At 65.6% G+C, this 230,686-nt stretch carries 222 protein-coding genes, 1 tRNA gene and 5 pseudogenes (2 of these 228 cut by a window edge); 74 read left to right on the top strand and 154 right to left on the bottom strand.

The genetic code is table 11. The features are described 5' to 3' along the window. The 7 genes from G6N42_RS07375 to G6N42_RS31045 all read right to left on the bottom strand — a co-directional run. A protein-coding gene (locus tag G6N42_RS07375; protein ID WP_232076098.1) for an LLM class flavin-dependent oxidoreductase crosses the window boundary here: on the bottom strand, positions 1-659 show its 5' portion. The gene continues 559 nt to the left of window position 1, outside the view; 659 of the gene's 1,218 nt are visible here — the first part of the coding sequence; its start codon is at positions 657-659; its stop codon lies off the left edge, out of view. A 7-nt stretch (positions 660-666) separates the two neighbouring features. Then, complete coding sequence (locus tag G6N42_RS07370; protein WP_163727956.1) at positions 667-1,680, bottom strand: ABC transporter substrate-binding protein; 1,014 nt, start codon at positions 1,678-1,680, stop codon at positions 667-669. 17 nt (positions 1,681-1,697) lie between these two features. Further along, the gene (locus G6N42_RS07365; RefSeq protein ID WP_163727953.1) at positions 1,698-2,420 is read right to left on the bottom strand and encodes an ABC transporter ATP-binding protein; all 723 of its coding nucleotides are present in this window, start codon (positions 2,418-2,420) and stop codon (positions 1,698-1,700) included. Further along, positions 2,417-3,163, bottom strand: coding sequence for an ABC transporter permease (locus G6N42_RS07360; RefSeq protein ID WP_434059610.1), 747 nt, complete (start codon positions 3,161-3,163; stop codon positions 2,417-2,419). The genes G6N42_RS07365 and G6N42_RS07360 overlap by 4 nt, the downstream gene beginning before the upstream one ends. Positions 3,164-3,358: 195 nt before the next feature. Beyond that, on the bottom strand, positions 3,359-4,078 hold the full coding sequence (locus tag G6N42_RS07355) for a hypothetical protein (protein WP_163727950.1): 720 nt from the start codon (positions 4,076-4,078) through the stop codon (positions 3,359-3,361). A gap of 78 nt (positions 4,079-4,156) precedes the next feature. Continuing rightward, on the bottom strand, positions 4,157-5,419 hold the full coding sequence (locus G6N42_RS07350; RefSeq protein ID WP_163727947.1) for an alpha/beta hydrolase: 1,263 nt from the start codon (positions 5,417-5,419) through the stop codon (positions 4,157-4,159). A 54-nt stretch (positions 5,420-5,473) separates the two neighbouring features. Beyond that, positions 5,474-5,803 (bottom strand): hypothetical protein, encoded by a 330-nt coding sequence (locus G6N42_RS31045; protein ID WP_163737106.1) that lies wholly within the window; start codon positions 5,801-5,803, stop codon positions 5,474-5,476. Between the two features lie 137 nt (positions 5,804-5,940). Here G6N42_RS31045 and G6N42_RS07340 point away from each other — a divergent pair, with 137 nt between their 5' ends. Next, on the top strand, positions 5,941-6,276 hold the full coding sequence (locus G6N42_RS07340) for an RNA polymerase-binding protein RbpA (RefSeq protein WP_006245254.1): 336 nt from the start codon (positions 5,941-5,943) through the stop codon (positions 6,274-6,276). A gap of 35 nt (positions 6,277-6,311) precedes the next feature. Here G6N42_RS07340 and G6N42_RS07335 read toward each other — a convergent pair. From G6N42_RS07335 to cobN, 7 genes and pseudogenes are all read right to left on the bottom strand, one after another. Continuing rightward, a pseudogene (locus G6N42_RS07335) lies at positions 6,312-7,064 on the bottom strand (polyprenol monophosphomannose synthase); the annotation flags it as partial. Beyond that, entirely contained in the window at positions 7,061-8,761 is a 1,701-nt protein-coding gene (gene lnt, locus G6N42_RS07330) for an apolipoprotein N-acyltransferase (RefSeq protein WP_163727942.1), read from the bottom strand. The pseudogene G6N42_RS07335 and the gene lnt, both read right to left, overlap by 4 nt. Further along, positions 8,754-10,352 (bottom strand): amidohydrolase, encoded by a 1,599-nt coding sequence (locus G6N42_RS07325; protein WP_163727940.1) that lies wholly within the window; start codon positions 10,350-10,352, stop codon positions 8,754-8,756. The genes lnt and G6N42_RS07325 overlap by 8 nt, the downstream gene beginning before the upstream one ends. After that, a complete protein-coding gene (locus G6N42_RS07320; protein WP_163727936.1) occupies positions 10,353-10,820 on the bottom strand; it encodes an FxsA family protein in 468 nt (155 codons plus the stop codon). Between the two features lie 40 nt (positions 10,821-10,860). Further along, the gene (locus G6N42_RS07315; RefSeq protein ID WP_163727934.1) at positions 10,861-11,247 is read right to left on the bottom strand and encodes a PPOX class F420-dependent oxidoreductase; all 387 of its coding nucleotides are present in this window, start codon (positions 11,245-11,247) and stop codon (positions 10,861-10,863) included. Between the two features lie 73 nt (positions 11,248-11,320). Further along, a complete protein-coding gene (locus G6N42_RS07310) occupies positions 11,321-11,701 on the bottom strand; it encodes a PPOX class F420-dependent oxidoreductase (protein WP_163727931.1) in 381 nt (126 codons plus the stop codon). Between the two features lie 16 nt (positions 11,702-11,717). Further along, positions 11,718-15,302: a cobaltochelatase subunit CobN gene (cobN, locus tag G6N42_RS07305; protein ID WP_163727927.1), complete on the bottom strand. Its 3,585-nt coding sequence runs from the start codon at positions 15,300-15,302 to the stop codon at positions 11,718-11,720. 59 nt (positions 15,303-15,361) lie between these two features. Here cobN and G6N42_RS07300 point away from each other — a divergent pair, with 59 nt between their 5' ends. Together G6N42_RS07300 and G6N42_RS07295 are read left to right on the top strand one after the other, a co-directional pair. Further along, the gene (locus G6N42_RS07300; protein WP_232076499.1) at positions 15,362-16,180 is read left to right on the top strand and encodes an AraC family transcriptional regulator; all 819 of its coding nucleotides are present in this window, start codon (positions 15,362-15,364) and stop codon (positions 16,178-16,180) included. 10 nt (positions 16,181-16,190) lie between these two features. Next, positions 16,191-16,592, top strand: coding sequence for a VOC family protein (locus G6N42_RS07295; RefSeq protein WP_163727921.1), 402 nt, complete (start codon positions 16,191-16,193; stop codon positions 16,590-16,592). A gap of 230 nt (positions 16,593-16,822) precedes the next feature. Here G6N42_RS07295 and G6N42_RS07290 read toward each other — a convergent pair whose 3' ends face one another. Beyond that, positions 16,823-18,280, bottom strand: coding sequence for a flavin-containing monooxygenase (locus tag G6N42_RS07290; RefSeq protein WP_163727918.1), 1,458 nt, complete (start codon positions 18,278-18,280; stop codon positions 16,823-16,825). Positions 18,281-18,405: 125 nt separating this feature from the next. Continuing rightward, complete coding sequence (locus G6N42_RS07285) at positions 18,406-18,714, bottom strand: hypothetical protein (protein WP_163727916.1); 309 nt, start codon at positions 18,712-18,714, stop codon at positions 18,406-18,408. A 139-nt stretch (positions 18,715-18,853) separates the two neighbouring features. Between G6N42_RS07285 and cobG the strand changes: the two genes are divergently transcribed. Genes cobG through G6N42_RS07265 form a run of 4 tightly spaced genes read left to right on the top strand, consistent with a single transcriptional unit; the run spans position 18,854 to position 23,165 of the window. Further along, complete coding sequence (gene cobG / locus G6N42_RS07280; protein WP_163727913.1) at positions 18,854-19,978, top strand: precorrin-3B synthase; 1,125 nt, start codon at positions 18,854-18,856, stop codon at positions 19,976-19,978. A gap of 9 nt (positions 19,979-19,987) precedes the next feature. Then, positions 19,988-20,614 carry a precorrin-8X methylmutase gene (locus tag G6N42_RS07275; RefSeq protein WP_163727910.1) on the top strand — a complete coding sequence of 209 codons (627 nt, stop codon included), beginning with the start codon at positions 19,988-19,990 and terminating at the stop codon, positions 20,612-20,614. Then, positions 20,611-22,092 carry a precorrin-2 C(20)-methyltransferase gene (locus tag G6N42_RS07270; RefSeq protein WP_163727907.1) on the top strand — a complete coding sequence of 494 codons (1,482 nt, stop codon included), beginning with the start codon at positions 20,611-20,613 and terminating at the stop codon, positions 22,090-22,092. The genes G6N42_RS07275 and G6N42_RS07270 overlap by 4 nt, the downstream gene beginning before the upstream one ends. A 5-nt stretch (positions 22,093-22,097) precedes the next feature. Then, positions 22,098-23,165: a phosphotransferase family protein gene (locus G6N42_RS07265; RefSeq protein WP_163727904.1), complete on the top strand. Its 1,068-nt coding sequence runs from the start codon at positions 22,098-22,100 to the stop codon at positions 23,163-23,165. On the opposite strand, the gene G6N42_RS07260 is transcribed toward G6N42_RS07265, so the two are convergent. Genes G6N42_RS07260 through dprE2 form a run of 4 tightly spaced genes read right to left on the bottom strand, consistent with a single transcriptional unit; the run spans position 23,143 to position 26,553 of the window. After that, positions 23,143-23,874: a cobalt-precorrin-6A reductase gene (locus G6N42_RS07260; RefSeq protein WP_163727901.1), complete on the bottom strand. Its 732-nt coding sequence runs from the start codon at positions 23,872-23,874 to the stop codon at positions 23,143-23,145. The two genes, G6N42_RS07265 and G6N42_RS07260, sit on opposite strands and share 23 nt — an antisense overlap. Further along, positions 23,874-24,629 carry a precorrin-4 C(11)-methyltransferase gene (gene cobM, locus G6N42_RS07255; protein WP_163727898.1) on the bottom strand — a complete coding sequence of 252 codons (756 nt, stop codon included), beginning with the start codon at positions 24,627-24,629 and terminating at the stop codon, positions 23,874-23,876. Before cobM ends, G6N42_RS07260 begins: the two co-directional genes overlap by 1 nt. Beyond that, positions 24,626-25,804, bottom strand: a complete 1,179-nt coding sequence (cbiE, locus tag G6N42_RS07250) for a precorrin-6y C5,15-methyltransferase (decarboxylating) subunit CbiE (protein WP_163727895.1) — start codon at positions 25,802-25,804, stop codon at positions 24,626-24,628. The genes cobM and cbiE overlap by 4 nt, the downstream gene beginning before the upstream one ends. Beyond that, positions 25,801-26,553: a decaprenylphospho-beta-D-erythro-pentofuranosid-2-ulose 2-reductase gene (gene dprE2, locus G6N42_RS07245; RefSeq protein ID WP_163727893.1), complete on the bottom strand. Its 753-nt coding sequence runs from the start codon at positions 26,551-26,553 to the stop codon at positions 25,801-25,803. Before dprE2 ends, cbiE begins: the two co-directional genes overlap by 4 nt. Before the next feature lie 35 nt (positions 26,554-26,588). Between dprE2 and G6N42_RS07240 the strand changes: the two genes are divergently transcribed. Continuing rightward, entirely contained in the window at positions 26,589-27,014 is a 426-nt protein-coding gene (locus G6N42_RS07240; RefSeq protein WP_163727890.1) for a F420-dependent biliverdin reductase, read from the top strand. On the opposite strand, the gene G6N42_RS07235 is transcribed toward G6N42_RS07240, so the two are convergent. Continuing rightward, a complete protein-coding gene (locus tag G6N42_RS07235) occupies positions 27,011-28,147 on the bottom strand; it encodes a M24 family metallopeptidase (RefSeq protein ID WP_163727888.1) in 1,137 nt (378 codons plus the stop codon). The two genes, G6N42_RS07240 and G6N42_RS07235, sit on opposite strands and share 4 nt — an antisense overlap. Before the next feature lie 5 nt (positions 28,148-28,152). Next, on the bottom strand, positions 28,153-28,326 hold the full coding sequence (locus G6N42_RS07230; RefSeq protein WP_232076097.1) for a VOC family protein: 174 nt from the start codon (positions 28,324-28,326) through the stop codon (positions 28,153-28,155). A 23-nt stretch (positions 28,327-28,349) separates the two neighbouring features. Here G6N42_RS07230 and G6N42_RS07225 point away from each other — a divergent pair, with 23 nt between their 5' ends. Beyond that, positions 28,350-29,321: a 5'-3' exonuclease gene (locus tag G6N42_RS07225; protein ID WP_163727884.1), complete on the top strand. Its 972-nt coding sequence runs from the start codon at positions 28,350-28,352 to the stop codon at positions 29,319-29,321. Here the strand turns inward: G6N42_RS07225 and G6N42_RS07220 are convergent, their stop codons facing one another. The 6 genes from G6N42_RS07220 to G6N42_RS07195 are packed head-to-tail and all read right to left on the bottom strand — an operon-like array spanning position 29,322 to position 36,271. Beyond that, the gene (locus tag G6N42_RS07220) at positions 29,322-30,179 is read right to left on the bottom strand and encodes a DUF4333 domain-containing protein (RefSeq protein ID WP_163727881.1); all 858 of its coding nucleotides are present in this window, start codon (positions 30,177-30,179) and stop codon (positions 29,322-29,324) included. Between the two features lie 37 nt (positions 30,180-30,216). Next, positions 30,217-33,006, bottom strand: coding sequence for a DEAD/DEAH box helicase (locus tag G6N42_RS07215; RefSeq protein WP_163727878.1), 2,790 nt, complete (start codon positions 33,004-33,006; stop codon positions 30,217-30,219). Continuing rightward, the gene (gene tatC / locus G6N42_RS07210) at positions 32,990-33,940 is read right to left on the bottom strand and encodes a twin-arginine translocase subunit TatC (protein WP_163727875.1); all 951 of its coding nucleotides are present in this window, start codon (positions 33,938-33,940) and stop codon (positions 32,990-32,992) included. The genes G6N42_RS07215 and tatC overlap by 17 nt, the downstream gene beginning before the upstream one ends. A 50-nt stretch (positions 33,941-33,990) precedes the next feature. Further along, complete coding sequence (tatA, locus tag G6N42_RS07205) at positions 33,991-34,272, bottom strand: Sec-independent protein translocase subunit TatA (protein WP_163727873.1); 282 nt, start codon at positions 34,270-34,272, stop codon at positions 33,991-33,993. Between the two features lie 29 nt (positions 34,273-34,301). Beyond that, positions 34,302-35,270 carry a helix-turn-helix transcriptional regulator gene (locus G6N42_RS07200; RefSeq protein WP_163727870.1) on the bottom strand — a complete coding sequence of 323 codons (969 nt, stop codon included), beginning with the start codon at positions 35,268-35,270 and terminating at the stop codon, positions 34,302-34,304. Beyond that, positions 35,267-36,271 (bottom strand): helix-turn-helix transcriptional regulator, encoded by a 1,005-nt coding sequence (locus G6N42_RS07195; RefSeq protein ID WP_163727868.1) that lies wholly within the window; start codon positions 36,269-36,271, stop codon positions 35,267-35,269. Before G6N42_RS07195 ends, G6N42_RS07200 begins: the two co-directional genes overlap by 4 nt. A gap of 22 nt (positions 36,272-36,293) precedes the next feature. Between G6N42_RS07195 and G6N42_RS07190 the strand changes: the two genes are divergently transcribed. Then, on the top strand, positions 36,294-36,884 hold the full coding sequence (locus G6N42_RS07190; RefSeq protein ID WP_163727865.1) for a class I SAM-dependent methyltransferase: 591 nt from the start codon (positions 36,294-36,296) through the stop codon (positions 36,882-36,884). Here the strand turns inward: G6N42_RS07190 and pafA are convergent. Then, positions 36,877-38,235, bottom strand: a complete 1,359-nt coding sequence (gene pafA / locus G6N42_RS07185) for a Pup--protein ligase (protein WP_174262030.1) — start codon at positions 38,233-38,235, stop codon at positions 36,877-36,879. The two genes, G6N42_RS07190 and pafA, sit on opposite strands and share 8 nt — an antisense overlap. A gap of 152 nt (positions 38,236-38,387) precedes the next feature. On the opposite strand from pafA, the gene G6N42_RS07180 reads away from it, so the two are divergent. Both G6N42_RS07180 and G6N42_RS07175 read left to right on the top strand, forming a co-directional pair. Beyond that, the gene (locus G6N42_RS07180; RefSeq protein ID WP_163727863.1) at positions 38,388-39,989 is read left to right on the top strand and encodes an alpha/beta hydrolase; all 1,602 of its coding nucleotides are present in this window, start codon (positions 38,388-38,390) and stop codon (positions 39,987-39,989) included. A 48-nt stretch (positions 39,990-40,037) separates the two neighbouring features. Next, entirely contained in the window at positions 40,038-40,922 is an 885-nt protein-coding gene (locus tag G6N42_RS07175) for an alpha/beta fold hydrolase (RefSeq protein ID WP_163727861.1), read from the top strand. 3 nt (positions 40,923-40,925) lie between these two features. On the opposite strand, the gene prcA is transcribed toward G6N42_RS07175, so the two are convergent. From prcA to dop, 4 genes are all read right to left on the bottom strand, one after another. Beyond that, positions 40,926-41,657: a proteasome subunit alpha gene (prcA, locus tag G6N42_RS07170; protein WP_163727858.1), complete on the bottom strand. Its 732-nt coding sequence runs from the start codon at positions 41,655-41,657 to the stop codon at positions 40,926-40,928. Next, positions 41,654-42,550 carry a proteasome subunit beta gene (gene prcB, locus G6N42_RS07165; RefSeq protein WP_163727855.1) on the bottom strand — a complete coding sequence of 299 codons (897 nt, stop codon included), beginning with the start codon at positions 42,548-42,550 and terminating at the stop codon, positions 41,654-41,656. Before prcB ends, prcA begins: the two co-directional genes overlap by 4 nt. After that, positions 42,547-42,741, bottom strand: coding sequence for a ubiquitin-like protein Pup (locus G6N42_RS07160; protein ID WP_014213325.1), 195 nt, complete (start codon positions 42,739-42,741; stop codon positions 42,547-42,549). The genes prcB and G6N42_RS07160 overlap by 4 nt, the downstream gene beginning before the upstream one ends. A 104-nt stretch (positions 42,742-42,845) precedes the next feature. Further along, positions 42,846-44,342 (bottom strand): pup deamidase/depupylase, encoded by a 1,497-nt coding sequence (dop, locus tag G6N42_RS07155; protein ID WP_163727853.1) that lies wholly within the window; start codon positions 44,340-44,342, stop codon positions 42,846-42,848. Between the two features lie 39 nt (positions 44,343-44,381). On the opposite strand from dop, the gene G6N42_RS07150 reads away from it, so the two are divergent. Genes G6N42_RS07150 through G6N42_RS07140 form a run of 3 tightly spaced genes read left to right on the top strand, consistent with a single transcriptional unit; the run spans position 44,382 to position 46,878 of the window. Beyond that, a complete protein-coding gene (locus tag G6N42_RS07150; RefSeq protein WP_163724386.1) occupies positions 44,382-44,555 on the top strand; it encodes a hypothetical protein in 174 nt (57 codons plus the stop codon). Next, positions 44,548-45,693: a hypothetical protein gene (locus G6N42_RS07145; RefSeq protein WP_163727850.1), complete on the top strand. Its 1,146-nt coding sequence runs from the start codon at positions 44,548-44,550 to the stop codon at positions 45,691-45,693. Before G6N42_RS07150 ends, G6N42_RS07145 begins: the two co-directional genes overlap by 8 nt. Before the next feature lie 30 nt (positions 45,694-45,723). Further along, positions 45,724-46,878, top strand: a complete 1,155-nt coding sequence (locus G6N42_RS07140) for a hypothetical protein (protein WP_163727849.1) — start codon at positions 45,724-45,726, stop codon at positions 46,876-46,878. Here the strand turns inward: G6N42_RS07140 and G6N42_RS07135 are convergent. After that, entirely contained in the window at positions 46,875-47,507 is a 633-nt protein-coding gene (locus G6N42_RS07135) for a hypothetical protein (RefSeq protein ID WP_174262029.1), read from the bottom strand. The two genes, G6N42_RS07140 and G6N42_RS07135, sit on opposite strands and share 4 nt — an antisense overlap. Before the next feature lie 199 nt (positions 47,508-47,706). Between G6N42_RS07135 and G6N42_RS07130 the strand changes: the two genes are divergently transcribed. After that, positions 47,707-47,991 (top strand): DUF732 domain-containing protein, encoded by a 285-nt coding sequence (locus G6N42_RS07130; protein WP_163727847.1) that lies wholly within the window; start codon positions 47,707-47,709, stop codon positions 47,989-47,991. A gap of 30 nt (positions 47,992-48,021) precedes the next feature. Here the strand turns inward: G6N42_RS07130 and arc are convergent, their stop codons facing one another. Beyond that, positions 48,022-49,854 (bottom strand): proteasome ATPase, encoded by a 1,833-nt coding sequence (arc, locus tag G6N42_RS07125; RefSeq protein ID WP_163727845.1) that lies wholly within the window; start codon positions 49,852-49,854, stop codon positions 48,022-48,024. A 146-nt stretch (positions 49,855-50,000) separates the two neighbouring features. Here arc and G6N42_RS07120 point away from each other — a divergent pair, with 146 nt between their 5' ends. The 3 genes from G6N42_RS07120 to G6N42_RS07110 are packed head-to-tail and all read left to right on the top strand — an operon-like array spanning position 50,001 to position 51,373. Next, positions 50,001-50,492 (top strand): MTB12 family secreted protein, encoded by a 492-nt coding sequence (locus G6N42_RS07120; RefSeq protein WP_163727842.1) that lies wholly within the window; start codon positions 50,001-50,003, stop codon positions 50,490-50,492. A gap of 28 nt (positions 50,493-50,520) precedes the next feature. Then, entirely contained in the window at positions 50,521-51,066 is a 546-nt protein-coding gene (lppK, locus tag G6N42_RS07115; protein WP_163727840.1) for a lipoprotein LppK, read from the top strand. A 10-nt stretch (positions 51,067-51,076) separates the two neighbouring features. Continuing rightward, entirely contained in the window at positions 51,077-51,373 is a 297-nt protein-coding gene (locus G6N42_RS07110; protein WP_163727838.1) for a DUF503 domain-containing protein, read from the top strand. 21 nt (positions 51,374-51,394) lie between these two features. Here G6N42_RS07110 and G6N42_RS07105 read toward each other — a convergent pair whose 3' ends face one another. Beyond that, positions 51,395-52,234: a tRNA (adenine-N1)-methyltransferase gene (locus G6N42_RS07105; protein ID WP_163727836.1), complete on the bottom strand. Its 840-nt coding sequence runs from the start codon at positions 52,232-52,234 to the stop codon at positions 51,395-51,397. Positions 52,235-52,318: 84 nt separating this feature from the next. Here G6N42_RS07105 and G6N42_RS07100 point away from each other — a divergent pair, with 84 nt between their 5' ends. The 5 genes from G6N42_RS07100 (at position 52,319) to G6N42_RS07080 (ending at position 55,705) form a co-directional block, all read left to right on the top strand. Beyond that, positions 52,319-53,200: a RecB family exonuclease gene (locus G6N42_RS07100; RefSeq protein WP_163727834.1), complete on the top strand. Its 882-nt coding sequence runs from the start codon at positions 52,319-52,321 to the stop codon at positions 53,198-53,200. Continuing rightward, the gene (locus tag G6N42_RS07095; RefSeq protein WP_163727830.1) at positions 53,197-53,985 is read left to right on the top strand and encodes a thioesterase family protein; all 789 of its coding nucleotides are present in this window, start codon (positions 53,197-53,199) and stop codon (positions 53,983-53,985) included. Before G6N42_RS07100 ends, G6N42_RS07095 begins: the two co-directional genes overlap by 4 nt. Before the next feature lie 258 nt (positions 53,986-54,243). Beyond that, positions 54,244-54,561, top strand: a complete 318-nt coding sequence (locus tag G6N42_RS07090; RefSeq protein ID WP_163727826.1) for an ArsR/SmtB family transcription factor — start codon at positions 54,244-54,246, stop codon at positions 54,559-54,561. Further along, positions 54,558-55,055, top strand: a complete 498-nt coding sequence (locus G6N42_RS07085; RefSeq protein ID WP_163727823.1) for an SRPBCC family protein — start codon at positions 54,558-54,560, stop codon at positions 55,053-55,055. The genes G6N42_RS07090 and G6N42_RS07085 overlap by 4 nt, the downstream gene beginning before the upstream one ends. A gap of 2 nt (positions 55,056-55,057) precedes the next feature. After that, on the top strand, positions 55,058-55,705 hold the full coding sequence (locus G6N42_RS07080) for a flavodoxin family protein (protein WP_174262028.1): 648 nt from the start codon (positions 55,058-55,060) through the stop codon (positions 55,703-55,705). On the opposite strand, the gene G6N42_RS07075 is transcribed toward G6N42_RS07080, so the two are convergent. From G6N42_RS07075 to metH, 7 genes are all read right to left on the bottom strand, one after another. Then, positions 55,656-57,026, bottom strand: a complete 1,371-nt coding sequence (locus tag G6N42_RS07075; protein ID WP_163727820.1) for an FAD-containing oxidoreductase — start codon at positions 57,024-57,026, stop codon at positions 55,656-55,658. The two genes, G6N42_RS07080 and G6N42_RS07075, sit on opposite strands and share 50 nt — an antisense overlap. A gap of 10 nt (positions 57,027-57,036) precedes the next feature. Next, positions 57,037-57,519: a DUF4126 family protein gene (locus tag G6N42_RS07070; protein ID WP_163727818.1), complete on the bottom strand. Its 483-nt coding sequence runs from the start codon at positions 57,517-57,519 to the stop codon at positions 57,037-57,039. Between the two features lie 68 nt (positions 57,520-57,587). Further along, positions 57,588-58,433 carry an ATP phosphoribosyltransferase gene (hisG, locus tag G6N42_RS07065; protein ID WP_163737099.1) on the bottom strand — a complete coding sequence of 282 codons (846 nt, stop codon included), beginning with the start codon at positions 58,431-58,433 and terminating at the stop codon, positions 57,588-57,590. Between the two features lie 5 nt (positions 58,434-58,438). Beyond that, complete coding sequence (locus G6N42_RS07060) at positions 58,439-58,720, bottom strand: phosphoribosyl-ATP diphosphatase (RefSeq protein ID WP_163727815.1); 282 nt, start codon at positions 58,718-58,720, stop codon at positions 58,439-58,441. 45 nt (positions 58,721-58,765) lie between these two features. Next, positions 58,766-60,241, bottom strand: coding sequence for a sugar porter family MFS transporter (locus G6N42_RS07055; protein WP_163727812.1), 1,476 nt, complete (start codon positions 60,239-60,241; stop codon positions 58,766-58,768). An 82-nt stretch (positions 60,242-60,323) separates the two neighbouring features. Further along, positions 60,324-61,007 carry an HAD family hydrolase gene (locus tag G6N42_RS07050; protein ID WP_163727809.1) on the bottom strand — a complete coding sequence of 228 codons (684 nt, stop codon included), beginning with the start codon at positions 61,005-61,007 and terminating at the stop codon, positions 60,324-60,326. A gap of 248 nt (positions 61,008-61,255) precedes the next feature. Then, positions 61,256-65,023: a methionine synthase gene (gene metH, locus G6N42_RS07045; RefSeq protein ID WP_163727806.1), complete on the bottom strand. Its 3,768-nt coding sequence runs from the start codon at positions 65,021-65,023 to the stop codon at positions 61,256-61,258. A 297-nt stretch (positions 65,024-65,320) separates the two neighbouring features. Here metH and G6N42_RS07040 point away from each other — a divergent pair, with 297 nt between their 5' ends. Continuing rightward, positions 65,321-66,184: a PAC2 family protein gene (locus G6N42_RS07040; protein ID WP_207568496.1), complete on the top strand. Its 864-nt coding sequence runs from the start codon at positions 65,321-65,323 to the stop codon at positions 66,182-66,184. Between the two features lie 40 nt (positions 66,185-66,224). Here the strand turns inward: G6N42_RS07040 and G6N42_RS07035 are convergent, their stop codons facing one another. The 9 genes from G6N42_RS07035 to G6N42_RS06995 all read right to left on the bottom strand — a co-directional run bounded on the left by G6N42_RS07035 (position 66,225) and on the right by G6N42_RS06995 (position 74,090). Beyond that, the gene (locus tag G6N42_RS07035) at positions 66,225-67,658 is read right to left on the bottom strand and encodes a DUF1254 domain-containing protein (protein WP_434059569.1); all 1,434 of its coding nucleotides are present in this window, start codon (positions 67,656-67,658) and stop codon (positions 66,225-66,227) included. After that, on the bottom strand, positions 67,658-68,533 hold the full coding sequence (locus tag G6N42_RS07030; RefSeq protein ID WP_163727803.1) for an SDR family oxidoreductase: 876 nt from the start codon (positions 68,531-68,533) through the stop codon (positions 67,658-67,660). Before G6N42_RS07030 ends, G6N42_RS07035 begins: the two co-directional genes overlap by 1 nt. Positions 68,534-68,574: 41 nt before the next feature. After that, a complete protein-coding gene (gene mshC / locus G6N42_RS07025) occupies positions 68,575-69,813 on the bottom strand; it encodes a cysteine--1-D-myo-inosityl 2-amino-2-deoxy-alpha-D-glucopyranoside ligase (protein WP_163727800.1) in 1,239 nt (412 codons plus the stop codon). 58 nt (positions 69,814-69,871) lie between these two features. Then, a complete protein-coding gene (locus G6N42_RS07020) occupies positions 69,872-70,645 on the bottom strand; it encodes a 3'(2'),5'-bisphosphate nucleotidase CysQ (RefSeq protein WP_163727797.1) in 774 nt (257 codons plus the stop codon). A gap of 74 nt (positions 70,646-70,719) precedes the next feature. Beyond that, a complete protein-coding gene (locus G6N42_RS07015; RefSeq protein WP_174262225.1) occupies positions 70,720-71,565 on the bottom strand; it encodes an SCO1664 family protein in 846 nt (281 codons plus the stop codon). Continuing rightward, positions 71,549-72,136, bottom strand: a complete 588-nt coding sequence (locus tag G6N42_RS07010) for a DUF3090 domain-containing protein (RefSeq protein WP_083123296.1) — start codon at positions 72,134-72,136, stop codon at positions 71,549-71,551. The genes G6N42_RS07015 and G6N42_RS07010 overlap by 17 nt, the downstream gene beginning before the upstream one ends. Before the next feature lie 57 nt (positions 72,137-72,193). Beyond that, the gene (locus tag G6N42_RS07005; protein ID WP_163727793.1) at positions 72,194-72,910 is read right to left on the bottom strand and encodes a histidine phosphatase family protein; all 717 of its coding nucleotides are present in this window, start codon (positions 72,908-72,910) and stop codon (positions 72,194-72,196) included. Further along, positions 72,907-73,737 carry an undecaprenyl-diphosphate phosphatase gene (locus G6N42_RS07000; RefSeq protein WP_163737091.1) on the bottom strand — a complete coding sequence of 277 codons (831 nt, stop codon included), beginning with the start codon at positions 73,735-73,737 and terminating at the stop codon, positions 72,907-72,909. Before G6N42_RS07000 ends, G6N42_RS07005 begins: the two co-directional genes overlap by 4 nt. 44 nt (positions 73,738-73,781) lie before the next feature. Next, a complete protein-coding gene (locus G6N42_RS06995; RefSeq protein ID WP_163727790.1) occupies positions 73,782-74,090 on the bottom strand; it encodes a hypothetical protein in 309 nt (102 codons plus the stop codon). Between the two features lie 131 nt (positions 74,091-74,221). Here G6N42_RS06995 and G6N42_RS06990 point away from each other — a divergent pair, with 131 nt between their 5' ends. From G6N42_RS06990 to G6N42_RS06980, 3 genes are read left to right on the top strand one after another with little or no spacing between them, the layout of a single operon-like run. Beyond that, positions 74,222-75,256 (top strand): YncE family protein, encoded by a 1,035-nt coding sequence (locus G6N42_RS06990; protein WP_163727787.1) that lies wholly within the window; start codon positions 74,222-74,224, stop codon positions 75,254-75,256. A 5-nt stretch (positions 75,257-75,261) separates the two neighbouring features. Beyond that, a complete protein-coding gene (locus G6N42_RS06985; RefSeq protein ID WP_174262224.1) occupies positions 75,262-75,522 on the top strand; it encodes a DUF5703 family protein in 261 nt (86 codons plus the stop codon). A 7-nt stretch (positions 75,523-75,529) separates the two neighbouring features. Next, complete coding sequence (locus G6N42_RS06980; protein WP_163737089.1) at positions 75,530-76,597, top strand: quinone-dependent dihydroorotate dehydrogenase; 1,068 nt, start codon at positions 75,530-75,532, stop codon at positions 76,595-76,597. Here G6N42_RS06980 and G6N42_RS06975 read toward each other — a convergent pair. Together G6N42_RS06975 and G6N42_RS06970 are read right to left on the bottom strand one after the other, a co-directional pair. Continuing rightward, entirely contained in the window at positions 76,594-77,130 is a 537-nt protein-coding gene (locus G6N42_RS06975) for a YbhB/YbcL family Raf kinase inhibitor-like protein (RefSeq protein ID WP_163727781.1), read from the bottom strand. The two genes, G6N42_RS06980 and G6N42_RS06975, sit on opposite strands and share 4 nt — an antisense overlap. A 39-nt stretch (positions 77,131-77,169) precedes the next feature. Further along, complete coding sequence (locus G6N42_RS06970) at positions 77,170-78,513, bottom strand: M20/M25/M40 family metallo-hydrolase (protein ID WP_163727776.1); 1,344 nt, start codon at positions 78,511-78,513, stop codon at positions 77,170-77,172. A 102-nt stretch (positions 78,514-78,615) separates the two neighbouring features. Between G6N42_RS06970 and G6N42_RS06965 the strand changes: the two genes are divergently transcribed. Beyond that, positions 78,616-78,701 (top strand) — tRNA-Leu (locus G6N42_RS06965). On the opposite strand, the gene G6N42_RS06960 is transcribed toward G6N42_RS06965, so the two are convergent. The 4 genes from G6N42_RS06960 to G6N42_RS06945 form a co-directional block, all read right to left on the bottom strand. Beyond that, a complete protein-coding gene (locus G6N42_RS06960; protein WP_014213361.1) occupies positions 78,683-80,329 on the bottom strand; it encodes a recombinase family protein in 1,647 nt (548 codons plus the stop codon). The two genes, G6N42_RS06965 and G6N42_RS06960, sit on opposite strands and share 19 nt — an antisense overlap. Positions 80,330-80,515: 186 nt before the next feature. Further along, positions 80,516-81,940, bottom strand: a complete 1,425-nt coding sequence (locus tag G6N42_RS06955) for a replication initiator (RefSeq protein WP_232076495.1) — start codon at positions 81,938-81,940, stop codon at positions 80,516-80,518. A gap of 77 nt (positions 81,941-82,017) precedes the next feature. Continuing rightward, a complete protein-coding gene (locus G6N42_RS06950) occupies positions 82,018-83,451 on the bottom strand; it encodes an FtsK/SpoIIIE domain-containing protein (RefSeq protein ID WP_163727773.1) in 1,434 nt (477 codons plus the stop codon). A 93-nt stretch (positions 83,452-83,544) separates the two neighbouring features. Next, on the bottom strand, positions 83,545-83,883 hold the full coding sequence (locus tag G6N42_RS06945; protein WP_014213364.1) for an SCO3933 family regulatory protein: 339 nt from the start codon (positions 83,881-83,883) through the stop codon (positions 83,545-83,547). Between the two features lie 279 nt (positions 83,884-84,162). Here G6N42_RS06945 and G6N42_RS06940 point away from each other — a divergent pair, with 279 nt between their 5' ends. Together G6N42_RS06940 and G6N42_RS06935 are read left to right on the top strand one after the other, a co-directional pair. Continuing rightward, positions 84,163-85,251, top strand: a complete 1,089-nt coding sequence (locus tag G6N42_RS06940; protein ID WP_232076095.1) for an NsdA family TPR-like regulatory protein — start codon at positions 84,163-84,165, stop codon at positions 85,249-85,251. Beyond that, the gene (locus G6N42_RS06935) at positions 85,248-85,988 is read left to right on the top strand and encodes a creatininase family protein (protein WP_014213366.1); all 741 of its coding nucleotides are present in this window, start codon (positions 85,248-85,250) and stop codon (positions 85,986-85,988) included. The genes G6N42_RS06940 and G6N42_RS06935 overlap by 4 nt, the downstream gene beginning before the upstream one ends. A gap of 150 nt (positions 85,989-86,138) precedes the next feature. Here G6N42_RS06935 and G6N42_RS06930 read toward each other — a convergent pair whose 3' ends face one another. The 15 genes and pseudogenes from G6N42_RS06930 to G6N42_RS06860 all read right to left on the bottom strand — a co-directional run bounded on the left by G6N42_RS06930 (position 86,139) and on the right by G6N42_RS06860 (position 104,506). Next, positions 86,139-87,446, bottom strand: coding sequence for an ISL3 family transposase (locus G6N42_RS06930; RefSeq protein WP_041302566.1), 1,308 nt, complete (start codon positions 87,444-87,446; stop codon positions 86,139-86,141). 356 nt (positions 87,447-87,802) lie between these two features. Next, positions 87,803-89,002, bottom strand: a complete 1,200-nt coding sequence (locus G6N42_RS06925) for an acyl-CoA dehydrogenase family protein (RefSeq protein ID WP_014213368.1) — start codon at positions 89,000-89,002, stop codon at positions 87,803-87,805. Between the two features lie 168 nt (positions 89,003-89,170). After that, a complete protein-coding gene (locus tag G6N42_RS06920; protein WP_014213369.1) occupies positions 89,171-90,277 on the bottom strand; it encodes an NDMA-dependent alcohol dehydrogenase in 1,107 nt (368 codons plus the stop codon). Positions 90,278-90,427: 150 nt separating this feature from the next. Then, the gene (locus G6N42_RS06915; RefSeq protein WP_005061088.1) at positions 90,428-90,838 is read right to left on the bottom strand and encodes an SCP2 sterol-binding domain-containing protein; all 411 of its coding nucleotides are present in this window, start codon (positions 90,836-90,838) and stop codon (positions 90,428-90,430) included. A gap of 93 nt (positions 90,839-90,931) precedes the next feature. Next, positions 90,932-91,990, bottom strand: a complete 1,059-nt coding sequence (locus G6N42_RS06910; protein WP_014213370.1) for a BtrH N-terminal domain-containing protein — start codon at positions 91,988-91,990, stop codon at positions 90,932-90,934. Between the two features lie 46 nt (positions 91,991-92,036). Continuing rightward, the gene (locus G6N42_RS06905) at positions 92,037-93,182 is read right to left on the bottom strand and encodes an acyl-CoA dehydrogenase family protein (protein ID WP_014213371.1); all 1,146 of its coding nucleotides are present in this window, start codon (positions 93,180-93,182) and stop codon (positions 92,037-92,039) included. Between the two features lie 38 nt (positions 93,183-93,220). After that, positions 93,221-94,840, bottom strand: coding sequence for a fatty acid--CoA ligase (locus G6N42_RS06900; protein ID WP_174262026.1), 1,620 nt, complete (start codon positions 94,838-94,840; stop codon positions 93,221-93,223). A gap of 26 nt (positions 94,841-94,866) precedes the next feature. Next, a complete protein-coding gene (locus G6N42_RS06895) occupies positions 94,867-95,520 on the bottom strand; it encodes a transglutaminase-like domain-containing protein (RefSeq protein WP_163727767.1) in 654 nt (217 codons plus the stop codon). Next, positions 95,517-96,974 (bottom strand): cytochrome P450, encoded by a 1,458-nt coding sequence (locus tag G6N42_RS06890; protein WP_163727764.1) that lies wholly within the window; start codon positions 96,972-96,974, stop codon positions 95,517-95,519. Before G6N42_RS06890 ends, G6N42_RS06895 begins: the two co-directional genes overlap by 4 nt. Before the next feature lie 122 nt (positions 96,975-97,096). After that, positions 97,097-98,638: pseudogene (locus G6N42_RS06885) on the bottom strand (flavin-containing monooxygenase). 61 nt (positions 98,639-98,699) lie between these two features. Next, the gene (locus G6N42_RS06880) at positions 98,700-99,665 is read right to left on the bottom strand and encodes an alpha/beta hydrolase (protein ID WP_014213376.1); all 966 of its coding nucleotides are present in this window, start codon (positions 99,663-99,665) and stop codon (positions 98,700-98,702) included. Continuing rightward, on the bottom strand, positions 99,662-101,179 hold the full coding sequence (locus G6N42_RS06875; RefSeq protein WP_014213377.1) for a flavin-containing monooxygenase: 1,518 nt from the start codon (positions 101,177-101,179) through the stop codon (positions 99,662-99,664). The genes G6N42_RS06880 and G6N42_RS06875 overlap by 4 nt, the downstream gene beginning before the upstream one ends. Before the next feature lie 45 nt (positions 101,180-101,224). Continuing rightward, positions 101,225-102,718 (bottom strand): flavin-containing monooxygenase, encoded by a 1,494-nt coding sequence (locus G6N42_RS06870; protein WP_163727761.1) that lies wholly within the window; start codon positions 102,716-102,718, stop codon positions 101,225-101,227. Beyond that, entirely contained in the window at positions 102,715-103,638 is a 924-nt protein-coding gene (locus G6N42_RS06865) for a hypothetical protein (protein WP_014213379.1), read from the bottom strand. Before G6N42_RS06865 ends, G6N42_RS06870 begins: the two co-directional genes overlap by 4 nt. A 13-nt stretch (positions 103,639-103,651) precedes the next feature. Then, positions 103,652-104,506: an SDR family NAD(P)-dependent oxidoreductase gene (locus tag G6N42_RS06860; RefSeq protein WP_014213380.1), complete on the bottom strand. Its 855-nt coding sequence runs from the start codon at positions 104,504-104,506 to the stop codon at positions 103,652-103,654. 128 nt (positions 104,507-104,634) lie between these two features. Between G6N42_RS06860 and G6N42_RS06855 the strand changes: the two genes are divergently transcribed. Further along, entirely contained in the window at positions 104,635-105,267 is a 633-nt protein-coding gene (locus G6N42_RS06855; RefSeq protein ID WP_085975879.1) for a TetR/AcrR family transcriptional regulator, read from the top strand. Positions 105,268-105,447: 180 nt separating this feature from the next. Here G6N42_RS06855 and G6N42_RS06850 read toward each other — a convergent pair whose 3' ends face one another. After that, positions 105,448-106,317 carry a metal-dependent hydrolase gene (locus tag G6N42_RS06850; protein WP_014213381.1) on the bottom strand — a complete coding sequence of 290 codons (870 nt, stop codon included), beginning with the start codon at positions 106,315-106,317 and terminating at the stop codon, positions 105,448-105,450. 68 nt (positions 106,318-106,385) lie between these two features. On the opposite strand from G6N42_RS06850, the gene G6N42_RS06845 reads away from it, so the two are divergent. The 6 genes from G6N42_RS06845 (at position 106,386) to G6N42_RS06815 (ending at position 114,894) form a co-directional block, all read left to right on the top strand. Then, positions 106,386-107,060, top strand: coding sequence for a TetR/AcrR family transcriptional regulator (locus G6N42_RS06845; RefSeq protein WP_071321411.1), 675 nt, complete (start codon positions 106,386-106,388; stop codon positions 107,058-107,060). A 617-nt stretch (positions 107,061-107,677) separates the two neighbouring features. After that, positions 107,678-109,279: an acyl-CoA carboxylase subunit beta gene (locus tag G6N42_RS06835; protein ID WP_163727759.1), complete on the top strand. Its 1,602-nt coding sequence runs from the start codon at positions 107,678-107,680 to the stop codon at positions 109,277-109,279. 5 nt (positions 109,280-109,284) lie between these two features. Further along, positions 109,285-111,318 carry an ATP-binding protein gene (locus G6N42_RS06830; protein WP_173390231.1) on the top strand — a complete coding sequence of 678 codons (2,034 nt, stop codon included), beginning with the start codon at positions 109,285-109,287 and terminating at the stop codon, positions 111,316-111,318. Positions 111,319-111,372: 54 nt separating this feature from the next. Next, positions 111,373-112,527: an acyl-CoA dehydrogenase family protein gene (locus tag G6N42_RS06825; protein ID WP_014213385.1), complete on the top strand. Its 1,155-nt coding sequence runs from the start codon at positions 111,373-111,375 to the stop codon at positions 112,525-112,527. 26 nt (positions 112,528-112,553) lie between these two features. Continuing rightward, positions 112,554-114,107, top strand: coding sequence for an acyl-CoA synthetase (locus G6N42_RS06820; RefSeq protein ID WP_014213386.1), 1,554 nt, complete (start codon positions 112,554-112,556; stop codon positions 114,105-114,107). A gap of 226 nt (positions 114,108-114,333) precedes the next feature. Further along, entirely contained in the window at positions 114,334-114,894 is a 561-nt protein-coding gene (locus tag G6N42_RS06815) for a TetR/AcrR family transcriptional regulator (RefSeq protein ID WP_014213387.1), read from the top strand. A gap of 59 nt (positions 114,895-114,953) precedes the next feature. Here the strand turns inward: G6N42_RS06815 and G6N42_RS31700 are convergent, their stop codons facing one another. The 13 genes and pseudogenes from G6N42_RS31700 to G6N42_RS06760 all read right to left on the bottom strand — a co-directional run bounded on the left by G6N42_RS31700 (position 114,954) and on the right by G6N42_RS06760 (position 124,155). Next, positions 114,954-115,499: an AtuA-related protein gene (locus G6N42_RS31700; protein WP_418887811.1), complete on the bottom strand. Its 546-nt coding sequence runs from the start codon at positions 115,497-115,499 to the stop codon at positions 114,954-114,956. Continuing rightward, positions 115,388-116,110 (bottom strand): acyclic terpene utilization AtuA family protein, encoded by a 723-nt coding sequence (locus tag G6N42_RS31695; RefSeq protein WP_434059609.1) that lies wholly within the window; start codon positions 116,108-116,110, stop codon positions 115,388-115,390. Before G6N42_RS31695 ends, G6N42_RS31700 begins: the two co-directional genes overlap by 112 nt. 121 nt (positions 116,111-116,231) lie before the next feature. Then, positions 116,232-116,675, bottom strand: a pseudogene (locus G6N42_RS31690) (acyclic terpene utilization AtuA family protein); the annotation flags it as partial. Positions 116,676-116,739: 64 nt separating this feature from the next. Further along, entirely contained in the window at positions 116,740-117,552 is an 813-nt protein-coding gene (locus G6N42_RS06805) for a TIGR03084 family metal-binding protein (protein WP_041302568.1), read from the bottom strand. A 1-nt stretch (position 117,553) separates the two neighbouring features. Then, positions 117,554-118,321: an enoyl-CoA hydratase/isomerase family protein gene (locus G6N42_RS06800; RefSeq protein ID WP_163727756.1), complete on the bottom strand. Its 768-nt coding sequence runs from the start codon at positions 118,319-118,321 to the stop codon at positions 117,554-117,556. A 44-nt stretch (positions 118,322-118,365) separates the two neighbouring features. Beyond that, complete coding sequence (locus tag G6N42_RS06795; RefSeq protein WP_014213392.1) at positions 118,366-118,836, bottom strand: hotdog family protein; 471 nt, start codon at positions 118,834-118,836, stop codon at positions 118,366-118,368. Beyond that, a complete protein-coding gene (locus tag G6N42_RS06790) occupies positions 118,833-119,324 on the bottom strand; it encodes an FAS1-like dehydratase domain-containing protein (protein WP_173390307.1) in 492 nt (163 codons plus the stop codon). The genes G6N42_RS06795 and G6N42_RS06790 overlap by 4 nt, the downstream gene beginning before the upstream one ends. Before the next feature lie 32 nt (positions 119,325-119,356). Then, the gene (locus tag G6N42_RS06785; protein ID WP_014213394.1) at positions 119,357-119,782 is read right to left on the bottom strand and encodes a dihydroxy-acid dehydratase; all 426 of its coding nucleotides are present in this window, start codon (positions 119,780-119,782) and stop codon (positions 119,357-119,359) included. Beyond that, a complete protein-coding gene (locus G6N42_RS06780) occupies positions 119,779-120,237 on the bottom strand; it encodes an FAS1-like dehydratase domain-containing protein (RefSeq protein WP_014213395.1) in 459 nt (152 codons plus the stop codon). Before G6N42_RS06780 ends, G6N42_RS06785 begins: the two co-directional genes overlap by 4 nt. After that, entirely contained in the window at positions 120,230-121,273 is a 1,044-nt protein-coding gene (locus G6N42_RS06775) for an LLM class flavin-dependent oxidoreductase (RefSeq protein WP_014213396.1), read from the bottom strand. The genes G6N42_RS06780 and G6N42_RS06775 overlap by 8 nt, the downstream gene beginning before the upstream one ends. Next, on the bottom strand, positions 121,270-121,707 hold the full coding sequence (locus tag G6N42_RS06770; RefSeq protein WP_014213397.1) for a Zn-ribbon domain-containing OB-fold protein: 438 nt from the start codon (positions 121,705-121,707) through the stop codon (positions 121,270-121,272). The genes G6N42_RS06775 and G6N42_RS06770 overlap by 4 nt, the downstream gene beginning before the upstream one ends. Next, entirely contained in the window at positions 121,704-122,870 is a 1,167-nt protein-coding gene (locus G6N42_RS06765) for a thiolase family protein (protein WP_014213398.1), read from the bottom strand. The genes G6N42_RS06770 and G6N42_RS06765 overlap by 4 nt, the downstream gene beginning before the upstream one ends. A 280-nt stretch (positions 122,871-123,150) precedes the next feature. Continuing rightward, positions 123,151-124,155, bottom strand: a complete 1,005-nt coding sequence (locus G6N42_RS06760; protein WP_014213399.1) for a helix-turn-helix domain-containing protein — start codon at positions 124,153-124,155, stop codon at positions 123,151-123,153. A gap of 115 nt (positions 124,156-124,270) precedes the next feature. Here G6N42_RS06760 and G6N42_RS06755 point away from each other — a divergent pair, with 115 nt between their 5' ends. From G6N42_RS06755 to G6N42_RS06745, 3 genes are read left to right on the top strand one after another with little or no spacing between them, the layout of a single operon-like run. Further along, a complete protein-coding gene (locus tag G6N42_RS06755) occupies positions 124,271-124,591 on the top strand; it encodes a 2Fe-2S iron-sulfur cluster-binding protein (RefSeq protein WP_014213400.1) in 321 nt (106 codons plus the stop codon). 30 nt (positions 124,592-124,621) lie between these two features. After that, the gene (locus G6N42_RS06750; RefSeq protein WP_014213401.1) at positions 124,622-126,010 is read left to right on the top strand and encodes a cytochrome P450; all 1,389 of its coding nucleotides are present in this window, start codon (positions 124,622-124,624) and stop codon (positions 126,008-126,010) included. Continuing rightward, positions 126,007-127,206 (top strand): NAD(P)/FAD-dependent oxidoreductase, encoded by a 1,200-nt coding sequence (locus tag G6N42_RS06745; protein WP_014213402.1) that lies wholly within the window; start codon positions 126,007-126,009, stop codon positions 127,204-127,206. The genes G6N42_RS06750 and G6N42_RS06745 overlap by 4 nt, the downstream gene beginning before the upstream one ends. An 84-nt stretch (positions 127,207-127,290) precedes the next feature. On the opposite strand, the gene G6N42_RS06740 is transcribed toward G6N42_RS06745, so the two are convergent. From G6N42_RS06740 to G6N42_RS06725, 4 genes are all read right to left on the bottom strand, one after another. Continuing rightward, on the bottom strand, positions 127,291-127,872 hold the full coding sequence (locus tag G6N42_RS06740; protein ID WP_173390308.1) for a TetR/AcrR family transcriptional regulator: 582 nt from the start codon (positions 127,870-127,872) through the stop codon (positions 127,291-127,293). Positions 127,873-127,962: 90 nt separating this feature from the next. After that, the gene (locus G6N42_RS06735) at positions 127,963-128,874 is read right to left on the bottom strand and encodes an alpha/beta fold hydrolase (protein ID WP_014213404.1); all 912 of its coding nucleotides are present in this window, start codon (positions 128,872-128,874) and stop codon (positions 127,963-127,965) included. Then, positions 128,874-129,311, bottom strand: a complete 438-nt coding sequence (locus tag G6N42_RS06730; RefSeq protein WP_041304006.1) for a PaaI family thioesterase — start codon at positions 129,309-129,311, stop codon at positions 128,874-128,876. The genes G6N42_RS06735 and G6N42_RS06730 overlap by 1 nt, the downstream gene beginning before the upstream one ends. A gap of 53 nt (positions 129,312-129,364) precedes the next feature. Then, positions 129,365-130,051 carry a TetR/AcrR family transcriptional regulator gene (locus G6N42_RS06725; RefSeq protein ID WP_163727752.1) on the bottom strand — a complete coding sequence of 229 codons (687 nt, stop codon included), beginning with the start codon at positions 130,049-130,051 and terminating at the stop codon, positions 129,365-129,367. Between the two features lie 45 nt (positions 130,052-130,096). On the opposite strand from G6N42_RS06725, the gene G6N42_RS06720 reads away from it, so the two are divergent. The 5 genes and pseudogenes from G6N42_RS06720 to ctaD all read left to right on the top strand — a co-directional run bounded on the left by G6N42_RS06720 (position 130,097) and on the right by ctaD (position 135,901). Then, positions 130,097-131,590, top strand: a complete 1,494-nt coding sequence (locus G6N42_RS06720) for an acetyl-CoA acetyltransferase (protein WP_014213407.1) — start codon at positions 130,097-130,099, stop codon at positions 131,588-131,590. Further along, a complete protein-coding gene (locus G6N42_RS06715) occupies positions 131,587-132,687 on the top strand; it encodes a zinc-dependent alcohol dehydrogenase (protein WP_014213408.1) in 1,101 nt (366 codons plus the stop codon). Before G6N42_RS06720 ends, G6N42_RS06715 begins: the two co-directional genes overlap by 4 nt. A gap of 33 nt (positions 132,688-132,720) precedes the next feature. Next, the gene (locus tag G6N42_RS06710) at positions 132,721-133,299 is read left to right on the top strand and encodes a carboxymuconolactone decarboxylase family protein (protein WP_014213409.1); all 579 of its coding nucleotides are present in this window, start codon (positions 132,721-132,723) and stop codon (positions 133,297-133,299) included. A 99-nt stretch (positions 133,300-133,398) separates the two neighbouring features. Continuing rightward, positions 133,399-134,019 (top strand): FMN-binding negative transcriptional regulator, encoded by a 621-nt coding sequence (locus tag G6N42_RS06705; protein ID WP_163727749.1) that lies wholly within the window; start codon positions 133,399-133,401, stop codon positions 134,017-134,019. Positions 134,020-134,151: 132 nt separating this feature from the next. After that, a pseudogene (gene ctaD, locus G6N42_RS06700) lies at positions 134,152-135,901 on the top strand (aa3-type cytochrome oxidase subunit I). Here ctaD and G6N42_RS06695 read toward each other — a convergent pair. Together G6N42_RS06695 and G6N42_RS06690 are read right to left on the bottom strand one after the other, a co-directional pair. Next, positions 135,880-139,641, bottom strand: a complete 3,762-nt coding sequence (locus G6N42_RS06695) for a bifunctional nitrate reductase/sulfite reductase flavoprotein subunit alpha (protein ID WP_163727746.1) — start codon at positions 139,639-139,641, stop codon at positions 135,880-135,882. The pseudogene ctaD and the gene G6N42_RS06695 sit on opposite strands and share 22 nt — an antisense overlap. 110 nt (positions 139,642-139,751) lie before the next feature. Beyond that, positions 139,752-141,167 carry a nitrate/nitrite transporter gene (locus G6N42_RS06690; RefSeq protein ID WP_434059608.1) on the bottom strand — a complete coding sequence of 472 codons (1,416 nt, stop codon included), beginning with the start codon at positions 141,165-141,167 and terminating at the stop codon, positions 139,752-139,754. Positions 141,168-141,341: 174 nt separating this feature from the next. Between G6N42_RS06690 and G6N42_RS06685 the strand changes: the two genes are divergently transcribed. Genes G6N42_RS06685 through nirD form a run of 3 tightly spaced genes read left to right on the top strand, consistent with a single transcriptional unit; the run spans position 141,342 to position 144,500 of the window. Further along, on the top strand, positions 141,342-141,695 hold the full coding sequence (locus G6N42_RS06685; protein WP_163727743.1) for a molybdopterin oxidoreductase: 354 nt from the start codon (positions 141,342-141,344) through the stop codon (positions 141,693-141,695). Between the two features lies 1 nt (position 141,696). After that, positions 141,697-144,189, top strand: a complete 2,493-nt coding sequence (gene nirB / locus G6N42_RS06680) for a nitrite reductase large subunit NirB (protein ID WP_163727740.1) — start codon at positions 141,697-141,699, stop codon at positions 144,187-144,189. After that, a complete protein-coding gene (nirD, locus tag G6N42_RS06675; protein ID WP_163727737.1) occupies positions 144,186-144,500 on the top strand; it encodes a nitrite reductase small subunit NirD in 315 nt (104 codons plus the stop codon). The genes nirB and nirD overlap by 4 nt, the downstream gene beginning before the upstream one ends. Here the strand turns inward: nirD and G6N42_RS06670 are convergent. The 4 genes from G6N42_RS06670 to G6N42_RS06655 are packed head-to-tail and all read right to left on the bottom strand — an operon-like array spanning position 144,481 to position 147,887. Continuing rightward, on the bottom strand, positions 144,481-144,873 hold the full coding sequence (locus tag G6N42_RS06670; protein WP_163727734.1) for a universal stress protein: 393 nt from the start codon (positions 144,871-144,873) through the stop codon (positions 144,481-144,483). The two genes, nirD and G6N42_RS06670, sit on opposite strands and share 20 nt — an antisense overlap. Beyond that, positions 144,870-146,411 (bottom strand): tripartite tricarboxylate transporter permease, encoded by a 1,542-nt coding sequence (locus tag G6N42_RS06665; protein ID WP_163727732.1) that lies wholly within the window; start codon positions 146,409-146,411, stop codon positions 144,870-144,872. Before G6N42_RS06665 ends, G6N42_RS06670 begins: the two co-directional genes overlap by 4 nt. Position 146,412: 1 nt before the next feature. Continuing rightward, a complete protein-coding gene (locus G6N42_RS06660) occupies positions 146,413-146,931 on the bottom strand; it encodes a tripartite tricarboxylate transporter TctB family protein (protein ID WP_163727730.1) in 519 nt (172 codons plus the stop codon). After that, a complete protein-coding gene (locus G6N42_RS06655) occupies positions 146,928-147,887 on the bottom strand; it encodes a Bug family tripartite tricarboxylate transporter substrate binding protein (RefSeq protein ID WP_163737081.1) in 960 nt (319 codons plus the stop codon). The genes G6N42_RS06660 and G6N42_RS06655 overlap by 4 nt, the downstream gene beginning before the upstream one ends. Positions 147,888-148,003: 116 nt before the next feature. Here G6N42_RS06655 and G6N42_RS06650 point away from each other — a divergent pair, with 116 nt between their 5' ends. Then, entirely contained in the window at positions 148,004-149,632 is a 1,629-nt protein-coding gene (locus tag G6N42_RS06650; RefSeq protein WP_163727726.1) for a sensor histidine kinase, read from the top strand. After that, positions 149,625-150,290 (top strand): response regulator, encoded by a 666-nt coding sequence (locus tag G6N42_RS06645; RefSeq protein ID WP_163727723.1) that lies wholly within the window; start codon positions 149,625-149,627, stop codon positions 150,288-150,290. The genes G6N42_RS06650 and G6N42_RS06645 overlap by 8 nt, the downstream gene beginning before the upstream one ends. Here G6N42_RS06645 and G6N42_RS06640 read toward each other — a convergent pair. Continuing rightward, on the bottom strand, positions 150,276-151,562 hold the full coding sequence (locus G6N42_RS06640; protein ID WP_163727720.1) for an HNH endonuclease: 1,287 nt from the start codon (positions 151,560-151,562) through the stop codon (positions 150,276-150,278). The genes G6N42_RS06645 and G6N42_RS06640 overlap by 15 nt on opposite strands. Positions 151,563-151,665: 103 nt before the next feature. Here G6N42_RS06640 and G6N42_RS06635 point away from each other — a divergent pair, with 103 nt between their 5' ends. Next, positions 151,666-152,898, top strand: coding sequence for an integrase catalytic domain-containing protein (locus tag G6N42_RS06635; protein ID WP_163727718.1), 1,233 nt, complete (start codon positions 151,666-151,668; stop codon positions 152,896-152,898). Positions 152,899-152,942: 44 nt separating this feature from the next. Here the strand turns inward: G6N42_RS06635 and lgt are convergent, their stop codons facing one another. The 7 genes from lgt to G6N42_RS06600 all read right to left on the bottom strand — a co-directional run bounded on the left by lgt (position 152,943) and on the right by G6N42_RS06600 (position 161,210). After that, positions 152,943-155,417 (bottom strand): prolipoprotein diacylglyceryl transferase, encoded by a 2,475-nt coding sequence (gene lgt / locus G6N42_RS06630; RefSeq protein ID WP_163727715.1) that lies wholly within the window; start codon positions 155,415-155,417, stop codon positions 152,943-152,945. After that, positions 155,414-156,184 carry a tryptophan synthase subunit alpha gene (gene trpA, locus G6N42_RS06625; protein WP_174262222.1) on the bottom strand — a complete coding sequence of 257 codons (771 nt, stop codon included), beginning with the start codon at positions 156,182-156,184 and terminating at the stop codon, positions 155,414-155,416. Before trpA ends, lgt begins: the two co-directional genes overlap by 4 nt. A 14-nt stretch (positions 156,185-156,198) precedes the next feature. Next, a complete protein-coding gene (gene trpB / locus G6N42_RS06620) occupies positions 156,199-157,458 on the bottom strand; it encodes a tryptophan synthase subunit beta (protein WP_163727707.1) in 1,260 nt (419 codons plus the stop codon). A 36-nt stretch (positions 157,459-157,494) separates the two neighbouring features. Beyond that, entirely contained in the window at positions 157,495-158,313 is an 819-nt protein-coding gene (gene trpC, locus G6N42_RS06615) for an indole-3-glycerol phosphate synthase TrpC (RefSeq protein ID WP_163727702.1), read from the bottom strand. 72 nt (positions 158,314-158,385) lie between these two features. Beyond that, positions 158,386-158,964 (bottom strand): TIGR02234 family membrane protein, encoded by a 579-nt coding sequence (locus G6N42_RS06610; protein ID WP_163727699.1) that lies wholly within the window; start codon positions 158,962-158,964, stop codon positions 158,386-158,388. Next, entirely contained in the window at positions 158,961-160,487 is a 1,527-nt protein-coding gene (locus tag G6N42_RS06605; RefSeq protein WP_163727696.1) for an anthranilate synthase component I, read from the bottom strand. The genes G6N42_RS06610 and G6N42_RS06605 overlap by 4 nt, the downstream gene beginning before the upstream one ends. A 3-nt stretch (positions 160,488-160,490) precedes the next feature. Continuing rightward, the gene (locus G6N42_RS06600; RefSeq protein WP_163727693.1) at positions 160,491-161,210 is read right to left on the bottom strand and encodes a phytanoyl-CoA dioxygenase family protein; all 720 of its coding nucleotides are present in this window, start codon (positions 161,208-161,210) and stop codon (positions 160,491-160,493) included. Between the two features lie 67 nt (positions 161,211-161,277). Between G6N42_RS06600 and G6N42_RS06595 the strand changes: the two genes are divergently transcribed. Then, positions 161,278-161,742: a peroxiredoxin gene (locus G6N42_RS06595; RefSeq protein ID WP_163727691.1), complete on the top strand. Its 465-nt coding sequence runs from the start codon at positions 161,278-161,280 to the stop codon at positions 161,740-161,742. Then, positions 161,739-162,539, top strand: coding sequence for an ABC transporter ATP-binding protein (locus G6N42_RS06590; protein WP_163727685.1), 801 nt, complete (start codon positions 161,739-161,741; stop codon positions 162,537-162,539). Before G6N42_RS06595 ends, G6N42_RS06590 begins: the two co-directional genes overlap by 4 nt. A 97-nt stretch (positions 162,540-162,636) precedes the next feature. Here G6N42_RS06590 and G6N42_RS06585 read toward each other — a convergent pair whose 3' ends face one another. From G6N42_RS06585 to G6N42_RS06540, 10 genes are all read right to left on the bottom strand, one after another. Continuing rightward, on the bottom strand, positions 162,637-163,629 hold the full coding sequence (locus G6N42_RS06585; RefSeq protein ID WP_163737078.1) for an alpha/beta hydrolase: 993 nt from the start codon (positions 163,627-163,629) through the stop codon (positions 162,637-162,639). 2 nt (positions 163,630-163,631) lie between these two features. Next, positions 163,632-163,982 carry a phosphoribosyl-AMP cyclohydrolase gene (gene hisI / locus G6N42_RS06580; RefSeq protein ID WP_163727681.1) on the bottom strand — a complete coding sequence of 117 codons (351 nt, stop codon included), beginning with the start codon at positions 163,980-163,982 and terminating at the stop codon, positions 163,632-163,634. Beyond that, positions 163,979-164,752, bottom strand: a complete 774-nt coding sequence (gene hisF / locus G6N42_RS06575) for an imidazole glycerol phosphate synthase subunit HisF (RefSeq protein ID WP_163727677.1) — start codon at positions 164,750-164,752, stop codon at positions 163,979-163,981. The genes hisI and hisF overlap by 4 nt, the downstream gene beginning before the upstream one ends. Further along, the gene (locus G6N42_RS06570) at positions 164,753-165,568 is read right to left on the bottom strand and encodes an inositol monophosphatase family protein (protein ID WP_163727674.1); all 816 of its coding nucleotides are present in this window, start codon (positions 165,566-165,568) and stop codon (positions 164,753-164,755) included. It abuts the gene before it with no gap. After that, the gene (gene priA / locus G6N42_RS06565) at positions 165,569-166,303 is read right to left on the bottom strand and encodes a bifunctional 1-(5-phosphoribosyl)-5-((5-phosphoribosylamino)methylideneamino)imidazole-4-carboxamide isomerase/phosphoribosylanthranilate isomerase PriA (protein WP_410506756.1); all 735 of its coding nucleotides are present in this window, start codon (positions 166,301-166,303) and stop codon (positions 165,569-165,571) included. It abuts the gene before it with no gap. A gap of 10 nt (positions 166,304-166,313) precedes the next feature. Beyond that, positions 166,314-166,931, bottom strand: coding sequence for an imidazole glycerol phosphate synthase subunit HisH (hisH, locus tag G6N42_RS06560; protein WP_163727668.1), 618 nt, complete (start codon positions 166,929-166,931; stop codon positions 166,314-166,316). Then, positions 166,928-167,557, bottom strand: a complete 630-nt coding sequence (gene hisB, locus G6N42_RS06555) for an imidazoleglycerol-phosphate dehydratase HisB (RefSeq protein ID WP_174262221.1) — start codon at positions 167,555-167,557, stop codon at positions 166,928-166,930. The genes hisH and hisB overlap by 4 nt, the downstream gene beginning before the upstream one ends. Beyond that, a complete protein-coding gene (locus tag G6N42_RS06550; protein ID WP_163727662.1) occupies positions 167,539-168,699 on the bottom strand; it encodes a histidinol-phosphate transaminase in 1,161 nt (386 codons plus the stop codon). Before G6N42_RS06550 ends, hisB begins: the two co-directional genes overlap by 19 nt. Continuing rightward, entirely contained in the window at positions 168,699-170,024 is a 1,326-nt protein-coding gene (gene hisD / locus G6N42_RS06545) for a histidinol dehydrogenase (protein ID WP_163737075.1), read from the bottom strand. The genes G6N42_RS06550 and hisD overlap by 1 nt, the downstream gene beginning before the upstream one ends. 96 nt (positions 170,025-170,120) lie before the next feature. Then, positions 170,121-170,594 carry a hypothetical protein gene (locus G6N42_RS06540; protein ID WP_317150563.1) on the bottom strand — a complete coding sequence of 158 codons (474 nt, stop codon included), beginning with the start codon at positions 170,592-170,594 and terminating at the stop codon, positions 170,121-170,123. Between the two features lie 104 nt (positions 170,595-170,698). Here G6N42_RS06540 and G6N42_RS06535 point away from each other — a divergent pair, with 104 nt between their 5' ends. Then, positions 170,699-171,112: a nitroreductase family deazaflavin-dependent oxidoreductase gene (locus G6N42_RS06535; RefSeq protein WP_163727656.1), complete on the top strand. Its 414-nt coding sequence runs from the start codon at positions 170,699-170,701 to the stop codon at positions 171,110-171,112. Positions 171,113-171,115: 3 nt separating this feature from the next. On the opposite strand, the gene G6N42_RS06530 is transcribed toward G6N42_RS06535, so the two are convergent. Then, on the bottom strand, positions 171,116-172,141 hold the full coding sequence (locus G6N42_RS06530; RefSeq protein WP_163727654.1) for an alcohol dehydrogenase catalytic domain-containing protein: 1,026 nt from the start codon (positions 172,139-172,141) through the stop codon (positions 171,116-171,118). A gap of 63 nt (positions 172,142-172,204) precedes the next feature. Between G6N42_RS06530 and G6N42_RS06525 the strand changes: the two genes are divergently transcribed. Continuing rightward, positions 172,205-172,771, top strand: a complete 567-nt coding sequence (locus G6N42_RS06525; protein ID WP_163727651.1) for a TetR/AcrR family transcriptional regulator — start codon at positions 172,205-172,207, stop codon at positions 172,769-172,771. Here the strand turns inward: G6N42_RS06525 and G6N42_RS06520 are convergent, their stop codons facing one another. From G6N42_RS06520 to nadA, 4 genes are read right to left on the bottom strand one after another with little or no spacing between them, the layout of a single operon-like run. After that, the gene (locus tag G6N42_RS06520; RefSeq protein WP_163727649.1) at positions 172,772-173,251 is read right to left on the bottom strand and encodes a hypothetical protein; all 480 of its coding nucleotides are present in this window, start codon (positions 173,249-173,251) and stop codon (positions 172,772-172,774) included. A gap of 28 nt (positions 173,252-173,279) precedes the next feature. After that, positions 173,280-174,146, bottom strand: coding sequence for a carboxylating nicotinate-nucleotide diphosphorylase (gene nadC / locus G6N42_RS06515; protein ID WP_163727645.1), 867 nt, complete (start codon positions 174,144-174,146; stop codon positions 173,280-173,282). After that, entirely contained in the window at positions 174,146-175,714 is a 1,569-nt protein-coding gene (locus G6N42_RS06510) for an L-aspartate oxidase (protein WP_163727642.1), read from the bottom strand. Before G6N42_RS06510 ends, nadC begins: the two co-directional genes overlap by 1 nt. Further along, the gene (gene nadA, locus G6N42_RS06505) at positions 175,711-176,754 is read right to left on the bottom strand and encodes a quinolinate synthase NadA (protein ID WP_163727639.1); all 1,044 of its coding nucleotides are present in this window, start codon (positions 176,752-176,754) and stop codon (positions 175,711-175,713) included. Before nadA ends, G6N42_RS06510 begins: the two co-directional genes overlap by 4 nt. A gap of 47 nt (positions 176,755-176,801) precedes the next feature. Between nadA and G6N42_RS06500 the strand changes: the two genes are divergently transcribed. Beyond that, positions 176,802-177,494: an NUDIX hydrolase gene (locus tag G6N42_RS06500; protein WP_163727635.1), complete on the top strand. Its 693-nt coding sequence runs from the start codon at positions 176,802-176,804 to the stop codon at positions 177,492-177,494. Between the two features lie 42 nt (positions 177,495-177,536). Next, positions 177,537-178,874 (top strand): lipase family protein, encoded by a 1,338-nt coding sequence (locus G6N42_RS06495; RefSeq protein WP_163727632.1) that lies wholly within the window; start codon positions 177,537-177,539, stop codon positions 178,872-178,874. Here G6N42_RS06495 and G6N42_RS06490 read toward each other — a convergent pair. From G6N42_RS06490 to bioB, 3 genes are read right to left on the bottom strand one after another with little or no spacing between them, the layout of a single operon-like run. Beyond that, complete coding sequence (locus G6N42_RS06490) at positions 178,840-179,472, bottom strand: DUF2567 domain-containing protein (protein ID WP_163727629.1); 633 nt, start codon at positions 179,470-179,472, stop codon at positions 178,840-178,842. The genes G6N42_RS06495 and G6N42_RS06490 overlap by 35 nt on opposite strands. Then, complete coding sequence (gene bsaP / locus G6N42_RS06485; RefSeq protein WP_163727625.1) at positions 179,469-179,660, bottom strand: biotin synthase auxiliary protein BsaP; 192 nt, start codon at positions 179,658-179,660, stop codon at positions 179,469-179,471. The genes G6N42_RS06490 and bsaP overlap by 4 nt, the downstream gene beginning before the upstream one ends. 11 nt (positions 179,661-179,671) lie before the next feature. Further along, positions 179,672-180,667: a biotin synthase BioB gene (bioB, locus tag G6N42_RS06480; protein ID WP_163727621.1), complete on the bottom strand. Its 996-nt coding sequence runs from the start codon at positions 180,665-180,667 to the stop codon at positions 179,672-179,674. A 124-nt stretch (positions 180,668-180,791) separates the two neighbouring features. On the opposite strand from bioB, the gene G6N42_RS06475 reads away from it, so the two are divergent. Further along, entirely contained in the window at positions 180,792-181,355 is a 564-nt protein-coding gene (locus G6N42_RS06475; RefSeq protein ID WP_163727618.1) for a TetR family transcriptional regulator, read from the top strand. Positions 181,356-181,357: 2 nt separating this feature from the next. After that, positions 181,358-181,693: an MmcQ/YjbR family DNA-binding protein gene (locus tag G6N42_RS06470; RefSeq protein ID WP_163727616.1), complete on the top strand. Its 336-nt coding sequence runs from the start codon at positions 181,358-181,360 to the stop codon at positions 181,691-181,693. Here the strand turns inward: G6N42_RS06470 and G6N42_RS06465 are convergent. The 4 genes from G6N42_RS06465 to G6N42_RS06450 are packed head-to-tail and all read right to left on the bottom strand — an operon-like array spanning position 181,690 to position 185,371. Continuing rightward, positions 181,690-182,208: a 2'-5' RNA ligase family protein gene (locus G6N42_RS06465; protein WP_163727613.1), complete on the bottom strand. Its 519-nt coding sequence runs from the start codon at positions 182,206-182,208 to the stop codon at positions 181,690-181,692. The two genes, G6N42_RS06470 and G6N42_RS06465, sit on opposite strands and share 4 nt — an antisense overlap. A gap of 2 nt (positions 182,209-182,210) precedes the next feature. Continuing rightward, positions 182,211-182,885, bottom strand: a complete 675-nt coding sequence (bioD, locus tag G6N42_RS06460) for a dethiobiotin synthase (protein ID WP_163727611.1) — start codon at positions 182,883-182,885, stop codon at positions 182,211-182,213. Beyond that, a complete protein-coding gene (locus tag G6N42_RS06455; RefSeq protein WP_163727606.1) occupies positions 182,882-184,027 on the bottom strand; it encodes an 8-amino-7-oxononanoate synthase in 1,146 nt (381 codons plus the stop codon). The genes bioD and G6N42_RS06455 overlap by 4 nt, the downstream gene beginning before the upstream one ends. Positions 184,028-184,078: 51 nt before the next feature. After that, entirely contained in the window at positions 184,079-185,371 is a 1,293-nt protein-coding gene (locus tag G6N42_RS06450; RefSeq protein ID WP_163727603.1) for an adenosylmethionine--8-amino-7-oxononanoate transaminase, read from the bottom strand. A 23-nt stretch (positions 185,372-185,394) separates the two neighbouring features. Here G6N42_RS06450 and sucT point away from each other — a divergent pair, with 23 nt between their 5' ends. From sucT to treZ, 4 genes are read left to right on the top strand one after another with little or no spacing between them, the layout of a single operon-like run. Continuing rightward, a complete protein-coding gene (gene sucT / locus G6N42_RS06445) occupies positions 185,395-187,572 on the top strand; it encodes an acetyltransferase SucT (protein WP_163727599.1) in 2,178 nt (725 codons plus the stop codon). Next, entirely contained in the window at positions 187,572-189,722 is a 2,151-nt protein-coding gene (gene glgX / locus G6N42_RS06440) for a glycogen debranching protein GlgX (RefSeq protein WP_163727596.1), read from the top strand. The genes sucT and glgX overlap by 1 nt, the downstream gene beginning before the upstream one ends. A gap of 3 nt (positions 189,723-189,725) precedes the next feature. Further along, positions 189,726-191,933 (top strand): malto-oligosyltrehalose synthase, encoded by a 2,208-nt coding sequence (gene treY / locus G6N42_RS06435; protein ID WP_163727592.1) that lies wholly within the window; start codon positions 189,726-189,728, stop codon positions 191,931-191,933. Continuing rightward, positions 191,926-193,653 carry a malto-oligosyltrehalose trehalohydrolase gene (gene treZ / locus G6N42_RS06430; protein ID WP_163727588.1) on the top strand — a complete coding sequence of 576 codons (1,728 nt, stop codon included), beginning with the start codon at positions 191,926-191,928 and terminating at the stop codon, positions 193,651-193,653. Before treY ends, treZ begins: the two co-directional genes overlap by 8 nt. Here the strand turns inward: treZ and ilvA are convergent. Both ilvA and G6N42_RS06420 read right to left on the bottom strand, forming a co-directional pair. After that, entirely contained in the window at positions 193,650-194,930 is a 1,281-nt protein-coding gene (gene ilvA / locus G6N42_RS06425; protein WP_163727586.1) for a threonine ammonia-lyase IlvA, read from the bottom strand. The two genes, treZ and ilvA, sit on opposite strands and share 4 nt — an antisense overlap. Before the next feature lie 45 nt (positions 194,931-194,975). Next, positions 194,976-195,413 carry a nitroreductase family deazaflavin-dependent oxidoreductase gene (locus tag G6N42_RS06420; RefSeq protein ID WP_163727583.1) on the bottom strand — a complete coding sequence of 146 codons (438 nt, stop codon included), beginning with the start codon at positions 195,411-195,413 and terminating at the stop codon, positions 194,976-194,978. Between the two features lie 90 nt (positions 195,414-195,503). Between G6N42_RS06420 and G6N42_RS06415 the strand changes: the two genes are divergently transcribed. Continuing rightward, positions 195,504-195,698, top strand: a complete 195-nt coding sequence (locus G6N42_RS06415) for a hypothetical protein (protein WP_083123357.1) — start codon at positions 195,504-195,506, stop codon at positions 195,696-195,698. A 54-nt stretch (positions 195,699-195,752) separates the two neighbouring features. On the opposite strand, the gene G6N42_RS06410 is transcribed toward G6N42_RS06415, so the two are convergent. Next, complete coding sequence (locus tag G6N42_RS06410; protein ID WP_163727580.1) at positions 195,753-195,989, bottom strand: hypothetical protein; 237 nt, start codon at positions 195,987-195,989, stop codon at positions 195,753-195,755. Between the two features lie 135 nt (positions 195,990-196,124). Beyond that, positions 196,125-196,529: an SRPBCC family protein gene (locus tag G6N42_RS06405; RefSeq protein WP_163727576.1), complete on the bottom strand. Its 405-nt coding sequence runs from the start codon at positions 196,527-196,529 to the stop codon at positions 196,125-196,127. A gap of 71 nt (positions 196,530-196,600) precedes the next feature. Here G6N42_RS06405 and G6N42_RS06400 point away from each other — a divergent pair, with 71 nt between their 5' ends. Further along, positions 196,601-197,299, top strand: coding sequence for a hypothetical protein (locus G6N42_RS06400; protein ID WP_434059607.1), 699 nt, complete (start codon positions 196,601-196,603; stop codon positions 197,297-197,299). 47 nt (positions 197,300-197,346) lie between these two features. Here G6N42_RS06400 and G6N42_RS06395 read toward each other — a convergent pair whose 3' ends face one another. The 6 genes from G6N42_RS06395 to lspA all read right to left on the bottom strand — a co-directional run bounded on the left by G6N42_RS06395 (position 197,347) and on the right by lspA (position 204,433). Beyond that, positions 197,347-198,147: an isocitrate lyase/PEP mutase family protein gene (locus G6N42_RS06395; RefSeq protein ID WP_163727574.1), complete on the bottom strand. Its 801-nt coding sequence runs from the start codon at positions 198,145-198,147 to the stop codon at positions 197,347-197,349. Then, on the bottom strand, positions 198,147-201,680 hold the full coding sequence (gene dnaE, locus G6N42_RS06390; RefSeq protein WP_163727570.1) for a DNA polymerase III subunit alpha: 3,534 nt from the start codon (positions 201,678-201,680) through the stop codon (positions 198,147-198,149). Before dnaE ends, G6N42_RS06395 begins: the two co-directional genes overlap by 1 nt. A gap of 118 nt (positions 201,681-201,798) precedes the next feature. Next, positions 201,799-201,981, bottom strand: a complete 183-nt coding sequence (locus tag G6N42_RS06385) for a hypothetical protein (RefSeq protein WP_163724382.1) — start codon at positions 201,979-201,981, stop codon at positions 201,799-201,801. 9 nt (positions 201,982-201,990) lie between these two features. Next, complete coding sequence (gene rarD, locus G6N42_RS06380) at positions 201,991-202,935, bottom strand: EamA family transporter RarD (RefSeq protein ID WP_163727567.1); 945 nt, start codon at positions 202,933-202,935, stop codon at positions 201,991-201,993. Next, entirely contained in the window at positions 202,932-203,846 is a 915-nt protein-coding gene (locus tag G6N42_RS06375; RefSeq protein WP_410506758.1) for an RluA family pseudouridine synthase, read from the bottom strand. The genes rarD and G6N42_RS06375 overlap by 4 nt, the downstream gene beginning before the upstream one ends. 11 nt (positions 203,847-203,857) lie before the next feature. After that, a complete protein-coding gene (gene lspA / locus G6N42_RS06370) occupies positions 203,858-204,433 on the bottom strand; it encodes a signal peptidase II (RefSeq protein WP_163727563.1) in 576 nt (191 codons plus the stop codon). A gap of 42 nt (positions 204,434-204,475) precedes the next feature. On the opposite strand from lspA, the gene G6N42_RS06365 reads away from it, so the two are divergent. Beyond that, a complete protein-coding gene (locus G6N42_RS06365) occupies positions 204,476-205,399 on the top strand; it encodes an asparaginase (protein ID WP_163727561.1) in 924 nt (307 codons plus the stop codon). Between the two features lie 30 nt (positions 205,400-205,429). Here the strand turns inward: G6N42_RS06365 and G6N42_RS06360 are convergent, their stop codons facing one another. After that, positions 205,430-206,788, bottom strand: a complete 1,359-nt coding sequence (locus G6N42_RS06360) for a DNA polymerase IV (RefSeq protein ID WP_163727558.1) — start codon at positions 206,786-206,788, stop codon at positions 205,430-205,432. Positions 206,789-206,821: 33 nt separating this feature from the next. Between G6N42_RS06360 and G6N42_RS06355 the strand changes: the two genes are divergently transcribed. Genes G6N42_RS06355 through G6N42_RS06345 form a run of 3 tightly spaced genes read left to right on the top strand, consistent with a single transcriptional unit; the run spans position 206,822 to position 208,823 of the window. Beyond that, positions 206,822-207,577 (top strand): ferritin-like domain-containing protein, encoded by a 756-nt coding sequence (locus G6N42_RS06355; protein WP_163727557.1) that lies wholly within the window; start codon positions 206,822-206,824, stop codon positions 207,575-207,577. Continuing rightward, positions 207,568-208,602 (top strand): TIGR03617 family F420-dependent LLM class oxidoreductase, encoded by a 1,035-nt coding sequence (locus tag G6N42_RS06350; protein ID WP_163727554.1) that lies wholly within the window; start codon positions 207,568-207,570, stop codon positions 208,600-208,602. The genes G6N42_RS06355 and G6N42_RS06350 overlap by 10 nt, the downstream gene beginning before the upstream one ends. 14 nt (positions 208,603-208,616) lie before the next feature. Next, a complete protein-coding gene (locus G6N42_RS06345; protein WP_163727551.1) occupies positions 208,617-208,823 on the top strand; it encodes an RNA-binding S4 domain-containing protein in 207 nt (68 codons plus the stop codon). 14 nt (positions 208,824-208,837) lie between these two features. On the opposite strand, the gene ileS is transcribed toward G6N42_RS06345, so the two are convergent. Together ileS and G6N42_RS06335 are read right to left on the bottom strand one after the other, a co-directional pair. Beyond that, complete coding sequence (gene ileS, locus G6N42_RS06340; RefSeq protein ID WP_163727548.1) at positions 208,838-211,957, bottom strand: isoleucine--tRNA ligase; 3,120 nt, start codon at positions 211,955-211,957, stop codon at positions 208,838-208,840. Between the two features lie 289 nt (positions 211,958-212,246). After that, positions 212,247-212,819 (bottom strand): hypothetical protein, encoded by a 573-nt coding sequence (locus tag G6N42_RS06335; protein WP_317150551.1) that lies wholly within the window; start codon positions 212,817-212,819, stop codon positions 212,247-212,249. Positions 212,820-213,036: 217 nt separating this feature from the next. On the opposite strand from G6N42_RS06335, the gene G6N42_RS06330 reads away from it, so the two are divergent. Both G6N42_RS06330 and G6N42_RS06325 read left to right on the top strand, forming a co-directional pair. Further along, a complete protein-coding gene (locus tag G6N42_RS06330) occupies positions 213,037-213,420 on the top strand; it encodes an XRE family transcriptional regulator (protein WP_163727540.1) in 384 nt (127 codons plus the stop codon). A 43-nt stretch (positions 213,421-213,463) separates the two neighbouring features. Continuing rightward, entirely contained in the window at positions 213,464-214,201 is a 738-nt protein-coding gene (locus tag G6N42_RS06325; protein ID WP_163727537.1) for a hypothetical protein, read from the top strand. Positions 214,202-214,213: 12 nt separating this feature from the next. Here the strand turns inward: G6N42_RS06325 and G6N42_RS06320 are convergent, their stop codons facing one another. The 5 genes and pseudogenes from G6N42_RS06320 to mutA form a co-directional block, all read right to left on the bottom strand. Then, positions 214,214-215,206, bottom strand: coding sequence for an IS481 family transposase (locus G6N42_RS06320; protein WP_163727534.1), 993 nt, complete (start codon positions 215,204-215,206; stop codon positions 214,214-214,216). 125 nt (positions 215,207-215,331) lie between these two features. After that, the gene (gene lipL, locus G6N42_RS06315; protein ID WP_163727531.1) at positions 215,332-216,603 is read right to left on the bottom strand and encodes an esterase/beta-lactamase LipL; all 1,272 of its coding nucleotides are present in this window, start codon (positions 216,601-216,603) and stop codon (positions 215,332-215,334) included. 59 nt (positions 216,604-216,662) lie between these two features. Beyond that, the gene (gene meaB / locus G6N42_RS06310; protein WP_163727528.1) at positions 216,663-217,643 is read right to left on the bottom strand and encodes a methylmalonyl Co-A mutase-associated GTPase MeaB; all 981 of its coding nucleotides are present in this window, start codon (positions 217,641-217,643) and stop codon (positions 216,663-216,665) included. Continuing rightward, positions 217,640-219,926: pseudogene (gene scpA / locus G6N42_RS06305) on the bottom strand (methylmalonyl-CoA mutase). The gene meaB and the pseudogene scpA overlap by 4 nt, the downstream one beginning before the upstream one ends. Positions 219,927-219,928: 2 nt before the next feature. Beyond that, positions 219,929-221,779, bottom strand: a complete 1,851-nt coding sequence (mutA, locus tag G6N42_RS06300; protein WP_163727524.1) for a methylmalonyl-CoA mutase small subunit — start codon at positions 221,777-221,779, stop codon at positions 219,929-219,931. Positions 221,780-221,931: 152 nt separating this feature from the next. Here mutA and G6N42_RS06295 point away from each other — a divergent pair, with 152 nt between their 5' ends. Further along, the gene (locus G6N42_RS06295; protein WP_163727522.1) at positions 221,932-222,660 is read left to right on the top strand and encodes a TVP38/TMEM64 family protein; all 729 of its coding nucleotides are present in this window, start codon (positions 221,932-221,934) and stop codon (positions 222,658-222,660) included. Here G6N42_RS06295 and G6N42_RS06290 read toward each other — a convergent pair. Beyond that, entirely contained in the window at positions 222,648-223,865 is a 1,218-nt protein-coding gene (locus tag G6N42_RS06290) for an SPFH domain-containing protein (RefSeq protein ID WP_163727519.1), read from the bottom strand. The two genes, G6N42_RS06295 and G6N42_RS06290, sit on opposite strands and share 13 nt — an antisense overlap. A gap of 44 nt (positions 223,866-223,909) precedes the next feature. Continuing rightward, the gene (locus G6N42_RS06285; RefSeq protein ID WP_163727516.1) at positions 223,910-224,341 is read right to left on the bottom strand and encodes an NfeD family protein; all 432 of its coding nucleotides are present in this window, start codon (positions 224,339-224,341) and stop codon (positions 223,910-223,912) included. 59 nt (positions 224,342-224,400) lie between these two features. On the opposite strand from G6N42_RS06285, the gene G6N42_RS06280 reads away from it, so the two are divergent. After that, on the top strand, positions 224,401-225,261 hold the full coding sequence (locus G6N42_RS06280) for an Rv1486c family protein (RefSeq protein WP_163727513.1): 861 nt from the start codon (positions 224,401-224,403) through the stop codon (positions 225,259-225,261). 11 nt (positions 225,262-225,272) lie between these two features. Here G6N42_RS06280 and G6N42_RS06275 read toward each other — a convergent pair whose 3' ends face one another. From G6N42_RS06275 to G6N42_RS06245, 7 genes are all read right to left on the bottom strand, one after another. Beyond that, complete coding sequence (locus G6N42_RS06275) at positions 225,273-225,509, bottom strand: hypothetical protein (RefSeq protein ID WP_163724379.1); 237 nt, start codon at positions 225,507-225,509, stop codon at positions 225,273-225,275. Between the two features lie 99 nt (positions 225,510-225,608). Further along, complete coding sequence (locus G6N42_RS06270; protein ID WP_163727510.1) at positions 225,609-226,610, bottom strand: ferrochelatase; 1,002 nt, start codon at positions 226,608-226,610, stop codon at positions 225,609-225,611. A 3-nt stretch (positions 226,611-226,613) separates the two neighbouring features. Then, positions 226,614-227,420, bottom strand: a complete 807-nt coding sequence (gene inhA, locus G6N42_RS06265) for an NADH-dependent enoyl-ACP reductase InhA (protein ID WP_163727506.1) — start codon at positions 227,418-227,420, stop codon at positions 226,614-226,616. A 17-nt stretch (positions 227,421-227,437) separates the two neighbouring features. After that, positions 227,438-228,205, bottom strand: coding sequence for a 3-oxoacyl-ACP reductase FabG1 (gene fabG1 / locus G6N42_RS06260; protein WP_163727504.1), 768 nt, complete (start codon positions 228,203-228,205; stop codon positions 227,438-227,440). 43 nt (positions 228,206-228,248) lie between these two features. Next, a complete protein-coding gene (locus G6N42_RS06255) occupies positions 228,249-229,259 on the bottom strand; it encodes a VWA domain-containing protein (RefSeq protein WP_163727501.1) in 1,011 nt (336 codons plus the stop codon). A gap of 15 nt (positions 229,260-229,274) precedes the next feature. Then, positions 229,275-230,282, bottom strand: a complete 1,008-nt coding sequence (locus tag G6N42_RS06250; RefSeq protein ID WP_083123390.1) for a VWA domain-containing protein — start codon at positions 230,280-230,282, stop codon at positions 229,275-229,277. A gap of 30 nt (positions 230,283-230,312) precedes the next feature. Next, on the bottom strand, positions 230,313-230,686 hold the 3' portion of the coding sequence (locus G6N42_RS06245) for a DUF58 domain-containing protein (protein WP_163727500.1). 571 nt of this gene lie beyond the right edge of the window; only the last 374 of its 945 coding nucleotides appear in the window; the start codon falls outside the window, past its right edge — the gene reads right to left on this strand; its stop codon occupies positions 230,313-230,315.

Here is a 230,686-nt window from a genome sequence, read left to right as displayed (position 1 = left end):
GGATCCGGTGCTGCCGATACCCGCGCGTCCTTGATCGTGTAGTGCCTGCCCTCGAAATCGAGTGAGTCCTGACGCCACAACGTGTTGACAATGTGCAGGAACTCCCCCGTGCGTGCATAGCGTTCGTCGTGGCCCAGCCAGTCGCCGAAGCGGCGCTGCTCGACGTCGTCGCCGCCGCTGACGATGTTGAGCAGCACCCGTCCCTCGGAAAACCTCTGAAGGGTCGCGGCCTGCTGCGCTGCCAGCGTCGGGGGAACCAGCCCAGGCCGGAATGCGACCAGGAACTTCAGCCGTTCGGTTTCGGCGAGCAGGGCCGACGCCGTCAACCACGCGTCCTCGCACCAGGTTCCGGTCGGGGTCAGCACACCTTCGAACCCGAGGCGATCCGCGGCGCGGGCCACCTCCGCGAGATACCTGCGTGATGGTGCCCGGTAGGTGGCGGGCACGGTGTGGTGCGACGACGCGTGCGATGCGCCGACGATGGATCTGCTGTCGCCGTTGGTGGGCAGGAACCAGAAGAACTTCGCCGTCGGAGACGGCGATTCGGCTGGGGCCGTCGGAGACGGCGATTCGGCTGGGGCCGTCGGAGACGGCGATTCGGCTGGGGCCGTCGGAGACGGCGATTCGGCTGGGGCCGTGCCGGTTGGCTGGGCGGTCATATCGTTCCTAATTTCGGTCGAGGTAAAGCGGCGCAAGCGATTCGCTGTATCGGGTATCCACCCAGTTCTTGAACTCCGGTTTGTCGGAGATCTGGTTGGATTCAGCGAACAGATCGGCCAATTCTTGTTCGGACGCGACGAGCTGGGAAGAGAGATCGGTTGGTAGTCGTAGGCTTCGGCCCTGTGCAGCTGCCGCGACCGCCGGATCCAAGCCGACCGCGGCCGCATAACTCGCCGCCCATTCATCGGGGTTGTCCTGCGCCCATCGCGTTGCCTTGGCGTACCGCACGAGCAAGTCGCTCAGCGCGGTGTTGCGTTTCGGATCGGCGAGTGCGGCATCGGATGCGATCCCGAAACCGGCGCCGTTCGTGACGCCGGCAGCTTCGGCGATGCTGCGTACCGGGATGTCGGCCTCGGCCTGCGCCGTGTAGGGATCCCAGATCGCCCACGCATCGACCTGCTTTTGCCTGAACGCGCCAAGAGCGTCGGCGGGCTGCAGAAACACCAGCTCGACATCGGACGGCGAAAGACCGGCACGCTGCAGCTGAGCCAACACGTTGCCGTGAGCCGAGCTGCCCTTGCCCACGGCGATCTTCCTGCCGCGCAGGTCGGATACCGCGCGGATCGGCGAATCGGCGTGGACGAGTAGCTTGTCTCCCCTGCCGCTGCCGTCGTAGGCGGATACGACCTTCACCTTCGCGTTCGATGCCGCACCGAAGATCGGCGGCGTGTTACCGGTGATCGCGAAGTCGATCTTGCCCGCTGTGGCCGCCTCGATCTGAGGTGGGCCAGACGTGAACGTGGAGAACGCGATCTTGTACGGCAAATTGTCCAGCGCCCCTGCGGCACGCAGCAGTGATTCGGTGCCGCCCTTCTGATCGCCGACGTTGAGCGTCAGGTCCGACAGTTCCGAAAGCGCAACCGTTTCAGGCGCTTCGGAGGGGCCGGAGCTGTCCTGGCGGGAGACACATCCCGCGAGGAGCACCGCGAGTAGTGCAGTGACAACGGCGAGCTTCCGCATAGAGACCCCTTTTCGTATCAGTCGCGCACACCGAGCTGATCGAGCAGCTCTGCACGGTAGTGCTCGGAATTCGTCGATTGCCGTGGATCGTCGATCTCGAGGGTGTGGATGACTTCGCCCTCCTCGAGGACCACCACCCGATCGGCGAGCGCGACCGCCTCGTCCACGTCGTGCGTCACGAGAAGCACACCGAACCGGTGCTCGCGCCACAAATCGAGCAGTAGCGCCCGCATGCTCAACCGGGTCAACGCGTCGAGTGCACCGAAGGGCTCGTCGAGCAGCAGCAGTTCGGGTTCGGCCACCAGTGCCCGCGCCAGCGAAACGCGTTGCGCCTGACCGCCGGACAGTGTCAGGGGCCACGCGTCGGCCCAGTCGCTCAGCCCGACGTCGGCCAACGCCCGATCGGCGCTGGCCAGTACCTGCGCCCGCGGCAGCCTGCTACGGGTGAGACCGTACGCCACGTTGGTGCGCACGTCGCGCCACGGAAACAGGCGGGGTTCCTGGAAGGCCAGTGCAGGCGCTCCGACCACGGCGCGATGACCGGTGTGATCGGTCGACAGGCCGGCCAGGACGCGAAGCACCGTCGACTTGCCGGAGCCGCTCCGTCCGATCAGCGCGACGATCTCGCCGCTGTCAACGCGCACCGAAATATCGGTCAGGACATGGTGATCGCCGTACCACTTGTTCACGTCGCGCAGTTCGCCTGCGATGTGGGTTGTTCGTGATGCCGTCATTGTCATGTGCGGTACCTCAATGCTCGTCGTTCCAGTGCCCGGACGATGGCGTCGGTGCCGATGCCCAGCAGTGCGTAGACGATCAGTCCGAAGATGATGATGTCGATCCTCAGAAAGTCGCGAGCGTTGTTGATCAGAAAGCCGATTCCCTTGTCGGCGTTGATCTGTTCAGCCACGATCAGCGTCAACCATGCGATGGCCAGTGACTGCCGCAAACCGACCAGCACCTGGGGTGCGGCGCTGGGCACGATGATGGTGCGGAACCGTTGCCAGAACGAGAAGCCGAGCACCTGAGCCGTTTCGAAAAGCTTCGGATCCACCTGGCGGATCGCCGAGAAGGTGTTCAAATACAAGGGAAAACTCACCCCGAGCGCCACCAACAACACCTTGGGAAGCTCGCCGATACCGAACCAGAGAATGAACAGCGGTATCAGGCCGAGGTGTGGCAATGCCCGGACCATCTGCATCGGTGGGTCCACCGTCGCCTCGAACCAGCGGGACAGTCCGACGGCGGTTCCCAACGCAACGCCCAGAATTCCGCCGAGCAGGAGTCCTTCGACTACTCGGATACCGGAAACCCGCAGTGCATCGGTCAGCTGTCCGTTCTGCAGCACCTCGATGCCGGCCTCGGCAATCAACGAGGGTGCGGGCAGCACGTCCTGGGGTATGAGCCCCAGCGCGCTGCCCAGCTGCCACAACGCGATGATCACGACCGGGGAGGCCAGCCGGATCAAGCCCAATTTGCGCAGCTGCCATCTGGCATTCGCGGCGGGGACGGGCGCTATCGGCGCCGCGAGCTTGGCAGGACTGGTCACGGTACGTCGACGCTACGCACGCCACCTTGGGGTCAGTAGGTTTTGATTCTGCCTGATGCAAAGACATCGGCCCTGCCGATGTGAGTTGGCACACCGGCAGGGCCGTTGACTGACAACGACTTTGAGATGTCAGCCGAGCCGGAAACTCCCGTTGACCAGGGTCGGCGTCACGTCTTGGCCGTTGATCTTGGAGCTCATCTTGCCGTTGGACAGACGCGTGATCTGCTGGGCCTGCTGCAGTTGCCGCTTGTTGCGCACCTCGGAGCGGAACTGCGCGTCGTTGAGCTGCTGAATCTCCGCTTGTGTGATGTCACCGACGCTGCTGGTGCCGAACTGCACACCGATCGCCGAGCCGTCCTCGCGAACGACCCAGGACGCGCGGACACCGTCCAGCTCAGCGGTGTACATGCCCGCCTCGCCGGTCACCGGCTTCGCTGTGAACTGATATGCCACACCGTTCATGTTCAGATCGCCTTCGACGTTGGTGCCGTCGTACTCCGCGTTGAGGGTGTCGCGGAACCTCGACTTCACGTCGATCGTGCCGTCGGTCTGGTTTCCGAAGAACCATGCCTCGTCGTCGGTTCCGTTGCAGGCGTAGGCCGCAATCTCGTCGCCCTCGACGGAGATACCGATTGTCATCGTCTTGCCGTCGGGCGCCGTCATATCGGCGATGTAGCGTCCCGACTGCGGGAACGCGGTAGGCGCGGCTTCGGCGCTGGCGGTGGTGGTAGTCGGCGCCTCCGATGAGGAGGTCGCCTGATTGGATGATCCGCCCGAGCAGGCGGAGAGGGTGCCGAGCGCGACGAATGCGCTGATACCCACGAGCAGGGTGCGAGTGAGTTTCTTCATGTGACCAGCATGGATCTCCGCGACCGGCCTTACATGAAGAATGCATGGAGATTGCGTGGAGATCTGTACGGCAGCTGATCAGACAGCCAGAAATTCGTCGATCTCGGCCCGGAACACCTGCCACGCCGACTCGGTTGCGGTCAGCAGATGGTTGTTACTGGACAGCGCGACGAGGCGGGAATTCGGAATCAGCGACGCCAGTTCCTCGCCGTACCGCAACGGAACCCGATGATCGTCACGCGAGTGCATGATCAGCGTCGGGCAGGAGACCTCGCGCGCCAGGTCGCGGACATCGATGCGCCCGAACTCCTCGAGGAACCGCACCGCGTTCTCGGGCGACGTGGTGCGCCGCTGCAGTTGATCGAAGGCAGCCCAGTCGGCGCGGGTGCCGTCGGGAATGAACTGCGCGGCGAAGACCTGCCGGAACGCGGGATCGTCACGACCCCAACCGACTCGGGCGAGTTCGAGATCGAGCGCCGCGGCACGTTTTTCGTCCTCGCCGGACGCGCGAACTGCTCGGCCACCCGCGTAAGCGCTGCACAGCACCAGGCGGCTGACTTTCTCGGGATGACGGGCCGCGTAGGCCACCGCTACTGCGCCGCCCTGTGAGACGCCGAGAAGCGGAAACCGCTGCAGACCAAGCGCCTCCACGACGGACTCCAAGTCGGTCACCCAGTCATCGAATGTGAATTCTGTTGCATCCCAATCGGATAACCCGCACCCGCGCTCGTCGTAGCGAATGAATTGGCGGTTGTTCGACAGGTCGCGCACCCAGTGCTTCCAGACCGGGCTTTCGATGTCGTATCCGAGGTGGGTCATCCAGTTCGCGGCCCGCACGAGCGGCGGTCCCTCCCCCGCCACCGCGTAGGCAAGCCGCACTCCGTCGGCGGCCTTGCAGAACGCGATGTGCTGTCGTGGCGGCGGCGGCTCATCGGGTACCGCGATCTCCTGCGGCGCAGGTGCCGGCGGTTCGTCGGCGGTGAGGGTGCCGACGAACTGATAGCCGCGGCCGCGGACGGTCCGGATGAAGCGCTGCGACTCACCGTCGTCGCCCAGTGCGCGGCGGGCGGCCTTGATACGGCTCGTCAACGCGGCTTCGGTGACGAAGCGACCGCCCCACACCGAATCGAACAGTTCCCCTTTCGATACGAATCGGTGCGCGTTGCTCACCAATTGAGTCAGCACATCGAACACCTGGGGCTCGACGCGGATCAACTCTGCGCCGGATCGCAATTCATAGCGCTGGGTGTCCAGCACGAATTGTCCGAACCTCCACACGCCCGTCGAGGTGGGCACAGGGGATGAAGACTCAGGTGTTGACAAGGTCACGGCGGGTCCCATCGGGAGGTTTGCAGGTCATCGTAACGACGAGCAGCCCCCCGAGAAGGTTCGAAACTAACGCCAGCCGTCGGCCGCCCTGGCCGCACGCATCAGCGCGTCGCACAGTTGCCGCAACTCGATGCCGTCCGCGCCCTCGTCGACGGCGGTCGATACATCCTCGGCGGCACATCTGACCTGGTAGACGCGGTCGGCGAGCTCCGCGGCCTCGTCGGCGGTCAACACCACCGCGTCGGGTGCAAGTGAGGTGCCCCTGACAACGGATCGCTGTTCGTAGGCCCGCTGACGACACGACTGCCTGCAGTACTGCCTGCGTCGGCCCAGCCCAGCGTCAGCGACTTCGCGCCCGCACCAGCGACACGGTTGAGAACGTCGGCGGTTTTTCAATGTCCCGGGAACCACGGAGCCGACTGTAAACCGGCCGACGCAGGAATCCCGGTATCATCAAAGGCCGAGTCGGGAACTGCGTGTCGTGCCGCTGCGTTGATTCTCCGGAGAACTGCATTGACTGAGGAGTGTTGACCATGGCTGATCGCGTCTTGAGGGGTAGTCGTCTCGGTGCCGTGAGCTACGAGACCGACCGTAACCACGATCTTGCGCCGCGTCAGGTGGCTCGCTACCGCACCGACAACGGCGAGGAGTTCGACGTCCCGTTCGCCGACGACGCCGAGATCCCCCACACCTGGCTGTGCCGCAATGGTATGGAAGGCACGCTCATCGAGGGTGACGCGCCGGAGCCCAAGAAGACCAAGCCGCCGCGCACCCACTGGGACATGCTCCTGGAGCGCCGCTCGGTCGACGAACTCGAGGAACTGCTCAAGGAGCGCCTCGACATCATCAAGGCTCGCCGCCGGGGCTGATTTCGGGCTGGCTAGCGCGTCACGCCACGGCCGCGGGCGCGATCGAGGCGCCCGCGGAAACCCCACTCCGCGACCTTGAACAGCGCCTCGCGGATGTTGGATCCGCTCATCTTCGATTGGCCGAACTCACGCTCGGTGAACGTGATCGGCACCTCGACGACGACGAACCCGTTGTTGATGGTTCGCCACGTCAGGTCGATCTGGAAGCAATAGCCCTTCGAGTCGACCGTTGACAGGTCGATCTTCTCCAGCACCTCGCGCCGGTACGCGCGGTACCCGGCAGTGATGTCGTGGATGTCGACACCGAGCAGGATTCGCGAGTAGCCGTTGGCGGTCCGGGACAGCACCAGTCGCTTTCGCGGCCAGTTGCGGACTTGCCCACCCTTGACGTATCGCGAGCCGATCACCAGATCGGCGCCGTTGTCGATGCGGTCGAGCAGACGGTGCAGCTGTTCGGGCGGATGGCTGCCGTCGGCATCCATCTCGACCAGGACGCTGTAACCGCGCCCCAGGCCCCACTCGAAACCCGCCAGATACGCCGCTCCGAGGCCACCCTTGCCGGCACGGTTCATCACATGCACTCGGTCTGGATCGGCGAGCGCAAACTCGTTGGCCAGCTCGCCGGTGCCATCTGGGCTGCCGTCATCGACGACCAGGATGTGCACGTCGGGACATGCGTCCTGTACGCGTCCGACTATCAACGGCAGGTTTTCCCGCTCGTTGTAGGTGGGGATGATGACCAGCGTGCGCTGACTTGGGCGATCCCCGGGGCCCGGGCCCGTCGTCATTTAGCTCCTCTGTCTTTCGTCGTTCGTAGCCGACGAACGAAACTCCCATTGTGCAGTATCGCGGCGAGCAGAGCCCCAACGCCGATGGCGACCAGCACGCCCTCGACCAGCGGCGCCCATCGCGTCGCGGCTGTGAGCTGGGACTTCAGCCGCACCTGAGTGTCCAGGTAGGCGGGTTCGAAGAACTCGGTGCGGGCAAGCTCACGTCCGTCTGGCGCGATGACCGCGCTGATACCGGTCGTTCCGGCGACCACGACGTAGCGGTCATGTTCGACGGCGCGCAACCGCGCGAAGGCGAGCTGCTGTCGGCTCATCGCCTCGTCGAACGTGGCGTTGTTGGTGGGGACGGCCAGGATCTGCGCCCCATTGCGCACCGACTCGCGGGTGGCGCGGTCGAAGATCACCTCCCAGCACGTGGCGACCCCAATGGGTACGCCCGCGGCGTGCACCACACCGGTGCCGCTGCCGGGGATGAAATAGCCGGCGCGGTCGGCGTATGGCGACAACAGGCGGAAGAAGCTGCGCCACGGCAGGTATTCGCCGAACGGCTGGACGATTTGTTTGTCGTGACGTTCGTCCGGACCGGTCTCGGGGTTCCATACGATGACCGAATTGTTCGAGACCGGGTTGTCCCGGGTGTAGCCCGGCGCCGCCACCACACTTCCGACCAGGATCGGTGCGTCGATGGCGTCCGCAGCCGCCGAGATCTCCGCGTTCGCGTCCGGATTGGCCAGCGGGTCGATGTCTGAGGAGTTCTCCGGCCAGATGACGAACATCGGCTGTTGCGCCCGGCCCGCGCGCACATCGTCGGCCAGCCGCTCCGTTTCTCGGACGTGGTTGTCCAGGACCGCGCGCCGCTGGGCGTTGAATTCCAGGCCGAGTCTGGGCACGTTCCCCTGAACCGCGGCGACCGTGACCGGCTGTTCGTCGTCCGCGCCCATGCCCGAGTGCCGGACTTGCGGCCAGGTGAGCGCGGTCAGCAACAGGACGACGGTGACGCATGCCCCGGGGATCACCACCGCAGGCGGCCTCGCGGTTCTGGTACTGCCTGACCGCCACCACGTCACGATCTCCAGAGTGATTGCGGCCAAGCTGAATCCGATCAGCACGACGGCGAACGACAGCAACGGTGCGCCGCCCGCCTGTACCAGTGATATCAGCGGTCCATCGGTCTGGCTGTAGGCCACGACGCCCCACGGGAATCCGCCGAAGGGCACGGTCGACTTGAGCCACTCCTGCGCGGCCCACAGCCCCGCGAACCACAGTGGCCACCCCGGCAGCCGCCGGACAGCGACCGCCAGCGCGCCGAACAGAGCGGGGAAAAGTGCCTCGAGCATGCACAGCGCCAGCCAAGGAACCGGACCGACGAACCCGCTGACCCACGGCAGCAACGGCAGGTAGAAGGTCAACCCGAAAAGAAATCCGTAGCCGAATCCGCCTGCGACAGTGGTTGTTTCGCGGGTCAGCACCCATGCCAGCAACGCGAACGCCAGGAAAGCCATATACCACCAGCCGAACGGCGGGAAGCTCAGGCACAGCGCCAGACCGGCGACGATCGCGACGCTCAGCTGGGGCAGGCGTTCGATCACACCGTGACCGAACCGCTTTGCCCGCGAACGACGCTCGACCGGTTCGTCGGCTACGTCGTTTGCATCGTCGGCGTCGTCGAGGGCGGCGGGACGCACGTCGTCAGCCATGGATGACGACACCTCGGTGCACGGTTTGGCGACAGCGCGGCATTACGTCGTCGAGTCGAGGTAGCGCGGGTACGCGCGAGCGGGCATCGGTCGACCAGCGCTGCACCGCGCGAGACCCCGATTGGCTGGGCGCGCTGACCTCGAGCTCGTCGGCGTCCCAGACGGCGTAGCTTGCCGGGGCGCCGGGTGCCAGGGTGCCGGTCGCGCCGTCCCGAACGCCGGCGGCGCGCCATGCGCCACGGGTGGCCGCGGCAAACGCAGCGCGCGCGGACAGTGCGCTACCCCGGGTCTGATGCTGTGTTGCCGCACGTATGGTCGCCCACGGATTCATGCTGGTGACGGGGCTGTCGGAGCCGAAAGCGAGTGGCACGCCTTGGGATGCTAGCAGCGCAAACGGATTCAACGATCTTGACCGCTCGGCCCCGAGGCGCTGGGCGTACATGCCGTGTTCTCCCCCCCACAGCGCGTCGAAATTGGGCTGCATGCTGGCGACCACGCCCCACACGCCGAGCCGGTGCGCCTGATCCTCGGTCACCATCTCGAGGTGTTCTAGGCGGTGTCCGCACGCGGCGACCGCGGGTGCGCCGAATAGTTCTACGACGCGCTCGAACGCATCGATCACGGCGCCGACGGCCGCGTCGCCGATCACGTGGAACCCCGCGGTGATCCGCGCTTCCGTGCAGGCGCGCAGGTGTGCTGCGATCGCGTCGGTATCGAGATACGCGTTGCCGCAGCAGTCTGGCGCGTCGAGATAGGGGCTGCGCAGCCACGCGGTGCGTGAGCCGAGTGCACCGTCGACGAACAGGTCGCCGGCCAGTCCCCGGGCACCGGTGCGCGCGATCAGATCTCGCGCTTCGGCAGCGCTGCTCACCGCTTCACCCCAGTAGCCGATGACCTCGACACCGTGCTCGATGCCACGCACCTCGTTCCAGTCATCGAGGCCACCGATCTCCGGGCCCGCGCATTCGTGCACCGCGACGATGCCGAGTGCGGCGGCAGCATCCAGGGCGGCCAGCTGCGCGTCCCGTCGCTGCTCGGCGGTCAGCCCGTCGCGTGCGGCCGCGCGGACCACATGGTGTGCGTCGGCGGTCAGCGGCTGTTCCTTGGAAAAACCGTGCGCGCCGGCGAGACCGGGTGCGAGTCGGCGCAGTGCGGTCGAGGCGGCGGCGGAGTGGACGTCTACCCGGGCCAGGTATGCCGGCCTGTCGCCGACCGCTTCGTCGATATCGGCGGTGCTCGGCGGGGTTCGCTCGGGCCAGCGGGATTCATCCCAGCCATGTCCCCACACCGCACCTTCCGGGTGGGCGCGGGCGTAGTCACCGAGCAGTTGCAGGCAGTGCCCCAGCGAGGTCGCGCGCCGAAGGTCCAGCCCGATCAGGGTCAGTCCGGTCGCGGTGAGGTGGACGTGGCTGTCGACGAACGCCGGTGCGACGAAGGCGCCTTCCAGGTCGACGATCTGCGCGTCGGGATACTGCGCGCGGCCTACGTCGTCACTGCCCAGCCACGCCACGACACCGTCGCGCACCGCCAATGCGGACGCGTCGGGCATCGCCGGGCTGTGCACCCGGCCGTTCAGGAGGAGGGTCGTCACTTAGTCGGGTTTGCGCTCCACGGCAGCAGGCTCGATGTCGGTGACATCGATGACCTCGCCGTCAATGTAGTCACCGCGCGGCGCCCTGTAACGGGCAGCACTCTGAACGGTGATCAGCGGCATGCGACGCGCGGCCATGGCCGACACCATGGGACGGGCGGCCGCCCGCGTCGGCGGCAGCAGGAGCAGGGCGCCGATGACGGAGCTGGCCAAACCCGGGATGACGACGAGCACGGTGCCCAGCGCGACCAGCACGCTGTCCGCCGCCGCCCCGTGCATCGATGCCGGGTCGATCCCGGAGCGCAGCCGGCGGAAATGCCGTTTCACCTGGGATCCGGCCAGTGCAATGCCAACCACGAAGGTGCCGAGCAGCAGCAACATCGTCCAGCCGAAGCCGATTGTCGACACCAGCGCGACGATCACCGCCAGCTCGATGACCCAGTACAGAACAAGCAGCCGCATCGCCATGCATTGGACAACGTATGGGATGCCGCTCCGGGTTCCAGCCCTAGGCGGGCCTCACCTCGATGGCGCTGTGCACCTTGTCGATGCCCCCGCGGACGATCGCCTGCGGAATCCACCACCACGCGTGCCACCAGTACTTTTTGGTGACCATGTCGAAGACGCGTCGATTCTCGGACTTGGGCAGATTCCGCGCCACCGCCTCGACCGGTTCGCCCTTCGGCTTGTTGCCGATTGCGTAGGCCCGCTGAATGGTGACCCGCGGCGTGTTGTTGATGCGCTTGGTCTTCCACGAGCCGTCGTCGGTCGAGATAAGCAGTTTGCCGTCGTTGTACACGCCCCATACGGTCGTCGGCTTCGGCCGGCCGTCCTTGGTGTAGGTGGTCAGCAGCATGTACTTCGACCGGGCGATGTCTTCAAAGGTGTCTGCCATGGGTTCCGTTCTTTCGATGCCCAAACGATGCACAAGGATACCCACCGGCGGCGCCGCTGAAACGGTGCGTCGGCTACGGGGCTTTCAGTTCGATGGTCACGTTGTTCTTCATGCCACCGCGCAGCTTCGAGAAGACGTTGAACGTCTTGCCCAGCAGACCGTAGCGCTTTCCGATCAAGTCGTATGTGGTGGCGTTCGCCGATTTGTCCAGGATCGTCGCCACCGCCTCGACCGCTTCACTCTTCGGATTGCCGCTGCGGTCGCATTCCGCGATCGTCACGCGCGGGGTGTTCCGAATGCGCTTGACCTTCCACGACTTCTCCTGCGTGATGACGAGGAGACGGTCGCCGTCCGGGGGCGCCCAGACCGCGGTGGGCTTGGGTCGGCCGTCCTTGGTGAACGTGGTCAGCAGGATGTATTCCGATTTGGCAATGTCGGCAAAGGTCGTTGGCATTCCCCAAACGTAGCGGTCAGCCCTCGAGGTCGCCTTCGGTCTCCAACAGCACCTGCCGCAGTCCGTCGAGCGTCGCCTGGTCGGGCTGTGCCCACATGGCGCGGCCCGCCGCCTCCAGCAGCCTTTCGGCCATGCCGTGTAGGGCCCACGGATTCGACTCCGCCATGAACTTGCGGTTGTCGTCGTCGAGGACATACTCGGCTGACAGCCGCTCATACATCCAGTCGGCCATCACACCGGCGGTCGCGTCGTAGCCGAACAGATAGTCGACGGTCGCAGCCATCTCGAAGGCGCCTTTGTACCCGTGTCGCCGCATCGCGTTGATCCACCGCGGGTTGACGACGCGGGCGCGGAACACGCGGGCGGTCTCCTCCGAAAGGGTGCGGGTGCGGACTGCGTCGGGCCGGGTGTTGTCGCCGATGTAGGCGGCGGGCGCCTTTCCGGTCAACGCGCGCACCGTCGCGACCATGCCACCGTGGTACTGGAAGTAGTCGTCGGAGTCGGCGATGTCGTGCTCGCGGGTGTCGGTGTTCTTGGCTGCGACCGCGATGCGACGGTAGTTCTGGTTCATGTCGTCGGTCGCCGGCCTGCCGTCCAAACCGCGGCCGTAGGCGAAACCGCCCCACGCGGTGTAGACCTCCGCTAGGTCCGCGTCGTCGCGCCAGTTGCGGCTGTCGATCAGTTGCAGCAGACCGGCGCCATAGGTCCCCGGCTTGGAGCCGAATATTCGTGTCGTGGAACGCCTCCGGTCGCCATGCTCAGCCAGATCTGCCTGCGAGTGGGCGCGGACGTAGTTGTCCTCGGCCGCCTCGTCGAGACCCGCAACGAGTTGCACCGCGTCGTCGAGCATCGTGACGACATGCGGGAAGGCGTCGCGGAAGAAGCCCGAGATACGCACGGTGACATCGATGCGCGGACGGCCGAGTTCATCCAGCCCGATCGGTTCCAGGTTCACCACACGCCGCGACGCGTCGTCCCATACCGGCCGGACCCCCAGCAGCGCCAGCACTTCGGCGATGTCGTCGCCCGAGGTGCGCATGGCCGACGTGCCCCACACCGACAACCCGACCGAGCGCGGCCAGTCGCCGTGGTCCTCCCGATAGCGCGCCAGCAGCGAATCCGCCATCGCCACACCGGTTTCCCACGCCAGCCGCGACGGCACCGCCTTGGGATCGACGGAGTAGAAGTTGCGGCCGGTCGGCAGCACGTTGACCAGGCCGCGCAGTGGTGAACCCGACGGCCCTGCCGGGACGAAGCGACCGTCGAGCGCACGCAGGATCTGCGGGATCTCCGCTTCGGTGCCCGCCAGTCGCGGTACCACCTCAGTCGCCGCGAACCGCAGAATCGCCGCGACGTCGGCGTTGTCGGAGAGCGTGTCGACGACGGCGGGATCCCATCCCGAGTCCGCAAGTGCCACAACGAGTCCGCGGGCCTGGGCCTCGGCGGTGTCGACCGCGGCGCGTTCGTCGTGGCCGTCCTCGGCCAGGCCGAGGGCCTGTCGAAGTCCGGGCACGCTTTGTTCGCCGCCGAACAGCTGGCGGGCGCGCAGGATCGCGAGCACCAGATCGATTTCCGCCTCACCCGTGGGCTTTTCGCCCAGGATGTGCAGTCCGTCGCGGATCTGGACGTCCTTGATCTCGCACAGCCAGCCGTCGACATGCAGCAGCATGTCGTCGAACGAGTCCTCGTCGGGCCGGTCGTCGAGCCCGAGGTCGTGATCCATCTTGGCGGCCCGCATGAGCGTCCAGATCTGCTGCCGGATGGCGGGCAGCTTGCCGGGGTCGAGCGCCGCGATGTTGGCATGCTCGTCGAGCAGTTGTTCCAGGCGCGCGATGTCGCCGTACGTTTCGGCCCTGGCCATCGGCGGAATCAGGTGATCCACGAGCGTGGCGTGGGCGCGGCGTTTGGCCTGCGTGCCCTCCCCCGGATCGTTGACCAGGAAGGGGTAGATCAGCGGCAGATCGCCGAGCGCGGCGTCGGTGCCGCAGGACGACGACATGCCCAGGGTCTTACCCGGCAGCCATTCGAGGTTGCCGTGCTTGCCGAGGTGCACGACGGCGTCCGCGCCGAACATGACGTCGAGCCAGCGGTAGGCGGCCAGATAGTGGTGACTGGGCGGCAGATCAGGATCGTGGTAGATCGCGACCGGGTTCTCCCCGAAACCGCGTGGGGGCTGGACCATCAGCACCACGTTGCCCGCCTGTATCGCGGCGATCACGATCTCGCCGTCGGGATCGCGACTGCGGTCGACGAACAACTCGCCGGGCGGCGGGCCCCAGTGTTCGACCATCGCGTCGGTGAGTTCGGCAGGCAGGGTGGCAAACCACTCCCGATACTCCTTGGCGGGCAAGCGGATCGGATTGCCGGCGAGCTGACCGTCGGTCAGCCAGTCGGCATCCTGACCGCCGCGCTCGATCAACGCATGGATCAACGCGTCCCCATCCCCCGCGTCCAAGCCGGGAATGTCGTCGATCCGGTAACCGTGGTCGCGCATCGCGCGCAATAACGCGATCGCGCTGGCCGGCGTGTCGAGGCCGACGGCGTTGCCGATGCGGGCGTGTTTGGTGGGATACGCCGAGAACACCAGCGCTACCTTTTTCCGGGGGGCTGCGATTCCGCGCAGCTGTGCGTGGCGGACCGCAAGCCCCGCGACCCGGGCACAGCGTTCCGGGTCGGCGACATAGGAGATGAGGCCCTCGTCGTCAATCTCCTTGAACGAGAACGGGACCGTGATGATGCGGCCGTCGAACTCCGGGACCGCGACCTGGGTCGCGACGTCGAGTGGCGACAAACCGTCGTCGTTGTCCCGCCATTGCGAGCGTGAACTGGTAAGACACAGCCCCTGCAGGATCGGGACGTCGAGCGCGGCCAGATGCGCGACATTCCAGGTGTCGTCGTTACCACCGGCCGAGACGCTGGCCGGGGTCGACCCGCCGGCGGCCAGCACAGTGGTTACCAACGCGTCGGCGGTGCCGAGCAGCTCCAGCAGCTCGGTGTCGGCGGTGCGCAATGACGCGCAGAACACCGGCAGTGGCCGTCCGCCTGCTTCGTCGATCGCACGGCACAGCGCCTCGACATAGCCGGTGTTTCCGGCGAGATGCTGGGCGCGGTAGTACAGCACCGCGACAATGGGCCCCTCGGCACCTTCGGACGGATGCGCGAGGACGCCCCAGTTCGGTGTGGTGACCGGCGGTGCGAAGCCGTACCCGGTCATCAACAACGTGTCGCAGAGGAACGCGTGCAGTTGCCGCAGGTTGTCGACACCGCCGTTGGCGAGGTAGACGTGGGACTGCAGCGCGACACCGGCCGGCGTCGTGGAATGGCCCATCAGCTCGGCGTCCGGGGACTGCTCACCGCTGACGACGATCGTCGGCACACCGCTGGCCTCCAGCGCGTCGATGCCGTCCTCCCAGGCCCGGTAGCCGCCGAGAATGCGGACCACGACGATGTCGGCGCCACCGACGAGTTCGTCGAGCTCGCCGTCGACCAGCCGGGACGGATTGGCCCACCGATAGCCAGCACCGGTGGCGCGGGCGGTGATGAGGTCGGTGTCGGACGTCGACAACAGCAAAACCGTCGGCGATTGGGTCGGCGGAGTCACCCGTCATTACTACCCCACCGCTGCTGCGGGTGAGGACTAGCGTGGATCGAGTGAGCGCGATGTTCGCGTCCGGAACACCTCACCCGTCGCTGCGCGGCGTCGTGTTGCGCTATGAGGGTTACGCGGAGCGAGGCTCCGGTCCGGTGACGGTTCGCGAACTGCCGTGCACGTTCGTGCCGATCATCATCGACCTCGATGCGGGATGGACCGTCGCCCACCGCGAGCACGTACGGACCGGTCCGCTGCGGCTCAACTCGTTTGTCGCGGGAATCACCGACGGGCCGGTCATGGTCGGCCACGGCGGCTCCGCGCGCTGCCTGCAGGTCGATCTGACGCCACTGGGCGCCCGCCGGCTGGTCGGGATGCCGATGAGCGAGCTGGCCAACCGAACTGTGCCCATAGACGACGTCTTCGGCCGATTCGGATCCGAACTCGTGCAGCGGGTCGGCGACGCACCCAACTGGGCTGCCCGCTTCAGTCTGGTCGATGCCGTGATCCGGGCGCGGCTTGCCGACACCGAACCAGTCGACGCCGGAGTGGCGTGGTCGCTGCGCCGCATCACCGAGAGCTACGGTGCCGCGACGATCTCAGGCCTGGCAGCGGAGTTGGGCTGGAGTCACCGGCGGCTGATCGCGCGCTACCGCGACGCCGTCGGGCTGCCGCCGAAGCTCGTCGCGAGGATCGTGCGATTCGAGCGGCTCGCGGCCCTCGTGGCCTCCGAGCCGGCGGTCGATTGGGCCGGTGTCGCACTCGACTGCGGTTTCTTCGATCAGGCCCACCTGGCCCGCGAGGTACGTGAATTGGCCGACATCACCCCCACCGAGTTGCGGGCGCAGACCGTAAATTTCGTCCAAGACGAGGCGACGGTGTCGGCCTAGCGTCGATGTCATGACTGAAACCCTGACCACCAACGGAGCCGTGCCGATTGTTCCCTTCAGCGACCCGCGCGCCGGGATCGCTTGGCTCGAGCGGACATTCGGCGCCGTCGCAACCCTCGTGGTTCCCCCCGAACCTGACGAGCCGCTCAAGCACGCGGAGCTGAAGGTCGGCAACGGCCTGGTCATGATCGACGACGCGGCCCGCACCGACAGCCCGTTCGCGCTGCCGGGCCCAGTCGTGCTCTACGTCGTGGTGGACGACCCTGACGGGCTGCACGACCGGGCGGTTGCCGGCGGCGCCGATATCGTCATGGGGCTGACCGACCAGGACTACGGCTCACGCGAATTCGCCGCGCGCGACCCGCACGGCAACGTCTGGTGCTTCGGCACCTACCGACCGGGCCAGAGTTAGCGGCGGTTCCAGCGGTCGTACGTGCTCTGCGAGTACGGCAGCAGTCCGAGCGCGCCGATGAGCACGACCATCAAGGCGCCGAAAACGATGAATTCGAACATCGTTGTTCCTTCCTGACATCGCTTACTGCACACGCGTGCAGTTGTCAGGAACGTACTGCTCAAACGGCGGAAATAGCGCAACATGTGTGGGACAGATCACTAGAACCAATAGTGTGTCGGCCGTCACACTCAGGCGGTTCGGACGTCGAAATCGCCGAGCTCAGGCGAGGCCAATAGTTCGCGGTGACGGATCGGCCGCCACGGGAAGAGCTCCGGCAGGCCGTCCTTCCCGAGGTACCAGCTCTTGCATCCGGTCACCCAAACCGTATGCGGCATATCGGCTTTCATCTGCTCGTTGTAATCCTTGGTGGCAACCTCGGTCGGCGCTGCCGCTGCGACGCGCCCGGACCGGATCTGATCGATCCACCACATCGCATATTCGGCCTGGCTCTCAGCGATGATCACCAGCGACTGGTTCCCGATCGGCGAGTGCGGTCCGATCAGCATGAACAGGTTCGGAAAGCCAGGCACCGCGACCGACCGATAAGCCTGCGGTCCGTCCGCCCACGCCTGCTCGAGCGTGAGCCCGTTCTCTCCGACGAGTTCGATCGGATGAACGTATGCGTGGGCGTCGAAACCCGTGGCGAGCACGAGCACGTCGAGTTCGTGCAGCACGCCGTCCGTGGTCACGACGCCGCGCGCCTCGACGTGATCGATGGCCGCGGTGACCAGATCGACACCCGGCTTCTGGATCGCCCGGTAGTAATGCGAGGACATCGCCAGCCGTTTGCACATCGCCTGGTAGTCGGGCGTCAGTCGTCGGCGCATCTGCGGATCGCGCACCGAGAGGCGCAGATTCCAGCGGCACAGCGCGGACACCAAGCGACGCTGCCAACCCGGTGCGACGACCGCAGGGGCTAAGCCGTTCTCGAAGAAGTACTGCCAGAACCGGTAGCTCGCTCGGTTCAGGGTCGGCCAGCGGCGCATCGCCGCGCTGGTGCGCCGCGCGTAGCGCGGGTTCGGCATCGGAAGGACCCATTGGGGCGTGCGCTGGAAGACAGTGAGGCCACGCACCTGGCCGCCCAGTTCGGCGGTGATCTGTACACCCGTTGATCCCGTTCCGATCAATCCGATTCTCTTGTCGGACAGCGAGACCGAATGATCCCATCGCGCCGAATGAAACGTGACGCCCGCAAAGCTGTCCAGTCCGGAAATATCCGGATACCGCGGTATGCGCAGCACACCGGTCGCTGTCACGACGACGTCGAACTGCTCCTCGCCCGTGCGCGTGCCCACCGTCCACCGGCCGTCGCGGTATCGCGCGGCGGTGACTTCGGCACCGAACCTGATATGCGGTGTGATGCCACGCTCGTCGGCCACCTGCCGGAAGTAGCGGTGGATCTCCGGACCCGGCGACATGAAACGCGACCAATCGGGATTGGGCCGGAAGGAATACGAGTAGAAACGCGACGGGACGTCGCAACTCAAGCCGGGATAGGTGTTGTCGCGCCAGGTTCCGCCGACGTCGTCGGCGGACTCGTAGATCACTAAGTCGTCGATGCCGGCGTCCTGCAGTTTGACCGCCATACAGATGCCGGACATGCCCGCGCCGATGATCGCGACCCTGAGGGCACGTTGTCTGGACATGGTCAGCCCCCTCCCGATGCACGGACGGTACGCCGGACGAGAGCTGATGTTTGCGTAATCGCCCGTCGGTCGGCGGTGTCGAATCCCTCTCCGAGTCGGCCGCCCGGTGCGGCCGGCCAGCAGATCTAAAGCCGGCCCATCTCCCGCGACATCAAGGCGTTTTCCAGGTAGAGGGAGCGCCGGGCTTGGTAACGCTGCGCAGGCGGTCGCGAGGAGTGGACCAGCCCACTCATCGCCTGAGACACCGACTTCATCGCGACCGACCAGCGGCTGGGCCGCACGTGCGGCATCGCTACCGCAGCCGCGGTGGCGAACAGCACCTGCTGTTCGGTGATCAGCGTCGTTCCCTCGGACGACGGCGCCGGAATCGCGACCGGCGACGGGACGACCGTCTTGCGGAAAGTTGGACGGGTAATCGTCGTCAGATCGATCATGGCTCTCTCCCACCGTGTGCGCCCGGGCTGCCCGGGCTCCTATTAGGGAAAACTACGAGCGGCGCGTCGAGAACACATGCGTAGGCGACTACCTCAGTCCGTGCTGAACACGCCAGCAACCCGGGCGTACCGTGAACTGATGGCCAGGACCCGCGACCAGGATGCCTGCCCGGGTGCGTTGCAGGTTCACCAGGCTGCGGACGGAGCGCTGGCCAGGGTGCGGCTTCCGGGCGGGATGATCACCGCGCAGCAGCTCGAATCGCTGGCGCTCGCGGCGACGCAGTGGGCGTCCCCGGCAATGGAAATGACCTCGCGCGGCAACGTCCAGATCCGCGCTGTCACCGACACCGCCGCGGTCACCGAGGCGTTGGTGGCGTCGGGTCTGCTGCCCTCAGCGACGCACGAGCGGGTGCGCAACATCGTCGCCTCACCGCTGTCCGGTCGGGTCGGCGAAGATGCCGACATCCGTGCGATGGTCGCACAACTCGACCATGCGATCCAGGGGCAGCCGGCGCTGGCGGGGCTGACCGGCAGATTCCTGTTCGGCATCGACGACGGACGCGGCGACATCAGCGGACTGGGAGTCGATGCCGGGGTCCAGATCATCGGTGATTCGGCGGCGCTGCTGCTGGCCGGCCGCGATACCGGCGTGCGGGTGCCGCCCGGCGACGCGGTCCGAACGCTCGTGACGGTGGCGGACCGGTTCGCGACCAGTCGCGGAACACACTGGCGCATCAGCGAGCTCGACGACACGGCGCAACTGCTGGCGGGATTCCCGTTGACCGCCGAACCCGGTGCGACGTGGCCCCCGGTGAGTCGGCCGCCGGTCGGCTGGATCGAGCAGAACGACGGGCGCGTCGCGCTGGGCGCCGCTGTTCCGCTGGGCGTCCTCAACGCCCGTGTCGCCGAGTACCTTGCGGCCATCAACGCGCCGATGGTGATCACGCCCTGGCGTTCGGTGCTCGTATTCGACCTCACCGGGGACGTCGCCGACGTTGCGCTGCGGGTACTGGCGCCCATGGGTCTGGTGTTCGACGAGAACTCGCCGTGGTTGTCGGTCAGTGCATGCACCGGCAGCCCGGGCTGTGAGCGCTCCGCTGCCGACGTCCGAGCCGACGCCGCCGCCGTGGCCATGGCGATCGACGGGCCGGCGACCGGTCATCGGCACTTCGTCGGATGCGACCGTGCCTGCGGCAGCCCTGCGACAGGTGACGTGCTGGTCGCGACCGGAGACGGATACCGGCCGCGGGACACCCACCCGTAGGGTGATCGGGTGCTCGACTACATCCGTGACGCCGCCGAGATCTACCGGCAGTCGTTCGCGACCATTCGCGACGAAGCGGACTTGTCGCGGTTTCCCGATGACGTCGCCCGTGTCGTGGTCCGGCTGATCCACACCTGCGGGCAGGTCGATGTCGCCGATCATGTCGCCTACAGCGACGACGTCGTCGCGAAGGCCCACGCCGCACTCGTCGCCGGAGCCCCGGTGCTGTGCGACTCGTCGATGGTGGCCGCCGGCATCACCAAATCTCGGCTGCCGGCCGGAAACGACGTCGTCTCGCTTGTCGCCGACGAACGGGCGCCCGAGTTGGCCGAGCGACTCGGCAGCACTCGGTCCGCCGCGGGTGTGGATCTGTGGGCCGACCGGCTCGGTGGTGCGGTGGTCGCGATCGGCAACGCGCCGACCGCGCTGTTCCGTCTCCTGGAACTCCTCGACGACGGCGCCCCAACACCCGCCGCGGTACTGGGCGGACCGGTCGGGTTCGTCGGCTCCGCACAGTCCAAACAGGAGTTGATCCAGCGGCCCCGCGGAATGTCATATCTGGTCGTGACAGGCCGCCGCGGAGGCAGCGCGATGGCCGCGGCCGCCGTGAATTCGATTGCGCAAGAACGCGAATGACTGAGAAGCGGGGAACTCTCTGGGGCGTAGGGCTCGGTCCCGGCGACCCTGAGCTGGTGACGGTCAAGGCGGCACGGGTCATCGGCGCGGCCGACGTCGTCGCGTACCACAGTGCCCGGCACGGGAAGAGCATTGCGCGTGGCATCGCCGAGCCTTATCTACGTGCCGGCCAGATCGAAGAGCACCTGGTGTACCCGGTGACCACCGAGACCACGGAACATCCCGGCGGCTACGCCGGGGCGATGGAGGATTTCTACCGTGAGTCCGCCGATCGGATCGCGGTACATCTCGAGGCGGGCCGCGACGTCGCCCTCCTCGCGGAGGGCGATCCGCTGTTCTACAGCTCCTATATGCACATGCACACCCGGCTGACCGAGCGGTTCGACGCGGTGATCGTCCCCGGCGTCACGTCGGTGAGCGCTGCGTCGGCGGCGACCGGCACTCCCCTCGTCCAGGGCGAGGAGGTGCTGACGATCCTGCCGGGGACCCTTCCGGTCGACGAACTCAAGCGCAGGCTGGCCGACACCGACGCGGCCGTCATCCTCAAGCTCGGCCGTTCGTATCCGGCAGTGCGCGAAGCGCTTTCGTCGGCGGGTCGCCTCGATGAGACCTTCTACGTGGAGCGCGCGAGCACACCGGCGCAACGAGTGCTGGCCGCCGCGGACGTCGACGAGACATCGGTTCCCTACTTCTCGCTGGCGATGCTGCCGGGAACCCCCCGGCCCGAGACGCAGCGCGGCAGCGTCGCGGTGGTCGGACTCGGGCCCGGCGACGTCGAGTGGATGACCCCGCAGAGCCGCCGCGAGCTCGCGCTGGCCACCGACCTCATCGGCTATGGCCCCTACCTGGACCGCGTCGGCACTCGCGACGGTCAGCGCCGCCACCCCAGCGACAACACCGATGAACCCGCGCGGGCCCGCTTAGCATGCACACTGGCCGAACAGGGCCGCGCCGTCGCGGTGGTGTCCTCGGGCGACCCTGGAGTGTTCGCGATGGCGACTGCGGTGCTCGAGGAGGCCAAGGAATGGCCCGGGGTGGCGGTGCGGGTCATCCCGGCGATGACTGCGGCGCAGGCGGTCGCGAGCCGGGTCGGGGCGCCGCTGGGCCACGACTACGCCGTCATCTCGCTGTCCGACCGGCTCAAGCCATGGGAGGTGATCGCGGCGCGACTGACCGCCGCTGCGACGGCCGACCTGGTGCTGGCCATCTACAACCCCGCATCCAAGAGCAGAACCTGGCAGGTCGGTGCGATGCGCGAGCTGCTGCTCGAACATCGTGACCCGGGTACGCCGGTGGTGATCGGCCGCGACGTCTCCGGTCCGAACGAAGAGGTGCGGGTGGTGCGGTTGGCCGATCTCGATCCCGCCGACGTCGACATGCGCACCCTGCTGATCGTCGGTTCGTCTCAGACGCAGTGGTACCTGAGCGACGAAGGGGACACCGTCTTCACGCCCCGGCGCTACCCACCTAGGATCTGACGACCATGGGCATTCCACACGGACCCGAAGATGTAACGGCGGCATGGCTGGGGTCGGTGCTCGACGCCGACGTGAGCGAGGTCGACGTCACCGCGATCGGTACCGGCCAGACCGGTGCCACGTATCGGGTTTCGGCGACGTATGCCACTCCGCAGGCGGGCCTGCCGAACTCGTTTGCGGTCAAGCTCTCCGCGCAAGACGATGCGGTCCGCGAACGGGTGGCGCTCGGCTACCGGTCGGAGGTCGAGTTCTACTCGCGGATCGCCGACCGGATGCGCATCCCGGTACCCCGGAGCTTTTACTGCGACATCTCCTCCGACGGCGCCGATGTCGTGCTGCTGCTCGGTGACATGGCGCCTGCGGTGCAGGGCGATCAGATCGCCGGCTGCACCGAACAGGAGGCCCGGCTGGCGGTGGAAGCGCTGGCCGGCCTGCACGGCCCAAGCTGGTGTGATCCGGAGTGGATGGATCTGGCCGCCATCGCCATGCCGAAACCCGGCGACGACGACGCCGCCAAGGGCCTCGGCGACATCTCGACGATGGCCGCCGACATCGTGCTCGACCGGCTCGGCGCGCGCATCAGCCCCGAGGATCAGGAAACCCTGGTCGCTTCGATGGCTTCCGTCACCACGTGGCTGAGGGCCGAGCCGAAACGGTTCGCACTCATGCACGGCGACTACCGGCTCGACAACATGTTGTTCGACCCGGACCGCACCCGCATCACCGTCGTCGACTGGCAGACCGTCGGAATCGGACTGCCGGGACGCGACCTCGCCTACTTCACCGGGACGAGCTTGGAACCGGCGTTGCGCGCCGACGTCGAGCGCGGCCTCGTCGAGACCTACCACCAAGCGTTGCTCGGGTACGGGATAACGGATTACGACGCCGAAACCTGTTGGCGCGATTACCGTCTCGGCGCCGTACAGGTTCCGCTGCTCGTCGCCCTCGGTACCGCCTTCGCGGCCACCACCGACCGCGGCGACGACATGATGCTGGCCATGCTCAGCCGCGGCTGCCAGGCCATCCGCGAGCTGGAGACGCTCGAACTGATCAACTCCTACCAATCGTCCTGACCCACGCGACCGCGTCGTCGACCGTGGTCACCGTTCGAACGCCCGGCGGCAACGCCGGGCGCTCGACCATGACGACAGGGATGCTCAGCGCGGCCGCCGCGTCGAGCTTGGGTCGGGTCATCGCGCCGCCGCTGTTCTTGGTCACCAAGACGTCGATGCGGTGTTCACGCAACAACTCCAGCTCGCCCTCGTAGCGGTAGGGACCGCGCGACAACAGGATCTGATGCTGCGCCGGCAGCGCGGCCGCGTCCGGGGCGGTCACCGCGCGGATCAGGAACCAGGCATCGGCGTCTTTGAATGCGGCCGTCCCGGTGCGTCCCGTCGTCAGGAACACCCGCGAAAAGCCTTGTTCTGCAACCACTTCTGCGGCGTGAACATCAGACGTCACCATGATGGCATCAGCGGAGGGCCAGGCGGGCCGGGCCAGCAGTAGATGCGGCACGCCGAGCTCCTGGCACGCCGCGGCGGCATTGGCCGTGATGGTCGCCGCGAACGGGTGGGTGGCGTCGACGACTGCGTCGACGACGGTTTCGCGTAACCAGTCTTGCAGCCCGTCGACACCGCCGAATCCGCCGATCCGCACCTGACCCGCCGGCAGCGCCGGGTCGGGCACCCGGCCGGCCAGGGAACTGATCACCTCGTCGTCAGGATGCAGCCGGGCCGCCAGCGCACGGGCCTCAGACGTACCGCCCAGCAACAGGATCCGCATCAATGCCGTTCCTGGCGGGCCCGACCGGCGGAGTAGAGGTAGCTGTCGGCGAAGCCTTCGGCGGCGAGCACCTCGCCGACGACGATGACCGCGGTCCGGGTGATCTCGGCGGAATGCATCTGCTCGGCGAGATGGGCGAGCGTGCACCGGACGATCTGTTGTTGAGGCCAACTGGCGAACGCCACGACGGCACATGGCGTTTCGGGCCGGTATCCGCCTGCCAGCAACTGCGGGACGATCGCATCGATCTGTGCGGCGGCGAGATGGAGAACCAGGGTGCCGCCGGAGGCCGACAGCGTCGCCAGATCCTCGCCCGGCGGCATCGCCGTCGACAGTGTCGCCACCCGGGTGAGCGTGACGGTCTGCGCCACTCCGGGGACGGTGAGCTCTCGTCCGAGTGCCGCAGCGGCCGCCGCGAAAGCTGGTACGCCGGGCACGATTTCGTAGTCGATGCCAAGTGCGTCGAGGCGGCGGCACTGCTCGGCGACCGCGCTGTAGATCGACGGGTCGCCGGAATGCAGCCGGGCCACATCATGACCCGCGGCGTTGGCGTCGGCGATCTCGGTGATGATCGCGTCCAACGCCAGGGGGCCGGTGTCGATCACCCTTGCGTCGGGTGGGCACAGTGCGAGCAGGTCCTCGGGCATGATCGAGCCGGCATAAAGGCAGACCGGGCAGCGATTGAGCAGCCGTTGGCCGCGCACGGTGATGAGATCGGCCGCGCCCGGGCCTGCCCCGATGAAGTACACGGTCATCGTTTGGTCACCGACCACTGCGTGATGGGCATCGCCGGCCGCCATCCGGTGAACCCGCCCAGCGGCTCGCCTCGTTGATACTCGAATCGGACAAGATGCCCGCCATATCGCGAATACCATTCGGCGACAACCGCTTCCGACTCAACCGTCACGGTGTTCACGACGAGGCGCCCGCCCACCGTCAGCCGGTCGTAGCACGCCTCGAGCAGGCCCGGCTGCGTCAGGCCCCCGCCGATGAAGATCGCGGCGGGCGGCGGCACGGAATCGAACGTGCCGGGTGCGTCGACCTGAACCTCGACGCGGGCGCCGAAGGCAATCGCGTTCTCGGTGATGCGCTTGCGTCGCCCTTCGTCGCGTTCGAATGCGACCGCATGACAGCCCGGTCCGCTGCGGCACCACTCGATCGCGATGCTTCCCGACCCGGCCCCGACGTCCCACAGCAGTTCGCCGGGCCTCGGTGCGAGCGCGGCCAGGGTCAACGCGCGCACCGGTTGTTTGGTGATCTGGCCGTCGTTGGCGTACGCCTCGTCGGGCATTATTGCGAACCGGCGCTCGTCGGGCAGGTATCGCACGGCGATCACGTTGAGATCGTCGACATCGCCCGGCGGGCGGGCGGCCCACTCACGTGCGGTGGCCGTACGGCGCCGCTCTGCAGGGCCGCCGAGCTGCTCGAGCACGGTGATCTCCGCGTCACCGCGCCCGGTGTCGGTGAGCAACCTTGCCAACGCCGCCGGGCTGGTGGAGTCCCGGGACAGCACGACGGCCTGCCCGCCGCGCCGTACCGCGGTGTGTGGCTCGCTGGTGACGAGGCTGATGATCTCGGTGTCCTGCACCGCCCACCCGACCCGCGAACATGCCAACGTCACCGACGACACGTGCGGCAGCACGACGACATTCTCGGCGCCGTGCAGCCGGATCAGCGAGGTGCCCACGCCGTGCAGCAGCGGGTCGCCGCTGGCCACCACGTGCACATCGCCGGTGGCCCCGTCGAGGATCGTGCGCAGCGCCGGCAACATCGGTGTCGGCCACGCCCGGCGCACAGCGGTGAGACTGCCGTCCAGCAGATCCAGCTGACGTCGTGACCCGTGAACGACTGTGGCCCGGGCCAATTCGGCCCGCGACGCCTGCGCCAGGCCAGACATGCCGTCGGCGCCGATTCCAACGACGATGATCATCTGGGCATCCTTCGCCACACGAACCGCGGCGTCATTCGGAAGGCGAACGCCAGTACTGCGATCGCCCCGGGAACCCACACCGTGGCGCGGCCCTTGCGCAGTGCCCGCACTACCGCGTCCGCTACCTGCTGCGGGGTGCTCGACAGCGGCGCCGGCTTCATTCCCTCGGTCATCCGTCCGATCACGAAACCTGGCCGCACCACCAGTAGCCGTACCCCGGATCCGTGCAGCGCGTCGGCCAGCCCGCTGCAGAAGCCTTCGAGTCCCGCTTTGGCGGAACCGTAGACGTAGTTGGCTCGCCGCACGCGGGCGCCCGCGATCGAGGAGAACGCCACGATGCGGCCGTAACCTGCGGCTGACATCGTGGCGGCCAGCACTGTCAAGAGGCTGGCCTGTGCGACGAAGTCGGTGTGCAGGATCGCCGCCGCATGCGCGGGGTCCCGCTCGGCGCGGGTCTGGTCGCCGAGAATCCCGAACGCGAGCACCGCGGTGTCGATCGGACCGAAGTCGGCGACGATCGAGTCGACGAGCGGGCGGTGCGTCGCCAGCGCGTCGGCATCGAACTCACGCACCGCCACCGCGGCGGCACCGGCTGCTCGCACCGCCGCGACCTGTTGATCGACATCGCCGCAGCGGCGCGCCGCCAGCAGCACGGTCGATCCGGGCGCCAACCGCTTCGCCACCTCGAGTCCGATCTCGCTGCGTCCGCCGAAGATCACGACGAACTCGGTATCGGCCGTGTCATCCACGGTTGCGATTATGGCCTGCGCTAAGTTGGGCCCTGATGGCCCAGTCAAGTCGTCGGGCAACAACCCGACTCACGAACGACGCGATCGCGTTCCTCTCCGAACGCCACTTGGCCATGCTGGCCACGCTCCGGTCGGACAATTCGCCGCACGTGGTGGCCGTGGGCTTCACCTTCGATCCCAAGACGCACATCGCTCGGGTGATCACCTCAGGCGGCTCCCAAAAGGCGGTCAACGCCGAGAAGCAGGGTGTCGCGGTCCTGAGCCAGGTCGACGGCGCGCGATGGCTGTCCCTGGAAGGCAAGGCGACGGTCAACCCCGACCCGGACGCGGTGCGCGATGCCGAATTGCGGTACGCGCAGCGGTACCGAACACCACGGCCCAACCCCAAGCGCGTGGTGATCGAGGTCCGCGTCGAGCGAGTGCTGGGGTCCTCGGACCTGCTGGACCGCTCGCCCGACTAGCCCGCAGGCACGACGACCAGGTCGTGGGGGCGGTTGTTGACCGAGAGGGCGCCATCCGCCGTGACGATCACGATGTCCTCGATCCGTGCACCCCACTGGCCAGGGAAATAGATGCCGGGCTCGACGGAGAACGCCATGCCCTCCTCGAGGGGCAGATCGTTTCCCGCGACGATGTAGGGCTCCTCGTGCACCGACAACCCGATGCCGTGTCCGGTGCGGTGGACGAACGCGTCGGCCAGTCCTGCGGCGGCCAGCAGGTCGCGGGCGGTGGCGTCGACCTGCTCTGCGGTGACGCCGGGCCGCACCGCGTCGACCGCGGCCTGCTGGGCGCGCTGCAGAACGGCGTAGCGCCGCGCGACCTCCGGATCGGGCTCGCCGATGCTGTAGGTCCGGGTGGAGTCGGAGTTGTAGCCGGGCTCGTACGGACCGCCGATGTCCACGACGACGATGTCGCCGGCCCGCAGTTCACGGTCAGAACATTCGTGGTGCGGATCGGCGCCATGCGGTCCGGAGCCGACGATGATGAATGCGACCTCCGAATGCCCCTCGGCGACAATCGCATCGGCGATATCGGCCGCCACGTCGGCTTCGGTGCGGCCGGGCACCAAGAACTCAGGGACGCGGGCGTGCACCCGGTCGATCGCCGCGCCTGCCTTGCGCAGTGCGTCGATCTCGGCGGGATCCTTGATCATTCGCAACCGGCGCAGAACGTCGGTGGCCAGCACGGGAACCACCCCGAGCACGTGGGCCAGCGGGAGGAGGTGCAAGGCGGGCATCGCGTCGGTCACCGCGACGGCTGCCGGCGCCCCACCGAGCGCGTCGGCCACCAATGCGTAGGGATCGTCGCCGTCCACCCAATCACGCACCACCACAGGCAATTCGGTCACCGCCGAGTCTCTCAGCGACGCCAGCTCCAGCCGCGGCACCACGACCGTGGCCTCGCCGGTCGTGGGCAGTACCAGCGCCGTCAGCCGTTCGAAGGTCTGCGCACGGGAGCCGACCAGATATCGCAGATCGTAGCCCGGCGTGATGACCAGGCCGGTCAGGCCCGCATCGGCTGCCGCGGCGGCGGCCACCCGCAGACGGTGTGCGTATACGTCGGTGTCGAATCGCGCAGTGCTGGTGGCGGGCATGACTTTCAGGCTAATCGACCCGATAGCTGGCGACCTCGATCAGGTTGCCGGCGGGATCCCGGCAGTAGTGTGACGTCATCGGCCCCTGCGCCCAGCACCCGCACATACCAGTCGACGGTCTGCTCGACGTCGCGGCAGTTGAGCACCACGTGGTCGATTCGGTCAACGGCGAAGGCCATACCCCACGCTACTGTTTGAAACCGTGTCCGCTCCCCTGGTCTTGCTCGACGGCGCCAGCATGTGGTTTCGCTCGTACTTCGGTGTGCCCTCGTCGATCACGGCGCCCGACGGGCGGCCGGTCAACGCGCTGCGCGGCTTCCTGGACGCCGTCGCGACGGTCATCACCCGTGAACGGCCGAGCCGCCTGGTGGTGTGCCGTGACGACGATTGGCGGCCGCAGTGGCGCGTCGACCTGATCCCGTCGTACAAGGCGCACCGGGTGGTCGAGGAGAACCCCGGCGACGAGCCTGACGTCGAGGAGGTGCCCGACGACCTGACACCGCAGGTCGACATGATCATGGAGATCCTGGACGCGTTCGGCATCGCGACAGCAGGCGCCCCGGAATGCGAGGCCGACGACATCCTGGGCACGCTGGCCATTCATGAGCGACGCGATCCGGTGGTCGTCGTCAGCGGTGATCGGGACCTCTTGCAGCTCGTGCGCGACGAGCCGGTGCCCGTCCGGGTGCTCTATCTGGGTCGCGGCCTGGCGAAGGCGACCAAGTGGGGACCGGAAGAGGTGGCCGAGACCTATAAGGTGCCGGTCGAGCGGGCCGGTGCCGCCTACGCCGAACTCGCGATGATGCGCGGCGACCCGTCCGACGGCCTGCCCGGGATACCGGGTGTCGGGGACAAGACGGCGGCGACGCTACTGGCCCAGCACGGCTCGCTGGAGAACATTCTGGCCGCCGCACACGATCCAAAGTCCAAGATGTCCAAGGCATATCGGACGAAACTGCTGAACGCCATGGACTACATCGAGAAAGCCGGGCCGGTGGTGCGGGTGGCCAGCAACCTGGCCCCCGACGCCAAGCTCGATTGGTCGACGTCGTCCGACACCCTGCCGCTGGCCGCCGAACACCCGCGCAAGGTCGTCAAACTCGCCGAGCAGTACGGCGTCACGTCGTCGATCGCCCGACTGCAGAAGGCGCTCGACGAGTTGCCGAACCGCTAGTTACTTGGGGCGGCCGACCTCATAGGTGCCGCTGTCGTCCTGGAAGGTCACCGTCACCTGGCGCTTGGTTCCGTCGATGCTGACCTCGCAGTCGAAGGTGCCACCCTTCTCGACCGTCGGGTTCTGGCCGTCGTTGCACTTGACGTTGGACACGTTCTTGGCGCCGTAGCCATTGGCCTCATCGGTCAGCACCCGCTGTACACCGGTCTGCGCCGCATCGATATCGAGCTTGGTGGTGACGAAGAAACCGGGCTTCCAGAAGCCCATCACGAGCACCACGGCCACGATGACCGCCGCGAGCAGGCCGATCACACCGCCGATGACCGCCAGTGAGCGCTTCGACCCTTCCTCGGTGCCGGGCGCGCCGAACTGCCCGGGCTGCCCGAACTGACCGGGCTGCTGGCCGTACTGCCCGGGCTGGCCGTACTGACCGGGCTGCTGGCCGTACTGACCGGGCTGACCGTATTGCGTCGCGTACTGACTGGACGGGTCGTAGCCGGGCTGCTGACCGTACTGACCCTGCTGCGGGTAGGCCTGCTGGCCGTACTCGGTGGGCTGCTGGTACTCCTGCGGCGGCTGATATGCCGGCTGCTGCGGGTACTGGCCGTAGTGCTGTTGCTGTGACGGGTCGTAGGCAGCAGCTTGCGGCTGTGACGGGTCGTACGCCGGCGGCTGCTGTTGTTGCGACGGGTCATACGCCGGCGGCTGCCACTGCGGCGCGGCCGTGGTCGGCTCGCTGGCCGCAGGCTGCTGCTGCCACTGGTTGGTCGGATCGCTTGCCGGCTGCTCCGCGGGCTGGTCCGGCTGCTGGCCGCCGCTCCAGTGCTGCGTCGGGTCAGATCCCTGCGGTCCGCTCATCTCACTCCTTGATCACCCGGTGCTTGCTTGCCACACCCTACCCCGCATCAACAGCTACGACGCCTCGCCGAACGTCGTTGATCGCGCGTTTCGCGGTCGCCCGCAGCGCTGGGTCGGGCGCTGCGTTACGCACCTGATCGAGTAGGTCCAGAACTTGGCGGCACCAGCGTACGAAATCACCTGCCGACAGCGGGGACCCGGTGCCGCCGGTGTCCGATGCCGCCAGCGCCCTGGTGAGGTCGCCCGTGGAAGCCCAGCGATAAATGGCGGCGACGAATCCTTCGTCAGGTTCGCGGCTGTGACTGATCCGGTGGCGCTGTTCGTCGGCGCGCAGTTCGGTCCACAGCCTGCGGGTCTGATTCAGCGCGCGCCGCATCTTGCCGGTCGCGACGTCGGCACCGCCCGGTGCGGTCGGCGTGTCGCCGCGTGACTCGTAGAGCACCGCCGACAGCACCGCGGCCAGCTCCGCGGCGTCCAGACCCTCCCAGATGCCGCTGCGCAGGGATTCGGCGACCAGCAGATCGCTCTCGCTGTAGATCCGGGCCAGCACGCGGCCGTCGGCGGTGACCTTCGGGTCGGCCTCGCCCGCGCCGGCCTCGATGAAGCCCCGTTCGGTCAGCAGCGTCACGATCTTGTCGAACGTTCGCGCCAGTGAGTTCGTCGCCGCCGCGACCTTCTGCCGGATTTGTTCGTTGTCTCGCTCGACGCGCAGATACCGCTCGGCAAGCCGCGCCTTTTCCTCTCGATCGGCCAGTTGATGTGCGGGATGCCGGCGAACCTGTTCACGCAGCGACGCCAATTCGGGGTCGACGTCGCGTTCGGCGGGCTCACCGCTGCGCTTGCGCTTGGCCGCCGGAGCGTCGAGTCCGGCGGCGGCCGACCGCAACGCCGAGGCGAGGTCGCGCCGCGCTCGGGGGTTGCGGTGTTCCACTCGCTTCGGCAGCGACATGGACCCCAGCGGTGCCGATGCCCCTGAGTAGTCCGCGGACGAGATCCGTCCGGCCCAGCGGTGTTCGGTCAGCACCAGCGGGCGTGGATCTTCGCTGTCTCGCGCGGGTTCCAGGACCACCGCCAGCCCACCTCGCCTGCCCTGCGTGATGGTGATGATGTCACCGCGGCGCAGCGACTCCAGTGCGTCGTTGGCAGCCTTGCGCCGTTGCAGCCGTGACGCTCTGGACTGTGCCCGCTCGCGTTCGGAGATCTGCAGCCGCAACCGCACGTAGTTCAGAATCGGAATCTCTCGACCCTTGATCGGCTCACCGTCGGTCAGTTCGGCCGCGATCTCCTCGAGCATCTTCTCACCACGTTCGATGCCGCGCACCAAACCCACGACCGACCGGTCCGCCTGGTACTGCGCAAACGAACTCTCCAGCAGCTTGTGTGCCTGTGCGGGGCCCATCTGGTGCACCAGGTTGATGGTCATGTTGTACGACGGCGCAAAGGAACTGCGCAGGGGGAAGGTACGGGTGGACGCGAGACCGGCGACCTCGGCGGGATCGACATCGGGAGTCCACAGCACCACCGCGTGGCCCTCCACGTCGATACCCCGGCGTCCGGCGCGGCCGGTCAATTGCGTGTACTCCCCCGGCGTCAACGGCATGTGCTGTTCGCCGTTGAACTTCACCAGACGTTCGAGCACCACTGTCCGCGCGGGCATGTTGATTCCCAAAGCCAGTGTCTCCGTAGCGAAAACAGCCTTTACCAGTCCTGCGACGAACAACTCCTCCACGGTGTGGCGGAACACCGGCAACATGCCGGCGTGGTGGGCCGCGAGGCCGCGCAGCAGCCCCTCGCGCCATTCGTGGTAGTCGAGAATGATCAGGTCGGCTTCGGGCAGGTCAGCGCACCGGCGGTCGATCACCTCGGCAATGCGGGCGCGTTCTTCGTTCGTCGTGAGCCGCAGCGACGAGCGCAGGCACTGCTTGACGGCGGCGTCGCACCCGGCCCGCGAGAAGATGAACGTGATCGCGGGCAGTAGGTTCTCCCGCTCCAGGGTGCCGATCACGTCGGGCCGGCTCGGGCCCCGGTAGATGCTCGGACGGTCACGATTGCGACCCCGGCCACGCGGCTGCCAATCGGCAAGCCGGTCGGCTTCAAGTCGATGTGAGATGTGACGTAACAACTCCGGATCGACCAGCAATTCGCGCCCAGGTCGACGGGATGCCTGCTTCGCGCCCGTCGCGCGATAGTCGAACAGGTCGAACACCCGCTTGCCGACCATGACGTGCTGCCACAGCGGGACGGGGCGGTGTTCGTCGACCACCACCGTGGTGTCGCCGCGCACCGTCTGGATCCAACCGCCGAACTCCTCGGCGTTGCTCACTGTCGCCGAAAGGCTCACCAGCAGAACGTCGTCCGGTAGATGCAGGATCACTTCCTCCCAGACCGCACCGCGCATCCGGTCGGCCAGGAAGTGCACCTCGTCCATCACGACGTGGGAAAGTCCATGTAGTGCAGGAGAATTCGCGTACAGCATGTTCCGAAGCACTTCGGTGGTCATCACCACGATGTCGGCGTCGCCGTTGATCGACTGGTCGCCGGTCAGCAGGCCGATCGTCTCGGCACCGTACCGGCGCGCCAGATCGTTGTGCTTCTGGTTGCTCAGCGCCTTGATGGGCGTGGTGTAGAAGCACTTCCGGCCCGCCGCCAGCGCCAGGTGGACGGCGAATTCCCCGACCACGGTCTTACCCGCACCCGTCGGCGCGCAGACCAGCACGCCGTGGCCGTTCTCCAGCGCCTCGCACGCGGTCCGCTGGAACGGGTCGAGACTGAACGGCAGCCCTTCGGTGAAGCCCGCCAGGAGGGGCCCGTCAGGTGGCGTCGTCATCGACCACGAGCCGCGAGGCCGTCGGCACGGCGGCGGGCGCGTCGATCTGCTCGACACCGCCGATGGGTGCGGCCTGTTCGTCGGGAATCTCTTCGAGGGCCTCGCGACGCGCCTTGCGTTTGTCGTGGAGGCGCGCGATCTGGATCGCGAACTCGAGCAGCACCGTGAGCGCCATTGCCAGTGCGAGCATCGAGAAGGGATCCGAGCCGGGCGTGAAGAACGCGGCGAACACGAAGAGCCCGAAGATCAGGCCGCGTCGCCACTTCTTGAGCTTCTCGTAGGGCAGGATTCCGACGAAGTTCAGCATGACGATCAGCAGCGGGAACTCGAAGCTGAAGCCGAACACCAGCAGCAGGTTGATCAGGAATCCGAAGTACTGGTCGCCGGACAGCGCCGTCACCTGGACGTCGTTGCCGACGGTCAACAGGAATCCGAGGGCGGTCGACAGCACCACGTAGGCCAGCACCGCTCCCGCGATGAACAGGATGGCGCCGATGGCGACGAACGCGACGGCGAAGCGCCGTTCCTTCTTGTACAGGCCAGGGGTGATGAACGCCCACAGGTGATACAGCCAGACGGGGCATGCCATCACGATCCCCGCCGTCAGCGAAACCTTCAGACGAAGCATGAACTGGTCGAACGGGGCGGTGGCGAGCAGTCGGCAGGCGCCGTCGGGCGCAATGGTCGCGCGGTCCGACGCGGGCAGTGCGCAGTAGGGTCCCCGCAGCCAGTCGCCCAGGCTGGGCAGCCCGAAGACACCGTGGGTGTACCAGAGGAAGCCGAGGATCGTCGTCAGCACGATCGCGCAGACGGAGAGCAGTAGGCGCGTCCGCAGCTCGTGGAGATGCTCGACCAGCGACATCGTGCCGTCGGGGTTGACGCGCGAGCGACGCCGACGAGGATCGAGTTTCTTGAAGATTCCGGGGGTCTGCACAGCGATGCCTATGACGCGGCCTCAGGCCGCGTGCGGTTGGTCTGCGTCGGTCAGGCCGGCCGTTGGTCCGGTGGCGCGGTCTCCGGGGCCGGCGTAGCGGCGGAGTCGGCGCGTTCCGAGGCGATCGGGGTCGCAGCCGGAGCCGCCCGGCCGGCGACATCCGATGACGGCGTGTCCGGCTTGGAGTCGGACTGCATCTCCTTGATCTCGGACTTGAAGATGCGCATCGATTTGCCGAGCGAACGCGCCGCGTCCGGGAGCTTCTTGGCACCGAAGAGCAGGACGAACACGGCGATGACGATCAGCCAATGCCAGGGTTGTAGACCACCCAATTTGGTTACCTCCAGACGACGACGACAGTCTACCCGGCGTCCGCATAGGCGCTCAGCGCCGCGGCGGCGGATTCCCGAACCCGCTGGGCCAACGACTGGGGTTCTGAGACCCGCACCGCCGAACCGAAGCCGAGCACAAACCGGGTCATCCAGTCCTCGGAGGCGTAGGTCATCGCGGCCTCACATGCGCCGTCGGGCAGTTCCCGGATCTCCCGCAGCGGGTAGTAGTCGAACATCCAGGATGCCGATCGCTCGATCAGCAGCGTGGCCGACGGCAGCGATGGGTCGGCGTCGAACAGCGACGTGTCGGGTCCGGCCTGCACGGCGGGCGGTGGCGGCGCCGACGGTTCGTCGAGGACGCGCGCGTCGACGATGCGGTCGAAACGGAACAACCGGACGCCCTCGGCAGAACGGCACCACGCCTCCAGATAGCTGTGGTCGGCGACCAGCACGACGCGGATAGGGTCGACGATGCGACTGGACAGCACATCGTGCGATGCCGAGTAGTACTCGATCGCGAGCGCGCGTCCGTCGCGCGTCGCTGCCCGCACTGCGGCGGCCGCCTCACTCTCGATGGGAGCAGGCTCGTCGACGGCCGCCACTGGCGTACCTTCGCCGTGCCCGACCACACCCGCGGCCGATTCGATCTTCGCGATGGCGCTGCGGGCGGCCTCGGGATCCACCATGCCGGGCACATCGGCGAGCGCACGCAACGCCACCAGGACGCCCGTCGCCTCGGGCGATGTCAGCCGAAGTGGATGATCGATACCGGCGCTGAATGTGACTTCGATTGTGTCGCCGGAGAATTCAAAGTCGATCAGGTCGCCCGGCCCGTAACCGGGCAGCCCGCACATCCATAATTGGTTCAGGTCGTCACGCAATTGCTTGACGCTGACGCCGAGGTCGGATGCCGCTTCGGCGTAGGTGATCCGCGGATTGGCCTGGAAATACGGGACCATGTTCAGCAGCCGCACCAGCCGCGTCGAAATGGCGGTCATGCGCGCACCTCGTTCGCCTGTTCTGCTTGGGCACGCAGCCGGTTCATCACGTCGGCCCGCAGCGCTTCGGGTTCCAGGGCGACCGCGTCGGGCCCGTAGCTCGCGACCTCTCGGGCCAATCGGTCGATCATCCCGATGTCCAGCTGGATCTCCTCACCGGTCCGGCCGCCGATGGTGCGCGGTCCGATGACCGTGGCGCGGCGTCGTAACGCGGTGGCGCGCCCGTCTGCGACCCATACCTTCGCCTGACCGGCCGCGGGCCACTCGCCCACCGCACGTTCGACGGTTTCGCGCAGATCGACCCCCTGGGGGCGCTTCACCGCACCTTGCGGGCCGATCGGCGTCACCTCGGCGCCGATGCGGGACAGCCGGAACGTGCGCGTGTCGTCACGGTCGCGATCGTGTCCCACCAGGTACCAACGTCCCCTGTTGGTGATGACGCCCCACGGCTCGACGGTTCGCGTGACGTAAGGGTCGCTGCGGGTAGGCCGGTGTGGGAACTGCACTGCCTGCCCGGAATCGATGGCGGACAACAGGATTCCCAGCACCTCTTCCGAACCGCGCATGCTCGGCAACGCTCCGGTCGAGGTGATCGCGATAGCGACGTCGTCGGCCTCGATGTCGGTACCCGCGGCCCTCAGCTTGAGCAGTGCGCCCTGCGTCGCGGTGATGAGCTCCGGAGACTCCCACAGCTGCGTGGCCACGGCGACGGCCGCGGCCTCGTCGGCGGTCAACTCGACGGCGGGCAACGCGTACGCCTCGCGGTTGATGCGATACCCCTCGGTCGGATCGAACTGCGATACCCGGCCCGTCTCCAACGGGATGCCCAGATCGCGAAGCTCGTTCTTGTCGCGTTCGAACATGCGGGAGAACGCCTCGTCGCTCGCGCTGTCGGAGTAACCGGACACCGTTTCGCGGATTCGCTCGGCGGTGATGAAGGTGCGTGTCGACAGCAGGGCGATGACGAGGTTCATCAACCGTTCGACTTTGGAAATTGCCACTCGTATGAGCTTAGGGTGAGTTGTGAGCAGTCGTTGGCAGGACACCGACGCGCCCCGCGGCGACGCCTACGACGCGAGGTGGCGTCAGCTGGCCGCCGCAGGTCAGAGTGTCCACGGCGAGGCCGATCTCGTCGAGTCGCTGCTCCGCGAGACGGGTGGACGTCGCGTGCTCGATGCGGGGTGCGGGACCGGCCGGGTGGCGATCGAGCTCGCGGCCCGCGGATTCTCGGTGACCGGCATGGACCTCGACGAGGCCATGCTCGCCGCGGCCCGCGCCAAGGCACCTGACCTGCGGTGGATCCTGGCCGATCTGAGCGAAGCCAGCGCGCATCTGGACTCGGAGTTCGACGTCGTCGTGCTGGCGGGCAACGTGATGATCTTCGTCGCCCGCGGAACCGAGGCGACGGTCATCTCCCAGCTCGCATCGCATCTGGCGCCCGGCGGTTTGTTCGTCGCGGGATTCCAGCTCACCACAGGCCGGCTGACCCTCGAGCACTACGACACGGCCTGCGCCGCCGCGGGCCTGGAGTTGGTCGATCGCTGGGCGACCTGGGATCGCGAACCGTTCGACGGCGGCGACTATGCGGTGTCGCTGCACCGCCGCCTCACATAGAGGCGATCAACCGCTTGACGCGTTCGTCGACCGACCGGAACGGGTCCTTGCACAGCACGGTGCGCTGCGCCTGATCGTTCAGCTTGAGGTGGACCCAGTCGACGGTGAAATCGCGACCCGCCTCCTGTGCGGCGTAGATGAACTCGCCGCGCAGCTTGGCCCTGGTGGTCTGGGGCGGGGTGTTCACCGCGGCCTCGATTTCCTCGTCCGTGGTGATCCGCGCGGCCAGCCCCTTGCGCTGCAGCAGGTCGAACACACCCCTGCCCCGCTTGATGTCGTGGTAGGCCAGGTCCAGCTGGCTGATCTTCGGGTCGGACAGTTCCATGTTGTAGCGGTCCTGGTAGCGCTGGAACAGCTTGCGCTTGATGACCCAGTCGATCTCGGTGTCGACCTTGGCGAAGTCCTGGCTCTCCACGGCATCGAGCTGCCGGCCCCACAGGTCGACCACCTGCTGGATCTGAGTGTTGGGCTCGCGGCTCTCCAGATACTCGACCGCGCGGGCGTAGTACTCGCGCTGGATGTCGAGGGCGCTGGCCTGCCTGCCACCCGCCAGCCGGACGGGCCGCCGGCCGGTGAGGTCATGGCTGACCTCGCGGATCGCCCGTATGGGGTTGTCCAGCGAGAAGTCGCGGAATGCGACGCCGGCCTCGATCATCTCGAGCACCAGCGACGCCGTACCCACCTTGAGCATGGTGGTCGACTCGCACATGTTGGAGTCGCCGACGATGACGTGCAGCCTGCGGTATTTCTCGGCGTCGGCGTGCGGCTCGTCGCGGGTGTTGATGATCGGCCGGGACCGCGTCGTCGCCGAGGAGACGCCTTCCCAGATGTGCTCGGCACGCTGGGACAGACAGAACGTCGCCGCCTTCGGCGTCTGCAGCACCTTGCCCGCGCCGCAGATCAGCTGGCGGGTCACCAGGAACGGCAACAGCACGTCGGAGATGCGGGAGAACTCGCCGGCACGCACGATCAGGTAGTTCTCGTGGCAGCCGTACGAGTTGCCCGCCGAGTCGGTGTTGTTCTTGAACAGGTAGATGTCGCCGCCGATGCCCTCGTCGGCCAGTCGCTGCTCGGCGTCGATCAGCAGGTCTTCCAGCACGCGCTCACCGGCGCGGTCATGGGTGACCAGTTGGACGAGGCTGTCGCATTCGGCGGTGGCGTACTCAGGATGAGAGCCCACATCGAGATAGAGCCGGGCGCCGTTGCGCAGAAATACGTTGGAGCTGCGGCCCCACGACACCACGCGCCGGAAAAGGTACCGGGCGACCTCGTCGGGGCTGAGCCGACGGTGGCCGTGGAACGTGCAGGTGACACCGAACTCGGTCTCGATGCCCATGATTCGTCGCTGCACCTGTTCGAGACTACTGGTTGCTGGTCGGACGCGGAGTGCTGCCGCGCCGAACAAAGCTGTTGACGGTGCCGTTGGTTTGGGAGAGGCGCAGCGGGGCTCCGCCCCTGTGGATAACTCGGGCGCCGCTGGGGTCCGATCTGTCAGCATGAGGCATGGGGGGCAGAACGCGTCCGACTGTGTCCGATGCGCAAGCGTGGCAACCGAACTCGCTGCGTGAGGCCGCAGCCAGCTGGCAGGCCGCGGTGACCGATGTGCACGCCGGTGTCGACGGCGTGATCCAGGGGGTCGTCGGCGCGCAGCAGGTGTGGACGGGCTCGGCGGCCGAGGCCGCCCGTGACGAAGCCCTCACGGTGGGGCGGGCCTCCGATGCGCTGGCCCGGGCGATGGTGCTCGCCGCGATTGCGGCCCATGACGCTGCCGAGCAGATCGCGATCGCCCGCTCCGCAGTGCTGGATCTGGTGGGGATCGCCGAGTCCGCAGGCTTCGCGGTGTCCGACGACGGCACGGTATCCGTCCACGACGCGCCGTCATCGTTGCTGATCGCACTGTCGGGCGGGAACGCGGGGGTGGCCGACGACCTGCTCCTCGTCCGGGCTCAAGAGCTGACCCGGCACCTGGTCGACGCGCTCGACCGGCTCGGGGCGGCGGACGCGGATGCCGCCCGCGACATCGAGGAGGCGCTCGCCACCCCGGTTTCGGTGCCCCCCGCGACAATGCCCGCCGCGGCTGCGGCCGGCGACGTCGTGGCCGGCTGGCCCGTGATGGGTCAGGATCGGATCGCTGACCAGATCGCGGCCATGACGCCCGAACAGCGGGACAGGCTCGTCGCCGACTTCCCTCGCCAGGTCGGCAATACGGACGGGGTGCCCTGGGGCATGCGCATCGCGGCGAATCGCACCAACATCGCCCAGGCGATCCTTGACGAACCCGATCCGCACCGCGCCGCCTTCTACCGCACGCTGCTCGGTGAGGTCGACGATCCGGCAGGCGGCGGGCGTCGCGTCGACCGGCAGATCGTGGCGTTCGACCCGGCGAGAGCCTCGCTCGTGGAGCTCACCGGCGATCTGGCGTCGGCCCGCAGCGTCGCGGTGCTGATTCCAGGCATGAACACGACGATCGAGGGGTCGGCCGCAAACACGGCGACGGCCCGCCGCTTTGTCGCTGCCGGCGGTGGCGATGTGGCGGTCCTGACGTACCTGGGTGGACCGTTTCCCCGCGGCAATCTCGTTTCGGGTGTCGTAGACGCCGCCAGCCCGCGATACGCGCTGGACATGGCACCTCGGCTGGTGGCGTTCAGCGAGGACGTCGACCGCACCGTCGACACGCAGGCGGCGGGCCGTGCGCCCGTGCCGGTCACCTACATCGGCCACTCCTACGGCGGCTCGATCCTGGGCACCGCCGAAGCGTTGGGCCTCACCGCCGACCAGACGATGTATGTCGCGGCCGCGGGCGCGGGTGTCGGAGTTCAGGATCCGAGTGAATGGCACAACCGTAATCCCGACGTGGTGCGCTACTCGATGACAGCGCCAGGTGACTTCATCCAGGTCGTGCAGGGCCTGCCGCGTGGTCCGCACGGCGCCGACCCGGATGAGATGCCGGGCGTAATCCATTTGGCGACAGGCTATTACGACGACGGCCGACTCATGGCCGGAATCGATGCGCATTCCGATGTGCTGAATGCGCCTTCTGACTCCTGGCGCAACATCCTGGCGGTGATCACCGGCGACCGTGAGCGAATCCAGATGACCGGTTAACGGTGGCAAAACCAGCCATTACCGTCGAACGACGGCCAGAATGGGCCGATGTCGTCGCGCAGCGCCCCGGTGGACGGTTTCCGGCTCGCATTTGACCGATTCGGCGTCAAGGGCGCGCCGCCGGTGGTGTTGCTGCACGGCTGGCCCGGCAACCGCCACGACTATCGACGGGTCACGTCGCTGCTGTCCGGGGCCACCGATGTCGTCGTCCCCGACCTGCGCGGATTCGGCGGATCCGACAAGCACGCCGTCGCCGTCCGCCACTTCTACAGCGCCACCGCGCAAGCGGCCAGCATCATCGGTCTCATCAAAGAACTCGGGCTTTCCCAGGTGGTGCTCGCGGGATATGGCGTCGGCAGCCGGGTCGCCCAGAGCGTCGCCCGGATGGAACCCGACCTGGTGTCGGCGTTGGTGCTCTCTCCCCCACTGCCCGGTGCCGGTGACCGGGTGCTGACCGCCCGGGCGCAGAGCGAGTTCTGGTATCAAGGGTTCCACCAACTGCCGCTCGCCGCGCAGCTGATCGATGGCAATCCCGACGCCGTCAGGGAATATCTTCGGCACTTCTGGTCGCATTGGTCCGCACCGAATTTCGTTGTCCCCGAGGATGATCTGGAGCGGTTGGTATCCGACTATGCGCTGCCCGGAGCATTCACCGCGTCCATCGCGTGGTACCGCGCCGGCGCGGGAATGATCGCCCAGTCACTCTCCGAATTGCCGCCGGATCGCGCCATAAAGATACATGTGCCCACCGATGTGCTGTGGCCCCAGCATGATCCGCTGTTCCCGCGTGAGTGGTCCGACCGCCTCGACTCCTACTTCAGCGATGTGGAGCTGCATTTCGCGTTCGATGCCGGGCATTTCACGCCACTCGAATGTCCCGACCAATTCGCCGAGCTCGTCCTCATTCGGGCGCGCCCGAGCGACGCCGCGTGAGGACTACGTCGCCTCCGGTTCGCCTTCCCCGGCGTCCGCTACGGGCAACAGCGCCTCCAGCGCCGAGCCGGTGATCCGCCGGAAGGCGCGACGCGGCCGGTTCACATCCAGGACGGCGACCTCGAGGGTCGCTGCCCCTAGCGTGCGCGGCTCACCGTTGCCGCCGGCCTTCAACGCCTCGATCGCGATCTTCGCGGCGTCCGAAAGGCCGGCGTTTTCGGTGTAGGACTCGTTGAGCTTCTCGGCGATCGGTTCGGTGGTGCCGCCCATGACCACGAAATGCGGTTCGTCGGCGATCGACCCGTCGTAGGTGATCCGGTACAGCTCAGGCGCTTTCGTTTCACCGAAATGTGCCACCTCGGCCACGCAGAGCTCGACTTCGTACGGCTTGGCCTGCTCGGTGAAGATCGTGCCGAGCGTCTGGGCGTATACGTTGGCCAGCTGACGTCCGGTGACATCGCGGCGGGCGTAGGCGTAGCCCCGAGTGTCGGCGTACTGAATTCCGCCGCGGCGCAGATTGTCGAACTCGTTGAACCGACCGACGGCCGCGAAGCCGACGCGGTCGTACAGCTCGCTGACCTTCTGCAGTGAGCGCGACGGGTTCTCGGCAACGAACAGGACACCGTCGGCGTACGCCAGTACGACCACGCTGCGTCCGCGGGAAATACCTTTGCGCGCGAGCTCCGAGCGCTCGCGCATCGCCTGCTCGGGCGAGATGAAATACGGAAAGCTCACGACTCTCCCCGGGCGTCCGTGGATCGATGCGTCGCATCCGGGCCGAATGTGTCTGCTCTGGAACGACTTTCGATGATCTGTCGGGCAAACTGCGCGATGCGCTCCTCCGGAACCTCTTCGGCTCCGTCCGCGCCGATGACAACCGCGGTCGGGTAGATGCCGCGCACCAGATCCGGCCCGCCCGTCGCGGAGTCGTCGTCAGCGGCGTCGTAGAGCGCTTCGACGGCGACCCGAAGTGCGGAGTCGGCGTCGGAGACCTGTGCATAGAGCTTCTTCATCGACGACTTGGCGAAGATCGAACCCGAGCCCACCGACTGGTAACCCTCGTCTTCGAAGTTCCAGCCGCCCGCCGCGTCGAACGACACGATGCGGCCCGCCGCCACCGGATTGGGGTCGTCCAGGTCGTAGCCAGCGAGCAACGGCAGCGCGACGAAGCCCTGAAGTGCCGCACCGAGATTGCCCCGGACCATGGTGGCCAACCGGTTCACCTTGCCTGCGAACGTCAGTGCGACGCCCTCGAGCTTTTCGTAGTGCTCGAGTTCGACGGCGTACAGCCGAGCGAATTCCACCGCGATGGCCGCGGTGCCTGCGATGCCCGTCGCGGTGTAGTCGTCGGTGATATAGACCTTCTGCACGTCGCGACCCGCGATCATGTTGCCCTGCGTCGAACGGCGGTCACCCGCCATCACCACGCCGCCCGGGTACTTCAACGCCACGATCGTCGTACCGTGCGGAACCGCATCCGTCGGCACGACGCCGTGCTTGTTCACCGGAAGCAATTCGGGTGCCTGGCGCCGTAGCAGCTCAGAGAAGGACGACAGGTCCACGGGAACGGACGGCACGCCTGGGAGTGGGGAGGGAAAGGCCAGCTGTTCGCGATTCGGCCAGGTCACTGGCCACCCTTCTGGACGTACGCGCGAACGAAGTCCTCAGCGTTCTCTTCCAGCACGTCATCGATCTCGTCAAGCAGGTCATCGGTCTCTTCGGCGAGCTTCTCGCGACGCTCCTGGCCTGCGCCTGCGCTACCGGTGGGGTCGTCGTCATCGCCGCCGCCGCCACCACGCTTCGTCTGCTCCTGCGCCATCGCCGCCTCCTGCGTATGTCTGCGGCGGGCCTATAGCAGCCCGCCGTGACTCCACCCTACCGGTCAACGCACAGGATGCCGTGGATAGTGCGCCACCTCGAGGCTCAGTTGGTGAGCTGTTCCACCAGTTCGACAGCGCTGTCCACGGAATCGAGCAGGGCGCCGACGTGGGCCTTGCTGCCGCGTAGCGGCTCGAGGGTGGGAATCCGGACGAGCGAATCTCCGCCGAGGTCGAAGATCACCGAGTCCCAGCTGGCCGCGGCGATGTCCGCGCCGAACCGCCGAAGACATTCGCCACGGAAGTATGCCCGCGTGTCGGTGGGTGGGTTGTCCACGGCGTCGATCACCTGCTGTTCGGTGACCAGTCGCTTCATCGACCCGCGTGCGACGAGCCGGTTGTACAGGCCTTTGTCCAGCCGGACGTCGGAGTACTGCAGGTCGACCAGGTGCAGACGCGGTGCCGACCAGCCGAGGTTCTCCCGGTTGCGGAAGCCTTCCAGCAGCCGCAGCTTGGCAGGCCAGTCCAGGATCTCCGCGCACTCCATCGGGTCGCGCTCCAACAGGTCGAGCACGTCGGCCCACGTTTCGACGACATGCGCGGCACGCGGGTCGGGGTCGCGACTGTCCACCAGTTTGGCCACCCGGTCCAGATAGATCCGTTGCAGCGCAAGGGCAGTCAGCTCACGGCCGTCGGCGAGTGCGACCGTGGCCCGCAACGACGGGTCGCGGCTGACGACGTGGACGGCGTGCACGGGACGGGCCAAGGCCAGATCGGTGAGGTCCATGCCCTCTTCGATCAGGTCCAGCACCAGCGCGGTGGTGCCGAGCTTGAGATAGGTCGACGTCTCGGACAGGTTGGCGTCGCCGATGATGACGTGGAGCCTGCGGTATTTGTCGGCGTCGGCGTGCGGTTCATCGCGGGTGTTGATGATGCCGCGCTTGAGCGTCGTCTCGAGCCCGACCTCGACCTCGATGTAGTCGGAGCGCTGTGACAGCTGGAAGCCCGGCTCGTCACCCGACGGCCCGATTCCGACGCGGCCCGATCCCGTCACCACCTGACGCGACACCAGGAACGGCGTCAACCCGGCAATGACCGCCGAGAACGGCGTTTGACGGCTCATGAGGTAGTTCTCGTGGGACCCGTAGGAGGCGCCCTTGTTGTCGATGTTGTTCTTGTAAAGCTGCAGCTTGGCGGCTCCTGGCACGCTCGCGACGTGGCGCGCTGCGGCCTCCATCACCCGCTCGCCGGCCTTGTCCCAGATCACCGCGTCCAGCGGGTCGGTGCACTCCGGCGCGGAGTACTCCGGATGTGCGTGGTCGACGTACAGTCGGGCGCCGTTGGTAAGGATCATGTTGGCCGCGCCGACCTCGTCGGCGTCCACCACCGGCGGCGGACCTGCTGACCGGCTCAGATCGAACCCGCGGGCATCGCGAAGGGGCGATTCGACCTCGTAGTCCCAGCGCGTACGTTTGGCTCGCTGAATGCCCGCGGCCGCCGCGTACGCCAGCACCGCTTGGGTGGAGGTCAATATCGGATTCGCGGTGGGATCGGACGGCGACGAGATGCCGTACTCGACCTCTGTTCCGATAATCCGTTGCATCTGCCCAGCCTAGGGGACGGACCGAAGTAGCCTGCGACCGTGCCGTCTGACAGGGACGCCTCCGCCGCTGAGCACTACGCGACCGAGAGTCCGTTCACCGCCACGCTGATCTCGATGATGTCCATCGCCGTCGGCGTGCAGACCGGACTGTTGTTGTGGCGGGCGGCGATCCAGTTGACCGACAACCCGCAGCGGCGGGTGCTCCATGATTGACGTTCAACAACGGCGGGCGGCGGACGCCTGGTTCCTCGACCGCGGGCTGCCCGCGGTGTTGCGACCAGGACGGCTGGTGCGCCGCCTCTGGCCGCGATCGGCGCCGGCGCTGGCGGCATTCGCGGTGTTCATGGTCAATTCCGCCGTCGTCGTCGAGGTGACCGGTAAGCACACGATCGACATCGAGGGTGGGCCGACCCGCACCGAGTGGTTCGTACTGGGATTGGTCGTCCTCGTTCTGCCCATTGCGTCGCTGGTGGGCTGGCTGGTGTCCAGGATCTCCACCGTGCGGGGCCGCGCCGTCGCGGCGACCGCCGCGCTGGTGTTTGGGATTGCGGGCGGCATCATCGGCGGTCCGAGCCCCCGGGTGCTGGCAGATCTGATCTTCGAAGCGGTGGTGGTCGCCACCATCTTGGCGATGACCGCGACCGGCCTTGGATCCATTCTGTCGTGGACCGCGCGCAAGACCTTGTCCCACCTGGCCGCGGTGGGCACGCTGATGATTCGCGCGCTGCCGGTGTTGCTTCTGACGTTTCTGGTGTTCTTCAATTCGCCGGTGTGGCTGATGGCGGCCAGCATCTCGCGCAGCCGGTTGTGGCTGGCCTTGATGTTCCTCTCGCTGATCGCCGCGGCCTTCGTGGTGGCCGTCACCATCGACCGTTTCCGGCCGGTGATAGAGGCTCCGGATGCTGCTGCCGATCGTGGTGCGGAACTGGCCGACACTCCCTTTTCGGCGATGCCGGATCCGTCCGGGACGCAGACCCTCAATCGCGCCGAACGGCTCAATGTGATGTTTGTGCTTGCGGTTTCGCAACTCGCCCACATCTTCGTCGTTGCCATCGTCACGGCGTTGATCTTCCTGATTCTCGGTCTGATCCTGCTGTCGCCTGAGTTGCTGTCGGCGTGGACCCGCGGTGAGGGGTCGAGCGATGGAACATTCCTCGGGATGACGATCCCGGTGCCCCAGTCGTTGATTCAGGTCACGATGTTCCTCGGCGCGCTGACATTCATGTACGTCAGCGCAAAATCCGCGGGCGACGGCGAATACCGAAAGCAGTTCCTCGATCCGCTGAGCGACGAACTCAGGCTCACCTTGGTGGCCCGCAGCCGCTACCGGGCGGCAGTTCCGGCGCGCTGACGCCTACTCAGCCGCGGTTTCCCGCACAATATGCGCGTGTCCGACATGCGGGGCGTCCACGAATGGTTTCTCCATCGCGGGCTGCCGTTGGTCTTGACGCGGCGGGTCCGGTCGCGCGCGCTGATTGACCGGTCGGCCCCGATGGTCAGCGGTATCGGCGCGCTGATCGCGCTGACGATGACGCTGACCGAGCTGACCGATGGCGACCCCGACTACGGCTACGCGATCCGGCTCGGCGTTCTCACCCTGGCCTTGATCGCCGCCCCGTTTGCGCTCTACCTGCTGCACCGCTCCGGTACCACGCGCGGCGAGGCGGGCCGCAGGACGGCTGCCCTGCTCGTGATGGCTCTGTTCGTGCTCGGACTGCCGTTCGCCGACAGCGGCTTCTCCGGGATCGCCATGGCCGAGATCGTCGGATTCGCGTTCGTTGCGGTGCTTGCGATCTGGCTGACCTACATCGGCATCGGTTCAATTGCGCTGTGGGCGTTCAGGTTCGCATGGTTACAGGTGGGCGCGCTCGGCACGTTGATGAGCCGTGCGCTGCCGCTTCTGATGCTGACGGTGGTGGTGTATTTCACCGGTGAGCTGTGGCAGCTGGCGGCCCGGATGACTCGCGAAAGGCTCTGGCAGACCATCGGATTCCTTGCCGTCGTGGCGATCCTGTTCATGGTGGCGACCATCCGCGACGAAGTGAAGGCGTTGCGTGAAGACCGAGCCGGACAAAGAGACCCGGCCAAACTGCTGGAAGGGACGCCGCTCGAGACCTCCGATGGCCACGCGCCCCCGCGCACCGCGCTGTCGTTCGCCGAGCAGGTCAATGTCGTTGCGGTGATGGTGGTGGCACAGGCGATCCAGGTGGTGCTCTTCACGACGGGCCTGTTTGTGTTCTTCGTGGCGCTCGGGATCGTCGCGGTGCCCGACGACGTCGCGGTGCTGTGGTCTGCCGAGGAGTCGTGCCCGGTCGGCGAACCACCCTGCGCGGGAACGTGGTTCGGTGTTCATGTGCCGGTGGCACAAACCATCGTGCACGTCTCGCTGTTTGTCGCGGTGCTGTCGGGCCTGTACTTCACCGTCAGCACCAGCGTCGACCCGATCTACCGGGAGCGTTTCTTCGACCCGCTGATTTCCGACGTGGCGGTGAGCCTGGCAGGCCGCGACGCCTATCTCGCGATGGACACAGGCTAGGACTGCGCCTGAAGCGAATAACTGTTCGCCAGGTCGTCCTGCGTCACGCTGGCGTCGGAGTTCGTGGTGTCGACACGGAGGGTTGATGTGGGTGTGCGCGCTTCGTAGCGCCAGCCGTCCGGCAGCGACAGGCGATTGGCAAGACCCGGCAGATCGGCTAGCGCCAAGTTGGGGTCGACGGTCTGGCTGAACGTCTGCATCACCCAGCGCCTGCCGTCGGGATCGATGAGTTCATAGATCTCGCGACCTGCATCGAACGTGAACAGTGCCTTTCGGTCGACCCGGTTCGGCTGGTAGGGCGCGGGATTCATCGACGAAAGTTTCACAGTCGCCTGTCGGAGCATCTCGAGCCCGCCGAAGCTTTTGTGTTCCAAGTCATTTCGATCACGCTTGCCGATGCTACTCATCAGCCAATAACGAGGTCCGTTGAGAAGCGCGGCGACCGCGTCGTTTTCCGCCGCGATGGCGGTGGCGTCCAACTTGTCCCACAGTTCGGCCGGACAGTCGTTGAGCGGAAATGTGTTGTACACGGTGGCCTCGGGCCCCGAATCGCCGTTCCGGACCAGTAACACCTCGCCGTAGCGCTTCCCGAATACGTCGCCTATCAGCGTGACACCGTCGTCAGACATACCGCGAAATTACCCAGGTATCGGGCGTTCGCGCAGGTCAATTGTGGTTATCGCAATAAAGGGACGATAACAACACAATAAATTGACGGTAACGACTATTTCGCCATAAACTCCGCCAATGCAACGTGCCGAGTGATCGCCCTGATCGCACCCGGGTTCGGAAAACGCTGCGCAACAAAAGGGTGAAGGGAATTCGACTATGAAGAAGCTCGTAGTCTCGTCAATTGGAGCGTTGGCACTTGGCCTCGCCCTCGCGGCACCGGCCTACGCGGATGACGCAGCCTTTTTCGACGCAGTCCAGGCGGGCGGTATAGAACCCAACGACGCGGCCCTGCAGATGGGCCAGGCGGTATGCAACGAGATCGCAGCGGGCATCCCGGAGGGCACCACGGTGGTCTCGATCTACACGAACACCAGCAACGACATCACCGCGGAGCACGCACAGGTGCTCTACGACGCGGCCGCCGCCAACCTCTGCGAATAGTCCGAGACGTGTTGATCTGGGCCAGTGCAGTTACAGGTACTGGCCCAGATTCGACTCGGTATCGATCGCGCGTGAAGCGCTCGACGACTTGCCGGTGACCAGCGTGCGGATGTAAACGATCCGCTCGCCCTTCTTGCCCGAAATCCGTGCCCAGTCATCAGGATTGGTGGTGTTGGGCAGGTCTTCGTTCTCGGCGAATTCGTCGACGATCGAGTCGAGCAGATGCTGTATGCGGAGACCAGGCTGCCCCGTCTCCAGCACCGACTTGATCGCGTTCTTCTTCGCCCGGTCGACCACGTTCTGGATCATGGCGCCAGAGTTGAAGTCCTTGAAGTACATGACTTCCTTGTCACCGTTGGCGTAGGTGACTTCGAGGAACCGGTTGTCGTCGATCTCGGCGTACATCCGGTCGACGACCTTCTCGATCATCGCCTTCAGGCATGCCGCTCGGTCGCCACCGAACTCGGCGAGATCATCGGCGTGGACGGGAAGTTCCTCGACCAGATACTTCGAGAAGATGTCCTGTGCCGCTTCGGCGTCTGGGCGCTCGATCTTGATCTTCACATCCAAACGGCCGGGCCGCAGGATCGCGGGATCGATCATGTCCTCACGGTTCGAGGCACCGATGACGATCACGTTCTCCAGACCCTCGACACCATCGATCTCCGATAGCAGCTGCGGGACAACCGTGGTCTCCACATCGGAGCTCACACCGGTGCCGCGGGTACGGAAGATCGAGTCCATCTCGTCGAAGAACACGATCACCGGCGTGCCTTCGGACGCCTTTTCCCGAGCCCGCTGGAAGATCAACCGGATATGACGTTCGGTCTCGCCGACGAACTTGTTCAGCAGCTCGGGGCCCTTGATGTTGAGGAAGTACGACTTCGCCTCGCGGGCGTCGTCGCCGCGAACCTCGGCCATCTTCTTCGCCAGCGAGTTCGCCACCGCTTTGGCGATCAGCGTCTTACCGCAGCCCGGAGGGCCGTACAGCAGCACACCCTTCGGGGGCCGCAGCGAGTACTCGCGATAGAGCTCCTTGTGCAGGAACGGCAGCTCGACGGCGTCGCGGATCTGCTCGATCTGCCGGCCCAGACCGCCGATGTCGTTGTAGCTCACATCGGGGACCTCTTCGAGGACCAGATCCTCGACTTCGGCCTTGGGGATGCGCTCGAACGCATACCCGGCTTTGGTGTCGACCAGCAGTGAGTCGCCCGGCCGCAGCCTGCGCGGACGGTCGTCGTCACCGTCTTCGGCTTCTGGTTCGTCGGGCAGGAACTCGGCGGCGACCAGCGGCTCAGCCAACCAGACGATGCGCTCCTCGTCCGCATGTCCCACCACGAGCGCGCGGTGCCCGTCGGCAAGGATCTCGCGCAGGGTGCTGATCTCACCGACGGCTTCGAAGTGGCCGGCCTCGACCACAGTCAGCGCCTCGTTGAGGCGAACCGTCTGACCCTGCTTGAGGGTCTCGATGTCGATGTTCGGCGAGCACGTCAGCCGCATCTTGCGGCCCGAGGTGAAGACGTCCACCGTCTCGTCGTCCTGGACCGACAGCAGCACACCGTATCCGCTGGGCGGCTGACCCAGTCGGTCGACTTCCTCACGTAGCGCGAGCAATTGCTGCCGCGCTTCCTTGAGGGTTTCCATCAGCTTGGCGTTTCGGGCGGCAAGGGAGTCGATCCGGGCTTCGAGTTGGTGCACATCGCGCGCGCTGCGCAAACCGCTTTGCGGTCCTACGGCACTCTCGAGCTGCTCGCGTAGCAGGGCGGCCTCGCGGCGCAGCTCTTCGAGTTCGGCTGCCTCATCGCTGGACATGCCGGACTCATGGGGTGTCCCAAATCCTTCAGAACGCTCGGACTCGCTCATATTGCGCTCCTCCCCGCACCCGATGTTGGTGCAGTAACAACTTCAAAGCTACCGGCGATTCAGCCTTTGTGTGCGCTCTAGCAATTCGACACACCAGCGTCACTTGTTAACCTCATTCCTGAGTTGGGCCCATCGAAAGGACAAACGTGACCCTGAAAGCCCTCGTTAGCGGCGCGGCAGCAGCCGCCGTCATCGCCGGTGCCGCGGTAGGTGTGACTTCCATTGCATCCTCGGATGCGATGACCTCACCTCGCGTGGCGCCGGTCGTGTGGGACATCCCGCTGCCGCAACAGCCTCAGTCTGACGTGCAGGGCCCGCTGCTTGCGACGCTTCAGGCGCTCGGGGCTCCCGGTCTCTCCGCGTCCAAGGCGCCGTACATCCAGGGCGGCATCGGCCGGATCGAAGGCCGCGTCGCCGACAACAAGTTGCGCGAGGCGCAGGCCGAAGGCAAGTTCCCACTTTCGTTCAGCCTGGCCAATATCGTTCCGAGCGGTCCCGGCTTCACCGCCGACGTGACGGCAACGGCCGCCAACGGCGGCGTCGCGAGCCAGAACATCACGTTCGTTCCCGGACCCAGCCCCACCGGCTGGCAGATGTCCAAGCAGTCGCTCATGGCGTTGATGTCGGCTGTCGGCTAGACATTCAACGCACCGCACAACCGGTGCCGTGATCCTGAGCGCCGCCGCAATTGCGGCGGCGCTCGGGCTTGGCGCATGTAGCGCGGACACCGAGCAGAAACACCCGGAGGCGGCGACGGCGACATCGGCGACCGCGCCCCCCGTTCAGGAGCCGCCCGGCCCGCCCGGTGCGCCGCTGCCGCCGCCGGAAGCGCTTTCCGATGTGATGAACCGCATAGCAGATGCAAACATCCCGGGCGCGGAAAAGGACGGGCTGATCGAGTCCGGCACGCAGGCTGACGCGACCGCGATGGACAAGTTCGGACAGGCGCTGATCCAGAACGGCTACGCACCGGCCACGTTCGAGGCTCGAGATCTGCGCTGGGTCCAGGATCCGCCCGGCACGGTGTCGGCTCTCATCAGCCTCAAGACCGGCAATCCGCAAGCCGGCGACTTCAGCTTCCCGATGGAGTTCGTCTTCGTCGACAATTCGTGGCAGCTGACCCGTAGGACCGCTGACGAGCTGCTGCAACCGGGCGAGAGTGCGGGGCCCCAGACACCCAGCGGGCCTGCGCCTCCGTCGCCCCCGCGCTAGGAACCGGCGGATGTGGATCGGCTCGCTCGAATTCGACCTCCTGCTCGGGGATGTGCACTCGCTCAAGCAGAAGCGGTCGGTCATCCGTCCGCTCATCGCCGAACTGCACCGCCGGTTCGCGGTGTCGGCTGCGGAAACCGGCTCGATGGACCTGCATCGCCGTGCAGGCGTGGGCATCGCGATGGTGTCGGCCGATCGCAGCCATGTCGTCGAGGTGCTCGACGCCGCCGAGCGGCTCGTGGCGGCACGCCCCGAGGTGGAGCTGCTCTCGGCGCGGCGGGATCTGCGTCGCAGTACCGACGACTAGGCACTCGTCCGAGCCGACGAATCAGATTCCGCCGCCGAGTTGGCGCTTGCGCCGCAGCGGCATCGGCGCAATCGCACCCGGCGCCAATTTGCGGACGTTGATCAGGAATGCCGTGTGCCCCCGCATCGTGTGCTGCGGACGCACGGCCAGCCCGACGACGTGCCAGCCGCGCTGCATGCTCTCCCATGCTCGCGGTTCGGTCCAGCACTTCTGCTCGCGTAGGGCCTCGACCGTTCGCGACAACTGGGTCACCGTCGCGACGTAGATCATCAGGACCCCGCCGGCCACCAGCGCGTTCGCGACGGAGCCGAGCACCTCCCAGGGCGCCAGCATGTCGAGCACGACGCGATCCACTTCAGGCCCGGCGTAGTCGCCGATGTCCGCGGTCACCAGCTCCCAGTTATCAGGACGTCCCCCGAAGAAGGTCGTGACGTTGCGCACCGCGTGCTCGGCGTGATCCTCACGCACCTCGTACGACGTGACCTTTCCCTCGGGGCCGACGGCCCGCAGCAGCGAGCACGTCAGCGCACCGGAGCCCGCGCCGGCCTCCAGCACGCGTGCACCGGGGAAGATGTCCCCTTCGTGCACGATCTGGGCGGCGTCCTTTGGGTAGACGACCTGCGCGCCGCGGGGCATCGACATCACGTAGTCGACCAGCAGCGGGCGCAACACGAGGAACTGATCACCGTTGGTGGACTTGATCACGCTCCCCTCGGGCAGCCCGATCACGCTGTCGAGGTCGATGATGCCGCGGTGGGTGTGGAACTCCCCGCCGGGAGTCAAGACCATGGTGTAGTGCCTGCCCTTCGCGTCGGTGAGCTGCACTCGATCACCGATTGCGAAGGGTCCGGTCCTGTTCACAGCTGTTCAGCCTGCCAGTCAACGGGCCGTCGCGGGTGCGCGGGTCTACCGGGCTTTGTCGGGGTGTCGCCATACGCTGGACTCATGACCGACGGGCAGGAGTCGACAGCCTCTCGGCGCCCCGCGCTTTCGCCGTCCCGGGCCGCGGACTTCAAGCAGTGCCCCCTGCTCTACCGGTTCCGTGCCATCGACAGGTTGCCCGAGCCGTCGTCCACCGCGCAGGTGCGTGGTTCGGTGGTACACGCCGCGCTGGAACAGTTGTACGGGCTGCCTGCGGCCGAGCGGGTCCCCGATACGGCGATGATGCTCGTTGATCCGGCGTGGGAGCGCCTCGTCGCCGAGCGGCCCAACCTCGCCGACGATTTCGAACCTGGGCTGCGCGCCGAACTGCTCGAGGAGGCGCGGGCACTGCTGTCGGGGTACTACCGGCTGGAAGATCCGACTCGCTTCGACCCGCAGAGCTGTGAGCAGCGCGTCGAGGTCGAACTCGAGGACGGCACGCTGCTGCGCGGCTTCGTCGACCGCATCGATGTCGCGCCCACCGGCGAGTTGCGGGTCGTCGATTACAAGACCGGCAAGGCGCCACCAGAGGCCAGGGCGCTGGCCGAATTCAAGGCCATGTTCCAGATGAAGTTCTATGCCGTGGCGCTGCTGCGGTCCCGCGGCATTCTGCCCGCGCGGCTGCGGCTGCTTTATCTCGCCGATGGTCAGGTACTGGATTACACGCCCGATCTCGACGAGCTCTTGCGCTTCGAGAAGACGTTGATGGCTATCTGGCGGGCGATCCAATCTGCGGGTATCACAGGCGATTTCCGTCCCAACCCGTCCCGGATGTGCGACTGGTGTGCGCACCACGCACATTGCCCGGTGTTCGGTGGCACGCCACCCCCGTACCCCGGCTGGCCGACTGTCCCCGACGAAGGCGATGATGACACGGTGCTGCACACCCGGGAGTCGGCTGCGTGATTGATTGCCACTACCGTCGGCTCGACACCGACGGGGACTTCTCGGTGTTCGAATCCACCGACGGCACCCGGAGCAATTGGGATCCCGAAATCCAGCACGGCTCACCGCCTCTCGCGCTGATGACGAAGTTGATCGAGGAGTTGGCGGCCGATACCGGGCTGCGAATCGGACGTCTGACCCTGGACATTCTCGGCGCGATTCCCGTCGCTTCGGTGAAGGTGCGAGCCTGGGTGGAGCGTCCGGGCAGACGGATCTCGCTGATGATGGCGGAGATGTCGGCGGCCAGGTCCGACCGCGCGGTCGCACGGGTCACCGCGTGGCTGCTGGCCCCGGGCGACACGACCGACGTGGCCACCGACCGCTATCCCCCGCTCGTCGAAGGTGAGGCCGCGGCAGTGCCGCACAGCTGGGTCGGCGCGACGGGCTATCTCGAGACGGTGAGCTGGCGACGCCAGCCCGAGACCGGCGAGACGGGCAACGTGGTGTGGATAAGTCCCCTTGTGCCGCTGGTGGATTCGGAGCCGACGACGGCGCTGCAGCGGCTCGCGATGGTGGTCGACTCGGCGAACGGCGCGGGCGCCGCACTGGACCCGGAGGCGTTCATGTTCATGAACACCGACACGGTCGTCCACCTGCACCGGCTGCCTGCCGGCGAGAACTTCGCGCTTCGGGCCCGTGGTTCGATCGGGCCCGACGCGATCGGCGTCACCACCGCGGAACTCTTCGACCAGCAAGGGTTCATCGGCACCTGCGCGCAGACACTGTTGGTTCAGCGCCTGACATGAACCCCGAACTGTTGTGGCAGTTGGGATCTCACGTGGGCGCTCGCGGACCTGCACTTGACCGCCCTTGTCGAAGACGACTTCCTTTGGGGGCCGGCTGCATTGTGCTGGACGGTACGGCCCGATACCGCCGGGGTCTGGCGTGCCGACTGGGCCGGTCATCTGGTGGTGGTCGACCACCATCGACAAGGTCACCGCAGCCGGGACCTGAGCTGGTTACATACGCTTGTATCTATATAGATGTAGTGCCATACTTGCCCTATGGACGTCTTTGAAGCCGTCGCCGAGCCGAGCCGCAGGGCGCTGCTCGACGCGCTGACCGCGGGTGAGCGCACCGCGGGTGAGCTCGTGGCGACGCTGCCGGACCTGACCCAGCCGACGGTGTCACGCCATCTGCGCGTGCTGCGCGAGGTGGGCCTCGTCGAAGTCCGCCCTGACGCGCAGCGCCGCATCTATGCGTTGCGGGCCGACGGGCTGGTCGCGATCGACGAATGGATCGACCGCTACCGCCGCTACTGGGCCGATCACCTCGATGCCCTCGAACGGCACCTGCAGACGATTCATCGGGAGGGGCCGTGACCGAACGTGAGGGACGACTGACGATCGAGGGCGATCGGGCGATGCTGACGTTCGAACGCCGCCTGTCGTTTCCGATCGAAGCCGTGTGGGCCGCGATCACCGATCCGGCGCACCGAAACCATTGGATCGGCCAGACCACCATCGACGCGCGCGAGGGGGGTGTCATCGAGATGATGCCCGACGGTCCCCCGGCGCCACCTGAACACAAGAAGATGACCGGCCGCATCCGCGTGTGGGACCCGCCGCATGTGTTCGAACACGAATGGCGTCAACGGATCATCGAGGACAGCGTGGTGCGGTACGAACTGAGCGCCGACGGCGACGGCACGCTGTTACGGTTCACCCATCGTGGACTCGGCATCCGCAACGCAGAGGGATTCCGCCCCGGCACACATGCCTACCTGGACCGGCTCGAGGCTCACCTGGCCGGTGATTCCCTGCCCGACTGGGCACAGCGCTACCGCGAGGTGGCCGAATCCGCGAAGGGACAATAGCTATGGCACACAACGGCTCTGACATCGCCGCGCCTACGTTGGCGATCGCTTACCACTCCGGATATGGGCACACGGCCACCCTGGCCGACGCTGTCGCCGCCGGAGCCACCGAGGCGGGCGCCGACGTCACGGTGATCCCAGTCGACCGGATGAGCGAAACGGACTGGGACATCCTGGACTCCTCCGACGGCATCGTCTTCGGCTCGGCGACCTACATGGGCAACGTGTCGGCGGCCTTCCAGGCGTTCGCCGAACAGACCGGGCGCCGCTGCATCGACGGCATCTGGCGGGACAAGGTCGCGGCCGGGTTCACCAACTCAGGCGGCAAGAGCGGCGACAAGCTGAACACGTTGGTGTCGTTGTCGGTATTCGCCGCGCAGCATCACATGCACTGGGTCAACCTGGGTTTGGGACCTGGCTGGAACAGTTCGGCAGGCAGCGAACACGACCTCAACCGCCTGGCTTTCTTTCTCGGCGCGGGCGCGCAGACCGATGTCGATGCGAACTCCGATCAAGTCCATCCCGCCGATGTGCGCACGTGCCGCCACCTCGGTTGGCGGGTCGCGCACGTCACGCGACAGCTCAACGTCGGCCGTGCCGCTAGTCCAGCGGCTGCAAGTCCTGGAGCATCGTCGGCACCAGCTCACTGACGGTGGGATGAATGTGCATCGTGCGCGAGATCGCGGTATAGGGCTTCTTTGCCGTCATGATGTCGAGAATCGAGTGGATGACCTCATCGCCGCCGACCCCGAAGATGGTGGCGCCGAGGATCTGTTCGGTCTCGGCATCGACGACGACCTTCATGAACCCCTGTGTCTCGCCCTTCTCGACGGCGCGGCCGACGCGCGTCATGGGCCGCTTGCCCACCAACGCTTTTCGTCCTGACTTGCGCACCTCGTCGACCGTCAGGCCTGCCCGCCCCAGCGGCGGGTCGATGTAGAGGGCGTAGGTCGTGATCCGGTCGCTCACCCGGCGCGGGTCGTCGTCGAGTAGGTTGGCCGCGACGATCTCGAAGTCGTTGTACGAGGTTTGCGTGAAGGCGCCGCGTCCGTTGCAGTCCCCCATGGCCCAGATGTGTTCGACGTTGGTGCGCAGCTGATCGTCGACGACGATATAGCCACGGCGGTCCGTCTCGACGCCGGCCGCTTCGAGCCCGAGGTCGTCGGTGTTGGGCTGACGCCCGACCGCCATCAGCAGATGGGTGCCTGCGACGGGTTCGGCTCCCTCGCGCGGTGTGACCTCGAAGCCGGTGTTGCGCTTGGTGAACCGAATTTCGCTGGCGTCGACGACGACGTCGATGCCCTCGGCCTGCAGGATCTCCTTGATGGTCGCCGAGACGTCTTCGTCCTCGCGGGAGGTGAGTCGTGGCCCCTTCTCGATGACGGTGACGCGGGCACCGAACCGGCGGTACATCTGTGCGAATTCCAGGGCGATGTAACTTCCCCCGATGACCACCAGATGCTCTGGCACCGTGTCGAGTTCGAGGATTCCGACGTTGGTCATGTAGTCGATGTCGGCGAGCCCGGGCAGGTCGGGCGCCACCGCCCGGCCGCCGACGTTGAGGAAGATCCGGTCCGCTTCCAGGACGCGGTCGTCCACCCGGATGGTGTGTGGGCTCTCGAACCGGGCATGGCCGCGGATCAACGTTGCCCCGTCCATCCCCTCGATCCAGGACTCGACCCCTTCGCGGTCACCGACCACGATTTTGTCCTTGCGCGCCTTCACGGCGGCCATATCCACGCTGATATCGCCTGTGCCGATGCCGTATTCGGCTCCGCGGCGGGCGACGCGGGCGGCGTACGCGCTGGCGACCAGGGTCTTGGTCGGAATGCAGCCTGAGTTGACGCACGTGCCGCCGACGAGCTTGCGTTCGATGACGGCGACCGTGTAACCCGCTTGGGTCAGCCTGCCGGCCAGCGGCGGTCCGGCCTGGCCCGCGCCGACGATGACCGCGTCGAACTTTTCAGTCATCGGCCGCGGTTCAGACGAGGCTGACGAGGAAGGCGACCAGGAAGCCACCGCCGACGGCCACGACGTCCTCGATGAACGCGCCCGGCCGGTCCTTGCCGTTGTTGGCTTCGTAGAGCTTGGTTCTGACCGCCGCGCCGCCCAGCGTGCCCAACACCGCTCCGACGATGCCTGCGCCGATGCAACTGAACGTGTGGAAGAACGCGCTGCCGATCACCGCCCCCGCGAAAGCGCCCATGATGAGTCGGGTGGCGAACTGTGGCGCCGTCTTGCGGCTCGGGGTCTTCGGTAGCTGGTCGGTGACGAGTTCCACCAGCAGGAAGATCGTCAGGACGGTGACGGTGATCGGATGGGCCACCCACTCCGACCACTTGCCGTCGACGTCGATCCAGCCGAGCATGGCCCCCCAAGCGACCACCGCCGGGGCGGTCATCGCCCGCAATCCGGCGATCACGCCGATCAGCAGCGCGAGCAATATGACGAGGACCTGCGTCATGCCAACCTCCGTACCGGTGAAAACGACACCCGGACGCTAACACGCGTGCAGTGCGATGACCTGTTGAATCAGAAGCGGCAGAACCGAATGTCAGACGCCAGAATCGCCTTCGCACCGATCGCGGCGAGTTTGTCCATGATCGCGTTGACGTCGCGCCGTGGCACGAGTGCGCGCACCGCCACCCACGCCGGATCGGCGAGCGGGGCGATGGTGGGCGATTCCAGTCCCGGGGTGACGGCAGCGGCCTCGTCCAGTACCGTGCGCGGGCAGTCGTAGTCGAGCATCAGGTACTGCTGCCCGAACACCACACCCTGTACCCGTGCCGCCAGTTGGTCACGGGCCGCGGAGTTCCCGGCTTCGGCGCCCTCGATCAGCACGGCTTCGGAGTCACACAGCGGATCACCGAACGCCACCAGATCGTGTAGCGCGAGCGTGCGTCCGGATCCGACGACATCGGCGATGACGTCGGCCACGCCGAGCTGGACTGAAATCTCGACAGCGCCGTCGAGGCGAATAACGGTTGCCTCGATTCCCTTGGCGACGAGGTCTTTTCGTACCAGGTTCGGAAAGGATGTCGCGATCCGCTTGCCCGCCAGGTCGGCGGCGGTCCACTCCCGGCCGATCGGGCCCGCATATCGGAACGTCGAATTGCCGAAGCCGAGCGCCAATCGCTCCCGCACGGGCGCGTCGGAATCGGCGGCCAGGTCGCGACCGGTGATCCCGAAGTCCAGCTGACCCGAACCGACGTAGATCGCGATGTCCTTGGGACGCAAGAAGAAGAACTCGACGTTGTTCGCCCGGTCGATGACGGTCAGGTCCTTCTGGTCCCGCCGCCTGCGATAGCCCGCCTCGGACAGGATCTCGGCGGCGGACTCGCTTAAGGCACCCTTGTTGGGCACCGCGACGCGCAACATGTCGCTCATAGCTTGGAGTAGACGTCGTCGAGGGATAGACCGCGGGAAATCATCAGCACCTGCGTCCAATACAGCAGCTGGCTGATCTCGTCGGCCAGCGCCTCGTCGCTCTCGTGTTCGGCGGCCAGCCACACCTCGCCGGCTTCCTCCAAAATCTTCTTGCCGAGGCCGTGCACGCCGCCATCGAGCGCGGCGACCGTGCCGCTGCCCGCGGGCCGGGTGCGAGCACGCTCGCTCAGTTCGGCGAACAGGGCGTCGAAGGTCTTCACGGGAGGCGATTGTGTCACGGGGCCGCGAGCAAAGTCACGGCAGTTACGCCGCGGTCATCGCGCTCAGGTGGCGGCCTTCGGTGGCGCCTGATGCAGGATCTCGCCGTGCATGTCCTCCAGCGACACGCCCTTGGTCTCCATCACCCATCGCCATACGAAGAGGCCCGACAACACGGCGCACAGGCCGTAGAACCCGTAGGCCAGTCCGAGATGCTCGCGCAACCCGGGGAACGTGACCGTGATGAGCCAGTTGGCGGCCCATTGGCCTGCCGCGGCGATGCCGAGCGCTGCGGCGCGGATGCGGTTGGGGAACATCTCGCCGAGCAGCACCCAGACGACGGGGCCCCACGACATGCCGAACGCCACCACGAACAGGTTGGCCGCGATCAATGCGATCACCCCGGAGGCTCCCGGCAGACTCGGGTTGCCATCGGGGCCGATGGTCGCGTTGGCGAAGATGACGGACATCGTGATGAGCGTGACCGCCATGCCCGACGATCCGATGAGCAGCAGCGGCTTGCGCCCGATCTTGTCGATCAGCGCGATGGCGATCAGCGTTGTCAACACGTTGATGACCGACGTGATCACGGTGTAGACCGCGGACTCGTCGGCGCTGAACCCGACGGCCTGCCACAGCACGTTCGAGTAGTAGAAGATCACGTTGATCCCGACGAACTGCTGGAAGATCGACAAACCGAGGCCAACCCACACGATGCCGTAGACGCCGCCCGTCGGCTTCTTCAGATCGCGCAGCGACGGCTTGTCCTCGCGCTCCAGCGTCTCCCTGATGCGATCGATCGTGATTTCCAGGTTCTTCTCGCCGAGGAGCATGGTCAGCACCCTGCGTGCTTCCGGAATCTTGTGGCTGGCAACGAGATACCGCGGTGACTCGGGAATGGTGAACGCCAACACCCCGTACACGATGGCAGGGACCGCCATTGCGAGGAACATCCAGCGCCACGCGTCGAGCCCGAACCACAGCGCCTCGTTCGGGCCGCCCGCTGCCCACTGCAGCAGCCAGTTGACGACGAACGACGCAAAGATGCCCAACACGATGGCCAGCTGTTGCAAGGACCCCAGTCGGCCGCGGATTCGCGGTGGCGAAGTCTCGGCGATATAGGCCGGCGCGATGACCGAGGCAACGCCGACGCCGATGCCGCCGACGATGCGGAACAGCACGACCGACCACACCTCATGCGCAAAGCCCGTTCCGAAGGCGCTGACCAGGAACAGCACCGCCGCGATCTTCATGACCGCGATGCGGCCGATCCAGTCGGCGATCCGTCCGGCGGTCATGGCTCCTGCCGCGGCCCCCAGCAGCGCCGAGGCCACCGCGAAGCCGAGTTCGGCGTTGCCGATGCCGAAATCCTCTTGGATCGAGTCGACCGCACCGTTGATCACTGCGCTGTCGTAGCCGAACAGCAGCCCTCCCAGCGCGGCGACCGACGCGATTCGGACCGCGGTGCCGCCCGACGAGAAGTCATTGTCGGCGATAGGTAGTGCGGATTCGTCTCCAGCGGGGGCATTGGAGCCTGCCATGTGCGTCCCTTTCGCAGCGTTGCGTGATCCGGGTCACGTGAGTACCCCCGTCTTACCACTGGCAAGCGCGCTGCGGGCGGACTTACGCTGAGCGTTCTCCGATGCCGCGGTTGAGGCGGTCATAGACCTCGCGAAGATCGCCGGCGCCGACCCCGGCCAGCGAACTCACATGCGCCCGGCGCCCTCCTGCGGGCACCTCGACGTCATTGGGTACCACCAGCACCGGGCATCCCGCGCTCTCCGCAGCGGCAGTGCCGGTGACCGAGTCTTCGACCGCCAGGCACGCTGACGGCTCCAGCCCGAGCAGCGTGGCCGCTCGCCGATAGGCGTCCGGGGCAGGCTTGCCCCTCGGCACTTCGTCGCCGCAGACCGACACCGAAAAGTAGTGTTTACCAATGCTGTTGAGAGCGCGCTCGGTCAGCTGTCGCTGGGTGTTGGTGACCAGAGCCATCGGAATGCGTTCGGCAGCAAGGGCTTCCAGTAGTTCGTGCGCGCCGTCGCACCACGGCAGCCCGCCGTCGAACAACTCTCCGGTGTAGTCGTGCAGCCAGCGGATGGATTCGGCCATCGCGTCCGGATCGAGGGCGAGACCGAGGTCGGTGTAGACCGTCTGGATCGTGTCCTCCGCCGAGCCGCCCACCAGCGATGCCCGCACCTCGGGTGTCATGATGCCGCCGTGGCGTTCGTACAGCGCCGTCAGTGAAATGTCCCAGAGTTTTTCGGAGTCGACGAGGGTCCCATCCATGTCGAACAGCACCGCACGCATGTTTCGAATTCTGTCATGGGTGACACGAACGGTGAAATCCATGAGAATTCTTGTGACCGGGGCAACAGGAAGCATCGGTCGCCGCGTCGTGGACCATCTGATCAGCTAGGGCGCCAACGATATTCGTGCCCTTACCGGGTAGCCTGAGTGCCCATCGCTTTCTACGTTTCGCAGAGAAAATGCGAGAAGCCCTCTGCGGAAAGTGGATAGCGATGTCAGCGGCCGAGAAGTGCTCGACGAGCCAGGGCTCAGTCCTCTGGGTTGTAGCCCAGGTTGGGAGCCAGCCAACGCTCGGCCTCCTTCAAGGTCCAGCCCTTACGTTTCGCGTAGTCGGCGACCTGATCCTGAGCCAACCGGCCGACCACGAAATACTGCGACTGCGGATGCGAGAAATACCAGCCGCTGACGGCGGCACCGGGCCACATCGCCATCGACTCCGTCAGCTCGATGCCCGTCCGTTCCTTGACGTCCATCAGCTCCCACAGCGTCGCCTTCTCGGTGTGCTCCGGGCAGGCGGGATAGCCGGGGGCGGGGCGAATTCCCACGTATTTCTCGGCGATGAGTGCGTCGTTGTCCAGCTCCTCGTCCGGCTGGAACCCCCAGAACTCCTTACGGACGCGCTGGTGCATGCGTTCGGCGAAGGCTTCTGCCAGTCGGTCGGCGAGCGACTCCAGCAGGATCGCGCTGTAGTCGTCGAGGGCCGCCTTGAACTCCGCGATCTTCTCCTGGCCGCCGAGCCCCGAGGTGACGGCGAAGGCACCGATGTAGTCCCGGAGACCCGATTCTTTCGGGGCGACGAAGTCCCCCAGCGATTTGTTCGGGACGCCGTCGCGATGCGCGCCCTGCTGTCGAAGGTTGCGCAACGTGGTGAGCACCTCGGTGCGGGTGTCGTCGGTGTACACCTCGATGTCGTCGCCCACGGCGTTCGCCGGAAAGAACCCGATCACCCCGTTGGCGGTCAGCCATTTCTCCTTGATCAAGGTGTCGAGCATCTGCTGGGCATCGTCGTAGAGCTTGCGGGCGGTCTCGCCCGACGCCGGGTTGTTGAGGATGTCGGGGAACCTGCCCTTCATCTCCCAGGCGTTGAAGAACGGCTGCCAGTCGATCAACTCGCGTAGCTCGGCGAGGTCGTAGTCGCAGAACTCCCGAACGCCGAGGCCCTGAGCGGGCACCGGCGGCGTGTAGCCGTCCCACTCGATCGGCGTCCGGTTGGCGCGCGCCTTTTCCAGCGTCAGCATCGGCCGCTCGTTCTTCTGGGCGTGCCGTTCGCGCAGGGAGGCGTAGTCGGCCTCGGTGGCCTCCAGCAGAGCCGGACGCTGCTTGTCGTCGAGGAGGGCCGCGGCGACCGGCACCGAGCGGGACGCGTCCTTGACCCAGACCACCGGCCCGTTGCGACGCGGCGCCACCTTCACCGCCGTATGGGCGCGGGAGGTGGTTGCGCCGCCGATCAGCAGCGGGATCTCCAGCCCCTCGCGTTCCATCTCGACGGCGAAGTTGACCATCTCGTCCAACGACGGAGTGATCAGGCCGGACAAGCCGATGATGTCGGCGTCGTGCTCCTTCGCCGCATCCAGGATCTTCTGGGCAGGCACCATCACACCGAGATCGATCACTTCGAAGTTGTTGCACTGCAGCACGACTCCGACGATGTTCTTGCCGATGTCGTGGACGTCGCCCTTCACGGTCGCCATGATGATCGTGCCGTTGGTGTCCTTGGTGCCGGTGGTCCCGGCCTCCTCTTTCTCTGCCTCGATGAACGGCAGCAGATAGGCGACGGCCTTCTTCATCACCCGCGCCGACTTCACGACCTGCGGCAGGAACATCTTGCCCGAGCCGAAAAGGTCACCCACGACGTTCATGCCGTCCATCAGCGGGCCCTCGATCACCTCGATAGGGCGGCCACCCGCGGCGGCGATCTCGGCGCGCAACTCCTCGGTGTCGTCGTCGACGTGGGCGTCGATGCCCTTGACCAGAGCGTGCGTGATGCGCTCGCGGACCGGCAGACTGCGCCACTCGGCGGCGGTCTTATCGTCGCCTTCGCCCGAGTTCTTCGTGTTGAACCGCTCGGCGATCTCGAGCAGCCGCTCGGCCGCGTCCTCGCGACGGTTCAGGACCACGTCCTCGATACGGTCCCGCAGTTCGGGGTCGATCGAGTCGTAGGGCACCAGCGCGCCGGCGTTGACGATGCCCATGTCCAGGCCTGCTTTGATGGCGTGGAACAGGAACACCGCGTGAATGGCCTCGCGCACGGGGTTGTTGCCGCGAAACGAGAACGACACGTTCGAGATGCCGCCGGAGATGTGCACCCCGGGGAGGTTCTCCTTGATCCAGGCGCAGGCCTCGATGAAGTCGATCCCGTAGGTCGCGTGCTCCTCGATGCCGGTCGCCAGCGCGAAGCAGTTCGGGTCGAAGATGATGTCCTCGGGCGGGAACCCGACCTCTTCGGTCAGGATCCGGTAGGCGCGCCCGCAGATCTCCTTGCGGCGCTCCAGGTTGTCGGCCTGACCCTGCTCGTCGAAGGCCATCACGACGACGGCGGCGCCGTACTTGCGGCACAGCCGTGCCTCGCGGATGAACTTCTCCTCGCCCTCCTTCATGGAGATCGAGTTGACGATCGGCTTGCCCTGAACGTTCTTCAGGCCCGCCTCGATGACCTCCCACTTAGAGGAGTCGATCATCACCGGGACCCGGCTGATGTCCGGCTCGGCCGCGATCAGCTTGGTGAACCGGTCCATCGCGGCGACGCCGTCGATCATGCCCTCGTCCATGTTGATGTCGATGACCTGTGCACCGACCTCGACCTGCTGCAGGGCGACCGATAGCGCGGTGTCGTAGTCCTCGGCCTTGATCAAGTTGCGGAACCGGGCGGAGCCGGTGATGTTGGTGCGCTCACCGATGTTCACGAACAGGGAGTCTTCGGTGATGTTGAGGGGTTCGAGCCCCGAAAGCCGGGTAGCCGCCGGGATCTCGGGCAACTCGCGGGGCGGTTTGCCCTCGACGACCTTGGCGATCTCGGCGATGTGCGGCGGCGCCGTCCCGCAGCAACCACCGACCAGGTTGACAAGACCAGCCTCGGCGAAGTCGGCGATGTAGCCGGCCTGCCGTTCCGGAGACTCGTCGTATTCGCCGAATGCGTTGGGCAGTCCCGCGTTCGGGTAGCAGGAGACGAAGGTGTCCGCGATCCGCGACATCTCGGCGATGTAGGGCCTCATCTCCGGTGCCCCCAGGGCACAGTTGAGGCCGACCGCGATGGGCTTGGCGTGTCTGATCGCGTTCCAGAATGCTTCGGTGACCTGACCGGACAACGTCCGCCCTGACGCGTCGGTGATGGTGCCCGAGATGATCACCGGCCAACGGCGCCCGCGCTCCTCGAACAGCGTCTCGACGGCGAACACCGCCGCCTTGGAATTCAGCGAGTCGAAGATCGTCTCGATGATAAGGATGTCGACACCGCCGTCCACCAGGCCGTTGGCAGCTTCGAGGTAGGCCGCGACCAGCTGGTCGTAGGAGACGTTGCGGGCTCCCGGATCGTTGACGTCCGGTGAGATCGACGCCGTGCGTGTCGTGGGCCCCAGGGCGCCCGCGACATAGCGTGGCTTTTCCGGGGTGCTGAACTCGTCGGCGGCTTTGCGGGCCAGCGCGGCGCCCGCGTAGTTCAGCTCGTAGCTCAGGTCGGCCATGTCGTAGTCGGCGAGCGAGACCGCGTTCGCGTTGAACGTGTTGGTCTCCAGGATGTCGGCGCCCGCTTCGAGGTACTCGCGGTGGATTCCCTCGATGATCTGGGGCTGCGTCAGGTTGAGCAGGTCGTTGTTGCCCTGAAGCGCAGTCGGCCATTCCGTGAACCGGTCGCCGCGGTAGCCGGCCTCGTCTGGCCGGTCCCGCTGGATCGCCGTCCCCATCGCGCCGTCGATGACCATGATCCGCTGGCGCAGAGCAGCCGTGAGTTCTTCGGTGCAGTCGGGGCGGACGTTCGGCGTGAAGGTCTTCGACTCGGAGACGCTTTCCGGGGCGGCCACAATGCACTCCTTCCGTAACGGAAGGCGTCCTTGACTTCGCCGAGCGTGGCGGAATCCGGCAATGACCCGGAACCGTTGCAACGCCTCTCGACCAGAAAAGTCTACGCCGTCACCCAATCGACGTCTGGACGCCCAACTCATCGCCGTGGTCGGCAGCTCGTGGAGCTTATGGCGATGGCCTAAGTATCAACACTAACCAGATTGCCGTCCAGCGTATTTCGTCTCGACGGGCCGCCGCCGATTCAGCCCGTGTGGCGATGCCGCTCCAAGCCACCACACAGGGCTTAGGCTGGCCTGGTGACGCCGAACCTGCCCGACTTGAGCGACACAATCGTCGTCGCGGCCTTCGAGGGCTGGAACGATGCCGGGGATGCCGCGAGCGATGCGCTGGAGCACCTGGACGCGATCTGGGAAGCCGAGCCGATTGTGGAGATCGACGACGAGGCGTACTACGACTACCAGGTCAACCGGCCGGTGATCCGGCAGGTCGATGGGGTGACCCGCGAGCTGGTGTGGCCGTCGATGCGAATTTCGCACTGCCGTCCGCCCGGCTCGGACCGCGACATCGTGCTGATGCATGGCGTCGAGCCCAATATGCGCTGGCGCACGTTCTGCGCCGAGTTGCTGGCGATCGCGGACAAGCTCAACGTGCAGACAGTCGTCATCCTCGGTGCGCTGCTGGCCGACACCCCACACACGCGCCCGGTTCCGGTGTCGGGAGCGGCCTACTCCCCCGACTCGGCGAAGGCGTTCGGCCTCGAGGAGACGCGCTATGAGGGGCCGACGGGCATCGCCGGGGTGTTCCAGGACGCCTGTGTGCAGGCCGGCATTCCCGCGGTGACGTTCTGGGCCGCCGTCCCGCATTACGTGTCGCAGCCGCCGAACCCCAAGGCCACCGTCGCGCTGTTGCGCCGCGTCGAGGACGTCCTGGACATCGAGGTGCCACTCGCCGACCTGCCGACGCAGGCCGAGGAATGGGAATTGGCGGTGACCGAAATGACCTCCGAGGATGACGACATCGCCGAATACGTGCAGTCGCTGGAAGAACGCGGCGACGCGGAAGTCGACATGCACGAGGCGATCGGCAAGATCGACGGCGACGCCCTTGCCGCCGAGTTCGAGCGCTATCTGCGCCGTCGCGGGCCGGGTTTTCGGGGTTGATCTCCGGTGAGGGCAGAGCCTGATTTCGGCGGTGGGTGGGTCAGGTCTTCACGGGTTGTGGCGGTTTCCAGGTTCCGTTGAGCGCATCGGGCTTCGGCCAGTACAACCGCAGCACCATCTGGAACGGGCCCTGGGGCGCCGGTAGCCAATTGGCTTCCTTCTCGATTCCCGGCGACGAGTTCTGGATGTAAATCGTGTAGCCGCCGTCGGCGTCGGGCACGAGGCTGGGCAGCATCGGCGAGTTGATCAGATAGCGCTTCATCGGGTTCTCGACCAGCAGGCTCTGTGGAAGCTCGTACATGGTCAACGACCAGAATGCGTTGACCGGCGGCAGCTGATCCTTGGCGAACCGGTAGGTGTAGTTGTTGGCTCCGGTCAACGGCGCACCCGTGGAGTCGTTGAACGCACCCACATAGATCGCCTCGTCCTTGGAGTTGCCGTAGATACCGACCACCGCGGCGGCCATCCGATACAGATAGTTCGTGCCAATCGTTTCCCGGTTGCCGGTGATGTCACCCGATGTCACTTGGCCGGTATCCAGCTTGTCCTTTTTGAAAGTGTCGAATTCGGCCCAGGCGTCGGCCATTCCGCCCTCGATCGCCGATCTCGTCTCCGGCGTCATCTTGTCGGCGTCGAAACTGCCGTCGGGTCCGATCCCGATGGTGGCGAACCGGGCGCGCAACTCCTGCTCAGACGGCGGCGTCGGCGCGAATCCAAGCAGGAAATTCAGGATCTCGAAGAACTGCGGCGAGGTCTTCTGCTGATCGCGGGTCAGGGGCGGCACGAAGTCGATCGGCGGGGCAGGCGCGGGTGATGGTTGGTTGAGGAACACCGACAGTGGCGCCACCTGGTAGCCGGCCTGGATCTTCTTGACCTGGTCGATGTCGGACGGGCCGAACAGTTGAGTGCGGTAGAGCACCATGGCGAGATCGGTGTCGGATCTGATCACCTCGTTGATGCCCTCGGGCTTCTCGCCCTGCCAGTTCGGGCCTACCAGAAGGTATTTCCCTCCGCCGTTACCCGTCGTTCGGCTCCCTACGTAGGCGATGTTGTAGGTGTAGAGATCGATGAACTGAAGAGAGTAATAGCGGTCCTGCTCGATGGGAGGAACCGTGAGCACCAGTGGTTCGGCGCGCAGGTCGGCGCCGACGGCGGAGTACGGTGTGTCGGAGTTCGGCGTTTGGATCGCCTTGTCCGCAGGCGTGTAAACCTGTGCGCTGTTGTGTATTTCGTTCCAACCGCCCTTGTACTCAGGATCCTCCTTGTTGACGAAATAGGAGTACATCACCCGGTAGTTGTCGACCATCGGGAAGCCGTAGATGTAGGCCTCCTTGGCGATCGCACGGGTCTGCTCGGGTGTGACGGTGGCCGGCGCCGGTGGCGGAGTCGACGTCGCGGCCTCCTCGTCCTTTTTCGTGCTACAGCCCACCAACAGCATCAGCGATGCGACGACGATTGCGAGGTAACGCAGCACTACTTCTCCAATGCCTCGGTACGTGCACTGAAACTCCGGCCGAGCGCCGCGACTTCAGCATCCATCTTCGGTAACAGCTCCGGAACATGCTTCAGGGTGAGCGGTTCGCCCAGCCGGGACGAGAGCAGTGGTTTCAACCAGCGCAACAGGCCGACGAAGCGGGGACAGTTGATCTGGCGCTTGCGCGCCTCGATGCCCGCCACGAAGATTTCACCGCACTTCTCGATCGATGTGGTCTTACCCAACGGGCCGGGCAGTCTGCGCAGCATCTCCCGGAACGCCTCCGAGTCGGCCTTGCCCTCGCGCACCAGAGGGGTGTCGATCCACAACATGTGTGCCGACCCGACGGCCACCCCAAGATGTGCGACCTCCAACCGCAGCGCATTGGCGAAGTGCTCGACGCCGGCCTTGGAAGTGTCATAGGGCACCATGCCCGCGGCAGCGGCGTACGCGGCCGCCGACGACACGATCAGGACGTAGCCGCGTCGCTCGATCATCGACGGCAGCGCCGCGCGCACCGTGTTGAACACCCCGACGACGTTCACATCGATCAGGGTCTTGAACGCATCCGGATCGACGGCGAGCAGGGATCCGACGGTCGAGATTCCCGCATTGGCCATTGCGACGTCGATCCCGCCGAACCGCTCCACGCCCGCGGCGACGGCGGCTTGCATGGCGGCCAGATCGCGCACGTCGGCGACAGCCGTCAGCAGCCGATCGCCGCCCAACCGGGCCGCCACGCCTTCGAGAAGGTCTTTGTCCAGGTCGGTGAGTACCAGCTTGGCGCCTTTGTCGTGCAGGCGTCGGGCCACCTCCGCGCCGATGCCGTTGGCGCCACCGGTGATGAGGACGACTTTTCCGTTGACTGAACTCATGTCGGTCAAACGTACTCTGCGCTGCGCCGCGTTTGGCGGGCCTACAGCTTTATACCGAGCAGCGTGTCGACGGCATCGGCCACAACCTGCGGCGCCTGCGGGTCGTGACCGCCGTAGGTAAGCGCGTCGGTCGTCCAGCCATCAAGTGCGGCAAGGGCTTTCGGGGTGTCGAGATCGTCAGCCAGATAGCGTCGAACCCGGGCCACCACGTCGGCGGCGTCGGGCCCCGCGGGCTGGGCCACCGCGCGTCGCCAGCGCTGCAACCGGTCATTCGCCTCGTCGAGCACCGCAGGACTCCAGAAGCGATCGGTGCGGTAATGACCCGCGAACAGCCCAAGTCGGATCGCCCCGGGATCGACGCCGTCTGCGCGCAACTGGGACACCAGGACCAGGTTGCCCCGGCTCTTGCTCATCTTGTGCCCATCCCACCCGATCATGCCTGCGTGCACGTAATGACGGGCGAATCGCCGCTCCCCCGTGACGGATTCGGCGTGCGCGGCGGAGAATTCGTGGTGCGGGAAGATCAGATCGGAACCACCACCCTGGATGTCCAGGTCGGTGCCGATGCGGCTCAGCGCGATCGCGGCGCATTCAACGTGCCAGCCCGGCCGTCCGGCGCCGAACGGCGACGGCCAGCTCGGCTCGCCGGGCCGCTGCGCCCGCCATAACAGCGCGTCCAGCGCGTCGCCCTTACCCGCGCGATCCGGGTCGCCGCCGCGTTCGGCGAACAACCGCATCATGGTGTCGCGGTCGTATCCCGACTCGTAGCCGAACTGCGGTGTGGCGTCGGCGCGGAAGTAGACGTCGGGGTGCTCGGCGTCATCGGCGACGTAGGCCGTGCCCGCGGCCAACAGCTTCTCGACCACTTCGATGACCTCGGCGATCGCCTCCGTGGCGGCCACATACTCGTGTGGCGGTAGTACCCGCAGCGCCGCCATGTCCTCGCGGAACAGCTCGGTCTCGCGGTCGGCCAGCTCGCGCCAGCCGATGCCGTCGCGCTCGGCCCGCTCGAACAACGGGTCATCGATGTCGGTGATGTTCTGCACGTAGTGCACCTGATGACCCGAATCCAGCCACACCCGGTGGACGAGGTCGAACGTCAGGTAGGTGGCTGCGTGGCCCAGGTGGGTGGCGTCGTACGGGGTGATGCCGCAGACGTACATGGTGGCGACCTCGCCGGCGGTGACGGGGCGCACCTGCCGGTCGGCGCTGTCGTAGAGCCGTAGCTGCGGACCGCGGCCGTTAAGGACCGGGACGGTCGGCGCGGGCCACGAATTCATAGCGTCGACTCTAGGCATCACGGAATTGGACACCGCGTGCGGCCGATTCATTCCCGCCTCAGCGGTTGCGGTAGGCCGACAGGATGCCTTCGAGCAGCACATCGGCCAACTCGGCCCGGCACATCAGCAGGTCAGGCAGGTACGGGTCGGCCCGGTTGTAGATCAGCGGCGAGCCGTCGAGGCGGGTCGCGTGCATGCCGGCCGCCGCCACCACACCGGCGGGTGCCGCCGAATCCCACTCCCACTGACCGCCGGCGTGCAGGTATGCGTCGACGTCGCCGCGGACCACGGCCATGGCCTTGGCGCCTGCCGACCCAATCCGCACCAGCCTGATGTCGAGCCGGTCCCGTAGCCACCACAGCACCGGTGGTGGACGGTTGGCGCTGGCCGTGATGAGGATCGGCCCCTCGGCACGGGGCGGCGGAGGGACCACCGTGTCGGTCCGGTACACCTCGCCGCGGGCGGGCAGGGCGACCGCGGCGTCGGTGATGCCGCCGCCGTTCGGGCCGTCGTTGCGTTGCCACAGTGCGATGTGCACGGCCCAGTCGGTTCGGCCGGGCATCGAGAACTCGTGGGTGCCGTCGACGGGGTCGACGATCCAGACGCGTTCGGCTTGAACACGGGAAATGTCGTCGGCCGCCTCTTCGGACAGCACCGCGTCGTCGGGACGCTCGGCCCGCAGCCGGTTGAGGATCAAGGTGTTGGCGCGCCTATCGCCCTCGTCGCCCAGTTCGTAGGGATCGTAAAAGCCGATCTCCTCACGCACCCCCAGCAGCATCTCGCCGGCGTCCTTGGCCACCTCGGCAGCAAGCGCCGCATCGGTCGCACTCACCGGCTCAGTAGATCATGAAGGTTCGACTCGGCACCGCGTTGGAATCCTCAGACTCGTCGCACGCGCCGGGTGGACTAGAACGCCGGCCACGGTATCGGGCGCCGTCGGTCCGGGGTGGGCATCACCGGATCATCAATCAGTGCAACAGTTCTCGCTTTCAGGGCGGCGATCTCACGTTCGGTGATGTGCGCACAGAGTGTGTCCGCCAAGCCATTGGCCAGCTGGTCACGCAGAGCGGCGACGGCTTCCAGGCTCTCTTCATCCACCGGCTTGCCCGCCCAGCCCCACAGCACCGTTCGGAGCTTGTCCTCGACGTGCAGGCTGACGCCGTGGTCGACGCCGTACACATGCCCGTCGACTCCGGACAGGATGTGGCCGCCCTTGCGGTCGGCGTTGTTGATCAGCACGTCGAAGATGGCCATCCGGCGTAGCCGGATGTCGTCGGCGTGCACCAGCGTCACCTCGTCGCCTGCGTAGTCGTAGGCCTGCAGGATCGGCAGGAAGCCCGGCGGAATCTGCCCGGCGGGCAACAGGTCGACGAGGTCCGGTCCCGCTTCGGGTTCATCGCCGACCTCTCCGAGGCTCTCGCCTGGTTGGTCGACCCAGAGCTGCAACATGCCCGGCCCGGCGGGGCCATCTCGAATAATGGTGTACGGCACGATGTTCCACCCCAGCGCGTCCGACACGAGGTACGCGCCGAGTTCGCGACCGGCCAGCGTCCCGTCCGGAAAGTCCCAAAGGGGCGCCTCCCCCTTGATCGGCTTGTAGACGCAATGCGCTTGCCGCTCATTGAGATGCGCCTCGCACAGGAAGGTGGCGTTGCTTGCGGAGCGGATGCGTCCGATGACGGTCAGCTCACCGCGCCGCAGCACCTCGTTGGCTTCACGAGCGGAGTCCGATCCGCTACTCGACGGCGTCATCGTCGGAACCGGTGATGGCGCCACGCAGATAACCGTTGGTGCGTACGCAGATGTGGCCCTCGGGATCGAGCGGTTCGTCGCACAGCGGGCATGGCGGACGGCCCGCCGAGATGACCCGGTTGGAGCGCGTCGCGAACTGACGCGCGGATTCCGGCGTCAGGAAGACCCGCACCGCATCGGGGCCGTCTTCCGCGTCGTCGAGCACCACGGACGCGTCGAACTCGGTCTCGGACACCGCGAGCAGTTCGACGACGACGGTCTGCGCCTCGGAGTCCCAGCCGAGCCCCATGGTCCCGACCCGGAATTCGGCGTCCACCGGGGTGATCAGCGGACTCAGGTCGTCCACCTCGCCGGTCTCGGGCGGCACCGGCGTGCCGAATCGCCGGTTGATCTCGAGCAGCAACGCGGCGATACGTTCGGCGAGCACCGCAACCTGCTGCTTCTCCAGGATCACCGACACCACCCGCTTGTCGTGAACGGCCTGCAGGTAGAAGGTCCGGTTTCCCGGTTGCCCAACGGTCCCGGCCACGAAGCGGTCGGGTGTTCGGAAGACGTGAATAGCGCGGGCCATGGCATCTCCAAAATACCGGTAACGGCCGCGTCAGCCGCAATCCCGGGGGTTCACCGGTCAGTCGGTCGAGCCACCCACGACCGCGTCTTCGGGTGGCACCTCACCGTCCTTGGACGCCTCCTGGGCCCCGTCCTTCGGCGGTTTTGCCAGCAGGCCGGCGGTCAGTTGATCACCGGTGTGGTTGACGTGGATGACGAACGGACGCATCGCCGTGTAACGGATCACACTCATCGAGGCGGGGTCCGCGGTGATCCGCTGGAAGCTGTCGAGATGCGTTCCCAGCGCGTCGGCGACGACGGCCTTGATCACGTCGCCGTGCGTACAGGCGATCCACAACACGTCACCGTCGTGCTGTTCGGCCAGCCGCCGGTCGTGCTCTCGTACCGCGCCCACAGCGCGCGCCTGGACCGCGGCGAGTCCTTCGCCGTCTGGGAACACCGCCGCGCTGGGCTGCTGCTGCACAACCGCCCACAGCGGCTCCTTGACCAATTCGCCGATCTTGCGCCCCGTCCACGCGCCGTAGTCGACCTCGGAGATGCGCTCGTCGACGACGGGATCGAGGCCCAGCACGGCAGCCAGCGGCGCGACAGTGCGTTCGCACCGCAGCAGCGGTGATCGCACGATCGCGCGGACCGGCAGAGTGCCGATGCGCGCAATCAGACCTTCAGCCTGTTCCTGGCCCTTTTCATCGAGGTCGACACCCTCGCTGCGGCCGGCGAGGGTGTGGGCGGTGTTCGAGGTCGACCGCCCGTGGCGCAGCAGGATGACCGTCATACCGCCGACACCACCCCGGTGCCGAGCAGGATCAGCACGACGGTGCCGAGCAGCACGCGGTATCCGACGAACCAGTACATGCTGTGTCGGATGAGGAAGCGCAGGAACCAGGCGACGGCGGCATAGCCGACGACCAACGCGATCACCGTTGCGACCAACAGCTGTGGACCGGTGGCGCTCATTCCCTCGCCGACCGGATGAAACGCGTCGGGTAGCGAGTACAGGCCCGACGCGAACACCGCTGGGATGGCGAGCAGGAAGCCGAAGCGTGCCGCGAGTTCACGGTCCATGCCGAGGAACAGGCCGGCGCTGATCGTTGCGCCGGATCTCGACACACCCGGAATGAGCGCAAGGCACTGCGCGAGGCCGACGATGATGCTGTCCTTCCACGTGAGCTGTTCGACCTGTCGCGCTTGACGGCCGTAGTATTCCGCCGCGGCGATGACCGCCGAGAACACGATCAACGCTATCGCGATCAACCACAGATTGCGTGCGCCCGTTCGGATTTGGTCTTTGAACAGTAGGCCGAGCACGCTGATCGGGATCGTTCCGATGATGACCCACCAGCCCAGCCAGTAGTCGGCGGTGCGGTGGGCGGTCACGAAGAGGCCGTTGAACCACGCCTTGATGATGCGGGCGATGTCACGTGCGAAGTAGATGAGCACCGCCACCTCGGTGCCGAGCTGGGTGACCGCGGTGAACGAGGCGCCGGCGTCGTCGGTGAAGAAGACCCGCGACGCGATCGCCAGGTGTCCGGACGACGACACCGGCAGGAACTCCGTCAGGCCCTGCAGGATCGCGAGAACGATCACCTGGACCCACGACATCGCCGCTACGTCCGTCACGACGACGACCGTACCGGGGGGCGGTGTCAGCGGATGGGTCGCACCGGTTGCGCTGCCGCCACCGCGTCACGGACCGCCGCCGCCAGGCTTCGCCTGTCGGAGAGGTCGATGTCGATGAGCTTGCGGGTGCCGACCGCGACAATGTCCTCGCTCTGCGGGACGGGCCCGGTCAGCCGTGGGCGGTACACCTCGATCATCAGTGACTGGCGTTCGACGTGAAATGAAAAGCTCCGGCCGTCGCCAACTTGGCCAAACCCACTAGCGTGTACACCAGTGGAAATGTCTTCGATAGCAAACTCTTGGCTTCCCAGTTCCCGGTCTGCGGCAAGGGTCATGACATTGACCATAACTCTACTCATGCCGGTGAGACAGGCGGGCGCGGGAAGCTGCCCGCAATATCTCGCTGCGGGATCTGCCTAGACTGCAGGTCGAGAGAAGATCAATTCGCACGTCCGAGAGCTACCCCTTGCCGATTCGCGTAAACAGCCAAGATCAGATTCTTCGTTTATTGGCTATCGGGCTCGCAACCGTCGGAATCTCGGCATGCGCGTCGACCCCATCCGATGCGCCTCCGCCGACTATCACCCCTGCTCAGGCAGCGGTGTCGCCGGCGGCGGCGGGTAAACCGGATGGTTCGGTGGAGCCGCTGCCCGAGCATGCGATCGCCGCGATATTCGACGCGAGAACCGCGTCGTTGGCCGTGCTCAGCCCGAAATCCGCCGAGGAGTCGGTGGTCACAGTCCTCGGCGAGTTCGACGGCTCCCGGGCGGTACCCCTGCCGGGAGACGGCACCGCGATGACCGGAGACGACGAAGGTCTGCTGTACGTAACGACGCGCGGAGGCTATTTCCGGGTCGACCTCGTCGAGGACACCGCGACGCTGGTCGATGTCGACGGGCAGCAGGACACCGACTTCACCGCGATAGCGCGCCGCGAGGACGGCAAATTGGTACTCGGCAGCGCCGACGGCACCGTCTTCACGTTGAGCTCCGACACCGCTGTCGGCGCGCAGCTGAAGATCTTCGCCCGAGTGGATGACCTTGTCACACAAGGAAATACCGCGGTGGTGCTGGACCGTGGGCAGACATCCGTCACCGCTCTGTCAGAAGACGGCGCCGAGGGTGAGCACGCACTGCGCGCCGGCGAGGGCGCGACCACGATGGCGGCGGACGACGCGGGCAGGGTTTTGGTGGCCGACACTCGCGGCGGCCAGCTACTGGTGTACGGCCTCGACCCGCTGATCCTTCGCCAGGCTTATCCGGTGCGGGACGCGCCGTATGGTCTGGCCGGAACTCCGACGCTGGCCTGGGTGTCGCAGACTGCGTCGAACGCTGTGGTTGGCTACGATCTGTCAACCGGCATCCCCGTCGAGAAGGTGCGCTATCGAACCGTGCAGCAGCCGAACTCCCTGGTATTCGATGAATCCTCCGGCACCCTGTACGTGGTGTCGGGCTCAGGGGCGGGCGTGCAGGTGATCCCGGGTGCGGCGGTGGGCTCGTGACGACGATGCAGCGCGGCCGGATGCCCGAGGGCTGGGCGGACGTGATTGCGGCTGATCTGTCCGACGATTACGAATGGATTCCGTTGCGGCTGCCGCCCGATCTGACGCGGATCAACGCCTCGACCCGCTTGTCGATCGAGGCAGAATACCGCGGATGGGAGCTGACCCGCGTGCGGCTCTATACCGATGGGTCGCGGCGGGTGCTGCTGCGCCGCAAGAAGTCTGCGGCTCGAGAAACTGTCGTCCCGGAGCAGCCCGCGCTGTGAGCCCATGATGTACCGCGCGCTGCAGCGGGTGCTGTTTCTGATCGCGCCCGAACGCATTCACACCTGGGTCTTCGCGGTGTTGCGGGCCGTCACGGCCTTGGCGGTCACGCGCCGTCCGCTGACGCGATGGCTGGCGCCCCACGACCCGGTATTGGCGAGCACGGTGTTCGGGGTTAGGTTCCCGGCTCCGCTGGGCTTGGCCGCCGGCTTCGACAAGGACGGCCGGGGGTTGAAGACCTGGGGCGCACTGGGTTTCGGTTACGCCGAGGTCGGCACGGTGACCGCGGTCGCGCAACCGGGCAACCCGCGGCCGCGGATGTTCCGGCTGCCCGAAGACCGGGCCCTGCTCAACCGGATGGGGTTCAACAACCACGGGGCCGGTGAGTTGGCCATTCAGCTCGCACGCCAAAACCCCGAGGTGCCGATCGGCGTCAACATCGGCAAGAGCAAGACCACCCCGGCCGAGTCGGCGGTCGAAGACTACGCCGAGAGCGCCCGTCTGCTAGGGCCGTTGGCGTCGTTCATAGTGGTCAACGTCAGCTCGCCGAACACGCCGGGTCTGCGCAATCTGCAGGCGGTCGAATCGCTGCGCCCCATTCTCGCGGCGGTGCGGGCGGAGACGACCACTCCCGTGCTGGTGAAGATCGCGCCCGATTTGGCCGACGAGGAGATCGACGAGATCGCTGATCTTGCAGTCGAATTGGGATTGGCCGGTATCGTCGCCACCAACACCACGGTGTCTCGAGCGGGACTGAAGTCGCCGGGAGTCGATGAGCTCGGTTCGGGCGGCATCTCCGGAGCGCCCGTCGCGCAGCGGTCGGCTGAGGTGCTGCGGCGGCTGTACCGGCGCGTGGGCGGCCAGTTGGTGCTCATCAGCGTCGGCGGCATCGAAACCGCAGAGGATGCCTGGGACCGCATCGTTTCGGGCGCATCACTGCTGCAGGGCTACACCGGCTTCATCTACGGCGGCGGGCTGTGGGCCAAGCGCATTCACGACGGCTTGGCTCACCGCCTGCACGACGGAGGGTTCGCGTCGTTGGCCGATGCTGTGGGCTCGGCCGTTCGCGAGAACTAGTTCTGTTCGTAGGTCCCGGTGATGATTGCGCGCGCGATCGCGTTCCCGAACAGGTTGAAACCGAGATAGGCGGGGGTGGCCTCCGCGGGAAGGTCAAGCTTCTCCACACCGACGGCGTGCACGGCGATGATGTAGCGGTGCATGCCATGTCCGGCCGGTGGTGCAGCGCCGATGAAGCGCTTCAGGCCTGCATCATTGGCCAAAGTGAGTGCGTCGCCAGGAAATCCGCTGGTGCTTCCGTCGCCGACCCCGGCGGGCAGGTCGGTGACGGTGGCGGGCAGGTTGGCCACTGCCCAGTGCCAGAAGCCTGACGCCGTCGGCGCGTCGGGGTCGTACATCGTTACCGCAAAACTGCGCGTCGCCTCGGGGAATCCCGACCAAGACAGTTGCGGGGACACATCCGAACCGCCTGCGCCCATGATGCCGCTGACTTGGTCGTTACCGAACGCTTGACCGTCGCTGAACGTCTCCGACGTCACCGTGAACGTCGGAAGCTGCGGCAGGAAGTCGTAGGGGTTGTAGTCAAACGCCATTTTCGATCCTTTCGAGTGGTCAGTCGTGCGGTCAGCAGTTCAGCAGTTCAGCAGGAAATGTTCTAGAACGCGGGTACCGAACGTCAATGCGTCAACGGGTACCCGTTCGTCCACGCCGTGGAACAGGGCGGCGAAGTCGAGGTCCGGCGGCAGTTTGAGCGGAGCGAAGCCGAAGCAGCGAATGCCGAGCCGCGCAAAGTGTTTCGCGTCGGTACCGCCGGACAGCATGTACGGAACTGTGCGGGCGTCGGGGTCTGCGGAAAGGATCGCGGCGTTCATCGCCTCGAGCAGCTCGCCGTCGAAGCCGGTCTCGTAGGACGGCAGGTTGGTGATCCATTCGCGGGTGACGTCGGGGCCGATGATCTCGTCGACCTCGCGTTCGAAGGCGGCCAGCCGGCCGGGCAGTACGCGGCAGTCGACGACCGCCTCGGCCGTAGCCGGGATGACGTTGGCCTTGTAGCCCGCCTTGAGCATCGTCGGGTTGGCGGTGTCACGCAGCGTCGCGCCGACGATGCGGGCGATCGGGCCGAGTTTGGCGATGGCGCCCTCGAGATCGGGTGAGGCGACGTCGAACGTGTAGCCGGTCTCGTCGGTGACGGCGGTCAGGAACTGCTCCACCGACTCGGTGAGCACCACCGGGAACTGGTGCTTGCCGAGCTTTGCGACCGCTTCGGCGACCGCGGTGACGGCGTTGTTGTCGTGGATCATCGACCCGTGGCCGGCACGCCCGCGCGCCGTCAGCCGCATCCACAGCATCGCCTTCTCGGCCGTCTCGATCAGGTACAGCGTCCGCTCACCGCCGTCACGCCGCGGGATCGTCAGCGAGAAACCGCCGACCTCGCCGATCGCCTCGGTGACGCTCTCGAACAGGTCGGGACGGTTGTCGACCAGCCACTTGCAGCCGTAGTTGCCGCCCGCCTCCTCGTCGGAGACGAAGGCGAAAACGAGGTCACGCGGGGGGACGGTGCCCGAGCGTTTGAAATGGCGGGCGACGGCGATCATCATCCCGACCATGTCTTTCATGTCGACCGCACCGCGACCCCACACGTAGCCGTCCTCGACTGCGCCCGAGAACGGATGGACGCTCCAGTCGGCGGCTTCGGCGGGCACCACGTCGAGATGCCCGTGCAGCATCAGGGCGCCGCGCTGGCGATCAGTCCCTTCCAGCCGCGCGAACACGTTGGCGCGTCCGGGGGCACCGGCTTCGATGATCTCGGTCTCGTAGCCGACTTCCTGCAGTTGTCCGGCCACCCAAGCGGCACATTCGGCCTCGCCTTTGGTGGTTTCGGGCTCACCGGTGTTCGACGTGTCGAAGCGTATGAGCGCGCTGACGAGATCAACCACCTCGGCTTCGGCTGCAGACGGAGGGCTCACAGTCACCATTCGTACCACTCGGCCTTCCCCGGGGACTCCGCCCCGCCCCAAGGTTTCCCTTGGTTTGGGTCCGGCCTGGGTGATCCGATAACCTAAGCTGCCTTCGAACTGGTCCGAGTGGCGGAATGGCAGACGCGCTAGCTTGAGGTGCTAGTGCCCTATTAACGGGCGTGGGGGTTCAAGTCCCCCCTCGGACACGTCCGGCGACACGACTTAAGTCGGCAGTCGCCGTGACTCGCCGAAGATGCGGGTCGTAGTCGAGACGCAGGCCCAAGCTTGCGTACACCTCGGCGCGCTCAGGCCCGGTTGCCGCGCCGAGGACCGCTGACAGTCCACCCAGTTCCTCGACTAACTCGCTGATCTGTGCGGCAGACATGGCGCGGGGCCGCTCCGCTCGCTCAAGACGTGCCCTCAGCTCGTCGCGCTCGGCGGTACGTTGACGCAACGCAGCCGTTAGATCCTCAACGGCCACGCCAGACTCCACGGCGGTAATCAACGCAGCCACCTTGGCATTCGCCTCGCTCAGCTGGCGCTGCAAGCCGGCGTAGCCAGGTCCGGCCGCCGGGTCCACGTCCTGCCCGCGTGCGAGGTCTTCTGGATCGGCCAGAGTTGCGATCCATTCGTCAAGTCGCGCAGTTACCTCGTCTTCACGGAGATAGACGGTGCGCGGATGATCACTCAGGTCCACAGGTACAGAACGTGACTTGCCGAACTCACAACGGTAGAGGATCCGCGTTGTTTGCTTCCCCGGTCGGGCGGCGCCCTGCATTCGCCGTCCACATGCGGCGCAGAACAGCAGCCCACGCAGCGCATACGGCACCGTCGATTCTCTGCTGCACACAAGACCCGGACCCCGCCGCGCCTGTTTCCGAAGACGAACAGTCTGCGCCAACTCATCAGGGATCAACGCTTCGTGCGTGCGTCGGTCGGGTGCGATCCAGTCGGCCTCATCGCGCCACCGCATGCGAGTCTCATACCCAGCAGCGACATCGTCGGGATTGACCAGGACCTCGTATTTCTCTTGCTTGCCCCACACACGAATACCGCGGTACACCGGGTTGTCGAGTATGGCGCGGATCGCCGAATGGGACCATCCTCGTGGGTCACGATGCCGATTCCGCGCCGGGTCGTATTGGCTCGGTGATGGCACTCCATCGTCGGTGAGCTGCTGTGCGATGTAACGCAAGCCAGCACCATCGGCATACATGCGATAGATCCGCTCGACGATCGGAGCGGTCGCGGGGTCAGGTTCCAGGCGGTGAAGCCGCTGCCCAAGACTTGCCTTGGCGGGGTTCGGGTGCGGGCCTGCATCGACGAGTCGATAACCGTACGGTGGGCGGCCACCGAGATACCTGGCGGTGTCCTGCGCGAGCGCCGACATGGCCGTACGGACGCGCATCTGGATTCGCGCGCGCTCTCCCTTGCTCATTCCGCCGAATAGCGTCATCACCAGGTCGTGCGCCTCAGAGCCGGGATCGACCGCTCCTCCGACCTCGGGCACCCACAGGCCGACCCCGTAGTGCGTGAGGACAGGAAAGGTGAGCGCGAACTGCGGCCCGTAGAACGCACGGGCGGGTTCCCCGATCACTACGGCATCGAAGCCACGATCCCTGCTGATGACATCGGCTAGGAGACGTGACGCCTCTGGCCTGCGCTTCCACGGTAACGAGCGGCTCTGTCCGACATCGAAGTAGTCAGCGGCGAGGACCCCGCCATGCGGGGTGATCAGGTCGATGGCACGCCGCTTCTGCCAACTGCGGCTCGCTTCCGGGTCTTGAGCGTCCTCGGTACTCACTCGTCCGTAGAAGGCGAACCTCAGGCTCACGCGACTCCCCTCTCCAATTCGAGCATCCGGTCCCGCACAGCCAGTATGACGTGTACCAGCGCGCGGTTGGCCTCGCGCGGGAGTCGATACTGGTTCGGCAGGTCAATTTCAACACCTCCCCCTGACATGGTCGGCGCATCGATTCGAGTGCCACAATCGGAGCGAGCACATGCTGTTCGGGGTCGGTCAGCCATCGCGTCCCCCTGGCGAATCCCAATGTTGGTGGCGGGCTTGGCGACGGACTTCCATCAGTCCGATGCGACGGGCATCGATGCGTTGGAGGGCCGCGGAGTGGACAAGAGTGCGGTCGCCGAGGCTGGTGGCGCCGGCACCGTCAAACTCCCACGCCACCAGATCATCGCCACCGGTAGAGTCGAAGTCGGTACCATGTTGGTGCCCAGCGTTTTTCAAACGTTGTTCACGCGTCCAGGTGGCGCGGCGTTCACGCAGCGCGGTCATCGTTGTGGAGTAGCGACGCGATTTGCTCGTGATGTGACCTCGGTAGCCGAGTGTGTGCAGCCACCGACCGATACCAGCCAGTCCCCTGTCGGCGAGTTGGCTGATGGTGGTCAGGATGGCCCGGACGTGATCGGTGACGTCGAGGTCGGCGATGGCCTCGGTAGAGATGCGTCGCGCGCTGATCCCGACGTCCGCTAACGATTTGGTGACGTATTTCGCGAGGTATCGGGCAACGCGGCGGCCTGCCAGCATCCGGACCTGTGACGAATCCTCCTCCACAGCACGGCTTTCCGTGCCAGCGGACCGGTTATCGATGGGCTGGGTGTCAACTTGTGTGCCGAACCTGATCACCTGTGTCGCGGCATCTGAGGTTGAGTCGGTGACCGTCACGGCCACGGTTCGGGCAGCCTGTTGGATGGTGGTGGCCAGTTCGGTCGCCGTGACGGGCGCTTGCCACTCCTGACCGCCGCAGTTATCGGTGTCGCGCGGATCGAGACGGATCACGGCATGAATATGCGGGACGAGCCGGGCTTGGAGTTCGACGACTTTGATGAAGCTAACACGCACCGTATCGGGGTCGACCCCCGAGGCGCGTAGCTCTCGGCGCAAGGTGCGTCGCAGGGTGATGGTAAACCGTCGCCACAGTTCCGGCAGATGCCAGGCGAATAGGACATGCCCGGCGTAGTCGTAGCAGTCCGCGCAGATCGGCCGTCCCACATGGGTATCACCTTCATGGTGGGTTATGTTGCACCACAGTGGTTTTCCATGTGGGCAGCGGCGGTAGCCGCCAATATGGTGGTGGTCGCGGCACACCCGGTGTCGCATATCTCCCGCACGCACGGCGGTGTGGACGGGCCCGTAGCTGGGTGCGGTGAGGGTGACGAACACCTGTGGACGATCGGCCACTGCTACAGGGATGTCGTGGTGGCCGCCGGCCATGCCAGCGTGCACGAGTAGCCACGTGTCGCGGGCGTACAGGTCTGAACACGATGGACAGATCTGGGCGCGGCGGTTGTTGCACCGTGTCCACACCACCCGATCGCGCCCGAACTCATCGGTGCCCGTAAGTTGGATGGGGTGGGCACAGAAGCCAACAGATTCCGCACGCCGCCACCATGATTCGAATCCCATCGAGGACGCGCGACGCACCATCTGGTCGACCACCGCGGTCGTGTCGATTGTGGCGGAAATCCCGGGTAACGCCAGCACAACCGCGGACGTTGCAGTAGTCACCGTTGACCCCGGTCGGTATCGCCGCGCTCGCCATTTGACTGGTTGGTGCGGTTCGCGCCACACGGTAGCCGGAATCGTGCGGCCAGATTGCTGATATCGGAGTCGGTGACGTGAAATGCTCTTACCCGCACCGGTTGACCGGTGCCATCGACCATCATGTACCCGACACCCGGCGTCGCATCAGAGATCCGGTCGCACTCCGCACCCGCATCTCGTGCTCCCTGGCCAAGAACCATCGCGGTCTGGGTAGCTTCGGTCAGCCGCAACCCGATTCGCACGGTGAACAGCTGCCGCACCGGCAGGGTGTCCTTGGCTGGGTCTTGGACCGCGGCCACTACTGAGATCCCGACGGCTCGGCCCTGAGAGAGCAGCAGGCCGAGGAGCTGTTCGATTTCGGTGCGGACCTTGCGGTCGGTCACATACGCAGTCAGTGCGGCGATTTCATCAATCACCACTACGAACAACGGCTCAGCCTGTGTGGGGGTGTGTAGGCGCGTTTTACCACGCAGCCGATTTGCCCGCGTGTGCATCACCTTCACCAGCTGGCGCAGCAACTCCAAAGTGGGGTCAGTGGCATCGTGGGTGAACACCGCGAACATCGGTGCTCCGGCTCCAAGTTCCATGCCCCCTTTGGGATCGATCACGCACAACCTCACCTGTCCGGTTCGCAAGTCGGGGGCAATGCCCGCGATCAGTGACCACAGCACGCTGCCTTTGCCTGCACCGGTCGCCCCGGCGACCAGGATATGATGCCCCAGCAGCGGCAGCTGCCACCCGCTGCGGCTTTCCATGATCCCGACCCGCACGGACGTGAGATCGACGATGGTCGCTGGCGTGGGCATCGGTAGGGCGATCGGTTCGGCGAGCACGTCGCCACGCATCAGGGTGATCCGCAGTTCTCCTGGCGCAATGGCGGTGATCGTTAGCCGATCGGCACGCCACGCCGCAGCCAGCGCCTCGGCCTGTTTGTGCCAGTCCTGCAATGACTGGCCGGTCACGACTCGCAACCGGAGCACATCGGACCGCACGCCGATCTGCACTGACTGCAGTGCCGGTGTTAGAGTCCGCTCGCCGAGCTTGGCGGTCAATCCATGCAGGGCGCACACCAAGTTCCAGCTGCGCGTGTAGCGCCACCACGTCAGCCAGCGCCGGCGCACCGGCCCGGTCACCCAAGCGTGAAACGATCGGTGATCCAGCCATGCCCACGCCATGTACCCGATGCTGACCACGGCGGCCGCGATCAGTCCTGGACGCACCCCATGAGTGATCGCCACCGCGATGCAGGCGATGATCGGGATGCTGATGGCGGGAAACAAGATCGCCCACCACAGCAGATACCCCGCCGCCTTGAACAGTGAGACGATGAGGTCTTCGATCCATTCGTCATCGCTCGACTGGGTGTTGTTGGTGCCCTTGTTGTTTGAAGCCATAACCACTACCTTCCGGCGCCGTTGTGATGTGAGGATGAATGGGTCCGGGTGGGGCGTGACACCATGCCAGTGACACGCCCCAGTCCCGTGTGCTTACTTCGGTGCGCGCGACGCCTGGTCACTCGACCCGGCCACGATCGCGGTGATGGCGTCGGCGCGGAACGCCACACCGCTGCGATCCCCCTGTGCCCACGGGATCGCCACCAATCCGGAAACCGAGACCGGTTGAGTAACAGCCAGTTTCGGGTCACCCGCGACAGTGACATTGAGTACTTCACCACCGGTGTCGTCGAGGGCGAGGAGTTGCGTCGCAAACAGCGGCAGCCCGGTGCTGGTGTCAACCTTGGGGCTGCCTGTCTCGAAATTCAGCCGGGGTTCGGGCGCCCGGGTCACGATGAACTGGGTTGCTGATGTATCGATCTTCAATCGCATTGCTGTGCTGTCCTTACTTGTTTCGTCTGCGGTCATTGGTGCCCGCGAATCCAAGAACAGCCCGTCGACAGCAACCGCCGGAAGCCACCGCCAGTAAGAGCCAGTAACAGCGCGGCACGCGCACGATCGGCTGACCTGCGCTGATGTGTGAGGCATGATCAGAAGATGGCGGCAGTCGACCCACACCATGCGCTCAACGCGCAGCGGCTCCGACGTGCCCGCCTGGAATATGGATTTAGTCTCCAAGAACTTGCGGCCGAGGTCGAAAACGTTCGCCGAATGCGCAGTGACCGCGATGTTCCACCCCGCGAATCACTGCGTCAGATGATCATCAGCATCGAACGTGGCGGCCCATTCGGGGAAATGTGGCGGGCGGACCTTGCCGCCGTTTTCGGCCGCGATCCCGACGAGATCTTCAGCGTGCCGACCCAATCACCGCTGCCACACCCGTTGCTTCTGGAATTGCCTGTCGACGAGGAAGTCTTGTCGGTCATCAGCGCGCAGCGGGCTGCACACATCGAGGCAGACCACGCCTTCGGCGCCCAGCACGCGCGGCCGTTGGTCGAGCGTGATCTCGACACCGTCGAAGCGCTGATCAAGACTGCGCCCCGCCGGCTCAAACGTGCCATGGCAGAAGCTGCGGGAACCATCGCCGAAGTAGCTGGCTGGATCGCCCAAGACCTCGGCGATCATTCGGCTGCCCAAACGCTGACGCACAAAGCGTTCTTGCATCTCAGGGCGGCCAGTCCCGAGCTGCGTGCGATGATCCTTATGCGGCAATCGAACATTCTGACGCGCAGTGACGCCAACTTGGCCGTCGACCTCGTAACCGACGCCGCCGATCTCATCGAAGGCCGCGACGCAGGGCGGCTGACGGCCAGCATCGCCCGCCAGCAGGCCCTTGCGGCCCTGCACAATGAAGACGAACGAGGCTTTTACCGCCACGCCACCGAGGCCCTCGAACTCGGCGACATCGAGCCCGTCACCAATGACCGGGCTCCATACGCCCATGCCGCTTACGTAGCCAGTGATATCGCATCCGGATATCTACGCCTCGGCCGTCCTGAGAAAGCTCTTGAGCTGCTGACCAACCACCACACCGAATGGACTTCACAACAACACCGCGACCGCGCCGTCGCCGACATGCGACTACTCCATGCCTACATCGCGATCCGCGACTATCGCCTCGCACTTGCACTAGCTGACACCGCCATCCCCGCCTACCTGTCAGCGCCATCGCAACGAGCGCGCCGACACCTCGCTCAGGCAGGCAAACTCGTCCGCGACCGTCGACGGCGAGACACGAATCCTGTCCTGCAAGAACTCGCCGCGCGCATCAAGAAAGCCACCCAAGGAGCCCATACATGAGCCGCCACATCATCCCCGACACCAACACCAAGGATCCCGCCGCCACCAACACCGTGGCAGTGCTACCGATCGGCTCCTTCGAACAGCACGGCCCCCACCTACCCCTCGGTACCGACACTTTCATCGCCTGCGCCATCGCAACGGCAATCAGCCAGCATCACGACGTTTTCCAACTGCCACCGATCACGTTCGGATGCTCCCACGAGCACGCTGCCTATCCCGGAACAGTCAGTATCAGTGCCACCACACTGGCGGCCGTCATCAACGACATCACCCAGTCACTCACCCAGCAGGCAGTACACGGACTCGTCATCGTTAACGCCCACGGCGGCAACGCCGTACTCACCAACGTCGTGCAGCAGGCCAACCAGGCCGCCACTCCGATCAACGTGGGACTCTATCCAAGTCGCGAAGACTGGACCGAAGCCCGCACCGCCGCTGGGATCACCAGCACCAACCACGACGACATGCATGCCGGCGAACTAGAAACCTCCATCCTGCTCGCCACATACCCGCGCTACCTGCGCAACGGGTGGGACACCACTGATCACAGCGCCAGCGACCGCCGCTACCTCACCACCGTCGGCATCAGCGCCTACACCCCCACCGGTGTCATCGGCTACCCGTCTCGGGCCACCGAAGCCAAAGGCCACGCCCTGCTCGATCACCTCGGCCGCAACGCCGCCGCCCTCATCACCCTGCTGACCGGAGCGCCCCAACACCAAGAGCGCCAATAACTAGGCTCTCGCGTGCAAGCCTGCGGCTACCTGCGGGCTTCACTACGCTCCCTCTGCTCCCGTCCGCTAGCGCTCCCGTCCGCGCCGGTCGCTACGCTTCGCCCTCCGTCCGCCGCTCCCCAAGCAGCCAGTAAAGTGGCTCTTCCGGATTTAGAGTGCGTCGATCTGGTGGGCGAGGTTGCCGCAATGCAGCAGTGAGCGGATTCGGTAGTGGGTGAGGTTGCGGAATCCGAGGGCGTTGCGGCGTAGGGCTTCCAGGCGGCCGTTGATGGCTTCGGTGGGGCCGTTGGAGGCGTGGTGGTCGAAGTAGGCCAGTACGTCGGAGCGGCGGCGCCACAGGGTGCGCCCGAGTTGGGCCAATTCCTCCAACTGTTCGGGAACGCCGCTGCGCAGCGTGGTGATGGTCGTGGTCATCATGGCCTTGCCGCGACGTCGGTCGGGGTGGGCGTAGGCGGCGATCATCTTCTGGTAGAAGCCCCAGCAGACCTCGACGCTGAGGTGGTTCTCGTCGGCGAAAACGGTTTCCAGCCGGGTCTTTTGGCGTGTGCTGAGCAGCGGGTAGCGGGTGCGCAGCGTGCGGCGCACCCCGTAGAGCGGATCCCCGGTGCGGCCGCGATGCCCCTGGGTCTGCTGTTGAATGCGCTGGCGGCACAAATCCAACTTCAGACCCGCCAGCGCGACGACGTGGAACGGGTCCATCACCGAGGTGGCCTCGGGAACCTGCTCGGCCGCGGCGGTCTTGTAACCGCCGAACCCGTCCATGGCAACGACCTCGATGCGATCCCGAAACGCTGGGCTTTGGGCGAGCAGCCAGGTCTTGAGCGCGGCAGCCGAACGCCCAGGGACCAGGTCGAGTAGCCGCGCCCGGCCGGTGCCCTCGAGCACCGCGGTGAGGTCCACGATGACCGTGACGTAACCGTCCTCACCGGCCCGACGGACATGGGACCAGCGGTGCTCGTCCACGCCAATCACCCGGACCCCGTCGAGCCGGCCGATGTCGGCAGCCACGATCATCCCTGTGGCGTTGACGGCGATGGTGTTCACGGTGTCCCATGACAGACCCAATTCCCGCGCGACGGCGGCAACGGTGGCCCGGTCGATCATCAGCCGGCGGCAGATGTAGCGGGCACAGCGCCGGGTGGTCGACCACCCGCGGCGCGCGAGGCGATCGGTGTTGTGGGCGAACACTTCCCGCTCGCAGTCGGCGGCCACGCACCGATAGCGCGGTACCCGAACGTGCAGTCGTAGCGGATGCCCGACCACGGGCACATCGGTGACCCGGCGGATCACGGTGTCGCGGTAGACGCCGTCGACACCACACCCGGGGCACTGCCGTCGGCCGTCGTCGAGCAGATTGCAGAACACCACCGTGGCCTCGGCGTCGACGGCGGCATCGGTGATCGTCACCCCGAGTTCGACCGTGCGCACGATCGTGTCGGCGACAACAGCAGCAGGCAACGACGTAGAGTCAGGCACAGGGCTCCCCGGTGGCAGATCTGCAATGGTGTGAGAACCTGCATCCTCTGCCTGCCGGGGCCCGTTTCAGCTCACCGACACGACCTGCAATCGCGGCTAACCGCCACGCTCACCTGCACTCCATTTCCGGAAGACCCAGTAAAGTGAGCGCGCTCTGATCGGATCAATCACTGGCAGCAGGCAGTGACTTCGAACAGCACGGCTTCCGCATAGTGCCAACGCTGTCCTCGGCCAACCCGGCCGGCCCCCGTTGACCCAGCCGCGACTACATCCGTGCCGGCGGGCGCGGACAACGCCTGACCTGCGGTGTGAGAACTTTCTTTACTGGGATCAAGTAGCTAGAGTCCGATACGCTTGGCGATGATCTCGTTCATGATTTCGTTGGTGCCGCCGCCTATTCCGAGAATCCGGCAGTCTCGATAGTGTCTCTCGATCTCAGACTCACGCATGTAGCCCATCCCACCGAAGATCTGAACCGCCTCGTTGACCACGTAGTCGCACGCATACACAGCGGTGTTCTTGGCCATCGACACCTCGGCAACAACATCCTCCCCCGCTAGCCACCTATGCATGACCGCACGGGTGTAGGTGCACGCCACGTCGACCTGTCGAGCCATCTCGGCAAGCTTATGGCGAATGACCTGGCGCCCCGTCAAGGGTCTACCGAACGTTTCACGCTCCCGCGCCCAACTCTTGGCGAGATCGAGAGCCCGACCCGCCGTCGCGTACGCCTGGACAGCGATGCCGAGCCGTTCAGCCTGAAATTGCTGCATGATCTGCAAAAACCCGCTGTTCGCTGCCCCCACCAGGTTCTCAGCCGGTACGCGAACGTCGACGAAAGACAACTCGGCGGTGTCGCTACATCGCCATCCCATCTTGTCCAATCGGCGGGACACTTCGAATCCAGGCGAATTCTTGTCGATCACGAGCAATGAAACTCCACCGTAACCCGGTCCGCCGGTGCGTACCGCCGTAGTAACGAAGTCCGCCCGAACTCCGCTGGTGATGAACGTCTTTGCTCCGTTGACCACGTAGGTGTCGCCGTCGCGCACTGCGCGTGTGCGCAAATTCGCGACATCTGAACCTGCCCCAGGCTCGGTAACGCCCAGCGAGCCGATCATCTTTCCTGCGAGCGTCGGACGGACATATCGTTCAATCAGGGCTTCGGAGCCATTGGCGGCAATGTGGGGAAGGGCAATGCCATGGGTGAACAAGGCGGCGCAGACGCCAGTGGACCCACCTGCGGCCAGGATGGCCTCAGTGACCAGTGCAGAGTCAATCGCGTTGCCGCCGCTGCCGCCGACTTCTTCCGGGAACCCGATTCCGAGAAGCCCCACCTCGGCAGCATTGAGGTGCAGGTCGCGTGGAATCTCACCCACCTGCTCCCATTGCGCTAGCTTCGGCGCGATTTCACGTTCGACGAAAGACCGCGCCATCTGACTCAGCGCTCGTCGCTCCGGCGTGGTCCACACCTCCGGGGCGACAACGAAACGAGCTGCCCCATCCTCGCTTGCCATGGTCGTGCCAGCGTCCGTCATCTCAGCCTCCGAGAGAATTTGATGGATGATTGATTACGAGGTGTCTAATAACTTGCCGTCCTCAGGACGGGAAAGGAGGACGCGACGCGCAGCAGCCTAAGCGGTTCGGCGGCGTGTAATCTGCAGCGGCGCAAGGACATGAACACGAGCAGTGGAGCATGGTTCTCTTCAGAACCGGACGAGCCCTCGAATGTTTTTTCCTGAACGCATATCCTGGTAGCCCTCATTGATTTGGTCGAGGGAGTATTCGCGGGTGACCAACTCGTCGAGCTTCAACAGCCCGGCGGAGTAAAGCTCGACCAGCCGCGGAATATCGTGTGGCGCATTGGATGAGCCATACAAAGCGCCACGAATCTGCTTCTCGTAAAGCGTCATCTCCAGCAGTGACCCTGAGATCGACGACTCGTCGGGATGCCCGATGGCCGTAACCACGACGCGTCCGCGCTTTCCGACCAAGGCCAGCGCTTCGGCGGTATAAGAGGCCTCAGCCACATCAGTGGTGAGGATGCAGACATCGGCCAGCTTGCCCAGCGTCATATCGCTGACCAGCGACCAAGCTTCATCCATCGAGGCGGCGGCATGCGTCGCGCCGAACCCGCTCGCTTGCTCTCGCTTGAACTTCACCGGATCGACCGCCACAATTGCTAGCGCCCCCGCGATTCGCGCGCCCTGAATCGCATTCATTCCGATTCCGCCTGCTCCCACTACCACGACGGTGTCCCCGGCGCGCACCTCCCCAGTCCGCACCGCAGATCCGTAGCCGGTCGTGACGCCGCAACCGATCAAGGCTGCCCGATCCAGAGGGATTCCGCCGTCAATCTTGACCACGGATGCCTGCGGCACCACTGTGTACTCGGAAAACGTTCCGAGCAAACACATCTGCCCGACGTCCTCGCCTCGTGCGTGAAAGCGATAGGTGCCGTCGATCTGCGGTCCCATCATCAGCGCCGCTCCCAAATCACAGAGATTGCCCATGCCGCGCGCGCAGTAGGAGCAGCGCCCGCACGAGGGAAGGAAGGTCAAGATGACAGAATCACCTTCGGACAGATCCTCAACCCCTTCACCGCACTCCACGACTGTGCCAGCACCCTCATGGCCCCCTACTACCGGCAATGGGATCGGGAGGTCGCCGGTCACCAGATGTTCGTCGGAATGGCACAAGCCGGTGGCCGCCAGCCGCACGAGGACCTCCCCGGGACCTGGCGGATCCAACTCGACTTCTTCGACCTCCCACTTCTGCTCCAAGCCCCACAAAACAGCGGCACGTGTCTTCATGCTGAAATCCCTTCTATCTAATGACGCTTCTGAAGTAGTTATCCCGACCGCGCACGGTGGTCGCGAGAACTGTCCTGTAGGACGTCCCGGCATATCGCCTATAGGCCGCGGCGGCCGCTCGCCCGCACCCGGGCTCGTACCGGACTGACATCACACATCGAGCAGGTCGTGACGCTTGTCGGCTTCGAGGATTGCCCGATATTCTGGAAAAAGGTTTTTCGCCTGCGGTATGAGCTTGATCAGTTTCGTGACAGGACCTTTCGCTCGTACAGTTCCTTTGGCCATCGCCATGGTCAAGTTCACCTTCCCCAACCAGAACCTGTTACCGGTATCCGCGGACATGAACAATTCGACATTCGGTGTAACGCCACTGTCCGCGCCGGTCTCTATCACCTTCTTCGGCATATCCACGGTTACTACCGCATCCGGATCGGTGTAGTGGATCCGCAACACCACCCCGGACCCGGCAAGTCTGTTCGCAAGGTCTTCGTTCTCCAAACCTCGTCGAAAGATGCCGGCGAGGTAGCGGTAAACCTCTTCCGCATCAGCGAAGACAGCCATCGTGAATCTCCATTCTGTTGACGCAATCCAAGCACTCACAAAGAAATCCGTTGAGTCGCACCCAGTTTGATTTCCTCCGCAGGCAATCAGAAATCATAGGGGTAGATTTCCTGCCTCCCTCAGCGCCTGCGCGAGTCGACGTTCGGTTTGCGGCAACTGCGCAGCGAGGGACGCCGCGCCACTCGCTCGCGAGCGCGGATCTGCACCGCGTTCGTAAGCGGTGTGCGCAACAGCGGTCCACAACTCAGATGCGGACTTCGCAGCCTCCGCTGCTCGGAACGCAGGTTCGAAACTCAACTCTTCAGCGACGCGCCGACATCCACGTGCCTGCAGATCTCGGAACAGACCGCCTCCGGTTCCAGCCTTTTCGATGAAGGCGCTCAGCGCAAACAAGGCACCGTCGAGGGTGTCGTCGTCAAAGATCTCCGGCCACCGCTTGAGGTCCTCCACAAACGTCGACACCCCTGGTAACCCACGCACCTGAATTTCACAATCGGAGCCCTCGGTGATCGGCGCGCTCACAAACGAACCCTGCATCGCGTCCGCGGACCTGCGGAAGGCCGACTGGGCAGCATTGCCGAGATCTGGTGCCGCACGGGGCCACTCGACCACGTAGGTGGTGTGCCGCGTGGGGACGGGAAATCCCGTCGATGCCCGTGCCTTCCGTAAATTCTCATAAGGCACGGCTTGAGGTGTATCGCGATCGTTATCGACCACGAACGCGAGTTCCTCGTCGTCGTCGTACCCTACGATCACGACATCGTGCCGGCTCATACTCAGACGTGTTCTCAGATAGGGCAATTCGGCGATGTCAGTCCACACCATGACTGGCGTACCGGCATCGATCTGTTCGGTCACCCATTTCCAACCGAGATCGGGGTCGTCTGTCGAACGGCACTCGAAGCGCGCGCCCAACCGGGTCAAGTATTCGTCTTCGAGGTCCGCGCTGCGTCCAACGAGGTAGATCGGTGGACGTAGGTGCGCCGAGCGAACATACGAGAAGTCGAGGGCCCCGCCGAGGGCAAACACGATACCTTCGTCCGGGGTGTCATCACACCAACGGATCCCCGCCCATTCGGTCAAATCCCGAAGGGCACCCGATCCGCAATGGCCGCCCATGTCGTGGCGATACGGCACCACCATCGATGCCATCAATCCTCCTCCAGGTGACTAACGTGCAGGCGGCAACTCATCTGAGTCATAGGGAACGCGAGATGATTTCCTTCATCACCTCGTTCGTGCCGGCATAGATCTTTTGCACGCGCTGGTCCACCCACAATCTGGAGATGGGGTACTCGGTCATGTAGCCATATCCGCCGTGAAGCTGCATACAGTCATCGAGTACCTTCATCGCTCGTTCAGTGGTCCACCACTTCGCCATGGCGACGGTCTGCACGTCGAGTTGACCCGCAAGGTGCAGGTCGATGCAGTAGTCGAGGAACACTCGCGCGATGCGCGTTTCGGTCGCGGCTTCAGCCAGCGTGAACTTGGTGTTCTGAAAGCCAAAGACGGGCCGACCAAACGCCTCCCGCTCACGCGTGTACTTGAGCGTCTGCTCCAGGGCAAGTTCCATCGCTGCGACAGCCCCCACCGCGACGATCAGTCGCTCTTGTGGCAGCTGCGTCATCAGCTGAATGAAGCCCTGTCCCTCAGCCTGGCCCAGTAGATGCGAGCGCGGAACTCTCACCTCATCGAAGAACAACTCGGAGGTGTCCTGGCCGCGCTGGCCGATTTTGTCGAGAACCTTGCCACGCCGGAATCCCGCCCGGTCAGCCTCGACAGCGATCAAAGAGATGCCCGCAGCGCCCTGGCTCGGATCTGTCTTGGCAACAACGATGATGAGGTCGGCCTGTTGGCCGTTGGTGATGAAAGTCTTGGAGCCGGTGATCACGTACTCGTCACCGTCAAGGAGGGCCCTTGTCTTGACGCTCTGGAGATCGGACCCGGTCCCCGGTTCTGTCATGGCTATCGCCCCGATCATTTCACCGGACGCCATCTTGGGAAGCCACTTCGCGCGCAACTCTTCAGTCGCGTACTGCAGGATGTAGTGGGCCACGATTCCGCTGTGCAGTCCCGCGCCCCATGAGCTGTCACCGATGCGGGCCTGCTCTTCGAGCACGACCGCTTCGTGCGCGAAAGTGCCACCGCCTCCACCGTATTCCTCAGGTATAGACATGCAGAGCAGGCCCAGCTCGCCCGCTCGGTTCCACAGTTCTCGGTCGACGTGGTGCTGGTCTGCAAAGCGTTGCGCATGCGGCGCCAATTCGGCCGAGAAGAACTTCGCAGCGAGGTCACGAAGCTCGAGTAATTCGGCATTCATCCAGGGAGAGATTGGGGAGGACATAATTACCTTCCGACTGTTGGAATTCCAGGGATTTGACGTTATGACGTTTCGATTTCGATGAGGTATTCACCGGCAGAGTGGCGCGCACGGATGGCCTTTTTGTCGTACTTTCCGACGCTCGTCCTCGGAATATCGGACACGAAGCTCCATCGCTCAGGAATCCACCATTTGGCGACTTTGCCCGAAAGGAACGATCGGAGTTGGTCAATGTCAACGTCGGTTCCGGGGTGGACGACGACAAGCGCCAACGGCCGTTCCTGCCATTTATCGTCCGCGACGCCGACTACCGCCGCTTCGTACACGGCAGGGTGCCCGATCAGCGTGTTCTCCAGCTCCACCGTGGAGATCCATTCGCCACCTGACTTGATGACGTCTTTCGAGCGGTCGGTCAGTGTCAGATAGCCCTCGGCGTCGATCCTGCCCACATCACCGGTACGCAACCATCCTTCGTCGAACTTCTCCGTATCGTTGTCTCCGAAATAAGAACCGGTAATCCAAGGGCCACGCGCCTGAATTTCCCCAACTGATTGCCCGTCCCACGGCACGTCTTTCCCGTCGTCGTCCCGCAACCGGATTTCGACACCGCAGATCGGCCGGCCCTGGGATGCGCGCATCTCCCATCGTCGCGTCGCGTCGGCTCTGCTAGCCGGACGTGCAACGGTCGCCAGCGGAGAGGTTTCGGTCATACCCCATGCCTGCACAATGGGCACGTTGTACTTCTCTTCGAACGCCCGCATCAAGGAAAGCGGAACAGCAGATCCCCCGCACGCGACCAGCCGTAGCGAAGAAATGTCCCGCCCAGGGTGCGAATCCAGATATCGGTCGACGTCGTTCCAGATCGTCGGCACTGCACCGGCCACGGTCGGCCTGGTGTCTTCGATGATCGACACCAACGGTTCGGCTTGGAGATACCGGTCAGGCAGCACCAGATCCGCACCGGACATCAACGCTGCGTAGATAAGCCCCCACGCATTGGCGTGAAACATTGGGACGATGGCCAGGACACGGTCGGCCTCGCTGACTGACAAAGCGTTAGCTGTGCAGGCGGTCAAGGAGTGAAGGTACGTCGAACGGTGGCTGTAGACGACGCCTTTGGGATCTCCGGTGGTGCCGCTCGTATAACACATGGCCGCGGCCGACAGCTCATCGAGCCGAGGCCATTCAAATGACTCTTCCTGGCCGGCAAGTACTTTCTCGTAACGCAGAACGGTCTTCCCGCATCCCTGTAGCGGGGCAAGGTCGCCCTCTCCGGTGACGATGACGGTGTGCACCGACGCCATCGCTGGGAGCGCGCGCGCCAACAACGGGGCAACCGAACCGTCGACTAGGACGATCTGATCGCTCGCGTGGTTGGCGATGTACGCGAGTTGCTCCGGGGCCAAACGAATGTTGAGCGTGTGCAGGACCGCTCCCATGGAGGGAATCGCACAGTAGGCCTCCAGATGTTCCTGGTTGCTCCACTGGAAGGTGGCCACGCGTTGGTCTGCCGTGACGCCAAGGCTGCGCAGTGCGTTGGCGAGTCGAGCTACGCGCGGCAGCACACCGCGGTAGGGCGTCCTACGATACCCATCTCCGGTCGGAGTGATGACCTCGCTGTCACCGTGTATGGCTGCCGCATGCTGGACGATCGCCGACACCGTGAGGGGAACATTTTGCATTGTGCTTTGCATCGTGCAGGGCCCTTTCAGGCGAAGAGGTCGGGACGGCTGTTCGGCTGGTCGATGAATGTGCCGTGATACGTTTTCAGCGCTTGCAGGATGTCTGCTAGGGGTAGATCGTCGTAGGCTCCCCGGTCGCGCAGATATTCCATGTGCTGGGTGCCGTCAGCGGTGAAACCATGTAGTAGCGCGTCGCTACGGCCGTCGAATTCGATCGGCGAGACACCGAAACGTGCGCACAGCTCGCGATTGAACGCCGGAGTGGCCTTTACCCACGCACTGTTGAGAAACATGAGACTGTAACCGTGGTAGACGAAAACGTCGGTACCGCCCATCCGCTCGCGCAATGTCTTGGTCTGGAGGTGGTTTCGGACGTCGGCGAACCCCAGCCGCGCCGGGATTCCCGCCGCTCGGCACGCTGCAGTCAACAGCACGGCCTTCGGGACGCAGTAGGCTCGTTCTGCGGTCGCGACGGTACTGGCGCGATACGCGTGTGGGTTATCGGTCACCGTGTAGGGGTCGTACCAAATGCAGTCACGGACCGCGGTGAAGATGGCGATGGCCTTCTCGGTGTCGCCGCAGGCACCACGGATCGCCGATGATACGAAGTCACGTACCGAATCTTGTTGCCAGTCAAGAAACTCCGTGGGTTCGAGGTAGGGCCCGTGGTCGACGGTCATCGGCGCTTCATCTCCAACGGAAGTCCGTCCACCGGAATGGGCAGCGAGGTGTTGTCCCATCGGACGTGATAGTTCTCCGGAACCGTCCAGGTGAACGAACGCAGCATCCTGTGCAGGATTGCTTTGACCTCGAGCGTCCCGAATTGCATGCCGATGCACTTGTGCGCTCCACCTCCGAACGGAACCCAGGCGAATCGGTGGTGTTGGTCTTCGCGCCGAGACTCGTCAAAACGTGAGGGATCGAACCGCTCCGGATCACTCCAGATCGTCTGATCGAAGTGATTCACGGCAGGCGTTATGGCGCACAAAATGTTCGCGGGGATGTGATATCCGTCGATGGCGACATCTCGAACCGTCTTGCGCATCACCAGCGGAACAGGTGCAAGCAGTCTGAGCGCTTCCTTGATCACGAGCTCGATGACCGTCATCTTCTCCAGGGCCTCGATGTCCGGCAACCCGTCACCGATGGCCTCGGCTTCCGCAGCCGCTGCCTCCTGCCACTCCGGATACTTGGCAAGGAAATAGGCGACCGCAGTGGTGGTGATCGTCGATGTGTCGTGGGCCGCCATCATCAAGAAGATCATGTGATTCACCACATCCCCGTCGGAAAACCGCTCCCCGTCTTCGGTGGTGGCTTGACAAAGAGCAGCGAACAGATCATCCGTTTCACCGGCTCGCGCGGCAGGCAGATGCCGGAAGAAGTAGTCCTCCAAGACGCGCCGGCCTCGCACACCAGCGCGGAATCTGGTTCCCGGAAGCGGAACACGCACAAGGGAACTCGCTGCTCGAACCGTGGCGACGAACGCCTTGTTGACAGCATCACTCTCCTCCTTGCCGCGGCCGCCCATGAAAACGTCGGTGGCTATGTCGAGGGTGAGTTCCTTCAGCAGTGGATAGATTCGAACCGACGGACCCACCGGCCACGTGGGCACTGCCGAGCGAACGCATGGGGTTACCTGCTCGACGTATCCGGTCAGGCGCGGACGCGTAAACGCCTCCTGCATGATGCGCCGGTGCATCAAGTGCTCGTCGAAGCTCATGAGCATCAAACCGCGATGAAAGAAGGCGTCGATCAAGAAGGACCAGCCATCCTGAGAAAATGCCTTCGCTTCGCTCGTGAACGCCTCTCGAGTGGCGTTCGGTCCCGCGATGACCACCATCTTGGTGCCGAACGCGCCCATCCACGACACAGAACCCAGACGGTCGTAGCGCTCTCGGCTGAAATCCGATCCGAATCGGATGTAGTCGAGCGTGTGGCCCACAAAGGGCAGTCCGGCATCCCCCCGGACGGCTTTCAGTCCACTTCCCGCGGGTGCCGGTGCCAGTTCACGAACCGGCCAGTCCCGGCTCCATCGACGCCATCTGTCGTCGACGGCGCGAGGCGCAGGAACCATGATCACAGAGGACAACCGGTCCTTCACGTGGTGCGCAGGTGCGAGAAGGTGATCTGTCATGGTTTCCTCCTGGACGCTCGGCCGCTCTGATCTTGCCAACGTCAGTCTTTACAAATATGCGATCGATGTCACAATCTAGACACTCTTGATCTCGGGGTCAAGTAAACGTCTCGTGGCCCTAGTCAGCCCGATGACGCGTCGGGCTCGGTGCAGCTGGGCCCACTTACCTGTAGACGCCCAACCTTTCTCAAGACGTAATCGCTGCTTCGCGGCTTCCGGGTGAGGAGTCGATAAACCAAGGTAGGCCCCGGCCAGTTCGTCGGGATTTCCCCACTCGAGGTTCGATACCAGCTCGCACAGAGCGCCCACACCGACCTCCGTAGTCGCCTTCTCAAGCGCGTGTTGTAACGTTGCGCGATTTCTGACTTGACATCGATCGCATGACCTGGATGAGCAGCCACGACCTTGATGAGCGTTGCGATGTGACGGAGTTGTGACTCGATCATGTAGAGGATCGACCCCGAGCCCACATTCGTGTTGGGACCATAAAGGAGGAACAGGTTCGGGAACATTGGGACACAGTGATGCCCAGATATGCGTATGCCTGGGTCTCCCACACCTCGGCCAAGGAGACTCCGCGAGAGCCGCGCACGGACATCGGGGCGAGAAAATCGGTGGCGCGAAACCCGGTTCCGTAGATCACGACATCTGCAGGACGAAATTCGCCGTCCTCGGTATTGACACCCTTGTCGCAGAGCTTTGCGATCGCGTTCGGGCACCAACGACACGCGATCACTCGCGATTGCTGGATAGTAGTCATTCGAGAACAGCACTCGCTTGCACCCTGGCGCGTCGGAAAGCGTCAGTTGCTCGCGCAAAGATGGGCTGGCAACCTGCCGATGTAGGTGGCGGCGCGCGATCGCACCGAGGACGCGTGAGAGGGGCTTCGCGTCGACTAGCATCACGGCGAGCATCTCAAAAATGAGCCATACCGCGAAACGCTCGAGATGCAGCAACACCGGCAGGAACTCGCTCAGCCTGTGGTGAAGGACTCCATACCTGCTGTCCCACTTCGGTAGGATCCACGGAGCCGTGCGCTGATACAGCGTGACATGCGCGGCCTCGCGGGCGATGTGTGGCACGAATTGGATCGCACTTGCTCCTGTGCCGATGACGGCTACTTGCTTGCCGCGAAGCGAAACCGATCGGTCCCAACGCGCCGAATGAAAGCGCGGCCCCTGGAAGGCATCTGCGTCGGCTATATCCGGTATGTGGGGTAAGGAGAGCTGACCCACGGCCGAGACAACGACATCGCAGCATATCGTCTCGTTCGAGCTCGTGGCCAGGGTCCAACGCCCGGACTGCTCATCGAAGGTCATGTCGACAACTTCGGTGTGCGTGCGCAGATGTGCGTCCAGTCCACCACTCTCCACGAGTCCGCAGAGGTCCTGGAGTATCTCGGGTTGCTCGGCATATCGCCGTGACCAGCGAGGATTGGGCTTGTGCGAGAGTGAGTACAACGCGGACGGCACGTCGCAGGCCGCTCCCGGGTAGGTGTTGTCACGCCAAACACCCCCGATGTCTGCAGCCTTCTCCAGGATCGTGAAGTTCGTGAAACCGTCCTTCTTCAGCCGGTGAGCCATCGCGACCCCGGCGAAGCCGGCCCCGATGATCACGATGGACGGATCGCATGCGCGACGGGCCGTCGCGAAGTCGCTCTTCATGAGGCAGGTCCGGCTGACTCAACGTTGTGGGAGTGCAGAAGCGTTGCCTGTTCGGACACTTTCACCTGACTCCCGAGGCTTCAAGGAAGCGTCCCGCTCGATGAATCGCGTCGCGGGCCTCGGGAAGAATCCTGAACATCGCTTGGAATACATGGATCTGTCCGCGATATACCTGGATCTCGACGTGGGATCCAGCCGATTGAAGTCGCTCGGCGAGACGGCGCGAGTCATCGATCAACATTTCTCTCCCGCCCACCTGAATGAGGATCGGCGGCATCGAGGTGAGGTCCGCGTCAAGCACGCTGAGGCGCGGATCTCCGCGATCTGCACCACCCACATAGAGGTCAAGAGCGCGCGCCGCCGACTGAGCGGAGGCAAAAGGATCACGACGGCGAAGTTCACGCGCCCTAGCGAGTTCACACTTGAGGTCCAGGACGGGAGACATCAGCAGCATCGCATCAGGGAGCGGCAATCCACCTGCACGTGCGCCCAAGGCAGTCGCCATCGTAAGCTGACCGCCCGCCGAATCTCCAGCAACCGCGACGGCGCGCTCGCTAGAACCCGAGGGCCCTCCGCTGGTAAGCCAGCGATACGCGTTCAGTGCATCGTCCGCCGCCGCCGGGTAGGGGTATCGGGGCGCAAGTCGGTACTTGACGGCGAAGATTGGGCGTCCGCTTGCAGAAGCCAGTTCACCGAGGAGGCCGCGGTGCGTATCCGGCGAGCACATGGAGTACGCGCCACCGTGTATGTATAGCAATGGGTTCGCATGCGGCTTAACGACCGGCGAGGTGATCCAATCCCCACGTATCGGGCCCCCGCCGAATACTGTGTCAACCTTGCGCACTGTGACGCCGCGCCGCGGCCGCGATGCGACGAGCGCCGTGCGAAGCACGCGATCCATCACCGCAAGTCCGTAGGCGTTCGATGGCATGAGCTGCGCCAGTGGACGCAGCGTGGTTCGCGAGGACATCGCGACGAGATGACTGGCAAGACTGGGCTGCCAGTCAGGGGCATCCATCCTGGTCACCGGGGACACACCTCCTCGGCCCGATTCTCGAATCGGTACTCCGAGAGTCGAAAAGTGCGGCTACGCCAATAGGTCTCCAGAGTCGTTGATGGACGCAGTGGAACGTCACCGTGCTTGTCGAAATAGTAGCTATTGGCATTGGAACAGCTCGGCTGCCAGAAAACCTGTCTGTGCCGGCGACTTATCACTTCGGCGAAGTAACGGTCGTTCGCCTCCTTCTTGACCTCCACGAAGTTAGCACCCAGCGCACGCGCACGGCGAAGACACCGGACGATGTGCCGACTCTGCGCCTCGATGAGCGTGAAGTACGAGGAACCGTTGTAGCCGTACGGGCCGAAGATGTTGAAATGATTCGGGAATCCCGGGACGCTCACCCCTTCGAAGGCCTGCAGTCGGTGCTCGTCCCACCAGGTAGCCTGCTCCAGCCCGCCGCGTCCCTTCAACACGTAAGTGGGCATGTTGCCCGACTCCATCACTTTGAAGCCGGTGGCCAAGATCAAGACATCAATGGGATGAGCTTTGCCGTCTCGAGAATGGACGGATGCATGGTCGATATGGGTTATGCCGCTCGTCTCGAGCGAAACGTTGGACCGGTTGTACGTTGCGAGATAGGAATTGTGGAAGCTGGGTCGTTTACAGCCCAACGAGTAGCGCGGAATGAGTTGTTCTCTCGTCGTCGGGTCATGGACCTCACGCCGCATGTACCGTTTTGCGGCGCTCTCCATGATATCGGCGAACGGTATCACCGTATGAAAGTGAGCGGCGATTGGGAAAGTGATTTCCACGAACGCCTGGCTCGCGGTCCGGGTCGCCAGTTGTGCCCCCGGCACGAAATGCAAGAAGCTCTCGGCCCACTTAGGGACGGAGAAGTCTGGCTTCGGCAAACAATAAATTGGAGTCCGCTGGAAGACGGTCAGACTTTCTGCTTTTTGTGCGACTTCGGGAATCAGTTGCACTGCCGACGCACCGGTGCCGATTACTGCAACCCGCTGCCCGCTGAGATCTTTGGTATGGTCCCATCTAGCCGTGTGGAGCGTAACGCCGGCGAAATCTCGCACCCCCTTGATTTCAGGCCACTTTGGCCGACTGAGAACGCCGGAGCAATTGATCACGAAGCGTGCCGTGAACTCCTCACCATTGGCGCTGATCAACCGCCACCGTGTCGCGGTCTCGTCGAAACAAGCCTCGGCAATGGTCGTGTTGAAACGAATATGGTCCCGGAGCCCATACTTTTCAACGCATCGCTCTGCATAGGCTTTGAGCTCATTGCCGTGGGCGTACGTGCGCGACCAAGAGGACCGCATTTCGTATGAGAATTGATAACTGTACGACGGTATATCGACAGCGATACCCGGGTAGGTGTTCCAGTGCCACGTACCACCTACGCCATCGGCGTCATCAACCATCAAGAAGTCGGTAAATCCCGCCTTCATCAAGCTAATGCCAGACCCGATGCCGGAAAATCCAGCTCCTATGATAATTATCTCGTAGTTACGGTCGGACTTGCGATCCATTGCTTTATATTCACCGTTCTGACGGTCAGCGTTGCAAACTTGGATTCAGAGTGATTGCGTCAGCTCGAGGTGCGTATCGTCGCGCCGGGTTATCACGTAATCATGAGGATCCAAGCGGGAAAGTTCTCTCATAAACTGGGTCGCGAAACCTGGGTACATCGTGCCGTTGTAGCCGTCCTCGGTCAAGTACCAACTGCTGCACCCCGAATTCCATGTCGTTCGTCGAAGGCGGCGCTGAATTTCGGAGTGATAGCGGTCCTGGCGATCCTCCCTCACATCCAAAGTACCGATGTCATTTTGCTGGAGGAGCTTGATCGCCTTGATTATATAGTCAATCGCGGCCTCCATATATACGAGCGCCGAGTTGTGGCCTGGCCCGGAATTCGGTCCAAAAGTGAAGAACAAGTTCGGATAGCCGGCCACGCTCACGCTCTTGAAGGCGTATCTCCCCTGAGACCATTCGTCCCCAAGCTTCCGACCACCGAGGCCGCTAATCGGGAACGGGGTGCCACGTTTGCACACATCGAAGCCGGTGGCAAAAACGATACAGTCCACCTCGTGCTCGACACCGTCGGCGGTTCGAACACCGTTGGGTGACAATGTGGCGATCGGCCAACTGATCAGCTTACAGTTATCCGACTGTAGCGCAGGGTAATAATCGCTGGTCATGAGCATACGTTTGCAGCCAGGTCTGAAATGGGGCGTCAACTGACGTCTCAACCAGGAGTCTTTCACCTGCCGACGGAGATGACCCTTCGCCGCCAGTTGTATCGCGGACGTCGCAGCGGTGTTCCAGACCATACCCACTGCCATCACTTCGTGAGCCCAGAACCAGGCGTCACGGAGCGCTTGTTCGCTCACCGGCAATTGTTTGAAGGTCGAACGCGCCCAAGCCGGATGCTTGAAGTTCACCCTGGGCAACACCCAGCCGGGCGTTCTTTGGAAGACTTTGACCGACGCAGCCGACTTCACGAGCTCAGGAATGATCTGTACCGCGCTCGCGCCTGTCCCAATGACTGCAACCCTCTTATCGCCGAGATCGTAGCCATGGTCCCATCGAGCGCTGTGGATCTTCTTTCCCTCGTACGAGTCAATACCCCGAATATCCGGAAAGCTGGCGTCGGCAAGTGGTCCACTGGCCATCACAACTGAAAGAGCTTGATAACGCTTTCCGTCAGCCGTGTCGGCCACCCAGATGCCGGCACCCTCATCGAATTCCAAGGCGGTTACATCGGTATCAAACTGGATGAACCGGGCAAGGTCGTACTTGGTGACGATCTCGTCGATATATTCGAGGATCTCAGCGCTCCCCGAGTAGGTACGAGTCCAGCCCGGGTTCGGCTCGAACGAGTAGGAGTAGAGAAGTGAGGGAATATCGCAGGCCGCACCGGGATAGGTATTGTCTCGCCAGGTGCCTCCGACGCGATTTGACCGTTCCACGATGACGAAGTCATCTGTGCCCTCTTGAAGCAGTCTGATCGCCGTACCGATACCTGCGAACCCGGCGCCGACGATCAAGGTCGTCGTCGTGCCTGTCATTTGGCCACCGGTTCGTAGGTCAGTTCGTCCGTCCAGGATGGCGGCCGGCCGAAAATCTGAACAGGGAAAACATCGATCGCATTGCCAAGGCGCTGAGACACGAAGTGCAGAGGCTGGGACCGCTTGATTGAAGACGACATGTGCGCCTTCAAGATGTGATAGCCGGGCACCCTCCGCGTATGCTCACTGCGGTCGCCGACATTGGCATACCGCGTCACTGCATTGTATAACTTCTCCTCGGACAGACCCATAGCGTTGAGATTCATCAACATGCGCGTCAGGAGCGGGATATACAGCAACGCGCCTGTGAGAATGCGCGGGTCCACCAGAGCACCCGCAGTTTGAATTGCGTGGATTCGCATGGGGCTGGCGCCCAGGTCATTCAAGACCTGGAAGCCAACCGCGAGATGCCTCGATTCGTCGCTGTTGACCTTGTTGAACACCTCCCCGCACACAGGGTCGTCAACCTCATCGAGGAGAAACTTCAGCAGCGCTCCGTCGAGCGCAGTCTCCAGTGCCGGAATTGCGGCCCCGATCACGGTCAGGGGAAGGGCTTCGGCATAACGGTCCAGCCATTCGATGACCAGCCGAATATTCTTGTTCGGGACCGGTTTCTCGCCTTCCTCGATCATGCCCCAGCGACGCATCAGGGCAAGTTCGGCATTGGCGTGACGCTGCTCCTCGGCGTGAAAGTAACGGTAAATGTCTCCGAGCGCTTCGAATGGCGCCTTCGGAGCCATCGCGGCGAAGGCACGTGCTCCAACATGCTCAATCCACACCACGTCGGACATGAATTGCTTGAGTTTGGGACGCTGTTCATCGGTGATCAGTTCCGCGCCAGGGGCGTCCCAATCGATATCGGCGAGAGCCCATTGCTTGTTTTTGATTGTCTCGAGCATGTCGCTATATGCGAAAGCCATTTTTCCTGCTCCTCTACTCGGCTGAATCGTTCCATGAGGCCATGCGCTCCACGAGGCCCAGCGTGCGTGTAAAGGGACCGGGTAGGGCTCTCTTGAGTTGCCACAAGACTTTGGCATCGAGTTGGGGTACTACATAAATTTGTCCGCGATCGTGCGCGTTCAACGTCGTTCGAGCAACGTGCTGTGGCGAAATGCCGGTCCATTTCATCAGGTTGGTCGCGAGTCGTGTAGCCGCCTCGTCGATTTGAGGATTATTGACGATGTTCGTCTTCACGAAGGTGGGGCAAAGCACTGTGACGTTGACGTCAGTACCGCTCAGTTCGGCCGCCAATGTCTCCGACAGAGCGAGCACTCCGGCCTTGCTCACGTTGTAAGCCGCCATCCGAGGGGCCGAGCCAAAGCTCGCTGCGGACGCCACATTGATGACTCCGCCATGCCCATTGCTCCGGAGCCGAGGCACAAAAGTCTCGCAGCCGTAGATAACGCCCCAGAGGTTGACAGAAATCGCCGCTTTCCAGTCCTCGATCGACGTCGCGCCGATGCGGTTGCCGCCCGCACCGATTCCGGCGTTGTTGATGACGAGGCTCGCAGCCTTCCCAAACCAGTCTTCGCTCACATCAGCGAGGTTGCGGATCTGCTCAAGATCGGTGACGTCGCATGCGATGTCGAAGCCCTCGCCGCCAGCGTGCCTCACCAACTCTGCCGACTCTTTTGCGGTGACTGGATCTCTGTCGGCGCAAACTACGCGTCCACCTCGGCGTGCAAGCTCAACGGCGAATGCGCGGCCGATACCGCTTCCTGCGCCCGTGACGACTGCATCGGCTCGGTGCGTTCTGCCTGGTGAGCCGCCGAACGGCAGCAATCTCATCTGTCTGCCTTTCGGGTCGCGACATTGACGTCGGCTGCGGGGAAACGCTCAATTGGGGGCACCAGCCACCATTGGGGTCGCATGCCACCAGTTTTGTCGCGGGGCGAACACTTTGTCAAGATTGAGAGGTGCGGTCGAGAAACAAGCGCTGGGGTGGTCGGACCGGTGCTGAGCGTCGAGCAGAGCGGCGGCAGCAATTGATCGAAGCCGCAACCGAGATCTGGAGTGAGAGCGGTTGGGCCGCAGTGACTATGCGCGGCGTATGCGCCCGCACGAGGCTGAACGATCGATACTTCTACGAGGACTTCAAGACGCGCGATGAGCTGCTCGTCGCAGCGTGGGATGGCGTCCGCAATGACATGCTCGGCGAGGTCGCCGCGCTGTTCGACGCTCGGGTGAATCGGCCGCCGATCGAAACCATCACCGCGGCGATCGCCATCGTGGTCGACCGGATCGCACGCGATCCCGGTCGGGCGCACATCCTCCTCGCTCAGCATGTTGGTAGCTCACCGCTACAAGACCGCCGCGCCGTTGCGCTACAGGAAGCAACGCAGTTGGTCGTTGAGGCAAGCCGGCCACACCTCCGACAAGGTGCCGACGAGATAGCCCTTCGCATGGACACTCTGATCGCTGTCGGGGGGTTCGTCGAAGTCATGACGGCCTGGCACTCGGGCCTGCTTGCGGTGACCGAGAAGGAAATGGTCGCGCACACCAGCAGACTGGCTGAAACCCTGGCTCAACGCTATCTCGTCAGCGACTGATCCAGGCTCACAGGGCCAGCCAGCTCCGTGGCGATCGCTGCGAACCGCATTGGCGGGTCCGACTGCCGTCTTGCCCGGCTACCGAGCACCGAATCCGTGAGTCGACCGGCGCATCGCACCCTGTTCGGAAGGAGCGACGCAGGAACGGTGCTCCTGCGTCGCCGAACTTCCGCACCTTTGCTATCCCGGCTGAGCGATAACTCTCTGTGAACCGTCTTGGTCGAACAGTTCTTTGCTCCAACGCTCCAGGACCGCGGCGCTGTCCCAATCATCAGGGTGGAAACCCGGGCGGTTGTAGGAACGGAATCGCCGCAGCGCATCGGCGGTGAACATCGGGGTGCGACTGAAGCGGTACAGACTGCGCACCAACGTGACCGGGTTATATGAGGCTTTATCAGCGGCCATGGACAAGGCAGTCTGCAGAATGAGTTCGCCGAACAGAATTACTGAAGCGATCCGCATGCCCCGTACGCGGGTGCGCTCGGCTCCTCCCACCAGCCGATAGACGTCGAAGGCAACCGCTTTGTGCTCCGACTCCTCGAAGGCATGCCACAGCAGAATCGGTCGAACCTCTGTCTGTCCGATGAGCTTCTGGGCGTCTTCGCTGGTAAGAATGATTTCTGCCAGCGTAGCGGTGTAGTGCTCCAACGCGGAGGTCATGGACAGCCGCATTTCCGGCGAAAAGCGCCGTTCCAATCGCTTGATCAGGCGTGCGACATGACAGTCGATTCGCGCCGTCGGATACCCCATGGCCTGGAGTCGCTCGTTGAGGAGACGATGCTGGTGTCGATGTGTGGCCTCTTGTCCGATGAAACCCTTGACCGCTGTCTCTAGTTGGGGATCGTCGATGGAACTCTGGAAGTTCCTGACCGAGCGGATGAAGAAATCCTCGCCTTCCGGGAACGTCGCAGAAAGCACCGAGATGAAATGGCTCATCACCAGGTCGCCATCCACGAAATGTTGCCGCTTCGTGGATGTCGGCATCGGAAAACGAACACGCCTGGGTTTTGGCAGCACGCGGGTCCTGGTCCGGGCTTGATCTTCCGACATTTGAGGTCCTTCCTCGAAGTTGGATCTGACTTTATGCCTTGTCAGATAAGACTGCCAGACTGTAGGACATGAGTCCAGCACGTGTTTATGGCGGGCTGTCCGCAGCTCAACGCGATGCGCAGCGCCGCGTGATGTTGATTGATGCCGCGGTCTCAATCATGGGCACCCACGGAGCTGCCGCGTGCACCGTGACCGCCGTGTGTGCGAAGTCAGGAGTGACGAGCCGGTACTTCTACCAGCAGTTTCGCGACCGAGACGCGCTCTTGCGCGCGGTATTTGCCAAGATCTCCGCCACCTTCCAGGCGGTGATAACCAGCGCCATTCCGGACGACACGGTTGCGCCTCAAGAACTCGCTTACGCTCCGATCAAGGCCCTGGTTCAGGTGATCGAGAACGATCCCAGCATGGCCCGCATACTGTTTGTCGAATCGGGCGCAGAACCCCTCCTTCGGCAGCTGCGAAGCGAGCTGATGACCGATTTTGCGGAGCTGGTACTCAGAGAGGCCCGCTTGCACCTCGATATACCCAGCGATGTGCTTCAAGTGGCAGATCTCGCCGCTACCTACGGTGTCGGGGGCCTGTTCGAGATACTCCGTCGCTGGATAGACGGACAACTGAACCTCTCGACTGAAATGCTTATCGAGCACGGTGCGGGTTTTCTCGGCAGTCTCGGCCTATATACCCTCGGGCAGGCGCCTGATCAGGCTGCTCCGCGGCCGGCCGCAGCTGACGAGACCCGATAGATTCTGACCGACCCGGCTATATGCACGACTCGGTTGGCTGAGGCGCATGGCGCGACGCTGACAATCACTGCTGGCGTTCACCCGAGATCGCGACCGTAGACTCCACGCGCGCCGGACCCTCAACCTCGTAGAAGTAGCCGCCGCCGCGCTTCCGCGCCGACACCAGCAGCCACGAGGAACTCGATACGACCTCCCAAGGGCCTACCCTGCCAGGCTGGAGGCTCACAGCGGTGGGCCGTCAGTTCGTTCTCCGTTTTTAGGACCTCTATGAGGTCAGGAGCTACCCCTTGAGATGAAGATCATCGACCTCGTTCTCGCGGAGTCACTGCGGCTTGCCCGCGCCGGTTCCCGGTTCCCGGTGGGCGCAAGACGGTTCGCGACATCATCACCGGGTAACACATCCGGCCAGCGGCATGTGTGCCGTCGCGCCCGCAGTCAATTCCTCCGATCGCTCGATCTGCAGCGAAGCGCACCGCTTCGATCCATCGCGATTCGACGGAATCACGGCGCGGGAAATAAGTCCGACGCCCGCCCTTCCGCCGTTGTCACCTGATGTTAATTGCGGCTAACATCAGCGCCTAGCAGATCGACGTCGATGCTCGCCCGGAGGGAAAACTTTGGTACAGGTCTTGCCCGATCGGGTCGACGACACCGCGCCCAGCTATCTCAAGAACCGCGAAGGACTGAGCGCGCAACTCGACACCATCGCGGAGCAACTGGCGCTGGTCAACGGCGGCGGCGGCGCAAAATACGTTGCGCGCCACCGCAAGCGGGGCAAGCTGCTCGTCCGCGAGCGCATCGAGCTGATGCTCGACCCCGACACAGCGTTCCTCGAACTATGCCCCTTCGCCGCCTGGGGCAGTAAGTTCCCCGTCGGCGGTAGCGTGGTGGTAGGCATCGGCGTGGTCGAGGGCATCGAGTCGATGATCGTCGCCCACGACCCCACCGTCCGCGGCGGCGCATCGAACCCCTATACCTTCCGCAAGGTGTTCCGCGGCATGGCCATCGCGCGGGAGAACCGACTGCCCATCATCAACATCGTCGAGTCTGGCGGCGCCGACCTGCCCACACAGGCAGAGATCTTCGTGCCCGGCGGACAGCTGTTCCACGACTTGACACAGCACAGCGCAGCGGGGCTGCCGACACTGGCCTTGGTCTTCGGCAACTCGACCGCGGGAGGCGCGTACGTCCCGGGCATGTGCGACTACGTCGTGATGGTGCGCAACCGTTCCAAGGTGTTCCTCGGGGGTCCGCCGCTGGTCAAGATGGCCACGGGCGAGGTCTCCGATGACGAATCGCTCGGCGGCGCCGACATGCACGCCCGCACCTCGGGGCTGGCCGATTACATGGCCGAGGATGAGCAGGATGCGATCCGCATCGGCCGTCGCATCATGGCGCGGCTCAACTGGCGGAAGAACGGCCCCGGACCCACCACGCCGCCGCACCCGCCGGTGCACGACCCCGATCAGCTACTCGGCATCGCCTCCGTCGATCCGAAGGTGCCCTTCGACCCCCGCGACGTCATCGCCCGAGTGGTCGACGGGTCGGCCTTCGACGAGTTCAAACCTCTCTACGGCACCTCACTCGTCACTGGCTGGGCCTCGATCCACGGCTTCCCGGTCGGCATCCTCGCAAACGCACGCGGCATCCTGTTCAGTGAGGAGGCCGAGAAGGGTTCGCAATTCATCCAACTGGCAAATCAGATCGACACCCCCCTCATCTTCCTGCAGAACACCACCGGTTTCATGGTCGGTGCCGAGTACGAGCAGGGCGGCATCATCAAGGACGGCGCCAAGATGATCAACGCCGTATCAAACAGCACAGTCCCGCACGTGACCATCACCATGGGTGCGTCCTACGGTGCCGGGAACTACGGCATGTGCGGGCGGTCGTACTCACCGCGTTTCCTATTCGCTTGGCCTAACTCGAAGTCGGCCGTGATGGGTCCGGCGCAACTGGCCGGAGTGCTGTCCATCGTGGCGCGCGAGTCCGCCGCCGACCGCGGGCTGCCCTTCGACGAGGAGGCCGACGCCCAGATGCGCGCCGCCGTCGAGGAACAGATCGAGCGCGAATCCGTCGCACTGGCCAACAGCGGCCGCCTTTACGACGACGGGATCATAGATCCCCGCGACACGCGGACCGTTCTCGGGTTCTGCCTGTCGGTGATCCACAACGGCGAGGTCCGTGGCCAGCGTGGCTACGGCGTGTTCCGGATGTGATGGCGATGCCTAAGATCCGCAAGGTCCTGGTCGCCAACCGTGGCGAGATCGCGCGGCGGGTGTTCCGCACTTGCCGCGACCTCGGGATCGCCACTGTGGCGGTCTATTCCGACGCCGACGCCGACGCGTGGCACGTCGCCGACGCCGACGAGGCCGTGCACCTTCCCGGCTCGTCTGCCGCCGAGACGTACCTCGACATCCACCGGATCATCGCCGCTGCCTCGCTCACCGGCGCGGACGCAGTACACCCCGGCTACGGCTTCCTTTCGGAAAACGCCGGGTTCGCGCGTGCCTGTGCCGCCGCTGACCTCATCTTCATCGGTCCGCCGCCCGGGGCGATCGACGCGATGGGCTCGAAGCTGCAGGCTAAGAGGACGATGTCCGACGCGGGGGTGCCTGTGCTGCCCGGTGGCGAGACGACGGGGCTATCGGCCGAGCAGCTGGCGAAGCTGGCCGCCGACGTCGGCTACCCCGTGCTGGTCAAGGCCAGCGCCGGCGGCGGCGGCCGAGGCATGCGCGTTGTCGCGTCGCCGGACGAGCTCGACGAGGCGGTCGCCTCCGCTTCGCGTGAGGCCGCGGCCGCGTTCGCCGACGGCACCGTCTTTCTCGAGCGTTACGTCCGGCGCCCGCGCCACGTCGAGATCCAGATCATGGCCGACACGCACGGAAACGTCGTCTCTCTGTTCGAGCGCGAGTGCTCCGTGCAGCGTCGACACCAGAAGGTGATCGAGGAGGCGCCGTCACCGGTCGTCGACGACGCGTTGCGTGCTCGGATGAGCGAGGCCGCCATCGCCGCCGCGCGCGCCGTCGGTTACGTGGGCGCCGGGACGGTCGAGTTCGTCTATGACGCCGCTCAGGATGGCAAAGCCGACTCCTTCGCCTTCCTCGAGATGAACACCCGGCTGCAGGTCGAGCACCCGGTTACCGAGCTGATCACCGGCCTCGACCTAGTGCGTGCCCAGCTGCTCGTAGCCATGGGCCGCCCGCTGCCCGAGGAGATGCACAACCCGCGAATTCGCGGTCACGCGGTCGAGGCCCGTCTGTGCGCCGAGGATCCCGCCGACGACTACCGGCCCCACACCGGCACCCTGCGCACCATCGATGTCCCGGCGCTCGCCGGCGTGCGGGTTGACTCGGGTTTTCGTGCCGGTTCGGTCATCAGTCATTACTACGATTCGCTGCTGGCCAAGGTCATCGCGTGGGCACCAACGCGCGACGAGGCACTTGCCAGCCTCTCGGCGGCGCTGGCCGGCGCCCGTATTCACGGCGTGACCACAAATCGCAACCTGCTTGTGCGCGTCCTGCGCCATGACGAGTTCGCCGGGCGGGGCACCGACACTGGTTTCCTTGACCGACACGACGTCGCCGAACTCGGCGCTGCCCTCCTTGACACGCAGGCAGAGCAACTGCACGCCGTCGCGGCGACCGTCGCCAGCGTGGCCGCGCGGCGTGCCGCGGCGACGATCCAGGCCACATTGCCCGCTGGCTGGCGCAACAACCCATCGCAATCGCAGATCACGACATGGCAGACCCAGGACGGGCGCGAAGTGCGCGTCGGGTACACGTTACGTCTGACGGACACCTGCCTGCGCATCGATGACGAGGCGTTGGCCGACGTCGAGCTTGTCGCCGGCAGCAGCGAGCGAGTTGTGCTGCGCGTGAACGGCGTGCGCCGCGCCTACGACATAGTCCTCGACCGCGATATCGCCCACGTCGACTCGGTCGCCGGCTACTCCGCCCTGCGGCTGGCGCCGCGCTTCGTCGACCCGAGCACTCTGAACCCGCCCGGGTCGCTCACCGCGCCGATGCCGGGCTCGGTGATCCGACTACCGGTCGCCGAGGGCGAGACGGTGTCAGCCGGTCAAACGCTCGTCGTCCTGGAGGCGATGAAGATGGAGCACACCGTCGCGAGCCCGATCGACGGGGTGCTGAGCGCCCTGCCGGTCCAGGTCGGCCATCAGGTCTCGAGCGGTGATGTACTCGCCGTGGTCGAGGCGGTGGACGGCGGTGAAGTGGCGTCGCACGCCACGGAGCTCTAATGAACCCGGCGCGCTCCCGATCGGTGGCGCGTCGATACCGATGTGAGGAGCGTCATGGAATTGCACGAGACAGAGGAACGTCAGGACCTGCGCAAGGCGGTCGCCGAGATCGCCAAGGACTTCGGACACGAGTACTACCTGGAAAAGTCGCTGGCCGGCGGGAAGAGCACCGAGCTGTGGCAGGCCGTAGGCAAACAGGGCTTCCTCGGGGTGAACCTTTCCGAGCAGTACGGCGGCGGCGGCGGCGGTATCTACGACATGCAGATCGTCGGTGAGGAGCTCGCCGCGGCGGGCTGCCCGCTGCTGATGACCGTCGTCTCGCCGACCATCTGCGGCACGATCATCCAGGCATTCGGCAGTGAGGAACTCAAGCAGCAGTGGCTGCCGGGCATCGCCAGCGGCGAGACGATCATGGCCTTCGCGATCACCGAGCCGGACGCGGGCTCGAACTCGCACAACATCTCCACGACCGCGAAACGCGACGGTGACGACTGGGTCATCAACGGCACCAAGTACTACATCTCCGGTGTCGACGAGGCCGAGGCGATCCTGGTCGTCACCCGCACCTCTACCAACGACCGTGGCCGCGGGCTTCTCAGCCTGCTCGTCGTGCCCACCGATGCCCCCGGGCTGACCAAGTCGCTCATCCCGGTGCAGGCGGTGACTCCGGAGAAACAGTTCACTCTGTTCTTCGACGACGTCCGGGTGCCAGCAGCCAGCCTGATCGGTGCGGAGAACGAGGGCCTGCGCCAAGTCTTCATGGGCCTGAACCCGGAGCGAATCTTGGGGGCAGCGCTCGGCAACGGCATCGGTCGTTACGCGCTCGACAAGGCGGCCGGTTACGCCCGTGAACGCCACGTGTGGGGCGCGCCGATCGGCTCGCACCAGGGCGTATCGCACCCGCTTGCCCACGCCAAGATCCAGGTTGAGCTGGCTCGGTTGATGACCCAGCGTGCCGCCTCCCTGCACGACGCCGGCGACCCCGGGTCGGGTGAGGCGTCGAACATGGCGAAATATGCCGCAGCCGAGGCGGGCATCCTGGCGCTCGACCAGGCAATTCAGACCCACGGTGGCAACGGCATGGCCACCGAGTACGGCCTCGCCACGTTGTGGGGTCCGGCCCGGCTCATGCGCACCGCCCCGATCAGCCGCGAGATGATCCTCAACTTCGTGGCGCAGCACAGCCTGAATCTTCCCGCGTCCTACTGAGTCGCCGCGGACTGAAAGGGAATCGCATGCAACTCGGCATCGGTCAGTGGGTGACCCGGCGCTCCCTCCTCAACGGCGGGCGCACCGCGTTGATCAGCAACGGCGAGCACATCACCTACGCCGACCTCGATCGGCGCACCAACCAGGTCGCCGCCGCACTCATCACCCTCGGCGTGCGCAGGGGCGATCGGGTCGCTGTGCTGCTGGTCAATTCGACCGAGTTCATCGAGGTACTGCTGAGCTGCGCCAAAATCGGCGCACTTGCAGTGCCGCTCAACGTACGCCTTGCCGGACTCGAGATCGGCTACATCCTGGCCGACTCCGGGGCCGACATCCTGGTCTTCCACGAGCAGCTGGCCGCTCAGGCCACGAGGGCCGTCACCGAGCCCGGAGTCCGCGTGCGCCACGTCGTGCGCGCCGGTGGGGTACCGGCGCCGGGTGAGCTCGGCTACGAAGACGTCGTCTCGGCGGGAGCGCCCGAACCGCTCGGCGGTGACGTCGACGGCCGCGACCCCGCGTTCATCATGTACACGTCGGGGACGACGGGCCGACCCAAGGGCGCGATCCTCACCCACGACAACCTGCTATGGAACGCGATCAACGTCCTCGGCACCGACATCGGCCTGCGGGGCGAGGACGTCACCGTCGCGGTGGCGCCGATGTTCCACATCGGCGGGCTCGGAGTACACATACTGCCGCTGCTCTACGTCGGCGGCGCCAGCGTCATCATGCCGTCCTTCGAGCCGCGAGCGACGCTGCAGGCGATGGCCGACCACCACGTCACGGTCCAGTTCATGGTGCCGGCCATGTGGACCGCACTCACGCAGGTGCCCGACTTCGACTCCTTCAATCTGTCTGCGCTGCGTTTCGCCATGGGCGGTGGGTCGCCCGTCCCCCTCACGGTCATCGATTTCATGCGCGAGCGAGGCGTGCCCTTCACCGAGGGCTTCGGCATGACCGAGACCGCTCCCCTGGTGACCGTCCTCGACGCCGAGAACATCAGCAAGCGGGCCGGGTCGATCGGCCGCGTGGCAATGCATGTCGATGCCCGCATCGTCGACGACGACGACCGCGACGTCGCGACCGACACCGTGGGCGAACTGATCGTGCGCGGCCCGAACGTGTTCGCCGGCTACTGGATGAAAGCCGAGGCGAGCGCCGAGGCGTTACGCGGGGGCTGGTTCCACACGGGCGATCTGGGGCGTATGGACGCGGAGGGCTACATCACCCTCGTCGACCGCAAGAAGGACATGATCATCTCCGGCGGCGAGAACGTCTACCCGATCGAGGTCGAGCAGGTTCTCTTCCGCCACCCGGCGGTACTCGACGCCGCCGTGATCGGCGGCAAGGACTCGAAGTGGGGCGAACGCGTCGTCGCGATCGTCGTCGCCGACCCGGCAACACAGGCACCTAGCGCCGAGGAGATCGTGGCTTGGTGCCGGGAGCGGCTGGCGCACTTCAAGTGTCCGCGCGACGTGCACTTCGTCGCCGAACTGCCGCGCAACGCCACCGGCAAGCTACTCAAGACCGAGCTTCGCGCGCAGTTCACGGGCATCACGGGCGGAGTCGTCCTGCGCTGAGCCGTGCCCTGCACATCGCCGCTTCGCAAGTTTAGGTGGCGGAGCCTCGAAATCGGTGAACTGAAGAAGAGAATACGACCGCATTGGCGAGGGTTAGCGATTTCGTTCATCTCTCTCGAGATGGTGCGGCGGGTGTCGGCGCAGGCAATCCCAGCGTCGGTAGGATCACTGTTCTGCGGATCGGGCCGCGAACAACGTCAACCACAAGTCGGCAGGAGGAGTGAACGTGGCCGGTTTGCGTCGCAAACTGCTCCTCGAGGCCGCCGCCGACCTGTTCGCGCGCCAAGGCTTTCACGCCGTGGGCATCGACGACATCGGTGCCGCAGCAGGGGTGAGCGGGCCGGCCGTCTACCGGCACTTTCAGAACAAGGACGCGATCCTGCGCGAACTGTGCGACGCCGCCATGACTGAGCTGCTGGCCGGCGCCCGCCGCGCCACCGCGGCCGGCACACCGACGGAGGTCCTGCACGCCCTGGTCGACCTGCACGCGGCCTTCGGCGCGCGACGACGCGGCCTGTTGGCCGTCTACGCCCGCGAGCACCGCTCGCTGTCGCCGCTGGCGACCCGTGCCCTGCGACGCCGACAGCACAGCTACGAGTCCTTCTGGGTCGACGCGCTCGTACGGGCACGCGGCGATCTGGACCGTGAGCGCGCACAGGGCCTGGTCGCCGCCGTGCTGTCATTGCTGAACGCGTCCGCGCACATGCCGGCGTCGCTGGACGACGCGACGATCGAGGCGATGCTGGCCGCCGCGGCCATTTCGGCGCTGTTCAGCGGCGCGCCGTGACCGGATTTCGGCGTGGCGGCTGGCTGAGTCCCCTCAGGGGTTGAAGCCGCCCCAGCATTTCACGACCTGTCTGCTGACGTAGTCGGACTCGGGGATACACAGCAGGTAGACGGCGCCGGCGCCGCACCGGATTGCTCAGCGTGTATCGAGCAGCGATTCGGGAATGTCCACCACTCGGGATCGCACGTACTCCCCGAGGCCTTGGCTTGGGCGTCCGGCCGGGTCGAGGAGGCCACCCCGTGACCGAGCAATCCGTGCACGACCACGTTGCGGGCGCGCAGGTTCGGCAGTTCGAAGCGCTCGATGCGCAGGTAGCGCCGTCTCCGGCCCGAGCAGCGTGCGCAGCCGCTCGACGCTGAGATACTCGCGTGCCCAGCGTAGCCGGGGTCGTCGCGGGCCCACAGTCCTAGATTGGCGTTGCCGCCCTTGTCCCCGGACCGTGCGCCGAGGACCCTCCCAAGGGGTGCGCGCCGCGTCGGCCCAGAGGGTGCGGTCAGCTCCGCGGGCGGGGCGATCCCAGCCGGCGGGACGGCACCGGTCGGCAATCTCGTGCCGCGTGCCGTGGGCGTCGACGAGCACGTGCGTGAGGGCCGAGCGCGGCGCATAGGCCGGCCGGTAGATGCCGAAGGCAGTCTCCGAGGATGGTGGCGTGGTGGTGTGAAGCCGGCGAAACCAGCCAGGGCAATCTCCATGACCCCGCCGGAGAATGCCCGGCCCACCTTCCGCGGGTCGGCGTCCTTGACCGTCGCACGCAGATGCGCGCAGGCCTGCTCGTTCGTCGGCGCGTCGGGCACGTCAAAATGCAGCAGTCGAACGTCGATTTCGTCGAAGGCTTCCCGCCGCCGAGAACGTCGAGGAGCTGCTGCTCGGCGAAGGCCGCCTTGGCCTCGATGTCGAGTCCGGTGAGCGCCATGGTCATCGTGTTGCGGAAGTCGCCTACCTCGTTCAATGCTACCTTAAGCGTGTCCGGCGGCGGACTGCCTTTAGTGTTGCTGATCGCTACCCGATCCTCAGCCTGTTGTGTCAGTCGGATGGTGTCGAAGTGGGTCACGACGTCGGGGCCGAGGTAGGCGGGTTCGGCGATCTCGTAGAGCAGCTGGGCGGTGACCGTTCCAACAGAGACGAGCCCCCCGGTGCCCGGATGTTTCGTGATGACCGAAGAGCCGTCTTCGGCGACCTCGGCGATCGGGAAACCCGGGTAGCGCCGGTCGGTGATCTCGTCGAGGAACGCGTAGTTGCCGCCCGTCGCCTGAGGGCCGCACTCGATGACGTGCCCGGGCGACCACGGCGCCCGCGAGACAGTCCCAGTCGGCGGCCGCCCAGGCGTGCCACCAGGCGGCAGTACCGACCACGAGGGAGGCGTCGGTGACTCGGCCGGTCACGACGACGTCGGCGCCCGAACGCAGCGCCTCGGTGATACCCCAGGCGCCAAGGTCGGCGTTGGCCGACACCGGTTTGGTGCTGCCGACTGGCGGCGTAATTGCCGCGAGGCAGCCGTGAAGGTCGTCACCCTCGACGTGGGCGACGCGCGCGGTGAGGCCGAGACGTCCGGCCAGCTCGCGCAACGCGGTGGCCAGGTCGGCGGGATTGAGCCCGCCCGCGTTCGCGACCACCTTGATGCGCCGGTCGAGACAGGTGCCCAGCACCTGCTCCATTTGGGTGAGGAAGGTGCGCGCGTACCCGCCGGACGGGTCCTTGGCCTGGGCCTTGGCCAGGATGAGCATGGTCAGCTCGGCCAGGTAGTCACCGCACAGGACGTCGATCGGTCCGCCCTCGACCATCTCTCGGGCTGCGGCGATGCGGTCGCCGTAGAGCCGGAGCAGTTGCCGATGCGGACCAGGACGCTCACCGCTGACGCCCTGTGAACTGGCCCGCGGCGCGTCCGCTACCGGGCGGCCCCGCGAAGGCCTGGGCGATCGCGAGCCATTGGTCGGCTAGCGGGCCGTCGGCGACCAGGGCGGTGTCGTCGCGGTGGCGGCGTTGGGTGACCAGCAGGCAGAAGTCCAGCGCCGGCCCGCTCACGCGGTTGGCGGCGTCTGCTGGCCCCCACGTCCAGACGGTGCCGTCCGGGGCGGTCAGCTCGACACGGACCGGGTCCGCGGGCAGGTCCAGACCGTTGGTCAGGTAGCTGAACGCGCGCGCGCCCACCCCGATGTGGGCCACGTGCCGCAGCCGTGCCGTGGCCTCGCGGGTCGCATCCAGAGCGTCGACGACGTCCTGGCCGTGCGCCCAGGTCTCCATCAGCCGCGCTGTCAGCGACGAGACCGCGCTCATCGGCGGCCCGAACCACGGCAGGCGGGTCGCCGGGTCGATGTTCGCGAACGCGGCTACGAGGGCTGCACGCGACGTGTCGAACCACGCGAGGACGTCGGCAGCCGGCAGGGGGCGGTAGCGCTCGGCAACGACGTCGGGTGAGATGCTGCCGTCGGCCATCATCGGCAGGTATTCGCCGCTGAACCCGTCGGGGTCGGTGGCCGAGCGCAGCGCCACGTCGTCGAAGAAGGCCAGATGGCTGATCTGGTCGCGGATCGTCCAGCCCACGGCCGGAGTCGGCGTGTCCCAGCCGTGCGGACCTTCGGGCAGCGGTGCGATGAGTTCGCGCAACGCGGCCGTTTCGGCCTCGATGTCGGCGATTACCGACTGCATGCTCACCGCCAAGTCAACATCCCTTCCACTGCGGCGCGCGCTTCTCGCGGAACGCCGTCGGGCCTTCCTGCGCGTCGTCGCTCAGATAGACCGGCTCCCAGATCTCGTCGGCCAGGTCGCACGCGGCGGCGAGGTGGTGCTGCGCCGAGAGGTACACGGTGCGCTTGGACGCGAGCACCGATAGCGGAGCGTTCGCGGCGATGCTGAGCGCCAACCGCTGGGTACGCCCGCGCAACTGATCGGCCGGCACCACCTCGTTGACCAAGCCGACCTGGTGGGCGCGCTCGGCGGTGATCGGGTCGCCGGTCAGCAGGATCTGCATGGCAACGCGCGGGGGCACCAGCCACGACAGCGGTGTTGCCCACGGCGAACCGCGGCCGACCTTGACCTCGCTGACGGCGAAGGTCGCGTGTTCGGCAGCCACGACCAGGTCGCACTGCTGCGCGAGCAGGAAGCCCCCGGCGAACGCGACACCGTTGACGGCCGCGATCGTCGGCTTCGCGACGTCGATGTTGCGGCCGAACTGCGGAGCGAAGTCCTTCGGCGGCATCTTGAGCGCGTTCTGCGCCATCTCCTTCAAGTCCCCGCCGGCACAGAACGCCTTATCCCCTGCGCCGGTGAGGACCAGCACCTTCGCCGCGTCGTCGTCGTTGAAGCGACGCACCGCGTCGAAAAGCCCCGTGCGCACAGCGTTGTTCAGCGCGTTGCGCGCCTCGGGGCGGTTGATCGTCAGCCAGGCCACGCTGTCGACGACCTCGTAGCGAATCGGTTGCTCGCCCACTGGGTCCTCCGTCCCTCAACGTCGCCCCGCATCTGAGCGGCAGTTCACCCCGGCACCTCGACGAACGGGTCGGCCAGCTCAACGGTGGCTTCACTCGGTACGCAGGGACCGTCCTCACTCGAGACGAGCAGTTCGAGGTCGACGAGGCGCCGCCCCGCGTCCTGCCGTTTGCCGACGACCTTGCCGCTCAGGGTCGCGGTCTGGCCCGGGTAGATCGACCGGATCATCGAGATTTTGCGGCGTCGGATGAGCGCGTCGGGTCCGGCCCATTCGTTGAGGCCGCGGTCGATGAAGCCATGGAAGAAGAGGGTTGACAGGTAGATCGTGCGCTGGCCCTGGCTGCGCGCGTAGTCGGGGTCGTGGTGACCGGGAAACCAGTCCCATGTCGAAGCCGCGTTCATGCAGATGCGCTTGTAGCTGATCTCGATCGAGACGGGCGTGAGGGTGTCGCCGACGGTGATGTCCTCGAACCGCACGGGGACGCGGACCATGCTGTGCTCGGTGGAGTCGTTCATGATGCGCCTTCACTATCGGCGGTGTCGTATCGGAAGAGCACGTTGGTGTTGCGGCCGATGACCTCACCGTGCTGGTCGGAGAAGGTGCTCACCGTGGTGATGAACACGCCGGTGCCCACCCGCGTCGTCTTCGGCTCGGAGATCGAGTCGACCTCTTCCACAATCGACACATGATCGCCCACCCGGGGCCGGCGTTCGAACTCCGTCGTCGTTGATGCGTTGATGATGTGGTGGCCGGGCAACGGGACGCTGAGCGCGAACATCATGTCCGCACGCGCTAGGTACTCGGGCACCCACTGCGGCGCGAAGCCGAGGCTCATCAGCAGTCCGGGCGGGCAGTCCTCACCCTCCCAATAGCGGGGGTTCGCGTCCTCGACGAGCGAGCAGTAGTACAACACCATCGAGCGGTCGATCGGGAACCACGCACGCCGCGGTTCCGAGCGATGACCGATCCACGCCCGGCCCTCGTCGAAGGTCCCGAACGTCATGCCCAGGCCGGTGACGTCGCTCGTCGGCGCGCTCACGAGGCCACCAGCACGACGGCGCTCCCCTTTATCGCGGGTTCGCCGGTCTGGCGCGTGACCACGAGTTCGAGGTCGGCCACCTGCTGCCCTCCGGCCTCACGCACGCCGGTGACCCTGCCGGCGAAGCTGAGCAGGTCACCGGGCCATACCTGACCGGTGAAACGGATGCCGAACGAGCGGATGTTGGCCAGACCTACCCAGGCGGTCAGCCGCTGGGCGAGCACGCCGCCGTGCAGCAGTCCCATGCCGAACACACCGGGCATGCCGGCCGCGCGGGCGAACTCTTCGTCGTGGTGGATCGGGTTGAAGTCGCCGCCGGCGCCGGCGTAGCGAACGATGTGTGAGCGCGTCAGCGGGCCGAACTGTGAGGTCGGCATCTCGTCGCCGGCGGCCAACGCCACCGGTGCGGAGGATGTCGTCATTGGGTGGAGCCTCCGGTTTCGATCAAGACGTCGGTCTGGCGCACGACGAGCTCGTCGCGCTGATTGGTGAAGTCGGTCTCGATCGTGACCATTGTCATGGTGCCGCCGCGCTTGCCCTCGCGGCTGGTCACGTTCGACACCCGGCGCGTCTCGGTGAGCTCGTCGCCGACGAACACCGGCGCGAAATACTCCCAGCCGCACTCACCGTGCAGTACGCGTCGCAGGTCGAGCCCGAGGGCGCCGAACATGTCGTCGTCGGCGCGCCAGTGAGCCGAGGAGACGACGAAGGTCGGCGGAGCGGGGATCGCGCTGAAGCCGGCGGCCCGGGCGGCTGCGGCGTCCTGGTAGATCGGGTCACGGTCGCCGAGCGAAAGCGCGAACTCGCGCACTTTGGACCGGTCGACGGGAAACGTGGTCCTCCCGAGCCGCGTCCCGATAAGCGAGGCGTCAGCCACTCTGGTCACCTTCCCCGCCGGCGAAGGCCGGCGCACAATCGCGGATGAGGCTGCCAATGTTCTCGGCGATGCGTTCGGGCGCGAGGCCAATCGAGGGTGAGTAGAGAACGATGTGGTCCAGCACGCCCTCATAGCGGCGCAGCCCGTCGCGGACCTCGGCGGCGGTGCCGGCCACAGCCATCGCGTCGATCATGTCGTCGGTGACCGCGGCGAACATGGCCGGCAGGTCACGCCGCGCGAACGCGTCGCGGATGGCCGCCCCCTGCGCGGCGAAACCGCTCACATCGAGAACGGGCTCGTAGGTCTTCACCGAGGAGTAGAACGCGATCTGCTGCGCGGCCTCACGACGCGCGATCTGCGGGTCGTCGTGCACCGCGCAGATGACCATCGAGACGATCTCAACGTCGGCGGGATCGCGTCCGGCCCGCTCCGCACCGCGCACGACGGCTGGGCGGGCGACCTCCTCGACGTAAGCCGTGGTGAACAGCGGATGACCAGCCAACCCGTCGGCCACGCGCCCGGCCACCTCGCACATCCGCGGACGCACGCCCGCGGTGATGATCGGGATCGCTCGCTTCGGCGGCGCGACGTCGCCGGTCGGGACGAGATTCATCCGGTAGAAGCGACCCTCGTGGCGCACTGGGCCCTCGTGCAGGTTCCAGATCCGACGCACGAGCGGGACCAACTCCTCCATGCGCAGAGCGGGAGCGGAGGTGTCCTCCACGCCGTGCCAGTCGCTCATCATGCGGCGTGTGCCGTTGCCGAGCCCGAGCACGACGCGCCCGCCGGAGAGCTCGTCGAGGTCGCGCGCCTCTGTGGCGAGCACGAGCGGGCTGCGCCCGACGCCGTACAGGATCGACGACCCGATGCGGCAGCGCTTTGTGCGCGCGGCCATCGCGGCCATCGAGATCGAGCCGGAGCGCGAGTAGAACTCCGAGGCCCAGGCGGCGTCGAAGCCGGCGAGATCGGCAGCCTCGGCGGTCTCGACGAGGGTGGCCAAGTCCGCGCCGAGCACCGAGACGCCGTACGTGCTCACGACGCCGCCGGCCCGAATCGGACCAGCCCAAAATTGTCGTTCACCCGCTCGAACACCGCGCGCACTCGCGCGCCGATGACGACGTCATCGGGGGCCACGCCCTCGAGACTGGCCAACAACTGCGGCCCCTCGTCCAGACGAACGAGCACGACCACGTACGGCTCGCTGCGCGGGAACGAGTCCCACGGGGGGCGGTACACCGGCGCGAAACTGACGATCTCACCAGTACCCGCCGCGGTCTCCCAGGCCAACTCACCGTCATGGCAGACGGGACACACGAGCCGCGGGTAGAGGAACGGGTGGCCGTTCGCGCACCGCTGGAAAACGAGTACGCCGCGGGCCGCCGCTGCGAAGTAGGGCCGGTTGACATCGGTCAGCGGCGGCAGCGCCTCAGGATCGTGCAGACCGTCGAGGGAACTCGAAGCTGCGGTCATGACGCTCCCTCCATCACCATGCTGACGTGACTGCACAGCATCGAGCCGTAGCTGTGCACGAACGCGGTATCCGCCCCGAGCACCTGACGGCCCTCGGCGCGACCGGACAGCTGCCAGTAACCCTCAAGGATCTGCGAGATGCCAGAGGAGGTCCCGGTGTGCCCGAACCGGATCAGGCCGCCGTCGGTGTTCACCGGCAGGTCGCCGCCCGGATCAGCGCGCCCGTCACGGTAGAAATCGCCTGCCCCGCCGGGCTTCACGAAGCCCACCTCCTCCAGGATCATCGCCGGGTTGGAGGCGAAGGCGTCGTAGAGCAGAGCGATGTCGACGTCGGCCGGCGCCCGTCCGGAGCGCTCGAAGGCCATCGGACCCGAACGGGCGGCCCCGGTGCGACCCGGCCGGGCCAGCGAGGTCAGGAAGCCGTGGGTGTGACCCTCTCCAAAGCCGAGCAGGTGTACCGGCCGGTGCTTGCCCTCGCGGGCCCGGCGGGCCGAGCCCAGCACCAGCGCGCCACCACCCTCACAAGGAATCGAACAGTGGTAGAAGTGGAACGGCCCAGCGATCGGCCGGGACGACAGCACGTCTTCCACACTCAGGCGTTGCGAGCGGTGCGCGATCGCCGCGGGGTTCAACGCCGCCCACCGGTCCTGCGACGCGGTGACCTCGGCGATGTCCGCCTTGCCCTGTCCTGTCTCGTGCATCCAGGCCTGCGCGATCAAGCCGTAGAGCGCCGGCACGGACGGTCCGTAGGGCATCTCGAACGCGTGGTCGCACACCAGCGCCATCAGTTCGCGCCCGCCATCGCGGATCGGCGGAAACTTGCCCGCCGACACGACCAGCACCGTATCGGCCTCGCCCCGGGCGATGACGTTACTCGCCATGCGCGTCATGGCCAGATGAGTCCCGCCGCCAAGCTGACAGGTCATCTGAAGTTTCAGGTTGTGCAGCCCAAGGTAGTCCATGAGGTCCTCGGACAGGAAGACCGAGCCCTCGTCCGTCATCGGCCCAGCGCACACCAGGCCGTCGACCTCGTCCGGGACCACCCCTGCGTCGGCGAGAGCCGCGACCGCGGCGCGCACATGCAATTCAGTGGAGGTGTATGGAACGTTTCTTCCTGGACTAAGTTCGGCGGCACCGATGATGGCCGGCTGGTCGTGTGACATCCGGGCTCCTCTCGACCACGCGTTCAACGCCGGCCCCGACGTGAACGACGGTTAGCATAGCGTGCCCAGCGGTCCGAGTCACCCCCGCCCGCACCCGCCGCTAGCGCGGTATGAATAATCTGGAAAGTCGTTGCGCCTCTTCCCAAGAGGGCGCCGGGATGACCGAAACCCGCGCCGCTCGTGTCGTTTCTCGACGCTGTCCAGGTGACAGACGCGGCCGATCGTGAAGCCCGCTGGTTCCGGTGGGCGCCCGGCGCACGCCGGGCGGATCAATGCGCGCTCAGTCGCGCGTTTTTCTGAAGTGGCGCGGTGAACGACCGGTCCACCGTTTGAAGGCATGTGTGAAGTTCGTGAGGTCCGCGTACCCGAGTTCTGCCGCGATCTCGCTTACAGACACCGAGCTGTCGAGAAGTCGCAGAATTGCTCGCTCCTGCAAGAACGACTGACGTAATTCGCGAAAGGTGGTCCCCTCTTCGCTGAGGCGCCGCTTCAACGTGCTCGGGGATATCGAGAGCTCGCCCGCCGTCCGGCTAATGTTCGATTGTCCGGGATCTTTCTCCAGCAGATCCCTTACTTTTTCGGAGAACGACGTGTCACGTCGTTGATCGAGAGTTCGCTGCAAATCGGTGACGGCAATCCGATACGCAACAGGATCGGAGAATCGACAGACCTCCTCGAGCGTAGCCGCGGGAACGTGGACGAACGAGCTGGGGGCGCCGAAGAAGATCCGACCCGCCAACACTTCTTCATGAAGAACCCACGACTCCGGCGCTGAATGACTCAGATGCAGTTCAATATTCGGTACGGCACCCGCGAGCATGTCGAGCAGACGCAGCAGCGCCAGCCCACCGTAGGTGACGGCCAGGCAGTTCAGGCCAGCGTCACCTGTGCGACCGGTGAGCCCGATCGTGAGGCCGCGTTCAGTCGAATGGAACGACGGGCTGAGGGCTGTTGTGATCACCGGCAGATAAGCAAGCAACTCAACAACCTCGGCTACCGAGCCCGCGCTGACCAAGGGAACACTGAGTGCCCCAAAGGACGTCAGTTTGGCGTGTTCGGCGAACGCGAAACCCAGACGGGTTCCCTGATCACAATCGAAATCGGGGTATATCTCCCTGAACCACCGTAAGGGGACCTGCGCGTCGCGCCCCACCAACATCGACTCGGTGACGTGGTCGCGAACCATGAGGCTGCGGAGCGCATTGCTTGCGTCATGCCCCAGCGCCTCGCTGTCCAGCATCTGCAGGAAAGCAAGCGCTGGCATACCCGAGTCGTCGAGTTTCACGTGCCTCCTTGCGCGTGAGCTAAAAACACAACTCTTTGAGTTCTACGAGACTAGCGACGCTGGTCACGCGCGACAACACTAATTACGAGGAGTTCGAGATTGAGGAGAGTTAACCATGGCAGTCGTCACCTTCGTCTCTCATGATGGCGAGAAGTACGAAGCCCCCTTGACCGAGGGGCAGTCCTTAATGCAGATCGCGGTCAACAACGCGGTGCCCGGCATCGACGGCGATTGTGGAGGGGAAGCCGCCTGCGGAACGTGCCACGTGATCGTCGCTCCCGAGTGGTCGGACACCGTGGGTCTCTGCGGCGCCAACGAAGAGGAGATGCTCGCGATGAACCCTGAGCGTCAGCCGACGTCGAGGCTGTCTTGCCAGATGGCCGCCTCCAAGGCATGGGATGGCTTGACGGTCGAGCTACCCGAATTCCAGCTCTGAAACAACGTCATGAATTTGGAGGGACGAAATATGAGTATTCCCGCGACAGTGACCGCCAAAGCCCAGTCTGCCGTGCCTTTGGAGCTGCAAATCCGCGGCGCACACCTGTACGACAAGACACGCCGGTGGGTAACCGGCGCCAATGGTAAGAAGATCTTCACCGAGACCCCTATTCCCCCGGTCGAGGACGTCGATATCGCCGACATCGATCTCAGCAACCCGTTCCTCTACCGCCAAGGCCGCTGGAAGTCCTACTTCGAACGCGTGCGCAACGAGGCGCCGGTGCATTACCAGGCCAACAGTCCGTTCGGCCCGTTCTGGTCGGTGACCCGCCACGCGGACATCATCGCCGTCGACAAGAACCACGAGGCTTTCTCCGCAGAGCCGTTCATCATCATCGGGAGACCCCCCCGCTTTTTGGACATCGCCATGTTCATCGCGATGGACCCGCCACAACACGACCTGCAGCGAGCTTCCGTCCAAGGGGTTGTCGCGCCGAAGAACCTGCGCGAGATGGAGGGGCTGATCCGCTCGCGTGTCCAGGAAGTGCTGGACAATCTACCGGTGGATCAGCCGTTCAATTGGGTGCACCACGTCTCCATCGAGCTGACAGCGCGCATGCTCGCGACCCTGCTGGACTTCCCGTACGAGCAGCGGCACAAGCTCGTGGAATGGTCGGACCTCGCCACCTCCATGGAGCAAGCCAATGGTGGTCCTTCCGACAACGACAGAGTGTTTCGTGGCATGGTCGACATGGCTAAGGGACTCAGCGCTCTCTGGCATGACAAGGCGGCCCGTACCGCCAACGGGGAGCAACCGGGCTTCGATCTGATCACGATGCTGCAGGCCAACGAGGACACGAAGGATCTCATCGACCGCCCGATGGAGTTCCTCGGCAATTTGGTATTGCTGATCGTCGGGGGAAACGACACGACTCGCAACTCGATGAGCGGAGGGGTTCTCGCCTTGAACCAGTTCCCCGATCAGTTCGAGAAGTTGAAGGCGAACCCTGACCTGATTCCCAACATGGTATCCGAGATCATTCGCTGGCAGACTCCGTTGGCGTACATGCGCCGAGTCGCGAAAAAAGACATCATGTTGAACGGGCAATTCATCCGCAAGGGCGACAAGGTCGTGATGTGGTACGCCTCTGGTAACCGCGATGAGCGTGTCTTCGAGCGGGCCGATGAGTTGATCATCGATAGGAGCAACGCCCGCAATCACATCTCGTTCGGGTTCGGCGTGCACAGGTGTATGGGAAACCGACTTGCTGAGTTGCAGCTTCGAATCCTGTGGGAGGAATTGCTCCCTCGCTTTGAGAACATCGAGGTGGTCGGCGAACCCGAGTATGTGCAATCGAATTTCGTCAGGGGTATCAGCAAGCTGATGGTTCGCCTCACTCCCAGGCCGAGTGCATGACTCCCGAACGAGCGGTGATCGTCGGCGCGAGCCACGCCGGCGCGCAGTTGGCAGCTAATCTTCGAAGGGAGGGGTGGGCTGGGGAGGTCGTGCTCATCGGCGACGAGGGGGGACTGCCCTACCACCGGCCTCCGTTGTCGAAGGGATACCTGGCCGGCAAGAACGGCCTCGACGACCTCCTGATTCGCGGCGCTGATTTCTACGAAAAGCAGAACATTCGACTCTTCAATGCGACCGTGGAGGCGATCCACCGGAGTGCCAAGCGTGTGTCTCTGAGCACCGGCGACACGCTGACGTACACCAAGCTCGCGTTGTGCACCGGCGCAAGGGCCAGACGACTCCCCACACCAGGGGTGGATCTTCCCGGAATTCACTACCTGCGTACCGCTGCAGACGTCGAGTTGATCCGTGCCGCCGCCGCACCGGGTCGGAGGGTCGTGATCGTGGGCGGCGGTTACATCGGGTTGGAAACGGCGGCCTCGCTGTGTTCGCTCGGCATGAACGTCACTGTCCTCGAGGCAACCGAGCGTGTACTCGAACGGGTCACCGCGCCGGAGGTTTCCGCGTTTTACACGCGAATCCACCGCGGCGAGGGAGTGGAGATCCGAACACACGCTCTCGTCGAAGCCTTCTCCGGTAACGGTGGGGTGCAGGAGGTCGTGCTGGCTGACGGCGAATCGATCCCCGCCGACTTGGTGATCGTCGGCGTCGGTGTGGTGCCGAATACCGAGCTCGCTGCGGCCGCAGGATTATTTATTGACAACGGCATTGTGATCGACGACCAGGCCCGCACCAGCGACCCCGACATCGTGGCAGCCGGCGACTGCACCAGCCACACCATGGCCCGATACGGCTCGCGTATTCGCTTGGAGTGCGTGCCGAGTGCCGGCGAGCAGGCCAAGATCGCTGCGGCGACAATCTGCGGTAAACACAGCGCGATCGCTGCGCTTCCGTGGTTCTGGTCCGACCAGTACGATCTCAAACTCCAAATTGCCGGTCTCAACGCCGGATACGACGAAGTGTTGCTCAGTGGTGACCCGTCGCGTGACCGTGACTTCAGCTGCTTCTACTTCCGCGAGGGCGAACTCATCGCCGCCGACTGCGTCAATCGTCCTCGCGATTTCATGTCCAGTAAGCGGGCCATCAGCCAGCAACTTCGGGTTGACCGCTCAGACCTCCTCGCCGGCTCGATCTGACTCCCTGCGACGGTGAAACCATGCGCTCGAAACTCCGCAGACTCTGCCGTCTGCTCAGATGCATAGGTCGCGAAAGCTTGTTGGTCACAAACTGTGGACAACTCCCAGGTACCTGAGTGCTACGCGGGAGATCCGCTCACCAGTGGTGGCGATGTCCGCGGCTGGGAGTACAACATGACTCACTGTCAGTCGCACCAGAACATCTGCGACGTCCTCGACGTCTTCGGGGTCGAGATCGGCGAAGTGGTCGTTAAACCACGTGGTCAGAGCCCCGGAGCAGAGCTGAAGCAGGGAAGCCGAGGTCGGCAGAAGAGGAAGGACCCCCGTAGACGACGAGCCACCGCCATCATTCCCCGAGGGGTTGGACGTCAGAACTGCCTTGAGGAGCGGGCTGCCTTCTGCTTCAGAGAGGGTGAACTGCACCGCTGCGGTGATGCCGCCCTGCACATCGCCCACATGTTCGGCAAGGACGGCACGAATGCCTTCCACGAAGCGCTGGCCCTCTGACACCACAAGCGCGTCACCGAGCCCCTTTTTGTCGCCGAACTCTTTGTACAACGTCGGGCGGGAGACGCCGACCGATTCGGCAACCTCGCTCATCCGGACCTGATCCCAGCCCTTCTCGATGGTGAGTTCTCGTGTCGCCCTCAGAACCTGTTCGCGCACATGCCGGCGGAAAGACATCCGAACTGGTTCAGTTGGCATAGAAGCAGGATAGGCGCCAGCCCTGAAAGGGCAGTAAACCGACTGCAGGGTTCATATGGTCCTGTCGAGAAAGTCGACGACCACCGTCGAGAATTCGTCGTTGTTGTCGCCAGCAACCATGTGGCCTGCGCCCGACACGTCGACGGTTTGCGCGTGGGGAACCAAGGTGAGGAAGTCCTTCACTGTCTCTTCGGAGACGATGTCGGATAGCAGGCCGCGGACCAGCAGCGTCGGCGCGGACACCTGCCGCGCGCCATCGAGAAGGAACGCGCTCATCATTTCGAAGTCTCTAGCGCCTTCGTCTGGATCACCCTGGAGGAACTGGAAATTCGACGTCACAAACGCAGGGTCCCATCGCCAGACCCACCGACCGTCTGTCCGTAGCCGGAGAACTTTTTGGAGGCCGTCGACGTTTTCGGGGCGAGGACGGTGCGGATTGTAGGCGGCGATCACGTCAGCGGCCGACTCCAGGCTGTCGAAACCTTCGGGATGTGCCGCCATGAACGCTACGACTCGTCGGGCGCCGTGCATCTCCATTCGCGGAGTGACGTCAACCAGAACGACAGCGCGCCATAGCTCCGGCGAGGCGAGCAAGTGCGTGCCGAGAATGGTCAAACCGCCCAACGAAGCCCCGATCGCGGCAACTGGGCGGCCGGAATCGGCGTATGAGCGCACGGCCAGCAGGTCGGACCCCAGCCGGTCCATGTCATAGCGTCCGTCCGGATCCCAGTCGCTGTCCCCGTGTCCCCTGGTGTCGTACGTGGCTACCGTGTAGCCCCGCTGGTGCAGGCGTTGGGCGGTGACGTCCCAGGCATGTCGGCTCTGACCGCCGCCGTGAAGGAGCAACACAACCGCCCGCGGCGCGTCACAGCGATAGAGGTCGACGGCCAGCGACAGCCCGTCGGCCGTGGGCACGCGCTCGACGACAGGGACCGACGAATCACTTGCTCTGTGTGCAGGCATCAGGAGTTCGTCTTCGGTGCGACGACGGTGACGGTGCCCTGGGCCGCACACACCGCTCTGCCGTCATTGCTGATGTCGATCCGCGCCACACCGCTGGTTCTGCCCAGCGAGATGATCTCAGCCATGGCTACGCACGTGCCACTGGAGACAGGACGGAGCAGATTCAGTTTGAACTCCGTCGTCGCGACCCAGGATCCCATCGGAATCACGGGATAAAACACCACTCCGAGGCAGTGGTCGACCATGGCCGACAAGCAGCCCCCATGCAGGTTGCCGAAAGGCGTCTTCAGGTCGTCGCGTGCGTCCATCTCCGCGACGAGCCGTCCCGCAGTGAATTCCGTGTGGCGGAAGCCGAGATAACCGGCCAACCCGCCCGTGGTTTCTGCTGCGCTCTTTAGTTGCTCAGCGACCTCTTCGTTGAACGTGGTGAATTGCACAGACACTTCCGGCCTCCTACCTCAGCTGCGGTTGAGACATTACGCCGTAGTTGTCACACCGGCCGACGGTGGTCACCCGCCAGGATCGCGGGAAGGAGGAACCTCGACAGAAACGCCCGGAGTCCGTCACGACTGCGCTCCCGCGGCCCTCGAACAGTCAGCAGGCTCAGTATCGTACGGACAACCCACTCGGCGGCGTCGTCGACGGAGACGCCCGGTTCCACGCAACTCCAGTGCTTGGTGAAGATGGGACGCAGAAATTCGGTGACGATTTCGAAGAGGGACGTCGAGGTCCCCGCCGCGAGACCCACGCAGGCGAGTTCTTCGTCGCTGCCGAACAACAATCCGATGATCTCTTCGCGGCGCGCGGCCTCAACTGTGTATTCCACGAAATCGACGAGCGCGGAGCCCAGGTCGGCGTGCGCCGCGATCCGCGGGCTGATGCGGTCGAGATAACGCTCGGCGGCGCGAATGATGACGCCCGACATCACCGCCTCCCGACTGGGGAAGTAGCGATACACCGTTGCCCTGGATACACCCGCTGTTCTGCCGATGTCCTCCATGGTCGTGCCCGCCACACCGCAACTCTCGAGGCACCGCTCGGCAGCATCGAGCAACCGGTCGCGAGCGGACCCACGATCTGTCGGCGCGGCGGCGCCCCATCTCAACAACTTCGTCGACACACAGCCAGTATGCCGCGAGCGCACACCATTGTGACTTGCCCACGCACATGACACCATCGCAGTTATGTCTCAAGTCAGCCCCGTGGCCCTGAGAGGGTGCCGATGTCGGTAGGAGCGCGTACCCCGGTTGTCGTCGGCGTGGGCGAAGTCACCCATCGCGGGGACGACTTCGTGGACCCGATCGACTTGGCGGTGGAGGCCGCACGCCTCGCGGTCAGAGACGCAGGTCGCGCGGTCGAGCGGCGCATCGACACCGTCTCAACTCCCGGCATCCTGGTCATCCCGCGCGACAATCCCGCCAGCAGGATCGCCGAAGCGATGCGCATCGGTCCCGCCCGCCGCATCAGCTGTCCAGTCGGCGGAAACACCCCGCAGTATCTCGTCGAGGTGTTGGGTGGCGAAATAGCCAAGGGCCGCGCAGATGTCGTCCTGGTCGTCGGGGCGGAGAGCGGGCATTCCGCGCGTAAGCTCCAGGGCGGGGCACTTCTCAACTCGCCGCCCCCGCCCCGCTCCGGCGACGAATCCCTGGGGGACGCGCGCCCAGGGTTGAGTCAAGCCGAACTGTCGGTGGGTCTGAGTTGGCCGCACGAGGTGTATCCCATCTTCGAGTCCGCGATCGCCGCGCGCCACGGCCGTGACTTCGATGCCCAGCGGGAGTGGCTGGGAACGCTGATGGCACCGTTGACAGCCGAGGCGGCACGCCATCCCGAGCAGGCCTGGTTCCCGCGCGCACGAAGTGCCACCGAACTCAGCGAAGTCACCGCGGAAAACCGCATGGTGTGCGTGCCCTATCCTAAGCTGCTCAACAGCATCATGTCCGTCGACATGGCTGCCGCCTTCATCCTCATGGCGGCCGAGGTGGCGGACGAATTGGGCGTCTCGCGCGACCGTTGGGTCTTTCCCTGGTCAGCAGCGACCTGCAACGACGTGTACTTCCCCGTGGAACGGCCGGACCTCAGCCGCTCCGTGGGTATCGAGGTAGCGGCAACAAAGGCGCTCGATGCGGGCGGATTGACCACCGACGACATTCGGTGGTTCGACCTCTACTCCTGCTTCCCGTCGGCAATTCAGATGGCCGCCGAGGCTCTCGACGTGGACCCCCTCGACGACAGAGGCCTCACAGTAACCGGAGGGCTGCCTTATCACGGCGGTCCCGGTAACAATTACGTCAGCCACTCGATCGTTGAGATGGTCCGACGGTGCAGACGCGACCCAACCGATGCCGGACTCGTTACCGGCCTCGGGTGGTATTCGACGAAGCATTCGGTCGGTGTGTGGTCGGCCACCCCGCCGCCAGCCGGGTGGCGACTGCTCGACACGGCAGTCGAACAGGCTCAAATCGATTCATCGCGGCTGGCCGTCGCAGGCGTCGACGAGGCGACCGGTCGCGCGACAGTGGACGGATACACCGTTGTCTACGACCGAGACGGGCGACCTCGATGGACTCCGATCATCGCGCACCTGTCCGACGGGCGAAGAGTTGTCGCACGCAGCGACGATCCGCAGATTGCCGAGGCGATGGCGGGCGAGATGCACCTGGGTAGAACGGTTTGCCTCCAGAACACCGGGCCATTCCCCGGATTCGAGCTTCCATGATCGCCGAGGCCATGGTGTTGACGGGACCGCGGAGTCTGCAGCGGCGCCAGATGACCATCCCCGACGTCGGCGATCGAGGTGCGATACTGCGAGTTGAAGCATGCGGTCTGTGCGGAACGGATCACGAACAGTTCACCGGACACCTGCCTGCCGGCTTCTCATTCGTTCCAGGTCACGAAATCGTCGGCATCGTCGAACATGTCGGCACCTCGGCCAGCCAACGCTGGGGTGTACAAGCCGGCCAGCGCGTGGCCGTCGAGGTGTTCCGGTCCTGCCGTGACTGCCCCGAGTGTCGCCGTGGCGAATACCGGCGGTGCGCGGTGAACGGCATCGCCACCATGTTCGGGTTCGTCGACGTGCAGATCGGCGCGGGCTTATGGGGCGGATACGCCACCCATGTGGAGCTTCCGTGGGACGCGATGCTACTCCCGATTGCCGAAGACATGGATCCCGTGCTCGCCACGTTGTTCAACCCTCTCGGCGCCGGAATCCAATGGGGGGCAACTCTTCCCGATACTAAGGCGGGGGACGTCGTAGCGATCCTGGGGCCCGGCATCCGCGGAATCTGCGCGGCTGTGGCGGCCAAAGAGGCGGGAGCCGCGTTCGTCGCGATGACCGGCGTCGGCCCACGCGACGAACAACGACTGGCCATAGCCAGATCATTCGGTGTCGACCTGCCCATCGATGTATCGCAGGACAACGCAGTGACAGCGCTCCAGCGTGAGACAGGCGGGCAGCTTGCTGACGTGGTCGTCGATGTGACCGCCAAAGCACCCTCCGCGTTCGCCGATGCGGTCGACCTTGCCAGACCGGGCAGCACAGTCGTGGTGGCCGGCACCCGCGGGGGAGGCGGCGCGCCCGGGTTCGAACCAGACTTGTTGGTATATAAAGAATTACGCGTTGTAGGCGCACTCGGCGTGGAGTATCCCGCCTACCGGGCAGCCCTCGAGATTCTCGCTGAGGGCCGCTGGCCGTTCGACCGCATCACCAGAGAATCAACCGGATTCGCTGGGCTCGCGCCGCTGCTCAATTCGCTTGCAGATGAAAATGCCCGATCAAGTGCAGCCCTGCACAACGTCTTTCTGCCCACGCCCTGACGGCGTGCAGAGGTTCAACAGAGAGGGCCACCCATGACCATGGCGGAACGCGTACCGATGCTCGACCGTGAGCAGGCCCAGCTGCGGGCTGCCGAATGTGGGTTGCCCGAAGAGTTGGCAGACCTGTCGGTATTCCGCGTGGCACTTCATCAGCCGCGTGTGGCGGTTGCGCTGTATGGGCTGCTAGACGCGTTACTCTTCCGCGGTTCCCTTGACGCGCGGCTACGCGAGCTGGTCATCATGCGCATCGGCTGGATCACTGGCTCCGAATACGAATGGACTCAACATTGGCGAATCGCCACACTGCTCGGCGTGCCTGAGCATGATCTCCTCGCGGTGCGCGACTGGCAGAATTCTGAAAGCCTCGGGCCAGTCGAGCGTGCGGTCCTCGCAGCGACCGATGATGTGGTACGGGACGGGGTCATCTCCGAGGAAAACTGGGCTGGGTGCCAGAAGGCATTCAATAGCGATCACGCGGTTTTGGTCGAACTTGTCGGAGCAATCGCCAATTGGCGGCTCTTTTCGATCCTGCTTCGATCCCTGAATATTCCGCTTGAGTCCGGTACCGACGGCTGGCCGCCCGATGGGCGAGCTCCTCGGCGTGGCGATTGAGCGAAAAACGTGGGCCGATGCTTGACCGAAGCGGTCAGCGCCCCAATCGCAGGACCACGACCCGTGTCGTAGACGGACAAGTCCCCCCTCGGACACAAGATGTATATCCCGTCTTCCAACCGTATCGACGACGACGACGAGATTCGGCGCTTCGTCGCCGCGGCGAGATCGGCCGAGTTCGTAACGGTCGGCAGCGACGGGACTCCCGTCGCGACCCTGCTGCCGATCATGTGGGAGGGCGACGTCGTGGTGGCGCATATGGCGAAGGCCAACCCGCAGTGGAAGTCCATTGCTCCCGGCAGCCCGGCGCTGTTGATCTCTACGGGGCCTGAGGCCTACATCAGCCCGTCGTGGTACGCGGCCAAGGCCGAGCACGGAAGGGTGGTGCCAACGTGGAACTACAGCGCTGTCCACCTGTCCGGCACGGTGCGGGTCCACGAGGACAGGGAATGGCTGCGCGACGTCGTCACCCGATTGACCGGTGTGCACGAGAACGTGCGTAGTGAGCCGTGGCGCGTCAGCGACGCGCCGGCAAAGTACATCGAAGGACAACTCGGCGGCATCGTGGGATTAGAGATCACCGTTACCCGCGTCGAGGGCAAGGCGAAGCTGAGCCAGAACCGTTCGGAGAATGATCGCCGCGGGGTCATCAAAGGCCTTCTCGAAGAACAGGACTACGAAGCAGCGAAAGTCGCGGCGGCGATGGACACCGAGCTGTAGGAGTCGAAGACGAGACGGAACCTCATGGCCGTGGCCGGATGTGGTGACGAAAGCCCCTAGTCGCACCTATTGGTACCGATGTTGAACTGAATCGCACAGTCACACATCGACTATCACAGCGAATGGGATGCAATGACGGCCGAAGCGCCCCCGGTTACAGATCTCCAGCCCCGCCGTCCGTTTCCTGCCCGGCTCGGGCCCAAGGGCAACATGGTCTACAAGCTGATCACCACCACCGATCACAAGTTGATCGGCATCATGTACTGCGTCGTCTGCTTCATCTTCTTCTTCATCGGCGGGCTGATGGCGCTGTTCATCCGCGGCGAGGTCGCGATGCCCGGGCTGCAGTTCCTGTCCAACGAGCAGTACAACCAGTTGTTCACCATGCACGGCACGGCGATGCTGCTGTTCTACGCCACCCCGATCGTGTTCGGGTTCGCGAATCTCGTGCTTCCGCTTCAGATCGGCGCACCCGACGTGGCGTTCCCACGACTGAACGCGCTGAGCTTCTGGCTGTTTCTCTTCGGCGCACTGATTGCCATGAGTGGTTTCATCACCCCGGGTGGTGCCGCTGACTTCGGTTGGACCGCCTACTCGCCGCTGACCGACGCGATCCACTCGCCCGGAGTGGGAGGTGATCTGTGGATCTTCGGCCTCGGGGTCGGTGGTCTCGGCACCATTCTGGGCGGCGTCCAACATGATCACCACGGTGGTCTGCATGCGCGCGCCGGGCATGACGATGTTCCGGATGCCGATTTTCACCTGGAACATCCTGGTGACCTCGATCCTGGTGCTGCTGATCTTCCCGCTGCTGACCGCGGCGCTGTTCGGTCTGGCCGCTGACCGCCGCCTCGGGACGCACATCTACGATCCGGCCAATGGCGGTGTGATCCTGTGGCAGCACTTGTTCTGGTTCTTCGGGCATCCCGAGGTGTATGTCATCGCGCTGCCCTTCTTCGGGATCATCAGCGAAGTGGTACCGGTGTTCTCCCGCAAGCCGATCTTCGGCTACACCACGCTGGTGTACGCGACGTTCAGCATCGCGGCGCTGTCCGTGGCGGTGTGGGCGCACCACATGTTCGCGACGGGTGCCGTACTTCTTCCGTTCTTCAGCTTCATGACGTTCCTCATCGCCGTGCCGACCGGTATCAAGTTCTTCAACTGGATAGGCACGATGTGGAAGGGCCAGTTGACATTTGAAACACCGATGCTGTTCTCGGTCGGTTTCATGGTCACCTTCCTGCTCGGTGGTTTGTCGGGCGTGCTGCTGGCCAGCCCGCCGCTGGACTTCCACGTCACCGACTCCTACTTCGTCGTCGCGCACTTCCACTACGTGCTCTTCGGCACGATCGTGTTCGCGACCTACGCGGGCATCTACTTCTGGTTCCCGAAGATGACGGGCCGACTGCTCGACGAGCGGTTGGGCAAGCTGCACTTCTGGTTGACCTTCATCGGGTTCCATGTGACGTTCCTGGTCCAGCACTGGGTGGGTGACGAGGGCATGCCGCGCCGGTACGCCGACTACCTGCCGTCGGACGGCTTCACCACGCTCAACATCGTCTCCACGATTGGTTCGTTCATCCTCGGCATCTCGACGATTCCGTTCGTGTGGAACGTGTTCAAGAGCTGGCGCTACGGTGAGCCGGTCACGGTCGATGATCCGTGGGGTTACGGAAACTCGCTGGAGTGGGCCACCAGCTGCCCGCCGCCGCGCCATAACTTCACCGAGCTTCCCCGGATCCGTTCGGAGCGGCCCGCTTTCGAGCTGCACTACCCCCACATGGTGGATAGGATGCGCGCCGAAGCACACGTTGGCCGCGCGCACGGGCCGACACCGGCCACCACGTCTGCGACAGGCCCTCAGTACACGTCGCGAACGTAGCGTTTCGCGGCCACGAGTTCGCGTTTGTAGTCGTGGGCCCGCTCGCGTGACATGCCGCCGTGTCTTTCGATGATCGTCGTCAACGCCGCATCGACGTCGCTGGCCATCCGGGAGGCGTCGCCGCACACGTAGAAGTGCCCGCCGTCGTCGAGCCAGCGCCACACATCGGCGCCGCGATCAAGCATCTTGTGCTGTACATAGACCCGCTTGGCCTGGTCCCGGCTGAACGCGACATCGAGGCGGCTGAGAAAGCCGTCACGGGCCATGTCCTCCAAATCGTCACGGTAGTAGAAGTTTTCGTTGCGATGTTGATCGCCGAAGAACAGCCAGTTGCGGCCTGCGTGGCCGAGCGCACGACGTTCCTGCAGGAACCCGCGGAACGGCGCGATACCCGTTCCCGGACCCACCATGATCATCGGTGTTCCGCTGTCTTCCGGAGGCCGGAAGTGCGGGGATCGTTGCAAGAACACCGGAGCCGTGGTCGCGCGGTCGGCGAGGAACGTCGAGCACACTCCCCCACGCCGGCCGCCGTCGGCGCCTCGGTAACGCACCACCGAGACCGTCAGCTGCACCTCGTGCGGGCTCACCAGTGGGCTCGAGGATATGGAGTAGTTGCGCGGGGTCAACCGCACGAGCACCTCGAGCCATTGGTCAGGGTCGGCGTGCACGACGAATTCCTGTACGAGGTCGAGTCCGTTGCGGCCGACGAGCCACTTGTCGAGCTTGTCCTTGCGGGCGCGTAGCGCCTTCGCGTCGCGACAGTTCTCCGTGATGAACCGCAGCAGGTCCGGTGTCACGCGACAGAAGTCGTAACGCGATGTGAGCGCCTCGCGCATCGACAACTCGGTGCCGTCGACGACGACGTGGTGCTCGCCGTGCATACCGGTGGCGGCCAGCCAGGCGTCGACGGCAGCCGGATCGTTCGTCGGGTACACGCCGAGTGAGTCACCCGCCGCGTAGGCGACGTCGAACCCGGAGATGTCAAAGCCGAACTGGCGCACCTCTTTCAGCGCCGAGGGCGAGCTCAGTAGAACGTTCCTGCACAACGGTGCGACGATCGGATGCGCGCGGGTGAACGGTTCGGCGACGGCGGCGGGCGTCGAGGACACCGAGCGTCCCAGCAGGGTGGCGACCTGATCGACCCATCGGCTCATCGGTTCGTCGTCGTAGGCTTCGCATTCGACACGTTCGAGCAAGCGTGCTGCGCCCAGCGCGACCAATCGTGTGTCGATGGCCTTGGCGTGGCCGCAGAAGTTGTCGTACGTGCGGTCACCGATGCCGAGAACCGCGTAGCGCACACCCGTCAACGTGGGGGCGTCCGGGGAGTTCAGCCGGTTCCAGAACTCGGCACCGTTGTCGGGCGGTCCGCCTTCGCCGAAAGTGCTGGTGACTATGAGAACGTCGCGCGTGGCGAGGTCGGCGAGGGCAATGTCGTTCATGTTGACCAGGTTCGGCGCGCCGATGGCGGCGGCCACCTTGCCCGCGAACTCCTCGGCGGTGCCGGTCTGCGACGCCCACAGCACCAGCGGCCCCTCGGTCAGTTCCGGAGGCGTCAAAGGCGTGGGCTTGCGCAGCGGTGCGGCGAACGGTCGCAGGCTGACGGCGCAGGCCTTGAATTCGGGCTGCAGTGAGTCGGGGTCGACGGCGTCGTTGGTGAGTGCGTTGACCGTCAGATATTCACCGTGTTCGTCGTTCCAGTGGAATGGCACGAAGCAGGTGCCCTGACGCACTCGATCGGTGACGACTGCGGGGAGCACGGCGCGACCGCGCCGCGTGCTGAGTTCGACGGGTTGATCGCCGACGATGTCAAGCGCGACGGCATCCAGTGGGTGGATTTCCACGAAGGGGCCACTATTCAGTTTGTTGAGCGCGTCGACCCTGCCGGTCTTGGTCATGGTGTGCCACTGATGTTGCAGGCGGCCGGTATTGAGCACCATCGGGAAGTCGTCATCGGGCAGCTCGCGCGGATTCATGTGCGGTCGGGCATGAAAGACCGCGCGTCGAGACGGCGTCGGAAAGGCCAGCCGGGGTGCGTGGCCGTTCTCGTCGACAAAGTAATCCTGGCTGACGCCGTCGTTGAGATAACGGATCGGGTGACGGTCGTTGTCGTCACCGGGTGGGCACGGCCACTGCAACGATGTCTCGCGCAGCCGTGCGTAGCTCACACCACGAAGGTCGTATCCGGTCTTCGGGTTGTGGAAGCGGCGGATCTCGTCGAAGATCTGCTCGCTGGACTCGTAGCCGAAGTACTCACCAAATCCCAGATGTGTTGCCACTTGGCAGATCAACTGCCAATCGGGCCGTGCCTCCCCGCGCGGCGGCAGTGACTGCGCCAACAGCGTGACATTACGTTCGGAGTTCACCATCACGGCGTCGGACTCGGCCCACAGCGAGGCGGGCAGCACGATGTCGGCGTACCGGTTGGTGGCGGTGTCGCGATAGGTGTCCTGTGTGATGACGAGTTCAGCGGCTTCCAGCCCGGCGATCACCGTCGCGCGATTGGCCACAGTGGCAACCGGATTGGTACAGATGATCCAGCACGCCTTGATGCGACCGTCGGCGAGCTGGCTGAACATGTCGATGGTGCCGGGTCCGACGTCGGTCCGGATGGTACCCGGCTCCAGTCCCCATTGCCGCTCGACGAAAGCTCGATCGGCAGCCGCGAGGACAGAACGCTGACCGGGCAAACCCGGCCCCATGTAACCCATTTCGCGGCCACCCATCGCATTGGGCTGCCCCGTCAGCGACATCGGGCCGCTGCCGGGCCGGCAGATCGCGCCGGTGGCCAGGTGCAGGTTGCAGATCGCGTTGGTGTTCCAGGTGCCGTGGGTGCTCTGGTTCAGCCCCATCGTCCAGCAGCTCATCCATTCACCTGCCTCGCCGATCATCTTCGCGGCGGTGCGGATGTCTTCTTCGGCGAGGCCGGTGATCTGGGCGACCACCTCGGGTGTGTAGTCGGCAAGGAAAGCGGGCATGGTGTCCCAGCCCTCGGTTTGGTCGGCGATGAAATCGGCGTCAATGTCATCGTTTTCGACGAGCAGGTTGAGCAGCCCGTTGAGCAGTGCGAGGTCGGTGCCGGGTCTGATTTGCAGGAAGAGGTCGGCGCGTTCGGCGGTGGCGGTGCGGCGCGGGTCGACGACGATCAGCTTGGCGCCGGACTTCAGCCGATCCACCATCCGCAGATACAGGATCGGGTGACAGTCGGCCATGTTGGAGCCGGTGACGAAGAACAGATCGGCACAGTCGAAGTCGGTGTACGACCCCGGCGGCCCGTCGGCGCCGAGCGACTGCTTGTAACCGGTTCCCGCACTTGCCATGCACAACCGCGAGTTCGACTCGATGTGCACGGTGCGCAGAAAGCCCTTGGCCAGTTTCGTGGCCAGATACTGCGCCTCGATGGACATCTGGCCCGATACATAGAGCGCGACCGCGTCGGCTCCGTGCTCGTCGACGATAGCGCGCAGCCGCCGTCCCGCCTCGGCGACCGCCTCGTCGACCGGGACGAGGACTGCCTCCTCGCCTCGAGCGGGCCGCAGCAGTGCGGAGGTCAGCCGGCCGTCGACCGCCGCCATCATTTCGGCATGTGTCGACCCTTTGGTGCAGAGCCGGCCGAAGTTGGTGGGGTGGAGCTTGTCTCCCGACACGCGGGCAATCACCGCGCGGCCGTCCCGGGTGGTGGTCTCGACCTTTATGCCGCAGCCGACTCCGCAGTACGAACACGCGGTGCGGGTGACGGCCATGAGTCCATGGTGTGTGGGCACTGTTCCGGAATGTTTCCGCGCACGTTATGGCGAGGAAAACTGATGCTCACCGCGGGGTTGTCCCCGCGGTGAGCATCAGTTTGTGCAGGTCAGCCCGCGGCGACGGGCACCGCCGGGCCGCCGATGTGCTCTCCGGTATCGACGCGCGCAGTCTTCATTCGAAGGAAGACCGCCCAGGTGACTATTGCGCAGATCACATAGAACGCCATGAACACCCAGAACGCGTTCGTCGCGGACTTGGCTTCACCGACGTACGAGGCCCGCAGGACCACGTTGATGAACACACCGCCCAGTGCTCCGACGGCGCCGGCGAACCCGATCAGCGCCCCGGACATGCTCCGCGACCATGCCGCCTTCTCCGCGGGGCTCCAGTCGTCGTGGCCCTGCGCCTTCGCCTCGAAGATGGAGGGGATCATCTTGTACGTCGATCCGTTCCCTATGCCCGACAGGATGAACAGCACGATGAATCCGATGACGTAAGCGATCATCTGGCCACCTGTCGGCGCCCCCGCCATGCCGTCGTCGAGCATTCCGGTCCCCACCAGGATGCCGGCGGCGAAGATCATCGCCACGAAGGTGTACATGGTGATCCGCCCGCCGCCGATCCGGTCGGCAAGCTTGCCGCCGAACGGTCGCGAAATCGACCCCAGCAGCGGGCCCAGGAAGGAGATCTGCGCCGCGTGCAGTGACGCCTGTGCGGCGGTGTCGCCGCCGGCCAGGAAGTTGATCTGCAGCACCTGACCGAAGGCGAAGGAGAATCCGATGAAAGATCCGAACGTACCGATGTAGAGGAAGCTCATCACCCAGGAGTGCTTGTAGCGCAACGCTTCTACCAGCGCGCCGAGGTTCGAATGCTGATTGCCGAGGTTGTCCATGAAAAGCGCTGCGCCAATGGCGGCACACGCGATCAGCACCAGGTAGATGGCGCAGACGATCTCTGGTGCGGTGTTGGAAACGGCGGCGATCACCAGCAGGCCGACGAGTTGTATGACCGGCACGCCGATGTTGCCGCCGCCGGCGTTGAGACCAAGTGCCCATCCCTTCAGCCGCTGTGGGTAGAAGGCATTGATATTGGTCATCGACGAGGCAAAGTTTCCTCCACCGAAGCCGGCGAACGCCGCCACCACGATGAACGTGGTGTAGGACGTGCCGGGGTTCTTCATCGCCCACCAGGTCAAGACAGTCGGGATCAGCAGTAGCAGCGCACTGACGATCGTCCAGTTGCGACCACCGAATTTGGCGGGCGCGATCGTGTACGGGATCCGCATGAAGGCGCCGACCAATGTGGGCACCGCCACCAGGTAGAACTTGCCCGCCGCGTCGATTCCATAGACGTTCTGCGGCATGAACAGCACCATCACGGACCAGATCGACCAGATCGAGAAGCCGACGTGTTCGGCGAAGATGGACCAGATCAGGTTGCGCTTGGCAATCTGCTTGCCACCGGCCTCCCAGGCCGCCACGTCTTCGGCGTCCCAGTGCTCGATGGTGCGGTTACGGGTCAAAGTAGTCACGAGGGCTATTTCTACGGCCCGGCCATTCCGCTTCGATTGCACCGCAGTGTCGCCAATGTCAACACCCGCTCACATCCACTGCACGGGCCCGGGTGCGCCAGGGGATTCATTGCCGACTCACTTCGGAAACGAATCTGAAACATATGCACCCTAGCTTCAGGGAGGGTGAGCGACGGCAGCACTCCCCGATTCCTGCAGGGCCCCTTCGATTTCGAGGGCAACGGGTTGGACAAACCGTTGCTGCTCGACGATTCACTGCGGTATGTGGTGCCCGCGGGCTCCGTAACCCAGCCGGTGTATTTCCGCGGCGGCAATTCCAGCGACGACATGGTCACCGTCGTGTTGTTCCGTGATGGAAAACCGATGCGCTACTTCCCCATTGCGGCCCGCGGTGCGACTCACGTGGCACTGCGGGTGGTCGAAGATCTCCTCGGGGACACGGTTCTCGAACTGTTCGTCGCCGCACCCGCGGGCTGCACGGGGACGGTAGTCGTCGACCTCGGACTGGTGGAGGTCTGAAATGGCCCCCAAACTGGTGGTCGTCGGCAACGGCATGGCCGGCGTGCGGGCGATCGAGGAGGTTCTCGCCCGACAGGAACGCGGAAAATGTGCTGAACCTTTTCAGATCACGGTGTTCGGCGACGAGCCGTACGGAAACTACAACAGGATATTGCTGAGCAACGTCCTAGCCGGCAGTCAGAGCCTTGAAGCCGATGCGGACGATATTTTTTTGAACGCGATGGACTGGTACGCCCAGAACCGGATCGACCTGCGGGCAGGCGTGCGGGTGGTCCGTATTGATCGCTACGCGAAACTGGTGCAGGCCGACGACGGGACGGTCACCCGCTACGACCACCTGATCCTGGCGACCGGCAGCAGATCGTTCTTCCCACCGATGGCGGGTTTGTGGGCCGACGACAAGACGCTGACCGACGGCGTCTTCGGCTTCCGTAGCCTCGACGATTGCATGGGCATGATCACCCAGGCCGAGCACCGCACAAGGGCAGTCGTCATCGGTGGCGGGCTGCTCGGCCTCGAGGCCGCACGCGGCCTGCAGAACCGCGGCCTGCACGTCGAGGTCGTGCACGCCGGGCAGGTGTTGATGAACGCTCAGCTCGACGACATGGGCGGGGCGATCTTGCGCCGCTCGGTGGAGGCGCTGGGAATTCTCGTTCACACGTCGAAGCGCACCACCGAGGTCCGCACCGACGAGAACGGCCGCCTGGCGGGAATCGTGTTCTCCGACGGCAGTTCCATCGAGTGCGACATGCTGGTGATCGCTGCCGGTATCCGTCCGAACGTCGGCCTGGCGCAGAGGTCGGGCCTGACCGTCGAGCGGGCGATCGTCGTCGATGACCACATGCGCTCGATCGACGACGACCACATCTATGTCGTCGGCGAGTGCGCCCAGCACCGTGGTCAGGTGTACGGGCTCGTCGCGCCGCTTTGGGAACAGGCGGGAGTGCTCGCCGACCATCTGACCGGCGCCGACAGGACCGCCTCATACCACGGCTCACGAACAGCGACAAAGCTCAAAGTCGCCGGAGTCGACGTCGCGGCAATGGGACTGAAGGCTCCCGAGCTTCCCGAAGACGAGTTCGTGCAGTACTCCGAACCCCGCCACGGCGTCTACAAGACCATCGTCATCCGGGACGGAAAACTGGTCGGCGCAACGCTGCTCGGCGACGTCAGCAAGGTGTCGTTCCTCACCCAGGCTTTTGACAGCGGTCTACCACTCCCCGAGGAGCGGGTGTCGCTGATGTTCGACATCGGCACCCCCGACGTGGATATCGGTGTTGCAGAGTTGGCCGACGACGCTCAGGTGTGCAATTGCAACGGCGTGAACAAGGCGGCGTTGGTGCGATGTGTGCAGGACGGTGAGACGTCGGTGAGTGGGGTGATGGCCAGAACCAAGGCCGGGAAGGGCTGCGGCTCGTGCAAGGAACTCGTCGGTCAGATCGTCGAGTGGGCCGCAGGCGGCACGGTCGCCGATGACCCGTCCGCGTCGTGGTACGTGCCGAGCATTCCCTATGACAAGCCGACATTGATGCGCCATATCCGTGAACTCGAACTGCATTCTGTGTCATCAGTTTTCGCCGCCCTTGCCCCGGATGGCAAGGAGGACGCGAGCTCGAAGATGGCCTTGGCCTCGCTGTTGGAGACGATGTGGGCCGACGAATTCGTCGACGAGCGGGACGCGCGGTTCATCAACGACCGGGTACACGCGAACATCCAGCGCGACGGCACCTTCTCGGTGGTTCCACAGATGAAGGGCGGGGTCACCAGTGTCACGCAGTTGCGCCGAATCGCCGACGTAGCAGCGAAATACGAGATACCGATGATCAAGCTGACCGGCGGCCAGCGCATAGACCTGCTGGGTGTGCGCAAGGAAGACCTGCCCGCCGTCTGGGCGGACCTCGACATGCCGTCGGGATACGCCTACGGCAAGAGCTTCCGGACGGTCAAAACCTGTGTCGGCACTGACTTCTGCCGGTACGGGGTCGGCGATTCGACGGCACTGGGCATCGCGATCGAGGAACGGTATCAAGGCCTCGCCAGCCCGGCCAAGATGAAGCTGGCAGTCACGGGCTGCCCCCGAAACTGCGCGGAGGCGCTGTGTAAGGACCTCGGCGTGGTGGCGATCGACGGCGGCCGTTGGGAGATCTACGTCGGCGGCGCGGCGGGTGCGCACGTCCGCAAGGGGGACCTGTTGGCCACTGTCGATGACACGGCAACGGTCATCACACTCACCGGCCGGTTCCTGCAGTACTACCGGGAGAATGCGAACTGGCTCGAGCGCACGTACGCGTTCGTGCCTCGTGTTGGTATCGACACGGTCCGCGCCGTCGTCGTCGACGATGCCGAGGGCATCGCCGGCCAACTGGACGCGAACATGCAAAAGTCCGTCGACGCCTATCGCGATCCATGGAGCGACGGCCGAAACCCGGTGACGCAAGGCCAGTTCCGCACATCGCTGCCACTCATACCCCTGCCTCAGGTACCAGTGCGATGACGGACGTCGATATCGGGTCGATCGATCAAATTCCCGTGGGCGAGGGGCGCACGTTCGCAATCGACGGCGAGCAGATCGCGGTGTTCCGGCTGCGAAACGGTGCGCTGCGGGCCCTGGACGCGGTATGCCCGCACAAGGGTGGTCCCCTGGCCGACGGGTTGGCCGATGATGCGGTCGTTGTCTGCCCACTGCACGGACACACCTTTGATCTGTCCACCGGCTGCGAGGCCAGCGGAAGCGACATGTCCGTCCGCAGCTATCCCGTTCGGGCCATCGAAGGCACAGTTCGCGTCAGCTTTCGTCGGGTTTGACCGCCAGCACCGGCTTGGGGCATTCGAGGAGCACCTGTTGCGACACGCTGCCCAGCAGCAGCTTTCCGACCGGGCTGCGATGCCGGATGCCGATGACCAGCAGTTCTGCGTCGTCTCTGCCCATGGCCTTGAGCAGTTCCTCGGCGGTGTCCACGCCGACGGGCTGGGTGAGCTCGAACTCGACGCCGCACTCGTTGAGGTGCCGCTCGACATCGTGCACCTCGCCGGATTGGGCGAATCGGGGATCGGAGTACGCCTCCCCCGACGTCGAATTGATGACCAGCAGTGTGCTGCCGCGGAGTTTCGCCTCGGCGATTCCGTGTTCGAGCGCTGCCCGGCCGAACGCGTCCGCGCTGTATCCGATGACGATCATGACTGAGCCGCTTTCTCGCGTTGGTCCTTGTCGTCCTCGACGATGAGCAGGGTTTCCTCGCTGCGGTGCAGGAGCTTGAGCACCAGCGGCATGAGCAGCAGAATCACCATCAGCACGTACACGATGATCGCGACGGGCTCGGTGAACAGGCTGATCCAGTCGCCGCCGCCGAGCTGCAGGCTCTGCCGGAGTTGACGTTCGATGCGCGGGCCGAGGATGACGCCGATGATGAGCGGAAGCACCGGCAGCCCGAACCTGCGCATCATCAGGCCCAGGAGTCCGAACACCAACAGGAGGGCGAGATCCATCGGCTGCACGTTCACCGCGAGCGCACCGAGGCAGGCGAAGAACAGAATGCCGGCGTAGAGGTAGGGCCGCGGCGTGCGCAACAGCTTGGCCCACAGCGGCGCCAACGGCAGGTTGAGCACCAGCAGGAGCAGGTTGCCGATGAAGAGGCTGGCGATCAGCGTCCAGATCAGCAGCGGCTCCTTCTCGAACAACGTTGGGCCGGGCTGGATTCCGTAGGACACAAACGCGGTCAATATGACGGCGGCGGTCGCGTTGGTGGGCAAACCGAGGGACAACATCGGCACGAGAGTGCCTGCGGCCGAGGCGTTGTTGGCGGCTTCGGGGCCGGCGACACCCTCGATGGCCCCCTTGCCGAACTCCTCCTTGTGCTTGGAGAGCCGCTTCTCGGTGATGTAGGACAGGAACGTCGGCAGTTCGGCACCGCCGGCGGGCAGCGCGCCGAACGGGAAGCCGTACGCGGTACCACGCAGCCACGGTTTCCAGGACCGCTGCCAGTCGCTCTTGCCCATCCAGGGCCTGCCGACGGGGATGACTTCAGCGGGTCGGCGACGCAGATGTGCTGCGACCCAGAGCGCTTCGCCAACGGCGAAGATGGCCACGGCGATGATCACGATATCGATGCCGTCGGATAACAGCGGAATGCCGAAAGTGGCCCGCGGCTGACCGGTGAGGAAGTCGATGCCGACCACACCGATCGCCAGGCCGAGGAACAGCGAGATGGCGCCGCGCAGTTTCGACGAACCGAGCACCGCGGTGACGGCTACGAGGGCGAAGAGCATGATCGCCAGGTAGGAAGGTGCGCCGAGGGTGACGGCGAACCGCGAGATCGGCGGGGCGAAGGCGGCGAGCAGGACGGTGCCGATGGTGCCAGCCACGAACGATCCGATTGCGGCCGTCGCCAACGCCTGCGCCGCACGTCCGGCCTTGGCCATCTTGTTGCCCTCGATCGCCGTGATGACCGACGACGACTCCCCGGGAGTGTTCAGCAGGATGGAGGTCGTCGAACCGCCGTACATGCCGCCGTAGAAGATGCCCGCGAACATGATGAAGGCCGCACTGGAGGGCACGTTGTACGTGACCGGCAACAGCAGCGCCACCGTCATCGCCGGCCCGATGCCCGGCAAGACACCGACCGCGGTGCCCAGAAGTACGCCGATCACGGCGTACATAAAGTTCGTCGGGGTGGCTACCTGCCCGAAGCCCTGGATCAACCAGTCAAGATTTTCCATGTCAAAGGATTCCATTCAGAATGCCTGCGGGCAAAGGGATTCCAAGCCCGGAATAGAACGCGTAGAAGCTGCCGACCGAGAGCACCGCACCGATGATGATGTTGCGGATGTAGTGCCGGCTGCCCAGAACGGTTGCCGTACCAGCGAATAGCAGGGCGCCGGTGATGGCCCAGCCCAGCGGGTTGACCAAGAAAATGGTGGCGATGAAGATGCCGATGAGCAGACCGACGGTGCGCCAGTCGGCCGGTGCGTCAGGGTCGACGTCTTCGCCTGCGTCCGCCTCTCCCACCGAACCGCGTGGGATCGCGATGGCCAGCACGACAGCGAGCGCAATGAGAACGACGCCGATGACGACGGGGAACATCTTGGGACCGACGGGGTCGACCTTGGCGAAGCCTGCCTCGAGGGTGAGCGCGTCGTAGATCACGAAGGCGCCGACCGCAACCAGCACGGCGCAGACAAGATATTGGGCCTTGTCGACGCTTTTTTCGGACGTCGACGTCCCCTCGGTCGTCGTCATAGCAGCCCCAGCTCGGTCAGGGTCGTCGAAACCCGGTTGTCTTGTTCTATGAGGAACTGTTCGAATTCTTCGCCGGTCACGAATGCGTCGGTCCAACCGTTCTTGACGAGGGCGTCCTTCCACCCCTGGGTGGCGTGGAGATCTTCGAGCACCTTGATCATCGATCTCCTGGCGTCATCGGAAATGCCCGGCGGCGCAAGGACTCCGCGCCAGTTGGCGAAGGTCATGTCGATGCCGGACTCCTTGAGCGTCGGGGCGTCGATGCCCTCGACCCGCTCATCGCTGGAGACGGCGAGCACACGCAGTTGGCCGGCTTCGATCTGGTCGATGAGTTCGCCGGGGCTCGAGGTCCCGACGGTGATCTTCTTGCCGAGCAGTGCGGTGAGCAGGTCGCCGCCGCCGTCATACGTGATGAAGTTGACCGACTTCGGGTCGACGCCGACGGTCGATGCGACCTCCATCGGGAACAAGTGGTCGGGGCCGCCGGGAGATGATCCGCCGCCGATCGTCACCTTGGCGGGATCCGCCTTCCATGCCGCGACAAAGTCCTGCACGGTCTTGAAGGGCGAATCGGCGGGTACGAAGATCGCTCCGGGGTCCTCGATCAGCTTGGCCAGCGCCGTCGCGTCGGAAGCCTTGATTTTGGAACCATTGGTGTAGGTGGCGCCGACGACACCCAAGCCCATGGTCATCATGAGGTCGTCGTTGCCCTTTTCGTTCATGAGGCGGGCCATCGCGACGGTCCCGCCGGCGCCGATGACGTTGAAGACCTCGACGCGACCGGTGATGTCGTCGTCCTCCATGATTTTCACCGCGGTGCGGGCGGTCAGGTCGTAGCCGCCGCCGGGGCTGTTGGGCACCATCATGCGTAGCCGGTGCAGGCCGAGTTCGCCGCCGTCACGAGTGACGCCGCAGGATGTCACCAGAAGGGCGACGATCACAGCGATGACGAGCATCGGCCGGGTGTGCTTGGTATTCACGTCGCTCCCCAGTCTGTTGTGATGCTCAGCAATACTGGACCCGAGCAGTGATGTAGGTCACGCATGAGTACGCAAAGGACGTTTTGGTCGTTGTGAAACTTCTCCGGTCTCCGGCGCGAGGCTTCCGCAGCCTGGCGGGCCAGTTCCTGGTGTTCCAGTTGCTGGTCGTCGCGATTGTGCTGATCGCGGTGGCTGCCGTGTCGGTGGCGCAGTCAACGCGGGAGTTCCGCGAGGTGCGAGGAGCGCGGATGATCGCCGTCGCCGAGAACATGGCGTCGACGCCCGTGGTGCGGGACCGGTATGCCGATCCCGGGGCCTCGAAGGTGCTGGCGCCCGAAGTCGACCGCGCGGTGGCGCTGTCGGGTGCGGGACTTGCGGAGATCATCGATCCCGGCGGCACGGTGCGGGTGTCATCGGATCCGTCGCGGCTCGGCAGACAGGTCGATATGGGTCCCTCGCGCGCCGACGAGGGGCGCGCCTGGTTCGGTGATCTGACGATCGATGGGGTGCACAGCCTCGTGGGTGAGGTGCCGATCCTCGCCGACAGCGGCGATGTCGTGGCGGTGGCGTCGGTCAGCGAGCGGTATCCGTCGCTGTGGGAATTGATGGGCGCGTCTGGGGAACGTCTGCTGTTTTATCTGGGACTGGGTGCGGCGCTGGGTCTGTTGGCGTCGTGGCTGCTGTCGAGGCGGATCAAACGGCACACCCGCGGGTTGGAGATCGCCGAGATCGCCGGCTTGGCGGATCATCGGGAAGCGTTGTTGCACAGCATTCGCGAGGGCGTCGTCGCGGTGAACAACGAGGGCGACATCACGCTGCTCAACGACAGTGCACAGGATCTGTTAGGGGTGAGCGACGATGCGGTGGGCCGTCCGGTGGGCAGCGTGGGGTTGGATCCCGCGGTGGTCGACTTCTTACTGTCGGGTGAGGACGGCCGCTCCGCCGGCGACACCGTGATCGTCACGCGGACAAGGGTGCTGGCGTTGAACCGGAGGGCGGCGACGAGCCAGGGCCAGCGGATCGGCACGGTGACGACGATGCGTGACAGCACCGAGCTAGCGGCTCTGCAAGGGCAGCTGTCGTCGCACAAGAGCGTGACGGACACACTGCGCGCGCAGACGCACGAGTTCGCGAACCAGCTGCACACCATCTCTGGTTTGGTCCAGCTGGGTGAATACGATTCGGTGCGTGACCTGGTCGGCACTCTGACGCGACGGCGGGCAGAAATCAGTGATGCAGTGACGCAACGTATTTCCGATCCCGCCGTGGCGGCTTTGTTGATCGCGAAGACGACGCTGGCGGCCGAGAGCGGTGTGTCGCTCGAGATCGCCCCGGAGTCACATCTGGCGGCGTTGCCGCCCGCGCTGGCGACCGACGTGATCACCCTGCTCGGCAATCTCGTCGACAATGCGGTCGATGTGTCAGTGGGGTCGCAACCGGCGCGGGTCACGATTGGCATCGAAGACGATGAGGGGCTGATGATCTCTGTCGCCGACTCAGGCCCGGGCGTGCCTGAGTATCTTCGCGAATCGATCTTCGCCCGTGGTGTGACATCCAAGCCTGACGCGCCGGGCGGGCGAGGCATCGGCCTGGCGTTGGTGCGGATCGTGACGTCTCAGTACGGCGGGACGGTGGAGGTGACCGACGGCCCCTCGGGGGGCGCACTTTTCGTGGTGCGGCTGCCGACGGGCGTCGTCGCCGAAAAGGCCGCGCATGCGTGACGTGCTGATCGTCGACGACGATTTCATGGTGGCCGAGATTCATCGGCGATTCGTCGAACAGGTGGACGGATTTCGAGCCAGCGGAGTGGCACGGACCGGCACGGAAGCCTTGGCCGCGGTGCAGGATTTGCAGCCGCAGTTGGTGCTGCTGGACGTGTATCTGCCGGATATGACCGGCCTGGAGGTGCTGCAGCAGCTGCGGTCGGATGGCAACTTGGTTGGCGTCATCATGATCACCGCGGCACGGGAGTTGGACACTGTCAAAGGCGCTTTGGACGGTGGGGCCGCGGATTTCTTGATCAAGCCGTTCGAGTTCCCGCAGTTCAAGGCCAAGTTGGAAGCGTTCGCGGCACGGGCGGACACCCTGGAGTCGGCGGGTGGGATCGACCAGTCGCTGGTCGATTCCTTGTTCGGTCGGCCCGGTGGAGCGACACAGGCCCTGCCGAAGGGCCTCGGCGTCGAGACGGGCCGACTGGTGCTGGACGCGGTCCGCAGCGCCGGCGAGGTCTCTGCGGCCGAGTGCGCGGATCTGGTTGGGATTTCTCGAGTTAGCGCGCGGCGCTATCTCGAGCACTACCTGAGCGCCGACGTACTGGAATTGCGATTGCAGTACGGCGCAGGCAGACCTGAGCGCCGCTATCATCTACGCGGCGTGTAGGTCAGCGAGCTCGATGCCAATTCTGACTTCGAGTTCACTCACGGTGACCAATCGAGCACCCGGCAGCGGTGGTGCCGTCGACTCGTAGTGCGCGCCGGTGGGCGTGACGAATTCGGCGGTGTGGACACCGTTTTCCTCACAGGTGCTCACCTCCCAGCCCGGTGACTCCTTGACGTAGTTGCAGTGAGCGCACATGCCCAGACCGTTGAGCGCATGCGTAGGTCCCCCGCGACTTTTCGGCACAGCGTGATCGCGATGGCGAATCGGGGCATCGCAATACGGCGTTCGACAGGTTTGATCTCGCAACCCGATGAACTTCGCCAATCCCTTTGGAAAGCAACGCGACCGCGACTCCATCGCGACCAGGGATCCAGACTTGGGATGACGGTAGAGCCGTCGCAAGGTGGCCTTCGACCGATCATCGCCGACTGCATCCTCGACCAGCTTGCGAGCGATCGCAGCAGGTATCGGCCCGTAGCCATCGACGATTGCGGGGCTGTCAGCCTCGCTTAACAGTGCCTGATCCGACATGACCAGGTTGACGGCGATCGGCTCGGGAGTCTCGGCCGGTCGACCGGTGACCCGCTCCACAAATGTGTCGGCCATGACCTGACCGCGGGACCGATCGTCGAACGTAGTATCGGCGGATCGTCGTAGTGCCGCATAGACACTTACGCCCTGTGCCACCGGGAGCAGCGCGGTCACATAGGTCATGGCGTCAGGGGCCGGACGGCAAGTCACGTTCCGCTCAGATTCGGCTTTCGCTGCCCGTTCGACCACCGATTGGACATCCAGTTGGCAGGCGATTCCTTTGGCGTCCGCGGCTATCCGGGAGTCACCCTTCCCGTCGAGACTGTTGATATCGGCGCACATCTCGGCATCCAGCACACGGCGGTCCGCCACGCTGAGGCACGCCGACTCTCGCACGATCAGAGTGGCGCGCCATTCGGAAAGTGCTCCACACTCCAGGGCAGCCAACGTGTAGGGCATCTCGTGCACTAGAGCTTTGGCGAAGCCCAGGTGCCGGTTCCCGCGCGAGGGCGAATCGCGCCGCGCGAGGGCAACCTCACTGGATATGCCTCTGCCTCGTTGCTTCGTCGGCACCCCTGCGGCAGCCTCCACTGCTCGCCGACGCTCATCCAGCGCAGCCGTAGCGCGGGCCTGGCCGGCTGCGGCTGCAGACTTCAGCCGCTCCAAATCGGCGATGACCGCGATCAACTCAGCCTCATCCGCGAGCGGGTCGACCAAGGTCAACGCGGATATATCGAACATGTGTTCGACACTACTCGGCCCCTCTGACCGCGTTGACTCATCAGAAATGCGCGCGAAACGGTGATTCGTTGCCTCATCAGAAATGCGCGCGTAGGCCCAGTGGATGGGGTTGACGTTGGCACAGCGCAGAGCAATCACCGATGTGACCGCGATCCGCTACCAGGTGGCGGGTAAGCGCGGTAAGAGTCGGATCCTCGACGAGTTGTGTGCCAATACCGGCTGGCACCGTAACCACGCCCGCAGGGCGCTCAAGGCGGGGCTGCAGCCGAAGGTCATCAGCGCGCGTCGTCCCCGGCCAGTGACCTACGGGCCTGATGTCATCGCGGCGCTGACGGTCTGCTGGACAGTGCTGGGAATGCCGGCCGGTAAACGGCTGGCGCCGATGCTCACCGAGCTGGTGGCCGTGTTGCGGCACTTCGGGGAGCTGGCGATCAGCGACGACACCGCGGCCCTGTTGGTAACGATGTCGGCGGCCACCATCGATCGCCGACTTGCTGATGAGCGAGCCAAATACAAGATCAGAGGTCGGGTGGGCACCAAGCCGGGGTCGATACTCAAAAGCCAGATCCCGGTACGCACCTGGGCCGAATGGGACGACGCGGTGCCCGGCTTCGTCGAGATCGACACGGTCTTTCACGACGGCGGCAGCCGTGGTGGAGGCCATGCCTTCACGCTGACGGTCACCGATATCGCTACCGGCTGGACCGAGAGCCACTCGCTACCTGACAGGGCGGTCAAACACATACTGGCAGCCCTCAATCACATCGCCGCCGCCATGCCGTTCCCGATCCTCGGGGTCGACTGTGACAACGGGTCGGAATTCATCAACGACGACCTGCTGGCATGGTGCCGAGATCGTCAGATCACGTTCACCCGGTCACGGCCGGGCAATAAGAACGACGGCTGCCACGTCGAGCAGAAGAACTGGACGGTCGTACGCACCGTGGTGGGCTACTACCGCTACGACACCGCCTCAGAACTGTTGCTCCTCAACGAGATCTGGCAATTGCAGTCCAAGCTGACCAACTACTTCTACCCGCAACAGAAATTGATCACCAAAGTCCGCACCGGGGCCAAGGTATCCAAGAAACACGACAAAGCCACCACCCCATTCCACCGCGCGACCGCCCACCCGACCATGACCGTCGACCGCATCGTGGGCCTGACCCGGACCTACTCGCTGATCAATCCAGCCGCCGCTCAACGCCAGATTCAGGCGTTGACCGCACAGCTCTTCACTCTGGCCACCAGCAAAGCCGGCGACGGCGCCCCACCTCCAGTGACAAAGCGCGCACGTTTACGTGAGGCAACGAATGCCCCCACGCGCGCATCTTGACGTGAGGCAACAGGCTGACATTGATGTCTTGGAGCCTGGAACGGTCAGCGGCTGCGGCGGAAAATACGGCGGAGTCGACCGCCGCGCTCTTCGGGCCGGGCGACCGGCGGTGGTGGTGGCTCGGCCTTCGGCCGCACCACTGTGGCCGCAGTGTCTGAAACCGGCTTTTCATTGTCAGGATCCGTTTCAGCTTCGGCCCCGTCAGATTCCTCCGCCTCGGCATCGTCGGCTGCTGAATCTTCGGCCTCCGCCGCTACCTCTTCGGCGACTTCCTCGGCCTCTTCGGCACTTTCGACCGCGGACTCGTGAGCCTCGGGTGCGGCCTCCTGCGCCTCGACAGCGTCCTCACCCTCGACAGCACCAACGCCACCGACGGACTCCGGTTCATCGTCGGTGCTCTCTTCGACCTCGGCCGGTTCGGGTGAATCGTCGGTTTCGTCCTCGACGTGTTCTGCGGCCTCAGCCAGCTCCAACGCAAGTTCGTCGGCATCGGCATCTTCGGTGGCTACGTCTGTTCCGACTTCCTCGGACCCATCGTCGTCACCCGACTCCTCGGCTTGTGTCTGGACCGCGTCCTCACCCTCAGCGCCCGCTTCGGTCGAGTCCTCGTCCTCGGCGGCGGACTCATCCTCAGGGAGCTCCGCCTCGGCTTCGGCTGCAGCCTCCAGCTCCGTACCTACGTCCTCGGAGTCTTCGTCGGTTTCGGCCGCGACTTCTGCGGCGACTTCCTCAGCCTCGTCGGCACCCTCGAGGGCGGCCTCATGCGCCTCAGCGGCAGCCTCTTCGGCCTCAACGGCGTCCTCACCCTCGACAGCTCCCACACCACCGACAGACTCTTCTTCTACGGTCTCGTCTGTTTCGGGTTCGGGCTCGGAGTCTTCGTCGGTTTCGGCCCCGACTTCTGCGGCAACTTCCTCAGCCTCGTCGGCACCCTCGAGGGCGGCCTCATGCGCCTCAGCGACAGCCTCTTCGGCCTCAACGGCGTCCTCACCCTCGACAGCTCCCACACCACCGACAGACTCTTCTTCTACGGTCTCGTCTGTTTCGGGTTCGGGCTCGGAGTCTTCGTCGGTTTCGGCTGCAACTTCTGCGGCAACTTCCTCAGCCTCGTCGGCACCCTCGAGGGCGGCCTCATGCGCCTCAGCGACAGCCTCTTCGGCCTCAACGGCGTCCTCACCCTCGACAACACCCACGCCACCGACAGACTCTTCTTCTACGGTCTCGTCTGTTTCGGGTTCGGGCTCGGAGTCTTCGTCGGCTTCGGCCCCGACTTCTGCGGCAACTTCCTCAGCCTCGTCGGCACCCTCGAGGGCGGCCTCATGCGCCTCAGCGGCAGCCTCTTCGGCCTCAACGGCGTCCTCACCCTCGACAGCTCCCACGCCACCGACTGACTCATCCGCATCGTCCTCGGTTTGTTCGGTCTCTGCCGCTACGGCCGCCGCGAGCAGTTTGGCTTCGGCGGCAGTCTCTTCATCGACGGAATCGTCAGGCTCCAGATCCTCAGAATCGACGTCGAAGTGCTCATCCGCGTCGGCCCGAGCGTCTTCGTCTTCGTCCTGCCCGGCCGCCTTGGCCGCCGCAACCACTCCCGAAGTCGCCGCGACAGCGACAAGTTCGTCGGCCACCTCACTGATGAGCGACTCATCGCGCGGCTTACCCTTCAGCGTCGCCGGGTCCTCGCGACCCTTCGGCGCCACCATGAAATACACCACCGCACCGATGAATACGAACGTCGACGTGAACGAGTTGACCCTGATATCGGCGATCAGCGTGGCCTGATCGCTACGCAACAGTTCGATCCAGAAGCGACCCAAGCAGTAGCCCGCGACATACAGCGCGAACAACCGGCCGTGACCGATCCTGAACCGCCGATCGACCCAGATCAACAGCGCGAAAATCAGGACATTCCACACCAATTCGTACAGGAACGTCGGATGGACAACCTCGTACAGCTGGCCTGTCGATACCCCATTGGCCAGGTCCGGGCTGACCACACCGTTGGCGCCCTCGCGCTCGTAGATCTCCAGACCCCACGGCACCGTCGTCGGCCGGCCGTACAACTCCTGGTTGAAGTAGTTGCCCATCCGGCCGATCGCCTGCGCCAGAATGATTCCCGGCGCAATCGCATCGCCGAATGCAGGCAGAGGAATGCCACGATTCCGGCACGCGATCCACGCTCCAACGCCGCCGAGTGCGACCGCGCCCCAGATTCCCAGGCCGCCGTCCCAGATTCGCAGCGCCCCGAGAATCCCTGGCTTGCCCTCACCGAAATACTTCGACCAGTCGGTGATGACGTGATAGAGCCGACCGCCGATCAGGCCGAACGGCACCGCCCACAGCGCGATGTCGTAGATGACGCCGCGCTCACCGCCCCTGGCTTCCCACCGCCGGTCGCCGATGATCAACGCCGCCACGATCCCGACGATGATGAACAACGCGTACGCACGAATCGGAACCGGACCGATATGCCAAACGCCCTGCGACGGACTCGGAATGTAGGCGAGCACAGTCGTCGTCACGCGGTAACCCTCTGCCGTACGCCCTCGGCGAGCTCAGCGGTCAGTGTCCGCACCGCGTCCTCTCCCTCCTGCAGGGCTGACACCAGCGCCGAACCCACGATCACCCCGTCCGCATATGCACCGATCTCTGCCGCCTGCTCGCGTGACCGCACACCGAGGCCGACGCCGACCGGGATATCCGACACCGCTTTCACGCGGCTGACCAACGCGGGCGCCGCATTGGATACGGCGTCGCGCGCGCCGGTCACACCCATCGTCGATGCGGCATAAACGAATCCGCGTGAAGCCTCAACCGTCGCCGCCAACCGCTCGGGCGTCGACGATGGCGCCACCAGAAAAATGCGGTCCAGGTCGTGGACTTCCGATACCTCGATCCACTCCGACGCCTCATCGGGAATCAGATCGGGCGTGATCATCCCCAGTCCGCCTGCCGCGGCCAGATCGCGCGCAAACGCGTCGACACCCCAGCGCAGCGCCACATTCCAGTAGGTCATCACGACGGCCCGACCGCCCGCGTTGCTGATCGCCTCCACCGCCGCCAATGTGTCGCGTACCCGCACACCGCCGCGCAGCGCCACTTCGGTGGCCGCCGCGATCGTCGGCCCGTCCATACCCGGATCCGAATACGCGATGCCCACCTCGACGAGATCGCAGCCGGATTCGACCAGCGCAGTCATCGCCGAGATCGACTTCGGCACATCGGGAAAGCCGGTCGGCAGGTAACCGATCAGCGCCGCGCGGTCTTCCGACCGGCAGGTGTCGAACATAGCGGCCAACCGGCTCACGATTCACCGTCCATCAGACCGAACCATTTCGCCGCCGTCTCGACATCCTTGTCGCCGCGTCCCGACAGGTTGATCAGAATGATCGCGCCGCTACCCAGTTCCTTGCCCAGCTTCAGCGCTCCGGCGACGGCGTGCGCCGACTCGATGGCCGGGATGATTCCCTCGGTGCGGCACAACAGTGCGAACGCATCCATCGCCTCGGTGTCGGTGATCGGCCGATATTCGGCGCGGCCGATGTCCTTCAGGAACGCATGCTCGGGACCCACACCCGGATAGTCCAAACCAGCCGAAATCGAATGGGATTCGATGGTTTGACCATCCTCGTCCTGAAGCAAGTACGAGAACGAACCCTGAAATGCCCCTGGTGTCCCGCCCGCGAATGTCGCTGCGTGACGCCCGGTTTCGACGCCGTCGCCCGCCGCTTCGAAGCCGACCAACCGCGTCCCGGGATCGTCGATGAACGCATGGAAGATTCCGATCGCATTCGACCCGCCACCCACACACGCCGTCACCACATCGGGCAGTCGGCCGGCCTGCGACTGGATCTGCGCGCGCGCCTCGAGCCCGATCACCCGCTGGAAGTCGCGCACCATCGTCGGGAACGGGTGAGGTCCCGCCGCGGTGCCGAAGCAGTAATAGGTGTTGTCGGCGTTCGTGACCCAATCGCGAAAGGCTTCGTTGATCGCATCCTTGAGCGTCTTCGAACCGGCCTCGACGGAAACCACTTCCGCGCCGAGCAGGCGCATCCGCGCGACGTTCAGCGCCTGACGTGCCGTGTCGACGGCACCCATGTAGATGATGCACTCCAGACCCAGCAGTGCACAGGCGGTAGCGGTCGCCACCCCGTGCTGGCCGGCGCCCGTCTCGGCGATCACCCGCGACTTGCCCATCTGCTTGGCCAGCAGCGCCTGACCGAGCACATTGTTGATCTTGTGAGATCCGGTGTGGTTGAGGTCTTCTCGCTTCAGGAACAGTCGCGCCCCACCCGCGTGCTCGGAAAGCCTCGTCGCCTCGTAGATCGGCGACGGCCTGCCGGTGTAATGACGCTGCAGCCGATCCAGTTCATCGAGGAACGCCTGATCGCCACGAACCTTCTCGTAGGCGGCGGTCACCTCTTCGATCACCGTCATCAGCGCCTCGGGGACGAATCGTCCACCATAGACACCGAAATGGCCGCGCGCATCGGGATCGTGAACTGTGGGTTCGGCCACCGCTGCGCTGGAACGCGGCAACTCCGGCCCGGCGAGGTCGGCCATCAACGAAGCTCTTCGCGCAAGCGGCTCATCGCCGTGTCAGCGTGAGGGTTTCGGGCAGGACGGGTGCGTTCCTGCGGTGACCAGATCGGCAACGGCGCCGCGGGGGTCACCACTGGTGACCAGTCCCTCGCCGACGAGCACGGCATCGGCCCCTGCTCCGGCGTATGCGAGTAGATCGGCAGTGCCGCGAACACCCGACTCGGCGATGCGGATGACCCCGCTCGGCAGGCCAGGCGCGATGCGCGCGAAGCAGTCCCGGTCGACGTTCAGTGTCTTCAGATCGCGTGCGTTGACTCCGATGACTTTCGCACCTGCCTGCAGGGCTCGATCCGCTTCCTCTTCGGTGTGCACCTCGACAAGCGCTGTCATCCCGAGCGATTCGGTGCGGTCGAGCATGGACTCCAGCGCCTGCTGTCCGAGCGCGGCGACGATCAGCAGCAACATGTCGGCGCCGTGGGCGCGCGCCTCGTGAATCTGATACGGGCCGATGATGAAGTCCTTGCGCAGCACCGGGATTGACACCGCTGCGCGCACTGCGTCGAGATCGTCCAGAGAGCCGTTGAACCGGCGCTGTTCGGTCAGCACACTGATGATGCGTGCGCCGCCGTCCTCGTATGCGCGAGCGAGCGCCGCAGGATCCGAGATCGACGCCAGCTCTCCGCGTGACGGGCTGGCGCGCTTCACTTCCGCGATCACGCCGATGCCGGGTTCGCGCAGAGCCGCCAATACGTCCAGCGGAGACGGTGCGGCCTTCGCCGCTTCCTTGATGTCTGCGAGCGGTAGAACAGCCTCGCGAGCTGCGACATCAGCACGAACACCCTCAATGATGGTGTCGAGCACGGTTGCCGAACTCATGGGAGTTGATTCCTCTCGGATGATGCCCACAGATCTCTATCGAAGGGTAACGGGTCGCCACACCCTCCGGTGTCACCGCCCCTCGCCCGGGTCGGTCGGGTCGCGGCCTTCGTCGAGCGCTTCCCACAGCTGTCGCTCCGACATCGCGTCGTCCGATTTGTCCGCCGGAACAGCCGTACGGCGTGCGTAGCGAGCCACACCCGAGACGTTCCTGGACGCCGAGCGCAGCAGCAGCACGGCACACACGAGTGTGACGACCGCTGCCATCGCCGTGACCAGCGCACCCCCGTAGTGCCGCTGAGTCCCGACCAGGTCGGCGACTGGCGCATCGGCCAGAGCAGACGCCCTGACGCCGACATCACGCACCAGCCACAGGCTGATCGCCAGATACGCCATACCGGCGCTGGCGATCGCCGCCAGTACAGCCAGCGCCCGCAACGGCCAACCTCGCACCGCCAGCGCGGCGACGGCGGTGGCCAGCAGCAGAACGGCCAGCGGCACAAGTGCCGTCGACCACGACCCACCGGACAGCGCGATCGTCCTGGGCTGCCCCAGCCCGTCGAACGACGTCACATCGACCCACGTCATCCGCGACGCCCCCCATAACCCCGCCGCGGCCAGCACCAGCCCGAGCTGCGCGATCCGAATCACGGTTCGGTCAGCGTTTCCGCTGCCGCGATGGCGTTCAGCACCGCGCGGGCCTTGTTCGCCGCCTCCGTGTACTCGTACGGCCCGTTGGAGTCGGCCACAACTCCACCACCGGCCTGCACATACGCCGTGCCTGCGCGCATCAACGCCGTGCGAATCGCGATCGCGAAATCGGCGTTGCCCGCGAAGTCCAGATAGCCAAGCACGCCGCCGTATAGCCCGCGACGGGTCTTCTCGACCTCCTCGATCAGCTCCATGGCGCGCACCTTCGGCGCCCCGGACAGCGTGCCTGCCGGGAAGCACGCCGTCACCGCGTCCAACGCGGTCTTGTCGTCGGCCAGCTCGCCATGCACCGTCGACACGATGTGCATGACGTGGCTGTATCGCTCGATGTGGCTGTAGTCCTCGACCCGCACGGTCCCCGGCCGGCAGACCCGACCGAGGTCGTTGCGGCCCAGATCGACCAGCATCAGGTGCTCGGCGCGCTCCTTGTCGTCGTGGAGCAACTCCTTCTCGAGCAGCAGATCCTCTTCCTCGGTCTGCCCGCGCCACCGTGTGCCCGCGATCGGATGCGTCGACGCCCGGCCATCCTTGACCGTCACCAGCGCTTCCGGGCTTGATCCGACGATCGAAAAGTCCAGTCCACCTTCATCGTTGGGCACATTGAGCAGATACATGTACGGGCTCGGGTTGCTCACCCGCAGCATCCGGTACACGTCGAACGGATCGGCGTCGGTATCCATCTCGAACCGCTGTGACGGCACCACCTGGAACGCCTCGCCCGCCTCGATGTCGCCGACGAGTTTCTCGACGATCGCCGTGTATTCCTCCACGGTGCGCTGTGAACGGTGCAGCGGCTCGGGCCTGCTGAACGTCGCGACGGTCGACGGGAGGGGCTCGCCGAGGGCCGCGGTCATCACATCGAGCCGGCCGACCGCGTCGTCGTAGGCCCAGTCCACCCGCTCGTCGGTGCCGTTCCAGTTCACCGCGTTGGCTATCAGCGTGATCGTGCCCTCATGGTGGTCGACGGCGGCCACGTCGGTGGCCAGCAGCAGCAACATGTCCGGCAGTCCCAGATCGTCCACCGCAAGCGACGGCAGCTTCTCCAGACGCCGCACCATGTCGTAGGCGAAGAACCCCACGAGACCCGACGAAAGTGGAGGCAGGCCCGTCACCGGTTCGGTCTTCAGCAGCTCCAGCGTCGCGCGCAGGGCCGCGAGCGGCTCACCGCCGGTGGGTGCATCCTTCGGGGTGGTGCCCAGCCAGACGGCCTCGCCGTCACGGACCGTCAGCGCCGACGGCGCACCGGCGCCGATGAACGACCACCGCGACCACGACCGGCCGTTCTCGGCCGACTCGAGCAAGAACGTCCCCGGCCGGTTGGCGGCCAGCTTGCGGTACGCCGACAGCGGAGTCTCACTGTCGGCCAGCACCTTGCGGGTCACCGGCACCACCCGATGCTCGGCGGCCAGCGCCCGGAAGTCCTCGCGTGAGGTGGTGAGGGCAAGGTTGGCGGTCGATTGCACTCATCAATTCTCCCAGACGCGTGCCAGCGGCGACGACGACGCAGGGGTCAGCGGGCTGGTCAGCACGACCGGCCCCTGCGCCATGAACCGCGGCGTGCGGCCGCGGTGCTCGTCGGCGGCATGCACCGTGAACGGGTGGACGAGGTACATGTCACCGGGCCCGCCGGTGGCGTGCACGACCGATCGCTCAGCGCTCGCGTCGTCGACCAGCCGACCCATCTCGGCCAAGTCCACCGCATTCGGACCCAGCACTCGCGCCACGTCGCGGTGCGATCCGGCCCGAATACGAGTGGGTGCGTCGTCCGGACCGACCTCCGAAAGCAGGGTGAGCAACAGCACCGTGTGCGGACGGCCGGTCACTGCCCACGACCCGTCGGGTTGCGGCGTATTGGCATCGATGTGCCAGCCGCGGTCGTCGTCGCGCGCTGCAACGGGGAACCGAACGGGGATGTTGCCCAACGCGCCTCGCGGCAACCACCCTCCGACACCGCAGACACTGTCCAGGGCTTGCGCCAGCGCGGGGCTGCGCACCAGCTCACCGAACGGCCCCTGCCCCGTCAGATCCGCCACCCAGCGGACCGGGTCCGACCAGCCGGCGGGATGGTCGGGCGACAATCCCAGCTGCTGCCACAGTGCGGTGCGCGCCGCGTCGGCGGCGCCACGCAGGGCTGCCTGCTCGATCTTCGCGTAGCCATGGGACATGAACTCGTCGACATCCAGCATCGGAGGCACGCTCTCACGGACACGGCAACCCGCGCCAACGATTTTCTGTGGGCGTAGCGTGACGCTCATGAAACGTGGTGACCAGGTTGCAGAGTTCGAATTGCCGGACCAGACAGGCACTGTGCGAAGCCTCACGGAGTTGCTCGCGGGCGGACCGATCGCGCTGTTCTTCTATCCCGCCGCGATGACTCTGGGTTGCACCAAGGAGGCGTGTCACTTCCGCGATCTGGCTTCGGAGTTCGCCGCGGTCGGCGCCAGCCGCGTCGGCATCAGCACCGACGCCGTCGAGAAGCAGGCGAAATTCGCTGACAAGCAGAGCTTCGACTATCCGCTGCTGTCGGACACCGGCGGCGCCGTCGCCGCACAGTTCGGGGTGAAGCGCGGATTGTTGGGCAAGCTGTCGCCGGTCAAGCGGACAACGTTTGTGATCGACACCGATCGCACGGTCCTCGAGGTGATAGCCAGCGAGGTCAACATGGACACCCACGCAGACAAGGCGCTGGAGGTGCTGCGCCAACGTCAGTCCGCGTGACGCCGGTTCTCGAACTCGCCGACGTGACGTTCCGTCGCGACGGCAAGCAGATCATCGACGGCATCTCGCTCACCGTGAACGCCGGCGAGCATTGGGCGTTGCTCGGCCCCAACGGTGCCGGCAAGAGCACGCTGCTGGGATTCTGCGCGGCCGTCATGTTTCCGAGCTCAGGCACCGTGCGCATTCTCGGCGAGCAGATGGGGCGCGTGGACCTCGCCCGGCTGCGGCACTCCATCGGTCACGTCAATCCCCGTCACCGGCTGCAGTATTCGTTGACGGTGCGCGAGGTGGTGCTGACGGGTATCACGGCGACCATCGATCTCCCGATGCGTTGGGCGCCCAGTCCCGACGAACTCGGCCGGGCGGACGCGATGATCGACGCGGTCGGCTTGTCGCACAAGACGACTGATGTATGGCCGACCCTGTCGCAGGGAGAACGGGGTCGCACCCTCATCGCCCGCGCGCTGGTATCCGAACCGCGACTGCTGTTGCTCGACGAGCCCACAACGGGCCTCGATGTCGCCGCGCGAGAACAGCTGTTGGAAACCATCGATTCGCTCGACGAGACGCATCCCGACGTCGCGTCGATACTTGTCACCCACCATCTCGAGGAGCTACCGACAACCACGACGCACGCGTTGCTGATCGCCGAAGGGCGCACCATCGCCGTCGGTCCCGCGCGGACAACGGTGACGACCCACAACGTCAGCGCCGCGTTCGACCATCCGGTGGTCGTCGGCTACGACGAAGGCCGATGGACCGCGCGCGCCAAGGTCACCCGCATCATCGACCGCTGAGCGTCAAAGGCGGGTGCATCGGACATCCGCGTGACTTGGCGACTCGCGCCCGTCCGCGCGGGTGAAGCGAGCGCCGGCGTTGGCCGAATCAGCCCGTCTACTCGTCGAGGTACTTTCGGAGATGCTCGACCATGCTGGCCCGAAACTCCCGCATCGACGACGCTTTGGGCTTCACGCCATCGGCGCCGTGGTACATCCCTTCGACCGTGACCAACTCGCACGGCACTCCGGCGGCTTTCAGCCGCGCCGCATAATCGACGTCTTCATCGTGAAACACGTCGAGGTTCCCCACGCCGACCCAGGCGGGCGCGAGCCCGGACAAATCGACTCTGCGTGCGGGAGCGGCATATTCGGGTGCATCCGACATGCGCGGAGCGCGACCGAGATAGGCCGTCCAGCCGAACGTGTTCGATTCCGGTGTCCACGCGAAACGTCCCTGCCCCCGATGATCGCCGCGCAATGTGGATCTGTCATCCAGCATCGGATAGACAAGGACCTGCGCCCGCAACGGAATGCCCTCGTCGTGGCAACGCTGTGCAACAGCGGCCGCCAGACCGCCGCCGGCGCTCGCACCGACCACCGCGATCCGGGTCGGATCGATCCCCAATTCGTCGGCGTTGGCGCGCATCCAGTGCAGCGCGGCCATGCAGTCATCCAAACCCGCAGGAAATGGGTGCTCGGGCGCCAGACGGTAGTCCGGCGAAACCGCCACCACCCCGAGGTCATTCACCAGGCGGCCGGTGGCGGCACCCTCGAACTCGGGGGTGCCGACGACATACCCGCCCCCGTGGATCCACAGCACCGCCGGACTGGGCACGGCCCGGTACACCGGCGTGAAGACCAAAGTGCGCACAGTTGGCTCGCCGATGTGGCGCTGCGTGACGGAGACGTCGGCTCCCGGCTTCGTGCGCACCTTGAAAATCAACCGAAAGGCCCGCAACTTCTTCGCGGTCAACGAAGCCGCGACATACGGCAACAGCGGGCTGCGCAGCTCCGGCGCGACTCGGCCCACCGCATCGCGAACCTTGAATCGGCTGCGCCCCGCCGCAACGGCAAGCGTCAATCCGACGACCGCCGCGACCCGCTTCAGAGTCACTCCTCCGGCGCCAAAAGCACGTCAGCATCGAAGCAACTGTGCTCGCCGGTGTGGCATGCAGCGCCGACCTGGTCGACTTCCAGCAGCACCGTGTCACCATCGCAGTCCAGTCGCACCGAGTGCACATACTGGGTGTGTCCCGACGTGGCGCCTTTGACCCACTGTTCACCCCGCGACCGCGAATAGTACGTCGCCTCACGGGTTTCCAATGTTCGCGCCAACGCGTCGTCGTCCATCCACGCGACCATCAGCACCTGGCCGGTACCGCGCTCCTGCACCACCGCGGTGAACAATCCGTTGGCGTCGCGCTTGAGCCGGGCGGCGACGTCGGCGTCTAGTGCGCTCATCTCACGACAATCCCTTCTGCCGCCATCGCCGCCTTCACCTGATTGATCGTCAGCTCGCGGAAATGGAACACGCTCGCAGCCAGCACCGCGTCAGCACCTGCAACGACCGCGGGCGCGAAATGTTCCGGCGCCCCTGCGCCACCGCTGGCGATCACGGGGACATTGACCGCCCCCCGCACCGCCGCGATCATCGGCAGGTCGAACCCGGCCTTGGTGCCGTCGAAGTCCATCGAGTTCAACAGGATCTCACCGACACCGAGTTCGGCTCCCCTGGTGGCCCATTCGACGGCATCGATCCCGGTGCCGCGTCGCCCGCCGTGGGTGGTCACCTCCCAGCCCGACGGCGTCGGCTCCTGGTCCCGTGGCACCGTGCGTGCGTCGACCGAGAGCACGATGCACTGCGAACCGAACTGGCGCGACAACTCGGCCAGGAGTTCTGGTCTGGCGATGGCGGCCGTGTTGACCGCGACCTTGTCGGCACCCGCGCGCAACAACACGTCGACATCGGCCACCGACCGCACGCCACCGCCGACCGTCAGCGGAATGAACACCTGCTCTGCCGTGCGCTTGACGACCTCGAGCATCGTCGCCCGTCCGGCCGACGACGCGGTGACATCCAGGAACGTGAGCTCGTCGGCGCCCTCGGCGTCGTATGCGGCGGCCAGTTCGACGGGATCCCCGGCGTCACGCAGGTTCTCGAAGTTCACGCCCTTGACGACCCGGCCGTCATCGACATCCAGGCAGGGAATGATGCGAACCGCAAGGTCCATTCAGTAATCCTCCGGTGCGCCGACCGATTGCAGCAATTCGAGTAGTTCCCCGTGCACGCCCGGCGCCCCGACCAACGCTGAGCGCGATTCGGTGGTCCAATCAGTGCCGTCCAGGTTCGTGACGATGCCGCCTGCCGCCCGCACCAGCGCGACACCCGCGGCGTGGTCCCACACGTGCGCACCGAAGCTGATGGCACCGCCGAGGATTCCGGACGCGGTGTAGGCGAAGTCGACGCCGGTGGCACCGTGCATCCGCATACGCGAGCACTTGCGGCTGAGGTTCTCGATCACCGCGAGCCGGTAGCGCCCCGGTACCTTGCCCCGCGAATCGACGTTGAACGTGCTCACCCCGACGATGGCTTCGGACAGCTTCACGGGCTGTAGCGCCGGCTGCTCAACACCGTTGCTGCGAAAGGGCTTCCCGATGACACCGGTGAACCGTTCACCCGTGAACGGAACCCATGTCAGACCCGCGACGGGTTCGCCGTTTCGCAGCAAGCCGAGCAGGATGGCTGCCATCGGCGACCCGGCCGCATAGTTGAACGTTCCGTCGATCGGATCGAGCACCCAGACCAGCGGCGAATCGACGTCGGCGCCGCCGAACTCCTCGCCGTGCACCTCGATGCCGGTCTCCCGCCGCAGCGCTTCGACGACTTGGCGTTCGATCGCGAGGTCCACTTCGGTGGCGAAGTCGTTGCCCTTCTTCTGGACCGCCGAATCGGCTCGGTGACCTTCGATGAACGGCTTGGCCGCATCGTCGAGGATCTTCGTGGCCACGGCGACCAACCCATCGAGGTCCGCCGTATCCAGGGCCATCTACTGTGCCACCGCCGCGAGCGCCTCGGGAAGCGTGAACCGCCCCGCGTACAGCGCCTTACCGACGATCGCGCCTTCCACGCCGCGGTCGGTCAGGGTTGCGATCGCCCGCAGATCGTCGAGGCTGGACACCCCGCCCGACGCGATCACCGGTGCGTTGGTGCGATCGGTGACTTTGCTCAGCAACTCCAGGTTCGGCCCGTTCAGCGTGCCGTCCTTGGTCACGTCGGTGACGACGAAGCGCGTACATCCTTCGCGGTCAAGGCGTTCCAGCACCTCCCACAGGTCGCCGCCGTCGGTTTCCCACCCGCGGCCCCGCAAGCGGTGGTCGTCGCCGGAGATCTTCACGTCGAGCCCGACGGCCACCTTGTCGCCGTGCTGAGCGACGACCTTCGCGCACCACTGCGGATTCTCCAGCGCGGCGGTGCCGAGGTTCACGCGGGCGCATCCGGTGGCCAGGGCCGCCTCCAGCGAGTCGTCGTCGCGGATCCCCCCCGACAGTTCCACCGCGACGTCGAGCCGTCCGACCACCTCGGCGAGCAGTTCACGGTTGTTGCCCCTACCGAACGCGGCGTCGAGGTCGACCAGGTGGATCCACTCCGCGCCGTCACGCTGCCAGGTCATGGCGGCGTCGAGCGCCGAGCCATACTCGGTCTCGCTGCCCGCCTTTCCCTGCATGAGGCGAACGGCGCGGCCCTCGACCACGTCAACGGCGGGAAGCAGTATCAATCTCACGGCCGACAACCTAGAGCCCCTCAACCCAATTGCCCAAAAGCGAAGCTCCGGCGTCGCCACTCTTCTCCGGGTGGAACTGCGTCGCCGATAGCGGTCCATCCTCGACGGCGGCCAGGAACGGGACGGTGTGGGTGGCCCAGGTCAACTTCGCCTCCGGGCTGCCTTCCCATTGCTGCGCGGCATAGGAGTGCACGAAGTAGAACCGGGTGTCCGGATCCAAGCCCTTGAACAGGCGGGTACCCGCAGGCGCGTCCACGACGTTCCAGCCCATGTGCGGGATCACCGGGGCATCCAGCCGGATCACCGCACCGGGCCACTGGCCGCAGCCGGTGCTCTCCACGCCGAACTCGACCCCGCGCGCGAAAAGGATCTGCATCCCGACGCATACTCCGAGCACAGGACGTCCCAGGGCAACCCGTTCGGCGATGATCTTCTCCCCACCGATCTGCCGCAGCCCGGTCATGCAGGCCTCGAATGCGCCGACGCCCGGTACCACCAGACCATCGGCGTTCATCGCCGCGTCGGCATCGGCGGTCACCTCGACGGATGCACCCGTCCGCTCCAGCGCGCGCTGAGCCGATCGAAGGTTTCCGGAGCCGTAGTCGAGGACAACGACTCTCGCTGTCATAGCGTGCCTTTCGTCGACGGCACTCCTGTGACACGCGGATCGAACTCGACGGCCTGACGCAGCGCCCGCGCGACAGCCTTGTACTCCGCCTCGGTGATGTGGTGCGGGTCGCGGCCGTACAGCACCCGCACGTGCAGCGCGATGCGCGCGTTCATCGCGATGGTTTCGAACACGTGGCGATTGACAACCGTGTGGTAGGGCGCCTCGGATCCGGCAATGGTGAAGTGCAGCATGTGATCCGGCTCGCCGGTATGCACGCAGTAGGGCCTGCCGGACACGTCAACCGCGGCGTGCGCAAGCGATTCGTCCATCGGAATCCAGGCATCGCCAAAGCGACGGATGCCCTTTTTGTCACCCAACGCCTGCCCGAGCGCCTGGCCGAGCACGATCGCGGTGTCCTCGATGGTGTGGTGGCCTTCGATCTCGACGTCACCCTTCGCGCGCACGGTCAGGTCGAAGCTGGCGTGGCTGCCCAGTGCGGTCAGCATGTGGTCGAAGAAGGGCACCCCGGTCTCGACGGTGACGTTGCCGGTGCCGTCGAGGTCGAGTTCGACCACGATGTCCGATTCCTTGGTTTTGCGTTCGATTTTCGCGATACGGGACGTGGTCACTGTGCTCCTATGGATACGAGTTCGGTAGCCGCCAGTCGACCGCTGACCTCGAGCAGCGCATCGTTCTCTTCGGCAAGTCCGGTGGTGGCGCGCAGGTAACCGGGAATGCCGACATCCCGGATGAGGACCCCGGCAGCAAGATAACGCTGCCAGGTGGCGGACGCGTCGGCGAATTCACCGAACAACACGAAGTTGGCATCGCTGTCGATGACGCGAAAACCCATGCTGCTCAACGCTTCCGCGACTCGGTTGCGCTCGGCGATCAGCGTGGCCACGCTGCCCAGAGTGTCGTCGGCGTGGCGCAGCGCTGCTCGGGCGGCCGCCTGGGTCACCGCCGACAGGTGGTACGGCAGCCGGACCAGCAGCATGGCATCTATTACCGCGGGGGCGGCGACGAGATAGCCGAGCCGTCCGCCGGCGAACGCGAACGCCTTGCTCATGGTGCGGGTGACGACGAGCCTGCTCGGGTACTCATCGATCAGGTTGACCGCGCTGAGTTCGCTCGAGAACTCGCCGTAGGCTTCGTCGACGATGAGCATTCCGGTGGACATCGCTTCCAGGAGGGACCGCAGGTGCTCCAGCGAAACGCTCTGTCCCGAAGGGTTGTTGGGGCTGGCGAGAAACACGATGTCCGGTGTGTGCTCCTTGATCGCCCCGACAGCGACGTCGACGTCGAGGCTGAAGTCGTCGGCGCGGTTCGCGACGAGCCACTTCGTCTGCGTCCCGTCGGAGATGATCGGGTGCATCGAGTACGACGGGACGAACCCGATGGCGCTACGTCCGGGGCCGCCGAACGCCTGCAGAAGCTGCTGCAGGATCTCGTTGGAACCGTTTGCCGCCCACAGGTTCTCGACATCGAGGGCGACACCGGTCTGCGCACTGAGGTACGCGGCGAGATCTGCCCGCAATGCCACCGCGTCACGATCCGGGTAGCGGTGCAGCTCCCCCGCAACTGCTCGGACCGATTCGGTCACATCGTCAACGAGAGCCTTCGTCGGGGGGTGCGGGTTCTCGTTGGTGTTCAGCCGCACCGGCACCTGCAACTGCGGCGCACCGTACGGCGACTTACCGCGCAGATCTTCGCGCAACGGAAGGTCGTCCAGGGAAACTGATCGACCGGGCGGCTGCGCTTTCACTTCTTCGCGCAAGCGGCTCATCACCTTTCGAACCTCCGCCGGACCGCTTCGCCGTGGGACGGCAGGTTCTCGGCCTCGGCGAGCGTGATGACGTGCCCGGACACGTCCTTGAGCGCGGCCTCGTCGTAGTCGACGACGTGGATGCCGCGCAGGAACGTCTGCACGGACAGTCCGCTGGAGTGCCTGGCGCAGCCGGCGGTGGGCAGCACGTGGTTCGATCCCGCGCAGTAGTCGCCGAGGCTCACCGGCGCGTAGGCACCGACGAATATTGCACCGGCCGAACGGATTCGGCCGGCGACGTTGCGGGCGTCGACGGTCTGGATCTCCAGGTGCTCGGCCGCGTAGGCGTTGACCGTACGTATGCCTGCCTCGAGGTCGTCGACCAAAACGGTCGCAGATTGCTTACCGCTCAGCGCCGCCGTCACCCGCTCGCGGTGGACCGTGGTCTCGAGCTGCTTCGCCAGTTCCTTGTCGGTGGCGTCGGCCAGCTCGGTGCTGGTGGTGACCAGCACGCTGGATGCCATCTCGTCGTGCTCGGCCTGGCTGATCAGGTCGGCGGCCACGTGCACGGGGTCAGCGGTGTGGTCGGCCAGGATCGCGATCTCGGTCGGGCCGGCCTCTGCGTCGATTCCGACCTGGGATCGGCAGATCCGTTTCGCCGCGGTGACCCAGATGTTGCCCGGCCCGGTGACCATATCGACCGGGGCCAGCTCGGTCCCGTCCGTGTCGGTGCCACCGAAGGCCAGCAGCGCGACGGCCTGCGCGCCGCCGACGGCCCACACCTCGTCGACACACAGCAGCCGCGCGGCCGCCAGGATCGTGGGGTGCGGCAGGCCTTGGAAGGGACCCGACTGTGCCTGTGGCGGGCTGGTGATCACCAACGAATCGACACCCGCCATCTGGGCGGGCACGACGTTCATGACCACGCTGGACGGATAAACGGCGTTGCCGCCGGGGACGTAGAGGCCGACGCGCTCGACCGGCACCCACCGTTCGGTCACGGTGGCGCCGGGGGCGAGCGTCGTCGTGGTGTCGGTACGGCGCTGGTCGGCGTGCACAGCACGGGCGCGGTCGATCGCCACGTCGAGCGCGGCACGGACGTCGGAGGGCAGTTCGTCGAGCGCGCTCTGCAGATGAGCCTCGGGCACCCGAACCTGCGTGGGTCGCACGCCGTCGAACGATTCGCCGAATTCGAGGGCAGCCTCCGCGCCGCGATCGGCCACCGCTGTCACGATGGGCCGAACCTTCGGCAGCACCGCATCGACGTCCACGCCACCGCGCGGCAGGGCCGACCTCAGGCGAGCAGCCGATAGCTCGGTGCCCCGCAGATCGATGCGGGCGAGCAGGACTGACGAATCACTCACGTAGCCATTGTCCCAGAACAGGCCAAATCGTTATCGGCTGCGCCACGCAGCGTCGCCCCAGGAGTCACGACGGCGTGCTTACTTGCAGAGATCGGCGATCTCGGCGCTGGACGCGTCGGCTTCCTTCAGCCTCGCCGACTGGGCCGGATCGGAGTTCGGGATACCTGCGATCGAGTGCGCCCCGATATCCATCAATTGGTTGGCGAACGTGCGGATGGCGTCCGTCAGATCCTGCGATGTATCCGGCTGCAGACGAGCCAGCAGGTACTGACCACCTTCGACGAGCGACAGGCGCGCGTTGGCGGCGACGGCCATCGAGCCGGTGACGTCCTCGGGGCCGCCCGGGGGTTGCAGGTTGGTATTCGTCTGGACACCGGTCCGAACGACGTTGAACGCCTCGCAGATGGTGGCCTTGGGGTCGTCGGCGGCATCGCCGGTGAAGACGGAAACCGATTCTCCTGACTGAGCTGACTGGGACTTCGACTCCTTGATCAATACCCAGGCGGCCAGGCCCACCGCTGTGAGCGCGATGACGAGGGCCAAGACGGACACGATAGAACTCTTGGCAGACGCCGCTGTCTCAGGCATGCGGCCGACAGTAGCGCCAGCTTCGGGGTCTTCGATTCGATTCTCATCGTCACGTAGTGTCCAGATTCATGTCCGCCAAGGATCACCCCAACAACGCGCCGGGCGTCCCCATGGTCTATCCGCCCACGTTCGAGCGCCTGCAGATCAAATACATGAACCCGATGGTCAAGCGGATCGCGCGGTTCATGCCCGGCGTCGCGAAGATCCAGCATCGCGGCCGCAAGTCCGGCAAGAGCTACGAAACCGTCGTCACCCCCTTCCGTAAGGGCAACACCCTCGCGATCACGCTCGGCCACGGCAAGACCGACTGGGTCAAGAATGTGCTCGCCGCCAACGAGGCCGATGTGCTCTTCGGCTCGCGCACGATCCACATCGTCAATCCGCGGATTCTGCCCGCGGGTAGCGGAGGAGCCGAGGACCTACCGTTCATGGCACGCGCACAAGCGAAGAAAATGGCGATCCTCGTCGCCGACATCGCCTGAGCGCTAACGCATGAAAACCGTCTTGCCCGTCATCACGGGCCAGACGTCGGCCGCCGCATCCCACGGCGCCACGCGGTCTACCGCGGGAGTGACATCGCACCCCGCCTGTAGTAGTTCGATGACCTGGGGAATGGCGGCACGGGCGTTGACCCGGCCCGTGACGAACCTGATCCCGCGCGTGTACATCGACAGCAACGGCATCTCAACCGCGCCCTGGTAGTAGATGCCGGTGTCGGTACACACGCCATCGGGCCACGTCCCGCGTAGCGTCGCTGCCAGCACATCGGGGTCGGCAGAGGTGTGGACGGTGACCGGGTAGCTGCCCAGTGATTTGTCCGGTTTCGGTATGTCATGCACTGTGGCCCCCAGCTTTTCGGCTGCGGCCAGCCGGTGTGGATCGATGTCGACATAGTCGACGCGGTAGCCGAGCGCGACGCCGAGTCCCGCCGCGTACAGGCCGATGGATTGCCGTCCGGCGACGAGGACACGTCGATCCCCGTCATCGAGCGCGTCGAGTTCGGCCCGGTAGGGACCGACGCCGCGCCAGCCGTCGACGATGTTGTCCGAAAGCGACGCGATGCCGATGGGATCCACCCCGCGCGGTATGGGCACCAGCATTGCGTCGGCGTACGGCACGTGCACCAGATCGGCCATGAATCCACCGCCGTCGAACCCGGCGAGCGGCGCCATTCCGTACATGGCCATCAGCGGCACCGCGCCGCACGATCCCGTCACTCCCCTTCGGCATTCGCGGCATTGCCCGCAGCTGATCTGGAACGGAATCACAACCTGGTCGCCGGGCGCCACACCCTGTACGGCATCCCCCACGGCGACGACCTCACCGATACCCTCGTGCCCGATGGCATGTCCGGGCGGCATCGGAAGCCTGCCCTGCGCGACGGCCACGTCGAGGTCGCAACACGCCACCACCGACGGGCGAACTATGGCCTGCTCAGGAGCTTGGATCTCGGGCTCGGCGGTTTCGCGCCAGGCGTATGCGCCCATCTCCTCGAATACCAGCTGTTGCATCGGCGCCCCTTCTTTAGCGACTGTTCAAGTATTCTTGAGTGACCTTTCAAGTAAAGTCAAGGGATGCCCCGCCCCGATCGGAGCCGCACCGCACTCGTGGACGCCGCCGCCATGCTCTTTCGCAGGCAGGGCTATGCCGCAACCGGCGTGAATCAGATCTTGGAGACCGCTGACGTCAAGGCCGGATCGCTGTACCACCACTTTCCCGACGGCAAACAGCAGTTGGCCGCCGCCGTGGTGGACACCGCCGGAACCGACATCGAGACGCGACTGCGGCAGTTCCTCAGCAGCGGATTGCCGGTGTCCGACATCGTCGACGGCTGGATCGATCTGATGTCCTCGGGGCTGGCGATGGACCGGCGCGACGGCTGCCCCATCGAACCGATCGCGACCGAATCGGTGAACGCCAGCCCGCTCGTTCGTGAAGCATCGTCTCGGGCATTTCACGCGTGGCAGATGGCCATCGCGGACCGACTGCGCGATGACGGCTGGGCCGAGGCCGACGCCAATGAGACGGCGCTCGCCGTCATCGCGCTGCTCGAAGGGGCGCTCATCCTCTCGCGCATCGCGGGTGACAGTGCCGCACTCGACGCCGCGAAAGCGGGCGCGCGCACACTGCTCGCCAGATAGCTATTTGCACAACTGCTCGAGGCTGGTGTTCGCCTCGTCCGCATCCTTCAGTCGCTGCGCCTGCGCGGAATCGTCGTTCGTGACGCCGGCCGTCGCGTGCGCACCGATATCCATCAAGTTGTCGGCGAACTCGCGGACCTTGGCGGCCAGATTTTCCGGAGTCGCGGGGTCCAGCCGCGCGATCAGGTACTGGCCGCCGTCGTTCAGCGAGACCCGCGCGTTGGCTGCCACCGCCTGCGCGCCGGTGACGTCACCCGCCCCGCCCGCCGGCATCAGGTTGGTATTGAGCGAAACACCCCGCCGCACGACGTCGACCGCCGTACAGGCCCTGGCCTTGGCGTCGGCGACCTGTGCCGCGTCATAGTCCCTGTTCGCGGGGTCCGACCGGTACAGCGACCAGGCGGCCACCCCGAGCGCGGCAACCGCCACGACCAGGCTGATGATGGTCAGCACCACGAGGCGGCGCGAGACGACGTTCACGATGCGCCATCGTAATGGCTTGTGCTGATTAGAGATCCAGCCCGATGTCCAGCACGGTCACCGAGTGGGTGAGCGCACCGACCGCCAGGTAGTCCACGCCGGTACCGGCGTACTCGGCTGCCGTATCGAGCGACAATCCGCCCGAGGACTCCAGCTCGGTTGCAGGAGAGCGCGCATCACGGCGCTGCACCGCGATCTGTGTCTGCCAGACCGGGAAGTTGTCGAGCAGCACGAGGGCCTGATCCCCCAGGTTCTCGGCGAACACCTCGTCGAGTTGCTCCAGGGAGTCGACCTCCACCTCGCATGGCAGATCCGGTGCGGCCGCCCGTACGGCACGCAGCGCGGCCACCACCGAGCCTGCGGCCGCGACGTGGTTGTCCTTGATCAGCGCGGCGTCGCCCAGCCCCATCCGGTGGTTCACACCGCCGCCGACTCGGACCGCGTACTTCTGCAGAGCCCGCAGTCCGGGCAACGTTTTGCGGGTGTCCCGGATCTTGGCTCCGGTACCCGCGACGGCGGCCACCCACTGTGCGGTCGTGGTGGCGATACCCGACAGGTGACACACCAGGTTCAGCGTGGTCCGCTCGGCGGTCAGCAAGCCCTGCGTCGGCGCTTCGACGGCCAGCACCACCCCGCCCGCGTCGAGCCGCTCACCGTCGTCGACACGATGCTTGACGACGTACCCGCCTGCACCGATCACCTCGTCGAGTACCAGCAGCGCGATGTCCACACCGGCGATGACGCCGGGTTGCCTGGCGACCATAGACGCGGTCGTCGTGGCATCCGCGCCGACTGTCGCCAGCGTGGTGACATCCGGGCCGTACCGCAGGTCCTCCTCCAGTCCGCGGGCGATCACCTTGCGAGCCTCGGTCAGTTCATCGGCAGTCAGTTCCATCAGGCGCACACCACCGCGGGCACCAGACTGCGGGCCATCGTCGGGTCGGCATCCGGATAGTCGGCGCGGTGGTGACAACCCCGCGATTCGGTGCGCTCCAACGCGGCCGTCATCACCGCACCCGCCGTGCATGTCAGCGCAACATCTTCGAAATCCCTGCGCGAGTTGAGCTTCCGCGGAGTCGCGGTCTCCAAGGCATGTCCCAGCGAACGCAGGCCGGCATCGTCTCGGACCACCGCCGCATACCGCGTCATCGCCCGCTGCAGATCGCCCCTCGGCAGTGCGCGTCGAGTCGTGGACTCAGGCGCTGCCGCGGTAGTGGTCCCGGCGTCCGAAGCGTGTGCGGCTGCGGCCATTCCGGCCCGGCCACCGACGACGAGGCCTTCGAGCAGGCTGTTGGAGGCCAGCCGGTTCGCGCCGTGCATCCCGGTGCGGGCCACCTCCCCCGCCGCGAAAAGACCCGCCAGTTCGGTGCGCCCATGCACATCGGTCACCACTCCGCCGCAGCTGTAGTGCGCACCCGGGACCACGGGGATGGCTTGACGCGTCGGATCGATACCAGCATCCCGGCATGCCGCCGTGACCGTGGGAAAGCGTTTCTTGAAGCTCTTGATGCCGCGCGCGTCGAGGTAGACACAGGGGTCACCGGTCTCGGTCATCCGGGCGTTGATCGCAGCGGCGACGATGTCGCGCGGCGCAAGGTCGCCCATCGGGTGCACTCCTTCGGTCACCGAGCGACCTCTTGAGTCGACAAGGACCGCCCCTTCACCACGAACCGCCTCGGTGATCAGCGGCCGTCTCCCGCCGGCATGCCCGTCGAACAGCATGGTCGGGTGGAACTGGATGAACTCGAGATCGGATACCGGCAGCCCGGCCCACATCGCCAGCGCCACGCCGTCACCGGTGGAACCGTCGGGATTCGTGGTCGCCGAGTAGAGGTGCCCCAATCCGCCGGTCGCCAAGATCACCGATCGGGTGTGAATGATTCCTGGGCCATCGTCGTTGAGCGTCAGGACACCGGTGACCGCGCCGTCTTCGTGCAGAATCTCCAGCGCGACGTGGCTGCGTCGGATGTCCAACCGAGCGGCGGCGACGTCGAGGGCACGCTGCACTTCCGCACCGGTTGCGTCGCCTCCGGCGTGGATGATCCGCCTGCGCGAATGACCACCCTCACGCGTCAGGGACCACTGTCCGGGTGCCGCTTCGTCGAAGCGCGCACCGTCTTCGACGAGATCACGCACCGCGCGGTAGCCATCGGCGACGATGGAACGCACCGCTTCCGGGTCACACAAACCGGCCCCCGCCGCCAACGTGTCGGCTACATGCGCGTCGACCGAATCGCCTTCTTCCCGAAGGACTTCCGGCAACACGACCGCGATGCCACCCTGCGCGTAGAACGTGGCGGTGTCGCCGGCCTTGCTTAGTACCATCACCTTCTGGCCCCGACGGTGCGCGGCGAGCGCGGCGCACAGACCCGCCACACCGGTGCCGATGACGACGACATCGGCACGCTGCTGCCAGTAGCCAGCTAGACGGCCTGAGCCGCCGCAGGCGGCCCGGCGCGTCACTCGCCGCCGCCGGGTTGTCCGATCTCGATCATCCGCAGCACGCTGGCACGGGCCAGACGGGCGGTCTCGGGATCGACGTCGACTTCGTCCTTGCCTTCCACGAGGCAGCGTAATAACGCCGCCGGGGTGATCATCTTCATGAACTTGCACGACGCCCGGTCGTTGACCGCTTGGAAATCGACTTCCGGTGCGGCGCGGCGCAACTGGTGCAGCATCCCGACCTCGGTCGCGACCAGCACCTGGCGCGCCCGGGTCTCGCGGGCCGCGTCCAGCATTCCGCCGGTGGACAAGATCTTGACCCTGTCCTCGGGGAACGCACCTTCGCCTGCCAAATACAGAGCCGAAGTGGCGCAACCACATTCCGGATGCACGTAGAGTTCGGCATCCGGGTGGGTGCGGGCCTGATCGGCGAGTTCGTCGCCGTTGATCCCTGCGTGCACATGGCATTCGCCGGCCCAGACGTGAAGGTTCTTGCGACCGGTCACCCGGCGCACATGGGCGCCGAGGAACTGGTCCGGGCAGAACAGCACCTCCCGGTCCTCCGGGATCGACGCGACGACCTCGACCGCGTTCGACGAGGTGCAGCAGATGTCGGTCTCGGCTTTCACCGCGGCGGTGGTGTTGACGTATGACACGACCACTGCGCCCGGGTGTTCGGCTTTCCACTCGCGGAGTTCGTCGGCGGTGATCGAGTCGGCCAGTGAGCAGCCCGCCCGCTGATCAGGTATCAGCACGGTCTTGTCCGGAGACAGGATCTTCGCGGTCTCGGCCATGAAGTGCACACCGCAGAACACGATGGTGTCCTCGGGAACTTCGGCGGCGATGCGGGACAACGCCAGCGAGTCACCGACGTGGTCCGCGACGTCTTGGATGGCGGGCAGCTGGTAGTTGTGCGCCAGCAGCGTCGCACCGCGCAGATCGGCCAGGCGGCGCACCTCGGCGGCCCACTCCTGATCGCCGTCAACGCCCGAATATCCGTTCGGACCAGCAACGATGTGGTCCGCCAGATCGTTAGCGGGCATGCGATCCAGAACCGTCATAGCCGCCTCCTTAGGCTTCTCGAGGTTTTCGACTTACAATCGAAAACATGCCCCATAGTAGCACCGAGCATGAGGTGTTGGCCGCCGTGTTCCAGGTTCGAGCTGTCGACTCCCCGAAACCCGCACTTCACGTGCTGTTGTGGCAGCGTGCACTCGAACCGGAAGCGGGAAAATGGGCCCTGCCGGGCGGCAGCTTGCGTAGCGACGAGGACCTGACCAGCTCCGTTCGGCGCCAACTGGCCGAAAAGGTCGACTTGCGTGAGGTTGCCCACCTTGAACAGCTTGCGGTTTTCTCCGATCCGAGCCGCGTGCCGGGCACCCGCACCATCGCGTCGACGTTCCTCGGGTTGGTGCCCTCCCCCGCTACCCCGGAGCTGCCGCCGGACACCCGATGGCATCCGGTCGACCATCTGCCGCCGATGGCGTTCGACCACGGCCCGATGGTCGAGCACGCCGTCGTCCGCCTCGTCGCCAAGCTGTCGTATACGAACATCGGGTTCGCCTTGGCGCCAACTGAATTCGCCGTGTCGACACTGCGCGACATCTACAGCGCTGCGCTGGGCCACCCAGTCGACGCGACCAACTTGCAACGCGTGCTGGAACGACGCAACGTCATCACCCGCACCGGTACGACCGCTCGATCGGGCCGCAGCGGCGGTCGTCCTGCCGCCTTGTATCGGTTCACCGATTCCCGCTACCGGGTGACCGACGAATTCGCCGCATTACGCCCCCCAGGGTGAGTCGGCTGGCTTCTTAACGCTCTCTTAAGCAACAATGGCCAGATGGATCTGGGCAGCGTCGCGCCAGCAGCTGGTGCAGAGTGGATCGGGCACGTCCCCCACGAGGAGCTGGTAGGCGGTGCTCGGCCGCAGCTGCCGTCCGATGACCCTTTCTACGAACCGCCCCCGGGCTTCCAGCACGCCACTCCGGGCACCGTCCTGCGCAGCAGGGACGTCGAGCTGGCGTTCATGGGCCTGATCCCACAGCGCACCCGGGCCACCCAGCTGCTGTATCGCACCACCGACATGCACGGCAACGCCGACGCGGCCGCGACCACCGTCATCGTGCCCGCAGAGCGCGCGCCGGCCGCCGTCACGCCGGTGATCTCCTACCAATGCGCCATCGACGCCGTGACCTCACGCTGCTTCCCCTCGTACGCGCTGCGGCGCTACGCGCATGCAACGGGGTCCGTCGCACAATTCGAGTTCCTCCTGGTCGCCGCCTGCCTCGCTGAGGGCTGGGCGGTGTCGGTGCCGGACCATGAGGGCCGCCTGGGCATGTGGGGCGCCCCGTACGAACCCGGCTATCACGTGCTCGACGGCTTGCGCGCCGCCGTCAGCTCCAAGCGCCTGGGGCTGTCAGCCGATGCGCCGATCGGCCTATGGGGCTACTCCGGCGGCGGCCTGGCCACCGCATGGGCCGCCGAGATGAGCGGGACCTATGCGCCAGACCTGAACGTCGTCGGTGCGGTACTCGGGTCACCGGTCGGCGATCTCGGCCATACCTTCCGCCGACTCAACGGCACGTTCGCGTCCGGGCTCCCCGCACTTGTCGTCGCCGCGCTGTCGCACATCTATCCCGATCTGGACCGGCTCATCCAGGAGCATGTCACCGAAGAGGGCAAGGTGCTCCTCCAGCGACTGCACACGATGACGACCGCCGAGGCGATGGTCCGGATGGCCAAGAAGGACATGGGCGATCTGCTCGACTGGCCCCTGGAGCAGATTCTCGACAGCCCTGCGGTCCAGCACGTCTTCGCCGACATCAAGCTCGGCGTCGCGGCACCGGCTCCGCCGGTATTGATCGTGCAGGCGGTCCACGACCAGTTGATCTCGGTCGAGAACATCGACGAGCTCGCGGAGATGTACAGATCGGGTGGTGCGTCGGTGACCTACCACCGGGACATGTTCAGTGAGCACATGTTGCTGCACCCTATGTCCGCACCGATGGCGCTGCGCTGGCTCATCGATCGGTTCGCCGGAAAGCCGGTGTCCGAGCACATGGTTCGGACGAAGTGGCCGACGCTGCTGAATCCGATGACCTACGTCGGCATGGCGCGACTGGCGAAAATCGTGGCCAAGGTGGTCACGGGTCGGACGGTGGAACGGTCCCCGCTTTAGCGATCGCATCGTCGACCTCGGACTCGACGGGCGGCCAGGCGCCGAGATCGTCGCGCGGGATCGACACCGCGATGAGCGCGTAGACCAGCGCCGCTATCGCCGCGGGGAACAGGATGGTCAGGGCGATCAGCAAAGGTGAGTGCCCGAAGAACACCGGGGGCGCCTCGATCACGTAGTGCACGCGATGCTCGGGTGAAATCGGCGCGCCGGCAACATCGATGGTCCCGTACCGCCAATGCACCAGTGCCGCACCGACTCCCGATGCCACTCCGGCAGCGGCCGCGGATCCGAGACCGAGTGCCGCGACCATCAACGGGCCGCGGTGTGCACGCCATTGCCACACCAGGACGGCCGCCACGACCGCCATCACACACAGCATGCCGACCACCAGGAAGGCAGCGACGAAGAAGTGGTCGGCCTCGTTACCGAGGTGCGCCCTGACCCGGTCGCCGCTCTTCGTCAACGCCACCACGCCGTGAATGGGCGGGGCCAACCACGCCCACAGCGCGCCGATCAGCGCGCCGGTCAGCGCCAAGCCGGCGGCGACGGTGATCGCTGCGCGATTACGCGAAATACGGGGCGGGGCAAGCTTATTCATCGCTGCTCCAGATCCTTCGAGTCGGTGACGCCGTGCCGAGAGCATTTCGCCGACCAGCCGTCAGGACGCACCTGCACGATCATCCGGCGACCGCACTGCGCGCAAAACCGGGGCGGCTCGAGGCCGAGTTGAGCCGCCGCCGGCAGCGGCGTGCCGTCGGGCTCACCCGTATAGACGTTGAACGCCATGACTCAATGGTCTACAGGGTGGCGTTGAGGGCCTTGATGGGCATCTGCAGATCGTCGAGCAACTGCAGGTCTGATTCGGCCGGTCGGCCCAGCGTCGTGAGGTAGTTGCCGACGATGACGGCATTGATGCCGCCGAGGATGCCCTGCTTTGCGCCGAGGTCGCCCAGCGTGATTTCTCGGCCCCCGGCGAATCGGAGCATCGTGCGCGGCAGCGCGAGCCGGAAGGCCGCGACGGCCTTGAGGGCCTCCGATGCCGGTAACACGTCGAGGTCACCGAACGGCGTACCCGGCCTCGGATTGAGGAAGTTCAGCGGCACCTCGTGCGGATCGAGTTCGGCGAGGTTGGCGGCGAACTCCGCACGCTGTTCCAGCGTTTCGCCCATGCCGAGGATGCCGCCGCAGCAGACCTCCATGCCGGCCTCGCGGACCATCTGCAGGGTGTCCCAGCGCTCTTCCCAGCTGTGGGTAGTCACGACGTTGGTGAAGAACGACCGCGCGGTCTCCAGATTGTGGTTGTAGCGGTGCACGCCCATCTCGGAAAGGCGCTCGACCTGCTCCTGCGTGAGCATGCCCAGCGAGCAGGCAATCTGGATGTCGACCTCGTTGCGAATCGCCTCGATACCTGCGGCAACCTGGGCCAGCAGCCGCTCGTCGGGGCCGCGCACGGCGGCGACGATGCAGAATTCGGTGGCCCCGGTCTTCGCGGTCTGCTTGGCGGCCTCCACCAGGCTGGGGATGTCCAGCCAGGCACTGCGCACCGGTGATGCGAAAAGACCCGACTGCGAACAGAAGTGGCAGTCCTCGGGGCAGCCGCCGGTCTTGAGGCTGATGATGCCCTCGACCTCGACGTCGGGTCCGCACCACTTCATCCGGACCTCGTGCGCGAGCTCGAGCAATTCGTCGAGGTTCTCATCGGGCAGGCGCAGCACCTGCAGCGTCTGATCCTGGTCGAGGCCTTCGCCGCGCTCCAGTACCTGGTCGCGTGCCTTCGCCAGAATGTCGCTCACCCGTTAGGTCCTCTCGATCGAACTTGAACACACCGGCGGGCCGGTAATTGAACGCACCGGCGGGCCGGTAATTGAACACACCGGCGAGCCGGTAATTGAACAGCGTTCAGGTTAGGCTACCGGTGTGCAGCTCCACAAACGCGACGTGGTCGAGGCGGCGGCGAAACTGCTGGACGACTACGGCATCGCCGACCTCACGATGCGACGGCTCGCACGTGAGCTCGGCGTGTCCCCCGGCGCCCTGTACTGGCATTTCGCTAACAAGCAGGAGCTCCTCGGCGCCATTGCCGACCGCATTCTGGACGGTGTACCGACCGCGCGCGGCGCCGTCGAGGTCTGCAACCGGCTTCGCGACGCGCTGCTGTCGCACACCGATGGCGCCGAGCTGGTGTCGGCCAGCTTCGCGGCCGGTCAGTCGTCGGCGATGAAGCAGATTCTGGCGGTCCTGGCCCAGGCGGTGTCGGAGGCGGGAGTGGACTCCGCACACGCCGAGCTGGCCGCCCGCACGGTCGTCTATTACGTGCTCGGCTTCACGGTGGACGAGCAGTCCCGGTTGCAATGGGACGCCGCGGGAGCCGAGCTGCCCGCGTGGCAGTCGGTGTTGGCCGACGACGCCAGCGCACGGTTCGCATTCGGACTGCGTCTGTTCGTCGACGGCATCAAGGTCTCGCAGGCCGTCTACGAGTAGACGTGATTACCGTCGACGACGTGCGGCGCATCGCCTCGGCCCTGCCGCGGTCATACGAAGCCGTCGTCCGCGACGAGATCCGGTTCCGCGCGGGACGACTCGTGTACGCCGCGTTCTCACGCGACGAGACGGTGATGGGCGTCGCGTTTCCCAAGGAGGAGCGCGCGGCGATGGTCGCCGCCGAACCCGACAAGTTCATGCTGCCGCGCAAATCGGAGATGCGATACAACTGGATTCTGGTGCGGCTCGACGCGATCGAACTCGACGAGTTGCGCGAGCTCGTGATCGACGGCTGGCGAATGTGCGTGCCGAAAAGCGTTGGGGCAGAAGTATCCTAGAGTGCATACTCGCGCTTGGCGTTGCCGTCCCAATGCCTGATGCGAACAATTGTCGCGGACAGGTCGCGTCCTAAACCCGTCACCGTCAGCGCCGCTTGCAGCTGCTCGGCCGGCACCCGGCGCGCCAACGTCACGTGCGGCGTCCACTGGCCGGGGTCAGAGTGCGGAAGCGGACCATTCGGCATGTGCGGCAGACAGGCATCGAGCACCTCGGAGTGCAGGGACAGCAGCTCGGCTGACGGAACGATCAGTCGCACCAGCGTGAAATCACGTCGACCGAACAGCATGGGCGCGCCGACGGTGCACCGAAGCGGTAGCCGCCGCAACAGCGGCCGCAACGCGTCATGCACCGATTCGTCCATGCTTTCCGCTACCACCAGGGTGACGTGCGGCCTGTTGCTGGGCGCGGTGTGCGCGGCCTGACTGCGCACGCCCGCCTCGGTGAGGTCGTCCCAGCAACTCCGGATCGCCGCCTCGGTGTCCGGGTCGAACAGCATCTCGACGGAATGCACCATCGCTAAAGACTCGCAATCCAGTCGGGATCGAACGCCGACGAGCACACCGCCTCGAACTCGGTGGGACTCGCGCCACCGAGGCCCGCAGGCAGTACCGCGCGCAGCGGCGCCAGCCTGCTCAACGCCTCGCGATTGCTCTCCTCGGCTGGACCCGGTTCAGACGGCCAGGTGCCGATCACCAGTCCGGCGCACGGAATCCCTTGGGAAGCAAGCGCTTCCAACGTCAGCGCGGTGTGGTTCAACGTGCCAAGACCCGCAGCGACCACGATCAGCACCTGTGCGGCCAAGTCCATCGCGACGTCGCGCAGCGTCACACCGTCTTCGCCGAGTTCGACGAGCAGACCGCCGGCGCCCTCCACCAGCACCAGCTTTGCTGGCCCATCGCCGGCCTCGCGCACCGACCCGACCAGTTCGGAGCGCGTCGGCAACCGCAGGCCCGCTCGCTGCGCGGCCGCGACCGGGGCGAGCGGCTCCGGGTATCGCCAGGTACCGCGCAAGTCACTCGCGCCGGAAAGCCGCGCGATGTCGGCGAGGTCGTCGTCGGCCGGGCTGCCGGTCTGCACGGGTTTGCACACCGCGACATCGATGCCCGCCAGCCGCGCGCAACACGCCACGGCGGCCGTTGCGATCGTCTTGCCGACGCCGGTATCGGTCCCGGTGACGACGAGCGTGCTCACGGGCGCGTAGAGAGAACGTCGGTGAGAACCTCACGCGCCAGAGCCATCTCGTCAGCGGAGAGCGACGCGCGGGCCGTCAGCCGCAGCCGCGAGGTGCCCGGTGCGACGGTGGGGGGCCGGAAGCAGCCCACCCGGACACCGCGGTCCAGGCACGCGACGGCGGCGGCCAGCGCCACATCGGGCTCACCGAGGATCACCGACACCACCGCTGACTCAGGCCGTTCGGCGACATCGCTCACCGCGGCGAGTGCCGCCGCGTGATCCAGGACCGCCTGCGCGCGCCAGGGCTCTGCGATCAGGACGTCCAGCGCCGCCCACGCCGCTCCCACCGCCGCGGGGGCCAAACCGGTGTCGAAAATGAACGGCCGCGCGGCATCGATCAGGTGGTCGCGCACCGCGGCGGGTCCCAGCACCACACCGCCCTGACTTCCCAGCGCCTTGGACATCGTCGTGGTCATCACCACGTCCGGCGCGCCGGCCAAACCGATCTCGTGCACCAGACCGCGACCCCCGGTCCCCCGCACCCCCAGCGCGTGGGCCTCGTCGACGAGCAGCAGTGCGTCGTGCCGGCGGCACACGTCGTGCAGCGCCCGCAACGGGGCGACCACCCCGTCCGCGGAGAACACCGCATCGGTCACCACGACCGCGCGCTCCTCGTCGCGGCCGGCCAGTGCCGCCTCGACGGCCGCGACGTCACGATGCGGGGTCACCACGACCCGGGCGCGCGACAGCCGGCACGCGTCGACCAGGGACGCATGCGTCAGGGCGTCCGAGACCAGGAGCGACCCGGCGCCGGACAGTGACACCACAGCGCCCAGATTCGCGGTGTAGCCCGACGAGAACACCAGCGCCGATTCGGCTCCGGTGAAGTCGGCGAGTGCCTGCTCGAAGCCTTCGTGAATCTCGGTGTTGCCGGTGACGAGGCGTGATCCCGTTGACCCGGCACCCCACGTGCGCAGCGCGGCTACCCCGCCTTCGATGACATCGGGATGTTGCGACAGGCCAAGGTAGTCGTTGGAGGCCAGGTCCAGTTCGGCGCCAACGGGCGGGCGGGTGCGCAGGGACCGCCGGAGGCCGGCGGCGCGACGCTGCTGCTCGACCTCGTCGAGCCACGCCAGCGGCGATAGACCGGTGCGGGTCACGGCACGCTCCTACGACTTGAACACGCCGGCGGACCGGCAATTGAACACCGTTCAGGTTAGTGCACGGGCGACGCCAACCATCGCCGAGGTGATCTGTGCAATCTCCTCGGGCGTACAGATGTAGGGCGGCATCACGTAGACGAGGTTGCGGAACGGCCGCAGCCACACCCCGTGGTCCAGCGCAGCCGGTGTCGCGATCCGCAGGTCGACGGCTTGTTCCATCTCGATGACGCCGATGGCGCCCAGCACCCGCACGTCGGCCACTCCCGGCATCGACTCGGCGGGCGACAGGCCGTCGCGCAGGCCGGATTCGATAGCGCGCACCGACGCACGCCAGTCCCCGGCGAGCAACAGCTCGACCGAGGCCACCGACACCGCGCACGCCAGCGCGTTGGCCATGAACGTCGGGCCGTGCATCAACGCGCCTGCGGCACTGGCGCTGATGGTGTGCGCGATGTCATTCGTGCACAGCGTCGCGGCCAGCGTCAGATAGCCGCCCGTGAGCGCTTTACCCACGCACATGATGTCGGGGCTCACCGCGGCGTGGTCGGCGGCGAAAAGCTCACCGGTGCGCCCGAACCCGGTGGCGATCTCGTCGAAGATCAGCAGCACCCCATGGCGGGTGCAGATCTCGCGCAGGTCGGCCAGATAGCGCGGATCGTGAAACCGCATTCCGCCGGCGCCCTGTACCACCGGTTCCACGATCACCGCGGCGAGCTCGTGCGCGTGCTCGGCCAGTAGCTTTTCGAAGTCCGCGATGTAGGCGGCGTCGTACCCGGCGGGTACCGGCGGCGCGAACACCTGTGGGGCGAGCACGTCACTCCATAGGGTGTGCATGCCGCCATCGGGATCGCACACGCTCATCGGGGTGAACGTGTCGCCGTGATAGCCGCCGCGCCACGTCATCAGCCGGTGTTTGTCCCAGCGTCCGGTGCTGCGCCAGTACTGCAGCGCCATTTTGACGGCGACCTCCACCGAGACGGACCCGGAGTCGCTGAAGAACACGGCGTCCAGCCCGTCGGGTGTGAGCTGCACCAGCAGCTGCGCGAGCCGTGCCGCGGGTTCGTGGGTCAGACCGCCGAACATGACGTGATTCATGGTCGCCAGCTGGCTGGTGATCGCCGCGTCCAGCGACGGATGCCCGTGACCGTGGATCGCGGTCCACCAGGACGCCATCGCGTCGAGGACTCGCACCTCCTGCCCGTCGCGGTGCAGGGTCAGCCAGGCCCCGCGGGCACCCACCGCCACCAGCGGGGCCAGTGCCTCTGCGCCGATCGTGCTGTACGGATGCCAGACGTGGGCGGCGTCGATGGCGCTGATCTCGGCGGGCGTCAGTGCTGCCACCTTCGGTAGATTATCCGTCGACCATGATGACCCTCGCCCCTGCCCGGCCGGCGCCCGTCGCCGACCCGGGACCACCGTCACGCGAAGCCACCGCGACGAGGCCCGCGCGCGCACCGGAAAGCTACCGGCACGACCTCGACGGACTGCGCGGCGTCGCGATCCTGCTCGTCGCGGTGTTCCACGTGTGGTTCGGCCGCGTCTCCGGTGGTGTCGACGTCTTCCTCGCGCTGTCGGGCTTCTTCTTCGGTGGACGGCTGCTGCGCACCGCCATGACGCCCGGCGCATCGCTGTGGCCGATGCCCGAAGTCACCCGACTGGTTCGCAGGCTGCTGCCCGCACTCGTGGTCGTGCTTGCTGCCGCCGCGGTGCTCACAATCCTCATCCAGCCCGAAACCCGTTGGGAGACATTCGCAGACCAGAGTCTGGCAAGCCTGGGTTACTACCAGAATTGGGAATTGGCCAACACCGCATCGGATTACCTCCGTGCCGGCGAAGCCGTCAGTCCGTTGCAGCACATCTGGTCGATGTCGGTGCAAGGCCAGTTCTACATTGCCTTCCTCGCCCTGATCTTCGGCTGCGCCTTACTGTTTCGCCGCATCTTCGGCCGCCATATGCGGATCGCATTCATCGTGTTGCTCAGCGCGTTGACAATCGCGTCGTTCGTGTACGCGATCTTCGCCCACAACGCCGATCAGGCCACCGCGTACTACAACAGCTTCGCCCGTGCGTGGGAACTGCTGCTCGGCGCATTGGTCGGTGCACTGGTGACGAACCTCCGCTGGCCGATGTGGCTGCGCACGACGGCTGCGGTGATCGCGCTGGCCGCGATCCTCGCGTGCGGCGCCCTGATCGACGGTGTGCACGAGTTCCCCGGTCCGTGGGCGCTGGTGCCGGTCGGCGCGACCATGCTGTTCATCCTGTCCGCGGCGAACCGGGTGGCCGACCCGCACACCGACGGTCGCATGCCCGCCCCCAACCGCCTGCTGGCCACCGCGCCGTTCGTCGCGCTGGGTGCGATGGCGTACTCGCTCTACCTGTGGCACTGGCCGCTGCTGATCTTCTACCTGTCCTACCTCGGACATACGCGCGTCAACTTCGTCGAGGGCGCGGTCATCCTGGTGGTGTCGGGTGTGCTGGCGTGGCTGACGACGAAGTACATCGAGAACCCGCTGCGCTATCGCGCGCCGGCCGTGTCAGCTCCAACGGTCCCGCTGCGCGCCCGCCTGCGCAGGCCGACGATGGCGCTCGGCTCGGTGGTCGTCCTGTTGGCGGTGGCGTTGACCGCGACGTCGTTCACCTGGCGCGAGCACGTCACCATCGAACGCTCGACAGGCAAAGAGCTGACCGGACTTTCGTCGCGCGACTATCCCGGTGCCCGCGCACTCATCAACAAGGCCAAGGTGCCGAAGCTGCCGATGCGCCCGACGGTGCTCGAGGCCAGAAACGACCTCCCCCGCACCACCGAGGACGGCTGCATCAGCGACTTTGACAACGTCGGCGTCATCACCTGCAACTACGGCGATGATTCCGCGACCCGCACGATCGCACTTGCGGGCGGTTCCCACGCCGAACACTGGATCACCGCCCTGGACCTGCTCGGTCGGATGCACAACTTCAAGGTCGTCACCTACCTGAAGATGGGCTGCCCGCTGACCACGGAGGAGGTCCCGCTGGTCATGGGAGACAACCGTCCGTACCCCAAGTGTCACGAATGGAACGAGCGGGTGATGGACAAGATCATCGCCGACCGCCCGGACTACGTGTTCACCACCGCGACGCGACCGTGGAACATCAAGCCGGGTGACGTGATGCCTGCCACATACCTCGGAATCTGGCAGACGCTGTCCGACAACAACATTCCAATTCTGGGGATGCGCGACACCCCCTGGCTGGTACGTAACGGCCAGCCGTACTTCCCCGCCGACTGCCTGGCCGACGGCGGAAACGCCATCTCCTGCGGCGTCAAGCGGTCCGACGTCCTGTCGCCCCACAACCCCACCCTCGACTTCGTCGCGCGGTTCCCATTGCTCAAGCCGCTGGACATGAGCGACGCGGTGTGCCGTAAGGACATCTGTCGCGCAGTCGAGGGAAATGTGTTGCTGTATCACGATGCCCACCACATCTCGACGACCTACATGCGCACGATGACCACCGAACTCGGACGCCAGATCGCGGCCGCCACCGGTTGGTGGGTCGACTGATGACATCCGGCGCTCCGGCCTCGGTACCGACCGTCTGGCCGGGTACCACGTACCCCCTCGGCGCCACCTACGACGGTGCGGGGACGAACTTCTCGCTGTTCTCGGAGATCGCCGACCGGGTCGAGTTGTGCCTGATCGGCAAGGACGGCAGTGAGGAGCGCATCAACCTCGACGAAGTCGACGGCTACGTATGGCACTGCTACCTGCCCACCGTGACGCCCGGGCAGCGTTACGGGTTCCGGGTGTACGGACCATGGGAGCCGTCCGCGGGACATCGCTGTGACCCGAGCAAGCTGCTACTCGATCCGTACGGAAAGTCGTTCTACGGTGACTTCGATTTCAGCCAGGCGCTGTTCTCCTATGACTTGACCGCCGACGACCCCGCGAGCGGCGGGACGCCGCCGATGGTCGACTCGCTGGGACACACCATGACCAGTGTCGTGATCAACCCCTACTTCGACTGGGCATCCGACCGCGCGCCGCGAACGCCGTACCACCAGACGGTCATCTACGAGGCGCACGTCAAGGGCATGACGCAAACCCATCCGGGCATCCCCGAGGAGATGCGCGGGACGTACGCGGGACTCGCGCATCCGGTGATCATCGACCACCTCAAGTCGCTCAACGTCACGGCGATCGAACTCATGCCGGTACACCAGTTCATGCACGACCATCGTCTGCTCGACCTCGGATTACGAAATTACTGGGGCTACAACACATTCGGCTTCCTCGCGCCGCACTACCAGTACGCGGCGAACAAGCACGCCGGTGCAGCCGTCGCGGAGTTCAAGGCGATGGTGCGGACCTTCCACGAGGCCGGCATCGAGGTCATCCTCGACGTCGTCTACAACCACACCGCCGAAGGCAACCACCTCGGGCCAACGATCAACTTCCGAGGCATCGACAACGCCGCGTACTACCGGCTGATGGACGACGACAAGCGGCTGTACCGCGACTTCACGGGCACCGGTAACAGCCTCAACCCGCGGCATCCGCACACCCTGCAGTTGATCATGGACTCACTGCGGTACTGGGTGCTGGAGATGCACGTCGACGGATTCCGGTTCGACCTGGCATCCGCGCTGGCCCGGGAGTTTTTCGAAGTCGACAGGCTGAGCGCGTTCTTCGACATCATCCAGCAGGACCCGGTGATCAGTCAGGTCAAGCTGATCGCCGAACCGTGGGATGTCGGCGAGGGCGGCTATCAAGTCGGCAATTTTCCTGGTTTGTGGACCGAGTGGAATGGGAAGTATCGCGACACTGTGCGCGATTACTGGCGGGGCGAGCCCGCAACCCTCGGCGAATTCGCTTCGCGGCTGACCGGGTCGTCGGACCTCTATGAGGCGACCGGTCGGCGTCCCGGCGCGAGCATCAACTTCGTCACCTGCCACGACGGTTTCCCGCTCGCGGACCTGGTGTCCTATAACGAGAAACACAACGAGGCCAACGGCGAGGACAACCGCGACGGCGAAAGCCACAACAGGTCGTGGAACTGCGGTGTCGAGGGCCCCACCGACGATCCCGAGATCCTCGCGCTGCGGGGTAAGCAGATGCGCAACATCATGGGCACGTTGATGCTGTCGCAGGGCACCCCGATGATCTCCCACGGCGACGAGATCGGACGTACACAGCGAGGCAACAACAACGCCTACTGTCAGGACTCGGAGATCTCGTGGATGGACTGGTCGCACTGCGACAAGAACGCCGACCTGCTCACCTTCACCCGCAAGGTGAGCAAGCTGCGCAAGCGGCACCCGGTGTTTCGGCGGCGACGCTTCTTCGAGGGCACGCCGATCCGCAGTGGCGACCAGGTTCGCGACATCGCGTGGCTGACTCCGGCGGGCAGCGAGATGACACCTGAAGACTGGGGTTCGGGCCTGGACAAGTGCGTGGCCGTGTTCCTCAACGGTGAAGCGATCACGGCGCCCAACGAACGCGGCGAACGCGTGGTCGACGACTCGTTCCTGCTCTGCTTCAACGCACACAGCAAGCCGGTGGAGTTCGTCGCGCCCGATCTCGGCTATGCCGCCGAGTGGACCGCGGACATCGACACCGCCGACCCCAAGGGCGACACCGACCTCGTCGTTGCCGCCGGCGAGCGACTGACGCTCGCGTCGCGGTCGCTGCTGGTGCTGCGTAAGACCGCGTAGCTCATGCATCCACTCTCTACGTACCGACTCCAAATGCGCGGCGACTGCTTCACATTCGCTGATGCGGAGAACCAACTCGACTACCTCGATGCGCTCGGCGTTTCTCACCTCTATCTGTCCCCGATCCTCACCGCCGCCGAAGGTTCGACCCACGGCTACGACGTCACCGACCCCCTGACGGTCTCGGCCGCGCTCGGTGGTGCTGACGGTTTGGCCCGATTGTCGGCGGCAGCACGGTCGCGCGGCATCGGGCTCATCATCGACATCGTCCCCAACCACGTCGGCGTGGACGATCCGCAGCAGAACCAGTGGTGGCTGGATGTGCTGACGCACGGCCGTGATTCGCCGTACTCCTCCTACTTCGACATCGACTGGGACCTGGATCCCGATGGCCGTATCGTGCTGCCGGTGCTCGGCGAGGACGGCGATGACCCGCCGCCGGGCTATCCCGCCGACAACACGCACTACCGAGCGATCGGCTGGCGCAACGGCATCTGCGGGTATCGGCGCTTTTTCTCCATCACGTCGCTGGCCGGCCTGCGTCAGGAGGACCGCGCCGTCTTCGACGCGACGCACGCCGAGGTCAAACGCTGGTTCGACGAGGGGCTTGTCGACGGTATCCGGATCGACCACCCCGACGGATTATCCGATCCCGCAGGTTATCTCGAATGGCTGCGCGAACTCGTCGGACCGCAGGCATGGATCGTCGTCGAGAAGATCCTCGCCGTCGACGAACCGCTGGAGCCCACGTTGCCTGTCGACGGCACCACGGGGTACGACGCGTTACGCGAAATCGGCGGCATATTCGTCGACCCCTCCGGAGCGGGCGCGCTGACCGGTCTCTTCGACTCCGCGGGTCAGGCCTACAGCACGTTGCCCGCACTGGCCACCGAACTCAAGGTCCAGGCCGTCACCGACACCCTCAAGAGCGAACTGGCCCGGCTGTGCCGCACGATCACGACCGCGACCGGCGCCGACCAACCCGATGTGCCCATCGCGGTGGCGACGCTGCTCAGTCACATCGAGGTCTACCGCTCCGACTACCGTGGGCTGTCGCTGATACTGCCGATCGCCTTCGCCGATGCCACCGCCGAACGGCCTGAACTTGCAGCCGCTTTCGCGATCATCGCGTCCGCGCTGGCCGTCAGCACCGAGACCAACGTGCGGCTGCAGCAGCTGTGTGGCGCGGCGACGGCGAAGTCGATGGAGGACTGCCTGTTCTATCGCGACGCGCGGTTGGTGTCGCTGAACGAGGTCGGTGGCGAACCGCAGCGCTTCGGTGTCAGCGTCGCCGAGTTCCACGAGCGCGCCGCCGTGCGCGCGCAGATGTGGCCGCACGCCATGGTCACCTTGACGACCCACGACACCAAGCGCGGCGAGGATGTGCGCGCGCGCATCGGAGTGCTGTCGCAGATACCGGCGCTGTGGGCGGAGCTGGCCGGCAAGTGGGCGCTGGCCGCCCCGCCACCGGATGCCGCGACCGGACTGTTCCTGCTGCAGAACATGTTCGGGGTGTGGCCCGTCGACGGCACCATCGACGCCGAGCTACGTGACCGGCTGCACGCCTACGCAGAGAAGGCCATCCGCGAGGCCGGGACGCAGACCACCTGGAACGAGCCGACCGACGAATTCGAGTCCGCGATTCACACCTGGATCGACGCCGTGCTGGACGGCCCCGTCGGTGCCGAGATGACGTCGCTGGTGGCACGCGTTGACCTTCATGCGCGCAGCGACGCACTCGGCCAGAAGCTGATCGCACTCACCGCGCCCGGCATTCCGGACATCTATCAGGGCACCGAGTTGTGGGAGGACAGCCTCGTCGACCCCGACAATCGCCGGCCGGTGGACTACTCAGCGCGCACGCACGCACTGGAGGCGTTGCGGCATCCGAAGATTCGGGTCGTGGCCGCGGCGTTGCAGCTCCGTCGGGAGCGCGCCGCCAGCTTCAGCGACGGTGGCTACACACCGGTACGGGCGGACGGCCCATCAGCCGAGCATCTGGTGGGATTTCTTCGCGGCGACGACGTCCTGACCGCCGTCAGCCGGCACACGGTGCGGCTGTCGGAAACCGGTTGGGGCGACACCGCATTGGAGCTGCCCCGCGGGCAGTGGACCGACCGCATCTCGGGAATGCGGTTCAGCGGCCGGGTGCTCGCCGTTGAATTGTTCGCGGAACTGCCCGTAGCCCTCCTGGAGCGCACCGATGGCTGAATTCGCGGTGTGGGCGCCCATTCCCGAGCGGGTCCGGGTCGACGTGGACGGCACCCTGCACGAGATGACCGGATCGGCCGACGGGTGGTGGCGTGCCGACGTCGACGCCGCCACCGGGGCACGCTACGGTTTCGTCCTCGACGACGACCCGACAGTCCTGCCGGATCCGCGGTCCCCGCGTCAGCCAGACGGTGTACATGCCCGATCGGCGCTCTGGCGGCCCGACCCCAGCGCATGGACCGACGGCGACTGGGCCGGCGCACCGATCGACGGCCGGGTGATCTACGAGCTGCATATCGGGACGTTCACGCCGGGCGCGACGTTCGATTCGGCGATCGAGAAGCTGGACTATCTGGTGGATCTCGGCGTCGACTTCGTCGAAGTCATGCCCGTGAACGCCTTCGGCGGAACGCACGGCTGGGGCTACGACGGGGTGCTGTGGTACGCGGTGCACGAACCGTACGGCGGCCCCGACGCACTGGTTCGCTTCATTGACGCATGCCATCGGCGCGGGCTTGGTGTGCTGATCGACGCGGTGTTCAACCACCTCGGCCCGTCGGGGAACTACCTACCGCGGTTCGGTCCCTACCTTTCCTCGGGCAGCAATCCGTGGGGCGAGTCGATCAACATCAGCGGGCCGGACGCCGACGAAGTGCGCACCTATATCCTCGACTGCGCACTGCGCTGGATGCGCGACTTCCACGCCGACGGCCTGCGCCTGGACGCCGTACACGCCCTCGTCGACACGACGGCCATTCACATCCTCGAGGAGCTGTCCGCCGAAACCGACGCGCTGGCCGAAGAGTTGGGCCGGCCGCTGTCGCTGATCGCCGAAAGCGACCTCAACGATCCTCGACTGATCACCCCGCGCGACCGCGGCGGCTTGGGCATGACCGCACAGTGGGACGACGACATCCACCACGCGATCCACGCCGCCGTCTCGGGCGAACGTCAGGGCTACTACTCGGATTTCGGTTCGGTGGAAACGCTGGCGCAGACGTTGCGGCACGGGTACTTCCACGCCGGCACGTACTCGTCGTTCCGGCACCGGCGACACGGCCGCCCGCTGGATACGGCGACGATCCCGGCGAGCCGGCTGCTCGCCTACACGCTGACCCATGATCAGGTGGGCAATCGAGCGTGCGGCGATCGCCCTTCGCAGAACCTCACCTTCGGCCAGCTGGCGGTCAAGGCTGCGCTCGTACTCGGATCCCCCTACACCGGAATGCTTTTCATGGGCGAGGAATGGGGCTCGTCATCGCCGTTTCAATTCTTCACCTCACACCCCGAGCCCGAATTGGCCAGAGCCACCGCGGAGGGTCGCAAGCGCGAGTTCGCCGAGCATGGGTGGGATGCAGACGAGATCCCCGATCCACAGGACCCCGCCACCTACGAACGTTCCAAGCTGAAGTGGCAGGAGATCGACGAGGGCGAACACGGCCGGCTGCGTCACGTGTACCGGCAGCTGATCTCGTTGCGGCACAACGAACCCGACCTCGCCAATCCGTGGCTGGACGACATGCAGGTCGACTACGACGAGGACCGGCGGTGGATCGTGATGCAGCGCGGGTCGCTGGTCATCGCGTGCAACCTCGGGGCCGAGGCTGTCGACGTTCCCGTCACTGGCGAGGTGGTGCTGGCGTGGGATGATCCGTCAGCCGTCGACGCGAATTCGACGACGTTGCCCGCTCGATCGTTCGCGGTCCTTCGTCGCTCCTAGAGCAGGTAGCGATACGCAGGCGAGCCGGGCTCCAGCGTTTCGACGTGGATGTCGGACGCCTTCATTCGTTCGAGCAAACCGTCGAAGTCGGTGGCCGAGCCGAGTTCGATACCCACCAGCGCCTCACCGGTTTCGCGGTTGTTGCGCTTGACGTACTCGAACAGCGTGATGTCGTCGTTGGGGCCGAGCACTGTGTCGAGAAACCGCCGCAACGCACCCGGCTCCTGCGGGAAATCCACCAGGAAGTAGTGCTTGAGTCCGAGGTGCACCAGCGAACGTTCGAGCACCTCGCCGTAGCGGGATACGTCGTTGTTGCCACCCGAAATCACGCACACCACAGTTGATCCGGGCTCCAGCCGCGCCTCGAGCAGCGCTGCCACCGACAGCGCGCCCGCGGGCTCGACGATGATGCCCTCGTTCTGGTAAAGGTCGAGCATTGCGGTGCAGATTGCGCCCTCGTCGGCGGTGGTGATCGAAACCATGTCTCCCGCCGCGGCCAGGACCGCGTAGGTCAGCGTTCCCGCACGGTTCACCGCCGCGCCGTCCACGAACTGGTCGACATGCTCGAGGGTCACCGGCTGCCCCGCGGCCAGGGCGGCGATCATCGACGCCGCACCTGCCGGCTCGACGCCGAGCACCGACGTGTTTCTGGTCCGTTCGGCCAGATACGTGGTGATGCCGGCGATGCAGCCGCCGCCGCCGACCGGAACGATGACCAGATCCGGTTCGTCATCGAGCTGGTCGAGAATCTCGGTGGCGATCGTGCCCTGCCCCGCCATCGTGCGCAGATCGTCGTACGGCGGGACCAGCGTGGCTCCGGTGCGCGCGATGTCGTCCAGCGCCGCTGCCGCGGCCTCGTCGTAGGTATGGCCCGTCACGATCAACTCGATGAACTCGCGTCCGTGATACCGGATGCGGTCACGCTTCTGCTTGGGCGTGTTACCCGGCACATAGACCCGGCCGCGGATACCCATCGATCGGCAGGCCATCGCGAAACCCTGCGCGTGATTGCCCGCCGATGAGCACACGACACCGGCAGCAATCTCCTCGGCCGACAGCTGCATGAGAATGTTGTGGGCGCCACGCAACTTGTAAGACCGCACAACCTGCTGATCTTCGCGCTTGAGGTAGACGTTCGCGCCGGTGGCCTCGGACAGCCGCTCGCTGAACTGCAGCGGACTGCGCAGGACCACATCGGAAATGCGCTGAGCGGCGTCATCGATGTCGGCCGCAGACAGCGACGACGCGATCGGGCTCTGGCTCAGTTCAGCGGACACCGATCAATGGTGCCACCTACCTAGCCGTTCTCCGAAATGGACGGGTTAGCCAACCGGGGTCAACACGAACACCGGGATCTGCCGGTCGGTCTTGGTTTGGTACTCGGCATAGTCGGGCCACGCCTCGACCGCACGCTCCCACCAGACCGCCTTTTCGTCGCCGAAGACTTCACGAGCCTCGTAATCCCTCGTCACAGCGCCGTCCTGGAGTTCGACGCGAGGATGCGCCTTGACGTTGAAGTACCAGACCGGGTGCTTCGGGGCACCGCCCAACGATGCGACAACCGCGTACTGGCCATCGTGTTCCACCCGCATGAGCGGGGTTTTCCGGATCTTGCCGGTCTTGGCGCCGATTGTGGTCAGCAGGATGAGGGGCTTGTCCTTCATCTCGACGCCCTCGGTGCTGCCTGTTTGCATGATCTTGTCGGCATGATCGCGGACCCAATCCCACGGACTGGCCTCGTATTCTCCGGAAAGTGGCATGTCAGACAGCTTAGGCCGACTACAAAAAGTGAGTCACCTCATCCGGTGTTTCGGTTGCCCGAAAACTCACTTACGAGCTATCGTCAAACCATGACCGTGCGCGACCAAGTGAGTATCGCCGGAGTTCCCTGGCCGGTGTACAAGGTGCTCGCCCTGGCTGTGGCGGCAATCGTGCTCGTCATCGTTGCCGTCGCGACGGCAAGCGCTGCACCGGCGGTGCTGGCCGCAGCGGCCGCCGGCACCGTGGTGTGGCTCGGCCTCGGCGCCTTTCAATCGACTGACTGAGCTGTCGACAAATCAGGCCCTCCCCGAATAGGGAGGGCCTGACTCGTATTTGGATCAGCGGTGGTAGCCCGGGACCTTGGCCTCGACGCGGGCCACACCGTGCAGGTGATGCACCGGCGCGGGGTGGGCCTTGACGACCGGCGCGTACGAGTAGCCTGGGCCGCTCGGTGCGGTCGAGGTGGCCGCGTTGGCCATGCCCGCCATTCCTAGGCCGGCTGCGCCGATGATGCCGGCCGACATGATCGGCAGTGCGATGAAACGGGTGATCCGGGTGTTGAAGTTGGTGGTCATCTGATGCTCCTGCTTTAGTGCTTCGCGCCGGTTTGCCGGCATGACTAAAGAATGCCGTGGCCAGCCTGTTCGGTCTGTCCGCCGATCGGCCGCCACACCGGGGGAATTCAGGTGTCCCCCGATCGGGGGAACCGACTATGACGCCTCAACCAGACCCTTCAGCGTGGCCAGGTCCGCTGCGACCGCGGCCACGTCGTCGGCGAGCTCTTCATCGGTCATGCCCGGGCGCCGCCGAACGGAGAAAACCACCTCACATGCCGTCTCACCCATCCCGGCGGGGACGACCCGAAACGGGTTGTACACCTGCTCCCCCGACGGCATCCGCACCACGTGGTCCAGCACCCCGAACCGGTTCGGCGGGGCGAACTCCACTGTCACGGTGCCCATCGGCGAATCGGCGACCCAGCCCTCCGGGCTCTGTCGGAGCTCGCCGGCGGCCAGGCCGGCGGCCCACTGCGGCCAGGTCTGCGGATCCGCCGCGAATTCGTAGACGACGTCGGGTGCAACGCCGATCCAAATGCTGACGTGTCGCGATTCCATACCTCCATCGTGGCGCACACACTTGCCTGATGGACACCACACCCGAACCCCCGAAGCCGGTCGAGGAGTTCATGCGTCGCGCCGAGGCCATGGCGTCGGACGCTGAACTTCGCGTTCCGTCGTGGATGCGTCCCGGCGACCCGGAAAACCGAATGCCGGTGCTGACGGCCCTGATGGTGGCAATCGCCCTGCAACTCGCGATACCGAAGAGCTACACGGTGGTTCCGCGATGGCCGCTGATCGCCATGGAGATATTGCTCCTCATCGTGCTGGTGGGATTGAACCCGCTGCGGCTGAAGCGTCAGACGATCTTCGGCACGTGGGCGAGCTATGTGCTGCTGGCCGCCATCACGATCGACAACAGCCTGTCGGCGCTGATCCTGGACATCCGCATTCTGTCCGGCGAGGTGAGCAACAACGCCGCTGTCCTGCTCGGCAGTGGCGCCGCGATCTATGTCACGACCGTCATCGTGTTCGGGATCTGGTACTGGGAGTTGGACCGCGGAGGGCCATTCGCCAGACGCCACGGCAGCCGTCCCTACCCCGACTTCATGTTTCCGCAGATGACGGAACGTGAACTGGCGCCGCCGAACTGGCGTCCGGAGTTCTTGGATTACCTGTACGTCAGCATCACCAATGTGGTGGCGTTCTCGCCGACCGACACCATGCCGATGACGCGTCGGGCGAAGGTGATGATGACCGCGCAGGCACTGATTTCGTTTACGACGTTGGCACTCGTGATCGCAAGAGCGGTGAATGTCTTGGGCTGATATCGGCCGAATACACTGGTGCCGGTTCGGATTCTGCGCTACGCGTGCTAGCGATCCGTGAACAGGCTGTTGAGCTCGTCGAAGCTCGCCGATTCTGCCAGCCCCGCGAATGACCCGTCTTCGACAATGCGACGCGCGGCCGAGAGGAACGCGCCCCACGCGACACGCGTCAATGCGGATCCGACACTGACCCGCCGCACCCCGAGTTCCGCGAGATCGTTGACCGTCAGCCCCGTATCCGACGACATCAGCACGTTGACGGGTGCGGGACGCAGCGCGTCGACGAGTGCGGAGATGTCTTCTCGCGTCCGCATTCCCGGTGCATAAAGCACGTCTGCTCCCGCCTCCGAGAAAGCCTGCAACCGAGTGATCGCCTCGCGCAGCGGATCGGGGTGATCGTAGAGAAAGCACTCCGCGCGTGCGGTGAGGAGTACATCGGCGCCGTCGATTGCGGCGTACGCGACGCGTATCCGTTCAACGGCCTCCGGCAACGAGTACAACGGCTCCTCGGCGCCGCCTCTCGTGTCCTCGATCGACAAGCCGGCGACACCGGTTGCCACACATCGACGGACGTTGGCGGCCAGCCCGTCCAGATCGTGGGCGTATCCAGCCTGGAAGTCGGCGTTCACCGGCAACTCGACCGCGTCGACGATCTCGGCGATGTTGCGCAGCGCGCCCTCGACGCCCAGCGCCGTCGGCGTATCGGGTAGACCCTGAGAAAAACAGGCACCGGCACTCGTCGTGGCCAGTGCGGGAAAGCCCATGGCCGCGAGCGCGATCGCGGTCCCGCGGTCCCACGGATTCGGAATGACGAAGCAGCCGCGTTCGTGCAGTTCGCGAAACGACATCAGCCCAGGCAACCGGGGCCCAGCAGCGCCTTCAGATCACCCATCAACGCCGATGAGGCCGTCACCCTCAGGGATGCGTCGAGTTCCAGTGTGGTGATGCGCTCGCCGCTGATCAGCCGCAGGTGCACCTGCGCGGTTCCGGGATGGCGGGCCAGCACCTGTTTGAGTGCGGTCACCTTGTCGACCGTGCATTGGCGGGTCGGCAGTGTGACGGCCACCGGACGATTGACCTGAGCACTCGAAAAATCAGGTACGACAAGGTCGTTGGCGATCAGTGAGATCCTGTCGTCACGGATGGCAACCTTGGCCCCCACGAGGACCACCGCATCATCGGCGATCTCGGCACCGAACGTCGAATACGTCTGCGGAAAGAACAGCACCTCGATACCGCCGGTGAGGTCTTCCACTTGCGCGGACGCCCAAGGCAACCCGTTCTTGTTGACCCGCCGGTTGACCGACGCCAGTATGCCGCCGATCCGCACCTGGGTGTCGTTGGCGACGTCGCCGTCCAGAATCGCCGGAATCGCCGTGTCGACCTGCGCCGTCAGCAGGTGGGCGATGCCGTTGAGCGGATGGCCGGACACATAGAGGCCGAGCATTTCGCGCTCCAGTGCCAGCTTGTGCTTGTCCTCCCACTCCTCGTCGGGCACCTTGATGGTGAACACCGCGTCGGTGGCCGTGTCGGCACCGCCGAACAGGTCGAACTGACCCATCGCCTCGGCCTTCTTCGTCCCGAGCACCGAATCGACCGCATCGGTATGGATCAGGAACAGGCCCTTACGCGGGTGGCCCAGCGAGTCGAACGCGCCCGCCTTGATCAGCGATTCAGTGACCTTCTTGTTGCAGGCGGCGATGTCGATCTTGTTGAGGTAGTCCGAGAAGTCGACAAACTTACCCTTCGCGGTGCGCGAACCGATCAGCGAGGCAACGACATTCGCGCCGACGTTGCGCACCGCGCCCAGCCCGTACCGGATGTCCTCACCCACCGAGGCGAAGTTGAGGCTCGACTCGTTGACATCGGGCGGTAGCACCGTGATGCCGAGTCTGCGGCAGTCGGCGAGATAAACCGCCGCTTTGTCCTTGTCGTCACCGACCGACGTCAGCAGCCCGGCCATGTACTCAGCCGGGAAGTTGGCCTTCAGATAGGCGGTCCAGTACGACACCAGGCCGTAGCCGGCGGCGTGCGACTTGTTGAAGGCGTAGTCCGCGAACGGCAGCACCGTGTCCCACAGCGCCTTGATGGCCGCCGCCGAGAATCCGTTGGCCTTCATGCCGTCGGAGAAGCCCTCGAATTCCTTCTCCAGGACTTCACGCTTCTTCTTGCCCATGGCTTTTCGCAGAATGTCTGCTCGGGCGAGCGAATAGCCGGCGACCTTCTGCGCGATGCGCATGATCTGCTCTTGGTAGACGATCAGCCCGTAGGTCTCGGCGAGGATCTCGCGCAGCGGTTCTTCCAACTCCGGATGGATGGGCTTGATCGCCTGGCGGTTGTTCTTACGGTCGGCGTAGTCGTTGTGGGCGTTCATGCCCATGGGTCCTGGCCGGTACAGCGCGATGACCGCGACGACGTCCTCGAACCCGGTGGGCTGCATGCGGCGCAGCAGATCGCGCATCGGGCCGCCGTCGAGCTGGAACACCCCGAGCGTGTCACCGCGGCCCAGCAGCGCATACGCGGCCGGGTCATCGAGCGGCACAGTTTCGAGGTCGAGATCGATTCCGCGGTTTGCGCGGATGTTCTCCAGGCAGTCGCCGATGATCGTGAGGTTCCGCAAGCCGAGGAAGTCCATCTTCAGCAGACCGATGGCCTCACACGAGGGGTAGTCCCAGCCGGTGATAATGGCACCGTCCTGCGGCCGCTTCCACAGCGGAATCGCGTCGACCAGCGGCTCGCTGCTCATGATCACCGCGCACGCGTGCACACCGGCGTTACGGACCAGACCCTCCAGACCGCGGGCCGTCTCGTAGATGGTGCGCACGTCGGGGTCGGTGTCGATCAGCCCGCGAACCTCGGCGGCCTCCTTGTACCGCTCGTGGTTCGGGTCGGTGATGCCGGACAGCGGGATGTCCTTGGCCATGATCGGCGGCGGCAGCGCCTTGGTGATCCGGTCGGCGATCGCGAAGCCGGGCTGGCCGTAGTTGACTCGGGCCGAATCCTTCAACGCCGCTTTGGTTTTGATGGTACCGAAGGTGATGACCTGGGCCACCCGGTCGCTGCCCCACTTGTTGGCCGCGTAGCGCAACATCTCGCCGCGACGACGGTCGTCGAAGTCGATGTCGATGTCGGGCATCGACACACGTTCGGGGTTCAGGAACCGCTCGAACAGCAGCCCGTACGGGATGGGGTCGATGTTGGTGATACCCAGCGCGTAGGCGACCAGCGATCCCGCGGCCGAACCTCGTCCCGGCCCCACCCGGATCTCCACCGAGCGCGCGTAGTTGATGAGGTCGGCGACGATGAGGAAGTAGGACGGGTAACCCTTCTCGCAGATGACCTTGATCTCAAAGGCGGCCCGCTCGACGTACTCGGTGGGAACCGCCGCACCGGGGAAGCGGCGCTGCAGACCGGCGTCGACCTCATGCTGCAGCCAGCTCGCCTGGTCGTGGCCCTCGGGAACCGGGAAGATCGGCATTCGGTCTTTCGGCGTCCAGACGTCGGCGTAGCTCTGCACCCGTTCGGCGATCAGCAGTGTGGAATCGCATGCGCCCGCGACCTCGCCGTCCCAGAGCGCGCGCATCTCGGCGGCCGATTTCAGGTAGTAGCCGTCGCCGTCGAACTTGAACCGATTGGGGTCCGACAGCGTCTTGCCGGTCTGCACACACAGCAGCGCCTCGTGGTTGCGGGAGGCATCGCGGGTGACGTAGTGGCAGTCGTTGGTTGCCAGTGGCGGGATGCCGAGCTTCTGGCCGATCTCCAGCAAGCCCTCGCGGACCCGGCGCTCGATGTCCAGGCCGTGGTCCATCAACTCGAGGAAATAGTTGTCGGGTCCGAAGATCTCCCGCCACTTGGCGGCCGACTCGAGCGCCTCACGTTCCTGCCCGAGCCGCAGCCGCGTCTGCACCTCGCCCGACGGGCAGCCGGTGGTGGCGATGATGCCCTCGGCGTTTTCGGCGATGATCTCGGCGTCCATGCGCGACCACTTGCCGAGCTGGCCCTCGAACGACGCCAGCGACGACAGCCTGAACAGGTTGCGCAAACCGGTCGCATTCTCGGCGACCATCGTCATGTGGGTATAGGCGCCGCTGCCCGACACGTCGTCGGACTTCTGCGACGGGTCGCCCCACTGGACGCGTTTGGTGTCGAAACGTGAACCCGGTGCGATGTAGGCCTCGACGCCGATGATCGGCTTGATGTCCACGTCGGTCGCGGCGTTGTAGAACTCACTGGCGCCGAACATGTTTCCGTGATCCGTCATGCCGATCGCGGGCATTTCGAGCCGTTGCGCCTCGGCCAGCATCGGCTGGACCTTCGCGGCACCGTCCAGCATCGAATACTCGGTGTGGTTGTGCAGATGCACGAAGGACGACGAGTTCATAGGGACGCCAGTCTATGGCGGTCCTCCGACAGATCTCGGCGTGTCGCGGTGCGTGTCTTGCGGCCCGCCAATCGACAGGAAACCGCCGACCACAGGGCGTTATCGACCGCGCAACACCTTATCGAGGCTCTGCGACCACTGCAGACGTGGGCAGATGAGTGGGCTGCCGGTCAGAACGCAGCCGATCCAGCCTGAGCAACCGCTTGACCTCGGATTTCGCCGGCAGTTGCCATCCGAGTTGGGCGACGACGCCAGTCGCGACGAGGCCTGCAACCATCGCGGTGAACCAGAAGCCGGGCATGCTCCAACGCTAGGGCGCAGGACGCGCCGAGGAATCGGGTGTTTCCCTATGTTCTGGTTCGCGTTCCGGGTTGCGGGGGCTCTCCGGCGACGTGGTGCGCGCCCGCCGCAGCGCATCGGCGCTGAACACCAACAGGGCGAGCCAGATGAGCGCGAATCCCACCCAGCGCGCGGGCGGCATCGGTTCGTGGCCGACGAATATGCCCCAGGTCAGCTGCATCGCCGGGGTCACGTAGAAGAGCAGCCCCATCGTCACCAGCGGCAGCCGCTGAGCCGCCGCGGCGAACAGCAACAGCGGCAGCGCCGTCACCGCACCTGAAAAGACGAGAAGCGCGATGTGGCCGGCGCCGAAGTCGGTGAAGGTACCCGGCCCCGCGCCCTCGAGCACGGCGATATAAGCCAGCGCGAATGGTGCGGCTACCGCTGCTTCGATACCGACGCTGACCCGCGGATCGGTCGGTACCACCTTCTTCACCGCGCCGTAGAGTCCGAACGACAGCGCGAGCCCGAGTCCGATGACCGGGGGTGCGCCGACCTCCACCGTGAGCACGACCACGGCGACCACGGCGATTGCCAACGCGCCGAGCTGAGCACGGTTGAGCTTTTCGCGAAAGATCAACAGCCCCAACGCGACAGTGACCAACGGGTTGATGAAGTACCCCATTGCGGCGTCGACGACGTGGCCGTTGTTGACGGCGTAGATGTAGATGCCCCAGTTGATGGAGATGAGCGCCGACGCGCACACCAGCAGCAGCCAGACCCGAGCGGTGATGGTGCGCAGGTCACGAAGCCGGCGCGCCGCGGCGATGACGAACACCATCAGCACGCACGTCCACACGATGCGGTGTGACAGCACTTCGAGCGCACTCGCCGGTTTCAGAAGCGGAAAGAAGGCGGGGAACACACCCCACATCGCGTAGGCGCCGATGCCGTAGAGAAGCCCGGTCGTTCTCACAGCTCGTGGTGCCGCAACACTTCGAGCGCGTGCTGCAGATCAGGTGGGTACGGACTGGTGATCTCGACGTGCCGTCCGTCGGCAGGATGCGCGAACGCCAGAGAGCGGGCGTGCAGCCATTGGCGCTCCAGCCCTAGCTTGCGGGCCAGCGTCGGGTCCGCGCCATAGGTGAGGTCACCCGCGCACGGATGGTGTAGGGCCGCGAAATGCACCCGAATCTGGTGTGTGCGACCAGTTTCCAGATGGACGTCGAGCAGGCTGGCGGCTTGATGCGCCTCCAGTGTGTCGTAGTGGGTGATGCTGTGCCTGCCCCCCTCGGTGACCGCGAATTTCCAGTCGTTCCCGCGATGACGTCCGATCGGCGCGTCGATGGTGCCACTGGACGGATCGGGATGGCCCTGCACCAGTGCGTGATAGCGCTTGTCGACGGTGCGCGCCTTGAAGGCGCGCTTGAGCACCGTGTACGCGCGTTCCGAGAGCGCCACCACCATGACACCGGAGGTGCCGACGTCGAGTCGATGCACGATGCCCTGACGCTCATGGATTCCCGACGTGCTGATGCGGAAACCCGCCGCGGCCAGGCCGCCGAGCACCGTCGGTCCGTGCCAGCCGACCGTGGCGTGCGCAGCGACACCCGGCGGTTTGTCGACCGCGACGATGTCGGCGTCCGAGTAGAGAATCTCCATGCCCTCGATCTCGACGGGCGTATTCTCCACCGGCGCAGGCGCTTCCGGCAGGCGTACTTCCAGCCAGGCCCCGGCGACCAACTTGTCGGATTTCCCCGCGGGCGCACCGTCGACGTCGACGCCGCCGTCTTCGGCCAGTGCCGCCGCAGCCGTCCGCGACAGTCCGAGGAGCCGCGCCAGACCCGCGTCGACGCGCATGCCTGCCAGCCCTTCCGGGACCGGCATCGAGCGGGTGGTCACTCTGACGAGTCGCCCGTACGGCGCCCGACGGTGTCGAAGTCGAAACCGAACAGCGACAGCGCGACGAGCAGGATCGCCCCGCCGACCACCGATGGGTCGGCGACGTTGAACACCGGCCACCACCCGACGGAGAAGAAGTCGACGACGTGGCCCCGCAGCGGGCCGGGCGACCGGAAGAATCGATCGACCAGGTTGCCCATCGCCCCGCCGAGGATCATCCCGAGGCCGAGTGCCCACCACGGCGAAACCAGACGGCGGCCCATCCAGATGATCCCGATGACGACCCCGGTCGCGATCAGCGTCAGCACCCAGGTGTAGCCGGTGGCCATCGAGAACGCGGCGCCCGAATTGCGGACGAGGGTCCACGTGACGGTGTCACCGATGATCGAGACGGGCTGGCCGGGGGTGAGCAGCCTGACCGCGAGCACCTTGGTGACGATGTCGGCGATCAGCACAATTCCCGCGACGGTCAGCAGCAGCCGAAGCCGGCGCCGCGGCGCGGGTTGCTCCTCCTGCGTCGGTGCCTCGGTGCCAGTCGTGGCCTCGTCCGACGCCGGGGATTCATCAGTCACTCCCCCATCATTCCAGGGCCGGAATACGCAAGAATTCCACCCATGGCCCGCCTCGTCGTCATCACCACCGGCGGCACCATCGCCACCAGCGCCGACGACCGCGGCGTGAAGCGCCCGACCCGAACCGGCGCCGACCTTACTTCCGGGCTCGACGTGCAGGTCGTCGACCTGATGGCGGTGGACAGCTCGATGCTCACGCTCGCTGACTGGGACCGGATCAGCGCGGCGGTGCGCTCTGCGTCCGACGTCGACGGCGTCGTGATCACGCACGGCACCGACACGATGGAGGAAACGGCGCTGTGGCTGGAGTTGACGTATGACGGGCGGGCCCCGGTCGTGCTCACCGGGGCGCAGCGCAGTGCCGACGCCCCCGACGCCGACGGTCCGGCCAATCTGCGCGATGCGCTGACGGTCGCCGCGAGCACACACGCGCAGGGCCTGGGTGCACTGGTGAGTTTCGCGGGCGCGGTGTGGCAACCGCTCGGCCTGCAAAAGGTCGCGACGGCGGATCTGCGGGGTTTCGCGGGGGTGGCGATCGGCTCGGTGTCGGATGCGACGTTCGCAGTACAGGCCACTAAGGACCGCCCGTTCCTTGCGGCCGCCTCCGCGGCGAAGGCGCCGAGGGTGGACACCATCGCGGTGTATCCGGGCGGCGACGCTGTGGCGATGGACGCGTGCGTCGCCGCGGGTGCGCGAGGTCTGGTACTTGCGGCCCTGGGTTCGGGCAATGCGGGCGCCGCCGTGATCGAAGGCGTACGACGGCATCGCCGCGACGGTGTCGCCGTCGCGGTGTCGACACGCGTGCCCGATGGGCGGGTCAGCCCCGGGTACGGCCCGGGCCGTGACCTCGCCGACGCCGGAGCGGTCATGGTGCCGCGACTGCGCCCGCCCCAGGCCCGCGTCCTGCTGATGGCCGCGCTGGCAGCCGGTTCGCCCGTCGCGGACGTGTTCGCGCGCTGGGGCTGATGTGCAGGAACCGTGAGCGTTCCGCGTCGGCTAACTCTGGTGGCGGCTGAGCTCGTCGAGATAGTCCGCCCAATCCAGGCTGTCGACGGGGTTGGCCCGGGCGATCTCCGGATCGTCCGCGCGCAGCGTGTGCACCGGGCCCGGTCCGGTTCCGCGGGTCTCGAAACGCACCGTCATCACACCGTGGCCGGCGCCCTGGATCCACCCATGCCCGTGGGTGGTGTGCACGACGTCGTCGCCGATCCGCCAGGCCGGCGGCGTGGCTGCGGTCTCCGTCAACGTCGGCGGCAACTGCGAGCCCGAGACCTCCTCCGCCAGCAACTCGAGATCGGGGAACAGCGACTCCTGCTGAACCTCAGACAGTCCTGAAAAGCCAACGCCGACAAGGCGGATGGGCCCCACCTCGATCGGGTCGAGTAGCAACCGCCGAGCGGTCGCAATCAGGTTGGCGGCATCGGTGGTGGCGTACGGCAGCGTGGCCGACCTGGTGAGGATTCCCATGTCGGACTTCTTCAGCTTGACCGTGATGGTTCGCGCGCCGCGACCGTCCTTCTGTAGCCGGGTGTGGGCGTGTTCACCGATACGCGCTACGGCTTCCCGTAGTTGGTCGAGGGTCGTGAGGTCCTCGGGGAACGTCGACTCGGCGCTGATCTGCTTGGCGGGCGAATTCTCGGCGACGGGTCGGTCGTCGATGCCGCGGGCCAGCCGGTGCAGCGCCGCGCCGACGGTGCCGCCGAGGATATCGGCGGCTTCGGCATCGCTCAGTGCGGCGAACGCCCCGATGGTGTCGATGCCGAGTCGGTGCAGCTTTTCCTCGGCGACCGGTCCGATGCCCCACAGCCGGCGCACGGGCAGCGCGTCGAGCACCACCCGCTCCTCGCTGCGCGAGACCACCCGGATGCCGTTGGGCTTCGCGAGGTCCGAGGCGATCTTGGCGACCTGCTTGCCCGAGCCGGCGCCGACGGACGCGACCAGCCCCGTTTCGCCGAGCACCCTGGACTTCAGCGTCCGGCAGAACGCTTCGACGTCGTCGGCCGAGGCGCCCGCGAGTTCGGCGGGCTCACCGAAAGCCTCGTCGAAGGAGAGCTGCTCGAGCACCGGGACGAAGCCGCGCACGGTGTCGAACACCCGGCGGCTGGCGACGCCGTAGACGACACCACGCGGCGGCAGGACAACGGCGGTGGCGCCCACCATTCGCCTGGCCATGTGCATGGGCATCGCGGAGCGGGCGCCGAACACCCGGGACTCGTAGCTCGCGCCGGCGACCACCCCGCGGCCGCCCAGCCCACCCACCAGCACCGGCCTACCACGGAGGGTGGGTCGGGTCAGCTGTTCGACCGACGCGAAGAACGCGTCCATGTCGAGATGCAGCACCCACCGACCTTCCACACCCGCCGATGCTATTTCGCTAGCCTGACGTCCATGGCGCAACGTGTCGGTCAACGGAGCGGCTTCGGCCGGTGGGTCGACCACTTCGAAGCCAACGACGACGTGCACCGTCGGGTGGACGCCGCGATCGACTTCGACGCAGACTGCACCGTCCCCGAGACCGTGCGTCGGCCGCTGATCGCCTCGGTACGCAGATTCCAGCTGGGCGAAAGCGGCGACGGCCGGCAGCTGATCCGCAACGCCGAGCGTGCAGGCGACTCCGAATACGTGCGTGCGATAACCCTTTTCGTCGCCGAAGAGCAGCAGCATGCCGCGCTGCTACTGCGGCTGCTCGGATACCTCGGTGGCGCCCCGATGAGCACACACTGGTCAGACGCGATCTTCGTCCGCTTACGCCGTCTGCTGGGCCTGCGTACCGAGTTGATGGTGCTGACCGTCGCCGAGGTCGTCGCCCTGTCCTATTACGGGGGGCTGGCCGCGGCGGGCCCGGATCCGGTGACGCGCGCCGTCGCTGCTCGGATTGTCGACGACGAGAACGCCCACGTGCGGTTTCAGCGCGACCGCCTGCGTGCCGGTTTCGCGGATTCGCGGGCATCGATGCGCGCACTCGCCTTGGGCCTGTGGTGGGTGGTCGCGGTCGGTGCGACGGTGGTCGTCGCCGTCGATCACCGGGGTGTGCTCGATGCGATCGGCTATCGACGCACGAAGTTCGTCCGCGACGTCCTCGCCGATTTCGCGGGGCTGGCGACGGCCGTCATGTTCGACCGAAAGTCCTTGTCGTGGACGTGATCACGTCGCTCCCAGCGAGCGCGGAGCTGAGCGAAGTCGCCGACGAGGCGCAACGTATCGAGGAGATGGGCTTCGATGCCGTCCACGTGTCCGAGACCGTTCGCGATCCGTTCGCCGTCTGCACCCTGGCGCTGGAGCACACCACGACGCTGGTGGTCCGGACCAGCATGGTGGTCGCTTTCGCCCGCAGTCCGATGGTCACCGCCTACTCGGCGTGGGAACTGGCCCGCTACTCCGGTGGCCGCTTCGAGCTCGGCGTCGCCACGCAGGTGAGGGGCAACATCGTCGGACGGTTCTCGATGCCGTGGACCGACCCTGCCGCGCAGCTGCGTGACTATGTCGCATCCCTGCGCGCGATTTTCGCCGCCTTCGCGAACGGCCAAGGCGTGGACCACCACGGCAGCCACTACACATTCACCCGGCTGCAGCCGTACTTCAATCCGGGCCCCATCGAGACGGCTCCCCCGCCGATCTGGACGGGCGGCGTCAACCGCAGGATGTGCCGACTCGCCGGCGCCGTCGCCGACGGCTTCGTCGCGCATCCCACCAGTTCGCACCCGGCGGTGCTGCGCGAGTACGTCCTGCCCGCGCTCGCCGACGGTGCGGCGAAGGAGGGGCGCACCGACGGCGGCCCCCGGCTGGTCGTCGTGCCGCGGGTCATCTCGGGACGTGACGACGCGGCTGTCGCCGCCGCGCGTGACGAGCTTCGGACCGAACTCGCCTTCCTGTACTCCACGCCGGCGTATCAGCGCACACTCGAGCTGTTCGGACTGGGCGACGTCGCTGCCCGCCTCAGCGAGCACGCCCGTCGCAAGGAATGGTCCGCGCTCGCCGATGTACTCACCGATGACGTTGTGAGTCAACTCGTTCCGCAGGGGACCTACGAGGAGCTACCCGGTGTTCTCGCGTCCTGGTACGCCGGGGTGTGCGACGGGATCTCGCTCGACGTGCCGTCTGATCCGGCCGATGACGACGAGTTCACCTTGATGCTCGGCCGCGTCAAGGCGATCCCGTCCCGGATTTAGGGACAGGCAACCACGTGGACGATGTGCCGATTCGCGACGAGACGATCCGCCTGGGTCAGTTCCTGAAACTGGCGGGGTTGATCGACAGCGGAGCAGACGCCAAGGCGGTCATCGCCGACGGGCTGGTCATCGTCAACGGCGCAGTCGAGCGCCGCAGGGGCCGACAGCTCCGCTCGGGTGACACCGTGGAGTTCAACGGCCGTCGCGCACGGGTGAGCTGACACAGCCGCTCGGATCAGACCTTCGCGATCTCCACCCGTACGCCGTCACCGATCTCGCTACCGTCCGTGAGGTCACCGAATTCGAAGCTGGTGGCCAGGATTTCACGCGCTATGAGCTCGCTGTGTGTGCGCGCCCAGCTCTGGTGGGCGGCAGGCACCGACATCACCACCGAGATGCGGTCGGAGACGTCGAGCCCCGTCGACTTGCGCAGCTCCTGCAGTTCGCGGATGCGGTCCTTGGCCCAGCCCTCGGCCTCCAGCTCATCGGTGACGGTGCCGTCCAGCACCACCAGCCCGGCGCCGTCGGGCAACGCGGCGGTGTACTCGGGGTCGGCCGCCACCAGCCGGGAGCTGTATTCCTCGGGGAGGAGGAGCGCGGGCCCGGCCTTCAGCGTCCCGTCGGCATTCGCGATCGCCTCGCCGGCCTTGACTGCCTTGATGGCGGCCTGAACGTCCTTGCCGAGCCGCGGACCGGCCACCTTCGCGTTGACGGTCAGCTCGAACCGACCGTAGTTGGCGATGTCGTCGGTGAGCTCGACCTCCTTGACGTTGAGCTCGTCGGCGATCAAGTCGCGGTACCGCTCGAGCCGCTGCGGGTCGTCCAGGGCCACGGTGAGTTTCGGCAGCGGCAGCCGCACTCGCAGCTTCTTGGCCTTGCGCAGCGACGAGCCGGCCGAGGCGACCACGCGAACGAGGTCCATGTCGGCCACCAACTGCGGATCCTTCGGCAGCAGGTCTGCGTCCGGCCAGTCGGTCAGGTGCACCGAGCGCTCCCCGGTCACACCGCGCCAGATCACCTCGGTGACGAGCGGCAGCAGCGGAGCGGCGAGCCTGCCGCACACTTCCAGCACGGTGTGCAGCGTGTCGATGGCGTCGGGATCCTCTTCCCAGAACCGCGAACGCGACCGTCGGACATACCAGTTCGTCAACGCATCGGTGAACTGACGCAGCTGGTCGCACGCTCCCGAGATGTCGCAGACATCCATGGAATCGGTGAGTTCGTCGCGCAGCACGGCGAGCTTGGCCAGGATGTAGCGGTCCAGCACGTTCGCCGAGTCGGTCCGCCACGTGCCCTTCTTCGGCGCGTAAAGCGTCAGGAAGGTGTAGGCGTTCCACAGAGGCAGCAGCACCTGCCGGACACCCTCGCGGATTCCCTGCTCGGTGACAATCAGGTTGCCGCCGCGCAGGATTGGCGACGCCATCAGGAACCAGCGCATGGCGTCGGAGCCGTCGCGGTCGAAAACCTCGGTGACGTCGGGGTAGTTGCGCAGCGACTTGCTCATCTTCTGGCCGTCGTTGCCCAGCACGATGCCGTGCGCCACACAGGTCTTGAACGCCGGACGGTCGAATAGCGCAGTGGCCAGGACGTGCATGGTGTAAAACCACCCACGGGTCTGCCCGATGTACTCGACGATGAAATCGGCGGGGTTGTGATCGTCGAACCACTCCGCGTTCTCGAATGGGTAGTGCACCTGTGCATACGGCATCGACCCCGAGTCGAACCACACGTCAACGACGTCCTCGATGCGACGCATCGTCGACTTTCCCGTGGGATCGTCCGGGTTCGGCCGGGTCAACTCGTCGATGTAGGGACGATGGAGATCGTCCGGCCGCACGCCGAAGTCGCGTTCGAGCTCGTCGAGACTGCCGTAGACGTCGACGCGCGGGTATGCCGGGTCGTCGGACTTCCACACCGGAATCGGGCTGCCCCAGTACCGGTTTCGCGAGATCGACCAGTCGCGGGCGCCCTGCAGCCACTTACCGAACTGGCCGTCCTTGACGTGCTCGGGGTACCAGGTGATCTCTTGGTTCAGCTCGACCATGCGGTCGCGGAAATCGGTCACCTTGATGAACCACGACGACACGGCGCGATAAATCAACGGGTTCCGGCAGCGCCAACAGTGCGGATAAGAGTGGTCGTATGTCTCGTGGCGCAACAGCACCGCGCCGTTGACAGCCGCCGAGCGCGCCTGGTTCTTCAGATCGCGGATGATCTGCGGGTTCGCATCGAACACGTGCTGGCCGGCGTATTCGGGCACCGTCGCGTCGAACCTGCCCTTGGTGTCGACCGGCGTGACGGCGACGATGTCGGCCGCCTGGGCCGTGGCCATATCGTCCTCGCCGTACGCCGGCGACATGTGGACGATGCCGGTGCCGTCCTCGGTGCTGACGAAGTCCGCAGGCAACACCTGAAACGCGTTGCGCGCCCCTTCGCTGTCCATGAAGTACGGAAACGGCGGAAGATAGCGCGTGCCGAGTAGCTCGCGTCCGCTGTAGGTGGCCACCACCTCGGGCTCGTCTCCTACCTCGCGGGCATAGGCCGCCAGCCGCGCCTGTGCCAGCACGTAGCGGCGGCCACCGGGTGCCCGCACGCAGACGTAGGGGATGTCGGGGCCCACCGCGACCGCCTGGTTCGACGGCAGCGTCCACGGCGTCGTTGTCCAGATCAACAGGTGGGCCCCCTCCAGATCTCCAGAGACCACCTTGAACCCGACGGTCAGCGCCGGGTCCTGGCGCATTTGATAGACGTCGTCGTCCATCCGCAGTTCGTGGTTGGACAACGGCGTCTCGTCGTTCCAGCAGTACGGCAGCACCCGGTTGCCCTCGTAGGCCAGGCCCTTGTCCCACAGCTGCTTGAACGCCCAGATCACCGATTCCATGAAGTCGAGATCCAGCGTTTTGTAATCGTTGTCGAAGTCGACCCACCGAGCCTGGCGGGTGACGTAGGCCTGCCATTCGTCGGTGTACTTGAGCACCGAAGCGCGGCACGCCTCGTTGAACTTCTCGATGCCCATCTCTTCGATCTGCGCCTTGTCGGCGATGCCAAGCTGACGCTGCACCTCGAGTTCGGCGGGCAGGCCGTGAGTGTCCCAGCCGAAGCGGCGATCCACCTTGTAGCCGCGCATGGTGCGGTAGCGCGGCACGATGTCCTTGACGTAGCCGGTCAGTAGGTGGCCGTAATGCGGAAGACCATTGGCGAACGGCGGACCGTCGTAGAACACATAATCCGGCGATCCGTCCCGGCGCGCGATGCTGGCACGGAACGTGTCGTCGGAGTTCCAGTAGTCCAGGACGTCAGCTTCCAGCGCCGGGAAATTGGGCGCTCCAGCGGCCGGCTTCGGATAGGCGGTCACGTGTCTCCTGTGCCTGATTGTGGCCTCCTGGCCACGGAAGCCATGAGGTCAAAGGCACGGGGACGACGTCGCGCGGTGCGCGAGCGCCGCGGTACCACCCCGCTTGCGTACATCACCTGATTCGAAGATCTACGCCGCTCACTTAGGGCGATGACGAGCCCACCCGTTCGGTTCTACTGAGCTGGAATCAGCCGTTCTTCCGAAGGCTCCCCGGTGATGGCCGGATCGACGCCGTTCTCGCCAAGTCTAAGTGACGAGCGCAAATCGCATCCACCGCGCGCAGTAGCTCTCAGACGGCAGGCAGCGCGTCCGTGGTCATCTCGTAGAGCGCGAGCGGGAACTGCTCGGCAAGCTCTTCGATGGTGTACGGCTCGAAATAGCTCGTGTCGTACCACCAGTCCACGTGAATCAGCCCTTGGGTGCGGTACACCCGCATCTCCAGCGCGTGGCCCAGCCCCGGAGGCGTCTCCTGCACCGGCACCGGCACCGAGCTGTCGGGCACCTGGCCCAAGTAGTTGAAGTACACCTCCGACATCCCGCCGTCGGTGTGCTCGGCTGCCGAGGCCAGGGCGTTGTGCACGCCGCGGAGAATGTCGGTGGCGCTGGCCTGTGCAGCCGTCACGCACATCACCGGGACCGCGTCCAGCAGGCTGGCGCGTTCGCTGGCCACGTCGATGGGGACGATGCCCTCACCGAGCGTCTTGGCGATCGTGCGAGCGAGCGCCGCAAGGAGGAGTTCGTCGGTTGGCGCACCCAGCCACTCGGAGGCTCCGTCGAGTTCGGCGGTGAGTTCCTCGTTGTCGAGAGTCGACAGCCGCACCATGCCCGCGGCGCGAGAAGCGACCGGGACGTCATGATCCACCACGTGGATCGTTGCTAATGCAATTTCAGTAAAGGACTTAAAGGCCTCTTTAGCCGTCATACGCAACTGAGAAGCAACCATGGCCCCACGATAGCCCAAGTGTCCCAAATTTGGGATAGGCCTCCCGAAACTGTGACGGTGGTGTCAATTAAGGCAAAGCCTTCCGGTTTGCGGTTCGCACTGCCCATTTTATGAAGATTGCTTTATTGTATGAAGGGTGCCACGTACCGACGAGAACGGCAGACAGCTAAAAGCCCTGCTTGATTACCTACTTGACGGCGACGTTGACGCCAAAGACATTTACGACGCGCTCGGGATCTCGAGTAGTACGTACTATCGGCGCATCAAAGAAGCCGACTACCCTGACGCCGAAGAATTGCGCCGAGTGTCGGATAGATTCGGCGTCAGCTACCCAGACCTGCAGATCAGGTTCGGCCTGATGAGCGAACAAGAGGTGTGGAGCTACATCGAGTCTGCGCCATTCGGCAGGACCGTTCTGCGCGAGGCTTTGGACACCCGGACGCCCATCCGAACCAGCCATCGAACCCGCGCGCCAAAGCTTTCCGAGCTGAAACCGCGCAGTGACGCGCCCCCGCTGTAGCTCTATACTTTGCTGAGTACACCGCGGCTCGAAAGCGACATTCATGGGTCTGACAACTCTTATTGCGATCACGCTTTGCTGTATCGCGTGGAGTTTGTGGATTCGCCGAGTCACATGGTCGTCCCGTTGGGAGTTCGCCGCAACTCTGAACATCGCTTTGCAGGGCGGCGCGGTACTGCTTATGTCACCGTGGGCCTCGGAGACCCTGGGCGCCTTTCTCCACTCGCTCACAGGTAAGTGGAACCTCGAGGACTACATCGGCCACGATCTGTACATCGTCGCCGCGTCGGCGGTCGTGTACAACGCGCTGGGCCGGTTGCAGCAGGATCACGAACTGCAGCGGTCGTTCAAGCAGTACGTGGAGTACCCCGCGACGCTGTGCATCCCCCTGCTGCTGGTGGCGTTCACCCTCGGTAACGGCGCGAAGATCTACAAGGCCGACTTCTTCCAGGTGCCGACCGACTTCTGGCTGAACATGTACTGGCTGCTGCTGTGCGGCACGCTCATCTACCTGCTGGGGTACGGCGCCCGGGCGTTGCTCGTCTTGCGTAAGGACCCGCGCTCACGCACGGTCGCCAACATCTACCTCGTGTCGTCGGCCGCCGGCATCGCCGCCTGCCTGGTCCGACTCGCCACCGCCTTCATTCCCCAGCTGCAGACCGTCAACGCCGGCACCGCGCTGACGTGGATATTCGCCTGCATGTGCGGCGCCGGTTTCGCCATCACCTCTGCGGAGTCCTGGCGCAAGAAGACCAGGTGGTTTTCGACCGCCAAGCGCTGAGCGGAGTTCGGCCTAACTGTACTGACCAGGCAGGTTGGTCAACCGCGTGATAGGCGGGACTTTCCCGATCGCCGAGTGTTGCCGATGGTGATTGTAGGTGTGAAGCCAAGGTGCTAGAGCGGATCGGCGCTGGGCCTCGCTTTGGTAGTGGCGGCTAAACGCCCACTCTGCGGCCATTGTCCGGTGAAAGCGCTCCGCCTTGCCGTTGGTTTGAGGCCGGTAGGGACGGGTGCGTTTGGGCTGTACGTCCAGCTCGATGCATGCCCGTCGCCAGGCCTTGGACTTATAGCAGCTGCCGTTATCGGAAATCACTCGTTCGACGACGACTCCGCGCGTGCGAAACCAGCTCACTGCTCGGCGGAGCACCGCGATGGCAGTGTCGGCGGTTTCATCGTTGTGGATCTCGGCGTAGGCCACCCGGGAGTGATCGTCGATAACGGTATGAACATAGGCGTGGCCTAGCAGCTCATCGCCCCGTCGGCTGCGGCGGATGCCTGGTGTCGCCACCCGATTCTTGCCGCCCTGCGCACGTCCGACAAACCGCCACCCCCCGCCGACAGGGATGTTGCCCAGCTTCTTGACATCGACGTGAATCAGTGAGCCTGGGTAGTCATGCTCGTAGCGGCGAATCCGCTCACCACTGCGAATATCGATGTGGGACAACCGGTTGAGCCGACACCGAACGAGTACAGCGTGAACTGTCGAGGCCGGCATCGACAGCCGAGACGCGATCGCCAACGGCGAGAGTCGATGCCGCCACCGCAGTGCCACGATCCGCCGAACAACAACCTGCGGGGTGCGGTGAGGACTACGGTGCGGGCGGCTTGACCGATCAGCCATTCCGGCTGCTCCCATCGCCACGTAACGGCCAGCCCAACGCTTGGCCGTAGGCCAAGACACGTGGAAGTGCTCGGCCGCCCGAGCAATCGGCCAGCCCTCGTCAACGATGCGGCGCGCAAGCAACAACCTGCCACGCGGGGTCAATACGGCATTAGCGTGGACCATGAAGGTCTCCTGTTCGCTGAAGTGAAGTGGTAGCAGCTCCACTCCACGACAGGAGACCTTCACCTACCAACGACCGCTACAGCGTGTCGTCACACACTTCCAACCAACCTGCCTGGGCAGTACACCTAACCCGCCACCGATCGGCTGACCTCGGTGTACGCCGCGCCGAGCGCAGGCATAGTGTCGTAGCCGCGCCGACGGGCGCGGGCCGCGTCGCGGCGAATCAGCGTCTGCAGCCCGGCGAACGTCGCCTGATCGAGCACCATCCGCGTCAGCAGCCGGTTGTGCACGAACCCGAACGACATCCCCGTCTCCGGGTCCGCCCAACCCACCGATCCGGCCAGTCCCGCATGCCCGAAGCCGGGCATCACGCCGGGGATCGGCACGGAGTGGTATCCGAGGTGGAAAGACAGCGGCACGAAGATGTTGCGGTCGGGCGCGAAGCTCCGCTCACCGGTCAGGCCGTCGACCCGCTCACGCGAGAGCAGTTGTGTGCCGTCGACGCGGCCGCCGTTGGCGATCGCACCGTACATCTTGGCCAGTGCGCGCGCGGTGGCTACACCGTTAGCGGCGGGGATCTCGGCATCGAGGAACGGCGTGTCGCCCTGCACGACGGCTTTCATGCCTGGGAAGTACATCGATCCGAAGCCCCCGGACATGCCGAGGGCGGCTACCCGCGGCGCCACGAAATTGAAGATCGGATTGGCCAAGGTGCCCTGCGGCGCGAGGATCTGCGCGGCCCGCGTCGGCGCCGCGACCGGCGGCCGGCCCAGGTGCAGCCCGTCGGTGTTCAGCGGTTCGGCCAATTCCTCACGAATCAAGTCCCGCATGCCCTTGCCGGTGATCGCGCGGCCAAGCCCCGACATCAGCCAGCCGTAGGTGAGCGCGTGATACGCCTGATGGCCGTACAGCAGCTTGTTCACCGGTGCCGCGGCGATCCGCTGCTCCATCGCGTGGTGGTCGAGCAGGTCGGCCTTGCTGACCCCGTTGAGCTGAGACAGGCCCGCGCGGTGGCGCATCACTTCGCGGACCGTGATGTCGGCCTTGCCGTTCTCGCCGAACTCGGGCCAGTACTGGCTGACCGGCGTGTCGTAGTCGATCAGGCCTCGGTCGGCGAGCCGGTGGATCACCGTGGAAGCCAGACCCTTGGTGACCGAGAAGACCATGGCGCCGGTGTCGGCCGTCCAGTACTCGGTACCACGGCGGTCGGAGTAACCGGTCCATACATCGACCACGGGCTCACCGTGCAGGTAGACGGAGAGGGCGCCGCCGCCGAATCGTCTCCCGGGGAACAACTTCGAGAAGGCCCGCAGGGTGCAAGCAAAGTTCGAATCCGCCGCGCCCTGAATCCTGTGCGGGAGCGCTGCGCTGCGCCCCACGGATTTGACACCCGTCACAATGCATACAATTTACCTGCAGCCCCGGCAAATAAACCGGGTGTTACCGAAAAGTTAAGTTAGCGCACGTCAGATGCGTCCAAAATCTGTTGCGCAGCAAGCGCGGGCGTCAGCTCGCCGTCGCGAACCTGGCGCTCGACTTCGGCCCGGATCTCTTTAACCGCGGGATGCGACAGCACACGGTCCAGCACGGTGTCGCGGACCATCGACCACGTCCACTCGACCTGCTGGGTGCGCCTGCGGGCCTCGAACTCACCGGCCGCGGTCAACACGTCGCGGTGCTTCAGCACCGTGTCCCACAACTCGACGAGGCCGTCACCGGTCAGTGCACTCATGGTGAGAACCGGCGGGCGCCATAGCGTTTCGCGTGGATAGATCAGTCGGATCGCACCGGTCAGTTCGCGCGCGGCGGCCTTCGCCTCCACAGCATGCTCGCCGTCGGCCTTGTTCACCACCACGATGTCGGCGAGCTCCAGCACGCCCTTCTTGATGCCCTGCAACTGGTCGCCGGTGCGCGCCAGGGTCAGGAACACGAAGGTGTCCACCATGTTGGCGACGGTCACCTCCGACTGCCCGACACCCACCGTCTCCACGAGAATGACGTCGAACCCCGCGGCCTCCAGTAGCACGATCGTTTCGCGGGTGGCCCTGGCGACCCCGCCCAGCGTGCCGGACGTCGGCGAGGGGCGGATGTACGCGTCGGGGTGTACCGCCAGTTTCGCCATGCGGGTCTTGTCGCCGAGGATGGAGCCGCCGGTGCGCGTCGACGACGGGTCGACCGCCAGCACCGCGACGCGGTGTCCCTCCTCGATCAGGTGCATGCCGAGCGCCTCGATGGTCGTCGACTTGCCGACACCCGGGACGCCGGTAATTCCTACATGCATGGCATTACCGGCATCCGGCATGAGCTCCAGCAGCAACTGCTGCGCCTGCTCGCGGTGATCGGTGCGGGTGGACTCGACGAGCGTGATGGCCTTCGGCAGCGCCGCTCGGTCGCCGCGGCGAACGGCGTCCGCTAGTTCAGAAACCGGGAGGTTCATCTCGTCAGGTCGTAGCCCAGCTGCTCGGCGAGCTTCTGCAGCAGGCCGATCGCAGCGTCGGCGATCACGGTGCCGGGCGGGAAGATCGCGGTCGCTCCTGCCGCGTACAGCTCGTCGAAGTCGCCGGGCGGGATCACGCCGCCCACCACGATCATGATGTCCGGCCTCCCCGCCTCGGCGAGCGCTTCGCGCAGCGCGGGCACCAATGTCAGGTGGCCCGCCGCGAGCGACGACACCCCGACCACGTGCACGTCATTGTCAGCCGCCTGACGCGCGACCTCCTCCGGCGTGGAGAACAACGAGCCGACATCCACGTCAAAGCCGATGTCGGCGAACGCCGTCGCGATGACCTTCTGCCCACGGTCGTGGCCGTCCTGGCCCATCTTGGCGATCAGGATGCGTGGCCTACGACCGTCGGCCTCGGCGAACTTCTCGACGAATTCGGTTGCTTTGCCGATTCCAGTCACGTTGCCACTGCTCCCCACCTCATCACGGTAGACGCCGGCGATGGTGCGGATCTCGGCGACGTGTCTGCCGTACACCTTCTCGAGCGCATCCGAGATTTCACCGACCGTCGCGTGCATTGACGGCCAGCGCCAGCAGGTTGTTCCCCAGGCCGTCGTCCCCTGCCGGTCCGGATTCACCTGCGGCCCTGGTCAATTCGGCCAGCGCGGCCTGAGTTGCCGCCTCGTCGCGCTCGGCGCGCAGCTTCTCCAGTTTCGCGATCTGCTCGGCGCGTACCCGGCTGTTCTCGACCTTGAGAACTTCCACCTCCTGGTCCTCGTCGACCTGGTACTTGTTCACGCCGATCACCGTCTGTGCACCGGAGTCGATGCGGGCCTGCGTCCGGGCAGCCGCCTCTTCGATGCGCATCTTCGGGATGCCCTCGCTGATCGCCTGCGCCATTCCGCCGTGGGCGACGACCTCTCCGATGTGCATGCGCGCCGCGGTGGCGAGCTGGTGGGTCAGCCATTCGACGTAGTACGAACCGCCCCACGGGTCGATCGGACGTGTCGTTCCGGACTCCTGCTGCAGCAGCAGCTGCGTATTGCGCGCGATACGAGCCGAGAAGTCGGTCGGTAGCGCCAGCGCCTCGTCGAGCGCATTGGTGTGCAGGGACTGCGTGTGCCCCTGAGTGGCGGCCATCGCCTCGATACACGTGCGCGCGACGTTGTTGAAGGCGTCTTGGGCGGTCAGCGACCATCCCGAGGTCTGCGAATGAGTACGCAGCGACAGCGATTTCGGACTCTTCGGATTGAACTCGGCAACCAACTCGCTCCACAGCAGCCGACCGGCGCGCAGCTTGGCGACCTCCATGAAGAAGTTCATTCCGATGCCCCAGAAGAAGGACAGACGCGGTGCGAACTTGTCGATGTCCAGGCCGGCATCAAGGCCCGCCTTGATGTACTCGACGCCGTCGGCCAGCGTGTAGGCGAGCTCGAGATCGGCTGTGGCACCGGCCTCTTGAATGTGGTACCCGGAGATCGAGATCGAGTTGAACTTCGGCATCTTCGTGCTCGTGTAGCCGAAGATGTCAGAGATCACCCGCATCGACGGCTTGGGTGGATAGATGTAGGTGTTGCGGACCATGAACTCTTTGAGGATGTCGTTCTGGATGGTCCCCGCCAGCTTCTCCGGGGGTACGCCCTGTTCCTCGGCGGCCACCACGTAGAGCGCGAGTATTGGCAGCACGGCACCGTTCATCGTCATCGACACCGAGACGGTGGACAGGTCGATACCGTCGAACAGCTGTCGCATGTCGAGGATGGAATCGATTGCCACACCGGCCATTCCGACGTCACCCTGGACGCGCGGATGATCGGAGTCATAGCCGCGGTGGGTGGCCAGATCGAAGGCCACCGAAAGACCCTTCTGCCCGGCGGCGAGGTTGCGCCGGTAGAACGCGTTGGACTCTGCCGCGGTCGAGAATCCCGCGTACTGACGGATGGTCCACGGCTGGTTGACGTACATGGTCGGGTACGGGCCGCGGACGAACGGCGGCGCGCCGGGGAACGTGTCCAGGGGATATCCGGCATCCACCACGGCGTCGCGGTCGGCGGCGATGTAGACCGGTTTGACGTCAATGCCTTCGGGGGTGACCCAGTCGAGCTGCTCGGCGGTGTAACCGTGCGCGGCCGCGGCCGCGGCGATGTGCTCGGCGACCGCGGCCTCCGTGGCAGGCTCGGCCGCTTTCTGCCCGTGCAGGGGCACGTCGGCGAAGTTGGTGATCGTGTGCGGTTCAACGTCAGGAACCGGCTGGCCGGCGACATTGGACATCGTCATGGTCACGCCCCCAATCGGGTGAGAAGTGCCGACAGCGCGGCGATCGCGTCGATCTTGGCGGTCAGGTATTCATCCGGCTTGTTCGCTGCTTCGGCGACGGCTTTTTCCGGACCGGCAAGGTAGATGTGCGAAACACCCGCCCCGCGGGCGGCTTCCACCACGCCCGACGCCTCCTGCGCGTAGCGAGCGTCGGTGCCGCAGATCACGGCGGCGACCGCCCCACCGGCATCCGAAACCGCTTGTGCGACACCTGCGGCGTCCAGCGGCCCCGGGTTGACGGCCTCGACGCCGCCGGATGCCAGCAGGTTCGCCGCGAACGTCGTGCGGATGTTGTGTTCGGATAGTGGGCCGATCGGCAGCAGCAAGGCCGTCGGCCGCGAACCGTGCTCGGCGAGATAGGCGTCGGATCGATCCCGCAGTGCTTCGAAGCTCGCCGCGTAGCGTTGCACACCGGGAACCGGGTCCGATGGTGGCAACGGCATTTCCGACAGGTTTGGATACTCGTTGACGCCGGTGATCGCCGTACGACGGTGCGCGATGTCGTCGCGGCGCTTCTCGCTCACCTCCGCGATCTGTGCGGCCAGGTGGTCGACCGCAGCCGTGAAACCGCCGCGGGATTCGATGTCGCGGAAGTGCTTCCACGCCTCCTCGGCAAGTGCGCGGGTGAGATCCTCGACGAACCACGAGCCGCCGGCGGGGTCGAGAACACGCCCGATATGCGACTCCTCCAACAGCAACAGCTGGGTGTTGCGGGCCATCCGCCGCGCGAAACTGGCTGCGGTGCCGGGCCAGCCACCGGGGATGGCGCTGTCGAAGGTATGGACCTGGACGGTGTCCGCTCCCCCGACGCCCGCCGCGAAGGCGGCGACTGTCGTGCGCAACATGTTCACCCACGGATCACGTTGAGCCATCATCGGTTGCGAGGTCACTGCGTGCACTCGTGCCGCGCCGGCATCGGCCGTACCGACCACTTCGGCCACCCGGGCCCACAGCTGTCGTGCGGCACGCAGTTTGGCGATTGTCATGAATTGGTCATCGTCCGCGGCGAACCTGAAACTGATCTGGCGCAACGCATCCGGCGCCGGGACCCCGCTGTCGACCAGCAGACGCAGATAGCTGACCCCCGCGGCGATGGCGCCCGTGAGCTCCCACGATGCGCTGGCACCGAGATCGTGAAATGCCGGACCGTCGATCGTGATGGCCCGCACACCCCCGCCGAAGGCGATCGTCTTCTCGACGGTGGCAACCACTTCGTCGGTTGATGGCGCCGCACGGCCGCTGAGTGTCGCGGTGAGCGGGTCGGCACCGAGGTCGACCGAAAGTCGGGCTCGCCGTTCGTCATCCAGGTCATTCACCAGTGCCAGCACTGCGTCCGCGGCGGCGGTGAAGTCGGCGCCCGCGTCCAGCACCACGGGAACGAGTTCGAGAAATACGCCCTCGAGGAGCCTGTCGAGGTCAGCGGCGCTCACGCCGGTGGGCCCGACATCCAGGATCAGTGCGCTGGTGCCCTCGGTGAGGGCGGTCAGCACCGCGCCGTTTCCGTCGACGACCGACACCTGGCCCGGCGCCGGAAACGCCTCGGCGACCTTCCACCCGGATTTGACGTCGCGCAGACCGTCGGACCCGCGAATGAACGGCCAGCTGCCGGGCAGCGGCGCCTCGGGCTGGGAGTCGAGAATCGTGTACAGCGGCCGAATCGGAAAGCCCTCGTAGGTCGGAGAGTCGAGGAGTTGCTCAGGCGCCTCGCCGAGATCGGCGGGATCCTTGCGGCTGCTCTTGGCCAGCACTCCGGCAACGGCAGCTCGCCATTGTTCGCGATCCGATTCAGATCCCGCAGATGTATCTACCGACACCGGCTTCTCCTGTTGTCGCGACGGGTGACCTCTGTGTCTAACACGACCGCTCACCAGGCTAAATGATCCCGGTCACGCCGTTGACCACCGGTCGGCGGTCTCACGGCGTGCTGGCCGGTGGCCGCAGGCCATGCAAAGTAGGCTTGGCGGACGTGAATACCGTCGTCAGCACCCTGCGCGCGCTGCGTGGCTCGGTGGTCGCAACGGCGTCCGCGGTGCCGCGGCGACGGGTGTTCGCGATCCTGACCGCGATTGTGATTCTTGTCGCAATCGCGCTGCTGGTCCCCCTTCCGACCGCCGTTCAGCTGCGAGATTGGGCCACCTCGGTCGGCCCTTGGTTCCCGCTGGCGTTTCTCGGTGCACACATCGTGGTGACGGTCTTCCCGTTCCCGCGCACGGCGTTCACGCTGGCCGCCGGACTGTTGTTCGGACCGGTCCTCGGTATCCCGCTCGCGGTGTCGGCGGCCACCGTCAGCGCCGTCATCGCGCTGGTGCTGGTGCGCGCGGCCGGCTGGCAACTCAACAAGCTGGTGCCCCATCCGAAGGTCGACGCGCTGGACGCCCGTCTGCGGGAGCGCGGGTGGCCTGCCGTCATCTCGATGCGGCTGATCCCCGCCGTGCCGTTCTCGGTGCTGAACTATGCGGCAGGGGCGTCGGGAGTTCGGGCGCTCCCCTACGCCTTCGCCACGCTGGCCGGGTTGATACCCGGAACCGCGGCCGTGGTGATCCTCGGCGACGCGCTGACCGGCAGCGTCAACCCACTACTGGTCTTGATCTCGTTCTGCACCGCATGCGTCGGTGTGGCCGGGCTGGCCTATGAGATTCGCGCTCACCGCCGCGATCACACTCGCGATCAGACCGAGGTCTCCTACCGGGAGTGAGCGCCCCCGCCGGGGCCCTGCGTCGGTGAGTTGTATTGCGAGGGCGGTTGCTGCTGCTGCGACAGCGGCGGGTACTGCGGCGGCGGATCGATAGCCCCGGCCACCGGTTTGCGCGCCTCGGCTTCGGCCTTCGCGACGGCCTGTGCGATCTCCGGATCGGTCTGCGTGTTGAACCAGGCGGCCACCTCGGCAGAATCGTCCTCCGGCCGTTGAATGTCCTCTTCCACCGGCGACGGCTCGTAACGGAACACGCCGTCCGAACCCGGCGCGCCGAGCATCTTCGTGAAGCCCTGGAGTGCCGATCCGAAGTCGCTGGGCACGAGCCAAACCTTGTTCGCCTCGCCCTTGGCCATCTGCGGCAGTGTCTGCAGGTACTGGTAGGCCAGCATCTCCGGGGTCGGTCGGCCCCGCTTGATGGCGGCGAAGGTCTTCTCGATGGCCTTGGCCTGGCCCTGTGCCTGCAGGTACGACGCGGCCCGTTCACCCTGAGCGCGCAGCATGCGCGACTGCCGGTCTGCTTCGGCGGCCAGGATCGCCGCCTGCTTGGCACCTTCGGCCGCGAGGATCTGGGCCTGCTTCTGACCCTCGGCCTGCTTGATCGACGCCTCGCGGTTACCTTCGGCGGTCAGGATCATCGCGCGCTTCTCGCGGTCGGCGCGCATCTGCTTTTCCATCGAGTCCTGAATCGACGGCGGTGGGTCGATGCTGCGCAGCTCGACACGGGCGACGCGCAGTCCCCATCGACCGGTGGCTTCGTCGAGCACACCGCGCAGCTGGCCGTTGATCGAGTCACGCGACGTCAGGGTCTGCTCCAGCGTCATACCGCCGACCACGTTGCGCAGCGTCGTGGTGGTCAACTGCTCGACGCCGACGATGTAGTTGCTGATCTGATAGACGGCCGCCTGCGGATTGGTGACCTGAAAGTAGACGACGGTGTCGATGTTCACCGTCAGGTTGTCCTCGGTGATCACCGGCTGGGGCGGGAACGACACCACCCGCTCGCGCAGGTCGACGCGCGCGCGGATCTTGTCGACGAACGGCAGCAGCAGCGTCAACTGTCCCGACACGGTCTTGCTGTAGCGGCCGAGCCGCTCGATGACCGCGGCCTCGGCCTGTGGGATCAGTGCGATGGACTTGGCCACGATGATGGCGGCGAACACCACCAGCACGGCGACCAGAATCAGGCCGGCGACAGCACCATCCATGAACGTTCCTTTCGTGATTGTCTGGGGTTGGCCCAGGCTTTCCTCTAGACGACTTTCTGGACGACGGCGGTCGCGCCGTCGATCTCGACGACCGTCACATGGTCGCCGGGTTCGTAGACCTCGTTTTCGTTCAGCGGGCGCGCGGTCCAGACCTCGCCGTCGAGCTTCACCTGTCCTTCATGGCGGGCGACCCGGTCGAGCACCAGTGCGCTCTTGCCCTCCAACGCCTTCGCCCGTTCGGGCAGTGCGGTGCCGGAATTGAAGTGCCGGCGCAGTGCGGGCCGGACCAGCGCCAAGAGCAGCACGGACACGACCGCGAAAACCGCGCCGTGCACCCATAGGTCGTCGAAGATGAGGCTGGATCCCGCGGCCGCCAGCGCGCCGCCGCCGAGCATGAGCAGGAACAGGTCGCCGGTCAGCGCCTCGGCCCCGGCGAGGGCCAGCGCGGCGATGAGCCAGATCAGCGCAGCAGGCATGACGTCAGCCTAGCGCGTAGCCGACCCGATGAGCGGCTAACAACTACACTGCGGAAATCATGTGGTGTCCGAGTGTTTCGTTGACGGTTTGGGCGAACGCCTGGCTTGCCGGTGCCGCCGCGCCCGACGATGTGTTGGATGCGCTATCACAATGGGCGCCAAGACATTCCGTCACCGCATACGACTCGGTCGCCGCGGGGCGCACCGGCCTGCCCTGGCCGGATCTGACCGATGCGGGGGCGGTTTCCCTGCTGCAGACGCTGCGCACCTCGGTGGGCCGGACCAGCGGAGCACCCGCGATGGGTGTTGCCCTGCCGGTCCCCGGCGATGTCCGCGGGCTGCCAGCGGGCACGCAGTTCCAGCGCGACGCCGTAGCCGCGGGCGAGGCGCTCATCGTGGCGGGTGACCCCGCCGAGGCCATCGGCCTGGTGCCGGACTTCGAGTATCCCGATAGCGCCGATGACGAAGACCAACCCGATCTCGAAGCCGATCCGTCCGCGCTGTCGTGGACGGTGTACTCGGTGCCCGGCGCGGTGCCCGCCGACGGTCTCGACCTCGGTGAGGCGGAATACACAATGCGCTCGGCGGTCCGTTCCGCCGCTGACGCACTGGGCGCCCTGCACGCCGAAGCGGCGGGCGGCGACATCGAGGACCCGCGCAGTCTCGTCGAGCAGGTCGTGGAATCTGAACGGCGGCACAGCATTCCGGATCATGCGCCGACTCGGGCCCTGCGGGTGCTGGAGAACGCGGCATACATCGACGCGATCATCACCGTGAGCTCAGGCCTGATCCCCATCGGGCTCAACAGCTCCGCGGACGTGCAGACGGCCAGCGAAGCGCTGCGACCGCTGAACGGTGTCGTGCGGTCGGCACGCTTGGCTGCCGTCAGCGCGATACTGCACGCCGCCTGGCAACAGTGACAGCGCGACACTCACCACCGCCACGGCCACCAGTGCCGGTAGTGGCCGTACCCGAACACCGGACCGCGGTACTCGTTGAATCCGGGGCCGTAGCCGTGTCCGCCGTATCCGTGGCCGCCATGGCCGTAGGCGGCCGGAATGGTCACGGCGGGCGCCGGCGCTGCCGCGGCGACGGGGGCCGCCGCGATGGTCAACGCCGCAGCGCCCGCGACGACAACCGCCACCATTCGTTTGCACACTGATCGCATCGCGAAACTCCTTCGAGCATCTATGTTTCTCTTGCTCTTCCAGGGTTGCGCGCCGACCGACCCGTGCCCTTGCGGCAGACACCCATTACGGGACTCCGGCTACCTGCTAACGCACTGAGGTGTGCACACCACCCCGTCGATCGAGAAGCCCTGTAGCGGCGGGGATTCCGGATCCGGCACCCGAACGGGATCGCGGTCGTTGCGTAGTTCGTCGAGGAGGTCGGCCACCACATGTGCGAGGTGCGCGTTGGGCGTCGAAGCCCTGGCGAACGCGATGCGCGAGTCTTGCGCCTGCAGCCTGAGTTCGTGGTCCAGATCCCACACCACCTCGATGTGATCCGCGACAAAGCCGATCGGGCATACGATCACGGCATCCGTCCCGGACTCGACGAGAGCGGCAAGGTGATCGCCGACGTCGGGTTCCAGCCAGGGGACCTGCGGTGGCCCCGAGCGCGACTGCCAGACCTGGTCATAGTCGTCGTAACCCGCCGCGGCCGCGACGAGCTTGGCGGCGTGAGCGACCTGTCGCGCGTAAAGGTCTCTGCCACAACGAGAGCTGCTGGACAGTGGGATGGAGTGGGCGGTGAACACCAACCGCGCATGGTCGGGCACAGTCTGTGCAGCGGCGGTGATCGCGTCGCTGAACATCTTCACGAACAGCGGATGGTCGTAGTACTGACGAAGTTTCACCAGCCGCGGTGCGTTCGCGCCCGTGGCCTGCCTGGCCCTCGCAATGTCCTCGACGTATTGAGTGCAACCCGAGTAGCCGCCCCATGCCGAGGTGGCGAAGACGGCGGCGTTGCGCACGCCGTCGGACGCCATCGCCGCAACGGCGTCTTCGACGTAGGGCTCCCAGTTCCGGTTGCCGAAATACACCGGCAGGTCGATCAGAGGGCGCAACTCGTCGATCAGTGCGCGGTTGATGCCGTTGATCGGTGACACACCACCGAAATGCTGGTAATGCTCGGCAACGGAGGCCAGCCGCTCAGGAGGTATCCCCCGGCCCCTGGTGACGTTCTCGAGGAACGGCATCACCTGGTCCGGCCCCTCCGGCCCGCCGAACGACAGCAGCAGGACAGCGTCGAAACCCGAGTTGTCCATCCCTTACAACAATTGCGTGCTGGCGCCGCCGTCGGCGTAGATGATCGTGCCGGTGGTCGCGGGCAGCCAGTCCGACAGCAGGGCGCAGACGGTCTTGGCGACCGGGGTCGGATCCTTCATGTTCCACCCGATGGGGGCACGCTGGTCCCAACCCTCTTCGAGCAGCTTCATCTGCGCACCGGCTTCCTCACCGAGCGCGCCGCCGACGATGGCGCTCATCGCCAGCGTGCGGATCGGGCCGGCGGCAACAAGATTGGACCGGACACCGTGCGGACCGGCTTCACGTGCGACGAATCGGTTGACCGACTCCAGCGCGCTCTTGGCGACCGTCATCCAGTTGTAGGCGGGCATCGCGCGCGTCGGGTCGAAGTCCATGCCCACGATCGCGCCACCCGGATTCATGATCGGCAGCACCGCTTTCGCCAGGGACGCGTACGAATAGGCGGAGATGTGAATGCCCTTGGCGACATCCTCGTAGGGCGCGTCGAAGAACGGGTTGATGCCCATACCGGTCTGCGGCATGTAGCCGATCGAGTGCACGACGCCGTCGAGCTTGTTGCCGTCGCCGATGGCCTCGGTCACCCGGTCGGCCAGCGTGTCGAGGTGCTTCTCGTTCTGCACGTCGAGCTCGAGCAGCGGCGCCTTCGCCGGCAGTCGGTCGGCGATGCGCTGGATCAGCTTCATCCGGTCGAATCCGGTGAGCACCAGCTCGGCGCCCGCCTCCTGGGCGACCTTGGCGATGTGGAAAGCGATCGAAGAGTCGGTGATGATCCCCGTGACGAGGATCCGCTTGCCCTGCAGAAGTGTCATGTGAAGTCCTTGTCTTTCTAGTGGCCCATGCCCATGCCGCCGTCGACCGGGATCACCGCGCCGGCGATATAGCTCGCATCTTCTGACGCCAGGAAGCTGACCGCCCCGGCGACCTCCTCGGCCGTCCCGACCCGTTTGGCCGGAATGAAGTCGAGCGCACCCTCCTGGATCCGCTCGTCGAGCGCGCGGGTCATCTCGGTATCGATGTAGCCGGGGGCCACCACGTTGGCGGTGACGCCTGCCTTCGACAACTCTCGCGAAATCGAGCGGGCCATGCCGATCAGACCGGCCTTGGCCGCGGCGTAGTTGGCCTGGTTGCCGATGCCCCAGCTGCCGGACACCGAGCCAATGAAGATGATCCGTCCGAAGCGTTTGCGCTGCATACTCCGCGATGCCCGTTGCGCCACCCGGAACGCGCCGGTCAGGTTGGCGTTGATGACCTCTTCGAAGCGCTCCTCGGTCATCCGGATGAGGAACGCGTCCTTGGAGATTCCGGCGTTGGACACCAGCACCTCGACCGGTCCCTGATGCTCCTCGACCTCCTTGAAGGCGCGGTCGACGGCGTCGTTGTCGGTGACGTCGCACACGACACCGAACAGACCCTCCGGCGCACCGGATCCGCGGTGAGTGACGGCCACTTTGTGGCCGTCGGCCGCGAGGCGCCGCGCGATCGCGAGACCGATACCGCGGTTCCCTCCGGTCACCAGCACCGAACGCGACACGAAAGGCGGACGGCCACCAGCCGTTTGGCCGGCGGTGTCGGCCGAGTCATCGGTCACAGTCATGCCCGCCAACCTATCGTCTGGACGCCATTTCTAAGAAATCGCCTCAGAGTGGCAGCCTGCGGTTGATCAACAAGCTCGCGACCGCCGCGGCCGCGGCCGCCAGCGCGGCAAGCCGCAGCCAGCCGGTGGTGGCCTCACCTCGGACCGTCTCGTAGCCGATCTGATCCTGCAGCGTCCCGTAGACCTTGTTCAGCTCCTCGAGGTTGGACGCGGTGTAGGACTCGCCACCGGACAGTTGCGCGATCTTCTTCATCATCTCGTCGTCGACGGGTACCGGCACCTTCTCGTCGTTGACCTCCACCTCGCCCTGTTCGGTGCCGAAGGAGATCGTCGAGATGGGCACGCCCTGGTCCTTGGCCGTGCGGGCCGCGGTGAACGCGCCCTTCGGGTTGTCGGGGTTGGACGGCACGGTCTCCTTGCCGTCGGAGAACAGCACGATGCGCGCGGGCGGCGGTGTGTCGCCGCCACCGATCACGGCGCCCACCGTGGAGATCGACGACAGTGCGGTGAAGATCGCTTCGCCGGTGGCGGTGCGATCGGACACCTGCAGGTTGTCGATGGCGCGCCGGCTGGCGTCGCGGTTCGTGGTCGGCGAAACCAACACTGTGGCCGTCCCGGCGTACGCGATCACGCCGAGGTTGATGCCCGGAGTGAGCTCGTCGACGAACCGTTTGGACGCCTCTTTGGCGGCGGTCAGGCGGTCGGGTTCGACGTCGGTGGCCCGCATCGACTGCGATACGTCGATGGCCAGCATCACGACCGCTCGGTTGCGTGGCAGCCGCTGGTCGAATGTCGGCCCGGCCAGGGCGATCGTGCAGAACAACAGCGCGACACCGAGCAGCGCGGCGGGCACGTGGCGCCACACGCTCGGCCGCCTAGGCGCCACGCTGTCGAGCAGCTCGGTGTTGGCGAACTGCTGCAGGCGCCTGCGCCTGGCGCGTTGGGCATAGAAGTACAGCGCGACCAGGCCCAGCACGACGAGGGAAAAGAACAGCAGCCACCAGATGTGGGAAAAGCCGGTGAGGGAGACCGGCCCCAGCAGCGGAACGTTCATATCAGCTCGTCATCCCTAATTCGGCAGACGACGGTTGATGAGCAGCGCCGACAGCGCGGCCAGCGCCAGGGCCAGCGCACCGAGACGCAGCCAGCCCACACTCGCATCGCCCTTGATCGTTTCGTACCCGATCTGCTGCTGCAGGTTCGCGTACACCTGGCGCAGCTGTTCGAGGCTGGACGCGGTGAACGCCTCACCGCCGGACAGATCGGCGATCTCCTTGAGCATGTCGTCGTCGACCGGCACCGGCTGACGCTGGTCGTTGATCTCGACGTAGCCGTACGGCGTGCCGAACGAAATGGTCGAGATCGGCACGCCCTGGTCCTTGGCGGTGCGGGCCGCGGTGAAGGCGCCCTTGGGGTTGTCCGGGTTCGACGGCACCGTCTCCTTGCCGTCGGAGAACAGCACGATGCGCGCGGGCGGTGGTTCGTCGCCGCCGCCGATCACCGCGCCGACGGTGGCGATCGCCTGCAACGCGGTGAAGATGCCTTCACCGGTGGCGGTGCGGTCGGCGAACTGCAGCTTGTCGATCGCGGCTTTGGTGGCCTCGCGGCCGGTCGTCGGTGAGACGAGCACGGTCGCCGTGCCGGCGTACGCGATCAGCCCGAGATTGATTCCGGGAGTGAGCTCTTCGGCGAACTGCTTGGACGCCTCCTGCGCCGCCGCCATGCGGTTCGGCGACACGTCGGTGGCGCGCATCGACTGCGATACGTCCATCACGAGCATCACCACCGCGCGGTTGCGCGGAATGCGGACGTCGTGTGTGGGGCCGGCCATCGCGACCGTGAGGAAGACGAGCGCGATGACGAGCAGAATCGCGGGCAGGTGCCGCTTACGCGTCGGCCGTTGGGGTGCAACGCTTTCCAGCAATTCCATGTTGGCGAACCGGAGCATGCGGCGGTGCCGGGCCAGCTGCACGAAGATGTACAGCGCGACGATCCCTAGTACGACGAGGAGGAAAAGGAAGAACCAAGCGTGCTCGAACCCCGAAAGCGTGATCGGTCCAAGTATCGGTAACGTCATGTACGACTAATCTCTTCGCATCCGAGGCTCTTAGGCGCGGCCTGCCAGCGCCAAGCGGCGGGTGGCGACGAACCGAACCACGTCGGCGATCCAGTCCCGGTCGGTACGCAGCGACAGCAGCGGCGCATCGCAGCGTCGCAGCGTGCGCGCCACCTCGGCGCGATGCGCGGCCGCAGCCTTCGCGAAGTCCTCGCGCAACTGCTCGTCGATGGTGAACTCGCGGGTCCGGCCGGTCTCGGTGTCCTGCAGGATGACGTCGCCGACGGGCGGCAGTTCCACGTCGCGCGGGTCGAGCACCTCGATGCCGAGCACCTCGTGCCGACCCGCGATGGCCCGCAATGGGCGCATCCAATTGATGGGACCGAGGAAGTCGCTGATGATGACCGCCATACCGCGCCGGCGTT

The sequence above is a fragment of the Mycobacterium gallinarum genome, assembly GCF_010726765.1.
In the GTDB taxonomy this organism is placed as follows: domain Bacteria; phylum Actinomycetota; class Actinomycetes; order Mycobacteriales; family Mycobacteriaceae; genus Mycobacterium; species Mycobacterium gallinarum.
This window is presented reverse-complemented; position numbering and strand designations above follow the sequence as displayed.

Coding starts and splice junctions, on each gene's coding strand:
- G6N42_RS07370 (WP_163727956.1), bottom strand. CDS start 1,680: ATGCGGAAGCTCGCCGTTGTCACTGCACTACTCGCGGTGCTCCTCGCG.
- G6N42_RS07365 (WP_163727953.1), bottom strand. CDS start 2,420: ATGACAATGACGGCATCACGAACAACCCACATCGCAGGCGAACTGCGC.
- G6N42_RS07355 (WP_163727950.1), bottom strand. CDS start 4,078: ATGAAGAAACTCACTCGCACCCTGCTCGTGGGTATCAGCGCATTCGTC.
- G6N42_RS07350 (WP_163727947.1), bottom strand. CDS start 5,419: ATGGGACCCGCCGTGACCTTGTCAACACCTGAGTCTTCATCCCCTGTG.
- G6N42_RS07340 (WP_006245254.1), top strand. CDS start 5,941: ATGGCTGATCGCGTCTTGAGGGGTAGTCGTCTCGGTGCCGTGAGCTAC.
- lnt (WP_163727942.1), bottom strand. CDS start 8,761: ATGGCTGACGACGTGCGTCCCGCCGCCCTCGACGACGCCGACGATGCA.
- G6N42_RS07320 (WP_163727936.1), bottom strand. CDS start 10,820: ATGGCGATGCGGCTGCTTGTTCTGTACTGGGTCATCGAGCTGGCGGTG.
- G6N42_RS07315 (WP_163727934.1), bottom strand. CDS start 11,247: ATGGCAGACACCTTTGAAGACATCGCCCGGTCGAAGTACATGCTGCTG.
- G6N42_RS07310 (WP_163727931.1), bottom strand. CDS start 11,701: ATGCCAACGACCTTTGCCGACATTGCCAAATCGGAATACATCCTGCTG.
- G6N42_RS07300 (WP_232076499.1), top strand. CDS start 15,362: ATGTTCGCGTCCGGAACACCTCACCCGTCGCTGCGCGGCGTCGTGTTG.
- G6N42_RS07295 (WP_163727921.1), top strand. CDS start 16,191: ATGACTGAAACCCTGACCACCAACGGAGCCGTGCCGATTGTTCCCTTC.
- G6N42_RS07290 (WP_163727918.1), bottom strand. CDS start 18,280: ATGTCCAGACAACGTGCCCTCAGGGTCGCGATCATCGGCGCGGGCATG.
- G6N42_RS07285 (WP_163727916.1), bottom strand. CDS start 18,714: ATGATCGATCTGACGACGATTACCCGTCCAACTTTCCGCAAGACGGTC.
- cobG (WP_163727913.1), top strand. CDS start 18,854: ATGGCCAGGACCCGCGACCAGGATGCCTGCCCGGGTGCGTTGCAGGTT.
- G6N42_RS07270 (WP_163727907.1), top strand. CDS start 20,611: ATGACTGAGAAGCGGGGAACTCTCTGGGGCGTAGGGCTCGGTCCCGGC.
- G6N42_RS07265 (WP_163727904.1), top strand. CDS start 22,098: ATGGGCATTCCACACGGACCCGAAGATGTAACGGCGGCATGGCTGGGG.
- G6N42_RS07260 (WP_163727901.1), bottom strand. CDS start 23,874: ATGCGGATCCTGTTGCTGGGCGGTACGTCTGAGGCCCGTGCGCTGGCG.
- cobM (WP_163727898.1), bottom strand. CDS start 24,629: ATGACCGTGTACTTCATCGGGGCAGGCCCGGGCGCGGCCGATCTCATC.
- cbiE (WP_163727895.1), bottom strand. CDS start 25,804: ATGATCATCGTCGTTGGAATCGGCGCCGACGGCATGTCTGGCCTGGCG.
- G6N42_RS07240 (WP_163727890.1), top strand. CDS start 26,589: ATGGCCCAGTCAAGTCGTCGGGCAACAACCCGACTCACGAACGACGCG.
- G6N42_RS07235 (WP_163727888.1), bottom strand. CDS start 28,147: ATGCCCGCCACCAGCACTGCGCGATTCGACACCGACGTATACGCACAC.
- G6N42_RS07230 (WP_232076097.1), bottom strand. CDS start 28,326: ATGGCCTTCGCCGTTGACCGAATCGACCACGTGGTGCTCAACTGCCGC.
- G6N42_RS07220 (WP_163727881.1), bottom strand. CDS start 30,179: ATGAGCGGACCGCAGGGATCTGACCCGACGCAGCACTGGAGCGGCGGC.
- G6N42_RS07215 (WP_163727878.1), bottom strand. CDS start 33,006: ATGACGACGCCACCTGACGGGCCCCTCCTGGCGGGCTTCACCGAAGGG.
- G6N42_RS07200 (WP_163727870.1), bottom strand. CDS start 35,270: ATGACCGCCATTTCGACGCGGCTGGTGCGGCTGCTGAACATGGTCCCG.
- G6N42_RS07180 (WP_163727863.1), top strand. CDS start 38,388: ATGGGGGGCAGAACGCGTCCGACTGTGTCCGATGCGCAAGCGTGGCAA.
- G6N42_RS07175 (WP_163727861.1), top strand. CDS start 40,038: ATGTCGTCGCGCAGCGCCCCGGTGGACGGTTTCCGGCTCGCATTTGAC.
- G6N42_RS07160 (WP_014213325.1), bottom strand. CDS start 42,741: ATGGCGCAGGAGCAGACGAAGCGTGGTGGCGGCGGCGGCGATGACGAC.
- dop (WP_163727853.1), bottom strand. CDS start 44,342: ATGCAACGGATTATCGGAACAGAGGTCGAGTACGGCATCTCGTCGCCG.
- G6N42_RS07145 (WP_163727850.1), top strand. CDS start 44,548: ATGATTGACGTTCAACAACGGCGGGCGGCGGACGCCTGGTTCCTCGAC.
- G6N42_RS07140 (WP_163727849.1), top strand. CDS start 45,724: ATGCGCGTGTCCGACATGCGGGGCGTCCACGAATGGTTTCTCCATCGC.
- G6N42_RS07135 (WP_174262029.1), bottom strand. CDS start 47,507: ATGTCTGACGACGGTGTCACGCTGATAGGCGACGTATTCGGGAAGCGC.
- G6N42_RS07130 (WP_163727847.1), top strand. CDS start 47,707: ATGAAGAAGCTCGTAGTCTCGTCAATTGGAGCGTTGGCACTTGGCCTC.
- arc (WP_163727845.1), bottom strand. CDS start 49,854: ATGAGCGAGTCCGAGCGTTCTGAAGGATTTGGGACACCCCATGAGTCC.
- G6N42_RS07110 (WP_163727838.1), top strand. CDS start 51,077: ATGTGGATCGGCTCGCTCGAATTCGACCTCCTGCTCGGGGATGTGCAC.
- G6N42_RS07100 (WP_163727834.1), top strand. CDS start 52,319: ATGACCGACGGGCAGGAGTCGACAGCCTCTCGGCGCCCCGCGCTTTCG.
- G6N42_RS07090 (WP_163727826.1), top strand. CDS start 54,244: ATGGACGTCTTTGAAGCCGTCGCCGAGCCGAGCCGCAGGGCGCTGCTC.
- G6N42_RS07080 (WP_174262028.1), top strand. CDS start 55,058: ATGGCACACAACGGCTCTGACATCGCCGCGCCTACGTTGGCGATCGCT.
- G6N42_RS07075 (WP_163727820.1), bottom strand. CDS start 57,026: ATGACTGAAAAGTTCGACGCGGTCATCGTCGGCGCGGGCCAGGCCGGA.
- G6N42_RS07070 (WP_163727818.1), bottom strand. CDS start 57,519: ATGACGCAGGTCCTCGTCATATTGCTCGCGCTGCTGATCGGCGTGATC.
- hisG (WP_163737099.1), bottom strand. CDS start 58,433: ATGTTGCGCGTCGCGGTGCCCAACAAGGGTGCCTTAAGCGAGTCCGCC.
- G6N42_RS07055 (WP_163727812.1), bottom strand. CDS start 60,241: ATGGCAGGCTCCAATGCCCCCGCTGGAGACGAATCCGCACTACCTATC.
- G6N42_RS07050 (WP_163727809.1), bottom strand. CDS start 61,007: ATGCGTGCGGTGCTGTTCGACATGGATGGGACCCTCGTCGACTCCGAA.
- G6N42_RS07030 (WP_163727803.1), bottom strand. CDS start 68,533: ATGAGTTCAGTCAACGGAAAAGTCGTCCTCATCACCGGTGGCGCCAAC.
- mshC (WP_163727800.1), bottom strand. CDS start 69,813: ATGAATTCGTGGCCCGCGCCGACCGTCCCGGTCCTTAACGGCCGCGGT.
- G6N42_RS07015 (WP_174262225.1), bottom strand. CDS start 71,565: ATGACGCCGTCGAGTAGCGGATCGGACTCCGCTCGTGAAGCCAACGAG.
- G6N42_RS07010 (WP_083123296.1), bottom strand. CDS start 72,136: ATGGCCCGCGCTATTCACGTCTTCCGAACACCCGACCGCTTCGTGGCC.
- G6N42_RS07005 (WP_163727793.1), bottom strand. CDS start 72,910: ATGACGGTCATCCTGCTGCGCCACGGGCGGTCGACCTCGAACACCGCC.
- G6N42_RS07000 (WP_163737091.1), bottom strand. CDS start 73,737: ATGTCGTGGGTCCAGGTGATCGTTCTCGCGATCCTGCAGGGCCTGACG.
- G6N42_RS06995 (WP_163727790.1), bottom strand. CDS start 74,090: ATGACCCTTGCCGCAGACCGGGAACTGGGAAGCCAAGAGTTTGCTATC.
- G6N42_RS06985 (WP_174262224.1), top strand. CDS start 75,262: ATGCAGCGCGGCCGGATGCCCGAGGGCTGGGCGGACGTGATTGCGGCT.
- G6N42_RS06980 (WP_163737089.1), top strand. CDS start 75,530: ATGTACCGCGCGCTGCAGCGGGTGCTGTTTCTGATCGCGCCCGAACGC.
- G6N42_RS06975 (WP_163727781.1), bottom strand. CDS start 77,130: ATGGCGTTTGACTACAACCCCTACGACTTCCTGCCGCAGCTTCCGACG.
- G6N42_RS06970 (WP_163727776.1), bottom strand. CDS start 78,513: ATGGTGACTGTGAGCCCTCCGTCTGCAGCCGAAGCCGAGGTGGTTGAT.
- G6N42_RS06955 (WP_232076495.1), bottom strand. CDS start 81,940: ATGGTGCGTCGCGCGTCCTCGATGGGATTCGAATCATGGTGGCGGCGT.
- G6N42_RS06950 (WP_163727773.1), bottom strand. CDS start 83,451: ATGGCTTCAAACAACAAGGGCACCAACAACACCCAGTCGAGCGATGAC.
- G6N42_RS06945 (WP_014213364.1), bottom strand. CDS start 83,883: ATGCGATTGAAGATCGATACATCAGCAACCCAGTTCATCGTGACCCGG.
- G6N42_RS06940 (WP_232076095.1), top strand. CDS start 84,163: ATGCGCAGTGACCGCGATGTTCCACCCCGCGAATCACTGCGTCAGATG.
- G6N42_RS06935 (WP_014213366.1), top strand. CDS start 85,248: ATGAGCCGCCACATCATCCCCGACACCAACACCAAGGATCCCGCCGCC.
- G6N42_RS06925 (WP_014213368.1), bottom strand. CDS start 89,002: ATGACGGACGCTGGCACGACCATGGCAAGCGAGGATGGGGCAGCTCGT.
- G6N42_RS06920 (WP_014213369.1), bottom strand. CDS start 90,277: ATGAAGACACGTGCCGCTGTTTTGTGGGGCTTGGAGCAGAAGTGGGAG.
- G6N42_RS06915 (WP_005061088.1), bottom strand. CDS start 90,838: ATGGCTGTCTTCGCTGATGCGGAAGAGGTTTACCGCTACCTCGCCGGC.
- G6N42_RS06910 (WP_014213370.1), bottom strand. CDS start 91,990: ATGGCATCGATGGTGGTGCCGTATCGCCACGACATGGGCGGCCATTGC.
- G6N42_RS06905 (WP_014213371.1), bottom strand. CDS start 93,182: ATGTCCTCCCCAATCTCTCCCTGGATGAATGCCGAATTACTCGAGCTT.
- G6N42_RS06900 (WP_174262026.1), bottom strand. CDS start 94,840: ATGCAAAATGTTCCCCTCACGGTGTCGGCGATCGTCCAGCATGCGGCA.
- G6N42_RS06895 (WP_163727767.1), bottom strand. CDS start 95,520: ATGACCGTCGACCACGGGCCCTACCTCGAACCCACGGAGTTTCTTGAC.
- G6N42_RS06890 (WP_163727764.1), bottom strand. CDS start 96,974: ATGACAGATCACCTTCTCGCACCTGCGCACCACGTGAAGGACCGGTTG.
- G6N42_RS06875 (WP_014213377.1), bottom strand. CDS start 101,179: ATGGATCGCAAGTCCGACCGTAACTACGAGATAATTATCATAGGAGCT.
- G6N42_RS06870 (WP_163727761.1), bottom strand. CDS start 102,718: ATGACAGGCACGACGACGACCTTGATCGTCGGCGCCGGGTTCGCAGGT.
- G6N42_RS06865 (WP_014213379.1), bottom strand. CDS start 103,638: ATGGCTTTCGCATATAGCGACATGCTCGAGACAATCAAAAACAAGCAA.
- G6N42_RS06860 (WP_014213380.1), bottom strand. CDS start 104,506: ATGAGATTGCTGCCGTTCGGCGGCTCACCAGGCAGAACGCACCGAGCC.
- G6N42_RS06850 (WP_014213381.1), bottom strand. CDS start 106,317: ATGTCGGAAGATCAAGCCCGGACCAGGACCCGCGTGCTGCCAAAACCC.
- G6N42_RS06845 (WP_071321411.1), top strand. CDS start 106,386: ATGAGTCCAGCACGTGTTTATGGCGGGCTGTCCGCAGCTCAACGCGAT.
- G6N42_RS06830 (WP_173390231.1), top strand. CDS start 109,285: ATGCCTAAGATCCGCAAGGTCCTGGTCGCCAACCGTGGCGAGATCGCG.
- G6N42_RS06825 (WP_014213385.1), top strand. CDS start 111,373: ATGGAATTGCACGAGACAGAGGAACGTCAGGACCTGCGCAAGGCGGTC.
- G6N42_RS06820 (WP_014213386.1), top strand. CDS start 112,554: ATGCAACTCGGCATCGGTCAGTGGGTGACCCGGCGCTCCCTCCTCAAC.
- G6N42_RS31700 (WP_418887811.1), bottom strand. CDS start 115,499: ATGCGCCGCGCTCGGCCCTCACGCACGTGCTCGTCGACGCCCACGGCA.
- G6N42_RS06795 (WP_014213392.1), bottom strand. CDS start 118,836: ATGAACGACTCCACCGAGCACAGCATGGTCCGCGTCCCCGTGCGGTTC.
- G6N42_RS06790 (WP_173390307.1), bottom strand. CDS start 119,324: ATGACGTTCGGGACCTTCGACGAGGGCCGGGCGTGGATCGGTCATCGC.
- G6N42_RS06785 (WP_014213394.1), bottom strand. CDS start 119,782: ATGACGACATCCTCCGCACCGGTGGCGTTGGCCGCCGGCGACGAGATG.
- G6N42_RS06770 (WP_014213397.1), bottom strand. CDS start 121,707: ATGACCGCAGCTTCGAGTTCCCTCGACGGTCTGCACGATCCTGAGGCG.
- G6N42_RS06765 (WP_014213398.1), bottom strand. CDS start 122,870: ATGTCACACGACCAGCCGGCCATCATCGGTGCCGCCGAACTTAGTCCA.
- G6N42_RS06755 (WP_014213400.1), top strand. CDS start 124,271: ATGGCAGTCGTCACCTTCGTCTCTCATGATGGCGAGAAGTACGAAGCC.
- G6N42_RS06750 (WP_014213401.1), top strand. CDS start 124,622: ATGAGTATTCCCGCGACAGTGACCGCCAAAGCCCAGTCTGCCGTGCCT.
- G6N42_RS06745 (WP_014213402.1), top strand. CDS start 126,007: ATGACTCCCGAACGAGCGGTGATCGTCGGCGCGAGCCACGCCGGCGCG.
- G6N42_RS06735 (WP_014213404.1), bottom strand. CDS start 128,874: ATGCCTGCACACAGAGCAAGTGATTCGTCGGTCCCTGTCGTCGAGCGC.
- G6N42_RS06725 (WP_163727752.1), bottom strand. CDS start 130,051: ATGGTGTCATGTGCGTGGGCAAGTCACAATGGTGTGCGCTCGCGGCAT.
- G6N42_RS06720 (WP_014213407.1), top strand. CDS start 130,097: ATGTCGGTAGGAGCGCGTACCCCGGTTGTCGTCGGCGTGGGCGAAGTC.
- G6N42_RS06715 (WP_014213408.1), top strand. CDS start 131,587: ATGATCGCCGAGGCCATGGTGTTGACGGGACCGCGGAGTCTGCAGCGG.
- G6N42_RS06710 (WP_014213409.1), top strand. CDS start 132,721: ATGACCATGGCGGAACGCGTACCGATGCTCGACCGTGAGCAGGCCCAG.
- G6N42_RS06705 (WP_163727749.1), top strand. CDS start 133,399: ATGTATATCCCGTCTTCCAACCGTATCGACGACGACGACGAGATTCGG.
- G6N42_RS06695 (WP_163727746.1), bottom strand. CDS start 139,641: ATGGCCGTCACCCGCACCGCGTGTTCGTACTGCGGAGTCGGCTGCGGC.
- nirB (WP_163727740.1), top strand. CDS start 141,697: ATGGCCCCCAAACTGGTGGTCGTCGGCAACGGCATGGCCGGCGTGCGG.
- nirD (WP_163727737.1), top strand. CDS start 144,186: ATGACGGACGTCGATATCGGGTCGATCGATCAAATTCCCGTGGGCGAG.
- G6N42_RS06670 (WP_163727734.1), bottom strand. CDS start 144,873: ATGATCGTCATCGGATACAGCGCGGACGCGTTCGGCCGGGCAGCGCTC.
- G6N42_RS06665 (WP_163727732.1), bottom strand. CDS start 146,411: ATGGAAAATCTTGACTGGTTGATCCAGGGCTTCGGGCAGGTAGCCACC.
- G6N42_RS06660 (WP_163727730.1), bottom strand. CDS start 146,931: ATGACGACGACCGAGGGGACGTCGACGTCCGAAAAAAGCGTCGACAAG.
- G6N42_RS06655 (WP_163737081.1), bottom strand. CDS start 147,887: ATGCTCGTCATCGCTGTGATCGTCGCCCTTCTGGTGACATCCTGCGGC.
- G6N42_RS06645 (WP_163727723.1), top strand. CDS start 149,625: ATGCGTGACGTGCTGATCGTCGACGACGATTTCATGGTGGCCGAGATT.
- G6N42_RS06640 (WP_163727720.1), bottom strand. CDS start 151,562: ATGTTCGATATATCCGCGTTGACCTTGGTCGACCCGCTCGCGGATGAG.
- G6N42_RS06635 (WP_163727718.1), top strand. CDS start 151,666: ATGGGGTTGACGTTGGCACAGCGCAGAGCAATCACCGATGTGACCGCG.
- trpA (WP_174262222.1), bottom strand. CDS start 156,184: ATGTTCGACACCTGCCGGTCGGAAGACCGCGCGGCGCTGATCGGTTAC.
- trpB (WP_163727707.1), bottom strand. CDS start 157,458: ATGGCCGACCTCGCCGGGCCGGAGTTGCCGCGTTCCAGCGCAGCGGTG.
- trpC (WP_163727702.1), bottom strand. CDS start 158,313: ATGAGTTCGGCAACCGTGCTCGACACCATCATTGAGGGTGTTCGTGCT.
- G6N42_RS06600 (WP_163727693.1), bottom strand. CDS start 161,210: ATGCTGGATGTCGACGAGTTCATGTCCCATGGCTACGCGAAGATCGAG.
- G6N42_RS06595 (WP_163727691.1), top strand. CDS start 161,278: ATGAAACGTGGTGACCAGGTTGCAGAGTTCGAATTGCCGGACCAGACA.
- hisI (WP_163727681.1), bottom strand. CDS start 163,982: ATGAGCGCACTAGACGCCGACGTCGCCGCCCGGCTCAAGCGCGACGCC.
- hisF (WP_163727677.1), bottom strand. CDS start 164,752: ATGGACCTTGCGGTTCGCATCATTCCCTGCCTGGATGTCGATGACGGC.
- G6N42_RS06570 (WP_163727674.1), bottom strand. CDS start 165,568: ATGGCCCTGGATACGGCGGACCTCGATGGGTTGGTCGCCGTGGCCACG.
- hisH (WP_163727668.1), bottom strand. CDS start 166,931: ATGACAGCGAGAGTCGTTGTCCTCGACTACGGCTCCGGAAACCTTCGA.
- G6N42_RS06550 (WP_163727662.1), bottom strand. CDS start 168,699: ATGAGCCGCTTGCGCGAAGAAGTGAAAGCGCAGCCGCCCGGTCGATCA.
- G6N42_RS06535 (WP_163727656.1), top strand. CDS start 170,699: ATGTCCGCCAAGGATCACCCCAACAACGCGCCGGGCGTCCCCATGGTC.
- G6N42_RS06530 (WP_163727654.1), bottom strand. CDS start 172,141: ATGCAACAGCTGGTATTCGAGGAGATGGGCGCATACGCCTGGCGCGAA.
- G6N42_RS06525 (WP_163727651.1), top strand. CDS start 172,205: ATGCCCCGCCCCGATCGGAGCCGCACCGCACTCGTGGACGCCGCCGCC.
- nadC (WP_163727645.1), bottom strand. CDS start 174,146: ATGGAACTGACTGCCGATGAACTGACCGAGGCTCGCAAGGTGATCGCC.
- nadA (WP_163727639.1), bottom strand. CDS start 176,754: ATGACGGTTCTGGATCGCATGCCCGCTAACGATCTGGCGGACCACATC.
- G6N42_RS06500 (WP_163727635.1), top strand. CDS start 176,802: ATGCCCCATAGTAGCACCGAGCATGAGGTGTTGGCCGCCGTGTTCCAG.
- G6N42_RS06495 (WP_163727632.1), top strand. CDS start 177,537: ATGGATCTGGGCAGCGTCGCGCCAGCAGCTGGTGCAGAGTGGATCGGG.
- G6N42_RS06490 (WP_163727629.1), bottom strand. CDS start 179,472: ATGAATAAGCTTGCCCCGCCCCGTATTTCGCGTAATCGCGCAGCGATC.
- bsaP (WP_163727625.1), bottom strand. CDS start 179,660: ATGGCGTTCAACGTCTATACGGGTGAGCCCGACGGCACGCCGCTGCCG.
- G6N42_RS06465 (WP_163727613.1), bottom strand. CDS start 182,208: ATGGTGCATTCCGTCGAGATGCTGTTCGACCCGGACACCGAGGCGGCG.
- sucT (WP_163727599.1), top strand. CDS start 185,395: ATGATGACCCTCGCCCCTGCCCGGCCGGCGCCCGTCGCCGACCCGGGA.
- glgX (WP_163727596.1), top strand. CDS start 187,572: ATGACATCCGGCGCTCCGGCCTCGGTACCGACCGTCTGGCCGGGTACC.
- treY (WP_163727592.1), top strand. CDS start 189,726: ATGCATCCACTCTCTACGTACCGACTCCAAATGCGCGGCGACTGCTTC.
- treZ (WP_163727588.1), top strand. CDS start 191,926: ATGGCTGAATTCGCGGTGTGGGCGCCCATTCCCGAGCGGGTCCGGGTC.
- G6N42_RS06420 (WP_163727583.1), bottom strand. CDS start 195,413: ATGCCACTTTCCGGAGAATACGAGGCCAGTCCGTGGGATTGGGTCCGC.
- G6N42_RS06415 (WP_083123357.1), top strand. CDS start 195,504: ATGACCGTGCGCGACCAAGTGAGTATCGCCGGAGTTCCCTGGCCGGTG.
- G6N42_RS06410 (WP_163727580.1), bottom strand. CDS start 195,989: ATGACCACCAACTTCAACACCCGGATCACCCGTTTCATCGCACTGCCG.
- G6N42_RS06405 (WP_163727576.1), bottom strand. CDS start 196,529: ATGGAATCGCGACACGTCAGCATTTGGATCGGCGTTGCACCCGACGTC.
- G6N42_RS06400 (WP_434059607.1), top strand. CDS start 196,601: ATGCGTCGCGCCGAGGCCATGGCGTCGGACGCTGAACTTCGCGTTCCG.
- G6N42_RS06395 (WP_163727574.1), bottom strand. CDS start 198,147: ATGTCGTTTCGCGAACTGCACGAACGCGGCTGCTTCGTCATTCCGAAT.
- dnaE (WP_163727570.1), bottom strand. CDS start 201,680: ATGAACTCGTCGTCCTTCGTGCATCTGCACAACCACACCGAGTATTCG.
- G6N42_RS06385 (WP_163724382.1), bottom strand. CDS start 201,981: ATGCCCGGCTTCTGGTTCACCGCGATGGTTGCAGGCCTCGTCGCGACT.
- G6N42_RS06375 (WP_410506758.1), bottom strand. CDS start 203,846: ATGCCGGTCCCGGAAGGGCTGGCAGGCATGCGCGTCGACGCGGGTCTG.
- G6N42_RS06365 (WP_163727561.1), top strand. CDS start 204,476: ATGGCCCGCCTCGTCGTCATCACCACCGGCGGCACCATCGCCACCAGC.
- G6N42_RS06355 (WP_163727557.1), top strand. CDS start 206,822: ATGGCGCAACGTGTCGGTCAACGGAGCGGCTTCGGCCGGTGGGTCGAC.
- G6N42_RS06325 (WP_163727537.1), top strand. CDS start 213,464: ATGGGTCTGACAACTCTTATTGCGATCACGCTTTGCTGTATCGCGTGG.
- G6N42_RS06320 (WP_163727534.1), bottom strand. CDS start 215,206: ATGGTCCACGCTAATGCCGTATTGACCCCGCGTGGCAGGTTGTTGCTT.
- meaB (WP_163727528.1), bottom strand. CDS start 217,643: ATGAACCTCCCGGTTTCTGAACTAGCGGACGCCGTTCGCCGCGGCGAC.
- G6N42_RS06290 (WP_163727519.1), bottom strand. CDS start 223,865: ATGGATGGTGCTGTCGCCGGCCTGATTCTGGTCGCCGTGCTGGTGGTG.
- G6N42_RS06285 (WP_163727516.1), bottom strand. CDS start 224,341: ATGCCTGCTGCGCTGATCTGGCTCATCGCCGCGCTGGCCCTCGCCGGG.
- G6N42_RS06280 (WP_163727513.1), top strand. CDS start 224,401: ATGTGGTGTCCGAGTGTTTCGTTGACGGTTTGGGCGAACGCCTGGCTT.
- G6N42_RS06275 (WP_163724379.1), bottom strand. CDS start 225,509: ATGCGATCAGTGTGCAAACGAATGGTGGCGGTTGTCGTCGCGGGCGCT.
- G6N42_RS06270 (WP_163727510.1), bottom strand. CDS start 226,610: ATGGACAACTCGGGTTTCGACGCTGTCCTGCTGCTGTCGTTCGGCGGG.
- inhA (WP_163727506.1), bottom strand. CDS start 227,420: ATGACACTTCTGCAGGGCAAGCGGATCCTCGTCACGGGGATCATCACC.
- fabG1 (WP_163727504.1), bottom strand. CDS start 228,205: ATGACTGTGACCGATGACTCGGCCGACACCGCCGGCCAAACGGCTGGT.
- G6N42_RS06255 (WP_163727501.1), bottom strand. CDS start 229,259: ATGAACGTTCCGCTGCTGGGGCCGGTCTCCCTCACCGGCTTTTCCCAC.
- G6N42_RS06250 (WP_083123390.1), bottom strand. CDS start 230,282: ATGACGTTACCGATACTTGGACCGATCACGCTTTCGGGGTTCGAGCAC.